This is a genomic window from Streptomyces sp. NPDC104381 (genome assembly GCF_055583745.1).
The window spans coordinates 329882-553309 of sequence record NZ_JBVJNK010000001.1 but is presented as its reverse complement, the minus strand read 5'-3'; the positions used below and the strand labels follow the sequence as shown (position 1 = coordinate 553309).

The 223428-nt window shown below is 72.0% G+C and carries 213 protein-coding genes, 4 tRNA genes and 3 pseudogenes (2 of these 220 only partly in view); 122 read left to right on the top strand and 98 right to left on the bottom strand.

Annotated features, from left to right (window positions below; translation table 11 throughout):
* The 5 genes from ACZ607_RS02445 to ACZ607_RS02425 form a co-directional block, all read left to right on the top strand.
* A protein-coding gene (locus ACZ607_RS02445; RefSeq protein ID WP_469730916.1) for a hypothetical protein crosses the window boundary here: on the top strand, positions 1 to 242 show its 3' portion. Its footprint begins 1249 nt before the window's first position; the window shows 242 of its 1491 coding nt (coding positions 1250–1491); the start codon falls outside the window, past its left edge; the stop codon is at positions 240 to 242.
* A 460-nt stretch (positions 243 to 702) separates the two neighbouring features.
* Positions 703 to 1665 carry an ABC transporter ATP-binding protein gene (locus ACZ607_RS02440; protein WP_469730914.1) on the top strand — a complete coding sequence of 321 codons (963 nt, stop codon included), beginning with the start codon at positions 703 to 705 and terminating at the stop codon, positions 1663 to 1665.
* Complete coding sequence (locus ACZ607_RS02435; RefSeq protein WP_469731834.1) at positions 1665 to 2387, top strand: ABC transporter permease; 723 nt, start codon at positions 1665 to 1667, stop codon at positions 2385 to 2387. Before ACZ607_RS02440 ends, ACZ607_RS02435 begins: the two co-directional genes overlap by 1 nt.
* Positions 2388 to 2398: 11 nt before the next feature.
* A complete protein-coding gene (locus ACZ607_RS02430; protein WP_469730912.1) occupies positions 2399 to 3556 on the top strand; it encodes a sensor histidine kinase in 1158 nt (385 codons plus the stop codon).
* 135 nt (positions 3557 to 3691) lie between these two features.
* Complete coding sequence (locus tag ACZ607_RS02425; protein ID WP_469731832.1) at positions 3692 to 4324, top strand: response regulator; 633 nt, start codon at positions 3692 to 3694, stop codon at positions 4322 to 4324.
* A gap of 63 nt (positions 4325 to 4387) precedes the next feature.
* Here the strand turns inward: ACZ607_RS02425 and ACZ607_RS02420 are convergent, their stop codons facing one another.
* Entirely contained in the window at positions 4388 to 5881 is a 1494-nt protein-coding gene (locus ACZ607_RS02420; protein WP_469730911.1) for an MFS transporter, read from the bottom strand.
* Between the two features lie 264 nt (positions 5882 to 6145).
* On the opposite strand from ACZ607_RS02420, the gene ACZ607_RS02415 reads away from it, so the two are divergent.
* Positions 6146 to 7699: an MFS transporter gene (locus ACZ607_RS02415; protein ID WP_469730909.1), complete on the top strand. Its 1554-nt coding sequence runs from the start codon at positions 6146 to 6148 to the stop codon at positions 7697 to 7699.
* Here ACZ607_RS02415 and pepE read toward each other — a convergent pair.
* Positions 7665 to 8393, bottom strand: a complete 729-nt coding sequence (gene pepE, locus ACZ607_RS02410) for a dipeptidase PepE (protein ID WP_469730907.1) — start codon at positions 8391 to 8393, stop codon at positions 7665 to 7667. The two genes, ACZ607_RS02415 and pepE, sit on opposite strands and share 35 nt — an antisense overlap.
* Before the next feature lie 55 nt (positions 8394 to 8448).
* Positions 8449 to 9276, bottom strand: coding sequence for an IclR family transcriptional regulator (locus ACZ607_RS02405; RefSeq protein WP_469730904.1), 828 nt, complete (start codon positions 9274 to 9276; stop codon positions 8449 to 8451).
* Positions 9277 to 9439: 163 nt separating this feature from the next.
* Here ACZ607_RS02405 and ACZ607_RS02400 point away from each other — a divergent pair, with 163 nt between their 5' ends.
* From ACZ607_RS02400 to ACZ607_RS02375, 6 genes are all read left to right on the top strand, one after another.
* The gene (locus ACZ607_RS02400; protein ID WP_469730903.1) at positions 9440 to 10393 is read left to right on the top strand and encodes a DUF1177 domain-containing protein; all 954 of its coding nucleotides are present in this window, start codon (positions 9440 to 9442) and stop codon (positions 10391 to 10393) included.
* Entirely contained in the window at positions 10393 to 11784 is a 1392-nt protein-coding gene (locus ACZ607_RS02395) for a cytosine permease (protein WP_469730901.1), read from the top strand. The genes ACZ607_RS02400 and ACZ607_RS02395 overlap by 1 nt, the downstream gene beginning before the upstream one ends.
* On the top strand, positions 11781 to 13088 hold the full coding sequence (locus tag ACZ607_RS02390) for a M20/M25/M40 family metallo-hydrolase (protein WP_469730900.1): 1308 nt from the start codon (positions 11781 to 11783) through the stop codon (positions 13086 to 13088). Before ACZ607_RS02395 ends, ACZ607_RS02390 begins: the two co-directional genes overlap by 4 nt.
* 136 nt (positions 13089 to 13224) lie before the next feature.
* Complete coding sequence (locus tag ACZ607_RS02385) at positions 13225 to 13881, top strand: class I SAM-dependent methyltransferase (protein WP_469730898.1); 657 nt, start codon at positions 13225 to 13227, stop codon at positions 13879 to 13881.
* Positions 13882 to 13912: 31 nt separating this feature from the next.
* On the top strand, positions 13913 to 14845 hold the full coding sequence (locus ACZ607_RS02380) for an N-acetylmuramoyl-L-alanine amidase (protein WP_469730896.1): 933 nt from the start codon (positions 13913 to 13915) through the stop codon (positions 14843 to 14845).
* Between the two features lie 186 nt (positions 14846 to 15031).
* Complete coding sequence (locus tag ACZ607_RS02375) at positions 15032 to 15856, top strand: hypothetical protein (protein WP_469730894.1); 825 nt, start codon at positions 15032 to 15034, stop codon at positions 15854 to 15856.
* Positions 15857 to 15937: 81 nt separating this feature from the next.
* Here ACZ607_RS02375 and ACZ607_RS02370 read toward each other — a convergent pair whose 3' ends face one another.
* Positions 15938 to 16492 carry a hypothetical protein gene (locus tag ACZ607_RS02370; RefSeq protein WP_469730892.1) on the bottom strand — a complete coding sequence of 185 codons (555 nt, stop codon included), beginning with the start codon at positions 16490 to 16492 and terminating at the stop codon, positions 15938 to 15940.
* 139 nt (positions 16493 to 16631) lie between these two features.
* On the opposite strand from ACZ607_RS02370, the gene ACZ607_RS02365 reads away from it, so the two are divergent.
* A complete protein-coding gene (locus tag ACZ607_RS02365) occupies positions 16632 to 16925 on the top strand; it encodes a hypothetical protein (protein WP_099172340.1) in 294 nt (97 codons plus the stop codon).
* Here ACZ607_RS02365 and ACZ607_RS02360 read toward each other — a convergent pair.
* Genes ACZ607_RS02360 through ACZ607_RS02350 form a run of 3 tightly spaced genes read right to left on the bottom strand, consistent with a single transcriptional unit; the run spans position 16922 to position 20095 of the window.
* On the bottom strand, positions 16922 to 18001 hold the full coding sequence (locus ACZ607_RS02360; RefSeq protein ID WP_469730890.1) for a prenyltransferase: 1080 nt from the start codon (positions 17999 to 18001) through the stop codon (positions 16922 to 16924). The two genes, ACZ607_RS02365 and ACZ607_RS02360, sit on opposite strands and share 4 nt — an antisense overlap.
* Positions 17998 to 18729 (bottom strand): class I SAM-dependent methyltransferase, encoded by a 732-nt coding sequence (locus ACZ607_RS02355; protein ID WP_469730888.1) that lies wholly within the window; start codon positions 18727 to 18729, stop codon positions 17998 to 18000. Before ACZ607_RS02355 ends, ACZ607_RS02360 begins: the two co-directional genes overlap by 4 nt.
* A 52-nt stretch (positions 18730 to 18781) precedes the next feature.
* Positions 18782 to 20095, bottom strand: a complete 1314-nt coding sequence (locus tag ACZ607_RS02350; RefSeq protein WP_469730886.1) for a glycosyltransferase family 4 protein — start codon at positions 20093 to 20095, stop codon at positions 18782 to 18784.
* A gap of 232 nt (positions 20096 to 20327) precedes the next feature.
* Here ACZ607_RS02350 and ACZ607_RS02345 point away from each other — a divergent pair, with 232 nt between their 5' ends.
* The 7 genes from ACZ607_RS02345 (at position 20328) to ACZ607_RS02315 (ending at position 26773) form a co-directional block, all read left to right on the top strand.
* Positions 20328 to 20936, top strand: a complete 609-nt coding sequence (locus tag ACZ607_RS02345) for a TetR family transcriptional regulator (protein ID WP_469730884.1) — start codon at positions 20328 to 20330, stop codon at positions 20934 to 20936.
* 195 nt (positions 20937 to 21131) lie between these two features.
* Positions 21132 to 22367, top strand: a complete 1236-nt coding sequence (locus tag ACZ607_RS02340) for a substrate-binding domain-containing protein (protein WP_469730883.1) — start codon at positions 21132 to 21134, stop codon at positions 22365 to 22367.
* Between the two features lie 3 nt (positions 22368 to 22370).
* Positions 22371 to 23165, top strand: a complete 795-nt coding sequence (locus tag ACZ607_RS02335; RefSeq protein ID WP_469730882.1) for an ABC transporter ATP-binding protein — start codon at positions 22371 to 22373, stop codon at positions 23163 to 23165.
* Entirely contained in the window at positions 23162 to 23914 is a 753-nt protein-coding gene (locus tag ACZ607_RS02330; protein ID WP_469730881.1) for an ABC transporter ATP-binding protein, read from the top strand. Before ACZ607_RS02335 ends, ACZ607_RS02330 begins: the two co-directional genes overlap by 4 nt.
* Positions 23914 to 24801: a branched-chain amino acid ABC transporter permease gene (locus tag ACZ607_RS02325; RefSeq protein WP_469730879.1), complete on the top strand. Its 888-nt coding sequence runs from the start codon at positions 23914 to 23916 to the stop codon at positions 24799 to 24801. The genes ACZ607_RS02330 and ACZ607_RS02325 overlap by 1 nt, the downstream gene beginning before the upstream one ends.
* Positions 24798 to 25886 (top strand): branched-chain amino acid ABC transporter permease, encoded by a 1089-nt coding sequence (locus ACZ607_RS02320; RefSeq protein ID WP_469730877.1) that lies wholly within the window; start codon positions 24798 to 24800, stop codon positions 25884 to 25886. Before ACZ607_RS02325 ends, ACZ607_RS02320 begins: the two co-directional genes overlap by 4 nt.
* A complete protein-coding gene (locus ACZ607_RS02315) occupies positions 25883 to 26773 on the top strand; it encodes an alpha/beta fold hydrolase (protein ID WP_469730876.1) in 891 nt (296 codons plus the stop codon). Before ACZ607_RS02320 ends, ACZ607_RS02315 begins: the two co-directional genes overlap by 4 nt.
* A 23-nt stretch (positions 26774 to 26796) precedes the next feature.
* Here the strand turns inward: ACZ607_RS02315 and ACZ607_RS02310 are convergent, their stop codons facing one another.
* Together ACZ607_RS02310 and ACZ607_RS02305 are read right to left on the bottom strand one after the other, a co-directional pair.
* Complete coding sequence (locus ACZ607_RS02310; protein ID WP_469730874.1) at positions 26797 to 28773, bottom strand: helix-turn-helix domain-containing protein; 1977 nt, start codon at positions 28771 to 28773, stop codon at positions 26797 to 26799.
* A 39-nt stretch (positions 28774 to 28812) separates the two neighbouring features.
* Positions 28813 to 29598, bottom strand: coding sequence for a 3-hydroxybutyrate dehydrogenase (locus tag ACZ607_RS02305; protein WP_469730873.1), 786 nt, complete (start codon positions 29596 to 29598; stop codon positions 28813 to 28815).
* 306 nt (positions 29599 to 29904) lie between these two features.
* On the opposite strand from ACZ607_RS02305, the gene ACZ607_RS02300 reads away from it, so the two are divergent.
* Positions 29905 to 31386, top strand: a complete 1482-nt coding sequence (locus ACZ607_RS02300) for an extracellular catalytic domain type 1 short-chain-length polyhydroxyalkanoate depolymerase (RefSeq protein ID WP_469730872.1) — start codon at positions 29905 to 29907, stop codon at positions 31384 to 31386.
* On the opposite strand, the gene ACZ607_RS02295 is transcribed toward ACZ607_RS02300, so the two are convergent.
* Positions 31368 to 31826, bottom strand: coding sequence for a hypothetical protein (locus tag ACZ607_RS02295; protein WP_469730870.1), 459 nt, complete (start codon positions 31824 to 31826; stop codon positions 31368 to 31370). The two genes, ACZ607_RS02300 and ACZ607_RS02295, sit on opposite strands and share 19 nt — an antisense overlap.
* A 324-nt stretch (positions 31827 to 32150) precedes the next feature.
* On the opposite strand from ACZ607_RS02295, the gene ACZ607_RS02290 reads away from it, so the two are divergent.
* Genes ACZ607_RS02290 through ACZ607_RS02270 form a run of 5 tightly spaced genes read left to right on the top strand, consistent with a single transcriptional unit; the run spans position 32151 to position 37813 of the window.
* A complete protein-coding gene (locus ACZ607_RS02290; RefSeq protein ID WP_469730868.1) occupies positions 32151 to 33410 on the top strand; it encodes a prenyltransferase/squalene oxidase repeat-containing protein in 1260 nt (419 codons plus the stop codon).
* On the top strand, positions 33407 to 34090 hold the full coding sequence (locus ACZ607_RS02285; protein ID WP_469730865.1) for an SCO2322 family protein: 684 nt from the start codon (positions 33407 to 33409) through the stop codon (positions 34088 to 34090). Before ACZ607_RS02290 ends, ACZ607_RS02285 begins: the two co-directional genes overlap by 4 nt.
* Positions 34087 to 35286: an energy-coupling factor transporter transmembrane protein EcfT gene (locus ACZ607_RS02280; RefSeq protein WP_469730863.1), complete on the top strand. Its 1200-nt coding sequence runs from the start codon at positions 34087 to 34089 to the stop codon at positions 35284 to 35286. The genes ACZ607_RS02285 and ACZ607_RS02280 overlap by 4 nt, the downstream gene beginning before the upstream one ends.
* A complete protein-coding gene (locus ACZ607_RS02275; RefSeq protein ID WP_469730861.1) occupies positions 35283 to 36998 on the top strand; it encodes an ABC transporter ATP-binding protein in 1716 nt (571 codons plus the stop codon). The genes ACZ607_RS02280 and ACZ607_RS02275 overlap by 4 nt, the downstream gene beginning before the upstream one ends.
* Positions 36995 to 37813 carry an ECF transporter S component gene (locus ACZ607_RS02270; RefSeq protein WP_469730860.1) on the top strand — a complete coding sequence of 273 codons (819 nt, stop codon included), beginning with the start codon at positions 36995 to 36997 and terminating at the stop codon, positions 37811 to 37813. The genes ACZ607_RS02275 and ACZ607_RS02270 overlap by 4 nt, the downstream gene beginning before the upstream one ends.
* Here ACZ607_RS02270 and ACZ607_RS02265 read toward each other — a convergent pair whose 3' ends face one another.
* Genes ACZ607_RS02265 through aroQ form a run of 3 tightly spaced genes read right to left on the bottom strand, consistent with a single transcriptional unit; the run spans position 37814 to position 40997 of the window.
* The gene (locus ACZ607_RS02265; RefSeq protein ID WP_469730858.1) at positions 37814 to 39628 is read right to left on the bottom strand and encodes a bifunctional sugar phosphate isomerase/epimerase/4-hydroxyphenylpyruvate dioxygenase family protein; all 1815 of its coding nucleotides are present in this window, start codon (positions 39626 to 39628) and stop codon (positions 37814 to 37816) included.
* A gap of 38 nt (positions 39629 to 39666) precedes the next feature.
* A complete protein-coding gene (locus tag ACZ607_RS02260; protein WP_469730856.1) occupies positions 39667 to 40530 on the bottom strand; it encodes a shikimate dehydrogenase in 864 nt (287 codons plus the stop codon).
* Positions 40527 to 40997 (bottom strand): type II 3-dehydroquinate dehydratase, encoded by a 471-nt coding sequence (gene aroQ, locus ACZ607_RS02255; RefSeq protein WP_469730854.1) that lies wholly within the window; start codon positions 40995 to 40997, stop codon positions 40527 to 40529. Before aroQ ends, ACZ607_RS02260 begins: the two co-directional genes overlap by 4 nt.
* A gap of 155 nt (positions 40998 to 41152) precedes the next feature.
* Here aroQ and ACZ607_RS02250 point away from each other — a divergent pair, with 155 nt between their 5' ends.
* Positions 41153 to 41815, top strand: coding sequence for a TetR/AcrR family transcriptional regulator (locus tag ACZ607_RS02250; RefSeq protein ID WP_469730852.1), 663 nt, complete (start codon positions 41153 to 41155; stop codon positions 41813 to 41815).
* A 183-nt stretch (positions 41816 to 41998) separates the two neighbouring features.
* Positions 41999 to 43357, top strand: coding sequence for an MFS transporter (locus tag ACZ607_RS02245; RefSeq protein ID WP_469730850.1), 1359 nt, complete (start codon positions 41999 to 42001; stop codon positions 43355 to 43357).
* Positions 43358 to 43364: 7 nt separating this feature from the next.
* Here ACZ607_RS02245 and ACZ607_RS02240 read toward each other — a convergent pair whose 3' ends face one another.
* Entirely contained in the window at positions 43365 to 45425 is a 2061-nt protein-coding gene (locus ACZ607_RS02240; RefSeq protein WP_469730848.1) for a bifunctional glycosyltransferase 87/phosphatase PAP2 family protein, read from the bottom strand.
* Between the two features lie 198 nt (positions 45426 to 45623).
* Between ACZ607_RS02240 and ACZ607_RS02235 the strand changes: the two genes are divergently transcribed.
* Positions 45624 to 46100, top strand: a complete 477-nt coding sequence (locus tag ACZ607_RS02235; protein ID WP_469730846.1) for a GNAT family N-acetyltransferase — start codon at positions 45624 to 45626, stop codon at positions 46098 to 46100.
* Positions 46101 to 46196: 96 nt separating this feature from the next.
* On the opposite strand, the gene ACZ607_RS02230 is transcribed toward ACZ607_RS02235, so the two are convergent.
* Complete coding sequence (locus ACZ607_RS02230; protein WP_469730844.1) at positions 46197 to 48242, bottom strand: MDR family MFS transporter; 2046 nt, start codon at positions 48240 to 48242, stop codon at positions 46197 to 46199.
* Positions 48243 to 48380: 138 nt separating this feature from the next.
* On the opposite strand from ACZ607_RS02230, the gene ACZ607_RS02225 reads away from it, so the two are divergent.
* Both ACZ607_RS02225 and ACZ607_RS02220 read left to right on the top strand, forming a co-directional pair.
* Entirely contained in the window at positions 48381 to 49430 is a 1050-nt protein-coding gene (locus ACZ607_RS02225) for a peptidoglycan-binding protein (RefSeq protein WP_469730842.1), read from the top strand.
* A 242-nt stretch (positions 49431 to 49672) separates the two neighbouring features.
* A complete protein-coding gene (locus ACZ607_RS02220) occupies positions 49673 to 50335 on the top strand; it encodes an HAD-IA family hydrolase (protein ID WP_469730840.1) in 663 nt (220 codons plus the stop codon).
* A gap of 153 nt (positions 50336 to 50488) precedes the next feature.
* Here ACZ607_RS02220 and ACZ607_RS02215 read toward each other — a convergent pair whose 3' ends face one another.
* The gene (locus tag ACZ607_RS02215) at positions 50489 to 51223 is read right to left on the bottom strand and encodes an ABC transporter permease (protein ID WP_469730838.1); all 735 of its coding nucleotides are present in this window, start codon (positions 51221 to 51223) and stop codon (positions 50489 to 50491) included.
* A gap of 228 nt (positions 51224 to 51451) precedes the next feature.
* Between ACZ607_RS02215 and ACZ607_RS02210 the strand changes: the two genes are divergently transcribed.
* The 4 genes from ACZ607_RS02210 (at position 51452) to ACZ607_RS02195 (ending at position 55425) form a co-directional block, all read left to right on the top strand.
* The gene (locus tag ACZ607_RS02210; RefSeq protein WP_469730836.1) at positions 51452 to 52096 is read left to right on the top strand and encodes an HNH endonuclease family protein; all 645 of its coding nucleotides are present in this window, start codon (positions 51452 to 51454) and stop codon (positions 52094 to 52096) included.
* 89 nt (positions 52097 to 52185) lie between these two features.
* Positions 52186 to 53976 (top strand): alkaline phosphatase D family protein, encoded by a 1791-nt coding sequence (locus ACZ607_RS02205; protein ID WP_469730833.1) that lies wholly within the window; start codon positions 52186 to 52188, stop codon positions 53974 to 53976.
* Between the two features lie 116 nt (positions 53977 to 54092).
* A complete protein-coding gene (locus ACZ607_RS02200) occupies positions 54093 to 54551 on the top strand; it encodes a DoxX family protein (protein ID WP_469730831.1) in 459 nt (152 codons plus the stop codon).
* A gap of 214 nt (positions 54552 to 54765) precedes the next feature.
* Positions 54766 to 55425 carry a DedA family protein gene (locus ACZ607_RS02195; RefSeq protein WP_469730829.1) on the top strand — a complete coding sequence of 220 codons (660 nt, stop codon included), beginning with the start codon at positions 54766 to 54768 and terminating at the stop codon, positions 55423 to 55425.
* Between the two features lie 52 nt (positions 55426 to 55477).
* Here ACZ607_RS02195 and ACZ607_RS02190 read toward each other — a convergent pair whose 3' ends face one another.
* From ACZ607_RS02190 to ACZ607_RS02170, 5 genes are all read right to left on the bottom strand, one after another.
* Positions 55478 to 55699 (bottom strand): DUF2277 domain-containing protein, encoded by a 222-nt coding sequence (locus tag ACZ607_RS02190; protein ID WP_403984814.1) that lies wholly within the window; start codon positions 55697 to 55699, stop codon positions 55478 to 55480.
* Between the two features lie 42 nt (positions 55700 to 55741).
* The gene (locus ACZ607_RS02185) at positions 55742 to 57106 is read right to left on the bottom strand and encodes a DUF1254 domain-containing protein (RefSeq protein ID WP_469730826.1); all 1365 of its coding nucleotides are present in this window, start codon (positions 57104 to 57106) and stop codon (positions 55742 to 55744) included.
* A gap of 22 nt (positions 57107 to 57128) precedes the next feature.
* A complete protein-coding gene (locus tag ACZ607_RS02180) occupies positions 57129 to 57563 on the bottom strand; it encodes a DUF7144 family membrane protein (protein WP_469730824.1) in 435 nt (144 codons plus the stop codon).
* A 117-nt stretch (positions 57564 to 57680) separates the two neighbouring features.
* Positions 57681 to 58040: a DUF8108 domain-containing protein gene (locus tag ACZ607_RS02175; protein ID WP_469730822.1), complete on the bottom strand. Its 360-nt coding sequence runs from the start codon at positions 58038 to 58040 to the stop codon at positions 57681 to 57683.
* Between the two features lie 4 nt (positions 58041 to 58044).
* Positions 58045 to 58260 carry a hypothetical protein gene (locus tag ACZ607_RS02170; RefSeq protein WP_469730820.1) on the bottom strand — a complete coding sequence of 72 codons (216 nt, stop codon included), beginning with the start codon at positions 58258 to 58260 and terminating at the stop codon, positions 58045 to 58047.
* Positions 58261 to 58402: 142 nt separating this feature from the next.
* Between ACZ607_RS02170 and ACZ607_RS02165 the strand changes: the two genes are divergently transcribed.
* Positions 58403 to 58966, top strand: coding sequence for a flavoprotein (locus tag ACZ607_RS02165; RefSeq protein WP_469730818.1), 564 nt, complete (start codon positions 58403 to 58405; stop codon positions 58964 to 58966).
* Positions 58967 to 58994: 28 nt separating this feature from the next.
* On the opposite strand, the gene ACZ607_RS02160 is transcribed toward ACZ607_RS02165, so the two are convergent.
* The gene (locus ACZ607_RS02160) at positions 58995 to 59492 is read right to left on the bottom strand and encodes a DUF6194 family protein (RefSeq protein ID WP_469730816.1); all 498 of its coding nucleotides are present in this window, start codon (positions 59490 to 59492) and stop codon (positions 58995 to 58997) included.
* 84 nt (positions 59493 to 59576) lie between these two features.
* Between ACZ607_RS02160 and ACZ607_RS02155 the strand changes: the two genes are divergently transcribed.
* Together ACZ607_RS02155 and ACZ607_RS02150 are read left to right on the top strand one after the other, a co-directional pair.
* Complete coding sequence (locus tag ACZ607_RS02155) at positions 59577 to 60302, top strand: MerR family transcriptional regulator (protein WP_469730814.1); 726 nt, start codon at positions 59577 to 59579, stop codon at positions 60300 to 60302.
* Positions 60303 to 60349: 47 nt separating this feature from the next.
* Positions 60350 to 60931, top strand: a complete 582-nt coding sequence (locus ACZ607_RS02150) for a hypothetical protein (RefSeq protein ID WP_469730812.1) — start codon at positions 60350 to 60352, stop codon at positions 60929 to 60931.
* A 22-nt stretch (positions 60932 to 60953) separates the two neighbouring features.
* Here the strand turns inward: ACZ607_RS02150 and ACZ607_RS02145 are convergent, their stop codons facing one another.
* On the bottom strand, positions 60954 to 61538 hold the full coding sequence (locus tag ACZ607_RS02145) for a dihydrofolate reductase family protein (RefSeq protein WP_469731830.1): 585 nt from the start codon (positions 61536 to 61538) through the stop codon (positions 60954 to 60956).
* 289 nt (positions 61539 to 61827) lie between these two features.
* Between ACZ607_RS02145 and ACZ607_RS02140 the strand changes: the two genes are divergently transcribed.
* Complete coding sequence (locus tag ACZ607_RS02140) at positions 61828 to 62148, top strand: hypothetical protein (RefSeq protein ID WP_469730810.1); 321 nt, start codon at positions 61828 to 61830, stop codon at positions 62146 to 62148.
* A 56-nt stretch (positions 62149 to 62204) separates the two neighbouring features.
* Here the strand turns inward: ACZ607_RS02140 and ACZ607_RS02135 are convergent, their stop codons facing one another.
* Positions 62205 to 62768 (bottom strand): dihydrofolate reductase family protein, encoded by a 564-nt coding sequence (locus tag ACZ607_RS02135; protein WP_469730808.1) that lies wholly within the window; start codon positions 62766 to 62768, stop codon positions 62205 to 62207.
* A gap of 1060 nt (positions 62769 to 63828) precedes the next feature.
* Here ACZ607_RS02135 and ACZ607_RS02130 point away from each other — a divergent pair.
* The 7 genes and pseudogenes from ACZ607_RS02130 (at position 63829) to ACZ607_RS02100 (ending at position 69344) form a co-directional block, all read left to right on the top strand.
* Complete coding sequence (locus ACZ607_RS02130) at positions 63829 to 64569, top strand: DUF6879 family protein (RefSeq protein ID WP_469730806.1); 741 nt, start codon at positions 63829 to 63831, stop codon at positions 64567 to 64569.
* Positions 64566 to 65408 (top strand): annotated as a pseudogene (locus ACZ607_RS02125) (helix-turn-helix domain-containing protein). The gene ACZ607_RS02130 and the pseudogene ACZ607_RS02125 overlap by 4 nt, the downstream one beginning before the upstream one ends.
* Positions 65409 to 65495: 87 nt before the next feature.
* Positions 65496 to 65948, top strand: coding sequence for a hypothetical protein (locus ACZ607_RS02120; RefSeq protein ID WP_469730804.1), 453 nt, complete (start codon positions 65496 to 65498; stop codon positions 65946 to 65948).
* 205 nt (positions 65949 to 66153) lie between these two features.
* Complete coding sequence (locus ACZ607_RS02115; protein WP_469730802.1) at positions 66154 to 66297, top strand: hypothetical protein; 144 nt, start codon at positions 66154 to 66156, stop codon at positions 66295 to 66297.
* 147 nt (positions 66298 to 66444) lie between these two features.
* Complete coding sequence (locus ACZ607_RS02110) at positions 66445 to 66735, top strand: hypothetical protein (protein WP_469730800.1); 291 nt, start codon at positions 66445 to 66447, stop codon at positions 66733 to 66735.
* Positions 66736 to 66830: 95 nt separating this feature from the next.
* Positions 66831 to 67444: pseudogene (locus ACZ607_RS02105) on the top strand (site-specific integrase); the annotation flags it as partial.
* 124 nt (positions 67445 to 67568) lie between these two features.
* Positions 67569 to 69344 (top strand): DUF4209 domain-containing protein, encoded by a 1776-nt coding sequence (locus ACZ607_RS02100; protein ID WP_469730798.1) that lies wholly within the window; start codon positions 67569 to 67571, stop codon positions 69342 to 69344.
* A gap of 59 nt (positions 69345 to 69403) precedes the next feature.
* On the opposite strand, the gene ACZ607_RS02095 is transcribed toward ACZ607_RS02100, so the two are convergent.
* Positions 69404 to 69478 (bottom strand) — tRNA-Val (locus tag ACZ607_RS02095).
* Positions 69479 to 69694: 216 nt separating this feature from the next.
* Between ACZ607_RS02095 and ACZ607_RS02090 the strand changes: the two genes are divergently transcribed.
* From ACZ607_RS02090 to ACZ607_RS02075, 4 genes are all read left to right on the top strand, one after another.
* Positions 69695 to 70468, top strand: a complete 774-nt coding sequence (locus tag ACZ607_RS02090; RefSeq protein WP_469730796.1) for a DUF4097 family beta strand repeat-containing protein — start codon at positions 69695 to 69697, stop codon at positions 70466 to 70468.
* Between the two features lie 70 nt (positions 70469 to 70538).
* Positions 70539 to 71906, top strand: coding sequence for a hypothetical protein (locus ACZ607_RS02085; RefSeq protein WP_469730794.1), 1368 nt, complete (start codon positions 70539 to 70541; stop codon positions 71904 to 71906).
* Positions 71907 to 72060: 154 nt separating this feature from the next.
* Positions 72061 to 72645, top strand: a complete 585-nt coding sequence (locus ACZ607_RS02080; protein WP_469730792.1) for a DUF4383 domain-containing protein — start codon at positions 72061 to 72063, stop codon at positions 72643 to 72645.
* Between the two features lie 9 nt (positions 72646 to 72654).
* Positions 72655 to 72873 carry an FmdB family zinc ribbon protein gene (locus ACZ607_RS02075; RefSeq protein WP_469730790.1) on the top strand — a complete coding sequence of 73 codons (219 nt, stop codon included), beginning with the start codon at positions 72655 to 72657 and terminating at the stop codon, positions 72871 to 72873.
* Positions 72874 to 72877: 4 nt separating this feature from the next.
* On the opposite strand, the gene ACZ607_RS02070 is transcribed toward ACZ607_RS02075, so the two are convergent.
* From ACZ607_RS02070 to ACZ607_RS02055, 4 genes are all read right to left on the bottom strand, one after another.
* Complete coding sequence (locus ACZ607_RS02070; protein WP_469730788.1) at positions 72878 to 73537, bottom strand: O-methyltransferase; 660 nt, start codon at positions 73535 to 73537, stop codon at positions 72878 to 72880.
* Between the two features lie 64 nt (positions 73538 to 73601).
* Positions 73602 to 74411: an HAD family hydrolase gene (locus ACZ607_RS02065; RefSeq protein WP_469730786.1), complete on the bottom strand. Its 810-nt coding sequence runs from the start codon at positions 74409 to 74411 to the stop codon at positions 73602 to 73604.
* A gap of 170 nt (positions 74412 to 74581) precedes the next feature.
* Positions 74582 to 77077 (bottom strand): phosphoribosyltransferase, encoded by a 2496-nt coding sequence (locus ACZ607_RS02060; protein WP_469730784.1) that lies wholly within the window; start codon positions 77075 to 77077, stop codon positions 74582 to 74584.
* Positions 77078 to 77085: 8 nt separating this feature from the next.
* Positions 77086 to 78246 (bottom strand): HpcH/HpaI aldolase/citrate lyase family protein, encoded by a 1161-nt coding sequence (locus ACZ607_RS02055; protein ID WP_469730782.1) that lies wholly within the window; start codon positions 78244 to 78246, stop codon positions 77086 to 77088.
* Between the two features lie 212 nt (positions 78247 to 78458).
* On the opposite strand from ACZ607_RS02055, the gene ACZ607_RS02050 reads away from it, so the two are divergent.
* Positions 78459 to 79367 (top strand): TerD family protein, encoded by a 909-nt coding sequence (locus ACZ607_RS02050; RefSeq protein WP_469730780.1) that lies wholly within the window; start codon positions 78459 to 78461, stop codon positions 79365 to 79367.
* A gap of 36 nt (positions 79368 to 79403) precedes the next feature.
* Here ACZ607_RS02050 and ACZ607_RS02045 read toward each other — a convergent pair whose 3' ends face one another.
* The 6 genes from ACZ607_RS02045 to ACZ607_RS02020 all read right to left on the bottom strand — a co-directional run bounded on the left by ACZ607_RS02045 (position 79404) and on the right by ACZ607_RS02020 (position 84109).
* A complete protein-coding gene (locus tag ACZ607_RS02045) occupies positions 79404 to 80138 on the bottom strand; it encodes a TerD family protein (protein ID WP_387396067.1) in 735 nt (244 codons plus the stop codon).
* A 163-nt stretch (positions 80139 to 80301) separates the two neighbouring features.
* A complete protein-coding gene (locus tag ACZ607_RS02040; RefSeq protein ID WP_469730778.1) occupies positions 80302 to 81453 on the bottom strand; it encodes a DUF475 domain-containing protein in 1152 nt (383 codons plus the stop codon).
* Between the two features lie 71 nt (positions 81454 to 81524).
* Complete coding sequence (locus tag ACZ607_RS02035) at positions 81525 to 82100, bottom strand: TerD family protein (RefSeq protein WP_124276685.1); 576 nt, start codon at positions 82098 to 82100, stop codon at positions 81525 to 81527.
* Positions 82101 to 82253: 153 nt separating this feature from the next.
* Positions 82254 to 82829, bottom strand: coding sequence for a TerD family protein (locus ACZ607_RS02030; RefSeq protein WP_099172391.1), 576 nt, complete (start codon positions 82827 to 82829; stop codon positions 82254 to 82256).
* Between the two features lie 209 nt (positions 82830 to 83038).
* Positions 83039 to 83506 carry a peroxiredoxin gene (locus tag ACZ607_RS02025; protein WP_469730775.1) on the bottom strand — a complete coding sequence of 156 codons (468 nt, stop codon included), beginning with the start codon at positions 83504 to 83506 and terminating at the stop codon, positions 83039 to 83041.
* Positions 83507 to 83671: 165 nt separating this feature from the next.
* Positions 83672 to 84109 (bottom strand): DUF3052 domain-containing protein, encoded by a 438-nt coding sequence (locus tag ACZ607_RS02020; protein WP_124276683.1) that lies wholly within the window; start codon positions 84107 to 84109, stop codon positions 83672 to 83674.
* A 501-nt stretch (positions 84110 to 84610) separates the two neighbouring features.
* On the opposite strand from ACZ607_RS02020, the gene aceE reads away from it, so the two are divergent.
* On the top strand, positions 84611 to 87352 hold the full coding sequence (gene aceE / locus ACZ607_RS02015) for a pyruvate dehydrogenase (acetyl-transferring), homodimeric type (RefSeq protein ID WP_469730773.1): 2742 nt from the start codon (positions 84611 to 84613) through the stop codon (positions 87350 to 87352).
* A 120-nt stretch (positions 87353 to 87472) separates the two neighbouring features.
* Here aceE and ACZ607_RS02010 read toward each other — a convergent pair whose 3' ends face one another.
* Both ACZ607_RS02010 and ACZ607_RS02005 read right to left on the bottom strand, forming a co-directional pair.
* On the bottom strand, positions 87473 to 87907 hold the full coding sequence (locus tag ACZ607_RS02010; RefSeq protein ID WP_469730771.1) for a peptidase inhibitor family I36 protein: 435 nt from the start codon (positions 87905 to 87907) through the stop codon (positions 87473 to 87475).
* 218 nt (positions 87908 to 88125) lie between these two features.
* Complete coding sequence (locus ACZ607_RS02005) at positions 88126 to 89736, bottom strand: MFS transporter (RefSeq protein WP_469730769.1); 1611 nt, start codon at positions 89734 to 89736, stop codon at positions 88126 to 88128.
* Positions 89737 to 89851: 115 nt separating this feature from the next.
* Here ACZ607_RS02005 and ACZ607_RS02000 point away from each other — a divergent pair, with 115 nt between their 5' ends.
* From ACZ607_RS02000 to ACZ607_RS01970, 7 genes are all read left to right on the top strand, one after another.
* Positions 89852 to 90520 carry a TetR family transcriptional regulator gene (locus ACZ607_RS02000; protein ID WP_469730767.1) on the top strand — a complete coding sequence of 223 codons (669 nt, stop codon included), beginning with the start codon at positions 89852 to 89854 and terminating at the stop codon, positions 90518 to 90520.
* A gap of 237 nt (positions 90521 to 90757) precedes the next feature.
* The gene (locus ACZ607_RS01995) at positions 90758 to 91969 is read left to right on the top strand and encodes an alpha/beta hydrolase (RefSeq protein WP_469730765.1); all 1212 of its coding nucleotides are present in this window, start codon (positions 90758 to 90760) and stop codon (positions 91967 to 91969) included.
* A gap of 118 nt (positions 91970 to 92087) precedes the next feature.
* Positions 92088 to 93002: a DUF4429 domain-containing protein gene (locus ACZ607_RS01990; RefSeq protein WP_469730763.1), complete on the top strand. Its 915-nt coding sequence runs from the start codon at positions 92088 to 92090 to the stop codon at positions 93000 to 93002.
* 197 nt (positions 93003 to 93199) lie between these two features.
* Positions 93200 to 94558 (top strand): sensor histidine kinase, encoded by a 1359-nt coding sequence (locus ACZ607_RS01985; protein ID WP_469730761.1) that lies wholly within the window; start codon positions 93200 to 93202, stop codon positions 94556 to 94558.
* Positions 94555 to 95235 carry a response regulator gene (locus tag ACZ607_RS01980; protein ID WP_124276675.1) on the top strand — a complete coding sequence of 227 codons (681 nt, stop codon included), beginning with the start codon at positions 94555 to 94557 and terminating at the stop codon, positions 95233 to 95235. Before ACZ607_RS01985 ends, ACZ607_RS01980 begins: the two co-directional genes overlap by 4 nt.
* A gap of 176 nt (positions 95236 to 95411) precedes the next feature.
* Positions 95412 to 96455, top strand: coding sequence for an alpha/beta hydrolase (locus tag ACZ607_RS01975; protein ID WP_469730759.1), 1044 nt, complete (start codon positions 95412 to 95414; stop codon positions 96453 to 96455).
* Positions 96452 to 97657, top strand: a complete 1206-nt coding sequence (locus tag ACZ607_RS01970; RefSeq protein ID WP_469730757.1) for an acyltransferase family protein — start codon at positions 96452 to 96454, stop codon at positions 97655 to 97657. Before ACZ607_RS01975 ends, ACZ607_RS01970 begins: the two co-directional genes overlap by 4 nt.
* A gap of 38 nt (positions 97658 to 97695) precedes the next feature.
* Here the strand turns inward: ACZ607_RS01970 and ACZ607_RS01965 are convergent, their stop codons facing one another.
* Positions 97696 to 98892 (bottom strand): sensor histidine kinase, encoded by a 1197-nt coding sequence (locus ACZ607_RS01965; RefSeq protein WP_469730755.1) that lies wholly within the window; start codon positions 98890 to 98892, stop codon positions 97696 to 97698.
* 299 nt (positions 98893 to 99191) lie between these two features.
* On the opposite strand from ACZ607_RS01965, the gene ACZ607_RS01960 reads away from it, so the two are divergent.
* On the top strand, positions 99192 to 100172 hold the full coding sequence (locus ACZ607_RS01960; RefSeq protein ID WP_469730753.1) for an ABC transporter ATP-binding protein: 981 nt from the start codon (positions 99192 to 99194) through the stop codon (positions 100170 to 100172).
* Positions 100169 to 101191, top strand: a complete 1023-nt coding sequence (locus ACZ607_RS01955) for an ABC-2 transporter permease (protein WP_469730751.1) — start codon at positions 100169 to 100171, stop codon at positions 101189 to 101191. Before ACZ607_RS01960 ends, ACZ607_RS01955 begins: the two co-directional genes overlap by 4 nt.
* 39 nt (positions 101192 to 101230) lie before the next feature.
* Here the strand turns inward: ACZ607_RS01955 and ACZ607_RS01950 are convergent, their stop codons facing one another.
* Together ACZ607_RS01950 and ACZ607_RS01945 are read right to left on the bottom strand one after the other, a co-directional pair.
* Positions 101231 to 102250 (bottom strand): aldo/keto reductase, encoded by a 1020-nt coding sequence (locus tag ACZ607_RS01950; protein WP_469730749.1) that lies wholly within the window; start codon positions 102248 to 102250, stop codon positions 101231 to 101233.
* Positions 102251 to 102254: 4 nt separating this feature from the next.
* Positions 102255 to 102719, bottom strand: a complete 465-nt coding sequence (locus ACZ607_RS01945; RefSeq protein WP_469730747.1) for a MerR family transcriptional regulator — start codon at positions 102717 to 102719, stop codon at positions 102255 to 102257.
* An 87-nt stretch (positions 102720 to 102806) separates the two neighbouring features.
* Between ACZ607_RS01945 and ACZ607_RS01940 the strand changes: the two genes are divergently transcribed.
* Positions 102807 to 103628: a serine hydrolase domain-containing protein gene (locus ACZ607_RS01940; protein ID WP_469730745.1), complete on the top strand. Its 822-nt coding sequence runs from the start codon at positions 102807 to 102809 to the stop codon at positions 103626 to 103628.
* Here the strand turns inward: ACZ607_RS01940 and ACZ607_RS01935 are convergent.
* Positions 103625 to 104044 (bottom strand): annotated as a pseudogene (locus tag ACZ607_RS01935) (ATP-binding protein); the annotation flags it as partial. The gene ACZ607_RS01940 and the pseudogene ACZ607_RS01935 overlap by 4 nt on opposite strands.
* 85 nt (positions 104045 to 104129) lie before the next feature.
* Here ACZ607_RS01935 and ACZ607_RS01930 point away from each other — a divergent pair.
* From ACZ607_RS01930 to ACZ607_RS01910, 5 genes are all read left to right on the top strand, one after another.
* Positions 104130 to 104978, top strand: a complete 849-nt coding sequence (locus ACZ607_RS01930) for a helix-turn-helix domain-containing protein (RefSeq protein WP_469730743.1) — start codon at positions 104130 to 104132, stop codon at positions 104976 to 104978.
* Positions 104938 to 105204: a DUF397 domain-containing protein gene (locus tag ACZ607_RS01925; RefSeq protein WP_469730741.1), complete on the top strand. Its 267-nt coding sequence runs from the start codon at positions 104938 to 104940 to the stop codon at positions 105202 to 105204. Before ACZ607_RS01930 ends, ACZ607_RS01925 begins: the two co-directional genes overlap by 41 nt.
* 3 nt (positions 105205 to 105207) lie before the next feature.
* Positions 105208 to 105702 carry an HAD domain-containing protein gene (locus ACZ607_RS01920; RefSeq protein WP_469730739.1) on the top strand — a complete coding sequence of 165 codons (495 nt, stop codon included), beginning with the start codon at positions 105208 to 105210 and terminating at the stop codon, positions 105700 to 105702.
* A gap of 31 nt (positions 105703 to 105733) precedes the next feature.
* Positions 105734 to 106132 carry a hypothetical protein gene (locus ACZ607_RS01915; protein WP_469730737.1) on the top strand — a complete coding sequence of 133 codons (399 nt, stop codon included), beginning with the start codon at positions 105734 to 105736 and terminating at the stop codon, positions 106130 to 106132.
* A gap of 300 nt (positions 106133 to 106432) precedes the next feature.
* Entirely contained in the window at positions 106433 to 107074 is a 642-nt protein-coding gene (locus tag ACZ607_RS01910; RefSeq protein WP_469730735.1) for a DUF4232 domain-containing protein, read from the top strand.
* Positions 107075 to 107090: 16 nt separating this feature from the next.
* Here ACZ607_RS01910 and ACZ607_RS01905 read toward each other — a convergent pair whose 3' ends face one another.
* Complete coding sequence (locus ACZ607_RS01905) at positions 107091 to 107759, bottom strand: pirin family protein (RefSeq protein WP_469731828.1); 669 nt, start codon at positions 107757 to 107759, stop codon at positions 107091 to 107093.
* An 81-nt stretch (positions 107760 to 107840) separates the two neighbouring features.
* Here ACZ607_RS01905 and ACZ607_RS01900 point away from each other — a divergent pair, with 81 nt between their 5' ends.
* The 5 genes from ACZ607_RS01900 (at position 107841) to fabF (ending at position 112743) form a co-directional block, all read left to right on the top strand.
* Positions 107841 to 109040 (top strand): PucR family transcriptional regulator, encoded by a 1200-nt coding sequence (locus tag ACZ607_RS01900; protein WP_469730733.1) that lies wholly within the window; start codon positions 107841 to 107843, stop codon positions 109038 to 109040.
* An 89-nt stretch (positions 109041 to 109129) separates the two neighbouring features.
* Entirely contained in the window at positions 109130 to 110044 is a 915-nt protein-coding gene (locus ACZ607_RS01895; RefSeq protein ID WP_469730731.1) for an ACP S-malonyltransferase, read from the top strand.
* 13 nt (positions 110045 to 110057) lie between these two features.
* Positions 110058 to 111089, top strand: coding sequence for a beta-ketoacyl-ACP synthase 3 (locus ACZ607_RS01890; protein ID WP_469730729.1), 1032 nt, complete (start codon positions 110058 to 110060; stop codon positions 111087 to 111089).
* A gap of 63 nt (positions 111090 to 111152) precedes the next feature.
* Positions 111153 to 111401 carry an acyl carrier protein gene (locus tag ACZ607_RS01885; protein ID WP_003969376.1) on the top strand — a complete coding sequence of 83 codons (249 nt, stop codon included), beginning with the start codon at positions 111153 to 111155 and terminating at the stop codon, positions 111399 to 111401.
* 79 nt (positions 111402 to 111480) lie between these two features.
* Positions 111481 to 112743: a beta-ketoacyl-ACP synthase II gene (gene fabF / locus ACZ607_RS01880; protein ID WP_469730728.1), complete on the top strand. Its 1263-nt coding sequence runs from the start codon at positions 111481 to 111483 to the stop codon at positions 112741 to 112743.
* Positions 112744 to 112894: 151 nt separating this feature from the next.
* Here the strand turns inward: fabF and ACZ607_RS01875 are convergent, their stop codons facing one another.
* Positions 112895 to 113389, bottom strand: coding sequence for a DUF3145 domain-containing protein (locus ACZ607_RS01875; protein WP_469730726.1), 495 nt, complete (start codon positions 113387 to 113389; stop codon positions 112895 to 112897).
* 372 nt (positions 113390 to 113761) lie between these two features.
* On the opposite strand from ACZ607_RS01875, the gene ACZ607_RS01870 reads away from it, so the two are divergent.
* Both ACZ607_RS01870 and ACZ607_RS01865 read left to right on the top strand, forming a co-directional pair.
* A complete protein-coding gene (locus ACZ607_RS01870; protein ID WP_469730725.1) occupies positions 113762 to 114676 on the top strand; it encodes an SGNH/GDSL hydrolase family protein in 915 nt (304 codons plus the stop codon).
* Positions 114677 to 114702: 26 nt separating this feature from the next.
* Entirely contained in the window at positions 114703 to 115695 is a 993-nt protein-coding gene (locus ACZ607_RS01865) for an aldose epimerase family protein (RefSeq protein WP_469730723.1), read from the top strand.
* Positions 115696 to 115707: 12 nt separating this feature from the next.
* Here ACZ607_RS01865 and ACZ607_RS01860 read toward each other — a convergent pair whose 3' ends face one another.
* Positions 115708 to 116502, bottom strand: coding sequence for an EI24 domain-containing protein (locus tag ACZ607_RS01860; RefSeq protein ID WP_469730721.1), 795 nt, complete (start codon positions 116500 to 116502; stop codon positions 115708 to 115710).
* Positions 116503 to 116613: 111 nt separating this feature from the next.
* Here ACZ607_RS01860 and ACZ607_RS01855 point away from each other — a divergent pair, with 111 nt between their 5' ends.
* From ACZ607_RS01855 to mmsB, 6 genes are all read left to right on the top strand, one after another.
* Positions 116614 to 117768, top strand: a complete 1155-nt coding sequence (locus ACZ607_RS01855) for a mandelate racemase/muconate lactonizing enzyme family protein (protein WP_469730719.1) — start codon at positions 116614 to 116616, stop codon at positions 117766 to 117768.
* The gene (locus tag ACZ607_RS01850; RefSeq protein WP_469730718.1) at positions 117765 to 118784 is read left to right on the top strand and encodes a zinc-dependent alcohol dehydrogenase; all 1020 of its coding nucleotides are present in this window, start codon (positions 117765 to 117767) and stop codon (positions 118782 to 118784) included. Before ACZ607_RS01855 ends, ACZ607_RS01850 begins: the two co-directional genes overlap by 4 nt.
* 126 nt (positions 118785 to 118910) lie before the next feature.
* Positions 118911 to 119894: a hypothetical protein gene (locus ACZ607_RS01845; protein ID WP_469730716.1), complete on the top strand. Its 984-nt coding sequence runs from the start codon at positions 118911 to 118913 to the stop codon at positions 119892 to 119894.
* A 119-nt stretch (positions 119895 to 120013) separates the two neighbouring features.
* Entirely contained in the window at positions 120014 to 121123 is a 1110-nt protein-coding gene (gene chvE / locus ACZ607_RS01840) for a multiple monosaccharide ABC transporter substrate-binding protein (protein WP_469730714.1), read from the top strand.
* 32 nt (positions 121124 to 121155) lie between these two features.
* Positions 121156 to 122706 (top strand): multiple monosaccharide ABC transporter ATP-binding protein, encoded by a 1551-nt coding sequence (mmsA, locus tag ACZ607_RS01835; RefSeq protein WP_469730712.1) that lies wholly within the window; start codon positions 121156 to 121158, stop codon positions 122704 to 122706.
* Entirely contained in the window at positions 122703 to 123947 is a 1245-nt protein-coding gene (gene mmsB, locus ACZ607_RS01830) for a multiple monosaccharide ABC transporter permease (RefSeq protein WP_469730711.1), read from the top strand. The genes mmsA and mmsB overlap by 4 nt, the downstream gene beginning before the upstream one ends.
* Before the next feature lie 62 nt (positions 123948 to 124009).
* On the opposite strand, the gene arfA is transcribed toward mmsB, so the two are convergent.
* Positions 124010 to 125527, bottom strand: a complete 1518-nt coding sequence (gene arfA / locus ACZ607_RS01825; protein WP_469730710.1) for an arabinosylfuranosidase ArfA — start codon at positions 125525 to 125527, stop codon at positions 124010 to 124012.
* 175 nt (positions 125528 to 125702) lie between these two features.
* Complete coding sequence (locus ACZ607_RS01820) at positions 125703 to 126131, bottom strand: organic hydroperoxide resistance protein (RefSeq protein ID WP_469730709.1); 429 nt, start codon at positions 126129 to 126131, stop codon at positions 125703 to 125705.
* Positions 126132 to 126247: 116 nt separating this feature from the next.
* Here ACZ607_RS01820 and ACZ607_RS01815 point away from each other — a divergent pair, with 116 nt between their 5' ends.
* A complete protein-coding gene (locus ACZ607_RS01815; protein WP_469730708.1) occupies positions 126248 to 126718 on the top strand; it encodes an MSMEG_6728 family protein in 471 nt (156 codons plus the stop codon).
* Between the two features lie 74 nt (positions 126719 to 126792).
* On the opposite strand, the gene ACZ607_RS01810 is transcribed toward ACZ607_RS01815, so the two are convergent.
* Positions 126793 to 127812: an NADP-dependent oxidoreductase gene (locus ACZ607_RS01810; RefSeq protein WP_469730707.1), complete on the bottom strand. Its 1020-nt coding sequence runs from the start codon at positions 127810 to 127812 to the stop codon at positions 126793 to 126795.
* 113 nt (positions 127813 to 127925) lie between these two features.
* On the opposite strand from ACZ607_RS01810, the gene ACZ607_RS01805 reads away from it, so the two are divergent.
* Positions 127926 to 128360, top strand: a complete 435-nt coding sequence (locus ACZ607_RS01805; RefSeq protein WP_147985186.1) for a MarR family winged helix-turn-helix transcriptional regulator — start codon at positions 127926 to 127928, stop codon at positions 128358 to 128360.
* A gap of 28 nt (positions 128361 to 128388) precedes the next feature.
* On the opposite strand, the gene ACZ607_RS01800 is transcribed toward ACZ607_RS01805, so the two are convergent.
* The gene (locus ACZ607_RS01800; RefSeq protein WP_469730706.1) at positions 128389 to 129093 is read right to left on the bottom strand and encodes an SCO2400 family protein; all 705 of its coding nucleotides are present in this window, start codon (positions 129091 to 129093) and stop codon (positions 128389 to 128391) included.
* Between the two features lie 123 nt (positions 129094 to 129216).
* On the opposite strand from ACZ607_RS01800, the gene ACZ607_RS01795 reads away from it, so the two are divergent.
* The 3 genes from ACZ607_RS01795 (at position 129217) to ACZ607_RS01785 (ending at position 132483) form a co-directional block, all read left to right on the top strand.
* Complete coding sequence (locus tag ACZ607_RS01795) at positions 129217 to 129789, top strand: hypothetical protein (protein ID WP_469730705.1); 573 nt, start codon at positions 129217 to 129219, stop codon at positions 129787 to 129789.
* A gap of 132 nt (positions 129790 to 129921) precedes the next feature.
* Positions 129922 to 130959 (top strand): rod shape-determining protein, encoded by a 1038-nt coding sequence (locus ACZ607_RS01790; protein WP_469730704.1) that lies wholly within the window; start codon positions 129922 to 129924, stop codon positions 130957 to 130959.
* 18 nt (positions 130960 to 130977) lie between these two features.
* Complete coding sequence (locus ACZ607_RS01785; protein ID WP_469730702.1) at positions 130978 to 132483, top strand: sensor histidine kinase; 1506 nt, start codon at positions 130978 to 130980, stop codon at positions 132481 to 132483.
* On the opposite strand, the gene ACZ607_RS01780 is transcribed toward ACZ607_RS01785, so the two are convergent.
* Complete coding sequence (locus tag ACZ607_RS01780; RefSeq protein WP_014156425.1) at positions 132461 to 132892, bottom strand: Lrp/AsnC family transcriptional regulator; 432 nt, start codon at positions 132890 to 132892, stop codon at positions 132461 to 132463. The two genes, ACZ607_RS01785 and ACZ607_RS01780, sit on opposite strands and share 23 nt — an antisense overlap.
* 233 nt (positions 132893 to 133125) lie before the next feature.
* On the opposite strand from ACZ607_RS01780, the gene ACZ607_RS01775 reads away from it, so the two are divergent.
* The 4 genes from ACZ607_RS01775 to ACZ607_RS01760 all read left to right on the top strand — a co-directional run bounded on the left by ACZ607_RS01775 (position 133126) and on the right by ACZ607_RS01760 (position 138007).
* Complete coding sequence (locus tag ACZ607_RS01775) at positions 133126 to 134265, top strand: nitrate/nitrite transporter (protein WP_469731826.1); 1140 nt, start codon at positions 133126 to 133128, stop codon at positions 134263 to 134265.
* Positions 134266 to 134311: 46 nt separating this feature from the next.
* Positions 134312 to 135775, top strand: a complete 1464-nt coding sequence (locus ACZ607_RS01770) for an acyl-CoA synthetase (protein WP_469730700.1) — start codon at positions 134312 to 134314, stop codon at positions 135773 to 135775.
* Entirely contained in the window at positions 135768 to 137126 is a 1359-nt protein-coding gene (locus ACZ607_RS01765; protein WP_469730698.1) for a carboxyl transferase domain-containing protein, read from the top strand. Before ACZ607_RS01770 ends, ACZ607_RS01765 begins: the two co-directional genes overlap by 8 nt.
* Before the next feature lie 83 nt (positions 137127 to 137209).
* Positions 137210 to 138007 (top strand): VOC family protein, encoded by a 798-nt coding sequence (locus tag ACZ607_RS01760; RefSeq protein WP_469730697.1) that lies wholly within the window; start codon positions 137210 to 137212, stop codon positions 138005 to 138007.
* A 95-nt stretch (positions 138008 to 138102) separates the two neighbouring features.
* On the opposite strand, the gene ACZ607_RS01755 is transcribed toward ACZ607_RS01760, so the two are convergent.
* The 6 genes from ACZ607_RS01755 to ACZ607_RS01730 all read right to left on the bottom strand — a co-directional run bounded on the left by ACZ607_RS01755 (position 138103) and on the right by ACZ607_RS01730 (position 142640).
* The gene (locus tag ACZ607_RS01755; RefSeq protein WP_469730695.1) at positions 138103 to 139197 is read right to left on the bottom strand and encodes an LLM class flavin-dependent oxidoreductase; all 1095 of its coding nucleotides are present in this window, start codon (positions 139195 to 139197) and stop codon (positions 138103 to 138105) included.
* A 321-nt stretch (positions 139198 to 139518) separates the two neighbouring features.
* A complete protein-coding gene (locus tag ACZ607_RS01750) occupies positions 139519 to 140787 on the bottom strand; it encodes an MFS transporter (RefSeq protein WP_469730693.1) in 1269 nt (422 codons plus the stop codon).
* Positions 140784 to 141077, bottom strand: coding sequence for a DUF3817 domain-containing protein (locus ACZ607_RS01745; RefSeq protein WP_469730691.1), 294 nt, complete (start codon positions 141075 to 141077; stop codon positions 140784 to 140786). Before ACZ607_RS01745 ends, ACZ607_RS01750 begins: the two co-directional genes overlap by 4 nt.
* A gap of 2 nt (positions 141078 to 141079) precedes the next feature.
* Entirely contained in the window at positions 141080 to 141547 is a 468-nt protein-coding gene (locus ACZ607_RS01740) for a hypothetical protein (RefSeq protein ID WP_469730690.1), read from the bottom strand.
* A gap of 2 nt (positions 141548 to 141549) precedes the next feature.
* On the bottom strand, positions 141550 to 141873 hold the full coding sequence (locus tag ACZ607_RS01735) for a hypothetical protein (RefSeq protein WP_469730688.1): 324 nt from the start codon (positions 141871 to 141873) through the stop codon (positions 141550 to 141552).
* Positions 141874 to 141950: 77 nt separating this feature from the next.
* On the bottom strand, positions 141951 to 142640 hold the full coding sequence (locus ACZ607_RS01730) for a DJ-1/PfpI family protein (protein ID WP_469730686.1): 690 nt from the start codon (positions 142638 to 142640) through the stop codon (positions 141951 to 141953).
* 207 nt (positions 142641 to 142847) lie between these two features.
* Between ACZ607_RS01730 and ACZ607_RS01725 the strand changes: the two genes are divergently transcribed.
* Positions 142848 to 143786, top strand: coding sequence for a GlxA family transcriptional regulator (locus ACZ607_RS01725; protein WP_469730684.1), 939 nt, complete (start codon positions 142848 to 142850; stop codon positions 143784 to 143786).
* A 235-nt stretch (positions 143787 to 144021) separates the two neighbouring features.
* Entirely contained in the window at positions 144022 to 145554 is a 1533-nt protein-coding gene (locus ACZ607_RS01720; RefSeq protein WP_469730682.1) for a PQQ-dependent sugar dehydrogenase, read from the top strand.
* Between the two features lie 51 nt (positions 145555 to 145605).
* Here the strand turns inward: ACZ607_RS01720 and ACZ607_RS01715 are convergent, their stop codons facing one another.
* Positions 145606 to 146382, bottom strand: coding sequence for an IclR family transcriptional regulator (locus ACZ607_RS01715; RefSeq protein WP_469730680.1), 777 nt, complete (start codon positions 146380 to 146382; stop codon positions 145606 to 145608).
* A 76-nt stretch (positions 146383 to 146458) separates the two neighbouring features.
* Between ACZ607_RS01715 and ACZ607_RS01710 the strand changes: the two genes are divergently transcribed.
* From ACZ607_RS01710 to ACZ607_RS01695, 4 genes are read left to right on the top strand one after another with little or no spacing between them, the layout of a single operon-like run.
* Positions 146459 to 147619 (top strand): cupin domain-containing protein, encoded by a 1161-nt coding sequence (locus ACZ607_RS01710; protein WP_469730678.1) that lies wholly within the window; start codon positions 146459 to 146461, stop codon positions 147617 to 147619.
* 1 nt (position 147620) lies between these two features.
* A complete protein-coding gene (locus tag ACZ607_RS01705) occupies positions 147621 to 148448 on the top strand; it encodes a fumarylacetoacetate hydrolase family protein (protein WP_469730676.1) in 828 nt (275 codons plus the stop codon).
* On the top strand, positions 148445 to 149080 hold the full coding sequence (locus ACZ607_RS01700; RefSeq protein ID WP_469730674.1) for a maleylpyruvate isomerase family mycothiol-dependent enzyme: 636 nt from the start codon (positions 148445 to 148447) through the stop codon (positions 149078 to 149080). Before ACZ607_RS01705 ends, ACZ607_RS01700 begins: the two co-directional genes overlap by 4 nt.
* 27 nt (positions 149081 to 149107) lie before the next feature.
* Positions 149108 to 150376 (top strand): FAD-dependent oxidoreductase, encoded by a 1269-nt coding sequence (locus ACZ607_RS01695; RefSeq protein ID WP_469731825.1) that lies wholly within the window; start codon positions 149108 to 149110, stop codon positions 150374 to 150376.
* 227 nt (positions 150377 to 150603) lie between these two features.
* Here the strand turns inward: ACZ607_RS01695 and ACZ607_RS01690 are convergent.
* The 3 genes from ACZ607_RS01690 to ACZ607_RS01680 all read right to left on the bottom strand — a co-directional run bounded on the left by ACZ607_RS01690 (position 150604) and on the right by ACZ607_RS01680 (position 151039).
* Positions 150604 to 150677 (bottom strand) — tRNA-Ile (locus tag ACZ607_RS01690).
* Between the two features lie 211 nt (positions 150678 to 150888).
* Positions 150889 to 150961: transfer RNA gene (locus tag ACZ607_RS01685), tRNA-Asn, on the bottom strand.
* 5 nt (positions 150962 to 150966) lie between these two features.
* A tRNA-Asn gene (locus ACZ607_RS01680) sits at positions 150967 to 151039 on the bottom strand.
* A gap of 171 nt (positions 151040 to 151210) precedes the next feature.
* Here ACZ607_RS01680 and ACZ607_RS01675 point away from each other — a divergent pair.
* The 5 genes from ACZ607_RS01675 (at position 151211) to ACZ607_RS01655 (ending at position 157125) form a co-directional block, all read left to right on the top strand.
* The gene (locus ACZ607_RS01675; protein WP_469730672.1) at positions 151211 to 151522 is read left to right on the top strand and encodes a YtxH domain-containing protein; all 312 of its coding nucleotides are present in this window, start codon (positions 151211 to 151213) and stop codon (positions 151520 to 151522) included.
* A 139-nt stretch (positions 151523 to 151661) separates the two neighbouring features.
* Complete coding sequence (locus ACZ607_RS01670; protein ID WP_469730670.1) at positions 151662 to 153107, top strand: FGGY family carbohydrate kinase; 1446 nt, start codon at positions 151662 to 151664, stop codon at positions 153105 to 153107.
* 111 nt (positions 153108 to 153218) lie between these two features.
* Positions 153219 to 154952 carry an ABC transporter ATP-binding protein gene (locus tag ACZ607_RS01665; RefSeq protein ID WP_469730668.1) on the top strand — a complete coding sequence of 578 codons (1734 nt, stop codon included), beginning with the start codon at positions 153219 to 153221 and terminating at the stop codon, positions 154950 to 154952.
* Entirely contained in the window at positions 154952 to 156874 is a 1923-nt protein-coding gene (locus tag ACZ607_RS01660; protein WP_469730666.1) for an ABC transporter ATP-binding protein, read from the top strand. The genes ACZ607_RS01665 and ACZ607_RS01660 overlap by 1 nt, the downstream gene beginning before the upstream one ends.
* A 41-nt stretch (positions 156875 to 156915) precedes the next feature.
* Positions 156916 to 157125, top strand: a complete 210-nt coding sequence (locus tag ACZ607_RS01655; RefSeq protein WP_469730664.1) for a hypothetical protein — start codon at positions 156916 to 156918, stop codon at positions 157123 to 157125.
* Positions 157126 to 157150: 25 nt separating this feature from the next.
* Here the strand turns inward: ACZ607_RS01655 and ACZ607_RS01650 are convergent, their stop codons facing one another.
* The 5 genes from ACZ607_RS01650 to ACZ607_RS01630 all read right to left on the bottom strand — a co-directional run bounded on the left by ACZ607_RS01650 (position 157151) and on the right by ACZ607_RS01630 (position 164086).
* The gene (locus ACZ607_RS01650; protein WP_469730662.1) at positions 157151 to 158227 is read right to left on the bottom strand and encodes an RNA polymerase sigma factor; all 1077 of its coding nucleotides are present in this window, start codon (positions 158225 to 158227) and stop codon (positions 157151 to 157153) included.
* 211 nt (positions 158228 to 158438) lie between these two features.
* Positions 158439 to 160346, bottom strand: a complete 1908-nt coding sequence (gene dnaG / locus ACZ607_RS01645) for a DNA primase (RefSeq protein ID WP_469730660.1) — start codon at positions 160344 to 160346, stop codon at positions 158439 to 158441.
* A gap of 109 nt (positions 160347 to 160455) precedes the next feature.
* Positions 160456 to 161715 carry an NAD(P)/FAD-dependent oxidoreductase gene (locus ACZ607_RS01640; RefSeq protein WP_469730658.1) on the bottom strand — a complete coding sequence of 420 codons (1260 nt, stop codon included), beginning with the start codon at positions 161713 to 161715 and terminating at the stop codon, positions 160456 to 160458.
* A 118-nt stretch (positions 161716 to 161833) separates the two neighbouring features.
* Positions 161834 to 163144 (bottom strand): deoxyguanosinetriphosphate triphosphohydrolase, encoded by a 1311-nt coding sequence (locus ACZ607_RS01635; protein WP_469730656.1) that lies wholly within the window; start codon positions 163142 to 163144, stop codon positions 161834 to 161836.
* Positions 163145 to 163180: 36 nt separating this feature from the next.
* Entirely contained in the window at positions 163181 to 164086 is a 906-nt protein-coding gene (locus tag ACZ607_RS01630) for a sirohydrochlorin chelatase (RefSeq protein ID WP_469730654.1), read from the bottom strand.
* A gap of 205 nt (positions 164087 to 164291) precedes the next feature.
* Here ACZ607_RS01630 and ACZ607_RS01625 point away from each other — a divergent pair, with 205 nt between their 5' ends.
* Both ACZ607_RS01625 and ACZ607_RS01620 read left to right on the top strand, forming a co-directional pair.
* A complete protein-coding gene (locus tag ACZ607_RS01625; RefSeq protein WP_469730652.1) occupies positions 164292 to 165059 on the top strand; it encodes a SanA/YdcF family protein in 768 nt (255 codons plus the stop codon).
* A gap of 67 nt (positions 165060 to 165126) precedes the next feature.
* Positions 165127 to 167202: a molybdopterin oxidoreductase family protein gene (locus ACZ607_RS01620; RefSeq protein WP_469730650.1), complete on the top strand. Its 2076-nt coding sequence runs from the start codon at positions 165127 to 165129 to the stop codon at positions 167200 to 167202.
* On the opposite strand, the gene ACZ607_RS01615 is transcribed toward ACZ607_RS01620, so the two are convergent.
* From ACZ607_RS01615 to ACZ607_RS01605, 3 genes are read right to left on the bottom strand one after another with little or no spacing between them, the layout of a single operon-like run.
* Positions 167165 to 167638: a gamma-glutamylcyclotransferase family protein gene (locus ACZ607_RS01615; protein WP_469730648.1), complete on the bottom strand. Its 474-nt coding sequence runs from the start codon at positions 167636 to 167638 to the stop codon at positions 167165 to 167167. The genes ACZ607_RS01620 and ACZ607_RS01615 overlap by 38 nt on opposite strands.
* On the bottom strand, positions 167635 to 167973 hold the full coding sequence (cutA, locus tag ACZ607_RS01610) for a divalent-cation tolerance protein CutA (RefSeq protein ID WP_469730646.1): 339 nt from the start codon (positions 167971 to 167973) through the stop codon (positions 167635 to 167637). Before cutA ends, ACZ607_RS01615 begins: the two co-directional genes overlap by 4 nt.
* Positions 167974 to 168030: 57 nt before the next feature.
* Positions 168031 to 168633 (bottom strand): NADPH-dependent FMN reductase, encoded by a 603-nt coding sequence (locus ACZ607_RS01605; protein WP_469730644.1) that lies wholly within the window; start codon positions 168631 to 168633, stop codon positions 168031 to 168033.
* 69 nt (positions 168634 to 168702) lie between these two features.
* Between ACZ607_RS01605 and ACZ607_RS01600 the strand changes: the two genes are divergently transcribed.
* From ACZ607_RS01600 to ACZ607_RS01585, 4 genes are all read left to right on the top strand, one after another.
* Positions 168703 to 169503 (top strand): aminotransferase class IV, encoded by an 801-nt coding sequence (locus ACZ607_RS01600; RefSeq protein WP_469730642.1) that lies wholly within the window; start codon positions 168703 to 168705, stop codon positions 169501 to 169503.
* An 89-nt stretch (positions 169504 to 169592) separates the two neighbouring features.
* Positions 169593 to 170066, top strand: coding sequence for a DUF5990 family protein (locus tag ACZ607_RS01595; protein ID WP_469730640.1), 474 nt, complete (start codon positions 169593 to 169595; stop codon positions 170064 to 170066).
* A 375-nt stretch (positions 170067 to 170441) separates the two neighbouring features.
* Positions 170442 to 171158, top strand: a complete 717-nt coding sequence (locus ACZ607_RS01590; RefSeq protein WP_469730638.1) for a hypothetical protein — start codon at positions 170442 to 170444, stop codon at positions 171156 to 171158.
* Positions 171159 to 171208: 50 nt separating this feature from the next.
* Positions 171209 to 171871 carry a class F sortase gene (locus ACZ607_RS01585; protein WP_469730636.1) on the top strand — a complete coding sequence of 221 codons (663 nt, stop codon included), beginning with the start codon at positions 171209 to 171211 and terminating at the stop codon, positions 171869 to 171871.
* Between the two features lie 16 nt (positions 171872 to 171887).
* On the opposite strand, the gene ACZ607_RS01580 is transcribed toward ACZ607_RS01585, so the two are convergent.
* Positions 171888 to 172679: a sulfite exporter TauE/SafE family protein gene (locus tag ACZ607_RS01580; protein ID WP_469730634.1), complete on the bottom strand. Its 792-nt coding sequence runs from the start codon at positions 172677 to 172679 to the stop codon at positions 171888 to 171890.
* 148 nt (positions 172680 to 172827) lie between these two features.
* Between ACZ607_RS01580 and ACZ607_RS01575 the strand changes: the two genes are divergently transcribed.
* The 4 genes from ACZ607_RS01575 to ACZ607_RS01560 all read left to right on the top strand — a co-directional run bounded on the left by ACZ607_RS01575 (position 172828) and on the right by ACZ607_RS01560 (position 178307).
* Positions 172828 to 174057 (top strand): NAD(P)/FAD-dependent oxidoreductase, encoded by a 1230-nt coding sequence (locus tag ACZ607_RS01575; protein WP_469730632.1) that lies wholly within the window; start codon positions 172828 to 172830, stop codon positions 174055 to 174057.
* The gene (gene nirB / locus ACZ607_RS01570; protein ID WP_469730630.1) at positions 174057 to 176645 is read left to right on the top strand and encodes a nitrite reductase large subunit NirB; all 2589 of its coding nucleotides are present in this window, start codon (positions 174057 to 174059) and stop codon (positions 176643 to 176645) included. Before ACZ607_RS01575 ends, nirB begins: the two co-directional genes overlap by 1 nt.
* The gene (nirD, locus tag ACZ607_RS01565; protein WP_469730628.1) at positions 176642 to 177001 is read left to right on the top strand and encodes a nitrite reductase small subunit NirD; all 360 of its coding nucleotides are present in this window, start codon (positions 176642 to 176644) and stop codon (positions 176999 to 177001) included. Before nirB ends, nirD begins: the two co-directional genes overlap by 4 nt.
* A 139-nt stretch (positions 177002 to 177140) precedes the next feature.
* Positions 177141 to 178307: an alkaline phosphatase PhoX gene (locus ACZ607_RS01560; RefSeq protein WP_469730626.1), complete on the top strand. Its 1167-nt coding sequence runs from the start codon at positions 177141 to 177143 to the stop codon at positions 178305 to 178307.
* A 96-nt stretch (positions 178308 to 178403) separates the two neighbouring features.
* On the opposite strand, the gene ACZ607_RS01555 is transcribed toward ACZ607_RS01560, so the two are convergent.
* The 5 genes from ACZ607_RS01555 to ACZ607_RS01535 form a co-directional block, all read right to left on the bottom strand.
* Positions 178404 to 178820, bottom strand: a complete 417-nt coding sequence (locus tag ACZ607_RS01555) for a VOC family protein (RefSeq protein ID WP_469730624.1) — start codon at positions 178818 to 178820, stop codon at positions 178404 to 178406.
* A 117-nt stretch (positions 178821 to 178937) separates the two neighbouring features.
* The gene (locus ACZ607_RS01550) at positions 178938 to 179939 is read right to left on the bottom strand and encodes an ArsR/SmtB family transcription factor (protein WP_469731823.1); all 1002 of its coding nucleotides are present in this window, start codon (positions 179937 to 179939) and stop codon (positions 178938 to 178940) included.
* Positions 179940 to 180482: 543 nt separating this feature from the next.
* Positions 180483 to 183194: a pyruvate, phosphate dikinase gene (gene ppdK, locus ACZ607_RS01545; RefSeq protein WP_469730623.1), complete on the bottom strand. Its 2712-nt coding sequence runs from the start codon at positions 183192 to 183194 to the stop codon at positions 180483 to 180485.
* Between the two features lie 574 nt (positions 183195 to 183768).
* On the bottom strand, positions 183769 to 184917 hold the full coding sequence (gene dusB / locus ACZ607_RS01540; protein WP_469730622.1) for a tRNA dihydrouridine synthase DusB: 1149 nt from the start codon (positions 184915 to 184917) through the stop codon (positions 183769 to 183771).
* Between the two features lie 45 nt (positions 184918 to 184962).
* Positions 184963 to 185889 (bottom strand): helix-turn-helix transcriptional regulator, encoded by a 927-nt coding sequence (locus tag ACZ607_RS01535; protein ID WP_469730620.1) that lies wholly within the window; start codon positions 185887 to 185889, stop codon positions 184963 to 184965.
* Positions 185890 to 186038: 149 nt separating this feature from the next.
* Between ACZ607_RS01535 and ACZ607_RS01530 the strand changes: the two genes are divergently transcribed.
* Entirely contained in the window at positions 186039 to 187460 is a 1422-nt protein-coding gene (locus ACZ607_RS01530) for an MFS transporter (RefSeq protein WP_469730619.1), read from the top strand.
* A 90-nt stretch (positions 187461 to 187550) separates the two neighbouring features.
* On the opposite strand, the gene ACZ607_RS01525 is transcribed toward ACZ607_RS01530, so the two are convergent.
* From ACZ607_RS01525 to ACZ607_RS01515, 3 genes are all read right to left on the bottom strand, one after another.
* Positions 187551 to 187754: a DUF6243 family protein gene (locus ACZ607_RS01525; RefSeq protein WP_469730618.1), complete on the bottom strand. Its 204-nt coding sequence runs from the start codon at positions 187752 to 187754 to the stop codon at positions 187551 to 187553.
* A 185-nt stretch (positions 187755 to 187939) separates the two neighbouring features.
* The gene (locus ACZ607_RS01520; RefSeq protein ID WP_124276565.1) at positions 187940 to 188143 is read right to left on the bottom strand and encodes a hypothetical protein; all 204 of its coding nucleotides are present in this window, start codon (positions 188141 to 188143) and stop codon (positions 187940 to 187942) included.
* A gap of 93 nt (positions 188144 to 188236) precedes the next feature.
* Positions 188237 to 189619 carry a glycine--tRNA ligase gene (locus tag ACZ607_RS01515; RefSeq protein WP_469730617.1) on the bottom strand — a complete coding sequence of 461 codons (1383 nt, stop codon included), beginning with the start codon at positions 189617 to 189619 and terminating at the stop codon, positions 188237 to 188239.
* A 207-nt stretch (positions 189620 to 189826) separates the two neighbouring features.
* Between ACZ607_RS01515 and ACZ607_RS01510 the strand changes: the two genes are divergently transcribed.
* The 4 genes from ACZ607_RS01510 to ACZ607_RS01495 all read left to right on the top strand — a co-directional run bounded on the left by ACZ607_RS01510 (position 189827) and on the right by ACZ607_RS01495 (position 193075).
* The gene (locus ACZ607_RS01510) at positions 189827 to 190822 is read left to right on the top strand and encodes a metal ABC transporter substrate-binding protein (RefSeq protein ID WP_469730616.1); all 996 of its coding nucleotides are present in this window, start codon (positions 189827 to 189829) and stop codon (positions 190820 to 190822) included.
* 41 nt (positions 190823 to 190863) lie between these two features.
* Positions 190864 to 191640 (top strand): metal ABC transporter ATP-binding protein, encoded by a 777-nt coding sequence (locus tag ACZ607_RS01505; RefSeq protein ID WP_099172487.1) that lies wholly within the window; start codon positions 190864 to 190866, stop codon positions 191638 to 191640.
* Entirely contained in the window at positions 191640 to 192539 is a 900-nt protein-coding gene (locus ACZ607_RS01500; protein ID WP_469731822.1) for a metal ABC transporter permease, read from the top strand. The genes ACZ607_RS01505 and ACZ607_RS01500 overlap by 1 nt, the downstream gene beginning before the upstream one ends.
* 65 nt (positions 192540 to 192604) lie before the next feature.
* Entirely contained in the window at positions 192605 to 193075 is a 471-nt protein-coding gene (locus ACZ607_RS01495; protein WP_469730615.1) for a Fur family transcriptional regulator, read from the top strand.
* A gap of 64 nt (positions 193076 to 193139) precedes the next feature.
* Here the strand turns inward: ACZ607_RS01495 and ACZ607_RS01490 are convergent, their stop codons facing one another.
* From ACZ607_RS01490 to leuA, 7 genes are all read right to left on the bottom strand, one after another.
* Positions 193140 to 193952: an isoprenyl transferase gene (locus ACZ607_RS01490; RefSeq protein WP_469730614.1), complete on the bottom strand. Its 813-nt coding sequence runs from the start codon at positions 193950 to 193952 to the stop codon at positions 193140 to 193142.
* Between the two features lie 22 nt (positions 193953 to 193974).
* The gene (gene recO / locus ACZ607_RS01485) at positions 193975 to 194721 is read right to left on the bottom strand and encodes a DNA repair protein RecO (RefSeq protein WP_469730612.1); all 747 of its coding nucleotides are present in this window, start codon (positions 194719 to 194721) and stop codon (positions 193975 to 193977) included.
* Between the two features lie 43 nt (positions 194722 to 194764).
* Entirely contained in the window at positions 194765 to 195436 is a 672-nt protein-coding gene (locus ACZ607_RS01480) for a response regulator (protein ID WP_469730610.1), read from the bottom strand.
* Positions 195433 to 196653: a sensor histidine kinase gene (locus tag ACZ607_RS01475; RefSeq protein ID WP_469731820.1), complete on the bottom strand. Its 1221-nt coding sequence runs from the start codon at positions 196651 to 196653 to the stop codon at positions 195433 to 195435. Before ACZ607_RS01475 ends, ACZ607_RS01480 begins: the two co-directional genes overlap by 4 nt.
* 95 nt (positions 196654 to 196748) lie before the next feature.
* Positions 196749 to 198857, bottom strand: coding sequence for an MMPL family transporter (locus tag ACZ607_RS01470; protein ID WP_469730608.1), 2109 nt, complete (start codon positions 198855 to 198857; stop codon positions 196749 to 196751).
* A gap of 144 nt (positions 198858 to 199001) precedes the next feature.
* The gene (locus tag ACZ607_RS01465; RefSeq protein ID WP_469730601.1) at positions 199002 to 199703 is read right to left on the bottom strand and encodes a TerB family tellurite resistance protein; all 702 of its coding nucleotides are present in this window, start codon (positions 199701 to 199703) and stop codon (positions 199002 to 199004) included.
* Between the two features lie 202 nt (positions 199704 to 199905).
* Positions 199906 to 201699, bottom strand: coding sequence for a 2-isopropylmalate synthase (leuA, locus tag ACZ607_RS01460; protein WP_469730599.1), 1794 nt, complete (start codon positions 201697 to 201699; stop codon positions 199906 to 199908).
* Between the two features lie 292 nt (positions 201700 to 201991).
* On the opposite strand from leuA, the gene ACZ607_RS01455 reads away from it, so the two are divergent.
* Both ACZ607_RS01455 and ACZ607_RS01450 read left to right on the top strand, forming a co-directional pair.
* The gene (locus ACZ607_RS01455) at positions 201992 to 203068 is read left to right on the top strand and encodes a M4 family metallopeptidase (protein WP_469730597.1); all 1077 of its coding nucleotides are present in this window, start codon (positions 201992 to 201994) and stop codon (positions 203066 to 203068) included.
* 52 nt (positions 203069 to 203120) lie between these two features.
* Entirely contained in the window at positions 203121 to 203393 is a 273-nt protein-coding gene (locus tag ACZ607_RS01450; protein WP_469730595.1) for a protealysin inhibitor emfourin, read from the top strand.
* Between the two features lie 8 nt (positions 203394 to 203401).
* On the opposite strand, the gene era is transcribed toward ACZ607_RS01450, so the two are convergent.
* Genes era through ACZ607_RS01435 form a run of 3 tightly spaced genes read right to left on the bottom strand, consistent with a single transcriptional unit; the run spans position 203402 to position 205755 of the window.
* Complete coding sequence (gene era, locus ACZ607_RS01445; RefSeq protein ID WP_187355732.1) at positions 203402 to 204376, bottom strand: GTPase Era; 975 nt, start codon at positions 204374 to 204376, stop codon at positions 203402 to 203404.
* Positions 204377 to 204428: 52 nt separating this feature from the next.
* Positions 204429 to 204782 carry a cytidine deaminase gene (locus ACZ607_RS01440; protein ID WP_469730593.1) on the bottom strand — a complete coding sequence of 118 codons (354 nt, stop codon included), beginning with the start codon at positions 204780 to 204782 and terminating at the stop codon, positions 204429 to 204431.
* A 49-nt stretch (positions 204783 to 204831) separates the two neighbouring features.
* The gene (locus ACZ607_RS01435) at positions 204832 to 205755 is read right to left on the bottom strand and encodes a helix-turn-helix transcriptional regulator (protein ID WP_469730591.1); all 924 of its coding nucleotides are present in this window, start codon (positions 205753 to 205755) and stop codon (positions 204832 to 204834) included.
* Between the two features lie 100 nt (positions 205756 to 205855).
* On the opposite strand from ACZ607_RS01435, the gene ACZ607_RS01430 reads away from it, so the two are divergent.
* The gene (locus ACZ607_RS01430; RefSeq protein WP_469730589.1) at positions 205856 to 207274 is read left to right on the top strand and encodes an MFS transporter; all 1419 of its coding nucleotides are present in this window, start codon (positions 205856 to 205858) and stop codon (positions 207272 to 207274) included.
* Positions 207275 to 207290: 16 nt separating this feature from the next.
* Here ACZ607_RS01430 and ACZ607_RS01425 read toward each other — a convergent pair whose 3' ends face one another.
* The 5 genes from ACZ607_RS01425 to ACZ607_RS01405 form a co-directional block, all read right to left on the bottom strand.
* Positions 207291 to 207644: an MmcQ/YjbR family DNA-binding protein gene (locus tag ACZ607_RS01425; RefSeq protein WP_469730586.1), complete on the bottom strand. Its 354-nt coding sequence runs from the start codon at positions 207642 to 207644 to the stop codon at positions 207291 to 207293.
* Positions 207641 to 208924, bottom strand: a complete 1284-nt coding sequence (locus ACZ607_RS01420; RefSeq protein ID WP_469730584.1) for a hemolysin family protein — start codon at positions 208922 to 208924, stop codon at positions 207641 to 207643. The genes ACZ607_RS01425 and ACZ607_RS01420 overlap by 4 nt, the downstream gene beginning before the upstream one ends.
* Positions 208921 to 209418 carry an rRNA maturation RNase YbeY gene (ybeY, locus tag ACZ607_RS01415; RefSeq protein WP_099172499.1) on the bottom strand — a complete coding sequence of 166 codons (498 nt, stop codon included), beginning with the start codon at positions 209416 to 209418 and terminating at the stop codon, positions 208921 to 208923. Before ybeY ends, ACZ607_RS01420 begins: the two co-directional genes overlap by 4 nt.
* A 12-nt stretch (positions 209419 to 209430) precedes the next feature.
* Positions 209431 to 210453, bottom strand: a complete 1023-nt coding sequence (locus tag ACZ607_RS01410) for a PhoH family protein (protein WP_469730582.1) — start codon at positions 210451 to 210453, stop codon at positions 209431 to 209433.
* A gap of 160 nt (positions 210454 to 210613) precedes the next feature.
* The gene (locus ACZ607_RS01405) at positions 210614 to 211711 is read right to left on the bottom strand and encodes a carbohydrate kinase family protein (protein WP_469730580.1); all 1098 of its coding nucleotides are present in this window, start codon (positions 211709 to 211711) and stop codon (positions 210614 to 210616) included.
* Between the two features lie 404 nt (positions 211712 to 212115).
* Between ACZ607_RS01405 and ACZ607_RS01400 the strand changes: the two genes are divergently transcribed.
* On the top strand, positions 212116 to 213474 hold the full coding sequence (locus ACZ607_RS01400; protein WP_469730578.1) for an MFS transporter: 1359 nt from the start codon (positions 212116 to 212118) through the stop codon (positions 213472 to 213474).
* On the opposite strand, the gene ACZ607_RS01395 is transcribed toward ACZ607_RS01400, so the two are convergent.
* The 7 genes from ACZ607_RS01395 to hrcA all read right to left on the bottom strand — a co-directional run bounded on the left by ACZ607_RS01395 (position 213438) and on the right by hrcA (position 219918).
* On the bottom strand, positions 213438 to 214430 hold the full coding sequence (locus ACZ607_RS01395) for an adenosine deaminase (protein ID WP_469730576.1): 993 nt from the start codon (positions 214428 to 214430) through the stop codon (positions 213438 to 213440). The genes ACZ607_RS01400 and ACZ607_RS01395 overlap by 37 nt on opposite strands.
* Positions 214431 to 214440: 10 nt before the next feature.
* A complete protein-coding gene (locus ACZ607_RS01390; protein WP_469730574.1) occupies positions 214441 to 215349 on the bottom strand; it encodes a ribonuclease Z in 909 nt (302 codons plus the stop codon).
* A gap of 15 nt (positions 215350 to 215364) precedes the next feature.
* Positions 215365 to 215724 carry a histidine triad nucleotide-binding protein gene (locus ACZ607_RS01385; protein WP_469730573.1) on the bottom strand — a complete coding sequence of 120 codons (360 nt, stop codon included), beginning with the start codon at positions 215722 to 215724 and terminating at the stop codon, positions 215365 to 215367.
* 84 nt (positions 215725 to 215808) lie between these two features.
* The gene (locus ACZ607_RS01380; protein ID WP_469730571.1) at positions 215809 to 216555 is read right to left on the bottom strand and encodes a 16S rRNA (uracil(1498)-N(3))-methyltransferase; all 747 of its coding nucleotides are present in this window, start codon (positions 216553 to 216555) and stop codon (positions 215809 to 215811) included.
* Complete coding sequence (locus tag ACZ607_RS01375; protein WP_469730569.1) at positions 216552 to 217625, bottom strand: nitronate monooxygenase; 1074 nt, start codon at positions 217623 to 217625, stop codon at positions 216552 to 216554. The genes ACZ607_RS01380 and ACZ607_RS01375 overlap by 4 nt, the downstream gene beginning before the upstream one ends.
* 136 nt (positions 217626 to 217761) lie before the next feature.
* Positions 217762 to 218901, bottom strand: coding sequence for a molecular chaperone DnaJ (gene dnaJ, locus ACZ607_RS01370; RefSeq protein WP_469730567.1), 1140 nt, complete (start codon positions 218899 to 218901; stop codon positions 217762 to 217764).
* Positions 218902 to 219918: a heat-inducible transcriptional repressor HrcA gene (gene hrcA, locus ACZ607_RS01365; RefSeq protein ID WP_362549380.1), complete on the bottom strand. Its 1017-nt coding sequence runs from the start codon at positions 219916 to 219918 to the stop codon at positions 218902 to 218904. It lies immediately after the preceding gene.
* Positions 219919 to 220083: 165 nt separating this feature from the next.
* On the opposite strand from hrcA, the gene ACZ607_RS01360 reads away from it, so the two are divergent.
* From ACZ607_RS01360 to ACZ607_RS01350, 3 genes are all read left to right on the top strand, one after another.
* Positions 220084 to 220806 carry an MBL fold metallo-hydrolase gene (locus tag ACZ607_RS01360; RefSeq protein WP_469730564.1) on the top strand — a complete coding sequence of 241 codons (723 nt, stop codon included), beginning with the start codon at positions 220084 to 220086 and terminating at the stop codon, positions 220804 to 220806.
* Positions 220807 to 220848: 42 nt separating this feature from the next.
* The gene (locus ACZ607_RS01355; RefSeq protein ID WP_099172511.1) at positions 220849 to 221667 is read left to right on the top strand and encodes a DUF3097 domain-containing protein; all 819 of its coding nucleotides are present in this window, start codon (positions 220849 to 220851) and stop codon (positions 221665 to 221667) included.
* A 120-nt stretch (positions 221668 to 221787) separates the two neighbouring features.
* Positions 221788 to 223428, top strand: partial view of an ABC transporter substrate-binding protein gene (locus tag ACZ607_RS01350; protein ID WP_469730562.1) — the 5' portion only. The gene runs 1245 nt beyond the window's last position; only the first 1641 of its 2886 coding nucleotides appear in the window; it begins with the start codon at positions 221788 to 221790; its stop codon lies beyond the right edge, outside the window.

Here is a 223428-nt window from a genome sequence, read left to right as displayed (position 1 = left end):
TCGCGGCGCCCGGCGGATGGCTCGCCGGGTCCGGCTTCTGGACCCGGGAGGGGGTGCTCCATCTGCCGTACGCGCAGGAGGACGCGCCCTGCGCCGTGGCGTTGATGGAGGCTCCGGCGGACGACCCCCACCCGGCGGTCACGACCGGAACGAACGCGTCCGGGGCGACGCCCCCGCGCGGGATCTGTACGCCCGTGCCCCTGGGGCAGGCGCCTCTCACCGGGCGCACCGCACCTGGATAAACTCGGCCCGGGGGGCTACGCAGCCGTTCCGCGCGGACGCCTACGGTGACCGTGCCGGGGGGCGGCGGGGCCGCGACACACACGTAAGCGATTTGCGACGGGGAGACTTCCCACATGTCTGAAGCCCGAACCGACACGACCCAGACGCGTCCGCCGGAGGCGGACGCGGAACGGGCCGAAGCCGGCGGCTACGGAAAGCACCGAGGAGGCGCATCCGCGGAGAGCGTGACCGCGCAGCCGCACGGCCGTCACCGGCGTCCCTCCGAAGGGGGTGGCAGCGCGGCGGCCTGAGCCGCTCCGTACGACACGAGGGTCGTCGCAGCCGTCCGGCAGCGGCGGCCCTCGGCCGTGCGGCGGCCGCGTCCGCTCCCGACGGCGCGCGCACCCGGGACATTTGTCATCGCGGAGTCCGTACGCACGCCCCTGCCGTGGGATCCGCCCGGTCCGTAGCGTCATCGGCATGACACGGACGACGGGGATCAAGGGGAACGGACCGGCGGTGGAGTTCACCGCGGCGGTCAAGACGTTCGGCCGGGCGGGGAGCACCGTCCGCGCGGTCGACGGGATGGATCTCACGGTCGGGCGGGGCGAGACCGTGGCGCTGCTGGGCCGCAACGGCGCGGGGAAGTCCACGGCCATCAGCCTGCTGCTGGGCCTGAACGACCCCGACTCGGGCACGGTGCGCCTCCTCGGCCGCGCCCCCGACCGGGCGGTCCGCGCCGGGCTGGCCGGGGCGATGCTCCAGGACGGGCGTCCGATCCCCCGGGTGACGGTGGGTGAGCTGGTCCGCTTCGTCGCGGCCCTCTACCCGCGCCCGCTGCCCGTGGCCGAGGCGCTCGCCCTCGCGGGGGTGGCGGAGTACGCGGACCGGCGCGTCGACAAGCTGTCCGGCGGCCAGGTCCAGCGCGTCCGGTTCGCCGTCGCGCTGGCGGGCGATCCCGAACTGGTCGTGCTGGACGAGCCGACGGCCGCTCTGGACGTGGAGGCGAGGCGCGCGTTCTGGGCATCGATCCGGTCCTTCGCCGAGCGCGGCAGGACCGTCCTGTTCTCCACGCACCATCTGGAGGAGGCCGACGGGAACGCCGACCGGATCGTCGTCCTGCACCGGGGCCGGGTCGTCGCGGACGGCAGCGGCGAGGCGATCAAGCGCTCGGCGGGCGGCGGGCTGGTCTCGTTCGACCTGGCGGGCCGTTCCACCGCCGGACTGGAGTCGCTCCCCGGTGTCGTGGGCGTCGAGGTGCGCGGGGGCCGGGCCCTGCTGCGTACGGACGACTCGGACGCGACCGTCGTCGAGCTGGCACGGATCGGGGCGGTACGCGGGCTCCAGGTCGGCAGGGCCACCCTGGAGGACGCGTTCCTCTCGCTCACCGAACCCACCACAGACGCAGCAGCGACCGCCGACCAGGTGAAGGAGGTCGCGTGATGTTCCCGTACATCGCACTGGAGATCCGGCGGACCCTGCGTGACCCGGCGTTCCTCGTCTTCGGGACGGGCATGCCGCTGATGATGTACCTGCTCTTCACCAATGTCGGCGGGAGCGGTTCCTACGACGAGTGGAAGGCCGTGTCGATGGTCGGCATGGCGGCGTACGGGGCGCTCGGCTCCGCCATGGCGATCGGGACGGGCATCGCGTCGGACAAGTCCCTGGGCTGGCTCCAGCAGTTGAGGATCACACCGCTGGACCCGTGGCGGGCGGTGACCGGCCGCGCGATCAGCAGTTCGGTGACGGTCCTGCCGACCGTCCTGGCCATCCTGCTGGCCGGGGGGCTCGTCAACGGCGTACGGCTGGCGGCCTGGCAGTGGGGAGCGCTGGTGCTGCTGCTGTGGGCCGGCGCGCTGCCGTTCACCCTGCTCGGCATCGGCAACGGGTACCGGCTCACCCCGCAGGGCACCGGTGTGGTCAACGTGGCCTGTCTGATGGGCTTCGCGCTCGTCGGCGGGCTGTGGTTCCCGCTGGACGTCTTCCCCGGGTGGCTGCGCGGCATCGGCGGGTACACCCCGGCCCACGGGTTCGCCGACCTGGGCTGGTCGACGATCGCCGGGCACGCCCCGGGGGCCGGGTCCGTGGCCGTACTGGGCGGGTGGCTGCTGCTGTTCGGCGGCTACGCCGTGATGTCCTACCGTCGGTCGGCGAGGACCGTGTGAGCGGAGTGAGCGTGTCCAGGAAGACGAAGAAGAGGAACAGGCGGCCCGGCCCGCCCGGCCCGTACGCGCTGCTGCCCGTGCTGCTGATGGGGCTCGGCGCGTTCTCCAACCTCCTCCAGGGCGAGACGTCGAACCCGTGGGTCGGCGGTCTCGGGCTGCTGGCCTTCAACTCCCTCTACGTCTCGGTGGTGTTCCGGGGCTTCGACCGGAGGAAGCGGGAGAGCGTCACGTCGTACGTGCTGCTGGCCGCGATGGGCGCCCTCACCTTCGGTCTCGCGATGGGGTACGGCGGCAACTGGCTGCTGTTCTTCCCGTTGTTCTCGCTGGCCTGCGGGACGATCCTGCGCGGCCGGCGGCTGGGGGCCGGCCTGATCGTCCTGGCCGGGTGCGCGTGCGCGGTGGCCGTGTGGCGCGGCGACCACGTCTCGGAGCCGTGGACCATCGGCTACGGCACCTTCATCTCCGGGGGTGTGACCGCCGCGATCCTCACCCTGTCCGAGACGGTGATGGAGCTGCGCGCGACCCGGGAGGAGCTGGCCCGCAGCGCCGTCGAGCAGGAGCGGCTGCGCTTCTCGCGCGACCTGCACGATCTGCTCGGCCACACCCTGTCGGTCGTCGTGGTGAAGTCGGAGGCGGCACGCAGGCTCGCTCCGCTCGACATCGACGCGGCGCTCGGCCAGGTCTCCGACATCGAGTCCGTGGGCCGCCAGGCGCTGACCGAGATCCGTGAGGCGGTGACGGGCTACCGCGAGGGGAGCCTGGCCACCGAGCTGGACCGGGCCGGGCCGGTGCTGAGCGCGGCCGGGATCGAGGCGGTCGTCCACCGCTCGGGGCCGCCGCCGGCCCCGGAGACCGACGCGCTGCTGGGCTGGGTCGCCCGGGAGGCCGTCACCAACGCCGTACGCCACAGTGGCGCGACCCGCTGTGTCTTCGTGCTCGGCTCCACACCCGAACGGGTCAGGCTGACGGTGACGGACGACGGCAGCGGGCCCGGCCCGGAGCAGCCTGCGGGCACGGTCGGCGGTACGGGGCTGAAGGGGCTGTCCGAGCGGCTGGCCGCCGCGGGCGGCTCCCTGGAGTCGGGCCCCGGCCCGGACGGCGGCTTCGTCGTGACCGCGGAACTGCCGGCCTGGCCGGGGGACGGCGCGCGCGGGCGGGCCTGCGGCTGAGGGGCGGCCCACCGGGCGGGTGGCGCCGCCGGGCCTCCGTGAGAGTCCTCCGCGAGGGCCGTGCACGGCCTAAGGGCTGTCCCGTATGCCCTCCGGGGATGACGGGACAGCCCTTAATCTGAGCCCGTGAACGAGATGCCGCAGGACCGCCGGCCCACGGGTCCGGTACGCATCCTGCTCGCTGAGGACCAGGGAATGATGCGCAGCGCCCTCGCCCTGCTGCTGGGGATGGAGCCGGACTTCGAGGTGGTCGCCCAGGTGGCCGCCGGGGACCGGATCGTGGACGAGGCGGTCGCCTCCCGCCCGGACGTGGCGCTGCTGGACATCGAGCTCCCGGGCCGCAGCGGCCTGGACGCGGCCGCCGACCTGCGCACGGAGGTGCCGGACTGCCGGGTGCTGATCCTGACGACGTTCGGCAGGCCGGGCTATCTGCGGCGCGCCATGGAGGCCGGTGCGTCCGGTTTCCTGGTGAAGGACGGGCCGGTCGGTGACCTGGCGAAGGCGATCCGGCAGGTGCTGGGCGGCGAGACCGTGATCGATCCGGCGCTGGCCGCCGCCGCGCTGGGCGCGGGCCCGAGCCCGCTGACCCCACGGGAGCGGGACGCGCTCAACGCGTCCGTGGACGGGGCGACGGTCGCCGACATCGCCACCAAGCTGAGCCTGTCGGAGTCGACGGTCCGGAACTACCTCTCCTCGGCGATCGGCAAGACCGGCACCCGTAACCGCATGGAGGCGATGCGCGCGGCACGCCGGCAGGGCTGGCTCTGACGCCGGGGGGCGGTCCGCGCGTGCGTGCCAGGCGTCGCCGGGCGGGACTTCCCGAACAGGTCCTCAGGCCTCCGGGGAGTGCAGTGCGGGCGCCGTCTCCTTCCCCGCCCTTCCCGGCCGGCCGCCGGCCCGGGTGCTCGTGGGCCTCTCCCCGCGTCCGGGCAGCCAGACCAGCATCATCAGCGCCCCGGCCGCCAGGACCACGGCGGACGTGCGGAAGGCCAGGGCGTACCCGGCGGTGATCTCCGCGGGGCTCCCGGAGCCTGCCGTGCGGGCCGCGGCGACGGTGGAGAGCACCGCGAGGCCCAGCGCTCCGCCCATCGTGCGGGAGGTGTTGACCAGCCCGGAGACGAGTCCGGCGTCGCCGGGTGCCGCGCCGGAGGTGGCGAGCGTGGCCAGCGGGGTGGAGGCCAGCCCGGCCCCGGCCATCATCAGGACGCCGGGGAGGCAGACCGAGGTGAGGTAGGAGCCGTGCACGCCCATGGTGGACTGCCAGCCGAAGCCGGCGGCGGCGACGAGGGCGCCGGCCACGGCCAGGGTCTTGGCGCCCGTCCGCGCCATGAGCGCGGGCGCGGCCTTGGCGCCGATGAAGACGGCGGCGGAGCTCGGTACGAGCGCGAAACCGGCCTCCAGCGGCGTGTAGCCCAGCACGTTCTGGGCGTAGACGGTCATGAAGTACCACATGCCGAAGGTCGCCGAGCCCAGCAGCAGCATCGACACGTTCGCCGCGGAGACGGCCCGCACCCCGAGCACCCGCAGCGGCATCAGCGGTGCGGCCGTCCTCCACTCCACCAGGACGAACACGCCCAGCAGCGCCGATCCGCCCAGGAGCGGCACCAGGGTGGCGGCGGCGGCCCAGCCGGCGGCCTCGGTCTGCACGATGCCGTACGCCGTGGTCGCCAGGCCCGCCGTGACGAGCACCGCGCCCAGCAGGTCGACGCGGCGCCGGTCGCCCGCCCGGCCCTCGGCCAGCCACACCGCCGCACCGGCGATGACGAGGACGCCGACCGGCACGTTGATGAGCAGGACCCACCGCCAGGACAGGACGTCGGTGAGCACTCCGCCGATCAGCCCGCCGGCCGCACCGCCGCCCGCGCCGACCGCCATCCAGGTGCCGATCGCCCGGCTCCGCGCGGGGCCCTCGGGGACGGCGGCGGTGAGGATCGTGAGGGTGGCCGGGGAGAGCACGGCGGCGCCGAGCCCCTGCCCGGCCCGCGCGGCGAGGAGCTGCCAGCCCTCCTGCGCGAGGCCGCCGGCCAGGGAGGCCGCGGTGAAGAGGGCGAGTCCGGTCAGGAACGTCCTCTTGCGGCCGTAGATGTCCGCGGCCCGCCCGCCGAGCAGCATGAAGCCGGCGAAGGCGATCGAGTAGGCGTTGACGACCCACTGCAGTCCGGGTGCGCTCAGCCCCAGGTCGGTGCGCATGGACGGCAGCGCCACGTTGACGACGGACACGTCGAGGACGACGAGGAACTGGCCGGTGCAGGCGGCCGCGACCACGGCCCAGGTACGGGTTCTCGATCGGGCGGGAGGCCGCGGGGGCGGGGTGGCGTCAACCATGGATGTCATACTCGCAGGCCACTCGTGCCCCGTACATCCGTTTCCGCTCCCCCTTCGGTCCCATCGGTCCTCAGCCCCTCGGCGTAGGACCTTCGCCGACTTCCCTGTTTTTACGCCGCGTTCACCGGAATATCGCGGACGTACGGAAGCGTTCAACATGCACACACTTGGCGGTCGGCGCTGCCCGTCGGCGCGCCGCCGCATGCTCCACCCGCTCCGCCCCGCTCGACTGCCGCTCCTTTTCCCTGCCCGGAGGCCTCACGTATGCAACGGACGACGAACGAACCGCAGACGGGGGAGCTCCCCGACCCGGGCCTGGGCAAGGGCGCGGGCAGGGGCGGGAGCAAGGGCGGCGTCGTCCCCGTGCTCGCGTTCGCCGGGATCACCGTCGCGGTGATGCAGACCCTGCTCGTCCCCGTCATCAAGGACCTGCCGTCCCTGCTCGGCACCGACCCGGCGAACGCCACCTGGGTCATGACCGCCACCCTGCTCGCCGGGGCGGTCGCCACTCCCATCATGGGGCGGCTCGGCGATCTGAACGGCAAGCGGCGGATGCTGCTGGCCAGCCTCGCCGTGATGGTGGTCGGCTCGCTGATCTGCGCGTCCACCGACAGCCTGGTGATCATGATCGTCGGCCGGGCGCTCCAGGGCTTCGCCATGGGTGCCATCCCGCTGGGCATCGGCATCATGCGTGACGTGCTGCCGCGCGAGAGGCTCGGCTCGGCGATGGCCCTGATGAGCTCCTCCATAGGCGTGGGCGGCGGACTCGCGCTGCCCGCGGCCGCGCTCGTCGCCCAGCACGCCGACTGGCACGCGCTCTTCCTCGCCTCGGCGGCGCTCGGGGTGCTGGCCATGACGCTGACCGTCCTCGTCGTACCGGAGCCGCCGCTGCGCGCGCCGGGGCGCTTCGACCTCGCGGGGGCGCTGGGGCTCTCCCTCGGCCTGGTCTGCCTGCTGCTGCCCGTGACCAAGGGCGGCGACTGGGGCTGGACCGCTCCCCTGACCCTCGGTCTGATCGCCGCGTCCCTGGTGATCCTGGTGCTGTGGGGCCTGTTCGAGCTGCGCTCGCCGGCCCCGCTGGTCGATCTGCGGACCAGCGCCCGCCGGGAGGTGCTCCTCACCAACCTCGTCTCGATCATGGTCGGGGTCGCCTTCTACGCCGTCTCCCTGGTCCTGCCGCAGCTGCTCCAGCTGCCCGTGGCGACGGGGTACGGCCTGGGGCGGTCCATGGTGGTGGCCGGGCTCTGCGTGGCGCCCCTGGGCCTGACCATGATGTTCGTGGCCCCGCTGTACGCCCGTCTTTCCGCCCGCCGCGGCCCCAAGACCACCCTGATCCTGGGCATGCTGGTCATCGCCGTCGGTTACGGGGCGGGGCTCGGCCTGATGAGCGCCGCCTGGCAGACCGTGGTCATCGCGGTGGTGCTCGGCGCGGGCATCGGGCTGGCGTACTCCTCGCTGCCCGCCCTGATCATCGGCGCGGTCGACGCGTCGGAGACGGGCGCGGCCAACGGTCTGAACACGCTGATGCGGTCGATCGGCACCTCGCTGTCGAGCGCGGTGATCGGCATGGTGCTGGCGAACACCTCGGTGCGGATGGGCGCGGTCGACGTACCCAGCATGGAGGGCTTCCGGACCTCGTTCATGATCGCCACGGGGGCGGTGCTGATCGGCCTGGTGCTGGCCGCGTTCCTGCCGGCGCAGCGGCCGGCGCGCCCGGTGCTGCTGGCCAGCAGCGAGGGCGACGCGCGCGCCGCGGCGGAGGCCGCCCCCGTGGCGGTGCCGGTCAGCGCGCCGGAGCGTCGAACCTCGGCTCCGTAGCCAGCAGCCACGACACGTCGGTCCCGGCCGCGAGCTCCTGCGGCCGGTCCCCTCGGGTGAACAGCCGGGCGGGACGGGCTCCCCGGACCGTCGCGGTGCCCTCCTGGACCCGGAGCCAGGAGCCCTCGCGCAGCCCGAGCACGGGGACGTCGTTCTCCTCCAGGAATTCGGTGAGCCGCTCCTCGCGGGTCTCCCCCTTGTGGGTGCTGGCCGGGTCCGGGTCCAGATAGTGCGGGTTGATCTGGAACGGGACCAGGCCCAGCGCGTCGAAGGACGGCGGCTGCACGATGGGCATGTCGTTGGAGGTGCGGAGGGTCGGCGCGGCCATGTTGGTGCCCGCGCTGGCCCCCATGTACGGCAGTCCGTGGTGCGCGGCGTCCCGCACCGCCTCGCGCAGGCCGGTGCGGTAAAGCGCGTCGAGCAGCCGGAAGGAGTTGCCTCCGCCGATGAACACGGCGTCCGAGGCGGCGAGTTCGGCCACCGGGTCGCTGTTCTCGTGGACGCCGCGCACACGGATCCCGGACGGTTCGAGAGCGGCGCGGACACGTGCGGTGTACGTGTCGTGGTCGGCCAGCGCGTACGGCACGAAGGCGAGCCGCGCCTCCTTCGGGAGGAACGCGGTGACGGTGTCCAGAGCGTGCTCCAGATAACCGCGGCCGTACTGGGTGGAGTTGGAGAGCAGCAGCAGATTCACAGAGGGTCCTCGTGCGGTGGGGCGGAGAGCCGGCCGGGCGGCTCGCGGGCTGGGGTCAGGCCGTACGGGGGCGGCCCGCCCGGGACTTGGGGCGCTGGGGCGGGTGGGTGAGCCGCTGCTCCAGCAGGTGGGCGGCGTGGCGCAGCGCGTCGAGCCGGTCCTCGGGCGCTCCGCCGAACCGGTCCTCGCTCCCGCCGAGGCTGAGGCTCCCGTAGGGCTCGCGCCCCAGGAACACCGGTACGGCGACGGTCGCGATCCCGGTGTCGTACTCGCCGACGGTCCACGCGTAGCCCTGGGCGCGGACCTTCAGGAACTCCTGTTCCAGCAGGTCCGGGTCGGTGACGGTGCGGTCGGTGAACCGTGCCATGGGGCGGCCCCGGAAGAGCCGGTGGCGCTGGTCGTCGGGCAGATGGGCGTAGAACGACTTGCTGGTGGCTCCGGCGTGCGCCGGGTAGAGCTCGCCGACCAGCGGGTAGTAGCGCAGCGGCCCGGTCTCGCCCTCCTCGGCGGCCACGCACCGCATGTGGAAGTTGTCCGGCAGGCAGAACAGGACGGTGTCGCCGGTGGTCCGGCGCAGTTCCTCCAGCACCGGGCCGGCCAGCAGCTCCAGTGATCCGGAGCGCTCCCAGAGGCGGCCGAGCCGCAGCACGGCGGGGCCGATGCGGTAGCGGCGGGTGACCGGGTCGGAGACCAGGAAACCGCGGCCCGCGAGGGTGGCCAGCAGGCGCTGGGCGACCGAGGTGTCCCAGCCGAACTCCTCGGCGACCTCGGTGACGCCCCAGTCGGGCCGGGTGCGCTCGAAGGCGAGCAGCACCAGGAGCGCCCGGTCGACGGTCTGCAGGGCACCGGTGGGTGTGCGGCGGTCCAGAGCGAAGTCGGTCATCAGCAGCATCTCACCATTCAGACCTGAATTGCAGATAACGGGAAAGCATTGCGTTCCACGGTAGCGGATCCCGAATGTTGCTCCAGCACCCCGCCCCGCGCTTCCCCGGGCTCTCCCGGCCAAGAGCGCCGGGCGGGTGTCCCGCTCCGGAGAAAGGCCCCCCATGCTCAAGTACGTACTGGACATCGTCGAGCTGCTGGACGACCCGCAGGTCAGCGGCAAGTCGGTCGCCGCCTACCTGGACTCCGTCGCCGGGGCCGCGGGTTCGGCGGCCGAGGTCACGACGGTCACCGGCGAGCGGGGGTCGACGGACTTCGTGCTCGTCCGCATCCCGGGCTCCCGGGGGCGCGCCTCGGGCGGCGGCGCCCGGACCCTCGGTGTGGTCGGCCGGCTCGGCGGGGTGGGCGCCCGGCCCGAGGTGACCGGACTCGTGTCCGACGCCGACGGCGCCGCCTCGGCCCTCGCGACCGCCGCCAAGCTGCTGGACATGCGCCGCCGGGGCGACGCGCTGCCCGGCGATGTGATCGTCGCCACGCACGTCTGCCCCAGCGCCCCGACCGAGCCGCACGATCCGGTCCCGTTCATGGGGTCCCCGGTGGACATCGCCACGATGAACCGGCACGAGGTCACCGGCGAGATGGAGGCCGTGCTCTCCATCGACACCACCAAGGGCAACCGCATCATCAACCACAAGGGCCTGGCCCTCTCGCCCACCGTCAAGGAGGGCTGGGTGCTCCGGGTGTCCGAGCAGCTCGGCGAGCTGCTCGCCGTGGTGACCGGTGAGCCGTTGGTCACGTACCCGGTGACCACCCAGGACATCACCCCGTACGGTAATGGTGCACACCACATCAATTCGATCCTTCAGCCCTCCACCGCGACCGCCGCTCCGGTCGTCGGTCTGGCGGTCACCTCGGCCGCCGCGGTGCCGGGCTGCCAGACGGGCGCGAGTCACGAGACGGACATCGCCTCCGCCGCCCGGTACGCCGTCGAGGTCGCCAAGGCCTTCGGCGCCGGAACCCTGGAATTCCACGACGCGGTGGAGTTCGACAGCCTCGTCCACCGCTACGGGTCGCTGGCTCACCTGCAGACCTTCGGCCGCACCACCCAGGAGTCCTGATGGCATCCGACAGCCGGTCCGCCGCCGCGGCCCCCGAGGCCAGAAGCATCGGCAGCGACGACTACTCGCTCTCCCGGGTGCCGCGCGACAAGCGCTTCGGCTTCTGGTCGATGCTGCTCCAGTGGCTGGCCCAGTCCGGGTCGATCTCCCAGTTCACCCTCGGCGCCACCATCGGCGTGGGGATGACCTTCGGGGACGCCTTCCTCGCGTTCACGCTCGGCGCGGTGATCCTGGAGATCGTGATCTTCGCGATCGGCCTGGCCGGGATGCGCGAGGGCCTGGCGACCCCGATGCTGACCCGCTGGGTGGGCTTCGGCCGCAACGGTTCGGCTCTGGTGAGCTTCGTCATCGCGGTCAGCCTGGTCGGCTGGTTCGGCGTCCAGAACACGATCTTCGGCGACAGCGTCTCGGCGCTCGTCGGCGGCCCGTCCTGGATGTGGTGCGTCGTCGCGGGCATCGCCATCACCGCCCTGGTGATCTTCGGCTTCCGCTACATGGCGCTGTTCGCGAAGATCGTCACCCCGCTCTTCTTCGGCATGGTCGCCTGGTCGGTGATCACCACGCTGAACGACCACTCGCTCGGCGACCTGATCAGCTCGCCGCCGCCCGGTGAGACGATCCCGCTGGCGGTGGCCGCCACCGCGATCGCCGGCGGCTACATGACGGGCGCCATCGTCTCCCCGGAGATGACCCGCTACAACAGGAAGGGCACGCACGTCTTCGTGCAGAGCGCCTCCTCGATGATCCTCTCCGAGTACATCGTCGGCATGGTCGGCGTGCTCCTCGGCCACCTCGTGAAGTCCAGCGAGGTCTCGCACATCGTGCTCTCCACCTCGGGCGCGTTCGGCGTGATCGTGGTCCTGATGTCCACCGCCAAGATCAACGACTGGAATCTGTACGGTTCCTCGCTCGGCGTCGTCAACTTCTTCCAGGTCGTCTTCGGCAAGCGGCTGCACCGCGGGGTGGTCACCGTCGCCCTCGGCGCCGCCGGCACGCTCCTCTCCGCGGTCGGCATCATGACCCACTTCACGGAGTTCCTCTCCCTGCTCGGCGTGATGATCCCGCCGATCGGCGGCATCATCGTCGCGGAGTACTGGGTCGTGAAGCGGATGCGACGGCCGCTGGACGAGACCCGGGAGGCGGAGACGCTCCCGCGCACCTCGCCCACCTGGGTGCCGATGTCGCTGGCCATCTGGCTCGTCGCGTTCTGCGTCGGCAAGTTCTACGACGGCGGCATCCCCGCCCTCAACTCCCTCGCCACCGCCTTCCTCCTGTACTGCGTGCTCGGCCTGCTGGGCTGGGTCAGGCCGTACGGCACCTCCGCCCTGGACGACGACGCGCACACCCCCGCACCCGCCGCCCACGTCACCACCCCGACAGGAGCAGCATGAGCATCGTCCCCGCGTCCGAGCAGGCCCAGGAGGAGGTCGTCGGGCTCTGCGCCGAGCTGATCCGCTTCGACACCTCCAACCCCACCAGCGACGAACGCGCCGCGGCGGACTGGGTGGTGGCGCGCCTCGCGGAGGCCGGCATCGACTCCGTGCTGGTCGAGTCGGCCCCCGGCCGGGCCAACGTCGTCGCGCGCCTCGCGGGCGCCGACCCGTCCCGGGGCGCCCTGCTGGTCCACGGCCACCTCGACGTCGTACCCGCGGACGCCTCCGAGTGGCAGGTGCCGCCGTTCTCCGGTGAGATCCGCGACGGCTACCTCTGGGGACGCGGCGCGATCGACATGAAGGACACGGTCGCGGTCATGCTGGCCACCGCCCGGCACTTCGCCCGGACCGGTACGCGACCGGCCCGCGATCTGATCCTCGCCTTCCTCGCCGACGAGGAGGCGGGCGGGAAGTTCGGCGCCCACTGGCTGGTCGAGCACCGCCCCGAACTCTTCTCCGGGGCCACCGAGGCGATCGGCGAGGGCGGCGGGTTCTCCTTCGCCATCGACGACACCCGCCGGCTCTACCCGATCGAGAACGCCCAGCGCGGCATGGCCTGGATGGAGCTCACCGCCACCGGCCGCGCCGGCCACGGCTCGTCCCCCAACGACGAGAACGCGGTCACCGACCTCGCCGAGTCGCTCACCCGCATCGGCCGCGCGACCTTCCCGGTCCGGCTGATCGAACCGGTCCGCGCCCTGCTGGCGGAGGCCGCCCGGCTGTACGGCGTCGAGTTCGACGAGGACGACATCGAGGGGACCCTCGCCCGGCTGGGCCCGGTCGCCGACTTCATGCAGGTGGTGCTGCGCAACTCCGCCAACCCCACCATGTTCGACGCGGGTTACCAGACCAACGTGATCCCCGGGAAGGCGACCGCCCGCGTCGACGGCCGTTTCCTGCCGGGCCACGAGCAGGAGCTGATCGACACGATCGACACGCTTCTGCTGCCCTCGGTCAGCCGGGAGTGGGTCAACCACGACATCGCCCTGGAGACGACGTTCGACGGGCCGCTGGTCGACGCGATGTGCGACGCGGTCCGCGCGGAGGACCCGGACGGCCACCCCGTGCCGTACTGCAACCCGGGCGGCACCGACGCCAAGGCGTTCACCCACCTGGGCATCCGCTGCTTCGGCTTCAAGGGGCTGAAGCTCCCGCACGACCTGGACTACGGCCGGCTCTTCCACGGCGTGGACGAGCGCGTCCCGCTGGAGGGCCTGCGCTTCGGCGTCCGGGTCATGACCCGACTCTGGCAGAGCTGCTGACCTGACCCGGCAGCCCTGCCAGGGGCCCCGCCCCGACCCGGGCCCACCCCTGCGTACGCCCCCGCCGCTCCCCGCGCCGGGGGCGTACGGCACGATGGGACGCCGTCCGAACCACCGTCCCACCAGGAGGAACCCCGTGGCCGCCGAGTCGCACGCCCGTCCCGACCCGGAGGTTCTCGACGCCTTCGAGGCCGCCAAGGGCTTCATGCCGGTCCACGAGGGTCTCGCCCTGTACGCGGCCGCCGTCGAGGCCGCCGCGCTCGGTCTCCCGCTCCTGGAGGTCGGCACCTACTGCGGGCGGTCCACGATCCTGCTGGCCGCCGCCGCCCGCGCGGCCGGCCTCAGCGCCCTGACCGTCGACCACCACCGGGGCAGCGAGGAGCAGCAGCCCGGGTGGGAGTACCACGACCCGTCGGTGGTGGACCCGGAGACCGGTCTGATGGACACGCTGCCCACCTTCCGGCGCACCCTGCACCGGGCCGGTCTGGAGGAGCACGTGGTGGCGCTCGTCGGGCGGTCCCCGCAGGTCGCGGCCGTCTGGGGCGGGGAGCTCGGCCTGGTCTTCATCGACGGCGGGCACACCGACGAGCACGCGAACGGCGACTACGAGGGCTGGGCCCCGAAGGTCGCCGACGGCGGTCTGCTGGTCATCCACGACGTGTTCCCGGACCCGGCCGACGGCGGACAGGCCCCGTACCGCGTCCACCGGCGCGCGCTGGCCTCGGGGGCGTTCACCGAGACCTCGGTGACGGACTCGCTGCGCGTCCTGCGGCGTACGGGGACGGGGATCTGACCGGTCCGCAGGGCACGGATAGCATCGCGGCGTGCGCCACGAAGACTTGACTCCCCCCACATCGCGTCCGGGTCCGCGCCGTAGGCCCGTGTTCGCCGCAGCCGCGCTCGCCGGCGTCTGTCTGACCGCCGCCGGGTGCGCGGGTGACGGCGGGCAGAGTCCCGGGGCCGGTCCGGGGTCCGCGTCCCGGTCCGCACCGGCCGCCTCCTCCACCTCGTCCGCGCGGTCGTCGGCCCCGGCACCCACCGGCTCCCCCTCCGCGTCCGGCTCCGCGAAGCCGCTGCCCCGGGGGCCGCTCACGGGCCGCACCGTGGTGATCGACCCCGGGCACAATCCGGGCAACGCCGCCCACACCCGGGAGATCAACGAGCAGGTCGAGATGGGCAACGGGCGCAAGGAGTGCGACACCACGGGCACGTCCACCAACTCCGGTTACGCCGAGGCCCGGTTCACCCTGGACGTCTCCCGCCGGCTGCGCACCCTGCTGGAGGAGCAGGGCGCGAAGGTCCTCCTCACCCAGGACGGCGACCGCCCCTTCGGCCCGTGCGTCGACGAGCGGGCGCGCATCGGCAACACGGCACAGGCCGACGCGGTCGTCTCGGTCCACGCGGACGGATCCGCAACCGGGAACCGTGGATTTCACGTCATCCTCCCCGCGGCGGTGAACGGCGACGGCGCGGACACCACGAAGATCGTTACTCCTTCGCGTGAACTCGGAGTACGGATTGCGGGGAATTTCGTACGCGTTACCGGAAGCGCCCCCTCCAATTACATCGGGGACGACACGGGGCTGGACACCCGTGACGATCTCGGCGGACTGAATCTGTCGACCGTGCCCAAAGTGTTCATCGAATGCGGCAATATGCGTGATCCGAAGGACGCCGCCCTGCTCACCAGCGCGGGTTGGCGCCAGAAAGCCGCTCTCGGCATCGCCGAGGGCATCGGCAGCTATCTGAAGAGGTAGTTCTGCGGTGATAGTGGCGACATTGGGGGGATAGCCGGTCCGAGGTCCGGGCAGCATCACAACCCGCCCGGGCAGACGATAGATTCATCCGTACGATGGGGAGCCGCCCCCGAGCTTCGCGCCGTAACCGCCGTTCGGGCGGCATCGACGACCGCCCCGACGAGACGACCGACTAAGGACCTTCACGTGAATATCCGCTCCCTCACTCGAGGCGACGGCGTGGTGATCGGAGCAGCGGTCGTGCTGTTCATCGCCTCTTTCCTCGACCTCTCCGGCTACGACTGCCCCTCGGGCGTGGACTGCTCGGGCTACAGCGCGAACGCCTGGGACTCGCTGTCCATCCTGATGAGCATCTATCTGGCGGGCATCATCGGCGCCGCGCTGCTGATCGTCAGCCGCGCGATGCCGGGCCGCAAGGTGGTCGGCTTCGAACTCGGCCAGTTCGGCGCCGCGTTCACCGTGTTCTCGCTGTGGACCATGTTCTGGACGATCATCGACGCCGGTGACGCGGGCGCGGGCCTGATCCTCGGTCTGCTGGCGGCCATCGTGCTGGCCGGTGCCGCCGTGGCCGCTCCGCTGGTCCCCGCGCTCAAGGCCCCGCTCCTGGGCGCGCCGCGTCCGGCGCAGGGTGTGCAGGCGGCGTACGGCCAGCAGCCCGGCCAGGGTTACGGCTACCCCGGTGGCCAGCAGTCCTTCGGTGGCCAGCCGGGCCAGCCCCAGCCGTACGGTGCCCAGCCGGGTCAGCCCGGTCAGCCGGAGCACCAGCAGCAGGCCGCGCAGCAGGCTCCGCAGGGTGGTGGGGCGCCGGCCGGTGACTTCACCCCCTTCTGGTTCGCGGTTCCGGTGGCCCGTCCGCTGTACGGCGAGGACGGCGCCCCCAACCCGATCGCCGAGCTCGCGCCCGGCACGTGGTACCTCGCGGTCGAGCAGCGTGGTCCCGGGCTCATCGCCCAGACGCAGGACGGCCGTCGTGGCGTCCTCCAGGACACCACGGGCATCCAGCGCGGCTGAGCCCTCACCGCACGGCAGCGGCCCCCGCCCTTCCCGGGCGGGGGCCGCTGGCGTTGCCGCCCGTGAAAGTTCCTCGGCCGGTCAACCGCTCAGCTGGGAGGTGGACGGGACCTTGTTCTTCACCTCGGCGCCGGCGCTCTTCCCGGCGTCCTTGATGCTGTTGATGACGCCCTCGAAGGCGCCCACGTCCCCCGCGCCCGCCTCGCCCTTGCCCATTCTGGTGGCCACGTCCTTGAGCGAGGCGATCCCGGCGGTCAGCGGGGCGACGGCCTTCGACAGGAGCGGGTCGCCCTTGGCGTTGTCCGCGGCGGCCTTGAGCCGGTTGTACGCGAAGGTGCCCGCGAGCCCCGCCTTGACCATGGCGAAGGTCCGCCCGTCCGCGCCCTTCTTGAACTTGCCGGCCCTGTAGGGCTTCACGATCCACTGGTACGTCGCGCCCGCCGCGAGGCCCGCGTTGGCCACGAAGCGCGCCTTGGCGTACTTCTGCTTCTGCGCCGACGTCGTGGGGCTCGGGCTCCCGGAGCCGCTGGCGGTCGTGGTGCCGTCGTCGTCGCCGCAGGCGGTGGTCCCCACCAGGACGGTGAGGGACAGCAGCAGTGCCACGACGAGCCGGCGGAGCGGTACGGAACGCGGCACGACGGGCCTCCCTGACCGGGTCATCACACCGAGTGACGTGAGTCGGCACTCGCCGCCAGGCTCACCCGTGCGGGAGCGGGCCGCCACCCGGCGGGCGCCGTACGGGTTTCACCCTCGGCTAAGCGGCAATCCGGAGAGCATGTCTCCCAGAACAGGCACAGGAAGCAGTACCGCCGCACGTGTCATAGCCGTCGTCGCGGACATCATGGCGTTCATCATCATTCTGTGGATCCTGATGTACCTGCTCGACGCCAACCGGGGCAACGACCTGGTCCAGTGGGTCCAGGACTCCGCCCGCTGGCTGGCCGGCTGGTCGTACGACCTGTTCACCTTCGACGAAGCGTGGGCACGGGTCGTCACCGGCTACGGGCTGGCCGCCGTCGTCTATCTGTTCATCGGCCACGCCGTGGCCGGCCGGGTCCGCCGCTTCTAGCCGGCCCGGCAGCAGTCCGGCTCCAGCCCGGCCGGCAGCCGTTCACCGCTGAAGACCGCGGTGGTCGCCTCGTCCCCCCCGAGCGCGGCCACCGCGAGCAGCAGCGATCCGGCGGTCCAGGTGGTGAGTTCCTCCGGCCATATGGCCCGCTCGCCCTCGAAGACGTAACCGGTCCAGTAGAGACCGCCCTCGGCGCGCAGGTGCTGGACGGACTGGAGGATCTCCAGGGCGCGGTCCGACTCCCCCGTCACCCAGAGCGCCAGGGCGAGTTCGCAGCTCTCGCCGCCCGTCACCCACGGGTTGGGGAGCACGCAGCGCACGCCGAGTCCCGGGACCACGAAGTCGTCCCAGCCCTCCTCGATCCGCCGGGTCGCCTCGGCGCCGGTGACCGCGCCGCCGAGGACCGGGTAGTACCAGTCCATCGAGTAGCGGCTCTTGTCGAGGAAGCGCTCGGGGTGGCTGCGGATCGCGTGGCCGAGCGCCCCGGCCGCCAGCTCCCAGTCCGGCTGGGCCTCCTCGCGCTGTTCGGCGAGGGCCAGGGCGCAGCGCAGCGCCTGGTGGATCGAGGAGGAGCCGGTCAGCAGGGCGTCGTTGACGGGGGTGCCGTCGGGTTCCCGCTTCCAGCCGATCTCGCCGCCGGGCTGCTGGAGCCGCAGCACGAACTCGACCGCGGCGAAGACCGTCGGCCACATCCGGTCGACGAACGCGTCGTCACCGGTGGCGAGGTAGTGGTGCCAGACGCCGACCGCCACATAGGCGCAGAAGTTGGTCTCGCGCCCCAGGTCGGTCGGCTGCCCGGGATCGCCGTCGTGGTACGCGGCGTACCAGGAGCCGTCCTCGTTCTGATGGCGGGCCAGCCAGGCGTACGCGCGTGCGGCGGCCTCGTGCTCACCGGCGGCGTCCAGCGCCATCGCCGCCTCGGTGTGGTCCCACGGGTCGAGGTGGTGGCCGCGGAACCAGGGCAGCGCCCCGTCCGCGCGCTGCACGGCGAGCAGGGCGGCCACCGTCTCGGCGGCCTGATCGGCCGTCAGGACGCCGGGCAGGACGAGGTGTTCGGTCTGCTCCGGCGTGCTCACGCCTCGGCCTCGGGCAGGTGCGGCTTGGTCGCGTACGCCACGAAGCTCTTGCCGACGACCGGGTTGAGCAGCTGCTCGGCGACCCGGGTGGCCAGGGGCTTCTTCATGATGTCCCAGACCAGCAGCTTGTGGTACGCGCGCACCGGCAGCGCCTTCTCGTTGTCCACCCCGAAGGCGCACTTCAGCCACCAGTAGGGGCTGTGCAGGGCGTGGGCGTGGTGGGTGCCGTAGGGCTTGAGGCCCGCTTCCCGGATCTTGCCGAGGAGTTCGTCGGCCTTGTAGATGCGGATGTGGCCGCCCTCGACCTCGTGGTACGCGTCGGAGAGCGTCCAGCAGACCTTCTCGGGGCCGTAGCGGGGCACGGTGATCGCGATGCGGCCGCCGGGCTTCAGCACACGGACCATCTCGGCGAGCACGCCCTTGTCGTCGGGGATGTGCTCCATCACCTCGGAGATGATGACGACGTCGAACGACGCGTCGGGGAACGGCAGGTTGAGCGCGTCGCCCTCCATCGCGGTGGCGGTCGCGCCCGCGGGCGCCTCACCGGCCTCCTTCATCGCGGCGAACCACTTGGCGACCTCGCGGATCTCCTCGGCGTTCTGGTCGAGGGCCACCACCTGGGCGCCGCGCCGGTAGCACTCGAAGGCGTGCCGGCCGGCGCCGCAGCCCAGATCGAGCACCCGGTCGCCGGCGGCGAGCGGGAAGCGGGTGAAGTCGACGGTCAGCACGGGGGCCTGCCTTCGAGGTCGGAGGTACGGGTTCCGGGAGCCGTGGGGGCGCTCACCTGCGGGCCCCCCGGGCGGCGATCGACTGACGGTACAGCTCGGCGGTACCGGCCGCGGCCCTGGCCCAGGTGAAGTTGGCCAGGACCCGTGCCCGGCCGGCCGCGCCGAGGCGGGCCCGCAGCTCGGCGTCTCCCAGCAGCCGGCCGAGGGCCGCCGCGAGGGCGTCCGCGTCGCCGGGCGGCACGGCCAGGCACGCCTCGCCGTCCGGGCCCGTGACCTCGGGGATCGCGCCGCCGGTGGTGGCCACCAGCGGGGTCCCGGTGGCCATGGCCTCGGCGGCGGGCAGCGAGAATCCCTCGTACAGGGAGGGGACGCAGGAGATCTGGGCGCCGCGGACCAGGTCGACGAGTTCGGCGTCGCTGATGCCCTTGACGAACTCGACGGCGTCCTGGAGTCCGTGGCGCTCGATGGCCCGGGCGACGGGTCCGCGCTCGGCCCGCTTGCCGACGACCACGAGGTGCGCCGCCGGGTTCTCGGTGCGGAGCTTGGCGAGGGCCTCCACGAGGTGGACGAGGCCCTTGAGCGGGACGTCGGCGCTGGAGGTGGTGACGATCCGGCCGGGGACCTCGGCGACCGAGGGGTCGGGCGACCAGAGGTCGGTGTCGGCCCCGATGTGCACGACCTGGATACGGTCCCGGCGCACCCCGAGGTGCTCGACGATCTCCTGCTGCGACGAGCCGGAGACGGTGAGGACGGACGGCAGCCGGCGGGCGACGCGCTTCTGCATGCGGGTGAAGCCGTACCAGCGGCGGACGGCGAGCCGGCGGCGCATCGATCCCGCGGCGTCCAGGTCCAGCCTGCGGTCGACCGTGATCGGGTGGTGGATCGTGGTGACGAGAGGTGCGCCGAGGTCGCCGAGCAGGCCGTAGCCGAGCGTCTGGTTGTCGTGCACGACGTCGAAGTCCCCGCGCCTGGCGAGGAGGTGACGGCGTGCCCGAAGGCTGAAGGTGAGGGGCTCGGGGAAGCCGCCGGTCCACATGGTGGCGACCTCGGCGACGTCGATCCAGTCGCGGTACTCGCCGCGCCCCGGGGTGCGGAACGGGTCGGGCTGACGGTAGAGGTCGAGGCTCGGGAGCTCGGTGAGCGGAACGCCCTCGTCGAGCACCGGGTAGGGCTGGGCGCCGATCACCTCGACGCTGTGGCCGAGCCGGGCCAGCTCACGGCCGAGGTGGCGTACGTAGACGCCCTGGCCGCCGCAGAACGGGTTGCCCTTGTAGGTCAGGAGCGCGATGCGCAACGGCCGGTCACCGTCGGTGCCCGATGCGGCGCCGCCCGCGAAGGGGCCTGTCTCTATGGCCTCAGCGGTCACACTCGGCCCCCTTCTCACTGCGTGTTCGCCGGAGCGTAACCGGTCGCGCTAATCTAGAACAAGTTTCAGACTCGTTGGTTCAACCCGCACCGAATCTACCGGCAGGTAGCGTCGGTGTGACGGCCGGATCAGGTGATTCGCGCCACGGCAGACACCCTGGCATGCTGTGCGCGCCCGGAAACAGGCGCCCGGCCGGGCAGGGAACCGGTTCTCCCTTTTTGGATGGGGACAGATGACAGCGGAAGCCAGGCCTGCGGCACCTCCCCTGACGGAACGCCAGGAGGCCCGCCGCCGGAGCATTCTGCAGGCCGGAGCCCAGCTCGCGGGGCGGGGCGGCTTCGAAGCCGTGCAGATGCGTGAGGTCGCGGACGCCGCCGGTGTCGCCCTGGGCACGCTCTACCGGTACTTCCCCTCCAAGGTCCATCTCCTGGTCGCCCTCATGCAGGACCAGCTCCAGCATCTGCACGCCTCGCTCCGCAGGAGGCCGACCGCCGGGGACGACGCCGCCGAGCGCGTCGCGGCGACCCTGATGCTGGCCTTCCGCGCACTCCAGCGCGAACCCCATCTGGCGGACGCCATGGTGCGGGCGCTGACCTTCGCCGACCGGGGGGTGAGCCCCGAGGTGGACGCGGTGTCCCGGCTGACGACGGCGATCGTCCTGGACGCGATGGGGGTCGAGGACCCCACCCAGGAGCAGCTGTCGGTGGTCCGCGTCATCGCGCACACCTGGCACTCCGCGCTGATCACCTGGCTGTCGGGGCGGGAGTCGATCGCGCAGGTGAAGGGCGACATCGAGACGGTGTGCGGGCTGATCGACCTTCCGGCGGACACCGGCCGGTAGGGCCTTTCGTCCGGATCATGCCGGGCTCGCGGGGTCCGGGATCCAGCCTGATCCGGACGAAAGGCCCTGGGTGCCCATGTGCGGCGCCCACACCGGCGCCCGCCCAGGTGGGGTTCCCTGCACCATGTCGACGGCGCCACGGTGTTCGTACGGTTCGGCCGACATCACCCGAACCCTGCCGAGGAGCCGGTCACCATGCGTCGCAGAGCCGCCCGCACCGTCCAGAGAAGAACCCTGACCGCGACCGCGCTCGGCGCCGCCGGACTGCTCCTGGTGGGATGCACCGCCGCCGGGCAGGCGGGCAGCGGCTCCGACGCCGGATCGGGCGAGGACCAGGCGGTGAAGGTGGGCCTCGTCTACTCGCGTACGGGACTGCTCGCCGCGTACGGGAAGCAGTACCGCGACGGGTTCATGGCGGGCCTCGACTACGCGACGAAGGGCACCGGCAAGGCGGGCGGCCATCCGGTCGAGGTCACCGAGCAGGACGACGCGGGCGACCCCGGCAAGGCGGTCTCCGCGGCGAAGAACCTGATCGGCAAGGGCTACAAGGTGCTGGCCGGGACCACCGACTCCGGGGTCGCGCTCCAGATGGCCCCGCTGGCCGCCCAGAACAAGGTGCTGTACGTCAACGGGCCGGCCGCCACGGACGCGGTGACCGGGATCAACACCTACACCTTCCGGTCGGGCCGGCAGTCCTACCAGGACATCCTCACCGCGGGCGCCATGCTCGGGGACCCGAAGGGCAAGAAGGTCACCGTCCTCGCGCAGGACTCCACCTTCGGCCAGGCCAACGTCGCCGCCGTCAAGGCGGTCCTGGGCGCCGAGGGGGCGAAGGTGGGCTCCGTCCTCGCCCCGCCCAGCGCCACGGACCTGACGCCGTTCGCCCGGCAGGTCAAGGCGGGCGGCCCCGATCTGGTCTTCGTCGCCTGGGCCGGCGCGACCGCGCCCGCCCTGTGGACGGCGCTGGACCAGCAGGGGGTGCTGAGCGCGGGCAAGGTCGTCACCGGACTGGCCGGGACCGCCTCGTACCCGGTCTTCGGGGCGGCCGGCGCGAAGGTCTCCTTCCTCGCGCACTACTTCCCCGGCGCGGGCGGCGGCAACGCCGTGGAGAAGGCCATGATCGAGGGCGTCGGGAAGGCGGGCGGCACCCCCGACCTGTTCAGCACCGACGGGTTCACCGCGGCGCAGATGATCGTGCGGGCCGTCGAGGAGGGCAGCGCCACCGACACCGCCGCCATGGTGAAGGCCCTGGAGGGCTGGAGCTTCGACGGGGTGAAGGGGAAGCAGCAGATCCGCGCCGAGGACCACGCGCTGGTGCAGCCGATGTTCGTGGCCAGGCTCGTCGGGGCGGGAGCCGCCGCGAAGCCCGAGCTGGTGAGCACGCAGCCGATGGACGCCGTGGCCCCGCCCGCGAAGCCCTCGGCGGGCTGACCCGTGACCGCATCATCCGGCACCGCCGCCGCGCGGGACGAGGGGGCGCGCACGGGCGCCCCGGTGCTCCGGCTGGACGGCCTGGGGTGGCGCGTCGGCGGGGCGGCCATCGTCGAGGACGTCACGCTCGACGTCCGGGAGGGCGAGTTCCTCGCCTTCATCGGGCCCAACGGGGCGGGAAAGACCTCCCTGTTCAACCTGATCAGCGGGATCGTCCCGCCCACCGCGGGCAGCCTCGCGCTGGACGGCTCGGACCTGACCGGTCTGCCCGTACACACCCGTGCGCGGCGCGGGATCGGGCGGACGTTCCAGACGTCCAGCCTCTGGCCCGGGATGACCGTGGCCGAGCACGTCCGGCTGGCCGCGCAGGCCAGGAAGGGCGGTTCGCACCGGCTCTGGCGGCGTGCCTCCCCGTACACCGCCGAGGTGAGCGGCGTGCTGGAGCGCACCGGTCTCGGGCACCGCGCCGGGGCCACGGCGGCCGAGCTCTCGCACGGCGAGAAGCGCAAGCTGGAGCTCGCGGTGCTGCTGGTGGGCGAGCCCAGGCTCATGCTGCTCGACGAGCCGATGGCCGGGGTGAGCGCCGAGGAGGTCCCGGCCCTCACCGAGCTGATCCGGACGCTGCACCGCGACGAGGGCCGCACCGTGCTCATGGTCGAGCACCACATGGACGTCCTGCTGGGGCTCGCGGACCGGCTGGCCGTGATGCACCACGGCCGGCTCCTCGCCCTGGACACCCCGGGCGCGGTGACCGCCGACCCGGTCGTCCAGCAGGCCTACCTCGGGGAGGGCCTGTGACCGCGCCCGCACTGCTCGTCGTACGGGACCTGCGCGTCCTGATCGGCGGCCGGCACATCCTGCACGGCGTGGACCTGGACGTCGCGCCGCAGGGCGTGACGGCGCTGCTCGGCCGCAACGGCGCGGGCAAGACCACGACCGTACGCGGCGTCCTGGGGCTCGTCCCGCGTACGGGCAGCGTGCTCCTGGACGGCGGGGAGACCGTGGGCCTGCCCACCCACACCCTGGTCCGCCGGGGCATCGGCTACGCCCCCGAGGACCGGGGGATCTTCGCCGGCCTCACCGTGGCCGAGAATCTGCGGCTGGCGGAGCGCCGGGGCGCGGACGGGCCCGCGTACGGCCTGGTCCACGAGCTCTTCCCCGAACTGAAGCGCAGGGCCAAGCAGTTGGCGGGGACGCTCTCCGGCGGCCAGCAGCAGATGGTGGCCATCGGCCGCACCCTGCTCAACGGGAACCGGCTGATCATCGCCGACGAGCCCACCAAGGGCCTGGCCCCCAAGGTCGTCACCGAGGTCACCCAGGTGCTGGAGCGGGCCGCCGAGGCGGTGCCCGTGCTCCTGGTCGAGCAGAACCTCGCCGTGGTCCGCAGGCTCGCCGCGCACTGCGCGGTGCTCGCCGACGGCCGGACGGCCCATCAGGGCGAGGCGGCCGCGCTGCTGGGCGACGAGGAGGCCACCCGGCGGCTGCTCGGCGTGGGCCGGGCCCCGCTCACCTCCCGACCGGACCTGACCGTGGAGGCGGATTCCTGATGTCCACCCTCGTGCTGCTCACCATGACCGGACTCGGTCTGGGAGCGCTCTACTTCCTCATCGCCTCGGGCCTCTCGCTGATCTTCGGCCTGATGGACGTGCTCAACTTCGCCCACGGGGCGCTGCTCTCCATCGGCGCGTACGGCACCTGGTGGGCGGCGTCCGGGAATCTGCCCGGCGCCGGTCCCGGCGGCTGGGGCTTCGCCCTGGCGGTCCTGTTCGGCACGGCGGTGGGCACGCTGGCCGCCGTCGTGCTGGAACTGGTCGTCGTACGGCCCCTGTACACCCGGCCCCGGGAGCAGGTGCTCGCCACGGTCGGGGTGGGGCTGGCCGTGCCCGCGCTGCTGTCCGGCGTCTGGGGCTCCGACGCCCGGACGTTCCCCGGGCCCGAGGCCCTGTCCGGCACCTTCGGGCTGCTGGGCGCGGACGTGCCCGTCAACCGGCTCGTCCTGATCGCCGCCGCGCTCGTCGTCCTCGTCGCCCTGCGCCTGTTCCTCGGCCGGACCCGGCACGGGCTCGTCGTACGGGCCGGGGTCGAGGACCGGGCGATGGTCACGGCGCTCGGCATCGACGTCCGCAAGGCGTTCACCCTGGTCTTCGCGATCGGGGGCTGCGCCGCCGCGCTGGGCGGGGCGCTCGGCGGGCTGTACTTCGGCTCGGTCGATCCCCGGCAGGGCACCTCGCTGCTGATCTTCGCGTTCGTCGTCGTGGTCACGGGCGGCATGGGCTCGGTGACCGGCGCCGCCGTCGCGGCCGTCGTCATCGGCCTGGTCCAGCAGTTCGCCAACTACTACACCGCAGCGGGCCTCGGCGACCTGGCCGTCGTCGTGCTGCTCGCCGCGCTGCTGCTCGTCCGGCCGCGCGGACTGACCGGGAGGCTCGCGTGAGCACCGCCACCACACCCGCACCGCCCGCCGTCGCCGCGGCGCCCGTACGGAACGGGCCCCGGCTGCTGCGCTGGTGGCCGGCCGCCGTCCTGCTCCTGCTGGCCGTCGCGCCGTACAGCGCGCTGCCCGTCCCCGGGCTGCTGGACGGCCCGGTCGGCAGCCCCGGGAGCCTGCAACTCCTGGCGACCTGCCTGCTGTTCGGCGCGCTCGCCACCGGCTACGACCTGCTGCTGGGCCGCACGGGGCTGCTCTCCTTCGGGCACGCCCTGTACTTCGCGGCGGGCAGCTACGCCACGAACATGTTCCTGCTGGAGGCCGGCCTGCCGTTCGCCGTGGCCGCGGTCCTCGGCCTGTGCTCCGGCACCCTGCTCGCCCTGGTGCTGGGGTCGGTGAGCCTGCGGGTCTCGGGCATCGGCTTCTCCATGGTGACGCTCGCCTTCGCGCAGGCCGGCTCGATCCTGGTCTCCCGCAACCCGGGCGGCCTCACCGGCGGCGAGGAGGGCCGGGCGGCGCCGGCGGAGCTGCTGCCCTCCTGGCTGGTGGGCATCGACCACACCGCGAACCTGTACTGGATCGCGCTCGCCTACCTCGTCCTCACCCTCGCCGTCGTCCACCGGGCCGTCCGCTCCCCCACCGGCCGGGTCTGGGAGGGCATCAAGGAGAACGAGCGCCGGGTGGAGGTGCTGGGCCTGAAGCCGTACGGATTCAAGCTCACGGCGTTCGTCCTGGCGGGGGCGCTGGCCGCGGTCGGCGGGCTCGTCCACCTGCTGCTGACCGGCGGTTCCACACCGCAGACGACCACCTCGGACTTCACCCTGTCGCTGCTGGTCATGGTGGTGCTGGGCGGCTCGGGCACCCGCTGGGGCCCGATGGTCGGCGGCATCCTCTACACCTGGGCCGACCACCGGCTCGGCGACCTCGCCGGATCGGGCGCGGTCGCCGATCTGCCGGCGGTCCTGCGCGTGCCGCTCTCCCAGCCGCTGTTCCTGCTCGGGGTGCTGTTCGTGGCCGTGGTACACCTGCTGCCCGGCGGTCTGGCCCGCCTCCCGTCCCGACTGCGCAGGAACCGTGAGGAGCACCGATGATCCCGTACGAGGAACTACGCGTCCCCGTCACCGGCGGCGAACTGGCCGCGCTGCGCTGGCCCGCGTCCGCCCCGGACGCGCCGGTGGTCATGGCCCTGCACGGCATCACCGCCAACGCGCTGTCCTGGGCGGCGGTGGCCCGCCTGCTCGCCGGCCGGGTCACGCTGGTCGCCCCCGACCTGCGCGGCCGGGCCGGCAGCGCGGGGCTGCCCGGCCCGTACGGGATCGCCGCCCACGCGGACGACGCCGCGGCCCTGGCGGACGCGCTCGGCGGGGGCCGGGCGGTGCTGGCCGGCCACTCGATGGGCGCCTTCGTCGCGGCGCTGGCGGCCGTACGCCATCCGAAGCACTTCGGCGAACTGGTCCTGGTGGACGGCGGGTTCGGGTTCCCCGCGCCCACGCACCTGTCGGCGGACGAGCTGATGACGGCCGTGATCGGGCCCGCCATGGACCGGCTCTCGATGACCTTCCCCGACCGGGACGCCTACCGCTCGTTCTGGCGGGCCCACCCCGCGTTCGGCGGTGACGCCTGGACGCCGGAGGTGGACGCCTACATCCAGCGGGACCTGACCGGCGAGGAGCCCGCGCTGCGCTCCGGCTGCCGGCTGGAGGCGGTCCGCACCGACGGGGTGGGCCTGTTCCAGGACGAGGTGCTCGCGGCCGTACGCGAACTCCCGCAGCCGGCAACCCTGTTGTGGGCGCAGCGGGGACTGATGAACGAGGAGCAGGGGCTGTACGACGAGTCCCGGCTGGCGGCGGCCGGCCAGCCGGGCACGAACGTCGGGGCGGTGCGCGTCGAGGGCGTCAACCACTACACGGTGCTGACGGGTGAGAAGGGGGCCGGTGAGGTCGCCGGCGCCCTGCTGCGGGCGGCGCTGCCGGGCTGAAGTGAGGCGGGCGGCCGGGGTGCTCAGGAATCCCGGCCGCCCGACAGCAGGTGCAGCCGCAGGGCCAGTTGCAGCTCCAGCGCACGGTCGGGCTCGTTCCAGTCGCGGCCCAGCAGCACCTGGATCCGGTCGAGGCGCTGCACCACCGTGTTCACATGGACGTGCAGCTCGTCCTTGGCCCGGATCAGGCTGCCGCCCGCGCCGAAGTACGCCCGGAGCGTCCGTACGAGATGGGTGCCGCGCCGCTCGTCGTAGCGCAGCAGCGGGCCCAGTACGGCGGTCACGAAGCCGTCCACGTCCTTCGCGTCGCCCAGGACGACGCCCAGGAAGCCGAGTTCGCCGACGTCGGCCCCTTCGCCCGTACGGCCCAGCACCCGCATGGCGCGCAGACAGCGGACGGCTTCCGCGTGGGCGGCGGCCAGTTCACGGGCTCCGGACGCCGGGCCCGTACCGGCGACGGTGACGGGTGCCTGGACGAGGTGGCCGAGCTGCGCGGCCGCCGCGCGGGCGGCGGCGCCCGCCGGTGTGCCCTCGTCGTCGCAGTCGATCAGCAGCACGACGGTGCCCGCGTGTTCGGCGCTCACCCCGTGGATCTCGCCGCCGAACAGATAGCGCATCGCCGCGCCGCCGAGTCTCTCCCGGGCCGCCGCCTCGGCGACCAGCACCAGGTGCGGCCGGTCCAGGTCGATGCCGAGCCGCCGGCCCCGCTCGGCGAGGCCGGCGGGATCACGCTCCGGGTCGGCGAGCAGATCGCTGATCAGCTCGCCGCGTATCCGGTTCTCGGTCTCGGCGACCGTGCGGCGCAGCAGCAGGAGCAGTCCGGTGACGACGGCGGCGCGTTCGAAGAGCCGCCGGTCGGAGTCGTCGAGCCGGTCGGGCCGGTGCAGCACCAGGCTGGCCAGCAGCTCCTGGCCGGCGAGCACGGCACAGATCCACCGGCCGTCGCGGTGCACGGCGCGCGCGCCGTGACGGGACTCCTCGGCGGTCCCCGCGAGCCAGCCCGCGTCCATGCTGTCGGCGGCGAACCCGGTGCCGTCGGGCCGTACGGCGGCGAGCGGGCGTCCGCCCGGGTCGTGGATGGTGAGGGGGCTGTCGAGGAGTCCGGCGACGGACACGGCGACGTCCTTCACGTCACCGCCGCGCAGCACCAGGTCGGTCAGCCGGTCGTGGGCCTCCTCGGCGCGCTGCATGGCGGCCGAGTGCGCGCGTACGGCGGCGTTGGCCCCGGCGAGCTCCTCGTTCGCCCCGGCGAGCTCCGCCAGGGCGGTCCGGGTGTCGTCCAGGGCGCGGGCGGTGTCGATGGCGATCGCGGCGTGCGCGGCGAGCGAGCAGAGCAGGGCCACCTCGTCGGGGCTGAAGACGCGGGCGGAGCGGTCGGCGGCGAAGAGCACCCCGATGACCTTTCCCGTGCCGCCCCGGCTGGAGCCGAGCAGCAGGGGGACGCCGAGGATGGCGACGAGGCCCTCGTCCAGCACACCGGCGTTGATGTTGCGGGTGTGGCGGAAGCGGTCGTCGGTGCGGTAGTCGGGCGTCGCGTACGGGCTGGCGGTCTGGGCCACGAGGCCGCCGAGCCCCTCGCCCAGTTCGAGCCGCAGCCGCTGGAACAGTACGGACACCGATCCGTCGGTCACCCGCATGTAGGTGTCCCCGGCCTCCTCGTCGGGGAGCGTGAGATAGGCGGTGTCGGTGCCGAGCAGCATCCTGGCCCGCCGCACGATCGCCTTCAGCACGTCGTCCAGGTCCCGGGAGGCCGCAAGGTCGCCCGCCGTGTCGAAGAGGGCGGTGAGCTGGAGTTCCCTGCGCCGGTGCTGGCGCAGGGCGCCCCTGATCCGCAGGGCGGTGGCGGCCGCCCGCTCCACCTCGGCCAGGTCGGCGGCGGGCACACCGGCGGCCCTCGCCTCCGAGGTGACGGCGCCCAGCTCCTCGGCGGGGGCGTCGTCGGCCAGCAGGTCGAGGAGGCGTCCCAGGAGGGGCGCGGCGGAGGGGGGCGGTTCAGACATGGGCGGTCATCGTTCTTCCGGCTTCGGGGCGGTCGGGCGTCAGTTGGCGGTCCAGCCGCCGTCCATCGTGAGGGAGCTGCCGGTGATGTGGGAGGTGCCCGGCCCGCACAGCCACAGGACGGCCCCGGCGACGTCGGCGGGCTCGATCAGCGACTTGAGGGCGCTGCGTTCCAGCAGCACCCGGCCCACGACCTCCTGCTCGGAGATGCCGTGGCTGCGGGCCTGGTCCGCGATCTGGTCCTCGACCAGGGGCGTGCGGACGTAGCCGGGGCTGACGCAGTTGCTCGTCACGCCGTGCGGCGCCGCTTCGATCGCGACCACTTTGCTGAGCCCCTCCAGTGCGTGCTTGGCCGAGACGTAGGCCGACTTGTAAGGGCTGGCGCGCAGCCCGTGCACGGACGAGATGTTGACCACGCGGCCCCAGCCGCGTTCGTACATGCCGGGGAGCGTGCGGCGCAAGATGCGGAACGGTGCTTCCACCATGACGCGGTGGATCAGCGTGAAGCGGTCCGGCGGGAACTCGTGCACGGGCGCCACGTGCTGGAGCCCCGCGTTGTTGACCACGATGTCCACATCGGCGGGCAGCCCGTCCACCGCCTCGGCGAGGGAGAGGTCGGCCACCCAGGCCGTTCCGCCGATGCGTGCCGCCAGGCTCTCGGCGGCGTCGCCCTTCTTGTCCACCACGTGCACATGGGCCCCGGCGGCGGCGAGCGCCTCGGCGCAGGCCAGTCCGATGCCGCCGGCGGCCCCGGTGACCAGGGCGGTGCGTCCCGCGAGGGCAGAGGGCGCGAGGGGGTCCTGCTGGGGGGTCAGGGAAGTCTCCATGGGCGTCACCGTATGGACGTCGCCGCCCGCGTCACACGGGGCCGGTGCACACACCCCCGTACGTCCGCATGGTGCCGGCGTACATGGTGCGGGGCGGCGGGCACGGCGCGGACGGGCGGGCCGGGGCGCGGGCGCAAGAGGAGGGCGGCACACACCGGTGCGCGGCCGGTGTCCGCCTGCCACATGGGCGGCCCCGGCCCCGGCTCATAGGTTCCGGCAGCACATCCCCACGCACGTCCGCACCACCGCGCGACCGCCACGCGAACCCCGTACGTCCGCCCGCACGTCCGACGAGGAGGCCCCACCGTGCGCCCACCGATCCTGCGACGCCTGCTCCGCCGCGTCGCCTCCGTCGCCGTACTGACCCTGCTCGCCGCGCAGCCGGTCTCCGCGACCGCCGCGCCGGCGGCCCCGGCGGCCGCCGGTCTCCAGCAGGTCACCGGCTTCGGCTCGAACCCCGGCAACCTCCAGATGTTCGCCTACACCCCCGACGGCGTCGCGGCCGGAGCGCCCCTGGTGGTCGCGCTGCACGGCTGCACCCAGTCGGCGAACGCGTACTACACCAACTCGGGCTGGACCAAGTACGCCGACCTCTGGGGCTTCGACGTCGTCTTCCCGCAGACCACCTCGGCGAACAACGCGCTGTCCTGCTTCGGCTGGTTCGACCAGGCCGAGAGCACGCGGGGCCGGGGCGAGGCCGCGTCCATCGTGCAGATGGTCGAGTACGCGAAGCAGACGTACGGCTCCGACGGGCGCCGGGTCTACGTCACCGGGCTGTCGGCGGGCGGCGGGATGACCGCCGATCTGCTGGCCGCCTACCCGGACGTCTTCGCGGGCGGGTCCGTGGCCTCCGGGCTGCCCGCGCAGTGCGCCACCAGCCAGGCCGGTGCCTCGGCCTGCCAGACGGGCCCGCAGAAGCTGTCGCCCGCCCAGTGGGGCGACAAGGTCCGCGCCTCCCACCCGGGCTGGACCGGCCCGTGGCCCCGGGTCGCGATCTGGCAGGGCACCTCCGACTACACGGTCTACCCGGCCAACGCGACGGCGCTGCGCGACCAGTGGACCGACGTCTGGGGCATCGGCCAGACCCCGTCCAGGACCGAGAGCCTGCCCGGCAGCACCACCCGGAGCGTCTACGACGACGCGTCCGGGCAGCCCGCGGTGGAGACCTTCTCGGTGTCCGGCATGGGGCACGGCCTGCCGGTGAGCCCGGGGTCCGGCGCCGAGCAGTGCGGGTCGACGGCCGCGTACTTCCTGAACACCATCTGCTCGGCGTACCACACGGGCGTGTTCTGGGGGCTGGACAAGGAGACGCCCGGGGGTGGGGGCGGGCTGCCCGCCCCGGCCGGCCTGAAGGTCACCGGGGTCACGGACAGCAGCGCCTCACTGGCCTGGAACGCGGTGTCGGGCGCCGCGTCCTACACCGTGTACCGCGACGGCGCGAAGGTCACCACGACCGCCTCGACGTCCTTCACGGACACCGGGCTGGCCTCCGGCACCTCCTACCGCTACACCGTGACCGCGGCCGACCCCTCGGGGACCGCCGGGGCGGGCTCCCCGGCCGTCACCGCGACGACCTCGGGCGGTGCGGCCCCGGCCCGGTGCTTCACCGCGACGAACTATGCGCATGTGGCGGCCGGCCGGGCGCACGCCTCGGGCGGCCACGCCTACGCGAACGGTTCGGAGCAGGACATGGGGCTGTGCAACGTGTTCGTCACCCACACGCTCCGGGAGTCACCGGCGGGCCACTTCGTGATCGCCGACTCGGGCTGTCAGGCCGGGTCCGCGTAGCCCGCCCTGACCTTCCCCGGCAGCCGGCAGCCGTCCTCGACCGCGGTGAGGGAGACGGTCCGGGCGGTGTCGGCGCCGGCGCGGTACCGGGCGTACAGCTTCCAGCCCCGCTTGGCGAGGGTGCGGTAGGTGACGTCGCGTTCGGCATGGCTGGAGATGATCTCCCAGTCGTGCTGCCGCAACCGCATCACCGTCGCCTCGAACGCGTCGGCGGCATCGGCCGCCGGCGCGTAGCCCGTCCACGGGGCGACGCACGCCTGCCAGTCGCCCTTCGGCAGCGCGGCGGTGGAGGTGTCGCCCGGCGGGAGGCCCCCGGCCCGGGCGAAGCCGGCTATCTCGTCGGCGACCGTGGCCGTGGTGAACGGCGGGACGACCTCCCGGGAGGGGGCCGGGGCGCTCCCGCTGTCGCCGACGAGGCCGCAGCCCGTCGTCACCGTCATGAATCCGGCCGCCACGGCGGCGGCCGCCGTGCCTCTTCCCGTTCCGCGCACTGAATGCTTCCCACCCGGTCGTCGCACCCGCACGGGCCCGCGCCCGTGTGACCCCCGCCGGAGTTTCGCACGGGCTCTGACCTGCTGGGAAGGCCCCTCGTCGAGGGGGTGCGGCTGTCCGCCCGGAGGGGGCCGGGAGCGCCCCGGTAGAGTGAACGGGTCGTCATCATGCCCGTACAGGGGGAAGCCGGTACGAATCCGGCGCCGACCCGACCCCTACGCGCTCGGCTCCGCTCGAGCAGGGGAAACCCCATTCGAGAGGCCCAGCCCGCCATGTCCGTACGCCGCCGCGCGGCAGCGCTCGCGATCACCGCCGTGCTCTGTGGAACGGCCGCCCCGGTGGCGGTCGCCGCGCCGAGTCCGACCCCGTCCCCCTCCACACCGGATCTTCCGGCGGGGCTGTACGGCACCAAGGACCCGACGTACGACGGGGTGTGGCGCCAGTCGCTGGCCTTCCTCGCCCAGAAGATCGAGCTGGTCACGCCCGCCACGAAGTCGGTGGACTGGCTCGTCGGCCAGCAGTGCGACAGCGGGGCCTTCGCCTCCTACCGCGACGCCTCCAAGCCCTGCGACGACAAGACGGTCGCGGACACCAACGCCACGGCGGCGGCGGTCCAGGCCATGGTCGAGCTGGCCGTGCACCGTGAGGTCGTGGACAACGGGGTCACCTGGCTGAAGTCCGTCCAGAACGAGGACGGCGGCTGGGGCTACAACGCGGGCAGCCCGAGCGACGCCAACTCCACCGCGGTCGTGACCGGGGCGCTGGCACGGGCGGGTGTGCCGCTCGCCGACGTCACCACGGCGGACGGGAAGACGCCGTACACGGCTCTCCAGACGTTCGCGCTGCCGTGCGGCGGCGAGGGCGGCGGGGCGTTCGCGTACCAGCCGGACAAGGACGGGAAGCTCACCGCCAACGCGGACGCCACGGCGGCCGCCGTCATCGGCGCGATGGGCAAGGGCATGGCCGCGGGCAACTCCAACGCGGTGAAGGCCCCCGTCTGCACCAAGGGCACCGGCCTCACCGCCGAGCAGTCCGCGCAGAACGGCGCGTCCTACCTGGCGAAGGCGCTCGCCGGGTCGGGGCACCTGGATCTGCCGCCGATGCCGGGCGCCGAGGAGTCGGAGCCGCAGCCGGACTTCGGGAACACGGCGGACGCGGTCGTGGCGCTCGCGGCCTCCGGCCACAAGGACAAGGCGGCCAAGGCCGTCACCTATCTGGAGAAGCACGCCCAGGGCTGGGCGAAGGACGGCGGCCCCGCCGCCACCGCCCAGCTGGTCCTCGCCGTCCACGCGACCGGCGGCAACGCCCGTGACTTCGGCGGCGTGGACCTCGTCCGGCAGCTCAACGCGACGGGCCCGGCGCCCGCCGCCACCGCCGTGCCCTCGCCGACCGCGACGACACCGTCGAAGCCCGCGGACACGAGCAGCGACGACGAGGGGCTCGGCCTCTGGTGGATCATCGGCATCGGACTCGCCTTCGGCGCGGGCATCGGCTTCCTGCTGAGCGGACGCCGGAAGAACCAGCAGCTGTGAGCCGCCCGCTGCGGACCGCGGCGGTGCTCCTCCTGGTCGGTGCCGTCCTGGCCGTGCTGGGCGCGGGGAGCGCGCAGGCGGCCGGTTACCGCTACTGGTCGTTCTGGGAGGGCGACGGCGGGAAGAACTGGACGTACGCCACCCAGGGGCCCTCCCTGGTCCGGCCCGACGACGGCGCGGTGCAGGGGTTCCGCTTCTCGGTGAGCGCCGACTCCCAGGACTCGGCGCGGCCGCGCCGCGCCCCCGGCTTCGGGGCCGTCTGCGCGGGCACGCCCGCCAAGGACGGCCTGAAGCGGGTCGCGCTGGTCATCGACCCGGGCACGGCCGAGGACGCCCCGGACGGCGAGAAGCCGCCCGCGCCGCGCACCGCCTGCGCGCAGGTGGCCCCGGACGCGAGCACGGCGGAGGCCCTGGCCGCGGTGGCGAAGCCGCTGCGCTACGACAGCTCCGCGATGCTCTGCGCCATATCCGGCTATCCCCGGTCGGGATGCGGTGAGCAGGTCGACGGCGGGTCCGGTGCGACGGACCCCGGCGACACGGCAACGGCGTCCGCCACCGGCGACGACGCGGCCTCCGCCGGCTCCGACGGCGGCGGCCCCTCGGTGGGGGTGCTCACCGGTGTCGGAGCGGTGCTCGTCCTGGGCGCGGGCGCCGTGGTGCGGGCTCGCCGCCGCCGATGACCCGCTCCACCGGCACGGCCCGGCTCCACCCTGCCCTGCGCGCCCCCGATGCCACCCGCGCCAACGCCCTGCCGGCCGGAGCCTGGTGGCTGTGGGCCCTCGGGCTCGCGACCGCCGCGTCCCGTACGACCAACCCGCTGCTGCTGGGGCTGCTGGTGGGCGTCGCCGGATACGTGGTGGCCGCGCGCCGCACGGACGCGCCGTGGGCCCGTTCGTACGGGGCGTTCATCAAGCTCGGGCTGTTCGTCGTCGCCGTACGGCTGGTGTTCTCCGTCCTCCTCGGCTCCCCGGTCCCCGGTACGCACGCCCTGTTCACGCTGCCCGAGGTGCCGATGCCCGACTGGGCGCAGGGCGTCAGGATCGGCGGCCGGGTCACGGGGGAACAGCTGGTCTTCGCCCTGTACGACGGCGCGAAGCTGGCCACCCTGCTGATCTGCGTGGGCGCCGCGAACTCGCTGGCCAACCCGGCCCGGCTGCTGAAGTCTCTGCCGGGCGCCCTGTACGAGGTGGGGGTGGCCGTCGTCGTCGCCATGACCTTCGCGCCGAACATGGTCGCGGACGTGGCGCGGCTGCGCACCGCCCGCCGGCTGCGCGGCCGCCCGACCGGCGGCATCGGCGCGGTGCTCCAGATCGGGCTGCCGGTCCTGGAGGGCGCGCTGGAACGGTCGGTGGCCGTCGCGGCGTCGATGGACGCGCGGGGGTACGGGCGCACCGCCCAGGTCCCGCCCGCCGTCCGCCGCACCACTCATGTGCTGACGCTCGGCGGGCTGCTGGGGGTGTGCGCGGGGACGTACGGGCTGCTGGCCGCGCAGGGTGCGGTGCACGGGCTGCCGCTGCTGCTGGCCGGGCTGCTCGCCGCACTGGCGGGGCTCAGGCTCGGCGGCCGCCGCTCGGTGCGCACCCGCTACCGGCCGGACCGCTGGGGCGTGCGCGCCTGGCTCGTCGCGGGCTCGGGCGCGGCCGTCGCTGCGGCGATGATCTGGGCGGGGGCCGCCGCCCCTGAGGCCCTGCGCCCGGGTGTCGTCCCGCTCGTCGCCCCCGTACTCCCGCTGTGGCCCGCCGCCGCCGTGCTGGTCGGCCTGCTGCCCGCCGTGGTGGCGCCCCTCCCCGCCGGCGTGACACCGCCCGCCGTGGCGGCACCCCCCGCCTCGGCGGCATCCCCCGTCTCCCCCTCGGACTCCAAGGAGCACTCATGATCCGGTTCGAGAACGTCTCGGTGCGGTACGAGGGCGCGGAACGCCCCACCCTGGCCGGGGTCGACCTCACGGTCCCCGAGGGCGAACTGGTCCTGGTCGTCGGCCCGTCCGGTGTCGGCAAGTCGACACTGCTGGGTGCCGTGTCCGGTCTCGTACCGCACTTCACCGGCGGGACGCTGACCGGCCGGGTCACCGTCGGGGGCCGCGACACCCGCACCCACAAGCCGCGCGAACTCGCCGACCTGGTCGGCACCGTCGGCCAGGACCCGCTCGCCCACTTCGTGACGGACACCGTCGAGGACGAGCTGGCGTACGGCATGGAGTCGCTCGGCCTCGCCCCGGACGTGATGCGGCGCCGCGTCGAGGAGACGCTGGACCTGCTGGGACTGGCGGAGCTGCGCGACCGGCCGATCGCCACGCTCTCCGGGGGCCAGCGGCAGCGGGTCGCGATCGGCTCGGTCCTCACCCCGCACCCCAGGGTCCTGGTCCTCGACGAGCCGACGTCCGCCCTGGACCCGGCCGCCGCCGAGGACGTCCTCGCGGTCCTCCAGCGGCTGGTGCACGACCTGGGCACCACGGTGCTGATGGCCGAACACCGCCTGGAGCGCGTCGTGCAGTACGCCGACCAGGTCCTCCTGCTGCCGGAGCCCGGTGCCGCCCCGGTGATGGGCGCACCCGCCGACATCATGGCCCTCTCCCCCGTACGGCCGCCCGTGGTCGCCCTGGGCCGGCTCGTGGGCTGGGATCCGCTGCCGCTGTCCGTGCGTGACGCCCGGCGCCGTGCGGTGGACCTGCGCGAGCGGCTGGCCGACGTCGAGCCTCCGGCGCGCGAGGCCCCGGCCGATGCCGTGGTGGCCCCGCTGCCCGCTCCGGCCGGCGCCCGCCCGGGCCGGCTGGCCCGGCTGTTCGGCCGCCGCCCCGGCCCCGGCCCCGTGCGGCCCCCGGCCCAGGGGCCCGTCGTCCGCGTCGAGGGGCTCGGGGTGCGGCACGGGCGGGTCCAGGCGCTGCGCGGGGTGACGCTGTCCGTCGCACCGGGCGAGACCGTGGCCCTGATGGGCCGTAACGGCGCGGGGAAGTCGACCCTGCTGACCACCCTCGTCGGGATGACCGAGCCGGCCACCGGGTCCGTCCTCGTCGACGGCCGGGAGCCGTCCCGTACACCGCCGCGCGACATGGTGCGCCGGGTCGGGCTCGTCCCCCAGGAACCGCGCGACCTGCTGTACGCGGACACGGTCGCCGCCGAGTGCGCGGCAGCCGACTCCGACGCGGGCGCACCCGCCGGCAGCTGCCGGGCGCTGGTCTCCGAACTGCTGCCCGGGGTGGCGGACGACATCCACCCCCGTGACCTCTCCGAGGGGCAGCGGCTGGCGCTGGCCCTCGCCCTGGTCCTCACCGCCCGGCCCCCGCTGCTCCTCCTGGACGAGCCGACGCGCGGCCTGGACTACGCGGCGAAGGCGCGGCTCGTCGGCGTGCTGCGCCGGCTGGCCGCCCGGGGCCACGCCATCATCCTGGCCACGCACGACGTGGAGCTGGCGGCCGAGCTGGCGCACCGGGTGGTGATCCTCGCCGACGGTGAGGCCGTCGCCGACGGACCGACCCGCCAGGTCGTGGTCTCCTCCCCCGCCTTCGCCCCGCAGACCGCGAAGATCCTGGCACCCCGGGAGTGGCTGACGGTCTCGCAGGTACGCACGGCGCTGGAGGGCCCGGCATGACGGCCCGGTCCGCCCGCCCGGTCCGGCTCGGCCCGCACGCCGTCGCCGCGCTCGTCCTGATCAGCGCGGTCGGACTGGTCGCCTTCGGCTGGCCCCTGCTGGCGGGCGCGGACTCCGGTCTCGCCCACGCGCAGGACGCCCCCTGGCTCTTCGCCGTCCTGCTGGTGCTGCTGGTCGGGGTGGTCCTCGCGACGATCGCCGACTCCGGCCTGGACGCGAAGGCCGTCGCGATGCTGGGCGTCCTCGCCGCGGTCGGTGCGGCGCTGCGCCCGCTGGGCGCGGGGACGGCCGGCCTGGAGCCGATGTTCTTCCTGATGGTGCTGAGCGGCCGGGTGCTGGGGCCCGGCTTCGGATTCGTCCTCGGCTCGGTCACCATGTTCGCTTCGGCGCTGCTCACGGGCGGGGTCGGTCCGTGGATGCCGTTCCAGATGCTGTCGATGGGCTGGTTCACCATGGGCGCCGGCCTGCTGCCGGGACCCGACCGGCTGCGCGGCCGGGGCGAGCTGCTGATGCTGGCGGCGTACGGCTTCGTGGCGGCGTTCGCGTACGGCACGGTGATGAATCTGTACGGCTGGACGATCGTGCCGGGCCTCGGCACGGGCATCTCCTTCGTCGCCGGCGACCCGCTCCACGAGAACCTGGTCCGCTTCCTCGCCTACTGCGCCGCCACCTCGCTGGGCTGGGACCTGGGCCGCGCCGTCCTCACCGTGGCCCTCACCGTCACGATCGGCCCGACCCTGCTGAGGGCCCTGCGCCGGGCCACCCGCCGCGCCGCGTTCGACGCGCGGCCCGGCTTCGACACGCTCCCGGACTGATCAGTCGGCCCATGCGTGCTGCGCGGCGAGCCTGACGGGGGCGTTCCTGGCGCCGTACCCGTCGTATCCGCCGTCGCGCTCCACGAGCTCGAAGAAGACGCGGCCGGTCGTCACGGTGTAGCAGTGCCGGAACTCCCCCTTCTCGTCCCGGTCGTAGAGGATGCCCAGTTCGCGGTAGGTCTCCAGCTCGCCCGGGGCGAACTCGTAGCGCGCGAGCAGGTCGTCGTAGTAGTTGGCGGGCACGGGCAGCATCCGGGCGCCCGCCCCGAGGGCGCGGCGGACGGTGGAGACGAGGTCGTCGGTGGCCAGGGCCACGTGCTGGGGGCGTCCTCCACGGGCCGGGTCCTGGGCGGGGGACGCCCCCACGCCCAGGGCGATGCGCACCGTGCCGTCCTCGTTGCTGACGGCGCGGCTGCGGAGCAGGCCGTACGGGTCGGCGAGGTCGACACTCGCGTGCGGCTGGAGACCGAGCACGCCGCGGTGGTAGAGCGTCGCCTCGTCGAAGTGGTGCCAGGGCTGGGTCAGCGCGACATGGTCGACGCGGGTGATCCCGACGGGGGCGGGGGTGTGCGGGGCCGGCGCGAAGTCACCGGTCCAGCCGGTGCGCGCGGGGCCCTCCTCCGTGTCCCCGGGGCGATCGGTGACGCAGAAGAAGAACTCGGTGCCGTCGGGTGCGGCCACCGCGTCCAGGGAGGCGTCACCGGGGGCGCGGCGCCGGGGCAGGACGGGGGCGAGCAGTGACTCGGCCCGCGCGGAGGCTCCCGCCGGGTCGGGGCTCTCCAGGCCCACCGCGGTGAGGGAGGGCTCCGGACGGTGGCTGCCGGTGCCGGTGTTGAGCAGGATGCGCGCCTCGCCCTGTTCCCAGAGGTCCACCGGCTTCCCGGAGTGCCTGGCCGTACGGGAGAAGCCCAGCGCGGTCAGCAGCGGCGCGATCCTGGCGGTGTCGGCCGTGGCGATCTCGACGAAGGCGAACCCGGTGGGGACGACCGGCACCGGAGGCGCGGTCAGCCCCGCCGACTCCTGGAGCAGCGTCAGCGAACGGAGGGCGTCCACCGCGGTACGGCCCGCGTCCGCCTGGCGGAAGACGTCGTTGAACACCTCCAGGGAGAGGGGCCCGTCGTACCCGGCGCGGACGGCGGCCCGCACGAGGCCGGTGACGTCGAGATCGCCCTGGCCCGGGAAGCAGCGGTGGTGGCGGCTCCACTGCAGCACGTCGAGGGACATCTGCGGAGCGTCGGCGAGCTGCAGGAAGAAGATCTTGTCGCCGGGGACGGCCTCGATCCCCGCGACGTCGGAGCCCCGGGCCAGGATGTGGAAGCTGTCCAGGCAGACCCCGAGGGCCGGGTGGTCCGCGGCCTCGACGATGCGCCAGGCGTGCTCGTAGGTACTGACATGACGACCCCACGCCAGCGCCTCGTACGCGACGCGGATACCGGACTCCTGCGCGACGTCGGCCAGCCGGCGCAGCTGTTCGGCGGCGAGTGCGTCGTCGTCGACGGCGTACGGCGACACGCTGGAGCAGACCAGGACGGTGTCGGCGCCCAGCCGCCGCATCAGGCGGAACTTGTGCTCGGCGCGCCGCAGGTTGCGGACGAACTCGTCGGCGGGGACGGCCTCGATGTCGCGCATCGGCTGGAAGAGGTCGATCGTCAGACCGAGGTCGGCCACCCGTTCCCTGATCTCCTCGGGGCTCAGTGGGCTCCCGATCAGGTCGTTCTCGAAGATCTCGACACCGTCGAAGCCGGCGCGCGCCGCCGCGGTGAGCTTCTCGGTGAGCGTGCCGCTGAGCGAGACGGTGGCGATGGACGTACGCATGGCGGTCCTCCTGCGGGCTTCGGTGCTTCCGTGCGGTGTCAGTGCGTGGACGTGAGGTCCGCGATGTCCGCGAGCATGCGGGCGGTGTCGGGTTCGCGGCCGGTGAAGAGCCGGAAGGCGTCGGCGGCCTGGTAGACGGCCATGCCCCCGCCGTCGAGGGTGGGGCAGCCGAGGTCCCGGGCGGTGCGGACGAGCGTGGTCTCCAGCGGCCGGTAGACCACCTCGGCGACCCACAGGCCGGGGTGCAGCAGCTCCGCGGGGAGCGGGAGTCCGGGGTGGGCGGCCATCCCGATGGGTGTGGCGTTGACCAGGCCGTCGGCTCCGGCCGTCCGTGCCGCGACGTCCAGGAGGTCGGCCGCCGCCGCCCGGCCGGGGCCGAAGTGGTGGTTCAGGGAGGCCGCGAGCGCCGCGGCACGGTCGGGCACGGCGTCCAGCACGGTGAGCCGGCCGGCGCCGAGGGCGAGCAGGGCGTGGGCGACGGCGGCTCCGGCCCCGCCCGCTCCGAGCTGCACGACCTGCTCCAGCGGTGCGTCGGGCAGACCGCGTGCGAAGGAGGCGGCGAAGCCGGTCGCGTCGGTGTTGTGGCCGATCGCGAGCTGACCGTCGAAGACCACGGTGTTGACCGCGCCGAGCGCCTCGGCCTGCGGCGAGAGCGCGTCGAGGTGGGCGAGCACCTGCTGCTTGCAGGGATGGGTGACGTTGAGGCCGTCGTAGCCCATGTCGCGTGCGCGGCGGACGAGTTCACCGGTCCTCTCCGGCGGTACGCCGAGCGTGCCGATGTCGATCAGGCGGTAGAGGTAGCGCAGGCCCTGCCGGTCCGCCTCGCGTTCGTGGAGCGCGGGGCTGAGCGAGGGGCCGATACCGGAGCCGATGAGGCCGACGAGGTACGACTCCGGGCTCACCGGTCGTCCTCCAGGAGCCGGGCGAGGTGGGTGAGCGCCAGGGCGTATCCGTGGGCGCCCGCCCCGCAGATGATGGTGTCGGCGACGGCCGAGACGTAGCTGTGGTGGCGGAAGGCCTCCCGCCGGTGGATGTTCGAGAGGTGGACCTCCACGACGGGCAGCTCCACGGCGGCGAGCGCGTCCCGCACGGCGACCGAGGTGTGGCTGTACCCGGCGGGGTTGATCACGATCCCCCGGTGCGCGGTGCGGGCTTCATGGACGGCGTCGATGAGCACGCCCTCGTGGTTGCTCTGCCGGCAGTCGGCGCGCAGCCCGAGGGCCGCCGCCGTGGTCCGGCACAGCTCGTCGATCCCGGCCAGGGTGTCCTTCCCGTACACCTCCGGTTCGCGGAGGCCGAGCAGGTCGAGATTGGGACCGTTCAGCACGAGGACCGGGATGTCGGGGGGCGGGGCCGGGGCGTTGGGCATCGTTCACTTCCCGTGGGCACATCGACTTAATGTACGGACTGGTTAGTTAGTCATATCGGAAGAAGGCCGCCCGGGGAAGCCCCCGGGCCGCATCGGCCGCCCCGTACGCCCGCTCTAGAATCGCGAGCACGCACCGCCTGCCGCGAAGGATCCGGATGACAAGCACCGAAGGACCCGCCCAGCCCGCAGCGCGGACCCGTGACGCGGCGCGCACCAAGGACGAGATCCTCACCGTGGCGACGCGGGAGTTCGCCCGCATCGGTTACGCGGGTGCCCGGGTCGACGAGATCGCCGCCCGCACCCGCACCACGAAGCGGATGATCTACTACTACTTCGGCGGCAAGGAGCAGTTGTTCACCGCGGTCCTGGAGCGGGCGTACACCAGGATCCGGGAGGCGGAACAGCTGCTGGACGTCGAGCACCTCGACCCCGTGGCAGCGGTGCGACGGCTGGCCGAGGTGACGTTCGACCACCACGAGGACCACCCGGACTTCATCCGCCTGGTCAGCATCGAGAACATCCACGAGGCCGAACACATCGCGGCCTCCGCCGAGTTGAGCCGTATCGGCTCCCCGGCGATCGAGGTCCTGCGGCGCATCCTCGACACGGGACGCGCGTCGGGGCTGTTCACCGCGGACGTGGACGCCGTGGATCTGCACGCGATGATCAGCTCGTTCTGCTTCTTCCGCATCGCGAACAGGCACACCTTCGGCGCGCTCTTCGGCCGCGACCTGGTGGACAGCGGGCGGCGCGAGCACTACCGGACCATGCTGGGCGACATGATCATCGCGTATCTCACGGCCGACCGGGCGGAGTAGGGCCGCCGCCGGCCCTCGGCGGTCGGGGCCGGATCCTGCGCGAACCCTTGACAGGGGCGTCAACTGCTCGCAGCATCCCTAGCCATCCGCAACTAACTACCTAGTGCGTTAATTAGCCGGGGCCCGCTCGTTCCTCCCCGATGGAACCTCCCCGCACGGAACCTCCCCCCGAAGGAGCCCGACGTGACCGCTCACGCCCCTGCCCCCGCTCCCCCACCCCAGGCCCAGCCCCGTAAGGCGGCGCTCGCCGCATGGATCGGCAGCGCGCTGGAGTACTACGACTTCTTCATCTACGGGAGCGCGGCGGCGCTGATCTTCCCCGAGGTCTTCTTCGACGAGTCGGATCCGGCGAACGCCACCTTGCTGTCCCTGGCCACCTTCGGTGTCGCGTACGCCGCCCGTCCGGTCGGCGCGCTCTTCCTCGGTCACGTCGGGGACCGGCTCGGCCGCAAGAAGATCATGGTCTTCACCCTGGTGCTGATGGGGCTCTCGACGTTCCTCATCGGCTGTCTGCCCACCCGGGAGCAGATCGGCGGGGCGGCACCCGTCCTGCTCGTCCTCCTGCGGATCCTCCAGGGCATCTCCGCGGCGGGCGAGCAGGCCAGCGCCAACTCGATGAGCCTGGAACACGCGCCCCGGCACCGACGCGGCTACTTCACCAGCTTCACCATCAACGGGACGCAGGCCGGCCAGCTGATCGCGACCCTGGCGTTCATCCCGGTCGCCGCCCTGCCCGAGGAGCAGCTCCTCTCCTGGGGCTGGCGCATCCCGTTCTGGCTGAGCGTCGCCGTCGCGATCACCGGTTACGTCATCCGCCGCACCCTGGACGAGACCCCTGTCTTCACCAAGCAGGCGGCGACCGAGGGGGTGCCGAAGATGCCGCTGACCGTGCTGCTGCGCGACCACTGGGCCGACGTGCTGCGGGTCGTCGCGGCCTCCGTGATCGCCACGGTCAGCACGATCTTCACCGTCTGGGCGCTGTCGTACGCCACGAGCGACGCCGTCGGCCTGAGCCGTACCGGCATGCTGTGGGTGGGCGCGCTGGCCAATGTGGTCGCCCTCTTCACCATCCCGCTCTGGGCACGGCTCTCGGACCGCGTCGGCCGCCGGCCCGTCTTCCTCGTCGGCGCCGTGGGCAGCGCGGTGGTGATGCCCCTGTACCTCTGGGCGATCTCCACGGGCGGCTATCCGCTGGTGCTGATCCTGGGCGTGCTCGTCTTCGGCGTCGTCTACAGCGCGGCCAACGGCATCTGGCCCGCCTTCTACGCCGAGATGTTCCCCACCCGGGTCAGGCTCTCGGGCATGGCGATCGGCACCCAGACGGGGTTCGCCATCGCCGGCTTCGCCGTGGCCTTCGCCTCGCAGATCGCCGGGCCGGGCGGCGACAACTGGGCCGGGGTCGCCGTCTTCGCCGCCGCGCTCTGTCTGCCACCGGTCGTCGCGGCGCTCTCCGCCCGCGAGACCGCGCATGTGGAGACGGAACAGCTCGGGGAGCGGCGCCCCGGGGTGGCCGCGGAGGCCGAGGTGCCGGTCGAGGCCTGAGGGCGGCCTACGCCTTGCCCGCCGGCTCGGGCACGGGCCCCCCGGCGGGCACCTCTTCCCCGGTCTCCGGCCGGCCGGCCGGGCCCGTGACGCCCTCGGCCCCTTCACCGGCGGCCCGGAGCCTGCGCGGCCCGGCGAGGACGTACGTCAGCCCGAAGCCCGCGCCCACCACCGCCGCACCGCCGACCGCGTCCAGCACCCAGTGGTTGCCGGTGGCGACGATGGCGGACACCGTGAACAGCGGGTGCAGCAGGCCCAGCACCTTCATCCACGCCTTCGGCGCGAGCAGCAGGATCACCACACCGCACCACAGCGACCAGCCGAAGTGCAGCGACGGCATCGCCGCGTACTGGTTGGTCACCGCCGTCAGCGCCCCGAAGTCGGGGCTGTCCAGGTCCTGCACCCCGTGCACGGTGTCGATGAAGCCGAGCCCCGGCATCAGACGCGGCGGCGCCAGCGGGTAGAGCCAGAAGCCGAGCAGCGCGAGGACCGTGGCGAAGCCGATGGTGGAGCGGGCCCAGCGGTAGTCGGAGGGCCTGCGCACGTACAGCACGGCGAGGATCGCGAGCGGCACGATGAAGTGGAACGTCGAGTAGTAGTAGTCGAAGAAGTCGCGCAGCCAGGGGATGGCGACCACCGTGTGGTTCGCCCAGTGCTCGATGTCGATGTGCAGCCACTGCTCGGCGGCATGGATCTGCCCGCCGTGCTCCTCGGCGGTGGAGCGCCCGGCGGTCGCCGCCAGGCGGACCTTCGCGTACGCGGAGTAGACGACCCGGATGAGCAGGAGTTCCAGCAGGAGGTTGGGGCGGCTGAGGACCCGGCGCCAGACCGGCAGCAGCGGCACCCAGGCGAACCGCGCCGGGACCGGCTTCGCGTAGTCCGTGGGCACCGGCCGCTGCCAGTGGGGCGAGGTGCGGGACAGGAACGGCACGGCGCAGGCGGCGCCGAGCGCGGCGATCAGCAGCACGTTGTCGCGTACGGGGAGGACCACCCCGACGTTCGGCAGCAGCATCTTCCCCGGCAGGGTGAGGACGAGCACCACGACCGCGGGCCAGACCAGCCGGTCCGAGGCCCGGGTGCCGGCCCGGCCGACGACGGCGAGCAGCACCCAGAGCAGCTGGTGCTGCCAGGCGGTGGGCGACACGGCGACGGCGACACAGCCCGTGACGGCGACGGCCAGGAGGAGCTGTCCGTCCCGCGCGTAACGGGCCGCACGGCGCAGACCGAGGACGGCCACGACGGCGGCCAGCACCAGGAACAGGGCGATCTCCACCGGCCCCTGGAGCCCGAACCGCAGCAGCGCGCCGTGCAGCGACTGGTTGGCCAGGCTGTCCGGCCGCGCGCCGAGCCCGGCGCCCGCGAGGTGGTGCACCCAGTACGCCCAGGAGTCACGCGGCATCACCACCCAGGCCAGCGCGGTGCAGACGGCGAAGGCGGCGCCACCGCTCACGGCGGCCCGGCGTCTGCCGGTCAGCCAGAACAGGACCGCGAAGAGCAGGACGGCGGGCTGGAGGGCCGCCGCGACACCGGTCAGCACTCCGGGAAGGCGCTCACCGCGCACGGCGAAGCAGGCGAGGAGCACCAGCAGGACCGGCAGGATGCTGGTCTGGCCCAGGTGCAGGGTGGTGCGGACGGGCAGCGACACCATCAGCAGGGTGACCGCGACGGGCGCCGCCAGGAACGCCGTGCGCCGGCTCACCGGCGCGGGCAGGGCACGGACGACGACGAAGCCGAGCAGCACGACGAGCAGCAGCGAACCGAACGTCCAGACGACGCCGAGGGCCTGCTGCGCCGAGATGGTCAGCGGCCTGAGCACCAGCCCGGCGAACGGCGTCCCGGTGAACCGCCCCGGCTCGTACAGGGAGCCCGCGATGTGCAGGACCCCGGTCGCCCCGGTCCAGGTCTCCAGATCGGTGAGGCGTTCACCGGGCGGCCGGCGCAGCACCACCGCCACCTGCCGTACCGCCAGGACCCCGACGACCATCCAGAGGACGGCTCTGACCACCGCGGCCCTCGCCCCCGGATCCGCCGCCGCGTCCCCCCGCACACTGCGCTCCACATCCGCCACGCCGCGCCGCCCCTCCCGTTTCCACGCACTGTCCCCTCGATCCGGGTATGTGCGGATGAAGCCTCGCATTGCCCCGTGCGATAGACCCAATCAACCCCCACTTAGCCTGACTGTCACCACCGATTTGCCGAAAGAATGCCCGGATACCCGCCGGGCTCATCGTTGGCCACGCCTTCACGCGACGGACGGAATGACGCCATGACCTGGACCGTGACCCCCGAACACGTCGGCAGCCCCGACGCGGCCCTGCTGCGGAGGGACTACTACGACGAGGTGGCGAGCCGTTACTGGGGCCGCCCGGCGACCACCGCGGAGATCGACGACGGGCTCAGGGACGACGGCGCCGGCCTGCTCGCCCCGCCCACCGGGGAGTTCCTGGTGGGGCGGTACGACGGCAAGCCGGCGAGCTGCGCGGGCCTGCGGCTGGTCGACGCGGGGACGGCGGAGCTGACCCGGGTGTTCGTACGGCCCGCCTTCCGCGCGACGGGCGGTGGCGGCCTGCTGCTCGCGGGCATCGAGAGCGCGGCGCGGGCGTACGGGGTGCGGCGGATCCGGCTGGACACCCGCAACGACCTGGTGGAGGCGCGCGGGCTGTACGCGAAGCACGGGTACGCGGAGATCCCGGCGTTCAACCAGGGCCCTTACGCGGAGCACTGGTTCGCCAAGGAGCTCTGAGCCCGGGGCGGCGCGCCGACGCATCCGTCCTCGTCGCCCCGCCCCGTCGCCCCGCCCCGTCGGCCCGTCGCCCCGTCGCTCCATCACCCCGTGCCGTCAGCCCACGGAGTGGTCGCGGCGCGGTTCCGGCATGTGCGGCCGCTCCCTGCTCGACCCGCTCACCTCGGCCGACAGCTCCGTGACCAGGCGGATCAGGTCGGTGGGCCGGTCCGGCCCCCACCAGTCGCCGAGCAGCTCGGCCAGGGATTCCTCGCGGGCCCGGGAGAGCCGGACCACGGCCTCCGCGCCCTTCTCGGTGAGTACCAGCTGCATGCCCTCGCGGCGGGCGAAGCCGTACCCCTCCACCTGGCGGGCGGCCGAGGTGATCACCCGCAGCGGCACGGGGGCGACCTCGGCCAGCCGGCCGGGTTCGACGGTGCCGTGCCGTTTGATGCGCAGCAGGAGCCAGCTGGCGGCGGGCTGCAGGTCGTAGCCGGCCTTCTCGGTGATCTTCTCGTAGATCTCCCGGCGCCCCTCCCGGGTGGCGAGCACGGACAGGGCGCGGGCGCATTCGTCGTACGAGGAGCGGTGGACGGGGTTCGACGCCAGGGTCTCGGTGGTGTCGGGTGCGGTCACCGAGCCGCGCAGGGGCTCCTCCCTGAGGAACCAGGCGAAGACGAAGGCGACGAGGACGACGGGTGCGGCGTAGAGGAAGACGTCGGTGATCGAGGTGGAGTAGGCGGTGAGCACGGAGGGGCGCAGGTCGGCGGGGAGGCGGCCGATGGCCCGGGGGTCGGCGGCCAGTGCGCCGGCGTCGACGCCGGGCGGCAGGGAACGGCCGCTGAGCGCGTCCTCCAGTTTGCCGGTCAGCCGGTTGGTGAAGATGGTGCCGAACACGGCCACGCCGAAGGACGCGCCGATGGAGCGGAAGAAGGTGGCTCCGGAGGTGGCGACGCCGAGGTCCTCGTAGCCGACGGAGTTCTGCACGATCAGCACGAGCACCTGCATCACCAGGCCGAGTCCGGCTCCGAAGACGAAGAAGCAGAGGCTCATCGTCCAGGTGGAGCTGGTCTCGGAGAGCGTGTGGAGCAGCAGCAGGCCGACGACGGTGAGGGCGGTGCCGGCGATCGGGAAGATCTTCCAGCGGCCCGTACGGCTGACGATCTGGCCGGAGCCGGTGGAGGTGAGCAGCAGGCCGAGGACCATGGGCAGCATGTGCACACCGGACAGGGTCGGGGTGATGCCGTGCACGACCTGGAGGAAGGTCGGCAGGTAGGTCATCGCGCCGAACATCGCGAAGCCGATGACGAAGCTGATGACGGCGACGAGGCTGAAGGTCCGCTGCCTGAACAGCTTCAGCGGCAGCACCGGCTCGGCCGCGCGGCGCTCGGCCGCGACGAAGGCGACGAGCAGCACCACGGCGAGGACGGCGAGGACGATGATCTGTGCCGAGCCCCAGGCCCAGGTGGTCCCGCCGAGCGAGGCGACGAGGATCAGGCAGGTCGCGACGGAGGCGATCAGGAAGGTGCCGAGGTAGTCGATGGTGTGCTTGGTGCGGCGGACCGGGATGTGCAGGGCCGTGGCGATGACGAGCAGCGCGACGATGCCGACGGGCAGGTTGATGTAGAAGACCCAGCGCCAGCTGAGGTGCTCGGTGAAGAAGCCGCCGAGGAGCGGTCCGAGCACGCTGGTCACTCCGAACACCGCGCCGAACAGGCCCTGGTACTTGCCTCGTTCGCGTGGGGTGACGATGTCGCCGACGATCGCCATCGACAGCACCATCAGTCCGCCGCCGCCGAGGCCCTGGAGGGCGCGGAAGCCGATCAGCTGCGGCATGTTCTGGGCCATGCCGCAGAGCGCGGAGCCGATGAGGAAGATGACGATGGCCGTCTGGAAGAGCCGCTTGCGTCCGTACTGGTCGCCGAGCTTGCCCCAGAGAGGGGTGGCAGCGGTGGCCGCCAGCAGGTAGGCGGTCACCACCCATGACAGGTGGTCCAGGCCGCCCAGTTCGCTGACGATCGTGGGCAGGGCGGTGGACACGATGGTCTGATCGAGTGCGGCGAGGAGCATGCCGAGGAGCAACGCGCCGATGGACACGAGGACATTCCGCCGGGACCGCCCCTCACCTGCTGCAAGGGGTGGCGGGCTCAACTGCTGGGCCATGAGCATCTCCTCGGGTCCGCTTCACCCCTATCCTGGCCGCTGTGTGCCGTTATGGCCTGCCGAGCAGTGGTACGGGCGTTGGGCTCGTCCGAGGCGGCCTGCATAATCGCAGGCAGTTCAATGGGGAGGGGACCCACGATGACCGGACCTGTGTGCCCGGAGTGCGGCGGCGAGCAGGGTGCGAGACCCGGGGCGGGGTGCGCCTGCGGAGCCCGTACGGCCGACCGGGACGCCCGGTCGGCGGAGATCGCGGCGGCGGAGGACTTCGACCCGCTGCGGATCCGCCCGTACGTGACGCTGAGCAGCGACGACGACGTCTCGGACCCGTACGTGGCGCCGGGGGGCGGCCACGGCACCGGGGGGTCGTACGCGGCGCCGGGCGGCGCCGCCGGGGAGCGTGACGCGCCGGGTCCGGGGGAGGCGGCGACGACGATGCCGCTGTTCCTGGACGGGGTGCGCGGCGGGGCGGCCGGGGCCGGGCGGGGGTCCGGGCCGGGTGCGCCGCCCGAGGGTGTCGCGGCCGACGGGGCCCGTCGGCGTACCGCGGCGGCCTACGCGGGCGGTGGCCCCGATCCCGTGCAGCCACGCCGCCGACGGCCTTTCGCGGTCGTCGCCGTGGGGGCGGCGGTGGCCGCGGTGGTGGGCACGGCCGCGTTCGCGAGCGGACTGTTCGACGACGAGGACCGCCGGGAGACGGCGCTGCCCGAGGTGACGTCGAGCGTGCCGGACGGGGGCGGCGAGCCGGCGGCGTCCGTGTCGGAGTCCCCGTCCGCGTCACCCTCGGCCACGCCGTCCCGGTCGGCGTCGGCTTCGCCCTCGGCGTCCCCTTCCCCCTCGAAGAGCCCTTCGGCGTCGCGTCCGGCGACCGTTTCGGCGTCGCCGTCGCCTTCGGCGTCCGTGACGAGGGCCCCTGCCACGACCGTGGCGGCTCCGCCGGCCGAGGAGGTGTCCGGGACCACGCTGCGGCGCGGGGACCGGGGCGCGGAGGTCTCCGAGCTCCAGCGGCGGCTCCAGGAGATCTGGGTCTACCGGGGGCCGGACGACGGCGACTACTCGGAGCGGGTGGAGCAGGCGGTCGCGGAGTACCAGAGGTGGGTCTCGGTCCAGGGTGATCCGCCGGGCGTCTACGGGCCGGAGACGCGGCGCGCCCTGGAGGCGCAGACGAGCGGCCGGGGGCGCCGGTCCTGAGCGGCGGAGGTCTGTGCGGGGGCCGGTTCCGTTCGGGGGCCGGGTTCCGCGCGGGTCCGGGGTCACGGTGCGCGGGTCCGAGGTCACGGTGCGCCGGGTCCGGGGGATTGGCGTTTCGGCGGCGGTTTTTGTATCGTGATGGAACAAAGTAGCCTCCGCCCGTTCTCCCTGACCGGCGGGCGGGGCTGCTTGTTTCTTCACCCACAGCTACGAGCTGTTCCCCCGCGCTCTGGAGCATGCCGATGTCGGCCACCGTCCTCGAAGCCCGCGCCCTCCTGCTGGACATGGACGGCACCCTCGTGAATTCCGACGCGGTGGTGGAGCGCTGCTGGCGCCGCTGGGCGGTCGCCCAGGGGCTCGACCCCGAGGCGACCCTCAAGGTCGTGCACGGACGTCAGGGTTACGCGACGATGGCCGCCCTGCTCCCGGACCGCCCCATGGAGCAGAACTACGCGGAGAACCGGATCATGCTCGCCGAGGAGACCGCCGACACGGACGGCGTGGTGCCCATCGGCGGCGCCACCGCCTTCATGGCGTCGATCGCCGGCCTCCCCCACGCGCTCGTGACCTCGGCCGACGAGGCGCTCGCGCAGGCCAGGATGACGGCGGCGGCCCTGCCGGTGCCGGAGACCCGTGTCACCGCCGAGATGGTCGGCGCGAGCAAGCCGGACCCCGAGGGCTTCCTCAAGGGCGCGGCCGAGCTGGGCTTCGACCCGGCGGACTGCGTCGTGTTCGAGGACTCCGAGGCGGGCATCACGGCGGGCCGCGCGGCCGGGATGCGCGTGGTGGGCGTCGGCCCGCGCGCGGCGGCGCTCTCCCCGGACGCCCATGTCGAGGACCTGACGCAGCTCCGGGTGGAGGCGGTCGCGGACGGTTCGATCCGTCTGCACATCGACGCCAGGTAGGAGGCGCACCCCCGGGGGCCGTCCCCGACGTACCGAACGGCGCCCGGGCCTTGACCGGGCGCGCACCGCCGTCCCGGCCTTCACCACGCACGCACCGCCACCCCGGCCTTGACCGCGCACGCGCCGGCGCCCGGGCCCCGGGAGCGTTCCGCCTCACTCGCGGTGCAGCACACCCCGCGCGACCAGTTCCAGCACCAGCGCGACGGCGACCGCCTGCACCGCCATCAGGGCCACCAGGACGAACAGTTGCACGGCGCCCGCCTCCACCGGTGAGGCGCCGCCCAGCAGCATGCCCACGAAGGCCCCGGGCAGGGTGACCAGCCCCACGGTCCGGGTCTGGTCGAGGCCCGGCAGCAGCGCGTCCGACGCCGCGGGGCGGGCGATCTCCAGCCGGGCGTCCCGGTCCGGCAGGCCCAGCGCCATCCCGGCCTCCACCTCCCCCCGCCGCGCCCCGAGTTCGTCCAGCGCGCGCCGCCCGCCGAGCACGGTCGCGGTGAGCGCGCCCCCGATGAGGATGCCCGTGACCGGGATCAGCGCGATGCCGCGCAACGGCAGGAGCCCGGTGAGCAGGAGCGCCGCCACCACCGGTACGACGCCCGCCGCGATCGGCGGAGCGGCCCACCACCAGGTGCCGTTGGGGGTGATCCGCCGGCCCGCGGTGCGCACGGCGACCGCGAACATCAGCAGCAGGAAGCCGAGCAGGGGCCACGGCGAGCGCACCACCCAGCCGATGAGCAGGGAGACGACGGCCAGTTGGGCCGCGGCCCGCACCCCGGCGACGGCGATCTCGCGGGACCGGCCCAGTGACGCCCAGGCCGCGACGGCCACGGCGGCCACCAGGAGCACGGCGAGCACGGCCCCGAGCGCGGGATTGACCGGAAGCAGCACCTGGTCACCCTAAAGGGGGACACCCGCCCCTGGAACTGCGGGTCCGTCACCCCTCCACGTCGAACACCCTTCGGACGGGACGTCAGACCGACCGTCCTACCTCTTGATGTGACGTGCGCATGTCGTCACTCTGTTACCTGACGACCACCCCACCGAAACCCGGTGCCGCCACGATGGCCGGGCTCGCAGGTCGCCCGCTCAACAGCCCCCCACATCAAGGGAGTTCGAATGTCCGGTATCTACGCGCGTCGCATAGCCGTCCTCGCCGCCTCTGCGGCGCTCGCCGCGACGACGGGGCTTCTCACCGCCCCGACCGCCCAGGCCGCGATGCCCACCCCGGTCGCCGCCTCGACCGCCCGTACGTATCTGAGCCAGCTCACCGTGTCCGCCGAGGGCTCCTCGTCCGGCTACAGCCGCGACAAGTTCCCGCACTGGATCACGCAGTCGGGCGCCTGCAACACCCGCGAGGTGGTGCTGAAGCGTGACGGCACGGGTGTCGTCCAGGACTCCTCCTGCGCCGCGACCAGCGGCAGTTGGTACTCGGAGTACGACGGCGCCACCTGGACCGCCGCCGCCGATCTGGACATCGACCACATGGTGCCCCTCGCCGAGGCCTGGCGCTCGGGGGCCAGCGGCTGGACCACCGCCCAGCGCCAGTCCTTCGCCAACGACCTGACCCGCCCGCAGCTGATCGCGGTCACCGACAACGTCAACCAGTCCAAGAGCGACCAGGACCCCGGCGAGTGGCTCCCCTCGCGCGCCGCCTACCGCTGCACCTACGCCCGCGCCTGGGTGCACGTGAAGCACTACTACGACCTCACCGTCGACTCCACCGAGAAGAGCGCCCTGCAGTCCGTCCTCAACGGCTGCTGACCCTCCCGCCCCGGCGGAACCATCCCGCCCTCCTCCGTCGTTCCGTACCCTACGGAGCCATCGGTGACGGCGACGCGAGGAGGGCACACATGGCCGGGCTACGCCTGGGACCACTGCTGAGGTACGTCGACTGGGAGTCCGGCTCCCGGGCGACGGTCTGGGTGGAGGCGACCAGGCCCTGCACGGCGGAGGTCCGCTGCGCGGACGGGGCGTCGGGGACCTCCCCCACGTTCGCCGTCCAGGGCCACCACTACGCCCTGGTGGTGGTGACGGGCCTGACACCCGGCTCGTCCACGCCGTACGAGGTGCTGCTCGACGGCCGCCGCGTATGGCCGCCGGAGGACTCCCGCTTCCCGCCGAGCACCATCAGCACGCCCGCGGTGCCACAGCCGGAGGAGGCGGGTCCGGTCCGGGTCGCGTTCGGCTCCTGCCGCTGGGCGGCTCCACCGGCCCACGGCCACCGGCACGGGTACGACTCCAGCTCACACCCCAGCACGGGAGACCCTTCCCCAAGCTCTCGACTCCGCTCGAGCAGGGGAGACCCTTCCCCAAGCTCTCGGCTGCGCTCGAGCAGGGGAGACCCCATTGGCCCCGACGCGCTCGATGCGTTGGCGTCGCGGCTGGCCTCCGATCCCTCGGCCGTACGTCCGGACGTCCTCCTGCTCCTCGGCGACCAGGTGTACGCGGACGAGACGTCGCCGGCCACCCGCCGACGGCTCGCCGCCCGCCGCGACCTGGACGAGGCGCCCGGCGCGGAGGTCGCGGACTACGAGGAGTACACCCACCTCTACGACGAGTCCTGGCAGGACCCCGAGGTGCGCTGGCTGCTCTCCACCGTGCCCAGCTGCATGATCTTCGACGACCACGACGTCGTGGACGACTGGAACACCAGCGCCGCCTGGGTCCAGGACATGCGCCGCACCCCGTGGTGGCACGAGCGGATCGTCAGCGGACTCATGACGTACTGGGTCTACCAGCACCTCGGCAACCTCTCCCCCGAGGCCCTGGAGGCCGACCCGGTCTACGCCGCCGTACGCGCCGCACCCGACGGCACCGAGACCCTGCGCGCCCACGCGGCGGCCGCGGACGCCGACCCCACACGGGTCCGGTGGAGCTACCGGCGTGTTTTCGGCCGAGTACGGCTGCTGATGGTCGACACCCGGGCGGCCCGCTCGCTGGAGGAGCAGCAGCGGTCGATGCTGCGGGCCGAGGAGGAGCGGTGGCTGCGCGACGAGATGCTCACGGACCGCGGCGCGTACGACCATCTGCTGATCGGCACCTCGCTGCCGTGGCTGCTGCCGCCGCTCATACACGACGCGGAGACCTGGAACGCCGCGCTGTGCCGCGGGGACCGTGGCGAGCGCTGGGCGCGGATCGGGGAGAAGGTGCGCCGGGCCGGTGACCTGGAGCATTGGGCCGCGTTCCCGGAGTCGTTCCGCCGCCTGTCGGAGCTGCTGAGGGAGGCGGGGCAGGGTTCCGACGCGCCCGCGACGGTTTGTGTGCTCTCGGGCGATGTGCACCATGCGTACGTCACGGAGCCCCAGTGGTCCGATTCCGACCCGGAGGACACGGCTGCCGCACGCGTCCTGCAACTGACCTGCTCTCCCGTCCACAACTCCATCCCCGCGTACGTACGCGCCGGATTCCGCTTCGGCTGGAGCGGGGCGGGCCGGTGGCTCGGGCGCGCGCTGAGGTTCCACGGACGGACCGGGCGCCCTCCGATGCGCTGGCGCAAGACGGGCGGACCATGGTTCGGCAATCAGCTGATGACGCTCACCCTGCATGGCCGGAAAGCTGCGCTGACATTGGTTCAGGCCAGGGCCAGGCCCGCAGGAGCACAGCTCGAGACCGTTCTGGAGCGCACGCTGACCTCGAACTGATCACCAATTTTCAGCCAGTCGACAGAATGTTGAACTTGCAAGCACAAGTGAGGCCACCCTAACCTGATGGGCCCCGCTCGGTTTCACGTCCCCAGACCGAAGGAGCCCCACCTCCCATGTCCATACGCCTGAACCGGGCCCAGCCCTACGCGCTGGGTCTCTTCCGCATCGTCATCGGCTTTCTCTTCGCCTGCCACGGCGCCGCCTCGCTCTTCGGTGTCCTCGGCGGCTCCATGGGCGGTGGCTCCATCCCCGCCGGCACCTGGCCCGGCTGGTACGCGGCGGTGATCCAGTTCGTCGGCGGCATCCTGGTCGCGCTCGGCCTCGGCACCCGTGTCGCCGCGCTCGTCTCCTCCGGCTCCATGGCCTACGCGTACTTCAAGGTGCACCAGCCCGAGTCGCTGTTCCCCCTGCAGAACGGCGGCGAGGCCTCGGCGGTCTTCTGCTGGACCTTCCTCCTGCTGGTCTTCACGGGCCCCGGCGCCGTGGCCCTGGACCGGCTGTTCTCCTCGCGCGGCGACTCCGCCCGGGAGAACGCCCCCGCTCCCGAGGAGGCCCGGGCCGTCTCGGTCTGAACCCCCGCTCCCCCGCACCCCGGCCCCCCTCCTCCCGAGGGGGGCCGGGGTCGTCACGTGACCTGCACGACATCGGCCGCCCGCCCGGTGAATACCAGGTGAACCGGGTGAACGGCAGGCGTACGCTGTACAGCTGGCCCTGCCGCTCCTGCCGCTCCCCTGCGACGTCGCGGCGTTGACGCGGAACACGGGAACCGGGAACGGGGAGTAGAAAGTGCTCGAGAGTGTGGGTGCGCTGACCGGCAGCCCATGGATCTACGCGGTGGTCGCCCTCTCGGTGCTCCTGGACGTCTTCCTGCCCGTCCTGCCCAGCGGCGTGCTGGTGATCACCGCGGCCACGGCGGCCGCCGCGAGCACGACCACGGTGACCGCTGCGGCGGGTGAGGCCACCCGGCACGTGCCCTCGCTCCTGGTGCTGACCCTGTGCGCGGCCACCGCCTCGGTGCTCGGCGACCTCGTGGCGTACCGCCTGGCCTGGCGCGGCGGCGAGCGTCTGGACCGGGCCATCGCCAGGTCCCGCCGCCTCACCTCCGCACAGGAGCGCCTCGGCGCCGCGCTGAGCCGTGGCGGTGGCGCGCTGGTCGTCGTCGCCCGCTTCGCCCCGGCCGGCCGCTCCGTCGTCTCCCTGGGCGCGGGCGCGGCTCACCGCAAGGTGAAGGAGTTCCTGCCCTGGTCGGCGTTGGCCGGAGTGGCCTGGGCGGTCTACAGCGTGGGCCTCGGCTACTTCGGCGGCCAGTGGCTGGGCGCGGGATGGCTGGGCACGGCCGTCTCGGTCCTCGCCCTGTTCCTCGCCGGCGCCCTCGCGGCCGTCGTCGTACGCCGCCCCGCCCACGCCTCGGCGGCCCCGGCAGCGGGAGCCCCGGCCGGGACCTGACGGGCCCGGCACGGGCGGCCCGCACCGGCCGGGACCTGCGCCCGCGTCCCGCTCAGACCCGGGCGGCGCCCCGTATCTCCAGGCCGTCCAGCAGCCGCTGGGTGGCCTCGGTGATCTCGGCGACGGCCCGGTCGAAGACCTCCTGGTTGTGCGCGGCGGGCGCACGGAAGCCGGACACCTTGCGTACGTACTGCAGGGCGGCGGCCCGCATCTCCTCCTCGGTGGCTTCCTCGGGGATGGACGGCGGACGAAGCGTCTTGATGGAACGGCACATGTCTCCAGTGTGCGACGCACCACTGACAACGCGCCCCGGGAACTACACGCCCGGTGGGTCCCCGAGCCGATCGAGCGCCGGGACGACGTAGCTCCCGTCGAGAACCTCCTGGTCGGGAAGGTGGAGCCGCAGCACCGGCCGGAAGGCGCCCGGCGGCAGCGGCAGCCAGTTAGCCGCGCCCTCGCCGTCCGCCGGCCGCTCCGCGGACAGGTGCAGCGTCAGCGACCCGTCGTCGCCGTGGACGAGCCCGGGCGTACGGCTCCCGATCGCGTACCGGTCCGCGCCGTTCGGAACCAGGTGGCCGCCGGGGCTGTCGTACACGGTCAGCGACCAGAAGGCCCGGACCGGCGGCGGCTGCGCGAAGCGCAGCGCATAGCGGTGGGCCCCGTCGAGCGTGCGGCCCCGGGAGTCGCGCGAGGTGTGCGCGACCACCGCCTCGTAGCCGTGCGGAAGCCGGTACCCCCGCCGCGCCGCGACCGCCCTGACCAGGTACGACGCCTCCCGGTCCGGGAGCGTCCACTCCGGCGTGCCGAGCGTGCCGACCCCGAAGTGGTCCAGGTTGTGGTCGCGCAGATGGGGAGTGGCCTGCCAGGCGCCCGGCGGGCCCTCGGCCAGCACCTGGGGCAGACGGGCCGCCTCCTCCACCCGCAGCCGGCCCAGCGCGAGTCCCCGCCCCAGTGCCCGTACGAGACGGGGCGAGGCGGACACGTACGGCGAGAGCCCCTCCTCCAGGATCCCCAGGGGCTGGAAGCGGTCCTGGTACGCGCGGTCGGCGGCGGCGGGCGGGAAGTCGGCCATCCACACCCGGAGCTCCTCGAAGAACCGCAGCTCCCCCGGCACCCCGGGCTCGGTTGCCGGGAGTCCGGTGCGGTGGGCGCGGTCGCCCAGGTGCGTGAGCGTCAGCTCCTGCTGGAGCGTTCTGACCCGGGGCATGTCGTCGGGCCCGTCGCAGACGAGACGGCCGAGGACGGAGACGACGGAGGTGGGTGCGTCGATGACCCCGGACACCACGTCGGGGACGGTGCCGGACCAGCCGGGCGGCACGACCAGCCAGTCGCCCTCGCCCGTACCGGTGGCCCGGGTGCCGAGGTAGGCGAAGGCATTGCCCCAGGTGTCGACGAACTGGAGGACGTAGTACGCCCCGCCGGTGTCCGGGACGTGCAGCCTGACGGGCCCTCCGGAGAGGTCGAGCTGCGCGAGCGCGTCGACGAGGTCGGCCGGGGCGTACGGGGTGTACGTGGCGGGTGTGGCCGGCCCGTCCGCGTGGGCGAAGGCGTTGAACGGGGTGGCGGGTGTCGCCTCGCAGCCCTCCCGCAGGCAGGCCTGGACGCCCGACAGCCGGCGGACGAGCGGGGACCCGTAGACGTACGCGTCGGCGGCCAGCGCCGTGATCGCGTCCGGCTCCATGCCGCCTCGCCCGGGGGCCACGTCAGATGACCGGCTTCGCCCGGTGGGCGCACAGGGCCCAGATGACGAAGGTGTCGAGCGCGATGGAGATGACCGCCCACACCGGCTGGTACGGCAGCCACATGAAGTTGGCGACGAGGTTCAGCGCCGCGAGCACGATGCCCACCCCCCAGGCCCACGCGGAGCCCTTGAGGATGCCCCAGCCGACGACCACCAGGATCACCCCGAGGACCAGGTGGATCCAGCCCCAGGCGGTGATGTCGAACTTGAACGTGTAGTTGCTGATGCGGGTGTACACGTCGTCGGACGCGATGCCCGCGATCCCCTTGACGATGGAGAGGATGCCGTCGACGAGGAGCACGACCCCCGCGAACATCGCCCCGGCGGCTCCCCAGGGGCTGGGCTCGGAGGCCGAGGGCCGGGAGGAGCCGGGCACGGACGATGCTGACTGGGTCATGGGATTCCCTCCGCTCGACGGGCCACCCGCACTGCTGGGGGGCAGCTCCGACCCTGTGGGACGACCTGACCGGCCACGACCCGGACGCCCCCGTTCGGGTGACGGCCCCGGCCGTGTTCAGGGCGCCCCCACGGTCACGACCTGCCCCTGTGCGTCGACGGTGAGCACGATCCGTTCGACATCGTTGGTCAGCGCCAGGACCGCCCACACACCGCCCCAGACGAAGCACGTGAAGACGGTCAGAAAGGCGTGCAGCACATGGTTGACCGGCTCCCCGCGCACCATCACGGCCTGGCTCCCGGACCGGGACTCCACCCGCCACCCGGCGGCGACCCGCCGGCTCACCACCCAGTCCAGGATCAGCCCCCGCTGCGTGGCGTCGGGGGTCCCCGTGCTCGCCCCGTAGTAGCCGGGGGGAGGTTCGAGTGACGCCTCCTGCCGGTGTCCGCGTCCGTGTCCTCCACGACGACGCTTCACGGGCTCACCTCCAGGTGTCGAGGTCTCCGCCCCGCCACTCGATCAACTCCGGCTGGTCCAGATCGATCTCCTCCGCCCCCTCGGCGAGCCCGGCCCGCCGCAGGAACGAGGCGACCTCCCCGCGCCCGTGCGCCAGCCCGACGATCTGCCCACGCACGGTCACCCGCCGCGCCCCGGTCGGCGAGGGCGGATACACGATCACAGGCGGATGTCCGGACATGCCTCCACGGTCCCCCGCCCCCCGCCCCCTCGCATCCCGGGGCCCGCGGGGCGGCGTGCATGCTGGACCTTCAGCCGCGCTCCTCGTACCGCTGATCAAAGGGCGGGGCGTGGGCGGACCGGCCACGGTGGAGGATCGGACAGTGAGCACAGGCAGTCGCGGGGTACTGGGGGTCGTGGGTACGGCGACCGACGGGGTCGAGACGCTGCGTACCGGCCTGGTCGAGCCGGCCGTCGCGCTGGGCTGGCAGGTCGCCGTGACGCTCACGCCGAACGCCGGCCGCTGGCTGAGGGCCTGTGGCGAGTGGGACCGGCTCGAGTCCTCGACCGGCCTCCCGGTACGCGACACCCCGCGCCTGCCCGCCGAGCCCCGCCCCCATCCCGTCGCCGACTGCTACGTCGTCGCACCGGCGAGCGCGAACTTCGTCGCCAAGCTCGCCACGGGCATCGCCGACAACCAGGCCCTGACGCAGGTCGGCGAAGCCCTCGGCACGGCCGGCGTCCCGGTCGTGGTGTTCCCCCGGATCAACGCGGCCCACGCACGGCATCCGGCGTGGGACGGCCACATCGAGGCGCTGCGCCGGGCAGGCGTGGAACTCGTGTACGGAGCGGACGTCTGGCCCCTGTACGAGCCACGGGAGGGCCCCGCGGTCCGGGAGCTGCCGTGGGCGCAGATCCTGGCCCGCCCGGCGGTGGGACCGCGCTGAGGCGGCACCGTCCTCACCGCGCGGGTGCTTACCGTGCCCGGCGCCGCCGCTCGTACCGCGCACGCGCGAGGTCACAGGCGTGGCGGAGCAGCTGTCGCACCGCCGCGTCGGTCCGCGGGCCCGGATTCACGACCGCGAGCCAGGCGGCGGAGCCGTAGACGGGGTGAGCGATCACGACGTCGGTGACGCCGGGGTCGACATGGGTGACGTCGGTGACGCCGGGGCCGACGTCGCCGGCGGGTTCGCCCGGTGCGTGTCCGGTCCGTTCGCCGAACGTCTCCTTCCCCACGGCTACGTTGACGCGGAAGGCGCCCGGCCGGTCCAGTCGCGACGTCTCGTCGCCCGGGTAGTTCTTCGTCACGATCGTCGCGAAGGGCTGGATCATCTGCGGCACGACGCCGTCGGGAGCGTAGTAGAAGAACGTGTCCCCCCAGCTGATCTCCGGTGAGCCGTCCCCGGCCTCCGGCCTGACGGCCAGGGATCCGTCGAGGCCTGCCACGAAGTCGATGATCTCGTCGATGGTCATGAGATCGAGCGTTTCATTAAGGTGCTTGTGGAGACTTCGAGCCGCCTCGATCCGCCTTCGAGCCGACTTCCTGAGGAGTGACGGGTGCCAACCCTCAACTCGCCCGTCCTGCGCACGGCCGATGTGGCGCGCCGTGCCGGGTACTCGGTCCAGCAGATCCGCAACCTCGAACGGGACGGCGTCCTGCCCCCGGCGGCGCGTACGGCCGCGGGCTACCGGGTCTACGGCGAGGCCCATCTGCGGTCCGCGCTGGCCTACCGGGCCCTCGCGGCCGGCACGGGCCCGGTCGAGGCCAAGCGGATCATGCGGTCCGCGCACGGACACCCGGTCGCGGAGGTCCTCGCCCTGCTCGACGCGGCACACGCCCGCCTCGACCGGGAGCGTACGGAGCTGGGCCTCGCCAGGGAGGCCGCCGCGTCGATCGCCGCGGAACCGGTCGACGACGTACGCCCCTCGGACGCGATGACCGTCTCCGAACTCGCCGCCGCGCTCGGAGTGCGCCCGTCGACGCTGCGGCACTGGGACGCCGAGGGCCTCGCGGTTCCGGACCGGCTCCCTCCGCGAGGAACGCGGCGGTACTCACCGGCCCAGGCGCGGGACGCCCGGATCGTGCACCAACTACGCCGCGCCGGCTACCGGATCGCACCGCTCCGGGCCTTGATGCCGAGCCTGCGACGCGGGCACGGACGGGAGGAGACGGAAGCGGCACTGGCCGCCCGGGACGCGGACATCACGGCACGCTCCCGGGCCCTGCTCGAAGCCGCGGCCCCACTCGGCGCGGCCCTGACCGCGGGTGGATCACTGGCGTAGGCTCCGGCTGTTCGCATGCGGGGGCATGCATGGCCGAGGGGGCGTACATGAGTGATTCCTGGAGAGACGACGCACCGGACAGCGGTGTCCCGGACGACGGGGTCCCGGACGACGGGCCAGGTCCGCGTCCCCGGCGCCGGCTCCGGCGCCTGGCGATCACCGTCCTCGTCCTGGCGGTTCCGGTGGGAGGGCTGGTCTGGCTGTTCCAGGACGACCTGTTCCACCCGTTCGGCGACCCACGGGCCTGCGAGGGCAGCGACGCGCCGCTGTCAGGTCAGTTCGGCGCAGGGGGCGCACCGCTCCCCGGGGACGCGTCCGACGTCCACTACTACACGCGGGAGGGCCACACCGAACTCTCCTTCGTGAGCAGCCGGGTACCCGACTTCCTCCACACGGCGGGCTTCCTCCCGGCGGAGGCATCCCCGTTCGAGGAGCAGTACGTCGACGACAAGTACGCGCTCGGCGAGGGCGAGACCGAACTCCCGAGGGGCCTGTGCGGCACCGGCATCCGGGGCCCCGTCCTGACCTACGGCAGCACGGCCGCCACCATCATGATCGAACGCTCCCCCTTCACCACGGACCGCTTCCGGGCCCCGGCGCGCGCCATCATCACGTACAACAACCCCTGACACGGGGGCGGTACGGGTGGCTTCAGGCGTGCGGGGTGGGCCGGTAGACGAGTTCCTGGATGTTGCCGTCGAGCGTCCGGCTGTCGAGCAGTTCGAGGTCGAAGTCGGCCGCGCCCTCGAAGACCGGATGGTCACCGGTCCTGCCCGTGATCACGGGGAAGAGCGTCACCTGGACGTGGTCGACCAGGCCGGCGGCCATCAGAGTCCGGTTCAGCGCCATGCTGCCGTGCGAGCGCAACGGCACGTCGGACTCCTCCTTGAGCCGGGAGACCACATCAACGGCGTCACCGCTCACGACGGTCGCGTCCGGCCACCGGAGAGGCCCCTCCAGAGTGCTCGACACCACCGTCGCGGGCAGGTTCCTCATCCGGGTGACCCACGGATCCGGGTCCCGCCCCGCCCCCTCGAAGGCCGGGGTCAGTACCTGCGCGAACATCCGAAAGGTCGTGCCCCCGAAGACCATCCGCTGCTCGGCCCCGTACAGGGAGAGGCGGTGGTCGAGCAGTTCCGGGCCTTGCTTGCCCCAGTAGCCACCCCAGTCGGGAGTGCTGGGACGGCCGTAGCCGTCGAGGGTGGAGAAGACGTCGAAGGTGTAGGTGGCGGCCATGGTGCCCTCCTCGGGTGCGGTCACTCGGGTGCATGGTTCTGGACCGGCCGTCACGGCAGAACTCATCGCTGCTCGACGGAAACAGATGGGTGAGCGCGGACGGCGCGGACGCCAGGACCCGCGCGGGGCCGTCTCCGGGAGGAGCGGGCATTCACGGCAGGGAAGACACGCGGAAAACTGCCCGGTACCGGCATGGTGAGGCCCCACCCGGCCGGTGGAGCATGTGGACATCTTCGAACCGGGCGTAGCACTCGTCCCGGACCTCACCTGATCGCAGCGGAGCAGCTCCATGACATGGGTAGTGGGAACAGGCATGCTCATCGGCCTGCTGGCCGTCGCCTGGGGAATCGTCACGCTTCGGACGGGCTGGCTCCCGCCCACGGCGCGCCGCCACGTCACGAGGCCCCGGTTCCACGGCCTCGGCGCCCTGCTCACGGGCATGTCCCTCCTTCTGCACGGCCTCTTCCACTTCGGGACCGCGCCGGGCGCCTTCTGGGAGGTCCGCTTCTTCGGCGGAAACGCCCTCCTGCTGTCCGGTCTCCTCCTCATCGCCCTCAGCCAGCTCCCGCTCCGGCGTCGTCCTCACCACGCCGATCCGTCGGAATCCTGAAAAGGAAGAGAGATCGGCAGATCGCGACCGGGGAGCCACGGGACGGTACACCGCGGCTAACGCGCCACCCGGTAGCGCAGGTGGACGACTTGTGAGCTGAAGGTACGCGTCTCGACGAGTTCGAGATCGACCCTGCGCTCGCGCCGGGGAAAGAACGGGATGCCGCCGCCCACCAGAACCGGGTGGACCCTGGCCCGGTACTCGTCGATCAGACCGGACGCACCCACCTCGGCGGCGAGAGTCGCGCCGCCGATCGCGATGACGCCCTCCCCCGGCTCGGCCCGCCACCGCTCGACCTCCTCCGCCGGGGTGCCGGTAGCCAGCCGGGCGTTGCCCTGCACGGCCGACAGCGTGCTGGAGAACACCACTTTGGGAATCGCCTTCCAGAGCGCGGCCCACTCCAGCATCGAATCGTCGAGCGAGGGGTCCTGGTCGGCGGTCTCCCAGTACAGCATCGTCTCGTACAGCCGTCGCCCCATGAAGTGGACGCCGACCTCCCGGATCTCATCGGTGACGAAACGGAAGACCTCCTCGTCGGGCGCCGACCAGTTGAAGTCCCCGTCCGGCCCGACGATGTAGCCGTCGAGTGAGACCCCCATCGAATATGTCACGCTGCGCATCGGACACGTCCTCCTCGGTAACGGGACTCGACAGTACGACCGCGCGCCACCGGTGACTCAGCACGGCTCGCGGGACACCGAAGCCAGGACACCCCACAATCGCTGACGGCAGATCTCCAGCAGCTGACCCGCCGCGTCCGATCGAGTCGCCCGCCCAGCAGGCCCACACGCTGCCGACGGTGCCCCTCGGTGCTGCGTCGAGGCGGTTCGTACAGGTGGCCCCATGACTGACGGGGAACGCGAGGTGGTCGGCCACCTCTGCGAGCACTGCGCGAACGCGACGGCACCGTGTGACAGGTCGAGGGCGATCGCGTCCAGGTACGCGGTACAGGCGGCCGGTGGCTGCACCGGGTCGAGCGCCGGCAGGTCATCCTCTACTGAGCAGCAGCCCGAGAGGTCGCAAGCCTCGTGCCGGGCCTGGTGAACGGGGAGCGTGCTACGCCCTCGAGACACCAGCTCGGCAGCCCAGGGACGCTTCGGAGCGCCGACTGCCTCGCATGTTCAGCCAAGGGGCCACGGCGCTCACCTACGCGTGTTCCATGCCGTTGTCAGTGCCGACCTCTAGGGTCTCAAGCGCGCGGTCGGCTTCCGGGGGCTCCAGCTCTGAAAAGAATGGTTGCATCCCCGACCTGTCCGGGGGCGGCCGGGAAAGTTCCGGACCTAACCGACGGTCGGGCTTCGTCGATGGCCAGCAAACGACCTGCCAGAGCCGGCCGCGCACCTGGCCCCCAACTGAAAGACGAACAAGGCCCCGGTTCCCGGCTCTTACCGGTGACCTGGACCTTCGTCGTGTTTCCTACCGGTGGGCGCGGACGGTTGTAAGCCCGGTGCCGATCACAAGACGCTCGTAGCAGGTCAACAGCCTTGCCACGCAGTAACACACGCCACGGCAACGCCGTCGAACTCGCCTGGTGGTACGCGTGCAGGCAGATCTTGCGCTCCTGGATTGCGAGCAACCCACCAGTTCCGGCCGCATCCAGCAATCCGCAGCAATCCCTGAGCAGCGTTCCGCTGTCCGACGCATCCTGGTCACCCGACCAGCAGCGACGGAGGGGGCACCATGGGGCTCAGGTTCATCGGCACGACCAGTGACAGCGGCGACTGCCCGACCCTGTACGAGATCGACGGCACCACCGACATCCTCGTCCAGGGCGACCGCGTCACCGACCCCGAGCACCTCACCCAACTGCGGGACGTCAAGCCGGAAGAGGCGTTCGTCCGTGTACCGCGCGACCTCCTCATCCGCTTCGCACCGCGCACCGAAGCGAGGGACATGGTCCCCTTCTCCACCATCACTCACCTCTTCGAGGACTTCTGGCACACCGCGTTCCGGCTGGAGACCCGCTGCGGATACGCCACCGACCGGCGCAGTGAGAAGTGGCGGCGTTGGCAGGGTGGTGCGGACATCGCTGCGGAGCCGGACGACGCGTGGCGGGAGAACGTCCGCCGGCAGGTCGGGCAGGGAAAGCGGTTCGAGCGGGTGCGCCTGGTCGACTCGCCGCTCACCGACGGCCAACGGTTCCTTCTGGCCAGCGGGCCCAGCAACGTGGCCGCCGGCGAGGACATCCGCAACCTGCCCCGGGCGCAGGCCGTACAGCTGGGTCTCCCGGACTACGACTTCTGGCTGTTCGACTCCCGACTCGTCGCGCGCTTCGTCTTCGACGAGGAGGACGCCACCCTCGGGGTCATCCTGAGCGAGGACCCCGCCGATGTCGGTGCTGCCTGCCAGGCCCGGGACGCTGCCTGGCACCACGCGATCCGCACCGCCGAGTTCGCCAGGACGGTAACTTCGACTGTGTGAGCACAGACTTCCAGTCCGCCCGAGTCGCCCTCGGCGCCCGGCTCCGTGAGCTGCGCACCGAGGCCGGCCTCGACGGGAAGGGCGTGGCTGCCGCGCTCGGCTGGCAGCGGTCGAAGGTCTCGCGGCTGGAGACCGGAAAGCAGACCCCGTCGGCCCATGACCTCACTGCGTGGGCCTAGGCGGTCGGCCGAGCGGACCTGACCGGGGAGCTGAAGGGCAGGCTCGTCGGCCTGGAGACGCAGTACCGGTCGTGGCGCCGTCAGCTGGCAGGCGGGCACCGGGCCCGCCAAGAGCTCGCCATCGCGGAGACCTCGACGACGCAGACGATTCGCGGCGTCGAGGTCTCCCGCATTCCGGGACTGTTCCAGACTGCGGACTACGCGCGGCACGCCTTCGAAGCGAACGCCGAATTCCGGCAGGTGCCTCGGGATATCGAGGACGCGGTCCGTACGCGGATCCGCCGGCAGGAGTCCCTGTACGAACCCGGGAAGAAGTTCAGGTTCCTTGTGTGGGAGGCAGCTCTCCACATGCTGACCTGCCCGCGCGAGGTCATGGCCGCGCAACTCGACCGCCTCGCCGGGCTCATCGGCTTGGACACCATCGAGCTCGGCATCATCCCTTTCGGGGCTCAGCTGCGGCGCGCACCGGGGCACGGGTTCTGGATCTACGACCGGCGCCTCGTGATCGTCGAGACGATCAACGCGGAGATGTGGCTCGACGACGAGGAGAACATCGCCCTGTACGAGAGGGCGTGGGACTGGATGGCGGAAGCCTCCGTCCATGGACCGCAGGCACGCCGTCTGATCGGCCGCGCGCGGGCGTCTCTGGACCTCTCGTAAGCAACCGCGACCAACCCGGCGGGCCCCGTTCGCAATCCGCCGCAATCGACGCGCACCACTGCGCCCCGCTTCCTTAACGTGCTGGTCATGGCCACACGGACACGCAGTCCGGGCGCGGACTGGCTGGCATCCTGCGCCCCGGACCCTGTACAGGTGCACCGCGCGTGGGATCACGACGAACTCGCGCTCGTCCCCACCGGCCGGTGCTGGCTGGCCGTCGAGGCCGCCCTCATGCCGAGCGTGACCGCCATGCAACGCGTCGGCCCCGCCCGGCTCGGCCCCGTCCTCGTCCACCCGGGAGCCGACCGCGCATGGTGGCTGATTCCGACCGGCGTAGGGCAGCTCCTGGACGACCTGCCGCAGCTGACCGTGCACCCGGCCGGGTGGGCTCTTCTCTGCCCGCCGGCCGACCGGTACCACGACGGCCTCGGATGGCTGGAGAAGCCGGATGGGTCCGGACGCCTCACCGAACCAACCGCGCTTCGTGCCGCGTTCGGCCCTGGCGGAAATCTCCGCCTCTCTGCCGGGGCGTTCTGTTGACGGCCGTGGAGGCAGGCCGAGCACTGCCCGCCCCGGAGTCGCTGACCTCCCAGCAGCAGCGCGGCGTCGACTGCGTGTGGTGCGGGAGGCCGCTGCGCAACGGACACGCCGTCGACCTCGGAACGCAGAAGCTCGACCTCGGCGGCTGCGTCGTCCGCTGGTTCCCCCGCTCTTGTCCCACCTCATGCCCGAAGGGATAACAACCGTGACCACACCTCAGCAGCCCGCACCCACCCCGGAACGCAAGCCACAGCTCCGGCACCGAACCGCGCAGGACGCCGAGCTGGACAACCTCATCTGGCTACAGAAAACCCGGTCCAGCCGCCTCGGCCTCGACCAGAAGCGCTGAGACTCCCGCCCCGACCGCGCGCTCCTTGGCAGGACTGCGGTCGGAGCGGACTACCACCCGCTCAACGAGACGGAGGCTCAACATGCGTACCACCAACGTGACGAACTCGGCCTCGGCAGAAGGCAGGGGTGTGTGATGGTCAGCATCTTGAGGGCACCCACCGCCAGCCTCACCGCCGTCCGCATCTGCGAGGCGTGCTGGACTGCCCCGGCCGAGGGCACCCGCGTCACGGCCGACGGCACCGACCGGGTGTGCAGGGCCTGCGCGATCGGCCAGTACCCGCGCCGCGTCGACCTGTTCCCGCCGCTCGGCATCTTCGGGCTGACGGCGGAGAAGAAGAAGCGGCCGAGCAAGCCACCGCAGATGCCGCGGGATCCGGGCCCTGCGCCGCCTCCGGGCCGGACGGTGCAGCCGCCGCCGGGTACCTCGCCGGTCTAATCCGTTGACCTCCCCGCCCGTGGCCATCGCCGACCCCTTGGCTGCGGGCCGATGGCCCGGCGGCGGGTGAGCACACAGGCGGGGACGGGGCGTGGCGCCCGTCCACGCTCACCGCTCCGACGACCTTACTGGAGGCTGCGAGAAAAGATCCCTTTACGCAGTGTTCGTGCTCGCCGTGGCTTTGGGGCTGCGGCGAGGAGAGGTTCTCGGACTCCGCTGGTCAGACATCGATCTGGAGCGCCGCACGCTCACCGTGCGGAACCAGATCCAGCGGGTGCAGAAGGAGTTGTACGCGGACTCCACGAAGAACCGCCGCACGCGCGCCATTCCCGTACCGCTCATGTGCGTGGCGCCCCTTCGCTGGCAGCGTCTCCGCCAAGCCAAGCAGCGCCACGACGCCGGGCAAGCCTGGCATGACAGCGACTACGTGTTCACGACCAGGACCGGACGAACGATCGAGCCGAGGAACCTCAGCCGGTCGTTCGAGCGCATCACGGAGGGCGCGGGACTGCGTCGCATTCGTCTGCACGACGCTCGGTACGGATGCGCCACGCTCCTGTTCGCCGCCGGTGTGCCGGCGCGCGTCGTGATGGAGATCCTGGGTCACTCGCAGATCGCCGTCACGATGAACATCTACACCCACGTTTCTGACGACAAACGACGGGAGGCCATGGGACACATGGACCGCCTCCTTCGACGCCGCCGCTGACGTCCAGGCTTGCCTCCCGTAGTCCCGCTGCGGGAGGCAAGCCTGAGTCCACGAGGCATTCAGGTAGAACTGGGGTCTTCGGAAACTGGTAGATATCTCCCAACACCCCCTGCACACTGTGCACATGCCGAGTACCGACGCACAGTTGTCAACCATCGCCGATTGGATCGACAGCGCAGCGCTGGCCGAGACATCCCTTCAGGCTCACAGGAGATTTAACGAAAAGATCCCTATCAGCGAGCACGAAGGCCCAGTGGAACCCATTGGCGGCATTTCTGCAATCAGGCGGGCAGCCGCATGGGCCTTCGCGTACCATGTTCAAGTTGTTGAGAATGACAGCAAATGGCGAGTGCAGATCGTTCCCTACTTCCAAGGGCCAGACAGTCACTCCATTCCACCCCAGGTCTCCGACGTTTCCGATTTCGGCGCAGAAATCTGGACGGCACTTTGCGCGAAAACTTCCTCCCATTTCGGCAAGGCTCGTTTGCACCACCTGTTGTTCGACAGAAAAGTTGGACGAGTACGCGATCATGCCATTCTCGCCGCACAGTCCTATCTGAAGTTGGCGGGAACCTGGGAGAAGGAACTAGACAAAGGAGAATGCCTCAACATAGCGCTTCGCCTTGCGCGCGCGGTAGGAAAGCATGACCTTGCCGAAAACGCAATAGCCGAGATGCTGACTCTCGCCACCAATGCGATCGCAGGCGATGCAGATATGCCCGGCGCGGCGACTCATGTACTCGGCCCGCTGATCGGCGAGCGAGTTCCGCCAAAGGCGTTGCATGGCCTACTAGACGATGCCATCGCCAGATACAGCTCCCCGTTCATTAAAGCTCAATTCTTCAGCCTCAAGCTGCGCCTTCACAAAGGGGAGGCGGAACGCAGCGCCATCTACTCTGACCTCGTTCAGATGTGGCTGGACGCAGCAGCAACGGCAACCGGGCTCGTCCGAGCCGGACACCTCAAGACGGCCCTGCAGCACGCCCAAACATCTGCGGTACCTCATCTCATTGACCGGGCAGCGAGCTCTCTGCAAGCACTACGAAATGAGGATCTGGGACTTAAATCATTCATCGCCTCCAGCGCCGTAAGTCGGGAGGAGTTTGAGTCCTATCCAAAACCAGTAGTAGATTGCCCCGACTGGCAGCACGCTTTGCTCCACTTCGTATATTCCTACGGCCCAGCAACTGGATCCGTTGAGAACACTAGAAGAAGCGCCGCAGAGTACGCGAAACACTCTGTCATCGCAGACCTAGCCACAATGGAACTAATTGGATCCGACGGACTTCCTAGATTTTCACCTCAAAGCGACGCCGAGATCGAGGAAGTGCGCCTGACGCGCCAGGAAAGCTTCACCCTGCAACACATGGCCCCCCTACTGGCCATCGCACTTCATAGAATCGCAGAGACACACGGCGTGCCGACAGAGGAAGACCTAACGAGCTTTTTCGCTCAAGGGGAACTAACAGATGCCGAGCTCGCCTCATCCATTGCACGATGTTTCATTCGCTACTGGTCCGGAGACGTCGAAGGGGCGACCTTCACCATCGCGCCAAAAGTTGAGACACTAGCCCGGAATCTGGTGCTAGCGCTTGACGCGGGAGTATACAAACTACAGCGAAACGAAAAGCCAGGGCAGTACCCCGGCCTGGGGTACTTGCTAGGGGTTCTGCGCACAAAAGACATGGATGAATCGTGGTACCGCAGTATCCTCACTATTTGCGGAAACCCAGCGGGCGGCTGGAACCTGCGCAACGAGATCGCTCACGGATTCATACCCGCTGCTGGGTCACCTGCGGCAGCCCTGCTGTTCCAGTGTGTGATCTACCTCTGGAGCCTCGGCGCGAAGCCACAGAACGTTGACGCCGGGGTGGAGGAGGCAGAAGAAGGGCAAGCCTGACTGCCGTCACCTACTACCGTCAACGCCCCCGCAGCGGCTCGCTGCGGGGGCGTTCTGGCTGGTGGGCGCGGACGGTTTCGAACCGCCGACATCTGCTTTGTAAGAGCAGCGCTCTACCCCTGAGCTACGCACCCGTGGATGAGGCAACAGGTTACATGGCCCAGGGCCCCCGGCCGCAATCCGGTTCCGTCGGCCCGGGGAGCCGCGAGGGAGCAGCCGGGGAGCAGTCGGTGCGGCGCGGTACGGGGGTTACCCCCACCCCGAGACGGTAGCCGTCCGGATCGTCCGCGGGGTGGGGGCGTACATACGGTGGTGGCACTTCGGCAGCGCTCTCAGGGGGATCCGACATCATGACCATCCGTACGCGACGCACCGACGCACTCGTGGCCGCCGCCGGGACCGTGCTCCTCGTGGCCGCGCTCAGTGGCTGCGGCAGTACGGATGCCGAGGACGCCGCCGCCGAGCACAAGTCGTTCGCCTTCGAGGGGAAGGCGCTGACCATCGACGCCGAGAACTCGACCCTGGAGCTCGTGCCCGCCGATGTGGATCAGATCGAGGTCACCCGGCGGGTCGACGGGTGGGTCGTGCTGGGCAGTGGGCCCGATCCCGTGTGGAAGCTCGACGGGGACGAGCTGCGGCTCGAGGTCAAGTGCCACGCGGTGATCAGCAACTGTGAGGCCCACCATGAGGTGAAGGTCCCGCGCGGGCTGGCCCTGACCGTGCAGGGGGACAACGGGAAGGTCACCGCCACCGGCTTCAGTGCTCCGCTCAAGATCTCCGCCGACAACGGCGGGGTCAGGGTGCGTGACGTCTCCGGGCCGCTCGACGTGACCTCCGACAACGGTTCGATCGACGCGGAGCGGATCTCGGGGGCCTCCGTGATCGCCCGTGCGGACAACGGGGCGGTCAGGATCGGGTTCAGCCGCGTCCCTGATCTGGTGGACACGGTCAGTGACAACGGGAGCATCGCCATCGATCTGCCGGCCGGGAAGAGTACGTACGCGGTCTCCGCCCACGCCGACAACGGCCATGTCTCCGTCAAGGTGCCCCGCAGCGACAGCAGCAAGCACGTGGTGAAGGCGCGCAGCGACAACGGTGAAGTCACCGTCCGAAGTGCGAACTAACCGGCCCGTGCGTTCGTCCTAACTGGTGCGAGAATGAACCGGGCAGGGTGGATCGGCACGGGAGAGGGATGTGACGGCGACACACACGCGGCCGCAGGCGAAAGCGGGTGTTGGTTCCGCCGTCAAGGACGTCCTGGTGCTGATGCTGCTGCCGGTTCCCCTGGTCGCCGCCGCGCTGCCGGGTGCCTTCGCGGGCGGTGGTACGCGCCGGTGGTTCGGGGGGCGCGGGGAGAATCAGCGCGCGGACGCGCAGGCGGCGAAGGACGCCGCGGCCGAGGCGTTCTACGAGCTGGACACCGCTCAGCGCGATCTGCGGATCTCGATCGAGACGATCACCGCCGTGGACAGCTCGCCCCGTGGCCGTAAGGCCGTGGAGGACTTCGCGGCGCTGGGCCGGCGGATCGACGAGGTCAGCCACGCGTACATCACCGCGGTCGACGCCCATGACCTCGACCGGGACGATCTGGAGCCCTCGGCCGCGGCCGGTGCGCGGACCCAGCTGACCCGGGCCAAGGACGATCTGGTGCGGGTGAAGGGGGAGCTCGACCGGTTCGCCCAGGGGCTCGGGACGCTGCTCAGCAGCGCGGAGACCCAGCTCGCGCGGCTCGCTCCGGCGGTGGAGCGGGCACGTCAGGCGTTGCTCGCCGCGAGCAACGCCCTGGATTCCGTACGCGCCTCCGGGCTGCGGGCCGACGATCTCGCGTCCCGGCTCGCCGCTCTCGCCCCCGAGCTGACCAAGCTCAACCAGGGCGCCGGGCAGCACGGCGTCGCCGAGACGCTGCAGCGGGCCGATCAGGTGCTGCGGGAAGCCGAAGCGCTCCGTGCGGAGGCGGACCAGCTGCCCGAGCGGGCCGCCGAGATCGACCGCAGGCTGGTGTCGCTGCGCACCCGCGCCCAGGCCCTCACGACGCGCGCCGGGCAGGTCGAGCCGGTGCTCAGCGAGCTGCGGCGGCGCTTCTCGGCCGCCTGCTGGCAGGACCTCCAGCCGGTTCCCGAGCAGGCGGCGGTCAATGTCCGGCAGGCCGAGGCGAAGCTCTCGGAGGCCGCCGAGGCGCGGTCCGAGCAGCGCTGGGCCGACGCCACATCCCGGCTGAGCACGGTCCGGGCGCTGCTCAACGCGACCGACGAGGCGGTGTCGGCGGCCGGGGACCGGCTGCGGCAGCTCGACGCGGTGGCCAAGAATCCGCAGGCCGAGACCGACCGCACCCGGTTCGCGCTCCGGGACGCCCAGCGCCTCGCCATGGCCGGGCGCCACACACCCGACCCGCGCCATGCCCGCCCGCTGGACGACGCCGTGGCGCGGCTGGAGCGGGCGATCGAGGGGCTCGAGGGACGCCACCCCGACTACTGGCACTTCCTCACCGAGACGGAGGCCGTGCGGCAGACGGCGAACCGGGTGGTCTCGGCCATCCGCGAGGAGCTGGGAGGCGGCGCCTGAGCGCGCCACGGTGACGCGGGCGGGGGCGAAGACGGAGGCGGGGACGGGGCGAGGGGTGACCGATTTGTCCCCGGCAGCCGGTGGGCCGATCCTGGAGGTACGCAGCGGCTTCCGCTGACGCGTCCCTGGCCGTACACGGCCGAAGGAGGCCGTCATGGCCACTCATGTCCTGCATCCCCCGCGCCGGCGCGGGAAGCCGGCCCGGCGTAAGGGTTTCCTCGACGAGCAACTGCCCGTCGACCACCGCCTGAGCCAGGTCTACCGGGTCGGGGCCGGCCTGATGGGCCTGCTGCTCGTGGTCTTCGGCATCCTGGGGCTCATCGACCGTATCGGCTTCTTCGACACCGGCGGCGACACGGTCGCGGGCCTCAACACCAACGGCGCGCTGAGCATCCTGTCGATCTGCGTCGGGCTGCTGCTCTTCGTGGGCATGGTCATCGGCGGGAACTTCGCCTCGACGCTGAACATGGTCCTGGGCATCGCCTTCATCCTCAGCGGGTTCGTGAATCTGGCCCTGCTGGACAGCAGCATGAACTTCCTGGCGTTCCAGATGCAGAACGTGCTGTTCAGCTTCGTGGTCGGGCTGTTGCTGATGATGTTCGGGATGTACGGAAGGGTCAGCGGCGGCCTGCCCCACGACAATCCGTACTGGCGTGCCCGTCACCCCGAGCAGGTCGAGAAGGAGCAGCGCCGCGCACGGCCGCCGATGCCCGAGGCCGTGGAGCGGAAGAGGCTCTAATCTGGGGCCATGCCTCGTTACGAGTACCGCTGCCGCCCCTGCGGCGAGACGTTCGAACTCAGCCGTCCGATGGCCGAGTCGTCCGATCCCGCCTCCTGCCCCGCCGGGCACGAGGACACCGTGAAGCTGCTCTCCACCGTGGCGGTGGGCGGGTCGGGCGCCTCCGCCCCGGCAGCCGCCCCCGCAGGCGGTGGCGGCGGGTGCTGCGGCGGAGGCTGCTGCGGCTGACCCGCTACCTCTTGCGGGAGAGCGTCAGCCCGTCCGCCACGGTCAGCAGCACGCTCTCCATCCGGGCGTCGGCCGCCACATGGTCGTTGAAGCCCCGGATGGCGGCCGCGCCACCGGTGGCCAGCGGGTCGGTGACGCCCCCGTGGAAGAGCACGTTGTCGGTGACGACGAGCCCGCCGGGGTTCATGCGCGGGACGAGTTCCTCCCAGTACGCGATGTAGTTGTCCTTGTCCGCGTCCAGGTAGGCCATGTCGATGTGCGGCTCCGCCGGCATCGCGCGCAGCGTGTCCAGGGCGGGCGCGATCCGCAGGTCGACGCGGTCGGCGACGCCCGCCTTCTCCCAGGCGTCCTGGCCGTACGCCGTCCACTCCTCGGAGATGTCGCAGGCGATCAGCACCCCGTCCGGAGGCAGCGCCTGCGCCATCGACAGCGCCGAGAAACCGGTGAAGGTGCCGACCTCCACGATGTGCCGGGCCCCCGTCAGCCGGACCAGGAAGGCCAGCAGCGGACCCTGCTCCTGGGCGGACTGCATGCCCGCCTGGCCGGGCAGCTCGGCGTAGGTGATCCTGACCAGCTCGCGCTGGACGGTGTCCAGCGGCGGGTTGTGCGCCAGCGCGTACGCGTACAGCTCGTCGGTGATCTTGGTTTCGTTGCCCTTGGTCATGTGCGTCTCCTCCGGTCGGCCGCCCGCCCAGCTTGCCGAAGATCGCTCGGGCGTGCTCAGCGATTCACCCGCAGGGGTCGGATGCCCGCACGAAACGGCGCAGGATCTCCTCGCCCGCGGCTCCGCCCCGCTCGCGGAGTACCTCGGTGTTGGGGGCGCCCCAGCCGCAGTCGGCGAGCTCGCCGTGGCCCGGGCGCCAGGCCCGGTCGGCGGCGAGCAGCAGGTCGGCGTCCAGCAGCGAGTCACCGGCGGCGAGCGTCAGGGTGGCACCGCAGCGCCGGGCCACCTCCCGCATCGCGGCGCTCTTGGTGAGCGGCTTGGGTACGGCGTAGATCTTCCGGCCCTGGAGCGAGACGGTCCACCCCTTGAGGTCCGCCCAGTCCGACAGCTCCTTGACCCAGCCCTCGGGGAGGGCGGCGCGGTCGACGACGAGGTAGGCGAAGAGGTCTTCGGCGACGCGTTCCTTGAGCATCCAGGAGGGGTGGCCGGCCGCCTGGATGTGGGCGCGGACCTCCCCGAGGGACGCGCACTCGCCGGCGATCCGGCGGACCACGTGGTCCTGCCAGTCCCGGTCGGAGACGCCGTCGACCAGGATGTGCCCGCCGTTGGCGCAGATGGCGTACCGGGGGGCGGGCCCGGGCAGGTGGATGCGGCCGTACTGCTCCCGGGTCCGGGTGGTGGTCGGGACGAACACCGTGGTGCGGGCCAGGCCGTCGAGGAGTGCGGCGGCCGTCTCCGTCATGTAGCAGAGGGGTGCCCCGCCGTACACCTCCACGCAGAGCAGGCGCGGGGCCTGCGCGTCCGGCATGGTCAGCTGGAGGGAGGCCGCCGAGTAGATGAGGGTGCGATCGAGGTCGCTGGCTACCAGCGTCACGGGGGCGCCGGCGGATCCAGCCGCATCCACGGATCGCAGCGCCTCGGCCGACCCTGATCCATCCACGGATCGCGGTGCCTCCGCCGACCCTGATCCATCCACGGATCGCGGTGCCTCAGCGGCCCCTGTTCCCTCCGCCGACGCGCTCTCCGGTGTGTTCACGCGCTCGCTCACTTCGCCGTCACCGCCGTGCCGTCCGCGCCGGTGGCGCCCCGGGTGTACTTGGGGTGGATCAACCCGACACAGGTGTACGGGAGTTCCTCGACCTCCTCGACCGGGACCCCGCGCTGCTCGGCGAGCAGTCGTACGTGGTCGAGGTCGGCGCCGGCGCCCCGCTTGGCCAGGATCTTCCACGGGACGCGGCGCAGCAGCACCCGGGTCGTCTCGCCGACGCCGGGCTTGACCAGGTTCACGTCGTGGATGCCGTACTCCTCGCTGATGCGCTCGACGGCGGCCCAGCCCTCCCAGGTGGGGGCGCGGTCCGCGGCGAGCAGTTCCTTCGCCTCGGCGTCCACGGCGTCGGCGACCTCGTCGAAGCGGGCGGCGACCGTGTCGAGGAACAGGCCCGAGACGTCGGTGTCGGCGAGTTCGCGGTAGAACTTCGCGCCGTGGAAGTCGTGCGGGCCGACCAGGTCGGAGCGCAGCACCGTACGCGAGATCAGCCCGGACACCGTGGAGTTGAGGCAGGCGGACGGGATCAGGAAGTCCTCGCGCGTCCCGTACGTCCGTACGCAGCCACCCGGGTCGGCCAGGACCGCGATCTCCGGGTCGAAGCCCTCGAACTCCTCCAGCGCCGCCGCGAGTTCGCGGGTGATGGCGCCCTTCCCCGTCCAGCCGTCGACGAACACGACGTCGGCCGGGTCGTGGTGGGCGGCCAGCCAGCGCAGGGCGTTGGCGTCGATGCCGCGCCCCCGGACGATGGAGACGGCGTAGTGCGGCAGGTCGAGGCCGTGGCGGTGCTGGGCCCAGCGGCGCATCAGGACGCCGACGGGGGTGCCGGCCCGGGCCAGCGAGACCAGGACGGGCCGGGGTCCCCTCTCCGCGAGGACGGTCTCGGTGACGGTGCCGACGGCCCGGGCGATACGGGCGGCCGAGGTGTCCAGGGCCGCCTTGAACAGCTCCTGGTACTGCGGGCTGGGCTGGTATTCGACGGGCAGTGATTCGGCGTAGTGCGCGCCGCCGCTCTGGATGGCCTCCTCGCGCTCCTCCGTGGGGGCCTCCAGGACGGTGTCCGAGAGGTCCTGGAGCAGCCAGCCGACGTCCTCCGCCGCGTAGGAGGAGAAGGCGGGTCCCCGGAGGGGTTCGGGCAGCATGGCGGCTTCCTGCCTGTGGGGGGCCGGCGAGGGGACGTACGAGGGGACGACCGCGAGCACGACCCGGTCGGTGTGGCCGGCGAGCCGGGCCAGCAGTCCGTCGGGGGCGTGCAGGGCGGGGGTGTCGGCGGTGGAGTCGACCACGGCGACGACGGCGTCGAATCCCGCGCCCGCGACGTTGTAGGCGTACCGGTCGCCCGGCCCGTCGGCGGGGTCGTCGTGGGCGGGGAAGACGAGGCGGCTGCGTATCGCGTAGCCGGGGTCGTCGACGGCGAGGACCGGCGAGCGGGTGGTCGTGGAGTAGCGCACCTCGGCCGTGGTGGCGTCCTCCAGCGCGGTGGCGAGCCGCAGCGGCGCGTACATCAGCTCCTCGAAGCCGAGGACGAGCACCCGGCGGGCGTCGCCCAGGGCGTCGGCGATACGGGCGCCCATGGCGGGCAGCGCGGCTTCCAGGGCCGCGCGGTGGACGGGGGTGAAGCCGTGCCGCCCGCCGTCGGGGACACCGGCCGGCCAGTCCAGGGCGACGCGTACGGGGGCGGGGGCGGGCCGGGACGCGGAGGCCCCGCTCGCGACGGGCCCGGTGTCCTGCGCGTCGTACTCGGCCACCAGGCTCCGGCCCTTCTCCAGGACCCCCTCGGGCAGGCGCACGGTGCCCCGGGCGCGGGCCACCAGGTCGACGCGGGCGCCGATCTCCTCGGCGAACTCGGCGAGCCGTCCCCGGTCCGCCTCGGAGCGCATGTCCACGAGGGCGACGATGACGTACCGGTCCCGGGGGTAGCGCGCGTGCAGGGCCCGGATGGTGTTGAGCACGGTGTTGCCGGTGGAGAACTCGTCGTCGACCAGGACCAGCGGCGAGCCGTCCGCCGTGGCGTTCAGCAGGTCCGGGTCCTCGGGCAGCAGCAGATGGGAGGTGGCGTGCGAGTGCGCCTCCTCGAAGCCGCCCGCCTGGGCGACTCCGGCGACGGGGCGGCGGGTCGAGTGGAGGTACGGGGCGACACCGAGCCCGTCCGCGACGGCGTGGCCGAGGCCCGTCGCCGTCTCCGCGTAGCCGAGGACGACCGCGCGGCGCGCCTCCGCCTCACCCAGCAGGTTCCGTACCCGTTCGCCGAGCTCGAAGCCCACGCCGTGGACGACGGACGGCCGCTGCGGCACGTGCTTGCCCAGGACGTTCGAGACGAGCAGATGCGCCCGCTTCGGGTTGCGGCGCAGGGCGAGGCCCAGCAGTTCCCTGAGCTCGCCGTCGCCGACGAGCTCGACCCCGAGCCGCCCTGCGACCCAGTTACCCGACCACTCCACGTCCACTGCCTCTTCTTCCCGTATGTGCTCGTCCGCTGCCGGCCCGTGCTCGCCCATGCCCGCGCTCAGGCCGTCACACCGGCGGCCAGGAGCTCCACGAAGCCGACGTCCTCGCGGGCCACGCCGAAGACCTCGGCGCGCTGGAGGGTCCGCTCGGCCCAGGCGCGGTGGGGCTTCACTTCGTTCATCTTGTTCGTGTACGCGGAGCGCAGCACCCCGCCGCCGCCCCGCTCCGGCCGCAGTATGTCCTGTGCGTCGCTGTACTCCTCGTGGCTGACGACCGAGAGCGCGTGCACGGGCAGGACGTGGGACGGATGGATGCAGGTCTTGCCGAGCAGCCCGTTGGCCCGGTCCAGCTCGATCTCGCGCAGCAGCCCGTCGAGGTCGTGCTCGATGAGGGTGGTGCGCAGTTCCTCGGCCTGCCCCACGAAGGGGCTGCGGCGCAGCTGGGGCTTGAACATCCGCTCCTGGAGCCGGAAGTACTCCCACACGGGGCCGGTGATGGTGAAGCCGGTGCCGTCCGAGCGGCCCAGCACGTTGACGACGTCACCGATGACCGCGCCGACGATCTGGACGTCGTACGCCGTCATGTCGGGCGCCCGGCGCAGACCGTAGGCCGAGCAGAAGTCGGTGACGCCCAGCCGCAGCGCGAGGATCCGCTCGCGGTACTTGTCGACGGTGCGGGCGATTCCCTGGAGGGTCGCGCCTCTCGTCTCCAGGTGCAGCAGCTCGGGCGATTCGAGGACGGGCATCGCGAACAGCCGGTGTCCGCTCTCCGCTTCGGCCGCGGTGAGGGCCTCCAGGAAGAGCTCGCCCCGCTCCTCCGTGAATTTCGGAAGTACGAAACCGGACAACCTTCGGACGGAGCTTCCCAGCCGCCGTACGAGGTCGGAGATCTGCTCGGGTTCGCGGACCCTGATGAAGAGCAGCGGCACATCGGCGTCCCGCGCCTCGATCTCGGCGAACTGCCGGACCAGGTTGGCCTCGGCGCCGGTCACCTCGGCGTCGTCGATGGAATCCTCCAGGCAGAGCACCATGGAGACGACTCCCTGGCCGCCCTGCTTGATCACGTCGTCGGCCAGCCTGGGGCGGGTCGCGGGGCTGTAGAGCGTGGCGCCGAGGGCCGCCGCGAGCATCGGGGAAGGGGAACCCGCGTCGAATTCGCACGGCTCCCTGAAGAACAGAGCTTCCCGGACAGCGGGCGAGATGTGCCCGAAATGACGCATGTGATTCCCCCGTACTGCCTGATGGACCGGACAAACATGTGGCCGGTAATAGTACGTTCGGAGAGGTGTCGCCGGTTCCCCGTCCCTGTGAACTTCGGGTGTCCCCGGCGTATCTCACTCCCCGCGCGGCGCGCCTGCGTGCCCCCCGGGAACCGTGCCTGGCCTACTGGTTCGTACCCCCGCGTTGTCCGGACGCCCCCCCAGCAGGCAGGATGACCGCCATGACGCACGCGATGCTGAAGGGCTCGAACGTCCCACTCGATGCCATGGCCGTACGGGCCGTGCTGCGCTGGACCCCGGGCACCGGGGTCCCCGATGTGGACGCCTCCGCCCTGCTGATCGGGCCCGACGGCCGGGTGCGTTCCGACGAGGACTTCGTCTTCTACAACCAGCCGCGGCACCCCTCGGGCCTCGTGCGGCGCCTGCCCAAGCGCAGTTCGCCCGAAGGGCTCACCGACACGATCGAGGCGGACCTCTCCTCGCTCGACCCCTCCGTGGAGCAGGTGGTCATCGCCGCGTCCTGCGACGAGGAGGCGTTCCAGCAGGTGACGGACCTGCGGATATCGCTGTACGACGCGGCGTCCGCCGACGGTGAGCCGCTCGCGGTCTTCGATGTGCGGGCCGAGACGGGCGAGGAGACGGCCGTCATCTGCGGCGAGCTGTACCGGCGGGGCGACGGCTGGAAGTTCCGGGCGGTGGGCCAGGGGTACCCGACGGGCCTCGTCGGACTGGCCACCGCCTTCGGGATCTCGGTGGACGAGGCCGAGGCGGCCTCCGAGCCCGGCCCCGCGGCCGTGCCGAGCGCTCCCGACCAGCAGGCGTCCTTCCCGCCCGCCCCCGACTCCCAGGCCACGGTGCAGCACCAGCAGCCCGCACCCGACTCCCAGGCGACGGTCCAGCACCAGCAGCCCGCGTACGGCTACCCTCAGCCGGCCGCCGCGCCCCAGCCCGCCTACGGCTACCCGCAGCAGCCCGCGACGGCTCCCGCGCCCGCGTACGGCTATCCGCAGCCCGCCCCGGACCGGCCGGCGTACGGCTACCCGCAGCCGGCCGCGGCGGCCGCTCCCGCCGCCGACCCGAATTTCGTGCTGCCCCCGCAGGGCCCGCAGTTCCTCCGGTAGTGAACCGGGGGCGCCGGCGCCCTTCACGGCGCGCACTCAGGCCCGCGTCTTGTAGCCGCGTCCCCACTGCATGCCGAAGCCGTACATCCGGTCCAGCTCCGACTGGAAGCCGTACACGAACTTCACCTCACGGCGCACGATCAGCTCGCCCTTGACGTTCTCCACCGTGAACACCGCGCAGGAGCGGGCCTGCGGGGCCCGCTCGTCCAGCTCGATCTCGATGCGCGGGCCGTTGCCCGGATAGAGCGTCACCTTGGCGTGCGTACGGTCGAAGGCCGGGGTCTGGTCGTAGATGTACACGAAGAACAGCAGGCGCTTGATCTCGTCGCGCTTGTCGAGGTTCACATAGACGGTCTCGCCCGACGGCGCCCCGAAGCGGTCGTCCCCGCTGAGCCGGATGTACGGGGCCGCGTTCAGGTCGCCGATGAGGTTGCCCAGGGGCTGCACGACCCCCTTGGTCCCGTCGGCCAGTTCGTACATGCAGCCCAGGTCCAGGTCGACGTTGACCATGCCCTGGGTGTGCGCCTGGACCACGTCGGGCTGGAAGAGCTTCAGCGGACGCAGCAGCCGGCCGCTCTGCCGCGACCTCCCGCCGATGTCCGACGTGCGCATCCGCCACGACAGGTTGACGCGCAGGTTGCCCGACAGGGCGCCCTGCTTGTTCAGCGAGACCGTGGCATTGCGCTTGGAGAGCACGATCGAGTTCGTCGCGGAGTTACCCGACTCGAACTGCGCAGCCCGCCTCGGAAACAGGCCGTCCCAGAAGGCCATCCCAACCCCCACATGTATCGGTAGTACCGCTCGACCGCGCACCTGCGCCCCAGCGGCCCCGCACGCCACTGCGGGGCGGCCGCCGCGCCGGGTCCGGGTTGTTCCCGGAGAACCGCCGCCGTGGGCCGCCCCGCAGAGAGAGCGTTCCTCAATCCTTACCGGGTCACACCCCGGAGGACACTTCCGCCTTGGAATCGGAGCCGCCGCCGCCTTCGCCGCCGGCCGCCTCGATGGCCTTGTTGCGCCGGACCGAGGACCAGAAGGACCAGGCGATCAGGATGACCCCGACGGAACCGGTGATGAGCTCGTTGATCTCGTACTGGATGGTGACGAGCAGGATGACCGACAGGGCGCCGATCGCGTAGTGCGCGCCGTGCTCCAGGTAGACGTAGTCGTCGAGGGTGCCCTGGCGGACCAGGTACACGGTGAGCGAACGGACGTACATGGCGCCGATACCGAGGCCGAGCGCCATCAGGACGATCTCGTTGGTGATGGCGAAGGCGCCGATGACGCCGTCGAACGAGAACGAGGCGTCGAGCACTTCCAGGTAGAGGAACATGAAGAACGCGGCCTTGCCGGCCAGGAGCACCGCGGAGGCCGGCTTCCCGGCCTTCCTGGCCTCTTCCTCGGCCTCGTGCTCACGCTCCTCCTCCTCTTCGAGCTTGTCCTCGAAGAACCCGGAGAGACCGCCGACCACGAGGTAGGTGATCAGACCGGCGATACCGGAGAGCAGGACGGTCGACGCCTTGTCGACGTGTCCGCCGCCGTGCTGGTGGGCGTGGGTGGCGACCGTCATCGACGCGATGAGCAGAACGATGAGCGCGACGCAGACCGACAGCATGTCGACCTTGCCGAGCTTGGCGAGCGGACGCTCGATCCAGCGCAGCCACTGGATGTCACGGTCCTCGAAGATGAAGTCGAGGAAGATCATCAACAGGAACATGCCACCGAATGCGGCGATCGACGGATGGGCGTCCGTCACCAGTTCCTTGTACCTGTCAGGGTCGTTGAACGAGAGGTCGATGGCCTCGATCGGTCCCAGCTGAGCGCTGATGGCCACGATCACGACGGGGAAGACCAGCCGCATACCGAAGACCGCGATGAGGACACCGACGGTGAGGAAGATCTTCTGCCAGAAGGCATTCATCTTCTTCAGGATTCCGGCGTTGATCACCGCGTTGTCGAAGGACAGCGAGATCTCCAGGACCGACAGGATCGCGACGATGCCGAATGCCTGCCACCCCCCGTAGAACACCGCTGCGACCAGGCCGATCGCGGTAACCGCGAACGACCAGCCGAAGGTTTTCAGAAGCACTGGCTACCCCATCATGTATGTAACGGGTCTCCCCCGGTTGAGTACGGGGCTCCCCCGCGCCGTGCGCGGCTTTACGAAACGTTGACCCCGAAGTCTAGAGCGATGCCCCGGAGCCCTGACGCGTACCCCTGTCCGACTGCACGGAATTTCCACTCACCGCCATAGCGGTAGAGCTCACCGAAGATCATCGCCGTCTCCGTCGACGCGTCCTCACTGAGGTCGTAGCGCGCCAACTCCTGTCCGTCCGCCTGGTTCACCACGCGGATGAAGGCATTGGCCACCTGCCCGAAGGTCTGCCCACGATTGTCGGCTTCATGGATCGAGACCGGGAAAAGGATCTTGTCGCAGTGCGCCGGCACCTGTGCGAGGTTCACGATGACGGACTCGTCGTCGCCCTCGCCCTCCCCCGTGAGGTTGTCGCCGGTGTGCTCGACGGAGCCGTCGGGGCTGGTGAGGTTGTTGTAGAACACGAACCACTCGTCGCCGAGGACCCGGCCCGACTGGCACAGCAGTGCGCTGGCGTCGAGGTCGAAGTCGGCTCCCGTCGTGGATCGTGCGTCCCAGCCGAGCCCGACCAGCACCTGCGTGAGGTTGGGTGCGGCCTTGGAGAGGGAGACGTTGCCTCCCTTGGCGAGCGTGACGCCCATGGTGTGTCCTCCCCGAGTCGATGGACGGTCGTTCGGCCCGGCACGGGCGCCTGACGGACGCGGGGCGCTCTGCCGAGCGCGTCCGGCGCCGCACATCGTGCGGCGCCGGACGCGATGGAGCTGAAAGTGCCCGGAGATCTCCTCCGGACCGGCTCAGACGTTGACGCCGAAGTCCTGCGCGATGCCGCGCAGACCCGAGGCATACCCCTGGCCGATGGCACGGAACTTCCACTCCGCGCCGTTGCGGTAGAGCTCGCCGAAGACCATGGCGGTCTCCGTCGAGGCGTCCTCGCTCAGGTCGTAGCGGGCGAGCTCGCTGTTGTCCGCCTCGTTCACCACGCGGATGTACGCGTTGCGGACCTGGCCGAAGCTCTGCTGGCGGCTCTCGGCCTCGTAGATCGAGACCGGGAAGACGATCTTGTCGACGTCGGCCGGGACACCGGCCAGGTTGACCTTGATGACCTCGTCGTCGCCCTCGCCCTCACCGGTGAGGTTGTCACCGGTGTGCTCGACCGAGCCGTCGGGGCTCTTGAGGTTGTTGAAGAAGACGAAATTCCCGTCGCTCCCGACCTTGCCCTCGGCGTTCGTCAGCAGCGCGCTGGCGTCGAGGTCGAAGTCACCGCCGGTTGTCGTCCGGGCGTCCCAGCCCAGACCGACGATGACCGCCGTCAGGTTCGGCGCGGCCTTGGTCAGCGAGACGTTGCCGCCCTTGCTGAGGCTGACTCCCACGAGTCCTCCAAAAGTTTTGAGAGGGCCGGCAGACACCAGCGCCCCCGTCGTGCGTTGGCATCGGATCAACGATTGGATCCTAGTGACCGGTTCCCGGCCAAAACAGGCTTTTGGCCGGTCGCCGCCTGGAGATCCCCGGATCCGGCGGGCCGCAAACCCCGGAGCCGCACCTTGCGTCCCAGGAGCCCCGCCCGATCGGATCGGCCGGATCAGATCGAGTCGAGTGCCTTGATGTAGTCGTTCAGGTCACGCGCGTCCGGCAGGCCGTTGACGACGGTCCAGCGGACCACGCCCTCCTTGTCGATGATGAACGTGCCGCGCACCGCGCAGCCCTTGTCCTCGTCGAAGACGCCGTACGCCCGCGAGGTCTCCCCGTGCGGCCAGAAGTCCGAGAGCAGCGGGTACTCCAGGCCCTCCTGCTCGGCGAAGACGCGCAGGGTGTGGATCGAGTCGTTGGAGACGGCGAGCAGCTGGGTGTCGTCGTTCTCGAACTTCGGGAGCTCGTCGCGGAGCGCGCACAGCTCCCTCGTGCAGACACCGGTGAAGGCGAAGGGGTAGAAGAGCAGCACCACGTTCTTGGCGCCGTGGGCACCCCTGAAGTCGGACAGCTTCACGGTGCGTCCGTGGTTGTCCTTCAGCTCGAAATCCGGAGCCTTCGTGCCGACCTCGATCGCCATGTACACGTATCCCTTCACGAACGTCACACTTCCCCGGCCTGGGCCGTCCGGGTGACACCCACCCTACGCAGCGGCCCCGGCCGGGGCCGGGCAGGGACGCACCGGCGCGTACGAAGGCCCCCGGCGGCGTGGTGCCGTCGGGGGCCTCAGGTGTGTGCAGAGCTCTCAGCGCTTGGCTTTGGCCCCCTTGGGAGTGACCAGACGGCTGCCCGTCCAGTCCTTGCCCGCGTTGATGCTCTTGGTCTGGGCGAGACCAGCTGTCTGGGCAGCCTCGTTGATGTCGCTCGGCTCGACGTATCCGTCTCGGCCGGTCTTGGGCGTCAGCAGCCAGACCGCCCCACCGTCCTCGATCAGACCAATGGCATCCACCAGCGCGTCCGTAAGGTCGCCGTCCTCGTCGCGGAACCAGAGCAGGACGACGTCAGCGACGTCGTCGTAGTCCTCGTCGACGAGTTCCTGGCCGATTGTGGCCTCAATGCCCTCACGGAGCTCCTGCTCGACGTCGTCGTCGTAGCCGATCTCCTGGACCACCTGTCCGGGTTCGAACCCAAGCCTCGCGGCCGTGTTGGTCCGTTCCTCCGCGTGGTCCGCGGTCGCGCTCACGGGTTGCCTCCTGATCATGTTTCGGAAAATGCTTCAGCCACGCGCGTGCGCGGGGCATTGGCCGTAGTCCACACGGGCTCGGCGAATCGCGCAAGTACCCGGCGTCCGAGACCGCCTAAACGGTGACGTTCCCTGCCACGTCGCCGCAACCTCCGGCATGTCTCCTGCGGGGCCGGAATCGGTGTCCGGACCCTTTGGACCGACCGTGGTCGGTCTTACGTCCTTCCTTAGCTTATGCCGTTTCGCTCCGCCATTCGGATTCGAACGGGCTTTGGGAACGGTTGGCCGGGTTGGGCGTATGGTTGCGGTTTGGGCGGGACCGCCCTCGCGCTGCTGGTACTCGTGCCCGGACACGGCGTCCGGGAACCTTGCGTTACCCCACAGTAGAGATGACGTTTGGGGCCTCGCGGTACACGATGGAGGCGGCGTAAGCAGCCGCCCCGGGGGTACGTTCCCCGCAACCAGGCCCCGAAGAGCACCACCGAACAGCGAAGGAACAGCGTGGCTTCCGGATCCGATCGCAACCCGATCATCATTGGCGGCCTTCCGAGCCAGGTCCCGGACTTCGATCCTGAAGAGACCCAGGAATGGCTCGACTCCCTCGACGCCGCCGTCGACGAGCGCGGCCGTGAGCGGGCCCGCTATCTGATGCTCCGGCTCATCGAGCGCGCGCGCGAGAAGCGCGTGGCCGTGCCCGAGATGCGCAGCACCGACTACATCAACACGATCGCCACGAAGGACGAGCCGTTCTTCCCGGGCGACGAGGAGATCGAGCGCAAGGTCCTCAACGCGACCCGGTGGAACGCCGCGGTGATGGTCTCCCGCGCCCAGCGTCCCGGGATCGGCGTCGGCGGCCACATCGCCACCTTCGCCTCCTCCGCCTCCCTCTACGACGTGGGCTTCAACCACTTCTTCCGGGGCAAGGACGACGGCCTGGGCGGCGACCAGATCTTCTTCCAGGGACACGCGTCCCCGGGTATCTACGCCCGCGCCTTCCTGCTGGACCGGCTGAGCGAGGCGCAGCTGGACGGCTTCCGCCAGGAGAAGTCCAAGGCCGGTCACGCGCTGTCCAGCTACCCGCACCCGCGGTCGATGCCGGACTTCTGGGAGTTCCCGACCGTATCGATGGGCCTGGGCCCGCTCGGCGCGATCTACCAGGCGCGGATGAACCGCTACATGGAGGCGCGCGGCATCGCCGACACCTCCAAGTCGCACGTCTGGGCGTACCTCGGCGACGGCGAGATGGACGAGCCGGAGTCGCTCGGCCAGCTGTCCATCGCCGCCCGTGAGGGCCTGGACAACCTCACGTTCGTGGTCAACTGCAACCTGCAGCGCCTCGACGGCCCGGTGCGCGGCAACGGCAAGATCATCCAGGAGCTGGAGTCGCAGTTCCGCGGCGCCGGCTGGAACGTCATCAAGCTGGTCTGGGACCGCACCTGGGACCCGCTGCTCGCGCAGGACCGCACGGGCATCCTGGTGAACAAGCTGAACACCACCCCCGACGGCCAGTTCCAGACGTACGCGACCGAGACCGGCTCGTACATCCGTGAGCACTTCTTCGGTGACGACCCGCGGCTGCGGGACATGGTCAAGGACATGTCCGACGACCAGATCCTGCACCTGGGGCGCGGCGGTCACGACCACCGCAAGGTCTACGCGGCGTACGCGGCGGCCAAGGCCCACAAGGGCCAGCCGACGGTGATCCTGGCGCAGACGGTCAAGGGCTGGACGCTCGGGCCGAACTTCGAGGGCCGTAACGCGACCCACCAGATGAAGAAGCTCACGGCGGACGACCTCAAGCGCTTCCGTGACCGTCTGCACATCCCGATCGCGGACAAGGAGCTGGAGGACGGCAACCCGCCGTACTACCACCCGGGCCGCGACTCGGAGGAGATCCAGTACATGCACGACCGGCGCCAGGGTCTGGGCGGTTACGTCCCGACGCGTGTGGTGCGGGCGAAGCCGCTGCCCCTTCCCGACGAGAAGGCGTACGCGACCGCGAAGAAGGGTTCGGGTCAGCAGTCGATCGCCACGACCATGGCGTTCGTCCGCGTCCTGAAGGACCTCATGCGGGACAAGGAGATCGGCAAGCGCTTCGTGCTGATCGCGCCCGACGAGTACCGCACCTTCGGCATGGACGCCTTCTTCCCGAGCGCGAAGATCTACAACCCGCTGGGTCAGCAGTACGAGTCCGTGGACCGTGAGCTCCTCCTCGCGTACAAGGAGTCGCCGACCGGTCAGATGCTGCACGACGGCATCTCCGAGGCCGGCTGCACGGCCTCGCTGATCGCCGCAGGTTCGGCGTACGCCACGCACGGCGAGCCGCTGATCCCGGTGTACGTCTTCTACTCGATGTTCGGTTTCCAGCGCACCGGTGACCAGTTCTGGCAGATGGCCGACCAGCTCTCGCGCGGGTTCGTCCTGGGTGCGACCGCCGGCCGTACGACGCTGACCGGTGAGGGTCTCCAGCACGCGGACGGCCACTCGCAGCTGCTGGCGTCCACGAACCCGGCCTGCGTCTCCTACGACCCGGCGTTCGGGTACGAGATCGCGCACATCGTCAAGGACGGTCTGCGCAGGATGTACGGCGGGGCCCCCGACGAGAACGAGGACGTCTTCTACTACCTCACCGTCTACAACGAGCCGATCCAGCACCCGGCCGAGCCCGCCGACGTGGATGTCGAGGGCATCCTCAAGGGCGTGCACCGCTACCGCAGCGGCGAGAAGGGCCAGATCCCGGCCCAGATCCTGGCGTCCGGTGTGGCGGTCCCGTGGGCGGTCGAGGCCCAGCAGATCCTCGCCGACGAGTGGAACGTGAAGGCGGACGTCTGGTCGGCGACCTCCTGGAACGAGCTGCGCCGTGAGGCCGTGGAGGTGGAGCGCCACAACCTGCTCCACCCGGAGGAGGAGCAGCGCGTCCCGTACGTGACGGAGAAGCTCTCCGGCTCCGAGGGCCCGTTCGTGGCGGTCTCGGACTGGATGCGTTCCGTGCCCGACCAGATCGCGCGCTGGGTCCCCGGCACGTACCAGTCGCTGGGTGCGGACGGCTTCGGCTTCGCCGACACCCGGGGTGCGGCCCGCCGCTACTTCCACATCGACGCGCAGTCGATCGTGCTGGCGGTGCTGACCGAGCTGGCGAAGGAAGGCAAGATCGACCGTTCGGCGCTGAAGACGGCGCTGGACCGCTACGAGCTGCTGGACGTGGCCGCCGCGGGCCCCGGCCCGGCGGGCGGCGACGCGTAAAGAACACCGTTCCTCGAAGGGCGGCGGAGCTTCACGGCTCCGCCGCCCTTCGGCGTTACCGAGGCGCGGTCCACCGGGAGTGGCGGGCGCCGGCGCGGCCGGTGTCGTCCGGTGTGCTGCTCAGTTCTCCCAGATCTTGAAGGCGCGGACCGTGTACGGCGACCGGGGCGTCCAGGTGCCGCCGCCCGGGTACGTCTCGAACTCGCCGGTCTCCGCGCACTCGGCCGACTGGTAGGTGGTGACGGGCCGGCCGGTGCGGTTGGCGAGCGCCTGGGCCGAGCCGCCGGCCGGCAGCGGGACGCAGCTCTCGATGTCGACGGTGGACAGCTCGTGGACCTGCCTGGCCCCGGTGAAGTCGGGCTTCGCCCAGAGGCAGAGCTGCCCGGCCCCGCAGGGCGCGAGCCCCGCCGGTGCGGCGTGCGGGGCGCTGCGGGCGCGCTCCTGTCCGGTGGCCCCGTGGTGGCGGGCGGCCGGTGTGGCGCCCGAGGACAGGGCGGCCGTGGCAGGGACGAGTGCGGTGGCCGCCAGGGTGGCGGCGAGAACGGTCGTACGCATGGTGGATCAACCCCCGTGGTCGAGCGAGCCGGGCGGCTCGCATGTCGGCACTCTGACCTGCGGAGGCACGGGCCGGGAAGGGGCGGGGCGGCGGACCACCCTGATAGGCGACAGCCCCGCCGGAACCGTCCGGCGGGGCTGTCGGGTGCGCTGTGTTGACGCCCGTGGCCCGGGGCGGGCCTGGGCTCGGCGAGGGGCCGCGGACGGCCCTCGGCGGATCAGATGTGGCCTGCGCCCATCCCCGCCTCGGCGTTCACACCGCGCTTGGTGAGCGTGGCGACCAGGGCGGCGACCACCGCGACGATGCCCGCGACCATGAAGGCCGCGCTCATGCCCGACACGAACGTGTCATGGGCGACGCCCGTGATCTTCGCCGCGATCTCCGGCGGGGTGCCGGGTGCGACGGGCGGCATGCCGACCTTGATGGCCGCGGACGCCTGGTCCAGCTGGGCCGGCTGGACCGGCGGAAGGCCGGCCGCCTTCCAGTTGTCGCCGAGCTTCGCGTCGACCTGGGCGGCCATGACGGCACCGAGGACCGCCGTGCCGAGGCTTCCGCCGACCTGCATGGCGGCCTGCTGGAGACCGCCCGCGACACCGGAGAGCTCCATCGGGGCGTTGCCGACGATGACCTCGGTGGCGCCGACCATGACGGGGGCGAGGCCGAAGCCGAGCAGCGCGAACCAGAGCGACATGGTCAGCGTGCCGGTGCCGATGGCCAGCTGCGACATGCCGAACATGGCGACCGCGACGGACACCATGCCGCCGACCAGCGGGACACGCGGGCCGAACCGGGTGATCGCGGCGCCGGCGAGCGGCGAGCCGACGATCATCATCCCGGTCAGCGGCAGCAGGTGCAGACCGCTGTCGACCGGGCTCATGCCGTGCACGTTCTGCAGGTAGAAGGTGACGAAGAAGAGGCCGCCCATGAAGGCGAACGCCATCAGCACCATCAGGACCACACCGGCCGACAGGGGCACGGAGCGGAACATGGCCAGCGGGATCAGCGGCTCCCTGACCTTCGTCTGGGTGAACGCGAACGCGGCGAACAGGACGACGGCGCCGACGAGGAAGCCGAGCGTCATCATGTCGCCCCAGCCCCACTCGGCCCCCTTGATCAGGGCCCAGATCAGGCAGAACATCGCCGACGACAGCAGCACGATGCCGCCGATGTCGAAGGACCTGGGCGCGTTCTCGGCGCGGTGGTCCTTGAGGATCACCAGGCCGAAGACGAGCGCGAGCACGCCGACCGGCACATTGATGAAGAAGACGGACTGCCAGTTGACGTGCTCCACGAGCACACCGCCGAGGATGGGCCCGCCGGCCGTCGATGCGCCGATCACCATGCCCCAGATGCCGATCGCCATGTTCAGCTTCTCGGCCGGGAAGGTGGCGCGCAGCAGGCCGAGCGCCGCCGGCATCAGCAGGGCGCCGAAGAGCCCCTGGAGCACCCGGAAGACGATCACCAGGGCCACGCCCTGGGAGAGGCCGATCGCGGCAGACGCGGCGGCGAAGCCGGCGATGCCTATCAGGAAGGTCTGGCGGTGGCCGAAGCGGTCACCGAGCTTGCCCGCGGTGATCAGGGAGACCGCGAGGGCGAGCATGTAGCCATTGGTGATCCACTGGACGTCGGCGAGCGAGGCGCCGAGGTCCTGCTGGATGGCGGGGTTGGCGATCGCGACGATCGTGCCGTCGAGCGCCACCATCATCACGCCGATGGCGACGGAGAAGAGCGTCAGCCACGGATGGCCGCGCAGCCCTTTCACCGGTGCGGGAACAAAGGTGTCTTCAGGCTCCCGCGGTGCCTTCTCGACAGTGGTCCGACTAGTCATGCGCAGGACGTTATGTCAGCCTCTGACAGTTGACAAACCAATTCACAGGACAGTAACTGTCGCGTAGCTCACAGGTAGGCTGAACAGGTAAAAGCAGGGAAAAGAGGTCCGGTACGTGACAGGCAGGCAGACATCCGGGGTTCCCGTGCCGGGGGCTCCGACCGGACTGCGTGAACGCAAGAAGCGGCGCACCCGTGAAGCCCTGCTGCACACGGCCCTGAGACTCTTCACCGCGCAGGGGTACGACCGGACGACGGTGGACGAGATCGTCGACGCCGTCGACGTCTCCCAGCGCACCTTCTTCCGCTACTTCGCCAACAAGGAGGCCGTGGCCTTCGCCGTCCAGGAGGAGGTGGACGCGCGCTTCCTCACGGAGCTGCGTCAACGCCCCGCCACGGAGGCCCCTTTCGAGGCAATGCGCCGGGCCGCCCTGAAGGCGTGGAGCACCCTCTCCGAGGCCGAGGACGACGACATCACGGCCGAACTCCAGATGCGCGCCTACCGGATGATCGAATCGACGCCCGCGCTGCACGCCGCCCATATGCGGCGCCACATCGGCCTGGAGCAGCAGACCGCCCGGCTGATCGCGGAGCGTGAGGGGCTGGACGTGGAGGCCGACCCCCGCCCCCGGGTGGCCGTCGCCGCGTTCTCCGGGGTGATGCGGATGACCGGACAGCTCTGGGGCCGCCGGAAGGACCCGGGGCTGGACGCGCTCCGGGAGCTGACCGAACTCCACCTGGACCAGCTCGGACCTGCGCTCTCCGGGAGCTGGCGCACCGCGTAGGCACCTTCCTTACGCGACCCGCACAGATGTGCCGCACCCCTCATCTCCGCCGCATGGCCGAACTCACAATGCCCCTGCCGCCCGGGCCGATTCGCGTCCCGAACGGCTCTTCGCCGCGCCGGACCGTAAATCCGGCGCACACGGAGCGTAAGAGACGGAGGGTCAATTCCCTGCGGTCGAGTGATCCGTGTCACCCCTGCGACGACGTCGCGCACCCGTCTCCTAGGGTGGGGCGCAGTGACTTCCTTCGACTCATCCCCCACCCTCACCGCGTGGCGAGCGCTGCTCGCCATCGCGGTGGTGTTCGTGATGCTGGCGACGTCCGGATGGACCGCCGTGCGTCAACAGCACTCGGCCTCGCCGCGCGAGACCGCGCTCGCCTCCTGGGCGAAGGACCGCATAGCCGGTCATTCCCTCCCGGACGTGAGCGCTCCGGCCTACCGGCTGGCCCACTTCTTCGCGACGCTCACGGCGGGCCAGCGGGTCGCCCTGGCCGACAAGTACCCGCTGGTGGTGGGGAATCTGAACGGCGCGCCGGTCACCCTGCGCTACCGGGCCAACCGGCACGCCCTGACACAGGCGGAGTCGGCCGAGGAGCAGCGGACGCAGGACGTGCGGCTCTCCCCGGACGGGCGTCATCAGGCCGCGCTCCGGCTGGCGCGCTTCCGGTCCATGCTCGCCGGTGACCGGCAGTTCCTCGCCTTCGACCCGTCGGGGCGCGGCCGGGCCGCCGAGGTCATCGGTGACCTCGACCGGGCCGAGCGGGTCTCGGTGGTCGTGCCCGGGGTGGACACGAACCTCCTGACGCTGGAGCGCACCGGCGTCAAGAAGAACGCGGCGCCCGTCGGCATGGCGCAGTCGCTGTACGCCGCCGAGCGCTCGGCGCGCCCCGGTTCGCGTACGGCGGTCATCGCGTGGGCCGACTACACGGCGCCCGTGGGGATCGGCATGGACGCCGTGCTGGGCGGGCTGGCGACGGAGGGGGCGGGGCGGCTGAACGATCTCCTGGACGCGCTGCCCGGCACCTCGGACGTCTCGCTGTTCTGCCACAGCTACGGCTCCGTGCTGTGCGGCGTGGCCGCGCAGGGGCTGCCGTCCAGGGTGTCCGACATCGCGGTCGCGGGCAGTCCCGGGATGCGTGCGGACAACGCCCGTGCCCTGCACACCAGGGCCACGGTGTGGGCGATGCGGGACGGGGACGACTGGATCGCGGACGTGCCGAACATGGCGGTCGGCGGGCTCGGCCACGGCGCCGACCCGGTCGATCCGGCCTTCGGCGCGCGGATCGTGTCGGCCAACGGCGCGATCGGGCACAGCGGCTATTTCGAGCCGGGCACGGAGAGTCTCAGCAACTTCGCCGCGATCGGCGTGGGCGCCTACAACGCGGTCACCTGTGCGGGTACCGAGGGTGCGTGCCATCGGGAGATTTCCGGCGAGACAGAGGCCTGACGCGCGTAGAAAGTCGTTCGACGCGCGTGGAGAGCGGCGAACGGCCCGGAAACCCGGGTCGCTTTTCCGCCTGTACTGAAGGGGGACGTGCGGGCCTGTGCCACATACGATGAGGCACATGGGTGATGTGCTGGCCGGAATTCATGCCACCTGGGAGTTCGACACCGACTCCGTGCTCATCCGCTTCGAACGGGGAATCCGCACGCCGAGGCTCTTCCAGAGCCTGCGTGAACGCCGCATTCCGTACGCGGCGTTGTCTTCGGTGACGCTGACCCCGGGCAAGCGGGGCACGGTGGTCCTTCGGGCGGTGCCGAGACCAGGTGCCGATCCACTGCTGGAGGCCGCGGCCGGGCAGCTCAAGGAGAGCAACGACCCCTACCGTCTGGTGCTGCCCGCCGATCGCGAGACGCTCGCCGAGTACTACGCCGACGAGCTGCGCGCCCTGCTGGTCCCGGAGGCGTCCCTGCCCGCCGAACGCTTCCTGGTGACGGCCCCCGAGGCGCCGATGCACTTCAAGGCGTACGACGGCCGGGCCGGCTTCGACGGGACGCTGGTCTCCTTCCGCTGGTTCTGGACGGGTGCGTCGAGCGCCAAGTGGAAGGCGGGCGACCAGTCGTTCCCCGTGGCGGAGCTGGGCGGGGTCGAGTGGCGTTCGCCCGAGGCGCTGGAGGGGTATCTGCGGCTGCTCCCACGCGCCGCGGCGGCGGACCCCGACCCGGGCGGCCCCGTCCCCGGCCAGGCGCCCGGCGTCACCGAGCGCGCCCAGCCGGACCAGGACCCCGCGTCCGTCGTGTTCGGCCTGGGCTACGGGCCGGTGCACGAGTCGCTGCCGTTCGCCGCGGCGGTGCTGGAGTCCGTCCGCCGCACCCAGTCGGTGCCCGTGGCGACCGCCGCCGTCCCGGTGGGCGGCGCGCGGCGCGATCCGGCGGACATCGCGGAGCGGATACGCCACCTCGGCGATCTGCACCAGGCGGGTCTGGTGACGGACGCCGAGTACAGCGCGAAGAAGGCGGAGCTGCTCGCCGAGCTCTGAGCCCTGCCCGGGCCGGTGGCGGCCGTGGGCGGAGCGGGCCCGAAGCCATGCCCTGCCCGGGCCGTGGCGGTCGCGGGCGGAGCGGGCACGAGGCGGTCGCCGGTCCCGGCCCCTACCCGGGTACGGGGCCGGGGCCCCGCGGTCCATCCCCCGGTATGACGCCTCCGGGCGCGTCCCGCGCCTACGCTGACCCGACCATGCCCCCTTCTCCTGCCGGGCCCCCGCCCGCCGACGGTCTGCTGAGCGCCGCCCGCCGCAATCTGCGCGAGCTCGCCCAGGGGCTGTCCCACGCGTCCCATCCGCCGACCCCGCTCTTCGCCGACTCCCCCAGGCGCTGGCTGCGGCTGCTGCCGTACGTGCTCGTACTCGCCCTGACCGCCGTCTTCGTCCCCGTCACGATCGAGGTGCTGACCGGCGACTACGGGGTGCCGGGCGGGCTCGCCGGGGCGCTGGCCGTCGGGCAGGCCGCGCCCCTGCTGATGCTGGCGCACCGGCCGCTCCAGGCCTGGTGGATCGTCTTCACCGCCGATGTCGTGGGCGCGGTGGTGCTGCTCGGGCAGGGGCTGCGCCCCGACGAGCTCTGGCCGTGGACCCCGCCGGGCCTCGTCGGCTATCTCTTCGTGCTGCTGGCCCTCGGGCTGCGGGAGAGCCGGCGGACCGTGATCGGCGTCTGGCTGGCGACGGGCGCGGCCTGCCTGCTGCTGTTCCTGGTCAGGCCCTCGCACGGCAACAGCAGCGCGCTCCTGCTGTTCGTCCTCGGCGGGGTGGTGCTGGTGATCGGGGCGGCGGTACGGGAGCGGAGCGACGCCCAGCGCCGGCTCGTCGAGCAGGAGACGATCAGCGAGGCCGAGCGGGCACAGCGCACGCTGCTGGAGGAGCGCACCCGGATCGCCCGGGAGCTGCACGACGTGGTCGCGCACCACATGTCGGTGATCACCGTGCAGGCCGACTCGGCGCCGTACCGGGTCCAGGGGCTCTCCGAGGAGGCGCGGGCGGAGTTCGCGTCGATCGCGGCCGGGGCCAGGGAGTCGCTGGCCGAGATGCGCCGGCTGCTGTCGGTGCTGCGCAGTGACGGCAGCCCGGGCGAGCTGGCCCCGCAGCCCGGCCTCGACCGGGTCCAGCAGCTGGTCGAGGCGACGGTACGGGCGGGGCTCCCGGCCGAGCTGTCGCTGGCCTCGGAGGTCCGGGAGGCGCTGGAGCGGGGCCGCGTGCCGCAGGCGGTGGACCTGTCGGCGTACCGCATCGTGCAGGAGGCGCTGGCCAATGTGGTGCGGCACGCTCCGGGGGCACGGACCCGGGTGTCGGTCACGGCACGCGACGGCCATCTGACGGTGCTGGTCGTCAACGGGCGGCCCCAGGAGACCGGTTCGCCGTTGAGGAAGCTGGAGACCTCGGGCACGGGACACGGGCTGGTCGGCATGCGCGAACGCGTACGGTTGACCGGCGGCACACTCGACACCGGCCCGCTGCCGGACGGGGGCTTCCGGGTGGCCGCGCGGCTCCCGCTGCCCCCGCCCCTGCCGCCCTCGGCATCCGCGACCCCGGAGGAACCGTGACCATCCGCGTGATCATCGTCGACGACCAGGCCATGGTGCGGGCCGGGTTCGCCGCGCTGCTGGCGGCCCAGAGCGACATCGACGTGGTGGGCGAGGCCCCGGACGGGCGCAAGGGCGTCGAGGTCAGCAGGTCCGTGCACCCGGATGTCGTCCTGATGGACGTGCGGATGCCGGAGATGGACGGACTGGCCGCCGCCCGCGAGCTGTTGAGCCCGCCGGCCGGGGTGGTGCACCGGCCGAAGGTCCTGATGCTCACCACGTTCGACGTGGACGACTACGTGTACGAGGCGCTGCGCGCCGGGGCGTCCGGGTTCCTCCTCAAGGACGCCCCGCCCGCCGATCTGATCTCCGCGGTGCGGGTCGTGGCGGCCGGGGACGCGCTGCTCGCCCCGTCCGTGACACGGCGGCTCATCGCGGACTTCGCGCGGCAGCGGCCGGCGCCGCCGTCCGGCGGGCCCGCGCTCCGGCTGAACGGCCTGACGCCGCGTGAGACGGAGGTCCTGGAGCTGATCGCCCGTGGCCTGTCGAACCAGGAGATCGCGGCGCGGCTGGTGGTGGCCGAGCAGACCGTGAAGACGCACATCGGCAAGGTGCTGGCCAAGCTGGGGCTCCGGGACCGGGCACAGGCCGTGATCTTCGCGTACGAGTCGGGGCTGGTGGCTCCGGGCGACGCATAGCCGCGCCCACGCCCCTGCCTGCCCCCGGGCCGCCGTAGGGCTGTCCCCCCGTACGCCCCCTACCCGGGTATCACCGGAGAGTTGGCTCCCCGGGGTGACGCCCCGTGACCCACCGCGTTCCTACCTTCCTCTCCGGCACACCGAGCGGTGCGCCGGATCCGTAAGGGGAGGGCACGATGCGCCGATTCGCGAGGACGCTGGCCGCGGTGGCACTGGCGACCACCGTGGTGGCCGGGACGGCCGGCTGGGCGTCCGGGAACACCCAGCGGGCGGTCACGGGGCCACCGCCCGGCAGCGTCTCATGGCGCAGCGACGGGGTGCTGGGACGGGAGCTGCCCGATCCGGGCCGGGCGACGCCCCGTCACGTGCGGGACTTCTTCCGGGGGTTGAGCGCGGCCGAGCAGCAGGTGCTGGTGGAGCGGCATCCGTCGGTGGTCGGCAATCTGGACGGGGCGCCGCTGGAGCTCCGGTACCGCGCCAACGCCCGTGCGCTGCGGGCCTCCCAGGACCCCCGGTACACCCGGCTCGCCGCGCCCGGCCGGCAGATCCTCGCGTTCGACCCACGGGGCCGGGGCCAGGTGGCCGAGGTGTTCGGGGACCTGCGCACCGCGCGTCATGTGTCCGTCGTGGTGCCCGGATCGGACATCGACGCCGGGACCTTCGACCGGAGCGGCGATGTGTACGGCACCCCGGCGGGCATGGCGAAGTCGCTGTACGCCGGAACCGGTTCGGGCAGTGCGGTGATCGCCTGGGCCGGCTACACCACCCCGGTCGGCCTCGGCCTGGACGCGGCGACGGGCACGCTGGCCGAGGCGGGGGCGGTGCGGCTGACCCGGTTCACGGCGGGGCTGGCGGCCGACGGGCTGCCCGCGCCGGTGGTGTTCTGCCACAGCTACGGCTCGGTGGTCTGCGGGCTGGCGGCCTCCGGTCTCGGCGCCACGGACCTGGTGGTGCTCGGCTCCCCCGGGATGCGCGCCGACGACGTGGCCGGTCTGCACACCCGGGCGCGCGTCTGGGCGGCCAAGGACGACACCGACTGGATCGACGACGTCCCGCACGTCCGGGTGGCGGGTCTCGGGCACGGCGCGGACCCGGCCGACGAGGAGTTCGGGGCTCGCCGGGTGCCCGCCGAGGACGCCGAGGGGCACACCGGGTACTTCGCCCCCGGCACGGACTCGCTCGCCGCGTTCACCGCCATCGCGCGGGGGGTGGCCCGATGAGCGTGCGGCAACTGGTCTCCCGTATCGACGCGAGCACTCCCGCCCACCGCGACCGCGCGGTCGACGGACTGCGCGCCCTCGCCCTGCTGGCGGTGCCCGCGGGCCACTGGCTGCTCGGCGGGTTCGAGCGGGACGGCGAGGGCCTGCACAACGCCAGCCCGCTCTCCACGTTCCCCGTGTTCTCCCCGGTGAGCTGGGTGCTCCAGATGCTGGGGGTCTTCTTCCTGGTCGGCGGCTACGCCTCCGTCCTGTCCTATCGCCGCCGGCCGTCGACCACCGGCGCCTGGCTGCGCGCCCGTATGGTCCGGCTGGGCAGGCCGGTGCTCGGTGTGACCGCCGTGTGGGCGCTGATGATCCCGGTGTTGTACGCCGCCGGGGTGCCCGAGGACACCTTGCGTACGGGCGCGAAGCTGGTGATCCAGCCGCTCTGGTTCGTCGGGGTGTACGCCGTGGTCACGGCCCTGACGCCGTACTGCGTGCGGCTGGCCCGGCGGCTCGGCGGCTGGGCGGCGGCCCCGCTGATCGGCTCGGTCGCCGCGGTCGACCTCCTGCGCTACGGGCCGTACGCGGACGCCGTGCCGTCCTGGCTGAGCCTGCTGAACATCCTGCCCGGCTGGCTCTTCGCCTATCAGCTCGGCGTCAGCTGGGGCGAGGGGCGCCTCTCGCGGCGCGGCGCCCGGCTCCTGCTCGTCGGCGGCACCGCCCTGTTCGCCGTGCTGCTGCTCGTCTTCCACTACCCGGCGTCGATGGTCGGCGTACCGGGAGAGGCGCGGACCAACTCGCATCCGCCGTCGCTGCTGGTCCTCGCGCTGGCCTCGGCGCAGAGCGGTGCGGCGGTCCTGCTGCACGGCCGGATCGGCCGGGCGCTGCGCCGCCCCTCGCTGTGGGCCCCCGTGGTGGTGATCAACCTGTCGGCGATGACGATCCTGTGCTGGCACCAGACGGCCATGCTGGCCGCCGCCGTACCGGCCTCACTCGCCGGGGTGGTGCCGGGGCTGACGACGGCCCCGGACTCGGTCGGCTGGATCGTGGCCAGGCTGGCCTGGATGCCCCTGTTCGCCGCCCTGCTCGTGCTGATCTCCCGCTACGCCCGCCGGTTCGAGGCGCCCTGGGAGACGGAGAGCCGGGCCGGGAGGGCCCGCAGGGCTGCGGCGGGCCTACTCGCGGCGGGCTTCGCGGTCTTCGCGCTCCGGCTGGCCTGAGCGGCGGGTTTCGCGCTCCGGCCCGGCCTGACGGGCCGTCAGGACGCTGCCACGCCCGCCGGGGTCGCGGGGAGCGTCGCCTCGACGCCCCAGCCGCCGGCGGTCACCGGGCCGGCCTGGACGCTTCCGCCGATCAGGCCCACCCGCTCGTCCAGCCCCTTCAGCCCGAAGCCGCCCCGGGAGACCTGGCGCGGCCGCCCGTCGTCACTGACCCGTACGAGGACCCGGTCCCCCGAGCGCTCCACACGGACCCGCACCTCGGTACAACCATGGGCGTGCTTGCGTACGTTGGTGAGGGCCTCCATCACCACCCGGTGCGCCGTGGTGGTCACCTCCACCGGCAGATCGTCGAAGGCACCCGTCAGGTCGAGCTCGGCCCTGGCGCCGCCGACGGCCGAGAACTCCTCGACGAGCGACCGCACTTCACCGATGCCCGCCAGCGGGGTCAGCGTCACTTCGCCGTCGGTGTCACGCAGCATCCCCACCATGTGCCGCATGGAGGTCAGCGCCTCCGAGCCCGCCTGCTCGATCCGCTGGAGCGCGGGCGGCACCAGCTCGGGCCGCCGGCCGGCGATCGCGTGAGCTCCCTGGGCCTGGACGACGATGCCGGTCACATGATGGGCGACGAAGTCGTGCAGGTCCCGGGCGAACTCCGTGCGCTGCTCCAGCCTGAGCGCCGCGGCCTGCCGCCGCCGGTCCGCCAGCAGCAGCCGCATCCCGAGCCCGATGCCCAGCGCCATGAGCGCCACCAGGGCGTAGATCAACGCGAAGATGGTCGTGGACTGCTTGAACTGGACCGACACCGGTCGCAGCACGATCGCCAGGTAGAGCAGCGGCACGGCCACCGCCGCCCACGACGGCTTCCCCTTCCGGGCGACCACCAGGAGGAGCCAGGCCAGCGCCGCCGGTTCGGCGAATCCCAGCGCCTGCGCGCCGACCGTCATCTCCAGGTGCAGGGCCACCGAGAGACACAGCGACACGACCGCCAGCGTGCCGGCGGCCACCGGCAGCGCCCGGCCGCCGAGCCGGAACGAGGCGACGACGAGAGCGACGGCCAGCAGGGCGCCGACCAGCTTGGCGGGGCCCAGGACGGGGTCGGCGGGGTCGCCGATCCGGTAGAAGTCGCCGCCCGCCCAGTCCATCACGACGAGGCCGAGGAGACCCCCGGCCAGCAGCAGTCGCAACGTGGCGGGCAGGAGCCCCGGTCGGTCCTTCAGCAGTGTCACCGTCGTCACGGCCGGCCTCTTCGGCATCTGTCCCACTGCCCCTCCCTTCGACCGGCCGAAAGTCGGAGCCGGCCGCAGATGATCTGTCTTTCGCCCGATCCGCCGCCGGGCGCGACAGAGAAGAGTGGTTCTCACCGGGCGGCGTTCGCCGTTCATCACACAAGGAGGGTGTCACGACCGCGACCCGTCTCGCCTCGAAGCGGAACACGCACGGGCGAGCGCACGACACAGCGGTCGGCGACGCTCACACCCGGGCCCACTCCCCCCACGTACAGGGCCCGCCCTCACCCCACGCACAGGAGCCACGGATGGATCACGCACAGTCGCCCTACGGAAGCGGAACGGAGTTCGTGCCGCCGCCCGTCGGTGCGGCGGCGATCGAGGCCCATGGAGTCGGGAAGGAGTACCGGCGCGGCTGGGCGCTGCGGGACGTCTCCTTCCGGCTGCCGGCCGGGCGGGTGTGCGGCCTCGTCGGCCCCAACGGCGCCGGGAAGAGCACCCTGATGGGCCTGGCCACGAACATGATCCGGCCGACGGCCGGCGCCCTGCGGGTCTTCGGCGCGGAGCCGGGATCGACCGAGGCCGTCCTGCGGACCGCGTTCCTGACCCAGGAGAAGCCGCTGTTCCGGCGCTTCACCGTCGCGGAGACCCTCCGGCTGGGCCGCGAGTTCAACCCGCACTGGGACCAGGAGGTCGCCGAGGGCATCGTCCACGCGGGCCAGGTGCCGCTGAAGGCCAAGATCGGCACGCTGTCCGGCGGGCAGCGCACCCGCGTCGCCTTCGCCCTGGCCTTCGGGAAGCGCCCCGACCTGCTGATCCTGGACGAGCCGATGGCCGACCTGGACCCGCTGGTCCGCCGCGAGCTGATGACCACGCTGACGGCGGAGGCCGCCGAGCACGGCACCACGGTGCTGGTGTCCTCGCACATGCTCGCCGAGCTGGAGCACATCTGCGACTACCTGGTCGTCATCGCGAACGGCGGGCTGCGCCTCGCGGGCGAGGTGAACGAACTGCGCGCCGCGCACGCCCTGCTCGACGCCCCGGGCGGCGTCTCCTCCCCCGCACTCGCGCCGCACCGGGTCATCGAGGCCCACAACGAGGGCCGCCCGGGGGTCCTGGTGCGCCTCGGCGGACCGGTCCAGTACGCCGCCGAGCCCCCCACCCTGGAGGAGCTCCTGCTCGCCTACCTGCGGTCTCCCGACGCTCCCGCGCTGATCACCCCCAGCGCCCGGGTCGGCGACATCCACGACATCATCACCCGCGACCGGACGAAGGCTGTGACCGCATGACCACGCTCACCCACGACCCGGCCCGTACCGCGCCCGCCGGCCCCGCACGGCGCAGCCGGGGCCCCCGCCTCGGCGGTCCCGTCTGGCTCGTCCGGCGCCAGCACCGCGCCGCGCTCTGGACGCTCGTCGCCGCCATGGTCCTCGGCGGGCTGGTCATGGTCTACCTGCGCGGGCAGGCGATGGACTTCCTGGCCGCCCAGGAGCCGACCGCGCGGAAGTCGGGCGGCCTTCCGCCCGAGTTCGAGACCCACGTCGACCGGCTGTACGACATGGGGACCTACCTCAGCTACATCCCCGTCCTGGCCGGTGTCCTGCTCGGGGCTCCGCTCATCGCGGGCGACCTGGAGACCGGCACCGCCAAGCTGGTGACCTCCCAGTCCGTCAGCCGACTGCGCTGGCTCATCACGAAGCTCGCCGTTCCCGCCGTGATGCTGACTCTGTCGACGGGCGTGCTCTCCGCCCTGCTCACCTGGTGGTGGAACCCGCTCAAGGGGCTCTCCTCCGGCCTCATCTGGACCTCGTTCTTCAGCGTCACCGGGGTCGTACCGGTGGCCCACGCGCTCCTTACGTTCACCGTGGGCGTGGCGGTCGGCCTGCTCCTGCGCCGCACACTGGTGTCGATGGTGGTCACGCTCGGCATCGTCGTGGCGATCGGGTTCGTCTGGAGCGAGCTCTGGCGGAGCCTCGGGAACGTCATGACGATCAGCACCGACAAGGGCGTCGGCCCCGGAGCCGTCCAGCCGGAGCTGCCCGACCAGGCGGAGCAACTGGGGCAGGGCACCTACTTCCTCACCAGCTCCGGGGACCGCCTCGACTGGACGACCTGTCTCGATCAGATGGACAACGACAAGGCGCACACCGCCTGCCTGGAGTCGAAGCACGTCATCGGCTGGTCGCTCGACTATCTCGACCTCGCCCAGATGCAGACGATGCAGTGGCTCGGCGCCGGCATCATGCTCGCCGTCACCGCCGCCGTCGCCGCCTTCGTCATCGTCTGGGGACGCAAGCGCCTCCTGTGACCCACCGGCGGGGGCCCGGGGCCCCCGCCGGGTTCCGGCCTACTCCCGCGCGGCGGCCGTGCTGCTCATGTCCGGGTAGCGGTCGCCCGCCACCTGGCTCGCGATGGGCTCCAGCAGCTCCAGCTCCTGGTCGCTCAGCGTGAGCCGGGTCGCCGCCACGTTCTCCATCAGGCGCTTGCGCTTACGCGTCCCCGGGATCGGCACCACGGTCAGGCCGTGCACCTGCGCCCGCTGCTGCACCCAGGCCAGGGCGACCTGCGCGGCGGTCACCCCGTGCGCCGCCGCGATCTTGTGCACCGGTTCCAGCAGGGCGGCGTTGGTCTTCGCGTTCTCCCCGGTGAAGCGCGGCTGGTGCTGACGGAAGTCGCCCTCCCCCAGGTCCTTGGCCGCGTCCGCGAACGCGCCGGTCAGGAACCCGCGGCCGAGCGGCGAGTACGGCACGAGCGTCACTCCGAGCTCGGCGGCGGCGGGCACGGCACTGCGCTCCACGTCCCGGCTGAAGAGCGACCACTCGGACTGCAGGGCCGCGATCGGGTGCACCGCGTGCGCGGCACGGAGCTCGTCCCCGGTCACCTCGCTCAGCCCGAGCTGCTTGACCTTGCCCTGCCGCACCAGCTCGGCCATGGCGCCCACGGACTCCTCGAACGGGACGAGCGGGTCACGGCGGTGCATGTAGTAGAGGTCGATGACGTCCGTGCCGAGCCGGCGCAGACTGGCCTCGACGGCCTGCCGGATGTACGCGGGGTCGTTGCGCACGCCCCGGTAGTACGGGTCGTCCTCCTTCCGCTCGACGGCGAACTTCGTCGCGAGCGTGATCTCGTCACGGTGCGACCCGACGAACGGCGCCAGGAACGTCTCGTTGGCGCCGCTCCCGTAGATGTCGGCGGTGTCGAACAGGGTGACGCCGACCTCCAGTGCCGCCTCCAGCGTGTCCCGGGCGGAGGGCTCGTCGGTGTCCCCGTAGAACTCGCTGATCCCCATGCAGCCGAGCCCCTGCACGCCGACCTGCGGGCCGTCGGCGCCGAGCTGCACGGTCGCGATCTTTCCGTAGTCGCTCATCTGCTCAGACCCTTTCCGTGTCCGACGTCGCCGCGCGGGCGCCGCCGTAAAAATCGATCTTGAAGTCGAGGACGGCGAGGGTCCCCTGGAGCTCCGCGATCCGCGTCCTCACGTCCCGCCGGGTCGCCTCCAGCAGCTCCTGCCGCTCGGCGAAGGTGTGGTCGCCCTCCCGGAGCAGTTCGGCGTACCTGACCATGTCGGCGACCGGCATCCCGGTCAGCCGCAGCTTGCCCACGAAGGCCAGCCAGTCCAGGTCGCGGTTCCGGAAGCGCCGCTGCCCCGTGTGGGAGCGGTCGACGTGCGGCATCAGCCCGATCCGCTCGTACCAGCGCAGCGTGTGGGCGGTGAGCCCGGTGAAGGCGACGACCTCGCTGATGGTGTAGTGGTCCTGGCCCTCGGGGCGTGGATGCGCCTCCGGGGCGGAAGCGCAGGTGTCCGTGCGTGCGGAAATGCTCTCCATCACCGTCATGACCTCCACGCTAGAACCTTGGAGTGCACTCCAAGCAAGCGTATTCGGGTGGCGACCTCGGTTTCGGCGCCCGTTAGGCTCGTACGCATGCAGAGCCTGGCGCTGATCGAGAACTGGCCCGTCCCCACCGCGGCAGCCGCCGTCGTCACCTCGGACGGCGCGCTCCTGGGTACCCATGGTCCCACCGCGCACCGTTTCCCGCTGGCTTCGGTCACCAAGCCGCTCGCGGCCTACGCGGCACTGGTGGCCTACGAGGAGGGCGCCGTCGAGCTGGACGAACCGGCCGGCCCCGAGGGCTCGACCGTCCGCCACCTCCTCGCCCACACCAGCGGACTCGCCTTCGACGAGCACCGGGTCACGGCGCCTCCCGGCACCCGCAGGCTGTACTCCAACGCGGGCTTCGAGGTGCTCGGCGACCACATCGCGAAGGCCACCGAGATCCCGTTCCCCGAGTACGTGCGCCAGGCGGTCCTGGAGCCCCTGGGCATGACGTCGACGACGCTGGAGGGCTCCCCGGCCAAGGACGGCGTCTCGACCGTGGACGACCTCGTGCGGTTCGCCGCGGAGGTGCAGGCTCCGCGCCTCCTCGACCCGCGCACGGTCCTGGAGGCGCAGAGCGTGGTGCACCCCGGCCTCAAGGGCGTACTCCCCGGCTACGGCCACCAGAGCCCCAACGACTGGGGGCTCGGCTTCGAGATCCGCGACTCCAAGTCCCCGCACTGGACCGGGCTTTCGTCCTCCCCCGCCACCTTCGGCCACTTCGGCCAGTCCGGTACGTTCCTGTGGATCGACCCGGCGGCGGGCGCGGCCTGCGTCGCGCTCACGGACCGGGCCTTCGGGCCGTGGGCGACCGAGGCCTGGACGCCGTTCACCGACGCGGTGCTGGCGGAGCTCGCCTCCTCGCGCTGAGCGCCGCACTCGAACCACACCGTCTTCCCCCGGCCGTCGGGGCGCACCACCACGCCCCAGCCGTCGGTGACGGCGTCCACCAGCAGCAGCCCCCGCCCGCCCTCGTCGAGCACGTCCCCGGCGAGGGCGCGGGGCAGCCGGGGGCAGGCGTCCGCGACCTCGACCCGTACGCCCCCGTCGGGGAGCAGGTAGATCAGGGTCTGGCAGCGGCGCCCCGGGACGTGCCGTACGACGTTGGCGATCAGCTCGGTGAGCGCCAGTTCCGCCGCGTCCGCCACATCGAGCAGACGCCAGCGGACGAGATACAGCCGCAGGATGCGGCGCAGATGCCGGGCGGAGTGCTCGCCCATGGCGAAGTCGGCACGGTAGACCGCGTCCTCCGCGTCACCGGTCCGGGTATCGGATACGTGATTCATGTCACCAGCGTGCAGTGCACTGGTTACTCTCGGCTACGACCTGAAACGAACGCCACCAGGCGTTGTACGCGAGAGGCACCCCGCCGTGGCCAACGTGCAGACGCTCGACCCCAGCGCCTCCCCTCTGGACTACTACGGCTGGGAGCTGCGCCGCCAGCGCGAGGCCCACGGCCTGCGGCAGGGCCAGCTCGGCGAGATCATCTTCTGTACGGGCTCACTGATCGGCCAGATCGAGACGACGAAGAAGGTGCCGACCCGCGACTTCTCGGAGCGCCTGGACGCGGCACTGGGCACGGACGGGGTGTTCTCGCGGCTGGTCGGCCTGGTTCTGCGGAGCCAACTGCCGACCTGGTTCCAGCCGTACGCGGAGATGGAGGCGCGGGCGACGTACATCTCCACGTACCAGGCGCAGTTGGTGTACGGGCTGCTCCAGACGGAGGAGTACGCGCGGGCGGTGCTGGCCACCGGTATGCCCGACGACCTGGAAGGCCTGGTGGCGGCCCGGGTGGAACGCCAGCGCATCCTGGAGCGGGAGCAACCGCCGCTGGCCTGGGCGATCCTGGACGAGGCGGTGCTGCACCGCCCGATCGGGGGACGCGAGGTCATGCGGATGCAACTGGGCCGCTTGTTGGACTTCACCCGGCACCGGTGGATGCGGATCCAGGTGCTGCCGTTCAGGGCCGGTGAACACTCAAGCCTGGCCGGTTCGTTCAACCTCCTACGCTTCGACGAGGACCCGGACCTGATCTATACGGAGGACCTCATCTCCGGCCATATGACGGCCAGCCCCGAGACCATCAGGGAGGCGATGCGCCGCTACGCTCACTTGCAGGCCGCAGCCCTCTCCATCGAGGATTCCGCGGCACTGATCACCCGTGTGTTGGAGGAGCGTTATGGCAATCGGCCCGGACCTGAGAAGCGCGCCGTGGCGTAAGTCCAGCTACAGCGGCAGCACCGGCGGTGACTGCGTCGAGTGCACCGTCACCGGCGGCGCGACTTGGCGGAAGTCCTCGTACAGCGGAAACACCGGCGGTGATTGTGTCGAGGTCGCCGACGGCTGCCCCGCCTCCGTGCCCGTGCGGGACAGCAAGAACCCGGCCGGCCCGGTCCTGATCGTGGGCACCGCCGCCTGGCAGGCCTTCGTGGACGGGCTGCGCTGACGCGTGACCGCGCTCCTCTTCCTGGACGTCGACGGCCCGCTCCTCCCGTTCGGTGCGTCCCCTCAGCAACTCCCCGAGGGGTACCCGGACTTCGGCCACACCGGTCCGAATCCGCTGATGGCCAGGGTCGACCCGGGCCTCGGTGCCCGGCTGAAGTCGCTGTCGTGCGAGCTGGTGTGGGCCACGACGTGGATGTCCGACGCGAACGAGTACATCGCGCCGTGGCTCGGGCTTCCCCAACTGCCCGTGGTGGACTGGCCGGACCCGCCCGTCGAAGCGGGGACGCGCGGGCTCCACTGGAAGACGCCGGGGCTCGTCGGGTGGGCCGCCGGACGGCCGTTCGCGTGGGTCGACGACGAGATCACCGACATCGACCGGTCCTGGGTGGCGGCACACCACCCGGCACCGGCCCTCCTGCACCACGTCGAGGCCTGGCGGGGGCTCACGGATCAGGACTTCGCCGCCCTGGACGCATGGCTGCGGGACAACCGGGCGTGAACGCGATCGTGCTCCGATAGGTTCGGCGGCTATGCGATCACGAGAGTTCGACCTCGACTTCCGTCTCCGGGCCGACCGGACCCGTTCCTGGGGCATCGCCCTGCTGGCCGTGGCCGCCCTCCTGTGGCTGTGGGGCGCCTCGCTGCTCGTACTGCCGTACGAGGCCACCAGCGGGCCCGACGACGACTACCCCTCGGACTGCGAGTCGCGTCTGTTCACGGACGCCGGTACGGCCAACACAGGAGACTCCGGGGACTGCACGGAGGAACGCGACTGGCCCGAAGTCCTCGCCGTACTGGGGCTGTCCATACCGTTCTCGGTGGCCGGCGGTTCGCTCTTCACCATCGGTACCGTCTCGCGCCGGATGAGCGCCCACGGGCAGGCGATGCGCGAGCTGGACAAGCTGGCGGCGAAGACCGAGGAGGGGTAGCGGGAACGGGTGGGTGGAAGAGATGCCGCAGCGGTGAAGAGGTTGTGCCGCGGATGATGTTCAAGGGGTCGCAGGTCACGGGTCTGTCCCAGGCGTCGACGCCTGCGGAACGGGCGCGGGAACCGGCCCTCGGGCGGCGTACGCACGGCGGGGGCGCCCCTGGACCCCGCAATCGCATGTAACAGGCATGTATAAGCGGGCGGGCCGGCGGAACGTCCCGGGGGCCGGGGCGGGTCTTGTTGATCAGCAAGGCTCGCTCGTACCGGGCGAGCGCACCGAACCGACCGCAAGGAAGAAACGATGCGCACCAAGACGCTCACCCTCGCCGCCCTGACCCTCGCCGCCGGCCTCTCGCTCACCGCCTGCCAGGGTGGCGAGGACTCCGCCGCGGGCACCACCGGCTCCGGGTCGTCCTCGTCCTCCGCCGGGGCTCCGGCCGGCAGCGGCGGGTCCGACGACAGCGGCGCGTCCGACGGGAAGTCCTCGGCCGGCGACGACTCGACCACCGCGCAGTCCGCCGAGGGCAGCGGCAACGGGCAGATCACCACCGGCACGTGCAAGACGGAGAACCTCGACTTCAGCACCACGAACGGCATGGGCGAGGGCATGCTCACCGTCAGGCTCAAGAACACCGGCGGCGACGCCTGCACCCTCAAGGGCTTTCCCGGCGTCGACCTCAAGTCCCAGGACGCCTCCGGGCCCCTCAGCGCCAAGCGCAGCGACCTCGACGCCCCGGTCGTCAACCTCGCCGACGGCGAGACGACCCGCTTCACGCTGCACTACCCGGCGGCCGAGGGTACGGGTGCGCACGTCAGCGCCATCGAGGTCACCCCGCCCAACGAGACCCGGTCCAAGGCCCTGTCGGTCTCCCTCAGGCTCCAGATCGCCGACGGCGCCGACCAGAAGGTCGTCGTGGACCCGGTCGGCACCGGCAAGCAGTGACCACGCGCGGCGGCGCTCACACCTCGGCGAGCTCCCAGAGCAGCGCCTCGGCCGGCTCCAGCGCCTCCAGCTCCAGCCCCCGGGACTCCGTCACACGGGCGGAGTCCCCCGGGCCCAGCTCCTCGCCCGCCAGGAGGACACGGCCCCGTACGACGTGGACGTAGACGCCCGCGGCGTCCGGCACGGCGGTCCGCTCGCCCTCGGACTGCCGGCGCACATGGAGCATCGCGCCCGCCTCGGGGAGGGCGTACGGAGTGGAGTCGGCGATCCCGGTGACCTGCGTGTAGGAGGGCTCCCCGCCCGGCCGCAGAGGGGCCAGCCACATCTGGACGAACGTCAGCGGGCCTTCCCCGTCGTTGCGTTCGACGTGCCGCACCCCGGCGGCCGAGCTGAGGTGCTGGACGTCCCCGGCCCGTACGACGGTGGCGTGGCCGGCCGAGTCGCGGTGGGTGAGCTCGCCCTCCACCACCCAGGTGACGATCTCGGTGTGGCTGTGCGGATGCTCGTCGAAGCCGGCGCCCGGGGCGAGACGCTCCTCGTTGCAGGCCAGGATCGGCCCGAAGCGCAGATTGTCCGGATCGTAGAACCGCCCGAAGGAGAACGCGTGCAGCGTCTCGATGCCCGCGGAGTCACCCGTGGCCGGGTCCCCACCGCGGAAGCGGTCCCCGGAGCGGCGTACGTCCATCACGCCACCACGGTATCCCCGTCGGCCGGTCTTCGGCCCCGGCCCTCCGGGCACCTGTCCCGATAAGGCAGTCTTGTGTGCGTGCCCCGACCCGATCCTGAGCAGCCCGCCTCTCACGACCCCCATCTCCACGCCGCGACCCTGAAACGCCTGGAGCAGTCCTCCGGCCGGCTCGCCGCGAACGCCATCGCCCGCATGGACGAGACGCTGCCGTGGTACCGGGCGATGCCACCGGAGAACCGGTCCTGGATCGGTCTGGTCGCCCAGGCCGGCATCGCCGCGTTCACGGAGTGGTTCCGGCACCCGGAGACCCCGCAGGCGATCTCCACCGACGTGTTCGGCACGGCTCCGCGCGAGCTGACGCGGGCGATCACGCTGCGGCAGACCGTCGAGATGGTGCGGACGACGATCGAGGTCATGGAAGCGGCGATCGAGGAGGTCGCGGCGCCGGGCGACGAGTCGGTGCTGCGCGAGGCACTCCTCGTCTACGCGCGCGAGATCGCCTTCGCGACCGCTCAGGTGTACGCGCAGGCCGCCGAGGCGCGTGGCGCGTGGGACGCCCGGCTGGAGTCGCTCGTGGTGAACGCGGTGCTCTCCGGCGAGGCGGACGAGGGCGCCGTGTCGCGGGCCGCCGCCCTCGGCTGGAACTCCCCCGAGCATGTGTGTGTCGTCCTCGGCACCGCCCCCGAGGGCGACAGCGAGCTCACGGTCGAGGCGATCCGGCGGGCGGCACGGCACGCGAAGCTCCAGGTCCTGACCGGGGTGCTCGGACACCGGCTGGTCGTCATCGCGGGCGGCAGCGACAACCCGCTGAACGTCGCGAAGTCGCTGATCGGGCCCTATGCGGCCGGCCCCGTCGTCGCCGGGCCCGTGGTGCCGGACCTGCTCGCCGCCACCCGGTCCGCGCAGGCCGCGGCGGCAGGTCTCAAGGCATGTTCGGCGTGGCAGGACGCTCCGAGGCCCGTCCTGTCGGACGATCTCCTTCCTGAGCGTGCGATGGCGGGAGACCCTGCCGCGCGCGATCAGCTGGTGGAGGAGATCTACAGACCGCTGGAAGAAGCGGGTTCGGCACTTCTGGAGACGCTGAGTGTCTATCTGGAGCAGGCGAGCAGTCTTGAGGGCGCGGCACGGATGCTGTTCGTGCACCCCAATACCGTGCGCTACCGGCTGCGACGTGTGACCGACGTCACCGGCTGGTCACCCTCCGACGTCCGTTCCGCGTTCACGCTGCGGATCGCCCTCATCCTGGGGCGCTTGGCCGCCGGGGACACCCAGTCCTAGACTTTTGTCGAACTTCAACAATTCCCCTGACGGTTCTTCGTCCCTGTCCCCACGGGCCTCCGGGGCCGTCCACAAGAGAGAGTGTGAGGGTGCTCGTACTCGTCGCTCCCGGCCAAGGCGCTCAGACGCCCGGCTTCCTGACTCCCTGGCTCGAACTCCCCGGTGCCGCCGACCGCATCGCGGGATGGTCCGACGCCATCGGGCTCGACCTTGCCCACTACGGCACGAAGGCCGACGCGGACGAGATCCGCGACACGGCGGTGGCCCAGCCGCTGCTGGTCGCCTCCGGTCTCCTCTCCGCCGCGGCCCTGGACGCCTCGCCCGGCGTCGTCGCCGGTCACAGCGTCGGTGAGATCACCGCCGCGGCGCTCGCCGGTGTCATCGACGACGAGTCCGCGCTCCGTCTCGTACGCACCCGGGGTCTCGGCATGGCCGAGGCCGCCGCGGTCACCGAGACCGGCATGGCCGCGCTCCTGGGCGGTGACCCCGAGGTCACGGTCCCGCACCTGGAGAAGCTGGGGCTCACCCCGGCCAACGTCAACGGCGGCGGGCAGATCGTCGCCGCCGGCACCGCGGCCCAGATCACCGCGCTGACCGAGGACAAGCCCGAAGGCGTACGCCGCGTGGTGCCGCTCAAGGTCGCCGGTGCGTTCCACACGCACCACATGGCTCCGGCCGTGGAGAAGCTGCGTGCCGCCGCCACCGCCCTGACGGTCACCGACCCGAAGGTGACGTACGTGTCGAACGCCGACGGGAAGACGGTCGCCACCGGCGACGAGGTCATCTCGCGGCTCGTCGGCCAGGTCGCCAACCCGGTCCGCTGGGACCTGTGCATGGAGACCTTCGCCGCGCTCGGAGTCACCGCCCTCATCGAGGCGGCGCCCGGCGGGACCCTGACGGGACTCGCCAAGCGCGCGCTGCCCGGGGTGCAGACCCTCGCGCTCAAGACCCCCGACGACCTCGACGCGGCCCGCGCGCTCATCTCCGAGCACGCGGGCGCCTAAGGAGCCCGAGAGCATGTCGAAGATCAAGCCCAGCAAGGGCGCCCCGTACGCACGGATCATGGGTGTGGGCGGCTACCGCCCGACCCGTGTCGTGCCCAACGAGGTGATCCTCGAGACGATCGACTCGTCCGACGAGTGGATCCGCTCCCGCTCCGGTATCGCCACCCGCCACTGGGCCTCCGACGAGGAGACCGTGTCGATGATGTCGGTGGAGGCCGCCGGCAAGGCGATCGCCGACGCCGGGATCGCTCCCGAGCAGATCGGCGGAGTCATCGTCTCCACCGTCTCGCACTTCAAGCAGACCCCCGCCGTCGCGACCGACATCGCGCACCGGGTCGGCGCCGGCAAGCCCGCCGCCTTCGACATCTCGGCCGGCTGCGCGGGCTTCGGCTACGGCCTCACGCTCGCCAAGGGCATGATCGTCGAGGGCTCGGCAGAGTACGTACTTGTCATCGGCGTCGAGCGGCTCAGCGACCTCACCGACCTGGAGGACCGCGCGACGGCCTTCCTGTTCGGCGACGGCGCGGGCGCGGTCGTGGTCGGCCCGTCGCAGGAGCCGGCCATCGGCCCCACGGTCTGGGGCTCCGAGGGCGACAAGTCCGAGACGATCAAGCAGACCGTCGCGTGGAACGACTTCCGCATCGGCGATGTCTCGAACCTTCCGCTCAACGAGCGGGGCGAGGTCAAGTTCCCGGCCATCACGCAGGAGGGCCAGGCGGTCTTCCGCTGGGCCGTCTTCGAGATGGCGAAGGTCGCCCAGCAGGCGCTGGAGGCGGCCGGGATCTCCCCGGAAGACCTGGACGTCTTCATTCCGCACCAGGCCAACATGCGGATCATCGACTCGATGGTGAAGACCCTCAAGCTGCCGGAGCACGTCACGGTCGCGCGTGACGTGGAAACCACCGGCAACACGTCGGCCGCCTCGATTCCGCTCGCGATGGAGCGGCTTCTGGCGACCGGTCAGGCCAAGAGCGGCGACACGGCGCTCATCATCGGCTTCGGGGCGGGTCTCGTCTACGCCGCGACGGTCGTTACCCTCCCCTAGGCACACCGGACCTTTTGGGTCCGTACGCACGAACACAGAAGAAACCACCGAAGGAGCGCCAAGATGGCCGCCACGCAGGAAGAGATCGTCAAGGGTCTCGCCGAGATCGTCAACGAGATCGCCGGTATCCCGGAGGAGGACGTCCAGCTGGACAAGTCCTTCACCGACGACCTGGACGTCGACTCGCTGTCCATGGTCGAGGTCGTCGTCGCCGCCGAGGAGCGCTTCGACGTCAAGATCCCCGACGAGGACGTCAAGAACCTCAAGACGGTCGGCGACGCCGCCGACTACATCCTGAAGCACCAGGGCTGATCCCAGCCCGTCCCGTGTGTCGCCACCCGGCGGTGGCGCCGCTGATTCACGACCCTCTACACGTGGAGAAGATTTTCCAGTGAGCCCGACCAATCGCACCGTGGTCGTCACCGGTATCGGCGCAACCACTCCGCTGGGTGGCGACTCCGCATCGACCTGGGAAGGTCTGATGGCCGGCCGTTCCGGCGTCAAGCCTCTCGAGGGCGAACGTTTCGCCGAACTGCCCGTCCGGATCGCGGCCCTCGCGGCCGTCGATCCCGGCGAGGTACTGCCCCGACCGCTCGCCCGCAAGCTGGACCGTTCGGCGCAGTTCGCGCTGATCGCCGCCCGCGAGGCGTGGGCCGACGCCGGCTTCACCGGCAAGGCCGGCGAGGACGAGAAGATCCAGCCCGAGCGTCTGGGCTCGGTCATCGCCTCCGGCATCGGCGGCGTGATCACCCTGCTCGACCAGTACGACGTGCTGAAGGAGAAGGGCGTACGCCGCGTCTCCCCGCACACCGTCCCCATGCTCATGCCCAACGGCCCGGCGGCCAACGTCGGCCTCGAGGTCAACGCCCAGGCCGGTGTCCACACTCCGGTCTCCGCCTGTGCGTCGGGCGCCGAGGCCATCGGGTACGCCGTCGAGATGATCCGCACCGGCCGTGCCGATGTGGTCGTCGCCGGTGGCACCGAGGCGGCCATCCACCCGCTGCCGATCGCGGCGTTCGCCAACATGATGGCGATGTCCAAGAGCAACGACGAGCCCGAGAAGGCCTCGCGTCCGTACGACACGGCCCGTGACGGCTTCGTCCTCGGCGAGGGCGCCGGCGTCGTGATCCTGGAGTCCGCGGAGCACGCCGCCGCGCGTGGCGCCAAGGTCTACTGCGAGGTGCTGGGCCAGGGCCTGTCCGCCGACGCCCACCACATCGCGCAGCCCGAGCCCACCGGGCGCGGGATCGCCGCCGCGATGCAGAACCTGCTGGACTCCACGGACCTGAAGCCGTCCGAGGTCGTCCACCTCAACGCGCACGCCACGTCCACGCCGCAGGGTGACGTCGCGGAGATCAAGGCGCTGCGCGCGGTGCTCGGCGACGACCTGGACCATGTCGCGATCTCCGCCACGAAGTCCATGACGGGTCACCTGCTGGGTGGCGCGGGCGGCATCGAGACCGTGGCGACGGTGCTGGCGCTGCACCACCGGACGGCTCCGCCAACCATCAACGTGGACGACCTCGACGAGTCGGTCGAGGCGGACATCGTGCGCGGTGAGCCGCGTGCGCTGCCGGAGGGGTCGATCGCCGCGATCAACAACTCGTTCGGCTTCGGTGGCCACAACGTGGTGCTGGCGTTCCGCTCGGTCTGACCCGCGCCCGGCTGTCGTGAGGCCCGCTTCCGCCCCTGCCGGGGCGGGGGCGGGCTTTCGCATGCCGCGGGCCGTTCCCGGGGGCTCCGCCCCTTGAGGCAAAACGTTTCCGCACAGGCTGGGGCATGCGGCCGGGCAGGGGCCGGGCCCGTCAGACCACCTGGTGGAGCCAGCGGACCGGGGCGCCCTCTCCGGCGTGGCGGAAGGACTCCAGCTCGTCGTCCCACGGCTTGCCGAGGAGTTTGGCCACCTCGGCCTCCAGGTCGCTCTCGCCGCTCAGGGAGCGTGCGAGCGCCGCCCGCAGCCGGTCCTCGGGGACCAGGATGTCGCCGTGCATGCCGGTGACGGCGTGGAAGATGCCGAGGCCCGGCGTGGAGCTGTAGCGCTCGCCCTCCGCCGTGGGGCACGGTTCCGCCGTCACCTCGAAGCGGAGCAGGTCCCAGCCCCGGAGGGACGAGGCCAGCTCCGAGGCCGTGCCGGCGCGGCCCTTCCAGGAGAATTCGGACCGCCAGGTGCCGGGCGCGGCCGGCTGTCTGATCCAGTCCAGCTGGACCCGCACACCGAGCACACCCGCCACCGCCCATTCGACATGCGGGCACAGCGCGCGCGGTGCGGAGTGAACGTACAGGACTCCACGTGTCGTCACCGGGACCTCCAGTGTGGGACGAGGTTCGCCTTCCCCAGCGGCCTCGCGCCCGTACGGTCTCTTCCCGGCCGGCTCCCGAGGTTGTCTTCAGTAAACAGCATCGGGAGTTAATCTCCAGAAAAGGGACAGTATGTGACGTGAGGTAACTTACCCGACCCGCTGATACCCGCCGATTCCTCCGCGGGCCGGTCGGGCGCCACTGGTTCGACGGGGAAAAGCTACCGTGCGCCGGGGCCGGGTGTGTGACGTACCGTCGGTCCCGGGCCCATGATTCGCTCAGCATTCACCCGCGAGGGCGTGGGGGCCCGCCACCTGGGGCTGTCCGGGTGTGCCGGAGGCACAATCACCCGTGTGACCGGAGGGGATGCAGGGATGTCCGAGCGTTCGCCACGCCGCCGCGCCCGGGGCGCGGCGGTCACTCTGACGGCGGTCGCGCTCGCCGGTGCCGCCGTGCTCACGGGCTGCACCTCCGACGGGGGCACGACGGCGCGGAGCACCGCGGGCGCCGGGAGCCCCTCCCCCTCGCCGACGCCGGCGTGGGACGTGAGCCCCGGCTCGATCGCGGCGGTCGGGGACTCCATCACCCGGGGTTTCGACGCCTGCTCGGTGCTGGCCGACTGCCCGGAGGTCTCCTGGGCCACCGGGACCGACGGCGGGGTGCGCAGCCTCGCCGTACGTCTCCTGGGCGCGTCGAAGGCGGCCTCGCACAGCTGGAACCATGCCGTGTCGGGCGCGAGGATCGCGCAGCTGCCGGAGCAGATGGCGCTGGCCGCGAAGGACCGGCCGGAGCTGGTCACGGTGATGATCGGCGCGAACGACGCCTGCCGGGACTCGGTGCGGCTCATGACCCCGGTGGCCGACTTCCGGTCCTCCTTCGAGGCGTCGATGCGGCAGTTGCGCGCCTCGGCCCCGAAGACGCAGGTGTACGTGTCGAGCGTGCCGGACCTCAAGCGGCTCTGGTCGACCGGGCGTGAGAACCCGCTGGGCAAGCAGATCTGGAAGCTGGGGATCTGCCAGTCGATGCTGGGCGACGCCGACGACATGGGCAGCGCGGCCGTCGCCCGGCGTGACGCGGTGCTGGAGCGGGTCGTGGCGTACAACGGGGTGCTGCGGGACGTCTGCGCGCGGGACGAGCGCTGCCGTTACGACGGCGGGGCGGTGTTCGACTACCGGTTCACCGGTGCGCAGCTCAGCGAGTGGGACTGGTTCCACCCTGGCCGCAACGGCCAGGCCAGGCTGGCGGAGATCGCGTACCGCGCGGTGACGGCGGCCGGGCCCCCGGCGTAGACCGGACGGCCGTACAGTTCTTGATCATGACGACGGGTGCAGCAGTACAGAGCGAAGACTTCTCGGTCCTCACGGACGGTACGCCGGTGCGGCGCTGGACCCTGGAGCGCGGGGACACACGGGTGCGGGTGCTGACGTACGGCGCGGTGGTGCAGTCCGTGGTGGTGCCCGGGCGGGACGGCGCGCGGGCCGAGGTGGCCCTGGGGCTGCCGGACGTAGCGGCGTACGAGACGTACACGGGGCCCTATTTCGGCGCGGTCGTCGGGCGGTACGCGAACCGGATCGGGGGCGCGTCCTTCGTGCTCGACGGCCGGACGCACCGGGTGACGGCGAACGAGGGGCGCAACACCCTGCACGGCGGTGGGCGCGGCTTCGACAAGCGCGTGTGGGACGCGCAGGAGGTGCCGGAGGGCGTGCGGCTCTCCCTGGTCGCCGAGGACGGCGAGGAGGGCTTCCCGGGGCGGCTGGAGGTCTCGGTGACGTACACCCTGGACGAGGACGGCGCGCTGCGGATCGCCTACCGGGCGACGACGGACGCGCCGACCGTGGTGAACCTGACGAACCACACGTACTGGAACCTGGCCGGTGCGGACAGCGGGAGCGCGCTCGGGCACGAACTGCGGCTCGCGGCCGGGCGGATCACCCCGGTGGACGGGGAGTCGATCCCGACGGGCGAGCTCCTGCCGGTGGAAGGGACCCGTTTCGACTTCCGGGAGCCGAAGCCGGTGGGACCGGGCTACGACGTCAACTACGTGCTGGAGGGGACCGGCGGGGAGCCGGCCGCCGAGCTGTACGACCGCGGGTCGGGCCGGCTGATGACGGTGCGGACGACGGAGCCGGGGATCCAGCTGTACACCGCGGACCACCTCGGCGACGGTCCGTTCGTGCCGTGCGCGGGGATCGCGCTGGAGACGCAGCACTTCCCGGACGCGCCGAACCGCCCGGAGTTCCCCGGCACGGTGCTGCGGCCGGGCGAGGAGTTCGCCTCCACGACGGTGTACGGCTTCTCGGTGCGCTGAGCGCGTACGCCCTCAGTCCTGGTCCTTGTACAGGGTGTACGGCGACGAGGGGGCCGGCTCCGGGGCCTGCGGCGTCCGGGTGAGTTCGCGGGCCAGCAGCGTGGCCCCCGCGACGGCGCCCGGCATCAGGAGCACGGCGACGAAGGGGACGACGAAGGCGACCGCGAGCGGGACCCCGAAGCCCAGGACCATCAGCCGGCGGCCGCGCAGCAGCGTGAGCCGGTCCTTCAGGACCAGGCCGCGGCGCTGGAGGGCGACCCCGGTGAGCTCCTCGGACAGGAAGTAGCCGGAGACGCAGAAGCCGAGGACGGGGACCACGGTCTGCCCGACGACGGGGATGAACCCGAGGGCGAAGAGCAGCACGCCGTAGAGCGCGACGCGCAGCAGGATGCGCACGGAGTCGCGGGCGGAGATCCACAGCTCGCGCCAGAGCGGCAGCCCCGACTCGGGCACCTCGCCGCCCTCGCTGCGGTCGACCTCCTCGGAGAGCGACTCGTAGAACGGCTGGCCGACCAGCAGGGTCACCGCGGTGAACGTGATGACCGCGAGGAATATCCCGAGCACGAAGACCAGGACGACCAGGGTGTTGCGCAGGAGACCCAGCCACGGGGAGGACCAGTCGTCGGCGAACGGGGTGGCCCAGGCGACGAAGTCGTCGGCGCCGTACCCCAGTCCGACCAGCGCGCCCGCGTAGACGATGAGGGTGACCAGCGCGGGCAGCAGGCCGAAGCCGAACCACCTGGCGTGGCCGAGGACCCAGCGCTGCCCCTTGACCAAGTAACCGAAACCCGCGCCGAGATCACTCATGGCGTCAGCGTACTTGTGCGAACCATTGACACGTCCCCTGGCCCGTCATTACCGTCACGCCAGCATTTCGAACGAGTGACGAAATACCGAACACGTGGAGAGGCAACACCCGTGCGCATCACCGGAATCAGCACGCATGTCGTCGGCACGCCGTGGCGCAACCTCACCTATGTCCAGGTCCACACGGACGAGGGCCTCACCGGGGTCGGCGAGACCCGCATGCTGGGCCGGACGGACGCGCTGCTCGGCTATCTGCGCGAGGCGTCGGTCAACCACATCACCGGGTCCGACCCGTTCGCGGTCGAGGACCTCGTCAAGCGGATGAAGTACGGCGACTACGGGCGCGCCGGGGAGATCGTGATGTCCGGCATCGCGGTCATCGAGATGGCCTGCTGGGACATCAAGGGCAAGGCGCTCGGCGTCCCCGTCTGGCAGCTGCTGGGCGGGAAGGTCACCGACCGGGTCAAGGCGTACGCCAACGGCTGGTACACCACCGAGCGCACCCCGGAGGCGTACCACAAGGCGGCCCAGGGAGTCGTCGGGCGCGGCTACCGGGCCCTGAAGATCGACCCCTTCGGCACGGGCCACTTCGAGCTCGGCCACGAGGAGACCCGTTACGCCGTCTCCCTCATCGAGGCCGTGCGGGACGCCATCGGGCCCGACACCGAGCTGATGCTGGAGATGCACGGGCGGTTCAGCCCGTCCACGGCGGTGCGGATCGCCCGCGAGATGGCGCCGTTCAAGCCGGCCTGGCTGGAGGAGCCGGTGCCGCCGGAGAACCTCAAGGCGCTGTCGAAGGTCGCGGAGAAGGTCGACCTGCCGATCGCGACCGGTGAACGCATCCACGACCGCATCGAGTTCCGTGAGCTCTTCGAGTCGCAGGCCGTCGACATCATCCAGCCCGACGTCGGCCACATCGGCGGCATCCTGGAGACCCGCAAGCTCGCGGCGACCGCCGAGACCCACTACACCCTGATCGCCCCGCACAACGTGGGCGGTTCGGTGCTGACGGCGGCCAGCCTCCAGGTCGCCGGCTGCACCCCCAACTTCAAGATCCTGGAGCACTTCAACGACTTCGCGGACGCGGACATCAAGAAGGTCGTCAAGGGTGCACCGGCGGTCGACCCGGCCACCGGCTGCTTCGAGCTCTCCGACGCGCCCGGGCTCGGCGTGGAGCTGGACGTGGACGCGGCGGCCGAATTCCCGCAGCAGCAGGCGCGCTTCGACCTGTGGGCGGACGGCTGGGAGAAGAGGCAGCCCAAGTGACGGCGCTCTCGCGCTCGTTGACCGTCGAGCGGCCAGGCAGCCACACGCTGGCCGAGGGGCCGCTCCCGGAGCCGGGCCCCGGCGAGGTCCGGGTGCGGGTCGCCGCCGCCGGGATCTGCATGAGCGACCGCGAGGTGTACGACGGCCACCGGGACCCGGCCTATGTGCGCTACCCCGTGGTGCCGGGACACGAGTGGTCCGGGACCGTCGACGCGGTCGGCGCGGGCGTCGACCCGGCGCTGACCGGACGGCGTACGGTCGCCGAGGGCTTCCGGGCGTGCGGGCGGTGCGAGCGGTGCCGCTGCGGGGAGACCTCCCTGTGCACGGCGGGGTACGACGAGACGGGGTTCACCCGGCCCGGCGCGTTCGCCGACCATGTGGTGGTCCCGGCGCGGCTGCTGCACCCGCTGGCCGACGACGCCGACCTGCGTGCCGCCGCCCTGCTGGAGCCGGCCGCGGTCGTCGCGGCGGCGGTACGGGCCGGGGCGCCCGAGCCGGGTGAGCGGATCGCCGTCCTGGGGGCGGGCACGCTCGGCCTGCTGGCGGTCCAGCTGCTGGCGGCGGTGTCGCCCGCGGAGCTCACCGTGATCGACCCGAGGGAGCAACGGGCCGCCCAGGCCCTGGACTTCGGGGCGAGCGAGGCCAGGGTGCCCAAGGAGGCCGAGGAGGTGCGGGGCCGCTACGACCTGGTCGTGGAGACCGCCGGAGCGCCGTCCACCGCGGCCGACGCGTGCCTGCTGGCGCGCCGGGGCGGGCGGGTGGTGCTCACCGGGATGTTCACCCCCGGCGCGGTGGGCATCGACCCGGTGCACCTGTCGCTGAGCCAGCTCACCGTGCGCAGCGTCTTCGGGGCGTCCTCGGCGGCCTGGTCGTACGCGGTGCGGGCGTTCACGGCCGGGCTGCTCGACCCGGCGCCGCTGATCACCCACGAGTTCCCGCTGGAGCGGTTCGCCGACGCGGTGGCGCTGGTGGGCTCCGGGGACCCGGGGACCGGGAAGGTGCTGCTGCGGCCGTGACGGGCCCGCCCTGATCCGTACGCCGGCACGCGGCGCCCTGACCGCCTCCGCGCCGGCGTACTCCCGGAGATCCGCGCTCCGCAAGAACCGAACTTCGTCCGAAATACCGAACGTGAAGGACCAGTCGTGACCGACGCCCCTGCCTCTTCCCCCGGTACCGCCGGTGCCCGCCGTCCCGGTGACGCCGCGCTCACCGCGCTCGGCCTCGGCCCGGCACCCCTTTCCCCGGCCGACGCCTCCCCGCACGCCTTCCCCGACGGCGGGAGCTGGCGCACCGAGGTGCCGTCCGTGGAGGGCCCGGAGGCCCTCGGTGTCGTCCTGGAGGAGTCCGCCAGGCTCGACGTGCCGGTCCACCGCATCAGCCAGGGCAGCGGCATCTGGATGCTGACCGACGCGGAGATCACCGAGATGGTGGACGGCTGCGCCGAACGGGGCGTCGAGCTCTGCCTGTTCACGGGCCCGCGCGGCACCTGGGACACCGGTGCGTCCGTCCGTACGGACTCCGGCGGTGCCGGGCTGCGCTCCCGTGGCCACGACGCGCTGGCCGGCTGCGTGGAGGACGCCCTGCGCGCCACGGGACTGGGCGTGAAGTGCCTGCTCGTGGCCGACGAGGGCGTGCTGTGGACCCTGCACCGGCTGCGTGAGCAGGGGGCGCTGCCCGCCGACACCACCTTCAAGGTGTCGGCGCTCATCGGGCCCGTGAACCCGGCCTCGTACGCCGTGTTCGAGCAGTTGGGCGCCGACTCGATCAACGTCCCGTCCGACCTGACGCTTGCTCAGTTCACCGAGATCCGCCGGGTCTCGCGGGCCCCGATGGACCTCTACATCGAGGCGCCGGACGACCTGGGCGGCTATGTGCGGATGTACGAGGTCGCCGAACTGATCCGCCGGGGGGCGCCGCTGTACCTGAAGTTCGGCCTCTCCAAGGCACCCGGCATCTATCCGTACGGCCGGCACCTGCGGGAGCTGGCGCTGGCCACCGCCAAGGAGCGGGTGCGGCGCGGCCGGCTCGCCCTGGACCTGCTCGCACGGCACGGGGCGGAGGGCGGCATGGCCGCCCTCGGCAGCCGACTGCCGGGCCCGCTCAACCGCTTCGGAATCTCGTCATAACGTTCCGGAAACATTTCCCACAAAAGAAGACACAGCCGCGCACAATCCCACACACCTGATCTGCTTCCGCGTTCCGGCCCCACCGGACCGAGCCATGACACACATCAAGGATGATGACCATGCGCAACCGCAGAGCCGCACTTGCCGCCGTAGCCTCCGCCGCTTCCCTCGCCCTCGCCCTGACCGCCTGCGGCCAGAACAGCGAAGGCGGCAGCGAGGAGAAGAAGGGTGGCTCCGAAGGCGCCACCATCGGCGTCGCCATGCCGACCAAGTCCTCCGAGCGCTGGATCGCCGACGGCGCCAACGTCGTCAAGGAGCTCAAGGCCAAGGGCTACAAGACGAAGCTGGTCTACGGCGAGGACGACCCGGACCAGCAGGTCTCGCAGATCGAGAACATGATCACCCAGGGCGTGGACGCCCTGATCGTCGCAGCGATCGACAACAAGTCCCTCAACAACGTGCTCCAGCAGGCCAAGGACGCCGACATCCCGGTGATCTCCTACGACCGGCTGATCCTCGGCACGGAGAACGTCGACTACTACGCCTCGTTCGACAACGAGAAGGTCGGCGAGCTCCAGGGCTCGTACATCGTGGACAAGCTCGGGCTGGAGGACGGCAAGAAGGGCCCCTTCAACATCGAGCTGTTCGCCGGCTCCAACGACGACAACAACACCAAGTACTTCTTCCAGGGCGCGATGAACGCCCTCAAGCCGTACGTGGACAAGGGCCAGCTGGTCGTCAGGTCCAAGCAGACCGCCCTCAACCAGGTCACCACCCTGCGCTGGGACGGCGGCACCGCGCAGAAGCGCATGGACGACCTGCTGACGTCCAGCTACCGCAGCGCCCGGGTCGACGCCGTGCTCTCGCCGTACGACGGCATCTCCATCGGCATCCTCTCCGCCCTGAAGTCGGACGGCTACGGCACCAAGGCCAAGCCGATGCCGGTCGTCACGGGCCAGGACGCCGAGCTCGCGTCCGTGAAGTCGATCATCGCGGGCGAGCAGACCCAGACCGTCTACAAGGACCTGCGCAAGCTGGCCAAGGTCGCCTCGAACATGGTCGACGCCTCCCTGAACGACAAGAAGCCCGAGGTCAACGACTCCAAGACCTACGACAACGGCGCCAAGGTCGTCCCCGCCTACCTGCTCCAGCCGGTCAGCGTCGACAAGACCAACTACAAGAAGGCGCTCGTGGACGACGGCTACTACACCGAGAACGACCTCAAGTAACCGGGCCCCCTCAAGGATTGGAAGGCAAGACCATGGCGGGACCCGTCCTGGAAATGCGCTCGATCGTCAAGACCTTTCCCGGTGTCAAAGCGCTCTCGGACGTCACACTGACGGTCCGGCAGGGCGAGGTCCACGCCATCTGCGGTGAGAACGGCGCCGGCAAGTCGACCCTGATGAAGGTGCTCTCCGGCGTCCATCCGCACGGCACCTACGAAGGGGACGTCCTCTTCGAAGGCGAGACCTGCCGGTTCAAGGACATCCGGGCGAGCGAACAGCACGGCATCGTGATCATCCACCAGGAGCTGGCGCTGGTGCCGTACCTCTCCATCGCGGAGAACATCTTCCTCGGCAACGAGCACGCCAAGCGCGGAATGATCAACTGGAACGACACCCTCAGGCACGCCGGTGAACTGCTGCGCCGCGTCGGGCTCGACGAGCATCCGGAGACCCGCGTCGCCGACATCGGCGTGGGCAAGCAGCAGCTGGTGGAGATCGCCAAGGCGCTGTCGAAGAAGGTGAAGCTGCTCATCCTCGACGAGCCGACGGCGGCGCTCAACGACGAGGACAGCGGCAAGCTCCTCGACCTGATCCTCTCGCTGAAGGAACAGGGCATCACCTCGATCATCATCTCGCACAAGCTCAACGAGATCCGCCGGGTCGCCGACTCGGTCACGATCATCCGCGACGGGCACTCCATCGAGACGCTCGACGTGAAGGCTGCGGAGACGACCGAGGACCGGATCATCAGCGGAATGGTCGGCCGCGACCTGGAGAACCGCTTCCCGGAGCGGACCCCGCACCACCCGGAGGAGGGCACCGCGCCCGCCCTGGAGATCCGCAACTGGACGGTGCACCACCCCATCGACCAGCAGCGCAAGGTCGTCGACGACGTCTCGATCGAGGTGCGGCGCGGCGAGATCGTCGGGATCGCCGGGCTGATGGGCGCCGGCCGCACCGAGCTGGCGATGAGCGTCTTCGGCCGGTCCTACGGCCGCCACGCGGGCGGCACCGTCCTCAGGGACGGCACCGAGATCCGTACGAAGACCGTCCCCGAGGCGGTCGCGCACGGCATCGCGTACGCCACCGAGGACCGCAAGCACTACGGCCTCAACCTCATCGACACCATCAACCGGAACATCTCGCTGACCGCGCTGGGCAAGGTCGCCAAGCGGGGCGTGGTCGACGAGCACGGGGAGCGGCAGGTCGCCGAGGGCTTCCGGAAGTCCATGAACATCAAGGCGCCGACCGTCTTCGAGCCGGTGGGCAAGCTGTCCGGCGGCAACCAGCAGAAGGTCGTCCTCAGCAAGTGGATCTTCGCGGGTCCCGAGGTGCTGATCCTGGACGAGCCCACGCGCGGGATCGACGTGGGCGCCAAGTACGAGATCTACACGGTCATCGACCAGCTGGCCGCCCAGGGCAAGGCGGTCGTCTTCATTTCCTCCGAACTGCCGGAGCTGCTCGGCATGTGCGACCGCATCTACACGATGGCGGCGGGACGGCTGACGGGTGAGTTCTCGCGGGACGAGGCCACGCAGGAAGCGCTGATGCGTCAGATGACGAAGGACAAAGAGGTAACCCGATGAGCACGGACGTGACCGCGAAGACCCCGGCCCCCGCGCCGTCCGGCGGGGGTGGATCCGCCTCCGGCGAGGGCCTGTTGCAGCTGATGCTCGGCGGCATGCGCCGCAACATGCGCCAGTACGGCATGCTGATGGCGCTCGGCCTGATCGTGGTGCTGTTCGCGGTGTGGTCGGGCGGCGACCTGCTGCTGCCGCGCAACGTCTCCAACCTGGTGCTGCAGAACAGCTACATCCTGATCCTGGCGATCGGCATGATGCTCGTCATCATCGCGGGCCACATCGACCTCTCGGTCGGCTCGCTGACCGCGTTCATCGGCGCGATGTCCGCCGTGCTGATGGTCGAGCACGACATGGCGTGGCCGCTCGCGGTGGTGCTCTGCCTGGCCATCGGCGCCGTGGCCGGCTCGGTGCAGGGCTTCTTCATCGCCTACCTCGGCATCCCGTCGTTCATCGTGACCCTCGCGGGCATGCTGCTCTTCCGCGGTCTGACGGAGATCTTCCTGAAGGGGCAGACCCTCGGCCCCTTCCCGAAGGACCTGCAGAAGATAGCCAACGGCTTCCTGCCCGAGGTCGGCCCGAACACCAACTACCACAACCTGACCCTGCTGCTGGGCTTCGCGCTGATCGCCTTCGTGGTGTTCCAGGAGGTCCGTGACCGCAAGCGGCAGCAGGAGTTCGCGCTCGACGTGCCGCCGGTCAAGCTCTTCCTGCTGAAGCTGGTCGCCCTGGTCGCCGCCGTCCTCACCGTCACGCTGCTGCTCGCCAGCTACAAGGGCGCCCCGGTCGTGCTGCTCATCCTCGGTGTGCTGGTCGTCGGGTTCGGCTACCTGATGCGCAACGCGATCATCGGCCGCCACATCTACGCGATCGGCGGCAACCTGCCCGCGGCGAAGCTGTCGGGCGTGAAGGACAAGAAGGTCACCTTCCTGGTCTTCCTCAACATGGGCATGCTCGCCGCCCTGGCCGGTCTGGTCTTCGCCGCCCGCTTCAACGCGGCCTCGCCCAAGGCCGGTCTCAACTTCGAACTGGAGGCCATCGCGGCCTCGTTCATCGGCGGCGCGTCGATGAGCGGCGGCGTCGGCACGGTCCTCGGCGCGATCATCGGTGGTCTGGTCCTCGGCGTGCTGAACAACGGCATGAACCTCGTCGGAATCGGCACCGACTGGCAGCAGGTCATCAAGGGCGCGGTGCTGCTGGCCGCGGTCGGCTTCGACGTCTGGAACAAGCGCAAGGTCGGTTCGTAACAGCTCACCGGAACGGAACGGACGGCGCCCTCCCCGGCCGGGGAGGGCGCCGTCCGCCGTTCTCACACCAGCCGGATCATGTTCCAGGACAGCGGCTCCAGGACGGCCTTCAGCGTGCCGGCCGCCAGCTCGGTGCCCTCGGCGGCGTGCGGGAGGACCCGCTCGGGCTCGTCGAGGGTGTTACGGGCCTCCGGGTCGGCGTCCGCGACGACCTGGTGCTCGGCGACCCGCGCCAGGTCCAGTCCCGCCAGGGCGACTTCGAGCGGCAGCGCGGTGTCCTGGCTGCGGTTGACGGCGAACACGGTCACGGCGCCCGTCTCCGGGTCCCGTACGGCGGTGGCGTGCAGCAGGTCCGCCTCGCCATACTTCGCCGTCCCGTACGTCGGCGAGTCCACCCGTACGTCCAGGACCTGGCCCCGCCCGTACCGCGCGGCCTGGGCGAAGGGGAAGAAGGTGGTCTGCCGCCAGGCCGGCCCGCCGGGCTCGGTCATGATCGGCGCGATCACGTTGACCAGCTGGGCGAGGCAGGCGACGGTGACCCGGTCCGCGTGCCGCAGCAGCGCGATGAGCAGGCTGCCGAAGACGACGGCGTCGGTGACGCTGTAATTGTCCTCCAGGAGCCTCGGCGCCTCGGGCCAGTCGAGGGGGTTCTCCTCGGACTCCTGCTGGAAGCGCCGCTGGTACCAGACGTTCCACTCGTCGAAGGAGAGGTTGATCCTCTTCGTGGACTTCAGGCGTGCCCCCACGTGGTCGCAGGTCGCGACGACGCTCTCGATGAAGGACTCCATGTCCACGGCGGAGGCGAGGAAGGAGTCGCGGTCGCCGTCGGTCTCCTCGTAGTAGGCGTGCAGCGAGACGTGGTCGACGAGGTCGTAGGTCTCGGCGAGGACCGTCGCCTCCCACGCCGCGAAGGTGGGCATGGCGCGGCTTGAGGACCCGCAGGCGACGAGCTGGACCCCGGGGTCGATCTGGCGCATCGCACGCGCCGTCTCGGCCGCGAGCCTTCCGTACTCCTCGGCGGTCTTGTGTCCGGTCTGCCAGGGGCCGTCCATCTCGTTGCCCAGGCACCACAGCCGGATGCCGAAGGGGTCCTTGTCGCCGTGCGCGGCGCGCAGGTCGGAGAGTTCGGTGCCGGACGGGTGGTTGGCGTACTCCTGGAGCTGGATGGCCTCCTGGACGCCACGCGTGCCGAGGTTGACCGCGAGCATCGGTTCGGCCTGCGGGCCGATCTTCCTGAGGAAGCCGATGTACTCGGAGAGGCCGAAACGATTCGTCTCGGTGGAGCGCCAGGCGAGGTCGAGCCGGCGCGGCCGCTCGTCGACGGGGCCGACGCTGTCCTCCCAGCGGTAGCCGGAGACGAAGTTGCCGCCGGGGTAGCGGATGACGGTGACACCGAGTTCGCGGACGAGGTCCAGGACGTCGGTACGCAGTCCGGCCTCGTCCGCGGAGGGGTGGCCCGGCTCGAATATGCCGTCGTAGACACAGCGGCCGAGGTGCTCGACGAAGGAGCCGTAGAGCCGGGGATCCACATCGCCGACGGTGAAGGCCGGGTCGAGGGTGAAGCGCGCGGTTCGGGTCATGACTTCCTTACTCGTTCGATATTTCGAATGCTGCTCGTAACCTCGAACGGGACCGTAGAGTTCCACCTCCGTGGCCGTCAATGCCCCTGCGCGCTTTTACGGGGACGGGCGGTGACACACGACCGAGGGCCGCACCCCGGTGACGGGATGCGGCCCTCGGACGTACGCGATCAGGTCAGTTGGCGGACAGCTCGACCTTGATGTTGCCCCGGGTGGCGTTCGAGTACGGGCACACCTGGTGCGCCTTCTCGATGAGCGCCTGCGCGGTGGCCGTGTCGACGTTCGGGATGGAGGCGCTGATCGCGACCTCCAGGCCGAAGCCGCCCGCCTCGGTCTTGCCGATGGAGACGGAGGCGGTCACCGTCGAACCGGAGATGTCGGCCTTCTCCTGACGGGCGACCACGCCGAGCGCGCCCTGGAAGCACGCGCTGTAGCCGGCGGCGAAGAGCTGCTCGGGGTTGGTGCCCGCGCCGCTTCCGCCCATCTCCTTCGGCGGGTTGACGACGACGTCGAGCTTGCCGTCGTCGGTGGAGACGCGGCCGTCCCGGCCGTTCTCGGCGGTGGCGACGGCGGTGTAGGCGACGTCGATGCTCTGGATGGTCATACGGGTGATCCTCCTGCTGGTGCGCCGCGACTCGCGCCCACGACCGCGACGGCCTGCGCCGAGCCTAGCGGGTGACGGCCGGGGGCACGGAGGCACGGGCGCGGTAGGCATGGTTCATGCAGACTTTCCTGCCGTACGCCGATTTCTCCCGGAGTGCCCTCACCCTGGACCCCCGACGGCTGGGCAAACAGCGGGTCGAGACGATCCAGGTGCTGCGCGGGCTCACCGTCCCCGGCTACGGCTGGCGGCACCACCCGGCCGTCCGCATGTGGGCGGGGTACGAGGAGGCGCTCGTGCGCTACGGCCTGGACGTGTGCGCCGCGTGGACCGCCGAGGGCAGGTCCGACACCTGTGCCGCGACCCTGCGCGAGGATCTCGCCGCCTCGCTCCGGCGCACCACCGTCCGCTCGTCCGCGGAGCTGGCGGCGGCATCCGAACTGCCCCCGTGGCTGGGCGACGAGGCGTTCCACGTGAGCCATCGCTCGGCGCTCGTACGCAAGGATCCGGCGTACTACGGACCGCTGTTCCCCGGCGTGCCGGCGGACCTCCCGTACGTGTGGCCCTCCTCGGACCGCGCAGGGCGGTGACGGGGAGCGCGGGGCGGCGGGCCCGTGATCACGGGCCCGCCGCCGATCCGCCGATCCGTCGGACCTGGACCGCCTCAGGCGTCGAGCGAGACGATCATCTTGCCGGTGTTCTCGCCGCGCAGGAGGCCGACGAAGGCGTCGTAGCCGTTCTCGATGCCCTCGACCTTGGTCTCGCGGTACTTGAGCTCACCGGAGGCCAGCCAGCCGGCCACGTCCTGGACGAACTGCGGCTGGAGCGCGGAGTGGTCGCCGACCAGCATGCCCTGGAGGCGCAGCCGCTTGCCGATGACGAGCGCCAGGTTGCGCGGGCCCGGGGTGGGCTCCGTGGCGTTGTACTGGGCGATCATCCCGCAGATGGTGGCGCGGCCGTGGACGTTGAACGAGGAGATCGCGGCCTCCAGGTGCTCACCGCCGACGTTGTCGAAGTAGACGTCGATCCCGTCGGGGGCGGCCTCGGCGAGCTGGTCGCGGACGGGGCCGTTCTTGTAGTTGAAGGCGGCGTCGAAGCCGTACTCCTCGGTGAGGAGCTTGACCTTCTCGTCGGAGCCGGCCGAGCCGATGACGCGGGAGGCACCCTTGATCTTCGCCATCTGGCCGACCTGGCTGCCGACCGCACCGGCCGCGCCGGAGACGAAGACGGCGTCACCCTCCTTGAAGGAGGCGACGTCGAACAGGCCGGCGTAGGCGGTGAGCCCGGGCATGCCGAGCACACCGAGATAGGCGGAGAGCGGAGCGATGGAGCCGTCGACCTTCACCGCGTGCTTGGCGGGGACGTCGGCGTACTCGCGCCAGCCGAGGCCGTGCAGGACGTGGTCACCGACGGCGAAGCCCTCGGCGTTCGACGCGACGACCTCGCCGACCGCGCCGCCGTCCATGGGGTGGTCGAGCTTGAAGGGCGGGGTGTACGACTTCACGTCGTTCATCCGGCCGCGCATGTACGGGTCGACGGAGAAGTGCAGGTTGCGGACGAGGACGCGGCCCTCACCGGGCGCGGTCACCGGCGCCTCGCGCAGCGCGAAATCCGAGGCCTCGGGCCAGCCGTGGGGGCGGGCGACGAGGTGCCATTCGCGGCTGGACGTGGGAAGTGCGGACATGGCTCGGGTTCTCCTCGGAGTCGTGCGGGCGGGAAGCCGGAAAGCTTCAGTACATGAAACAACCATGCGGCCAGATATTTCACCTTGTCAAGTAATTCGCTACCCTGGGTGTCATGGCCACCTCGCGCACCGATCCGCTCACCCTCGACGTCATCCAGCTCATCGGCGGCGTCGTGGCGCGCTACCACGAGGAGTACGACCGCGCCGCGGCCACGCACGCGCTGACCGGCGCCCAGGCCAGGGTGCTCGGGCTGCTCTCCCTGGAGCCGATGCCCATGCGCAAGGTCGCCCGGAAACTGAAGTGCGAACCGTCCAACATCACCGGAATAGTCGACCGGCTGGAGCTCCGCGGCCTGGTGGAACGCCGCCCGGACCCGGCCGACCGGCGCGTGAAGCTCGCCGCCCCGACGGAGGAGGGCCTCCGCACGGCCCGGCAGCTCCGGGACGCCCTGGACTTCGCCCGGGAGCCCCTCGCCGAGCTGTCGGAGGCGGAGCGGACGGTGCTGCGCGATCTGCTGCGGCGCATGCTCGGCGAGGACGACGCCTAGAACCTCTGCGACCAGGACCTCTGCGACGTCAGAAGCAGAAGATGATCCAGTGGCACGTCTCGGTCGGCGACGGGCTGGGGGTGGGCTCCTCGGAGGGCTCCGGGGAGCCCGGGTCCTCGGTCGGCTCCCCGGAGCCCGTGGGCTCGGCCGGATCGTCGGTGCCGTCCGGGTCCGCGGGCGCGGACGAGGACGCCGACGCGGACGGCTCGGCGTCCGCCGGGCCGGAGGGCGACGGGAGGGCCCCCGGCGCCGTGGCGCCGGCGGGGCCGTCCGTCGCGGTCGCGGAGTGGGAGTCGGTGACCGGTACGACGGTGGGCTCCTCCACCGGGCCGGGGCCGTCGTCCTCCGTACGCGACGACGCGGACGGCAGGGGCTCGGTGGCGGAGGACGTGGCCTCGCTCACGTACTCCGCGGCCCCGCTGTCGCCGCCCGGCTCCATGGCCAGCTCGGCCAGGCTGAGCGCCCCCAGCGCCAGCACCACGCCCGCCGCCGTCAGCAGCAGCGCGCGGCCACGCCTGCGGTGCGTGCGGCGGCCCCGCCTGCGGGCGTCGCCCCGGCCTCGGCGGCGGTGTCCGGACGACCCGGATGCCTCCAGGGTCTCGGCGGCGGGCTCCGCCGTACGGCCGGAGGCGCCCGTGACGGCATAGGGGACCAGCGCGTCGGCGGGGGTCCCGCAACCGGCGCACGCCAGCGCCCCGTTGAGGTGCCGTTGGCACGGGTGGCAATAATCCATGGCGCCCGCAGACTAGACGTGCACGGAACAACACAGGAAGCCGCACAGGTGAGGATCCTGTGTGGAATCGAGAACTCCGGGGTACGCCGCCCGATACGTGCGGTACGCGACAGGATGGGCTCCATGACCGCTCCCGCCCCGTTCGGGCCCCTCCAGTTCCAGCTCGTCCTGCTGCGCCGGATGGCCGACCACCAGCCGGACCTCGTCGAGGACGCCCGTCATGAACTGAGCGCCTCCCTCGCCGACATGCGGGAGGCGAACCGCCGCTGGCAGGCGATGCTGCGCGCCCCGCGCGGCCGGGGCGCGCTGCGCCGCTACCGCTCGGTGCTGGGCGAACCCGAGTCGTCCGTACGCCGCACGGTCGGCGACCTGGAGTGCGACGCGCTGCTGTGGCCGCTGCCGCTCTGGCCGGACCTGCGGTTCGAGGTGATGGCGGGGCCCGGCGGGGCCGTGTGGAACGAATGGCTGGTCCGGGCCCCGGGCGCGGCGGGCCCCGAGCTCCGTACGGCCGCCGACCTGCGCCCGTGGTCCTGCACCGTCGACGAGGTGGCCAGGGCCTTCGCCCCGGCGCGCCCCATGGAGGGCAGCGCGCCGACCCGCTGGGCCCTGGCCTTCACCGACCCCGCGGGCAACCGGCCCCGCGTCGCCGAGTTCACCTGGGGGCTGTTCCAGCGGCTGCTGCCCGGCGGCGCCTGAGATCTGTCGCGCCGTCAGCTCGGTTCCCCCCTACGGCTCACCCAGCGCGCGCCGCCCCCGCCACGGCGTGACGATGCCAGGAGAGCCGGCTGCCGCCGGTGCCCCCCGCCAGCGCTCCCGGGAGAACCTGCCGTGACCGTCAGTCTCGAACAGTTGCGCCGTTGCCATGTCGCCGTCGATCTCGGGGCCGCGAGGACCCGTGTGTACATCAAGGGAGTGGGACTCGTCGTCGACGAGCCCAGTGTCGCCGCCGTGAACACGCGCACCGGCTCGCTCATCGCCGTCGGCGCGCTCGCCGAGCAGATGACGGGCCGTACGCCCGCGTACATCCGGGTGGCCCGCCCGGTCTCCGGCGGGACCGTCGTCGACATCGACATGGCCCAGCGCATGCTGCGCCATCTGCTCGGCGAGAAGCTCCGCCGCCAGCTGCGCCGCAAGCCGCGGCTGCGGGCCGCCGCCTGCACCCCGCACGAGGCCGATCCGCTGGCCCAGCGGGCGACCGTCGAGACCCTCGTGGGGCTCGGCGCGCGCCGGGTGGAGCTGGTCGACACCCTGGTCGCCGCCGCCATCGGCTGCGGGCTGCCGGTCGAGCAGCCGACCGCCACCATGATCATGGTCTGCGGGGCGGCCACCACCCAGATCGCCGTGCTCTCGCTCGGCTCGATCGTGACGGCCGTACGCATCCCGATCGGCGGCGAGGCCATCGACCACGCGGTCATCCAGCACCTGCGCCAGCACCACCAGCTGATGCTGCCCAGCCAGTCGGTCCGCCCCCTGCAACTGGCGCTCCGGGGCAACGGTCTGACGCTCAACGGGCCGGCGGTGACGGAGATCCACGGCCGTGACGTGGCCACCGGCCTGGCCCGTTCCGTGCAGGTCGACACCGCCGCCGTACGCCAGGCGATCCACACCCCGCTGACCGCCGTGCTCGACGGACTGGGCAAGGTGCTGCGCGACTGCCCGCCCGACCTGGTGGCCGACATCGCGGAGTCCGGGATCATGATGGTCGGCGGCAGCGCGCTGCTGCCGGGGCTCGACCAGATGCTGCGCGACGCCACGGGCGTACCGGTGAACATCGCGGAGCGGCCCGACGTCTGCTCCGTGCTGGGGCTCGGCGCGATGCTGGACGGCACCGTCCAGCCGCTGGTCCTCGCCCCGCTCGCCGGCTGAGAGCCGGCGGGACCACCGGTGTCGGGGACGGATCTCGACCTGCGGACCACCCTCCAGCACATCGTGGACACCGCGACGGCGCTGGCCGGGGCGCGCTACGGCGCCCTGGCCCTCCTGCACGGGGAGGACCGCCGTGTCACCGATCTGTTCACCACCGGGATGTCCGACGAGGAACGCGGTGCCGCGAGCCCGCTCCTCGACGGCCGCACGGGAGTCCTCGGGACCCTGGTGGACGACGCGCAGTCCGTGCGCACCGACGATCTGACCGCGGGCCCGCACCCCCGCGCCCTGCCGGCTCCGCTCCTCCCGATGCGCTCCTTCCTCGGCGTGCCCGTCCGGGTGCACACCGAGGTGCTCGGCAGCCTCTGCCTCACCGCCGGGGAGCCGGGGCGCTTCACGGACACCGAGTCGGCGCTGCTGCGGCTGCTCGCCTCCCAGGCCGCCGCGGCGATCAGCGGCGCCCATCTGTACGACGCGGCGCGGCAGCGGGAGCACTGGATCGAGGGGGCGGCGGCCGTCACCCGGGCGCTGCTGACCGGGGCGGGCACGACGGACGCCCTGATGACCGTCGCCGAGCGGGCCAGGGTGCTGGCCGGTGCGGCGGCCGGGGTGATCCTCCAGCCGACCCCGGACGGCGGGATGGAGATCGTCGCCGCCTCCACCCTGGACGATCCGGCCGGCCTCGTCGGTACGGCCATCGCCCCGGGCTCCCCCGTCCTCGTCCAGCTGCTGGGAGGCGAGGAGGTCTTCATCGACGACTCGGCCACGGACGACCGGATGACGACCCCCGTACGCTCCCGGTTCGGCCCCAGCATGATGCTTCCGTTGCAGAGCGGCGGGCGGCTCATCGGCACGCTCGCCCTTCCCCGCAGACGCGGCGAGGCCCCGTACACGGCGACGGACCGGCGGCTCGCCTCGCAGTTCGCCTCCCAGGCGGCGCTGGCCCTCGTGATGGCCGACGCGCAGCACTACCGGGAGCAGCTGGCCGTCTACGAGGACCGTGACCGCATCGCCCGCGACCTGCACGACCTCGTCGTACAGCGGCTGTTCGCGACCGAGATGATGCTGGAGTCGACGCGCCGCAAGGATCTGGCGGGCGACACCACCACCGCCGAGTTGCTCGCGCAGGCGGTCGACGAGCTGGATTCCACCATCCAGGAGGTCAGGACCGCGATCTTCGCGCTCCAGCAGCCGCCCGCCGAGGCCCCCACGACCTTCCGCGGCCGGGTCCTGCGCGAGACGGGCGGCGCGGCGGCGGTGCTCGGTTTCCAGCCGTCGGTGCAGTTCACCGGTGCGGTGGACGCCCTGGTCGGGGAGCCGGTGGACGGGGAGCTGCTCGACGTGCTGCGCGGCGCGCTGGCCGCGACGCACCGGCGGGCGGGTGTGTCGGCCGTCGAGGTGGAGGTGGACGCGACGGCGCGGCTGCCGGACGGGCGTCCTGCGGTGCGGCTGGCGGTCGCGGACGACGGGCACACCGAGGACGGCGGCCGGTCGCCGACGGTCATCTGGCAGGCGCCGCTCTGAGGGCGATCCGGGTGTTGGAGTGGGCCACGCCGGCGTCCTTCTTCAGCCGCCGCAGCAGGGTGTCCAGGGAGCCGGGGTCGGCCGCCGTGGCGCGTACGAGGTAGTCGTGGCCGCCCGTCACGTGCACCACCTCGGTGATGCCGGGCAGGGTCAGCACGGAGCGTTCGAACTCCTCGTTCGTCGTGTCGAGGCGCAGCGACACATCGATGAAGACGACGAGGCCCGAGCGGGTGTCGGCGGCCGGGTCCACGATGACCGTGAAGCCCCGGATCACCCCGTCACGGCGCATGCGGCGCACCCGGTCGCCCGCCGCGTTGGCGCTGAGTCCCACGCGTACACCCAGATCGCGGTACGAGATCCGGGCGTCCTCCTGGAGGATTCCGAGGATCTCTCTGTCCAGCCTGTCCATACGGGCGATTGTCGCAGTCATGGGCCGGAAACGGCGGCCGGGAGACCCAGCTCGGGGCCCCGGAAGGGCCCTGTGCCCATGGGGCGTCTGCCGGGAACCGGCCCGCCCCGGATGGCCCAGTCCGCCGTGCCACGCCCTCCCTCCGCCCCTTGACTTGCGGTGTGGACACAACCGCCCAGCAGGCCCCCGCCCCGGTCCGGAGACCATCCGCCGCCGCCTACCGGAACCTGATCATGGCGACGATCGGCTTCACCCTCACCTTCTGGGCGTGGAACCTGATCTCCCCGCTGTCCGGCGACTTCAAGGAGCGGCTCGGGCTGAGTTCCTTCCAGCAGTCGCTGCTGGTCGCGGTGCCCGTGCTCGTCGGCTCGCTCGGCCGGATCGCGGCGGGCGCGCTGACCGACAAGTTCGGCGCCAGGCTGATGTTCCCGGCCGTCTCGGCCCTGACGATCGTCCCGGTGCTGCTGCTCATCCCGGCGAAGGACTCCTACGGGGCGATGCTGGCGGTCGGCTTCCTGCTCGGGCTGGGCGGCACGACGTTCGCGATCGGCATCCCGCTGGTCAACTCCTGGTTCCCGCCCGACAAACGGGGCCTGGCGCTCGGTGTGTTCGGGATGGGCATGGGCGGCGTCGCGCTGTCCGGCTACTTCACGCCGAGGATCGCCGAGCACGACGTGAACCTGCCGTTCTGGATCGTCGCCGGCGCCCTCCTGGTCTACTCGCTGCTCGCCGCGGTCCTCATCACCGACCACCCGGACCGGAAGGTGCCGACCGACTCCCTGGCCCACCGGCTGGGCGAGGCGGGCCGGCTGCGGGTGACCTGGGAGCTGTCCGCGCTGTACGCGATCGGCTTCGGCGGCATCGTCGCGTTCGGGGTGTACCTGCCGACGTACCTGAAGACCTGGTACGAGATGTCACCGACCGAGGCGGGCACCAAGGCGGCCGGGTTCGCGCTGGTCACGGTCGTCTTCCGGCCGATCGGCGGCTGGCTGTCGGACCGGGTCCACCCCGCCCTGGTCACGGCCGGGGCGCTGCTGCTGGCGGCGCTGATGGCCATCGTCCAGGCCTTCGACCCGCCGCTGGACCCGCTCGGCACGATCGCGCTGCTCTGCATGGCGGCCGGGCTCGGCACCGCGAGCGGAAGCGTCTTCGCCCTGGTCTCCCAGGTGACCCCGCAGGCCAAGGTGGGCAGCGTGACCGGCATCGTCGGCGCGATGGGCGGGCTCGGCGGATTCGTGCCGCCGCTGGTCATGGGCGCGATCTACAGCGCGAAGGACTCGTACTCGATCGGCTTCATGCTGCTCTCCGACCTGGCGCTGGCGGGCGCGGTGTACGCCTACGGCCGGATGCGGACCATCCGGCGTGAGAGCTGACGGGCGGTCCTGACGGGCCCGGGGGGCAGCCCTTAGGGTCGGTGCGGTGACCTCTCTTCTGCCCGCGTTGCGCGGAGCGTCCGGCCGGACGGACTCCCCCGAGGCCGTCCGGTTCGGCGAACACGTCCTGACCTACGACCGGTTGGCCGATGCCTCCGCCTCCCTCGCCGTCCGGATCGCGGGAGCGGGGCGGGTCGCCGTCTGGGCCACGTCCACCCCGGAGACGGTCGTCGCCGTGGTCGCGGCACTGCGGGCGGGGGTGCCCGCCGTGCCCCTCAACCCGAGGACCGGTGAGCGGGAACTCGCGCACATCGTCGCCGACAGCGCGCCCTCGGTGGTGCTGGCCGGGGCGGACGACGTACTGCCGTCGGCGCTGGGCGGCCTGGAACGGCTCGACGTGGAGACGGCCGCGCCCGCCCCTTCGCCCGAGGCGGCCCTGCCGGAGCCCCCCGACGACTCCCCCGCGCTGGTCGTCTACACCTCCGGCACGACGGGTCCGCCCAAGGGCGCCGTGCTGCCCCGCCGGGCCGTCGCCGCGACGCTGGACGCGCTGGAGGACGCGTGGGGCTGGACCGGACAGGACGTCCTGGTCCACGCCCTGCCGCTGTTCCATGTGCACGGGCTGGTCCTGGGCGTCCTCGGCCCGCTGCGCCGGGGCGGCTCCCTGCGTCACCTGGGCCGGTTCTCGGTGGAGGGTGTGGCCCGGGAGCTGCTCTCCGGGGGGACGATGCTGTTCGGCGTGCCCACGATGTACCACCGGCTGGCCGGCGCGCTGGACCGCCCGGCGGACGCCGGGAGCCTCACGAAGGCCCTGGCGGGCGCCCGGCTGCTGGTCTCCGGCTCGGCGGCGCTGCCGGTCCACGACCACGAGCGGATCACGGCGGCGACCGGGCGCGGGGTCATCGAGCGGTACGGGATGACGGAGACCCTGATGAACACGGGCGTACGGGCCGACGGCGCACCCCGCGCCGGGACGGTCGGGCCGCCGCTGCCGGGCGTGGAGCTCAGGCTCGTCGAGGAGGACGGCACCGTGCTCCAGGACACCGCGTCCATCGGCGAGATCCAGGTGCGCGGCCCGAACCTCTTCACCAGCTATCTGAACCGGCCGGACGCCACGGCCGCCGCCTTCACCGAGGACGGCTTCTTCCGTACGGGCGACATGGCCACGGTCGACCCCGACGGCTACGTACGGATCGTCGGGCGCAAGGCCACCGACCTCATCAAGAGCGGCGGCTACAAGATCGGTGCGGGCGAGATCGAGAACGCCCTGCTCGACCACCCCGGCGTACGCGAGGCGGCCGTCACCGGTGAGCCGGACGCGGACCTCGGCGAGCGGATCGTCGCCTGGGTGGTGCCGGAGGACCCCGCCTCACCCCCCGGTGAGCGGGAGCTGGCGGACCATGTGGCGGGCCAGCTGGCCCCGCACAAGCGCCCCCGCGTCGTCCGCTATCTCGACGAGCTGCCCCGCAACGAACTGGGCAAGATCATGAAGAGGTCGCTCGGTGTCTGAGGCCGGATGTGCCCGCCTGTCCGCGCGGGAGGCGGTCGCCGCCGTCACCGGGAGCTTCACGGAGCACCGGCCGCCCGAGCGCCCCGTACCCCCGGACGGCCCGCTCGGCTGGAGCGGCTACGCGGACTCCCGGGCGCGTGCGGCGGAGCGGACCGGCGAGGAGGAGTCCGTCCTGTACGGGACCGGCGTCGTCGGGGGCCGCGAGTGCGTCCTGGTCGCCTTCGAGTTCGGCTTCCTGGGCGGCTCGCTGGGCAGCCGAACCGGGGACCGGCTGGAGGCCGCGTACGCGCTGGCGGGTGAGCGGCGGCTGCCGCTGGTCTCGCTGGTCGCCACCGGGGGCAGCCGGATGCAGGAGGGCATGATCGCGCTGATACAGCTCCAGCGGGTGGCCCGCGCCTCCACCCGGCTGAGGGCCCAGGGGCTGGCGCAGATCGCCGTACTGCGGGATCCGACGACCGGGGGCGGCTGGGCCACCGTCGGGGCCGGCTCCGACGTGGTGCTGGCGCTGCCCGGGGCGCAGATCGGGTTCGCCGGTTCCCGTGTGCGGCCCGCCGGCGCGGATCCGTACGCGTACACCGCCGAGGGCCAGCTGGCGGCGGGGCACATCGACGCGGTCGTCACCCCGGAGGAGCTGCCCGGGACGCTGGGCCGCTGGCTGGCCGCGCTGGCGGTCACGGGCCCGGCCGAGGCCGCCCCGGTGCCGGAGGCGCTGTCGCGGACGGGGCTGCCGGAGACCGGCTGGGACGCGGTGGAGCAGGCCCGGGCGGCGGGGCGGCCACGGGCCGAGGCCTATCTGGACGCCTACTTCGAGGACCGGCTGCCGCTGAGCGGCGACCGGTGCGGCGGCCGGGATCCGGGGCTGCTCTGCGGGGTGGGTCTGCACGCCGGGCGGCCCGTGGCGTACGCCGCGCAGTGCGGCACGGCGACCCGTCCGGCGGGCTACCGCACGGCCGCCCGGGTGATCCGGCTCGCGGACCGGCTCGGCCTCCCCGTACTGACGCTGATCGACACCCCGGGCGCGGCCAACGACGCGGAGGCGGAGCGGGCCGGTGCGGGCGCCGCGATCGCCGAGGTCTTCGCGGCGGTCGCCGGAGCCCGGGTCCCGGTCACGACGCTGGTGATCGGCGAGGGCGGCTCGGGCGGCGCTCTGGCCCTGGCGGCGCCGGACAACACCCATGTCACCACGGACAGTTACTTCTCGGTGATCGCACCGGAGCTGGCGGCGGCCATCCTGAAACGCGGCCCCGAGGAGGTACGGTCCACCGCCGGCCACCTCCGGCTGCGCCCCCAGGACCTGGTGGAGCTGGGCATCGCCCGCTCGGTCGTCGGGCCCGCCGCGCCGGAGCGCTGAGAGGCGCTCGGCGCGCCGGTCGGGCCGGGTTTGGCTAGCGTGGCGAGCGGGACCGTCCGCCGAGCGAGAGAAGGGTCCGAGTCATGGCCGCAGAAACCGAGGGCACCCCGTGCTGGGCCGACGGGACGTTCGGCGACCTGGAGGGGGCGAAGCGCTTCTACGGTGAGCTCCTGGGCTGGACGTACGGCGCGTCGATGCCGGAGTACGGCAACTACACCCAGGCGTACGTGGACGGCAAGGCGGTCGCCGCGCTGTCCCCGCCCATGCCCGGCCAGGAGGCGCCGTCCGCCTGGTGTCTCTACCTGGCCTCGCCGGACGCCGCCGCCACCGCCGGGAAGGTCCGGGAGCACGGGGGCCACGTACTGGTGGAGCCGATGCAGGTCGGCGACTTCGGGACGATGGTGATCGCCGCCGACCCCGGCGGTGCGCCGTTCGGGGTGTGGCAGGCGGCCGGCCACAAGGGGTTCGAGGCGCAGGCGGTGCCCGGGGCCTTCACCTGGGCCGAGGTCTTCACCCGGGACCCGGAGAAGGCGGACGCCTTTTTCCGGGCCGTCTTCGGGTACGGGGTGAAGCACCTGGACGACGACGCGATGGACTTCTCGCTCTACGACCTGGGCGCGGACCCGGTGCTCGGCCGGATGAAGATGGGCAGCGAGTTCCCGGCCGGGGTGCCCGCCCATCTGAACGTGTACTTCACCGTCGCGGACTGCGACGCCGCGGTGGAGAAGGCCACGTCGCTCGGGGCTCAGCTGCGGTTCGGTCCGATGACCATCCCGTTCGGCAGGTTCGCCGCCCTGACGGATCCGCAGGGCGCGGTGTTCTCGGTGATCGACCCGACGACGACCGGCGGCGAGATGCCGGGCGTCACGGAAGTCGCCTGACCCGACGCCCGGACGTCCGGTTCCCCTTCCGCCCGCGCCCCGGATGCGCGGGCAGCCGGGGGTTCAGGCCGCGTCGAGCGCGCGGAGCCGGGGGTTCAGGCCTCGTCGAGCGCGCGGAGCCGGGGGGCGACCTCCTCGCCCACCCGGAAGGCCTCCTCCAGGTGCGGATAGCCGGAGAGGATGAACTCGCCGATGCCCAGGCGCCGGTACTCGTGCAGCCGCCGGGCCACCTCGTCGTGCGAGCCGACCAGCGCCGTGCCGGCCCCTTCCCGTACGAGCCCGATACCCGCCCAGAGGTTCGGGGCGACCTCCAGCTTCGCGGCGCCCGCGGAGCCGCCGTGCAGCGCGGCCATCCGGGCCTGCCCGGTGGAGTCCATGCGGGCGAACCGTTCCTGGCTGGCCCGGACGGCCTCCGGGTCGATGCCCGCGAGGATGCGGTCGGCCTCGGCCCACGCCTCGGCGGCGGTGTCCCGGCTGATGATGTGCAGCCGCAGCCCGTAGCGCAGTTCCGGGGCGACGGCGCGGAGCCTGCCGATGCGCTGCGCGAGGGCCGCGGGCGGCTCACCCCAGAGCAGCTGTACGTCGGCCCGGCGCGCGGCGACGGCCTCGGCGGCCGGGGAGGCGCCGCCGAAGTAGAGGGGGACGGGGTGCTCGACGGCCGGCTCGTGGAGCTGGGCGCCCTCGATCGTCAGGTGCTCACCGGTGTGGTCGACGCGCTTGCCGTCGAGGAGGTCGCGCAGGACGGCCATCACCTCGTCGGTCCGCGCGTAGCGCTGGTCGTGGGCCAACCGGTCGCCGTACGCCCGCTGTTCGGCGGGGTCGCCGCCGGTGACGACGTTGAGCCGAAGCCGCCCTCCGGCGAACCGCCGGAAGGCGTCGGCCTGTTGGGCCAGCAGGGTGGGGCTGGCGAAACCGGCGCGGAAGGCGACCAGGAAGCCGATCCGGTCGGTGTGCTGGGTGAGGGCCGCCGTGAGGATCCACGGATCGACGCAGCCGAGCCCCACCGGAGTCAGCAGCGAGTGGAATCCGGCCTGTTCCGCGGCGCGGGCCACCTGGGCGAGATAGCCGATGTCGGCGGGACGGCGGGTGGCCGAGCCGGTCCTCCCCTGCACGGCGGTGACCCCGCCGGGGTCGCGGCCGTCGCCTCCGGTGGGCAGGAACCAGTGGAGCAGGAGCGGGCTGTCGGGCATGCGGGATCCTCGTGGGACGGCGGCGGGGGACGCACCACGGGCGTACGGGTGCGGTGAGGCACCGGCAGGCCTGGAGTGTCCGGGGAGACCGGGAAGGCGAAGGGGCCCGTCGGCCGACGTCGGGGCCGGCGGGGTGTCACGTCAGCTGGAGGACGGACAGCGGAGGCCGGCCCGACAGAGCATGGTCGAGACACGCAGGAGGTCCACGTGGCGGCGCGACACAAGAGCTGGGGCCATGCGGGCATCCTGACCGCGCCGTGCGCGCGGCGACAAGCGCCGCCCGCATCCCGGACAACGGCGTATCACGGGGTGGACCCGCTGTTACGGCTGCGGGTCCCGGGCGTCGTACCGGGCGAAGCCGCGCCAGCGCAGTCCGAGCAGACACACCACCAGCACACAGGCGAGGCCGCCGCCGGTCACCGCCACGGTCGGTGAGGTCAGGTCGGCCACGGAGCCGGCCACGAGGTCGCCGAGCCGGGGGCCGCCGGCCACGACGACGATGAACACGCCCTGGAGCCGGCCGCGCATGTCGTCCGGGACCGCCGCCTGGAGCATGGTGTTGCGGAAGACCATCGATATGGAGTCGGCGCACCCGGCGAGCGCGAGCAGGACCAGTCCCGGCCACAGCTGCCGGGTCAGCCCGAACACGGCGATGGCACCGCCCCAGCAGGCGACGGCGATCAGCACCGCCAGCCCGTGCCGGCGGACGCGGCCCAGCCAGCCGGAGAACACGCTGCCGAGCAGCGCGCCCAGCGCCGGGGCGGCGACCAGGAGCCCGGTGGTCTTCGCGTCGCCCCCGAACCAGACCACGGCCACCACGGGGAAGAGGGCGCGCGGGTGGGCGAGCACCATGGCGCTCAGGTCGCTGAAGAAGGTCATCCGCAGATTGGGCCTGGTGCCGAGGAAGCGCAGACCGTCCAGGACGGAGGCCCTCTTGGCGGCCTTCTCCCCCTCGCCCCGGTCGGGCAGCATCGACGGCAGCCGCCACATCGCGTACAGCGAGGCGGTGAAGGTGACGGCGTCGACGGTGTACGCCGCCCGGTAGCCCCACCAGCCGACGATGAGGCCACCGAGCATCGGTCCGGCCAGGCCGCCGGTGGTGGACGTCATGGCGCTGAGCGCGTTGGCGGCGGGCAGCTGCTCGGCCGGGAGGAGCCGGGCGATCATCGAGCTGCGGGCCGGGGAGTTGAGCGCGAAGCAGACGGCCTGGAGGGCGACGACCGTGTAGAGCAGCCCGAGGTTTTCGACGCCGGCGAAGGTGACCACGGCCAGCACGAGGGAGAGCAGGAACGATCCGGTCGCGCTGAAGAGCCCGAGCTTGCGACGGTCGACGGTGTCGGCGACCGCCCCGCTGTACAGGCCGAGGAGCACCAGCGGAACGAGCGAGCAGAGACCGATCAGCCCGACGGAGAACGCGGACCCGGTGATGTCGTAGACCTGGAGGGAGACGGCCAGTGCCGTCATGCCCTGCCCGATCCAGGACACGGTGTTCCCGAACCAGAGCCGCCGGTAGTCCGGGGAGGAGCGCAGCGGCGTCAGGTCGGCGAGTATGCGGGTGCGGGATACACCTTGTTCGGCTGTTTCGGTCACAGGGGATGGTAACGGCCCGCTGAGGGAGCAGGTCCGGCGGCCGTCTCGGGGTCGAGCCTGCGGAGGGCGAGGAGCCCGCCGACGCCGGGGACCACCGCGAGGACCTTGGCGGCCGGAGTGGCCCGCCCGTGACGCCAGGTCGCGACGAGGACGACGAGGTAGGCGCAGCCGTGGGTGGGGCCCATCAGGGAGGAGACGGGTCCGAGGTGGACGGTGGCCAGGTTGGCCAGCATGACGACGAGGGAGACGAGTTCGGCGTGGGCCGCGATACGCAGGGGGCGCGGGGACACGGTCACGCTCCCGTGGTGGAGCCGGGGCGGACGATCATCAGGACGGTGACCGTGGCCCAGAGCAGGTTGAACACACCGGTGGCCATGGCGAGACGGGCCGGGGTGCGCGCTTCGGCGCCGGGGCCGGGTGCCTGTACGGCGGCGAGGGCGGCGCCCTGCGCGGGAAGGATCCGCAGGACCAGCAGACCGGCGGCCGCTGCGGTCAGGAGCATCGAGGTGATCAGCCAGGGGCTGCCGAGGAGACCGAGACTGCTCGCCGTGGCGAGCCCGAACAGGGGTACGGCGATGCCGATGACCCCGTACACCCGGCAGATGCGGTGCAGCATCCTCAGCGTCGTCAGCGTCTCGCCGTCGCCGGGACCGCCGTGGGCGGTGCGCAGCGTCCGGGGGAACATGCTCGCGGCGACGGTGACCGGGCCGATCGCCAGGACCACGGCCAGGACGTGCAGGGAGAGGAAGAGCTTCGTCATGGTCAGTGCTCCGTGGCCGCCGGGGCGGCGGTGCGGCGCAGGCCGGTGACCTTGGACGCGGGCAGGCGCCCGGCCCTGGAGGTGCCGGCCAGGGTGTCGCCCGCGACCGTCACGTCGAAGGCCAGGTTCAGACGCATGGGCCGGGTGACGGCCTGCTTCCAGGTGAGGCGGTCGCCGTCGAGGAGGACCTCGCGGAGCGGGACCTCCTCCCCCGCGCCGTGGGCGGCCCCGGTGAGAAGGCCGTCCTTCCTGCGGAGTTCGACGACGGCCTTGATCGTGCCGATCGGGGTGGAGACGGACAGGTCCCAGATGCCTTCGACGGGCATGTGCACTCTTCCTCAGGTCTTGGGTGGTGTGGATCGGGGGTGTGGATCGGTGGCGGGAGAACGGGCACGGGTGCCCGTCAGAAGGCGGCGGCAACCGGTCCCTGATCACGCCAGACGATGCCGCGCCGCTCATGGGCGAACATCTCCTCGACCGCGTGGGCGATCCGGGGCCCCACCTCGCGCTCCAGGAGGTGGAGGGCCAGGTCGAGTCCGGAGGTGACCCCGGCGCCGGTGACGACGTCGCCGTCGTCGACGACGCGCGCCCGCACCGCGTGGACCCCGGTGGCGTCGAGCATGTCGAGGCCCATGTGATGGGTGGTGGCGTGCCGGCCCTCCAGCAGTCCGGCCATGGCGAGGACGAGCGAACCGCCGCACACCGCGCAGACGGTGACCTCGGGGTTCTCCATCGCCGCCGCCAGCAGCGCGGGCAGCTCGGTGGTCAGCGTGCGGCCCAGCAGCACCGGGATGGGATCGTCCCGCTGCGGCTGCCCGGCACCGAAGTCATGGCCGGGCACCTCGTCCGGCTCGCCGACCCGGCCGGAGGCCCCGGGTACGAGGACCAGGCCGGGACGTGCGGGGTCGAGAGCCGCGGCGGCCCGCAGCGTCAGGGACCCGGTGCCGCCGGCCACCTCGCGCGGCCCTTCGGCGGACACGAGCTCCACGCTCACCAGGCCCCCGGAGGCCGTGCCGCCGGCGTGGAGCACTTCGTACGGCGCGATGACGTCGAGGGGGTCGAATCCGTCGAACAGGACGATCTGGGCATGCATGGGGAGGGCCTCGGTTCCGGTGGGTGCCCGGCCGGCGCCGGGTTCACCCCGACGCTAACCGGCTCGCGCATCGCGTCCCATAGGCGTGAGTGCCAGGTACCCACGGAAAAGTGCCAGACCGAGAATCACGCCTTTGAACTGGGCAGATGATGAATCCGTCCCCTTCAGGACCATGACGGTTCTCCGGTGGAGGGGTACGTTTACGCCATGCATACCGTCGCCGTCCTCGCCCTGGACCAGGTGATCCCGTTCGACCTGTCCACCCCGATCGAGGTCTTCACCCGCACCCGCCTCCCGGACGGCCGCCCCGGGTACCAGGTCCGGGTCTGCGCCGAACGGCAGGAGACCGACGCGGGTTCGTTCAGCCTGCGCGCGCCCTGGGGGCTGGACGGGCTGAAGGGTGCGGACACGGTCATCGTGCCCGGTACCGCGAACCCCCTCGCCCCGCTCTCCCCGGCCGTCCGTGACGCGCTGCGGGCCACCGCCGAGGACGGCACGCGCATCGCCTCGATCTGCTCGGGCACGTTCCCGCTGGCGGCCACGGGGCTCCTGGACGGGCTGCGGGCCACCACGCACTGGATCGCGGCGGACCTCCTGGCCGCCACCCACCCGGACGTCGAGGTCGACCCCGCCGTCCTGTACGTCGACAACGGCCAGATCCTCACCTCGGCCGGAGCGGCCGCCGGCATGGACCTCTGCCTCCACATGATCCGTAAGGACTACGGGTCCGCCGTCGCCGCCGACGCGGCCCGGCTGTCCGTAATGCCGCTGGAACGGGAGGGCGGGCAGGCGCAGTTCATCGTCCACGACCATGTGCCCACCCCGCAGGGCAGCACCCTGGAGCCCCTCCTCGGCTGGCTCCAGGACAACCTCGCCGACGACCTCACCCTCGCCGACATCGCGGCTCACGCCGGGATCAGCACCCGGACGCTGATCCGCCGCTTCCGTGAGCAGACCGGCACGACCCCCCTCCAGTGGCTCCACCGTGCCCGCATCCGCCAGGCCCAGCACCTCCTGGAGTCCACCCGCCACACGGTCGAACGCATCGGTGCCCAGGTCGGGTTCGGCTCACCGACCGCCTTCCGCGACCGGTTCAGGAAGACGACCGGCGTGAGCCCCCACAGCTACCGCCGCTCGTTCAGCTGAGGGGACGCCGGCGCGGGCACCGCTCGATCCGTCCGGTCACCGCCACGTTTGCGCCACACGGCGTGAACGTGGCGCAAACACGCGTTGCCGCACCGCGCCGTGACGAGCAGCCTTGGGCGGCGGGAGCGCTCCCACGTTGCTGACCACCGCAGCGCGGTCCCGCTCCTTCTCCATGGAACCCCCCACCGCGTACAGGCACCACCGCCGTGCAAGCGTCCTCTTTCCTGGAGCCGACATGTCCTTACGCCGCTGGACCGGGCCTCTCCTCCTGGCCCTCCTGCTGACCGCCCCCGCCGCGTTCCCCGCGACCGCGGCGGACGCCGCGCCACCCCGTACGGAAGCGGCGGCGGGCGCCGCGCCCGTGCCCCTGACGTCGCTCAGCGCGTCCACCACCCAGGTCGCCTCCGGGCTGAAACGGCCCACCGCGATCGTCGCCCCCGACGACGGCACGGACCGGCTGCTCATCACCGAGAAGTCCGGAACCGTCCGCGCCTACCACCCGGACACCGGCCTGGCGGCGGACCCGGTCGTCGACATCAAGGCGGCCGTGGACGAGTCGGGCAACGAGCGCGGTCTGCTCGGGATCGCCGTCCCGCCCGACTTCGCCGACAGCCAGGACCTCTACCTCGCGTACACGGCGCTGCCCGACGGAGCGGTCACCCTCGCCCGCTACCGGCTCGACGAGTCCCGCCTGGAGGTCCTGCTCTCGCAGGAGCACGCCGAGAACAGCAACCACAACGGCGGCCAGCTCGCGTTCGGCCCGGACGGCGATCTGTACTGGAGCATCGGCGACGGCGGCGGCTCCGCCGACCCGCTCCGCTCCGCGCAGCGGCTGGACACCCTGCTGGGCAAGGTCATGCGCATCGACGTGAGCCGGAGCTGCGGCGAACTCGCCTACTGCGTACCCGCCGACAACCCCTTCGTGGGCACCCCGGGCGCCCGCGAGGAGATCTGGCTGTACGGCCTGCGCAACCCCTGGCGTTTCTCCTTCGACCGCGCGGACGGCTCGATGTGGATCGGCGACGTGGGCCAGGGCCGGTGGGAGGAGATCGACCATCTCGCCCCGGGCCGGGGAGGGCTGAACCTCGGCTGGTCCTGCTACGAGGGCCTGGAGAAGTTCGAGGGCGGCGACTGCAAGGCGGGTGAGACGTACACCGAGCCCGTCTTCACGTACTCGCCGTACACGGGCGGCTGTTCGGTGATCGGCGGCCAGGTCTACCGGGGCGCGGAGTACGCGGACCTGGCCGGCGGCACGTACATCGCGACCGACTACTGCTCGTCCACGGTCTGGGCGCTGCGCCCGGACGGCCGGGGCGGCTACGAGCAGGCGGAGATCGGGGAGATGCCCACCCAGGTGACGTCGATCGGGGCGACCGTGGACGGGGAGCTCTACGTGGTCAACGATCTGCCCGGCGGCCTGCACCGGGTGTCGTTCGCACAGGAGGAACCGACCTGCCGGGTGGACCGCACCGTCACGGCCTGGGGTACGGGCGCGACGGTCGACCTCACGGTCACCAACACGGGCAGCGTCCCCGTGAACGGCTGGACGCTCGAATTCCCGCTGGCTCTCGGGCAGACCGTCGTCTCCGACTGGAACACGGACCTGACCCAGGGAGGCAACATGGTCGAGGCGTCCGACGCCGGGCACAACGCCACGATCGCTCCCGGCGCGAGCGTCACCCTCGGCTATCTCGCCGACCACACCGGCGACCCGTCCTCACCGCCGCGCTTCCTGCTCAACGGGGACGCCTGCGCGATCGGCGACTGAACCGGCCGGGTCACGGCGGTGCGGGCTTCCAGGAGCCCGTACCGCCGGGCGTCACCCCTGCTCGGCCAGGTCCTTCTCCAGCGCGTGGGCGGCGGCGTCCAGGGTGGCGACCAGCGGCTGGAGGCGGTGCGGGTCGTAGCGCATGGCGGGCATGGACACCGAGAGACCGGCCACCGCCGTGCCGTCCCGGTCGCGCACCGGCACCCCGACGGCGACCAGCCCGCGCTCGGACCGCCCCTGGTTGACGGCGAACCCGTTACGGCGCAGACGCCTCAGCTCCGTCCGCAGCCGGGCGAGATCGGGAAGCTCCCCGGGGCGGTCCCGGTAGCGCTCGGGTGCGTAGAGCCCGTCCAGTTCGCCGTCGGGGAGATCGGCGAGCAGCAGCAGTCCCGCCGTGGTCCGCGCGGCGGGGAAGACCATGCCCTCCCGCGATCCGACGCGCAGCGTCTGCCGGCACTCGACACTGGCGATGAACCGGGCCGTGTCCCCGGTGCGCACGATCAGGTTCGTGGTCTCGTCCAGCAGGCCGACGACCCGGTGCAGATGGGGCATGGCCACCGCGCGCAGGCGTGACACCAGGGACCGGGAGTGCGCGGCGAGCTCCAGCACCGGCCCCGCGCGGTAGGCGCGGCTCTCGTCCTGCACGGCGAAGTCCCGGTAGACGAGCATCGCCAGGATCCGGTGCGCGGTCGACCGGGCGACGCCCAGCCGCTCGGCGATCCCGGCGACCGTCGCACCCCCCTCCATCTGCAGGATGGCCGCCGCCCGCAGGGCGTGGTCCACGCTGGCGATGGGGTAGGGCGGCGGAGTCTTGAGCTCTTTGTCCATGGCGCCCGTCCTCAACTGAATTCTGCTCTCCAGAATCCACATGTTCTCATAGGTGGACCGGTGCACGCTGAGCGACGTGACTACCTCACCCGTCTCCCAGAACTCCGCCACGGAATCCCCGGTCCGGCTCCGGGCCGTCTCCGGCGGGGGGCAGCCCGAAGTCACCCCGGCGCTCGAAGAGCTGTACAGGGGCTTCGAACAGGAGCTGCTCGTCCCGCTGTGGACGGAGATCGGCGACCTGATGCCGGCCCACCCGCGCTCCCGCGCCGTACCGCACGTGTGGCGCTGGGAGCGGCTGCGGGAGCTGGCCGCCCGGGCCGGCGACCTGGTCCCGGTCGGCCGGGGCGGCGAACGCCGCGCCATCGCCCTGGCCAACCCCTCCCTCGGCGGGCGGCCGTTCGCCACGCCCACCCTGTGGGCGGCCATCCAGTACCTCATGCCCGGCGAGGACGCCCCCGAGCACCGGCACACCCAGCACGCCTTCCGCTTCGTCGTCGAGGGCTCGGGCGTGTGGACGGTCGTCGGTGGCGACCCCGTACCGATGAACCGCGGCGACTTCCTCCCGCAGGCCGGCTGGAACTGGCACGCCCACCACAACGCGACCTCCGATCCGATGGCCTGGATCGACGGCCTGGACATCCCCTTCCAGTACGTCACCGAGGCGCAGTTCTTCGAGTTCGGCCGCGACACCATCACCGACGCGGAGCGCACCACGCCGGAGCGTTCCCGCTCCGAGCGCCTGTGGGCCCATCCAGGTCTGCGCCCGCTGTCGGCCGCCCCGGTGACCCCGGGCAGCCCGCTGCTCTCCTACAAGTGGGAGTACACCGACGCCGCCCTGTCCGACCAGCTCCTGCTGGAGAAGGAGGGCTTCGGCGGGACCGTCGGGCCCGGCCACGCGGCGGTGCGCTACTCCAACCCGCACGACGGCTCCGACGTACTGCCCACCATCCGGGCCGAGTTCCACCGCGTCGTCCGTGGCGCCGAGACCGCGCCGGTGCGTGAGACCGGTTCGTCGGTCTACCAGGTCTTCGACGGCTCCGGGGTGGTGACCGTCGGCGACCGGTCCTGGACGGTCGCCCGCGGCGACCTGTTCACCGTCCCGTCCTGGGAGCCGTTCTCCGCCAGGTCCGAGGCCGGCACGACCGACTCCGACGGCGGCGCCCTCGACCTCTTCCGCTTCTCCGACGCGCCCGTCTTCGAGGCGCTCAAGCTCGACCGCACCCAGAAGGACGTCTGACATGAAGCTCGCCACCATCCGCACCGCCGACGGGACCCGCGCCGTCCGCCTCGACGGCGAGGTCCACGTCGACCTCGGTCACGCCGACCTGGGTGCGCTGTTCGCCGAGGCCGACTGGCGGGACAGGGCCGCCACCGCCTCCGGCACCACCTACCCGGCCGGGGGCGCGGACTTCGCGCCGGTCGTCCCCCGCCCGTCCAAGGTCATCTGCGTCGGCCACAACTACACGAACCACATCAAGGAGATGGGCCGGGACCTGCCGAACCACCCCACTCTCTTCCCGAAGTTCGCCGAGACACTGCTGGGCGCCGGCGACGACATCGTCAAGCCGCCCGAGACCGAGGCGCTCGACTGGGAGGTCGAACTGGCCGTCGTGATCGGCGACAGGGTGCGCCGCGCCGACGAGCGGCAGGCCGCCGACGCCATCGCCGGCTTCACCGTGATGAACGACATCTCGGTGCGCGACTGGCAGTTCCGCACCATCGAGTGGACCCAGGGCAAGATCTGGGAGGCCACCACCCCGGTCGGTCCGTACGTCGTCACCCCCGACGAGGTCGGCGGCGTGCGTCCCGCGCTCCAGGTCCGGACGGTCGTCGACGGCCAGGTCATGCAGCAGGACGACACCGGCACGCTGCTGTTCGACCCGGTCTTCCTGGTGCGGTACATCTCCACCGTCATCACCCTGAACCCCGGCGACATCATCGCCACCGGCACCCCCGCCGGTGTGGGCAACGCCCGCGACCCCAAGGTCTTCCTCCTCCCCGGCCAGAGCGTGACCACCGAGATCACCGGTCTCGGCGCCTGCACCAACAAGGTGGTCGGGGCATGAAGGACGGCACCACGAGGACACTCGCCGAGGCACGCGCGTGGGCGCGCACGGGCACCCGGCTGGTGCTGGACGCCGTGGCGGACCTGGACGAGGCCGCGTTCTCGGCCGGCAGCCTGCTACCGGGGTGGACCCGTAAGCATCTCGCCGCCCATGTCGCCGCCAACGCCGACGCGCTGTGCAACCTGGTGCACTGGGCGGCCACCGGCGAGGAGACACCGATGTACGCCTCCGCCGACGAGCGCGCCGCCGGCATCGCCAAGGGCCCGGACCTCACCGCGGACGAGCTCAGGTCCTGGCTGGACGGCTCGGCCCGGAAACTCGCCGAGGGCCTGGACGAGCTCACCGACGGCCAGTGGGAGAGGGAGGTCGTCACCGCGCAGGGCCGGACCGTCCCCGCCACCGAGCTGCCCTGGATGCGGTCCCGCGAGGCCTGCGTCCACGCGGTCGACCTCGGCACCGGCGTCTCCTTCGCCGATCTCCCCGAGGGCTTCCTGACCGCCCTGGCCGACGAGATCAGCACCGGGCGCGGGCTGACCGAGCTGCCCGACGGCCCCCTCCCCGAGGTCACCGCCTGGCTGGCCGGCCGGCCCCACACCCTTGCCGACGCCCCCGAGCTCGGCCCGTGGCTCTGAGGAGTGGAAGTCATGTCCAACCCTGATGTGATCGTCGTCGGCGGCGGCATCGGTGGCCTCGGCGCGGCGTTCTCGCTGACCCGCCAGGGCCTGAGCGTCCGGCTGCTGGAGAGCGCCCCCGCCTTCGGCGAGGTCGGCGCCGGCATCCAGCTCGCCCCCAACTGCACCCGCATCCTCGACGACTACGGCCTGCTCGACGAGGCCAAGAGCCTCGGCGTCGTACCGGACGCGATGGTGATGCGCGACGCGGTCGACGGCGACGAGCTGACCCGGCTCGACCTGCGCGACCTGGAGAAGCGCTACGGCTACCCCTACATGGTCATCCACCGCAGCGACCTGCACGGGCTGCTGCTGCGCGCCTGCGAGCGCGCGGGCGTCGAGCTGATCAACGACGCGCGGGTGGTGTCGTACGAGAACACCGGACGCGGCGCCGCCGCGACCCTCGCCTCCGGTGAGGTCCACGAGGCCGCCCTGGTCCTCGCGGCCGACGGCCTGCACTCGGCCGCGCGCAAGCTGCTCGTCGACGACGAGCCCGTCTCCTCCGCGTACGTCGCCTACCGCGGCACCGTGCCCGCCGAACAGCCGCGGGTCCGGGGCCTCGACCTCAGCGAGGTCGTGGTGCACGTCGGCCCGCGGTGCCACTTCGTCCACTACGGCCTGCGCGGCGGCGAACTCCTCAACCAGGTCGCCGTCTTCGAGTCCCCCAAGGCCGTCGCCGGCGAGGAGGACTGGGGCACCCCGGACGAACTCGACCACGCCTTCGCCGCGACCTGCGACTTCGTCCAGGAGGGCCTGCCCTTCATGTGGCGGGAGAAGTGGTGGCGAATGTTCGACCGCGACCCGATCATGAACTGGGTCCACGGCCGGATCGCGCTCCTCGGCGACTCGGCCCACCCCCCGCTCCAGTACATCGCGCAGGGCGCGATCATGGCGATCGAGGACGGCTGGGTGCTCGGCGAACACGTCGCCCGCCACCGCGCCGCCGACGGCTCCGTCGACTGGGACGCGGCCCTCTTCGCCTACGAGTCGGTCCGCCCCGAACACTGCCGCCGGGTGCTCACCACGTCCCGCGCGTGGGGCGAGCTGTGGCACCTCGACGGCCTCGCCCGCGACCAGCGCAACGCCCTGCTGCGCGCCCGCGACCCGTACGACTACGCGTTCGTGGACTGGCTGTACGGCCCGACCGCCCTGACCGTGGACGAGGAGCCCCCGATGTTCACCCCGGTCCCGCTGTCCTCGGGGGCCGCCGGAGCCACGGACACCACCCCGGCGACGGCGGCCGCCGACACGGCGTAACCCCGCCCGCCGCTCCGCCGGGAGCCGGACGGATACATGCCCCCCGGGGCCGCCACGCGCGGCCCCGGGGGGCATTCGAGCGATGCCGGCTGCGGGCTTGTCGGCGTCACGAGCGCGGAGCCCGGGAGCTGGGCTCCGGGGCCGGTCCAGGCAGCGAATACTGCGCGCAAAAGCCCCAGAAAAGGACGTTTCCCCAGGTCAGAACGATTCTGCCTGGGGAAGCTGGGTGGGGCGGGTGGGACTCGAACCCACGGCCGACGGATTATGAGTCCGCTGCTCTAACCGGCTGAGCTACCGCCCCGTCTCGGCGTGGCGCGTACAAGTGTGCGCGCCGTCTGCCGCAGCATAGCCGGTCATACGATCTCCTGCTGGCGATGGTCGGCTTCGCGTGACCATGAAGACAGTGCTGCGTGCTGCCCGGTTCCCGGCGGTACGGAATCGCCCCGAAAGAGTCACCGGTCCCTCTCCCCGGGCACGCGAAAAAGGGCCCCGCAGGGCCCTCTTCCGTTCTGCTCCCCCGACTGGACTCGAACCAGTAACCCTCCGGTTAACAGCCGAATGCTCTGCCAATTGAGCTACAGGGGATCGCGCTCCCCCGACTGGACTCGAACCAGTAACCTGCCGGTTAACAGCCGGCTGCTCTGCCAATTGAGCTACAGGGGATTGCTGCGTTGCCTCGAATCGTACCTGCCTGGCGGCTGCCGAGCGGCGCGCGTTCGCTGCGACACATACATTAGCGCAAGCAGGGGGGTGCTCCGCCAATCGGTATCCCCCGGGGTGATCTCGGTGTGTGCGGGTAGGCGGGCAGCACACGTCGCACGGAGCGAAGGAAGGGTGGCAGCCATGCGGTACCGGCTCACGTTCATCGCCGGAGTGGCCCTGGGTTACGTGCTCGGCACGCGAGCCGGGCGCGAGCGTTACGAGCAGCTGAAGAAGGCCGCGCAGCAGCTGGCCGAGAACCCGGCGGTGCGGAACGCGGCGGAGTCCGCCGCGCACGGCGGCCGGGACTTCGCCGGCAAGGCGTACCACTCGGTGAGCGAGAGGGTCGGGGACAAGGTCCCGGCCTCGGTCTCCGACCGGGTGCGCTCGCTGCGGGAGCGCAACGGCCACAGCGGCAGCGACGACTGGGGTACGACGAACACCTGAGGCCCGTTCCGTACGGGGCGCCCGCCCGGTACGGAACGGGCCGCTCACCTTCTCCGGACGGGTGCGCGGGGTCTCCCCGGGAGGCCCCGCGCACCCGTCCGCGTACGGAACGGCCGGCGGGTGCGGCAGAATCGTGTCCATGGGCATAGTGGCCGGCTTGGACAGTTCATCCGCCTTCACACACATCGTCGTCTGCGACACGGACACCGGTGAGGTGCTGCGGCAGGGGTACGCCGCGCATCCCATCGAGGCCAAGGCCTCCGAGGTGGATCCGCAGGCGTGGCTGCTCTCACTCGGTGAGGCGGCCTCCGGAGGGCTGCTCGAAGGCGTGCAGGCCATCGGTGTGTCCGCGCAGCAGCACGGGCTGGTGCCGCTGGACCACCAGGGGAACCTCGTACGGCCGGCCCTGCTCGGCAACGACCGGCGCGCGCAGGCCGCGGCGGCGGACCTGGTCGACGGGCTCGGCGGGCGGCAGCCCTGGGCCGAGGCCGTGGGGGCCGTGCCGCAGGCCGCGCAGCCCGTGGCGAAGCTGCGCTGGCTGGTGCGGTCCGAGCCGGAGAACGCGCAGCGGGTCGCCGCCGTGCTGCAGCCGCACGACTGGCTGGTGTGGCAGCTCCTCGGCCGGCCCGCCCGCAGGACGACCGACCGCGGGGCCGCGTCCGGCACCGGTTACTGGTCGGCGGGGACCGGGTCCTACCGGCCCGATCTGGTGGAACTCGCGCTCGGCCATCAGGCCGCGCTGCCCGAGGTCCTCGGCCCGGCCGACTCCGCGGGGACGACGCCGGAGGGGCTGCTGATCTCGGCGGGCACCGGCGAGACGATGGCCGCGGCCTTCGGGCTCGGCGTCGCGGTCGGGGACGCCGTGGTCTCGCTGGGGGCCTCCGGTTCGGTGATGGCCGTGCACCACGAGGCGCTGTCCGACCCCACGGGGATGATCACCTCCTTCGCCGACGCGACCGGGATGCATCTGCCGGTGGTCCACACGTCGAACGCGGTGCGCGCGCTGCGCGGTACGGCCGAGATGCTGGACGTGGAGGGCCTGGACGAACTCTCCGCGCTGGCGCTCAAGTCGACTCCGGGCGCCTCGGGGCTCGTCCTGCTCCCCTATCTGGAGGGTGAGCGCACCCCGCATCTGCCGCACACCGCGGGCACGCTGAGCGGGCTGCGGCGCGAGTCGATGAAGCCCGAGCACCTGGCCCGGGCCGCCTTCGAGGGGATGCTGTGCTCGCTGGCCGACGCTCTGGACGTGCTGCGGGACCGGGGTGTGGAGGTGCGGCGGGTGTTCCTGCTCGGCGCCGCCGCCGAACTGCCCGCCGTGCAGGCGCTGGCGCCCGCGGTGTTCGGCACCCAGGTCGTCGTGCCGCAGCCCGCCGAGTACGCGGCTCTGGGCGCCGCCCGGCAGGCGGCGTGGGCCCTCGGGGTCTCGCAGGGGACGCTCGACCCGCGTACGCCCCCGGCCTGGCAGGGCGCCTCGGCGCAGGTGCTGGAGCCGGGTGAGGAGCTCGCCGTGGGCAGCGCGGTGCGCCAGCAGTACGGGGCGACCCGGGACCAGATCCACCCCGGGGCGTTCGGCGGAACCGCCTGAGGGACGCGGCCCGGAATTTGACCGGGACTTGGATAAAAGCGTTGGCAGTCGGGGACGGCGGTGCCGGAGTATGGACCGGCCTCTGCCCTACGCCGACTCCGAGAGACACGCGTGCTCATAAAACTCCTGCGGACCTGTCTGGGTCCGTACAGACGTCCCATCATGCTGCTGGTGCTGCTCCAGCTCCTGCAGACGTGCGCCAGCCTCTATCTGCCCAGCCTCAACGCGGACATCATCGACAACGGTGTCGTGAAGGGTGACACGGGTTACATCCTGGAATTCGGCGGCGCGATGATCGCCGTCAGCATCGTCCAGATCGTCTGCAACGTCGGGGCGGTCTACTACGGCGCCAGGACGGCCTCCGCCCTGGGGCGCGACGTACGGGCACTGATATTCGACCGGGTGCAGTCGTTCTCCGCCCGCGAGGTGGGGCGGTTCGGGGCACCCTCGCTGATCACCCGTACGACCAATGACGTGCAGCAGGTCCAGATGCTCGTCCTGATGGCGTTCACCTTGATGGTCTCGGCGCCCATCATGTGTGTCGGCGGCGTCATCATGGCGCTCGGCCAGGACGTCCCGCTGTCGGCGGTGCTGCTGGCGGTGCTGCCCGTCCTCGGCACCGCGGTGGCCCTCATCGTGAGGCGGATGCGGCCGCTGTTCCGCACGATGCAGGTGCGGCTGGACACGGTGAACCGCGTGCTGCGGGAGCAGATCACCGGCAACCGTGTCATCCGGGCGTTCATCCGCGACGGCTACGAGGAGGAACGCTTCCGCGGGGCCAACACGGAGCTGACGGACGTCGCGGTGTCGACGGGCCGGCTGATGGCGCTCATGTTCCCGACGGTGATGACGGTCGTGAACCTGTCGTCAATCGCGGTGGTCTGGTTCGGGGCGCACCGCATCGACAGCGGCGGGATGCAGATAGGCGCGCTGACGGCGTTCCTCGCGTATCTGATGCAGATCGTCATGTCGGTGATGATGGCCACCTTCATGTTCATCATGGTGCCGCGCGCGGAGGTCTGCGCCGAGCGCATCCAGGAGGTCCTGGAGACCGATTCGAGCGTGGTGCCGCCCACCGCCCCGGTCACCGAGCTGCTCACCCACGGCCATCTGGAGATACGGGGCGCGGAGTTCCGTTTCCCGGGCGCCGAGGAGCCGGTGCTCCGCTCGGTCGATCTGGTGGCGCGTCCCGGGGAGACCACGGCCATCATCGGGTCGACGGGCAGCGGCAAGTCGACGCTGCTCGGCCTCGTACCGCGGCTGTTCGACGCGACGGACGGCGATGTGCTCGTCGACGGTACGGACGTGCGGACGCTGGATCCGGTCCTGCTGGCGAAGACCGTGAGCCTGGTCCCGCAGAAGCCGTACCTCTTCTCGGGGACGGTGGCGACGAATCTGCGCTACGGCAATCCCGACGCGACCGACGAGGAGCTGTGGCACGCGCTGGAGGTGGCGCAGGCGAAGGACTTCGTGGAGCGGCTGGAGCACGGCCTGGACGCGCCGATCGCGCAGGGCGGCACCAATGTCTCCGGCGGCCAGCGGCAGCGGCTCGCGATCGCGCGGACGCTGGTGCAGCGGCCGGAGATCTATCTCTTCGACGACTCGTTCTCCGCCCTGGACTACGCGACGGACGCCGCGCTGCGCGGCGCGCTGTCCCGCGAGACGTCGGGGGCGACCGTGGTGATCGTGGCGCAGCGGGTGTCCACGATCCGTGACGCCGACCGGATCCTGGTGCTGGACGAGGGCCGGGTCGTCGGGTCGGGCAGCCATCACGAGCTGATGGACGGCAACGAAACCTACCGGGAGATCGTGCTCTCCCAGCTGACGGAAGCGGAGGCCGCCTGATGGCCGGACCGGGCGGACGGATGATGGCGGGGCCCACCGAGCGGTCCATGGACTTCAAGGGGTCGGGGAAACGGCTCCTGCGGAGGTTCAGCAAGGAGAAGTCCTCGCTGTACCTGATGCTGGGCGCGGGAACGCTGAGCGTGGCGCTCTCCGTGGTGGGTCCCAAGATCCTCGGCGGGGCCACGGACCTGATCTTCGCGGGTGTCGTCGGACGGCAGATGCCGGACGGCACGACGAAGGAGCAGGCCATCGACGGCCTGCGCGCGCGGGGCGACGGCGGGCTCGCGGACATGCTGGGCGGGGTGGACTTCACTCCGGGTGAGGGCATCGACTTCGGTGCGGTGGGCCAGGTCCTGCTGGCGGCACTGGTGGTGTACGTCGGCGCCGGGCTGCTGATGCTGGTGTCGACCCGGCTGTCGATCCGGGTGATCAACCGGGTCGTCTTCCGGCTGCGCGAGGACCTCCAGACCAAGCTGGCGCGGCTCCCGCTCTCCTATTTCGACCGGCAGCAGCGCGGTGAGGTGCTGAGCCGGGCGACGAACGACATCGACAACATCTCGCAGACGATGCAGCAGACGATGGGCCAGCTCATCAACTCCCTGCTGACCATCGTCGGCGTACTGATCATGATGTTCTGGATCTCCCCGCTGCTCGCCCTGGTGGCGCTGGTGACGATCCCGCTGTCCGTGTTCGTCGCGACGCGGGTCGGCAAGCGGTCGCAGCCGCACTTCGTGGCGCAGTGGAAGGTGACGGGCAAGCTCAACGCCCACATCGAGGAGATGTACACCGGCCACAGCCTGGTGAAGGTCTTCGGGCGGCAGGAGGAGTCCGCGAGGGACTTCGCCGAGCAGAACGAGGCGCTGTACGAGGCGGGCTTCAGGGCCCAGTTCAACAGCGGGATCATGCAGCCGCTGATGATGTTCGTGTCGAACCTGAACTATGTGCTGGTCGCGGTCGTCGGCGGGCTGCGGGTGGCGTCGGGCGCCCTGTCGATCGGTGATGTGCAGGCGTTCATCCAGTACTCGCGGCAGTTCTCGATGCCGCTGACGCAGGTCGCCTCGATGGCGAACCTGGTGCAGTCGGGCATCGCGTCCGCGGAGCGGGTCTTCGGTCTGCTGGACGCGGAGGAGCAGGCGCCCGACCCGGATCCGGCGGAGCGGCCGAAGGAGCTGCGCGGCAGCGTCGCGCTGGAGAACGTCTCCTTCCGGTACGACCCGGAGAAGCCGCTCATCGAGGATCTCTCGCTGAGTGTGGAGCCCGGGCACACGGTCGCGATCGTGGGACCGACCGGCGCCGGCAAGACGACGCTGGTCAATCTGCTGATGCGGTTCTACGAGGTGACGGGCGGCCGGATCACTCTCGACGGGGTCGACGCGGCGAAGATGTCGCGTGACGAACTCCGTTCGGGCATAGGCATGGTGCTCCAGGACACCTGGCTGTTCGGCGGCACGATCGCGGAGAACATCGCCTACGGCGCCTCGCGCGAGGTCACCCGGGAGGAGATCGAGGAGGCGGCACGCGCCGCCCACGCCGACCGGTTCGTCCGTACGCTGCCCGAGGGCTACGACACGGTGATCGACGACGAGGGCGCCGGGGTCAGCGCGGGCGAGAAGCAGCTGATCACCATCGCGCGGGCGTTCCTGTCCGACCCGGTGATCCTGGTGCTCGACGAGGCCACCAGCTCGGTGGACACCCGGACCGAGGTGCTGATCCAGAAGGCGATGGCGCGGCTGGCCCACGGGCGTACGAGCTTCGTGATCGCGCACCGGCTCTCCACCATCCGGGACGCCGATGTCATCCTGGTGATGGAGAACGGCTCGATCGTCGAACAGGGCACGCACGACGAACTGCTGGCCGCCGAGGGGGCGTACGCCCGGCTGTACGCGGCGCAGTTCGCGGAGGCGCTGGCCGAGGTCGACTGACGGCGCCGTCCGGCAGGGGTACGAGTGGAAACGGGGCGGGGATGGCGGAGCACGACGAGGGACGGGGAACCGGCGCCGGTCGCGGGACAGGCGTCGCGCTCGGCGTCTGCGTGGGTGCGGGTCTCGGGGCGGCGTTCGGTGCGCTGACCGGTGATCTGGCGCTGGGCGTCGGCGTCGGGATGGCCCTGGGCGTATCGGCCGGCGCGCTGCTGGGCGCGGCGGCGGAGAAGCGTAAGGGCGGCGGCTCGTAGGGAGTGGGCGGGCCGCCACGCCCGCTCAGTCGAGGTAGCCGCGGAGCTGGTCGGCGAAGGCGTGGTCCCGCAGCTTGTCGAGCGTCTTGGACTCGATCTGGCGGATGCGTTCGCGTGTCACGCCGAAGATCCTTCCGATCTCCTCGAGCGTGCGGGGCCGCCCGTCGTCCAGCCCGTAGCGCAGCTGGACGACCTTCCGCTCCCGCTCCCCGAGGGTGGAGAGCACCGCCTCCAGGTGTTCGCGCAGCAGGAGGAAGGACGCCGACTCCACGGGTGAGGCGGCGTCGCCGTCCTCGATGAGGTCACCGAAGGCGACGTCGTCCTCCTCGCCGACGGGGGCGTGCAGGGAGACGGGTTCCTGGGCGAGGCGCAGGACCTCCCCGACGCGTTCGGGGGTCAGGTCGAGCTGGGCCGCGACCTCGTCGGGGGTGGGCTCGTAGCCGCGTTCCTGGAGCATGCGGCGCTGGACGCGGACGACGCGGTTGATCAGCTCGACGACGTGCACCGGGACCCTTATGGTCCTGGCCTGGTCGGCCAGGGCGCGGGACATCGCCTGGCGGATCCACCAGGTCGCGTACGTCGAGAACTTGTAGCCCCGTGCGTAGTCGAACTTCTCGACCGCCCTGATCAGTCCGAGGTTCCCCTCCTGGACCAGGTCGAGCATGGTCAGCCCCCGGCCCACGTAGCGCTTGGCCACGGAGACCACGAGGCGGAGGTTGGCCTCGATGAGCCGGCGCTTCGCCATCCGCCCCATGACGACCAGCCGGTCCAGGTCGAAGGCGAGCCGGGAGTCGGGGTCGGGGGTGGAGGCGAGCCGTTCCTCGGCGAAGAGCCCCGCCTCGACGCGGCGGGCGAGGTCCACCTCCTCGGCGGCGCTGAGCAGCGGTATCCGCCCTATCTCCCGTAAGTACTGGCGGAAGAGGTCGGAGGTCGGGCCGCCCGTCTCGGGCCGGCCGCGCGGCTCGGCGGGCTCGGGAGGCTCCACCGGTTCCTCCAGCACCGGGTCGGGCGTGCCCGCCGTCTCCGGGTGACGTGTGACCCGGTTCTGCGCGGGAATCGCCGGGACATGCTCGGTCGTGGTCGGCACGGTCCGGGTCTGCACGGGGGCGACCTCCAGGTGATCGCTGCCGGATCGCGGGGATGGGGGTCCGCCCTGGACGGACCGGCCGCGCTCCGATGACTCAGGCACCGCCCCCCAGTGTGGGGTACGACACATCGCCGCCACGAGGGGCGTGCGGTGACTTTTTGCGTCCGGAGCGTGACCGCGTGCTGATAGGACCCTCAGGCGGGGCTTTCAGAACACGCGCTGAGGGTCAGAGGGCGTCGGCGCCGTGGCTGCGCAGCGACTGGGCGTACTGCTGGAGGACCCAGACCTCGTTCTGCGCGGCGGCCAGATGGTCAGGGGCGACGTTGCTGCCGAGGCGGGCGAGGCTGCTCTGGACGTCGTCGATCCTGCGGTCGACGGCGCGGAGGCGGACCTTGACCAGGTGCTGGCCCGCGTAGGACTCGTCGATGGACTTGCCGTGGAAGACCTCGACGGCGAGCTCGGTGACGAGCTTGCGCACCGTGTCGTCGGGGGTCGCGTCGAGGACCTGGACCAGGTATTCACGGGTCTCGGCCACGCCCAGCTCCGCACCGCCCGCGTCCGCGATGCACTGCCGTACGGCGGCGTACGGCGGGGCGGTGAACTCGTCGACCCCGTAGGCGTCGAAGGCCGGGGAGACCAGGGCGGGCTTCTGCAGGGCGAGCTTGAGCAGCTCCCGCTCCGTGCGGTGGGCGGGGCTGCGGAGGTTGAGCGCGGGGCCCGGCGGGGCGGCGGGGGCCTGGACCTGCTGGTGCTGTGCGCCGGGGCGGGCAGGGGCCGGCGCGGGTCCCCGCTTGTCCCCCCGTCCGCGGGCCCACTGGGCGAGCTGGTTGACCCGGTGGACGACGAACTCCTGGTCGAGGATGCCCACGAAGCCGGCCAGCTGGACGGCCACCTCCCGCTGCACGCTGCTCGTCTTGATCTTGGCGACGACGGGGGCGGCCTCGTCCAGCGCGGCGGCGCGGCCCGCGGGGGTCTCCAGGTCGTACCGGCCGACGATCTGGCGGAGCGCGAACTCGAAGAGGGGGGTGCGGGGCTCGACCAGGTCGCGCACGGCGTCGTCGCCCTTGACGAGCCGCAGGTCGCACGGGTCCATGTTGTCCGGGGCGATGGCGATGTACGTCTCGGCGGCGAACTTCTGGTCGTCCTCGAAGGCCCGCAGGGCTGCCTTCTGGCCCGCGGCGTCACCGTCGAAGGTGAAGATGACCCGGGCGCTGCCGTTGTCCATCAGGAGGCGTCGGAGGATCTTGATGTGGTCGTTGCCGAACGAGGTTCCGCAGGTCGCGATGGCGGTGGTGACCCCGGCGAGGTGGCAGGCCATGACGTCGGTGTAGCCCTCGACGACGACGGCCCGGCTCGACTTGGCGATGTCCTTCTTGGCCAGGTCGATGCCGTAGAGCACCTGGGACTTCTTGTAGATCGCGGTCTCGGGGGTGTTGAGGTACTTCGGGCCGTTGTCGTCGTCGCGGAGCTTGCGGGCGCCGAAGCCGACGATCTCGCCCGAGGTGTCGCTGATCGGCCACATGAGCCGGCCCCGGAAGCGGTCGATGGGGCCGCGGCGGCCGTCCTGGGAGAGACCGGAGCCGATGAGCTCCTTGTCGCTGAAGCCCTTGCCGCGCAGGAAGCGGGTGAGGTGGTCCCAGCCCGCGGGGCTGTAGCCGACGCCGAAGTGGGCCGCCGCCTCCTGGTCGAAGCCGCGTGCGGCGAGGAACGCCCGGCCGATCTCCGCTTCCGGCCCGTTCAGCTGCTCGCGGTAGAAATCGGCGGCGATCTTGTGTGCCTCGACGAGGCGGATGCGCTCGCCGCGCTGGTGGGAGGGGTTGTAGCCGCCCTCCTCGTACCGCAGGGTGATGCCCGCCTTGGCGGCGAGGCGCTCGACCGTCTCGGAGAAGGTGAGGTGATCGATCTTCATCACGAAGGCGATCGTGTCGCCGCCCTCCTGGCAGCCGAAGCAGTGGAACAGGCCCTTGCCTGGGCTCACCTGGAAGGAGGGGGACTTCTCGTCGTGGAAGGGGCAGAGTCCCTTGAGGTTTCCGCCGCCCGCGTTGCGCAGCTGAAGGTACTCGGACACGACGGCGTCGATCGGGACCGCGTCCCGGACCGCCTTCACGTCGTCGTCATTGATCCTGCCTGCCACGCGTGAAGTCTACGGGCCTTTCGTCCGGACCAGACCGGACGTCCGGGACCGGCCGGTGGCGGAGGGCGCGCCCCGGTCGCCGGCCGGTCCCGGACGTCGCGGCCACCGCTCAGAGCAGGGAGTCCAGGGGCACCGAGGGGTCGCCCAGGGTGTCCGGGTCGACGGGCCGGGCGGCCCTGATCAGCTTCTGGATGCTCTCGGTGACGTCCCACACATTGACGTTCATCCCGGCGAGGACCCGGCGGTCCTTCAGCCAGAAGGCGATGAACTCGCGCTTGCCGGCGTCACCCCGGATGACGACCTGGTCGTACGAACCGGGCGGGGCCCAGCCGGAGTACTCCAGGCCCAGGTCGTACTGGTCGGAGAAGAAGTACGGCACGCGGTCGTACGTCACGTCCTGGCCGAGCATGGCCTTCGCGGCGGCCGGGCCGCTGTTCAGGGCGTTCGCCCAGTGCTCCACGCGCAGCCGGCCGCCGAAGAGCGGGTGGTCCACGGACGCGATGTCCCCGGCGGCGTAGATGTGCGGGTCGGAGGTGCGCAGGGAGGCGTCGACGAGGACACCGCCGCCCTCGGCACGGCCGGCCATGTCGAGTCCGGCGGCCTCGGCGAGCGAGGTGCGCGGCGCCGCGCCGATGGCGGCGAGCACGTCGTGGGCGGGGTGCTCCTCGCCGTCGTCGGTACGGGCGGCGAGGACCAGGCCGTCCTGTCCGGTGATCTCGGTGAGGCGGGCGCCGAAGTGGAAACGGACGCCGTGCTCGGCGTGCAGGTCGGTGAAGATCTGACCGACCTCGGGGCCGACGACGTGGTGCAGCGGGGTCGCCGAGGGGGCGACGACGGTGACCTCGGCGCCGTACCCGCGGGCGGCCGCGGCGATCTCCAGGCCGATCCAGCCGGCTCCGGCGATCACGAGGTGGCCGTTGTCGCGGCCGAGCGCGGTGAGGACGCCCCGCAGGCGGTCGGAGTGGGCGAGGCGGCGCAGATGGTGGACGCCGACCAGGTCGGTGCCGGGGATGTCGAGACGGCGGGGTTCGGCGCCGGTGGCGAGCAGCAGCTTGTCGTAGTGGACGACCGTGTTGTCGCCGAGCTGCACGGACCGGCCGTCCCGGTCGATGGAGGTGACCACCTGGCCGAGGTGGAGCTCGATGTCGGCGCCCGCGTACCAGGCCGTCCTGTGGACGAAGACGGAGTCCTTCTCCTCCTTGCCCAGCAGGTATCCCTTGGACAGCGGCGGCCGTTCGTACGGATGGTCGCGCTCGTCGCCGATGAGGATCACCCGGCCGCTGAAGCCCTCCGCCCGGAGTGTCTCGGCCGCCTTCGCTCCGGCGAGCCCTCCGCCGATGATGACGAACGTCCGATGTGCGTCGACCACTTGATGCCTCCTCGGTACTGTGCTGCGCGGCGCCGCCACCTGCGAGCGTCCCGCACGCAGCGTGATGGCGAAAGAGGGTGTGCCCCGATCAGGTCACCGCCACTGGCATGTGGCCCGGTCATGCTCCAGTCTGCCGGGCGGCGGTGAGACTTCCGTGAAGGGACCGCGCGGAGGCGTCCGTCAGTGCGGCGATCTGGTCGACGAGGACCCTCTTACGGGCCCGGTCGTCGGGGGCCGCCGTGTACAGGGCGCGGAACTGCGGCTCCAGTCCCTCGGGCGCGCGGGCCGTGAGTGCGGCGGCCAGCTCGGCGATGACGATCCGCTGGTCGGCGCGGAGTGCCTCCTGCTCGGCGCGCTGCATCACGTAACGGTCGGCGACCGCCTTGAGCACCGCGCACTCGTTGCGCACCTCGCGCGGGACGATCAGCTCGGCCCCGTACCTCCCGAGCCGGCCGGGTCCGTACGCGGCGTGGGTCGCGGCCTCGGCGGCGAGACAGAACCGGCCGATGAGCTGGCTGGTGGCGTCCTTCAGCCGGGCCTGGGCGACCGCCGTGCCGTCGTAGCCGTGCGGCCACCACTCCTCGGCGGTGAGGCGGTCCAGGGCGTCGGCGAGCTCCTGGGGGTCGGTGTCCGCCGGGACGTACCGTCCGATGGCGACGCCCCAGATCTCCGCGCGCTCCTGCTCGGAGAAGAGGCAGCCGGGGTCGATGTGTCCGGCGTGCAGTCCGTCCTCGAAGTCGTGCACCGAGTAGGCGACGTCGTCGGACCAGTCCATCACCTGGGCCTCGAAGCACTTGCGGTCCTGCGGCGCGCCCTTGCGGACCCACTCGAAGACCGGGAGGTCGTCCTCGTACACCCCGAACTTCGGCGATCCGGGGTCGGTGGGGTGCGCGCCCCGGGCCCAGGGGTATTTGGTGGCGGCGTCCAGGGCGGCCCGGGTCAGGTTGAGCCCGACGCTGACGAGCTCACCGCTGCGGGGGTCGCGGACGAAGCGCTTGGGTTCGAGGCGGGTGAGCAGGCGCAGCGACTGGGCGTTGCCCTCGAAGCCGCCGCAGTCCGACGCGAAGTCGTTGAGCGCCTGTTCGCCGTTGTGCCCGAAGGGCGGGTGGCCCATGTCGTGGGAGAGGCAGGCCGCTTCGACGAGGTCCGGGTCGCAGCCGAGGGCGGCGCCGAGCTCCCGGCCGACCTGCGCGCACTCCAGGGAGTGGGTGAGCCGGGTGCGGGGGCTGGCGTCCCAGGCCCGGCTGCGGGTGCCGGGGGTGACGACCTGGGTCTTGCCGGCGAGCCTGCGCAGGGCGGCGGAGTGCAGCACCCGGGCGCGGTCGCGCTGGAACGCGGTGCGGCCGGGCCGTTTGTCGGGCTCGGTGTCCCAGCGCTCGGTGTCGGCGGCGCCGTAGGGCGTGTCCCGGGGGTCGTGCGTACCGTCCATGCCTCCGACAGTAGACCGGCGGGCTGACAGGCGGGGTCAGGCGGTGGCCAGGAGGTGCGGGTGCGTCAGGGGGCCCTGGGCGGGCGCGGTGGTGGTCAGGGCCTGGTCGTAGCGGTGCAGCAGGAGACGTGCCATCGCCGGGTGCGCGCCGAGCGGGGCGGCGGCGATGCCCGGGGCGGCGGCGGCCGAGGCGGTGGCGAACCGGCCGGGGGCGGTGAAGTACGAGGCGAGGGCGACGCGGTGGCGGCCCCGGGCGGCGAGTGCGCGCAGGGCGGCCGGCACGTCGGGGGTGGCCGCCGAGGCGTACGCGGGGACGACGGGCACTCCGCCGAGGCGGTCGCGGAGCAGGGCGGCGGTGCGGCGCGCGTCGGCGTCGGAGCGGGGGTCGCGTGAGCCGGCGGCCGCGAGCACGACGGCGGCGTTGCGGTCCGTGCCGTCCTCGTCCCGCCAGCCGGCCTCCAGGAGGCGCTCGTACAGGGCCTCGACGAGCAGCGGGTGCGGGCCGAGCGGGGCGGCGACCCTGGTCCGGAGGTGGGTCGCGGCCGCCGCGGCCAGGGGCAGGTCGTGCCGGACGTGGTGGCCCCGGCCGAGGAGCAGCGGTACGAGGACGGCGTCGCCCTGCGCCACGGCGTCCAGGGTGTCCGGCAGCAGGGGCTGGTTCAGCTCGATGTGGCCGAGCCGGACGTCGAGGGCGGGCCGCAGCTCCCGTACCCGGTCCAGGAGCTCCAGGACGGTGTGCAGGGCCCGCGGGTCCCTGCTGCCGTGGGCGACGGCGACCAGGGTGGGGGCGGATCTCCGGGTGCGGTGCATGGGCCTGCGGGTTCCGTTCAGGGAGACGAGGCTGAGCTGGTTTCCGAGCTGGGAGGTGATGCGGGTCAGGAGTTGCGCCGTGCTGTCGAGGGGCAGGGGCTCACGGGGGTGTTCCGGTGCCGTCTCCGTCATGGACCGATCGTGCCGGGCGGACGTTGCCGGGCCGTTTCGCACCGGTCACGGGTGTTTGCCTCCGCCTCACAGGGTGCGGGGCCCGGGTGTCAGCGCGTGTTCACACCGGAGGGTGAATTCACCTCGCCGGCGAACCTTTCGCTTCCGCCGTTCGTCCCTTCCATGAGGGATCAGGGGGATCCGTCACGAGCGCGGGGGGCGCCGGATGCGGCTGAAGTCATGGAAGGGGCTCCGTCCCGCGGGGCCCCGTGCCGTGGGAGGGGTCCTGGGGCGGCTCGCGGCCGTGCGGCCCCGGTTGCCGCGCACCCGGCGGGGACAGCGGCGGCTGGTGCAGGCGCTGATGGTCGTCTGCGCGGTGGCGCTGGCGCCCGCGGCCTGGCTGCACACCACGGCCGACGCCCGGGTGCGGACGACGGCCGACGCCCCGGCGCGGGAGGTCGCCGTGGTCTTCGGGGCGGGGCTGTGGGACGGCCGCCCTTCGCCGTACCTCGCGCACCGGCTGGACACCGCCGCCGAGCTCTACCGGACCGGCAAGGTCCGGGTCGTGCTGGTCACCGGGGACAACAGCCGCGTGGAGTACGACGAGCCGGACGCCATGCGCACGTATCTCACGGAGCGGGGGGTGCCGGACGGGCGGATCGTCAGCGACTACGCGGGTTTCGACACCTGGGACTCCTGTGTCCGGGCGAAGAGGATATTCGGGGTCGACCGGGCGGTCCTGGTGAGCCAGGGCTTCCACATACGCCGGGCCATCGCCCTGTGCCGCTCCGCCGGGATCGACGCGTACGGGGTGGGGGCCGACGACGTACACGATGTGACCTGGTACTACGGCGGCACACGGGAGGTGTTCGCAGCGGGCAAGGCGCTCCTGGACGCCGTCCTCGAACCTGACCCGCACTTCCTGGGGCCACGGGAGCCGGGGGTGGCGGAGGCGCTCGCGGATGACCTCACGGCGGCCGGCGGGACGGGCTGAGGCGCGCGTACCGGGGGCGTAACCGGACGCACCGGCACCCGTAATACCGGCCTCGCACGCTGGGCGCATGGCCCGTACCGAGACGTCCACCCACTGCCCGTACTGCGCGCTCCAGTGCGGGATGAAGCTGCGCCCCGGCACCGACGGCGGGGTGGCCGAGGTCGTGGAGCGTCCGGAGTTCCCCGTCAACCGGGGAGCCCTGTGCGGCAAGGGGCGCACGGCCCCCGCCGTGCTCGCCGAGGGGGTGCGGCTGACGGAACCCCTCGTGCGCGGGGCGGGCGGCGCGCTCGCTCCGGCGAGCTGGGACGAGGCGCTGGAGCGGATCGCGGACGGGCTGCGCGGGACGCGGGCGGAGCACGGCGCGGACGCGGTGGGTGTGTTCGGCGGGGGCGGGCTCACCAACGAGAAGGCGTACGCCCTCGGGAAGTTCGCCCGGGTGGTGCTCGGCACCTCGCAGATCGACTACAACGGCCGCTTCTGCATGTCGTCGGCGGCCGCCGCGCACCAGCGGGCCTTCGGTCTGGACCGGGGGCTGCCGTTCCCGCTGGAGGACATCCCCCGGACCGGGTGCGTGATCCTGGTCGGTTCGAACCTCGCCGAGACGATGCCGCCCGCGCTGCGCTATCTGACCGAACTGCGGGAGAACGGCGGCCGGCTGGTCGTCGTCGATCCGCGCCGGACCAGGACGGCCGAGCAGGCGGATCTCCATCTGGCGCCCCGGCCGGGCACCGATCTGGCCCTGGCGCTGGGCATGTTGCACCTGATCGTGGCGGACGGCCGGGTGGACGAGGAGTTCGTCCGTACCCGTACGAGCGGCTGGGAGGAGGCCAGGGCGGGAGCGATGGCGCACTGGCCGGAGCTGGTGGAGCGGCTCACCGGGGTGCCCGTGCCGCAACTGCGCGAGGCCGTGGAGATGTTCTGCGGGGCGGAGAGCGGGATGGTGCTCACCGCGCGAGGGCCCGAGCAGCAGGCCAAGGGCACGGACACGGTGGGGGCGTGGATCAACCTCTGCCTGGCCACCGGGCGGGCGGGCCGTCCGCTGTCCGGCTACGGCTGTCTGACCGGGCAGGGCAACGGCCAGGGCGGGCGGGAGCACGGCCAGAAGGCCGACCAGCTGCCCGGGTACCGCAAGCTCACGGACCCGGCCGCGCGCCGCCATGTGGCCGGGGTCTGGGGCGTCGACCCGGAGTCGCTGCCGGGACCGGGGCGCAGTGCGTACGAACTGCTGGACGCCCTGGGGCGGGACGTGCGGTCGCTGCTGGTCATGGGGTCGAACCCGGTGGTCTCGGCACCGCGCGCGGGGCACGTCGAGGAGCGGTTGAGGTCGCTGGACTTCCTGGCCGTCGCGGACGTGGTGCTGTCGGAGACGGCGGCGCTGGCCGATGTGGTGCTGCCGGTGGCGCAGTGGGCCGAGGAGAGCGGCACGACGACCAGCCTGGAGGGCCGGGTGCTGCTGCGGCGGCGTGCGGTCGCACCGCCGGAGGGGGTGCGCAGCGACCTGGAGGTGCTGCACGCGCTGGCCGGACTCCTGGGGCACGGGAAGGGGTTCCCCACCGATCCGGAGGAGGTCTTCGGCGAGCTGCGGCGGGCCTCGGCGGGCGGGCCGGCCGACTACGCGGGCATCACGTACGCCCGGATCGCGGCGGAGGACGGGGTGTTCTGGCCCTGTCCCGACGAGGATCACGCCGGGACACCGAGGCTGTTCCTGGAACGGTTCGCGACGGACGACGGGCGGGCCGGGTTCGTCCCCGTCGTCCACCGGGCCGCGGCGGAGGAGACGGACGCGGAGTACCCGGTGGTGCTGACCACCGGGCGGGTCGTGTCCCAGTACCAGTCGGGGGCGCAGACCCGGCGGGTCGCCGAGCTGAACGCCGCCGCGCCCGGCCCGTTCGTGGAGCTGCACCCCCGGCTCGCCGAGCGGATCGGGGTGGCCGAGGGCGAGCGCGTCGCGGTGACCTCGCGGCGCGGGCGGGCGGTGGCACCGGCGCGGATCACCGTGGGCATCCGTCAGGACACCGTGTTCATGCCGTTCCACTGGCCGGGCGAGGGCCGGGCCAACTCCCTGACGAACCCGGCGCTGGACCCGGTCTCCCGGATGCCGGAGTTCAAGGTGTGCGCCGTGCGGGTGGAGGCCGCCGGCTGAGCCAGTCGCCGCCCGGCACGGGGGTGCCGCCGGTGCGCAGGGAGCGGGCGACGGCGGTGGCGGCGAGGTAGACCCAGGCGCGGACGGGCTCGGGCTCCCCCGCGCCGGGCCCGGGACGGGCGCCCGGCGCGGGCACGGCCGGCCGGGCCACCCGTTCGTACAGGTTGCGGGGGTGGCCCGGCCCCAGGAACTCCTCCAGGTCGTCCAGGAGCCCCAGCAGTTCGGCGTACGCCCCGGGTGCGGCGGTGACCAGGGCGCCGTGGACGGTGCCGTGGCCCTCGACCGCGTACGGGTAGCCCGGGCCCTCGTAGAGGAGGGCGCCCGGCAGCACGGCCGGACGTTCCTCACGCGTGCGGCCCCGGAGGAACCGGTCGTGGTTGGGCTCGCCGGGGAGCAGCGTCCCGTACACGAAGAAGGGCAGTCCGGGGTCGGTCACAGGGCCTCGGTGGGCGCGGTCTCCGCGGACACCCAGGCGAGGTAGCGGTCGCTGCCGCGCACGACGGGCGTCGCGATGATCTCGGGCGTGCCGTAGTCGTGCGCGGCGAGGAGGTGGGCCTCCAGCTCGTCGTACCGGCCGGCCGCCGTCTTGAACAGCACCTGCCACTCCTCACCGGTCTCGACGTCCCCCTGCCACCGGTAGACGGAGGTGACGGGCGCCGAGATCTGGGCACAGGCGGCGAGCCGCGCCTCCACCGCGCCCCGGGCGAGGGCGTGGGCCTTCTCCTCGCTGTCCGTCGTGGTCAGGACGGTCAGCCATGCGGGCTCGGTCATCCCGGGGTCTCCTCGTTCTCGGCGTCCGTGGCCCCTCGATTGTCGGGCCTCGCGGTGTCAGCCGCCGTACGGGTGCCGGGTCCTGGCCTCGCGCAGGGCGCGGCCCCACCAGACCAGCTGGTCGAGCATCTTCTTGGCCGCCCCGTCGACCTGGGCCGGGTCCTTGGGCACGCCCAGGTCGTCGAAGAGCGCACCGGCGTTGTGGAAGGAGACGGTGTCGCGGATCGAGACGGCGTGCAGTTCGGCGAAGACCTGGCGCAGGTGCTCGACGGCCCGCAGACCGCCGGAGATCCCGCCGTACGACACGAACGCGACGGGTTTGGCCTGCCATTCGGCGAAGTGCCGGTCGATCAGGTTCTTCAGCGGGGCCGGGTAGGAGTGGTTGTACTCGGGGGTCAGGACGACGAAGGCGTCGGCACGGGCCAGCCGGGGGGCCACGAGCGCGGCGCCGGTGGCGGGCGGCTCCGTCTCGGCCACATCGATCAGCTCGGTCTCGACGTCCGGGTGGCCGGCCGCCCGCCCGAGGAACCATGAGGCGACGACGGGACCGAAGCGGCCCTCGCGGTTGCTGCCGAGGATGACGGCCACCTTCAGCGGAGCACCCGAGGAGGCGTCGGAAGGGGCTTCGGACTGGGGAAGAACAGCGGTGTTGAGGTCCATGCACCGCAGCCTCACACCTCAACCATGATTGAGGTCAAGCGCCGCCTCGCCGCATCTACGCTGGAGGCCATGACTTCCTCCGTACCGGACCTCCACGTCGAGTTCGACGGCCGCCCCGCCACCGCCGGGGATCTGCGGATCCCGGCCTTCGCCGGCTACGGCCACTTCACCGCTATGCAGGTCAGGGACCGCACGGTGCGCGGCCTCGACCTGCATCTGGAGCGGCTGGACTCCGCGAACAGGGAACTGTTCGGGCTTCCCCTGGCCGGAGACCGTGTGCGCGAGCTGATCGGTCACGCGCTCGACGGCGCCGGGGCGTGGAGCCGGGACGCGTCGGTCCGGGTGCACGGCTATCTGCCGCAGGACAGCGCGGAGACCGTGGTGGCGGTGACGGTGCGGGAGCCGGTCGAGCCGGACGGTGCGCCCCGGAGCCTGATGTCGGTCCCGTTCGCGCGGGCGGTGGCGCACATCAAGCGCCCCGGCGAGTTCGGCCAGATCTACTACGGGCAGCAGGCACGGCGGGCGGGCTTCGACGAGGCGCTGCTGACGTCGCCCGGCGGCATGGTGACCGAGGGCGCGATCACCAACGTCGGTTTCTGGGACGGCGCTTCGGTCGTCTGGCCGGACGCCCCCGCGCTGACCGGCATCACCATGGCGCTGCTGGAGAGCGGTCTCGCGAGGGCGGGCCGCCCCTCGGTGCGGAGCGGGGTGACGCTGGACGGGCTGGGCGCGTACCGGGCGGCGTTCGTCAGCAACTCGCAGGGCATCGCGCCGGTCCACCGGATCGACGACACGGTCTTCGCCGTCGACCAGGACCTGATGACGCTGCTCACCCGGGCGTACGAGGACGCCCCGCGCGGCACCGTCTGAACCACGCGGTACCGTCTGAACCGCGCGGCACCGTCCGATCCACGCGGCACCGGCCGCCCCGGCTCCCCGGGGTGCGGGACCATGGGGCCATGCAGATCCACATCGAAGCATCGGAACTCCCGGGCCGCGCCTGCGGTCCCGACACCGACTTCGCCGGTTTCGACAACATCCACGTCGGCGTGCAGCGCAAGGACCGGCCCGGCGAACTGCTCGGCCTGCACCCCGGCGACGCGGCGCACGCCTCCTGGACCCTGGACTGCACCGCCGCCCCCACCCCGGAGGGCGTCGAGGTGTCGGGACCGTACGTCCAGAACCGGCTCGGCGGGCGCTTCGTCTATCTGTCCTGGGGCACCGTGGACGGCTCCGGGGCCTTCACGATGTTCCGCCGGGCCAAGCTGATGATGAGCGACATCGACCCGGAGGTCCTGGAGACCGCCTCCCGGACGGGGCACCTCACCGCGCGACTGCGGCTGACGGACGACAAGGGACAGCCGCGATGCGCCCGCGTACGCCCTCCGGACATCACCTGGTCCGCGACGGAGACCGGACCCCGGCACACCTGAGGCGCCCGGAGGCGCGAGGAAAGCGGGGATACGACACCGCCCCCACCGGTCCCTGGGGGGGGATGGGCCGGTGAGGGCGGTTGCCGGGGGGCCGGCGGGGGGCTGCCGTCCCGTGGGGGGGTAGAGACCGTGTGCCCGCCCGATGCCGACACATTCGTGTGACCTGCGTCACACGAGACCGGGTGTCGGGCTCACCCGATCGGCACCGGAGGGGGCGACCGGCTCCCGTCACCGCCGCGACCTGCACCGGGCCGTGCGTACGGGCCCGCTCCCCAGGTCCGTACGGGTGAAAGCTGACCCTGCGTCAGCATGCGGCCACGGGACAGGGCCCCTTACCTCGGAGGCAGGACACATCCGTCTGCCCGGAGGACTCCCATGCTCAGCCCCGCCCGCCTCGTGACCGGTACCGCTACCGCGGCCCTCACCGCCGCCGCGCTCGGCCTCGCCCTCCCGTCCGCGCACGCGGACAGCCTCGGCAGACCTGAGCTCACCGCCACGGCGGAGTGCGGGGCCGACGGCACGGCGGGCGGTGACACGGCGGCCCTCTGCGACAGCGCCGGGGCGGCGGCCGGCGCACCGGGCACGGCCGGCGCGCCGGAGACCGGTGATCCGGGGCCGGCCGACGGCACGGAGTCACTCGCGGGCCTGGACCCGGCCGAGGACCCGGCAGCGGTGACGGGGCCTTCCTGGCCGGACACGGAGGTGCCTGACACGGAGATGTCGGACGCAGAGGCGTCGGACACGGAGGCTCCGGAGGAGGCGCCCGAGGAGGCCGGGGCCGGGGCCGGCGACGAGGCCGGAACGCTCCGGCAGCCGGGCACCGGTACGGACCCCGGGTTCCGCCCCGAGCCCCCGGGCGGTACCGCCCCCGGCACGGACCCCGGATCCGCGAAGCCGCCCGTGCCCCCGGGGCACAGGCCCACGGCCTCCCCCAGCCCCAGCCGGCCCTCCGGGCACGTCGGCACGGGGGTGGGCGGCAGCGCCGCCCCCGACACCGCCCAGCTCGCCGCCGGCGCCGGTCTCGTCGCGGCGGCGGCCGTCTGCGGCGCCCTGCTCCTGCGCCGGCGCCGCGCCGACGGCCCGCGTCACTGAGGACGGCCGGCGGAGGACGGGAACCGGGGAAGGCCGGCGGAGGACGGGACGTGGACAGGACGGCACTGAGGGCCAGGGTCTGGCTGGCGGGCATCGCCGCCCTGTGCGGCGTGTGGCTGGTCCACAACGGCGCGGCCCCCCGGACCGTCGCCCCCCAGCCGTCCACCGCCGAGGCCTTCGCGGCGGGCTCCGAGCCCCGTCCGGGAACCCGGGTCGCCGAACCCCTGCGCCCCTCAGCGCCCGTCAGGATCCGCATCCCGGGCATCGGCGTCGACGCTCCCATGACGGGGCTCGGGCTCGGCGCGGACGGCAGCCTCGACGCACCGCCCGAGGGGAACCGCAACCTCGCCGGCTGGTACGAGGACGGCACACCGCCGGGCACCAAGGGCACCGCGATAGTGGCGGGCCACGTCGACAACGCGGAGGGCCCGGCCGTCTTCTACGCCCTCGGCTCCCTGAAGAAGGGGGCGAAGGTCGAGATCGACCGGGGGGACCGCACGACCGCCGTCTTCTCGGTCGACGCGGTCGAGGTGTACGAGAACGACGACTTCCCGGACAAGCGGGTCTACGGCGCCACCGCCCACGCCTCGCTGCGGCTGATCACCTGCGGGGGCGGGTTCACCCGCGAGACGGGCTACCAGGGCAACGTGGTGGCGTACGCCCACCTCACCGAGGTGCGCCGACCCGGCGGGAGCCGCCCGCCCGGCGCGTAGGAGCGAGCCGCTCCGCTCAGGCCGTCCACTGGTCGAAGCCGAGCTTGGCGACCAGCGAGAACACCACGACCAGCAGGACCCCGCGGACGAAGTCGCTGCCCTTCCTGAGGGCCATCCGCGCCCCCATCATCCCGCCCGCCAGATTGAATACGGCCATCAGCGCGGCCAGCTGCCACAGGACGGTGCCCTGGTAGGCGAACATCGCCAGCGCCCCGGCGTTGGTGCAGACGTTCACGATCTTGGCGGTGGCGGAGGCGGTGACCAGGTCGAGGTGGAGCACGGCGGTCAGCGCCAGCACCAGGAAGGTGCCGGTGCCGGGCCCGAACAGCCCGTCGTAGAAGCCGATACCGCCGCCGACCAGCACGATCGCGGTGACCGTACGGGCCCGGGTGACCTTCCGGTCCGTGCCGTCCCCGGCCGCCGCCGTCCCGAAGGAGGGGCGCAGCATCACGAACGCGGCGACGGCCAGCAGCACCACCATGATCACCGGACGCAGGACGTCGCTGCTGATGCCCGCGGCGAAGAAGGCCCCGGTCATCGATCCCGCGAGTGCCATGAGCCCGATCCGCACGGCGGTGCCCACCTGGACCGGCGCCTTGCGCACATAGGTGACGGCGGCGCCCGAGGTGCCGACGATGGCGACGGCCTTGTTGGTCCCGAGGACGTGCGCGGCCGGGACGTGCGGGAGACCGAGCAGCAGGGCGGGCAGGAGCAGCAGTCCGCCGCCGCCCACCACGGCGTCGATCCAGCCGGCCGCGGCGGCGGCCAGGCAGAGCAGGACGAGGGTGGTCAGCGTGATCTCGGGCATGTCCGTGACCTTAGGCAAGCGATAGGTGCCCAGTCCAACCAGTTGCCCGTGCCCTCACAGAGCGCCTCCGCGCGTGCTGAGCGCAAGGTTCCTCCCGGGAAACAGGAGGGATGCGGTCGGGTAACACCCGCCGCGCACGCTCTGGGGCATGAGGACACGGACGGAGAACGCGGCACGGGTGGTGGTGATCGGCGCCGGGATGGCGGGCGCGCGGCTCGCCGCCCGGGTCCCCGGCGTCACCGTCATCGGTGAGGAGGCGCACGCCCCGTACAACAGGGTGCTGCTGGCCGAGGTGCTCGCCGGACGGTACGCGCCGGACGTGATCGCACTGCCGCCCGCCGAGGTGCGGCGCGGCGTGCGTGCCGTGCGGATCGACCGGGCCGAGCGGCAGGTGCTCTGCGACGACGGCCGTGTCGTCGGGTACGAACACCTGGTGCTGGCCACCGGCTCCAACCCGGTGCTGCCCCCGCTGCGGGGTCTCGGCCGCACACTGCCGGACGGGGTGCACCCCTTCCGCACCCTCGACGACTGTCTGGCCCTGCGCGCCGCCGTACGCCCCGGTGTGCGCGCCGTCGTCATCGGCGGCGGGCTCCTCGGGGTGTCCGCCGCACGCGCCCTGGCCGAGTGCGGCGCCCAGGTGGTGCTGGCCCAGCAGGGCGAGCACCTCATGGAGCGGCAGCTGGACGCCGAGGCGTCCGGGATGCTGCGCCGTCACCTGGAGTCCCTGGGTGTCGAGGTGCACACCGAGTGCCGGGTGCGCGGGCTGCGCCGCACCGACGGCGACACCCCGGCGGTACGGGCCGTGGAACTGGCCGACGGTTTCGAGCTGGAGGCCGAGATCACCGTGCTGGCCTGCGGCGTCCGGCCCAGGACGGGTCTGGCGCGGGCGGCCGGCCTGGAGGTCCGCAAGGGCGTCGTCGTGGACGACGAGCTGCGCACCTCCGACCCGTACGTCCACGCCGTCGGCGACTGCGCCGAGCACGCCGGGAGGGTGTACGGACTGGCGGGCGCCGCGCTCGAACAGGCCGACGTACTGGCCGAGGCGCTCGCCGGGCGCCCCGCCCGTTACCGGGGCACCCGGGCACTGACCAGGCTGACCCTGCGCTCCCCCGGCGGCCCCGCCGCTCCCGCCGCCGGGCTCGACCTGGCCGCTTTCGGTGACTCCCGCCCGATGCCCGGCGACGACGTGGTCCGGCTGGCCGACGCCACCCGGAACGCGTACCGCACGGTCGTCGTCCGGGGCGACCGGCTGGCGGGCGGGGTGCTGTTCGGCGATCTCGCGGCGGTCGGCACCCTCGCCCGGACCTGGCAGGACGACGACGCCCTCCCCGCCGGCATGTCCCTGCTCCACCTGCTCACCAACGACGGAGGCTTCTGATGCCGGTGTCCACTCCCCCGACCGCCCCCACCGCAGGCGTGCCGACGATCGTGGTCGTCGGGCACGGCATGGTCGGACAGCGTTTCCTGGAAGCGCTCGCCGACCGCGGGCTGACCGCCGCCGCGGGCACCGCCAGGGTCGTCGTGCTCTGCGAGGAGCCCCGCCCCGCGTACGACCGGGTGCAGCTGACCTCGTACTTCTCCGGGAAGACACCCGAGGACCTCTCGCTCGTCGAGGCCGGCTTCATGGAGCGCCACGGCATCGAACTGCGCGTCGGCGACCCGGCGGAGAGCGTCGACCGTGAGGCGCGCACCGTCACCGCGCGCTCCGGGGAGACGTTCCCGTACGACACGCTGGTGCTGGCCACCGGCTCGTACCCCTTCGTGCCGCCGGTCCCCGGCAAGGACGCCGAGGGCTGCTTCGTCTACCGCACCATCGAGGACCTCCTCGCGATCGAGGAGTACGCGAGGACCGCGAGGACCGGTGCGGTCGTGGGTGGCGGGCTCCTCGGCCTGGAGGCGGCGGGAGCACTCAAGGGGCTCGGACTCGACACGCACGTCGTGGAGTTCGCGCCCCGGCTGATGCCGGTACAGGTCGACGACGGCGGTGGCGCGGCACTGCTGCGCACCATCGAGAACATGGGCCTGACCGTCCACACGGGCGTCGGCACCCAGGAGGTCACGGCGGGCGAGGACGGCCGGGTCAACGGCATGTCCCTGTCGGACGGTTCCTCGCTGGAGACCGATCTCGTGGTCTTCTCCGCCGGCGTACGCCCCCGGGACCAGCTGGCCCGTGACTGCGGTCTGGCGGTCGGCCCGCGCGGCGGCATCGTCGTCGACGAGGAGTGCCGCACCTCCGACAGCGCCGTCTTCGCGATCGGCGAGTGCGCGCTGGCCTCGGACGGCCGGGTCTACGGGCTGGTGGCGCCGGGTTACGAGATGGCGCTGGCGGCCGCCGAGGTCATCGCGGGCAACGCGGCCTCCTTCACCGGTGCCGACCTCTCGACGAAGCTGAAGCTGCTCGGGGTGGACGTCGCCTCCTTCGGCGACGCGCACGGCGCGGCCGAGGGCTGCCTCGACGTCGTGTACGCGGACTCCCGCTCGGGTGTCTACAAGAAGCTGGTGATCGGCCGGGACGGCACCCTGCTCGGCGGGGTCCTGGTGGGTGACGCCGAGCAGTACGGCACGCTGCGGCCGATGACCGGCACGGTGCTGCCCGTCGCCCCGGAGCAGCTGGTGCTGCCGGCCGGCGCGGGCGGGCCGGTCACCCTCGGCCCCTCCTCGCTGCCCGACGAGGCCGTGATCTGCTCCTGCCACAACGTCACCAAGGGCGCGATCTGCGAGCACACCACGCTCCCCGAGGTGAAGAAGTGCACCAAGGCCGGTACGGGCTGCGGGAGTTGCGTCAAGGTCATCGGCCAGCTGCTGCCGCAGCCCGAGGACCAGGGGCTGTGCGGCTGCTTCGCCTACACCCGCAGCGAGCTGTACGAGATCGTCCGCACCCTCGGCGTCACGTCGTACGCCGATCTGCTGGACTCGCACGGTCGCCCGGAGGCACGGGGCGGCGACGGCTGCGAGGTCTGCAAGCCCACGGTCGGCTCGGTCATCGCCTCGCTGGCCCCGACGGTGGGCGCGAGCGGCTACGTCCTGGACGGCGAGCAGGCCGCCCTCCAGGACACCAACGACCACTTCCTGGCCAACCTCCAGCGCAACGGCTCGTACTCGATCGTGCCGCGCATCCCCGGCGGTGAGATCACCCCGGAGAAACTGATCGTGATCGGGGAGGTGGCCCGGGACTTCGGGCTCTACACGAAGATCACCGGCGGCCAGCGCATCGACCTCTTCGGTGCCCGGGTCGACCAGCTGCCGCTGATCTGGACCCGCCTGGTGGACGCGGGATTCGAGTCCGGGCACGCGTACGGGAAGTCGCTGCGGACGGTCAAGTCCTGTGTGGGGCAGACCTGGTGCCGCTACGGGGTGCAGGACTCGGTGAAGATGGCGATCGACCTGGAGCTGCGCTACCGGGGCCTGCGCTCCCCGCACAAGCTGAAGTCGGCGGTCTCGGGCTGCGCCCGGGAGTGCGCGGAGGCCCGCGGCAAGGACTTCGGGATCATCGCCACGGCGCAGGGCTGGAACCTCTACGTCGGCGGCAACGGCGGCGCCACCCCGCGCCACGCGGACCTGCTCGCCCAGGACCTCTCGGACGCCGAACTGGTGCGTCTCATCGACCGGTTCCTGATGTTCTACATCCGCACGGCCGACCGCCTGGAGCGCACCTCGACCTGGCTGGACCGGATCGAGGGCGGCCTGGACCACGTGCGCGACGTGGTCGTCCACGACTCGCTGGGCCTCTGCGACGAGCTGGAGCGGCTGATGGCCGACCATGTCGCCGGCTACCGCGACGAGTGGGCCGAGACCATCAACGACCCGGAGCGGCTGAGGCGCTTCGTGACCTTCGTCAACGCCCCCGACGCACCCGACCCGTCGGTCAGGTTCGTCCCCGAGCGCGATCAGGTCAAGCCCGACCTGGACATCCTCGCGGGCCCGGTGCTCGCCATCCGTACTCTCGAAGGGACCTCTTCCCGATGACGACCCAGATCGTGGAAACGGCGCAGGACACCCGGACGATCCAGCTCGCGGACGGGGACGGCTGGCTCACCGTCTGCGACCGCGCGCTGCTGACCCCCGGGCGCGGTGTGGCGGCGCTCCTGCCGGACGGCCGGCAGGTGGCCCTGTTCGTGGACCGGGCGGGGCGGGCGTACGCGATCGACAACCGGGACCCGTTCACGGGGGCGTACGTCCTCTCCCGGGGCCTGGTCGGCTCCGCCGGCGGGCGGCCGTTCGTCGCGTCGCCGCTGCTGAAGCAGCGCTTCGACCTGGAGACGGGAGCCTGCCTGGACGACGACGACGTCACCGTGCCGGTCTTCCCGGTCCGCGGGGCCTGACTCCGGGTGGCGGGGCGGGCTGACTCCGGTTCGTTCACCGGGTGTTGCCGCCCCGTCAACCCCTCGCCTCTACTGTCCTGACGTTCGACCCGCCGGGCCGACCGGACCGGCGGGCCCTCACGTCACCCGTGGAGTGATCGTGGAACGTCGGACCTTCTTGCGCACAGCGGTGATCGGCAGCTCGGCGGCGGCCTTCGGCGGCACCCTGTGGCGGGGCGCCGCCCTCGCGGACCCGGCCCAGCCGGCCGCCGGCCCGTACGGTGCGCTGCAGGCGGCGAACAGCAACGGCATCCTGCTGCCGAGCGGCTTCACCAGCAGGATCATCGCCCGCTCCGGGCAGACCGTCCCGGGCACCTCGTACACCTGGCACAGCGCCCCGGACGGCGGCGCCACCTTCACCGACGGCGGCGGCTGGATCTACGTCTCCAACGCGGAGGTGTCCGCGAGCAGCGGCGGCGGGGCGAGCGCGGTGCGCTTCGACTCCTCGGGGACCGTCACCTCGGCGTACCGGATCCTGTCCGGCACGAACACCAATTGCGCGGGCGGCCGGACCCCGTGGAACACCTGGCTGTCCTGCGAGGAGGTCACCCGCGGCTTCGTGTACGAGACCGATCCGTGGGGAGTGAACGCCGCCGTGCAGCGCCCCGCGATGGGCCGGTTCAAGCACGAGGCGGCGGCAGCGGATCCCGACCACGGTTACGTCTACCTGACCGAGGACGAGACGGACGGCCGCTTCTACCGCTTCCGCCCCACCACCTGGGGCACCCTGTCGTCCGGCACGCTCCAGGTGCTGGTGGCGGGCACCGGCACCTCGGGCCCGGTGACCTGGACGACCGTCCCCGACCCGGACGGATCACCCACCCAGACCCGCTACCAGGTCTCCGGCGCCAAGATGTTCAACGGCGGCGAGGGCTGCTTCTACGCGGCGGGCACCTGCTGGTTCACCACCAAGGGCGACAACCGGGTCTGGGCGTACGACGCGAACGCCTCGTCCCTCTCGCTCGTCTACGACGACTCGCTCGTCACGGGCGGCGCCGCCCCGCTGACCGGCGTCGACAACGTCACGCGGGCCGTCTCCGGTGACCTGTACGTCGCGGAGGACGGCGGGAACATGGAGATCTGCCTGATCACCCCGGACGACACCGTCGCCCCGTTCCTGCGGATCAGCGGCCAGTCCGGCTCGGAGATCACCGGTCCGGCCTTCTCGCCCGACGGCAGGCGGCTCTACTTCTCCTCGCAGCGCGGGACGAGCGGCAGCTCGTCCGGCGGCATCACCTACGAGGTCACGGGGCCGTTCCGCTCCTGACCCGCCCCGCACGACAGCGGTCGCGGGGCCGTCCCGCTCCTGGACCCGCACGGCAGCGGTCGCGGCGCCGGCTCCGCGACCGCTGCCCGCCGGATGTCAGGCCTGGCCCTCGACGGCGGCCGGGTCCATCCAGACGACCTCCCAGATGTGGCCGTCCGGGTCCTGGAACGAGCGGCCGTACATGAAGCCCTCGTCCATGGGGTCGTTGGCGGGCGACCCGCCGTTGGCGAGCGCGGCGTCGGCCATCTCGTCGACCTTCTCGCGGCTCTCCGCGCTCAGGGCGACGAGGACCTCGGTCGTTCTGGAGGCGTCGGCGATCTCCTTCTTGGTGAAGTCCTTGAAGCGCGGCTCGCTGATCAGCATGGCGAAGATCGTGTCGCTGATGACCAGACAGGCCGTCGAGTCGTCGCTGAACTGCGGGTTGAAGCCGAAGCCGAGCTTCGCGAAGAAGTTCTTCGTCGTGCCGAGGTCCTTGACCGGCAGGTTCACGAAGATCATCTGGGGCTGCGTCATGATGGTTCCCACTCTTCCGTCCGGCACTCTGTGGTGCTCCCGCGCGCTCCGTACGAGCGCTACAAGGGGTAGACCAGGGCGGCGCGCAGAACTCATCGCTCCGGCGGGAGCGGTTTCTCACGGCACGGCGAGCGGGGCTCCGCCCCTGAGCAGCGCGGCGCCCAGCGGGGTCAGGGTGTGCAGGACCGAGCTGCCGTGGCGCAGGGTGCGGACCAGGCCGGCCTCGCGCAGCACACAGGCGTGCTGGCTCGCCGAGGCCAGCGAGACCCCGGTCCTGCGGGCCAGTTCACTGGTCGTGCAGCCGTTGTCTATGGACCGCAGAACGGCCGAGCGGGTGTGGCCCACGAGCCGGCCGAGCCAGGGGCCGGGCTCGGCGGAGGCCGGGGCGCCGGGGTGGGTGACCGGGTAGACCAGGACCGGCGGCAGGCCGGGGTCGCGGTAGACGACGGGGGTGCCCCGGCAGAAGAACGACGGCTGGAGCAGCAGCCCCCGCCCGTCGAGGCGCAGCTCCCGGTCGACGGGGTAGTCCGCCTCCAGGACGGGGGCCCGCCAGCGGATCATCGGCGGCAGCGTCGCGAGCAGCTCGTCCGCGCCGCCGTCCAGCAGGGCGCGGCCCCGGAGGGCCCGGTCGGCCTCGACGCTCGCCCGGATGTGCGGCCAGTACGGCTCGACCGCGGCGCGGTGGTAGGCCCGCAGGGTGGAGATGAGGCGGCCCAACGGCTCCGTACGCCCCTCGGCCAGCGCCTCCGGCAGGGAGGCCGGTGTGTGCCGCCGCCCGGCGGTGCCGTGCCGCGTCAGCAGCGCGAGCTCACCCCGGATGCGGTCCGTGGGGGTGTCGCGCAGCACCTCGATCCCGGCAGCGAGCCCGAGCGGCTCGGCGCCTTCCCCGGCGGGCGTCAGGAAGTCGGGGAAATAGCCGCGGGTCGGAACGACCGCGGACAGCAGGCGCGCCTCACCATTCAACCGGGTGCGGGATTCCTTCCGCCATTTCCCGAACACCGTGGAACCACGCCGGTCTCTCAACCGGTGGAAACTGAGCATGGTCTCCCACATCGCGTCCGGCCTCGTGGCCATCCGCACGCGCGAAAGGTCCACCCCGGACACATGGATACGCAGCACTTCCGAAACCCCCACCTGTTGCACCCGCAATTCCCCCCGCCGAAGCGTATGCACAGCGTCACAGGAGGTCACCACGGAGTTTCGGCCACAGTTGAAATGTCTCGCCCGAATCGCCGCCGACCGAAAGGCTGTACGACGTCGGGTACGCATCCGGCGTCACCGAAAGAGCGGGTGGGGGCCGTGGGGGGCTTCGCCTGTTCGGCGGCGGTGAACGACGGTGCGGCTCCGTACCCGGCAGGGGTAAGCGGGTGCGGTCCGGGGGTGGGGATCCCCGGACCGCACCCGGTCCGTACGTCCTCGATTTGCGCACCGAACGGTGAAAAGCGAACCACTTCGCCGACTGCGCGAGGCCCGTTTACCGCCCTGCCCGCCGGAACCGAAGCAGGACCGCTTTCAACGGTTCGCTTTTCAAATGGACGAAGCGGCGGCACCCCCGCACAGGGTGCCGCCGCTTCCGGGTAATCCGGCCCGCCGGCGGACCGATGAGGGTCTCTGTCGTCCGCCGGCGGTATCCGGAGTCGTATCAGGCGCTTCCGCCGGGGGTCAGCGGCTGTCGCTGCCCCGTGATCCGGCGGCGGCGCGGCCCGCTTCCAGCCGGGCGACCGGGATGCGGAACGGGGAGCAGGAGACGTAGTCCAGGCCCACCTCGTGGAAGAAGTGCACCGACTCCGGGTCCCCGCCGTGCTCACCGCAGATGCCGAGCTTGAGGTCGGGCCGGGTGGCCCGGCCGGCCTCCACGGCGCTGCGTACGAGGGCGCCGACGCCGTCCTTGTCGATCGTCTCGAACGGCGACACCCCGAAGATGCCCTTCTCCAGGTACGCGGTGAAGAACGAGGCCTCCACGTCGTCGCGGGAGAAGCCCCACACCGTCTGGGTGAGGTCGTTCGTGCCGAAGGAGAAGAACTGCGCGGCCTCGGCGATCTGACCGGCGGTCAGCGCGGCGCGGGGCAGCTCGATCATCGTGCCGATGCTCAGCTTCAGCTGCGTACCGGTGGCCGCCTCGACCTCCGCGATGACGCCGTCGGCCTCCTCGCGGACGATCTCCAGCTCCTGGACCGTGCCGACGAGCGGGATCATGATCTCGGCGCGCGGGTCGCCCTTGGCGTTCTTGCGCTCCGCCGCCGCCTCCGCGATCGCCCGGACCTGCATCGCGAACAGGCCGGGGATGACCAGGCCGAGGCGCACCCCGCGCAGGCCGAGCATCGGGTTCTGCTCGTGCAGCTTGTGCACGGCCTGCAGGAGGCGCAAGTCGTTCTCGTTGGCGTCCTTGCGGGACTCGGCGAGCGCGACCCGGACGGAGAGCTCCGTGATGTCGGGCAGGAACTCGTGCAGCGGCGGGTCGAGCAGGCGCACGGTGACGGGCAGCCCGTCCATCGACTCGAACAGCTCGATGAAGTCGGCCTTCTGGAGCGGCAGGAGGGCCGCCAGCGCGGCCTCGCGCTCGTCGTCGGTGTCCGCGAGGATCAGCTTCTCGACCATCTCGCGGCGCTCACCGAGGAACATGTGCTCGGTGCGGCACAGGCCGATGCCCTGGGCGCCGAAGCGGCGGGCCCGCGAGGCGTCCTCGGCGTTGTCCGCGTTCGCCCGGACGCGCAGCCGGCGCACCCGGTCGGCGTACGCCATGATCCGGTGCACGGCGGCGACGAGCTCGTCGGCGTCGTCGGCGCCGGCGTGCATGCGGCCCTCGAAGTACTCGACGACCGGGGACGGTACGACGGGTACCTCGCCGAGGTACACCTTGCCGGTGGAGCCGTCGACGGAGACGAGGTCGCCCTCCTCCACCACGGTCTCCCCGACGGTGAGCCGGCGGCGCTTGGTGTCGACCTCGATCTCCTCGGCGCCGCAGACACAGGTCTTGCCCATGCCGCGGGCGACGACGGCGGCGTGCGAGGTCTTGCCGCCGCGCGAGGTCAGGATGCCCTCGGCCGCGATCATGCCGTCGAGGTCGTCGGGGTTGGTCTCCCGGCGGATCAGGATGACCTTCTCGCCGGACCGCGACCACTTGACGGCGGTGTACGAGTCGAAGACGGCCTTGCCGACGGCCGCGCCCGGCGACGCGGCGATCCCGCGCCCCAGCAGGACGGTGCTGGCCGCGTCGTCGAAGCGCGGGAACATCAGCTGGGCGAGCTGGCCGCCGTTGACCCGCTGGAGCGCCTCGGCCTCGTCGATGAGGCCCTGGTCGACGAGCTGGGTGGCGATGCGGAAGGCGGCACCGGCGGTGCGCTTGCCGACCCGCGTCTGGAGCATCCAGAGCTGGCCGCGCTCGATGGTGAACTCGATGTCGCAGAGATCCTTGTAGTGGGTCTCCAGCGTCTCCATGATCTTCATCAGCTGGTCGTACGACGTCTTGTCGATCGACTCCAGCTCGGCGAGCGCCACGGTGTTGCGGATGCCCGCGACGACGTCCTCGCCCTGCGCGTTCTGGAGGTAGTCGCCGTAGACGCCCTGATGGCCGCTGGCCGGGTCACGGGTGAAGGCGACGCCCGTACCCGAGTCGGGGCCGAGGTTGCCGAAGACCATCGAACAGATGTTGACGGCCGTGCCGAGGTCGCCGGGGATGCGCTCCTGGCGGCGGTAGAGCTTGGCCCGGTCGGTGTTCCACGAGTCGAAGACCGCCTTTATGGCCAGGTCCATCTGCTCACGCGGATCCTGCGGGAAGTCACGGCCCGCGTCCCGGGTGACGATCTTCTTGAACTGCTTGACCAGCTTCTTCAGGTCGGCCGCGTCGAGGTCCACGTCGACGGTGACGCCCTTGGCCTCCTTCGCGGCCTCCAGCGCCTCCTCGAAGAGGTCGCCGTCGACGCCGAGCACGGTCTTGCCGAACATCTGGATGAGGCGGCGGTACGAGTCCCAGGCGAAGCGCTCGTCGCCGGCCTGGGCGGCGAGGCCCACGACCGAGGCGTCGGAGAGGCCGATGTTGAGGACCGTGTCCATCATGCCGGGCATCGAGAACTTCGCGCCGGAGCGGACGGAGACCAGCAGCGGGTCGTCGGCCTGGCCGAGGTTCTTGCCCATCCGCTGTTCGAGCGCCGCGAGGTGCGCGCCGACCTCGTCGCGCAGCTCGGCCGGCTCGTCACCGCTGTCGAGGTAGACCTTGCAGGCCTCGGTGGTGATGGTGAAGCCCGGAGGGACGGGCAGCCCGAGGTTGGTCATCTCGGCGAGGTTGGCGCCCTTGCCGCCCAGCAGATCTTTCAGATCCTTGTTGCCCTCGGTGAAGTCGTAGACGAACTTCTGGGGATCTTTGTGTTCCGACACGGGTCTCGACTCCTCGAGGACGCGGTGGCTGCCCTGACGGCGAGGAACATACCCAGATCGAAGGTGTCTGGGTACGGCCACTTGCGCGTCATGAGGGCTCAACCACCCGTCCGCCAGCAGATCGAAAGTAACGCGGCGGCACACCACACGGAGCTGAAGCATTCAACCCTTGAACGCATCATGACGGAACGTCTGTGTGTTTCCCTGATCCGGTGACACGGAGTGCGGGATGGTTTGATCGATCAAAGTAAACCCGCCTGGCACCCAGTGCCGCCATTTGAGAAGTACAGCATCCAAAAGAGCGCTCATCTGAGCCAAGCGCCCCTCAAGGGTGGCGAGAATCACGCCCCCACTCGCGCTCAGATGTCATCATCCGGACGCCCGTGCGTCAACGAGTGGCCACCGCAGAGCCACCGCCTGACAACCGAGCGTGATGGCGCGCGCGGGGAAAGGAGAGCGGCCCCACACATCTCCCGGGAAAGCGCGGTGGAGCGTGCCGCATCCAACAGAAAAGCCCGCTCATCTGAGCGGGCTCTTTCCGGGGGCACTCGGTGCCCTGGCGTGGGGGTGTCCGTCAGCCGCCCGATGTGTCCAGCTCCGCCTCGGCACCCACGCCCGCGCAGTCGTACGGGTCCTTGAGCCAGCCGTCCGGCAGCGCCACCCGGTTGTTGCCGGAGGTGCGCCCACGCGGGCCGTCGGCGCCGTCGGGCCAGGGCTGGTCCAGGTCGAGCTCCTGGAGCTGGCCGCCCAGCTCCTCCAGGGACGAGGTGACCGCGAGACTGCGGCGCATGTCCGAGCCGACGGCGAAGCCCTTGAGGTACCAGGCCACGTGCTTACGGAAGTCGATCACCCCGCGGCTCTCGTCGCCGATCCACTCCCCCAGCAGCGTCGCGTGGCGCAGCATGACGTCCGCGACCTGGCGCAGGGCGGGCGCCTGCCTCGCCTCCGTGCCCTCGAAGGCGCTGACGAGATCACCGAAGAGCCAGGGGCGGCCCAGGCAGCCGCGGCCCACGACGACGCCGTCGCACCCCGTCTCGCGCATCATCCGCAGCGCGTCGTCGGCGCTCCAGATGTCGCCGTTGCCGAGGACGGGGATCTCGGGGACGTGCTCCTTGAGGCGCGCGATGGCGTCCCAGTCGGCCGTGCCGCCGTAGTGCTGTGCGGTGGTCCTGCCGTGCAGGGCGACGGCCGTGATGCCCTCCTCGACGGCGATGCGGCCCGCGTCGAGGTAGGTCATGTGGTCGTCGTCGATGCCCTTGCGCATCTTGATGGTGACCGGGAGGTCGCCCGCCTCCGCCACGGCCTCGCGGAGGATCGCGCGGAGGAGCGGCCGCTTGTACGGGAGCGCGGAGCCGCCGCCCTTGCGGGTGACCTTGGGGACGGGGCAGCCGAAGTTCAGGTCGATGTGGTCGGCGAGGTCCTCGTCGACGATCATGCGGACCGCCTTGCCGACGGTGACCGGGTCCACCCCGTACAGCTGGATCGAGCGCGGGGTCTCGCTCGCGTCGAAGTGGATGAGCTGCATGGTCTTCTCGTTGCGCTCGACCAGCGCCCGCGTGGTGATCATCTCGCTGACGAACAGTCCCTTGCCGCCCGAGAACTCACGGCACAGGGTGCGGAAGGGCGCGTTGGTGATGCCGGCCATGGGGGCGAGCACGACCGGCGGCTGCACGGTGTGCGGGCCGATCCGGAGCAGCGGGAGGGAAGGGGCGAGCGTGGTCATGGCCCCATTGTCCCGTACGCGGGCGGTGGTCCGGATGCCGCCCGCTCAGACCTCGGCGAGCGACCCCGCGCGGGGCTCTGCGAGGGACTCCTCGGGGGCCGCCCGCGGGGACTCCGCCAGGACCGACTCCATCAGCCGCTCGAGGCCCAGCCGGGACCGCTCGTCCGAGGGGACGTACGTCACCATGCGCGGGCCCGCCGACGGCCCCAGCCACAGATCGGTGTGGTCGAGCCTGAGCATCCCCACCCGGGAGTTGCGGAAGACCTTGGTGCGGTTCGAGGGGCCGACGACCTCGTGCCGGGCCCAGATCTCGCCGAACTCGGGCGAGGCCGCCTCCAGCCGCCCCAGCAGCGCCTTCCAGGCGGGCTCGGACAGGTGCTCCGCCATCGCGGCACGGAACTTCGCGGCCATCACCCGCTTCAGCTCGGGCAGATCGACCACGGACTCGCGCCACTCCTCGTTGTTGTAGGCGAGCAGCATGCAGTTGCGGTCCTCGGGGGCGACGGCGTCCAGGTCGCACAGCAGCCTGCCGTAGGTGCGGTTGTGGGCGAGGATGTCGTACCGGCTGTTCTGGATGCAGGCCGGGAACGGCTCCAGCCGGGTGAGCATCTCGCGGAAGGCCGGGGTGACGCCGGTGCAGTCCGAGCCCGGCGCGGGGTCGACGGCTCCGGCGAGGGCGAAGAGATGGGTGCGCTCGCTGCGGTCGAGCAGCAGGGCGCGGGCCAGGGAGTCCAGGACCTGCGGGGAGACCTGGATGTCGCGCGCCTGCTCCAGCCACGTGTACCAGGTGACGCCGACGGCCGAGAGCTGGGCGACCTCCTCGCGGCGCAGTCCCGGGGTCCGCCTGCGGCGGCCGCGGGGCAGCCCCACCTGCTCGGGGGTGATCCGCTCACGACGGCTGCGGAGGAAACCGGCGAGCTCGTGCCGCCGGATGTCGGTCTCGGGTGCCTGGGTCGCCGCGGTCGTCGTCATATTCCCAGCGTGCCGAATGTCCGGGCGTATTGCCAGGTGCTCCCGGTACCAGGATAAGGAGACTCTGGTACCAGGCTGAGTACGGGTCCATCGTCGGTGTCGTGAGTGAATCCTCCGTACTGACGAACCCATCCGCCACCCGCCCCCGCGTGACACGGTACGACCACCCGGCGCCGGTCCTCGGTGGGCTCGGGCTGTTCACCGTGCTGCTCGGCGCGGCACTCCCCCTCATCGACTTCTTCATCGTCAACGTCGCCCTGCCCACCATCGACCACGACCTGGCCGCGGGCCCCGCCCTGCTGGAACTGGTCGTCGCGGGGTACGGGCTCTCCTACGCCGTGCTGCTGGTCCTCGGCGGGCGCCTCGGGGACATGGCCGGACGGCGCAGGCTCTTCCTCATCGGGATGGCCGCCTTCGGCCTCACCTCGCTCGCCTGCGGCCTGGCCCCGGACGCCTGGACCCTCGTGGGGGCGCGTGTGGCGCAGGGCGCCGCCGCGGCCCTGATGCTGCCGCAGGTGCTCGCCACCATCCAGTCCGCCACCGCCGGACACCGCAGGGCACGGGCCATGAGCCTGTACGGGGCGACCGCGGGCCTGTCCATGGTCGCCGGCCAGATCCTCGGCGGCGTCCTGGTCTCCGCCGCCCCGCTGTCCTCGGTGTTCGGGGAGAGCGCGGGCTGGCGGTCGGTGTTCCTGGTCAACGTCCCGGTGGTCCTGGTGGGGCTGGTCCTGGCCGTCCGCTCGGTGCCGGAGAGCCGTTCGGACCGGCCGGCCCCCGTCGACGTACCGGGCACGCTGCTGCTGGCGGTCGCCCTGGTGACGCTCCTGGCTCCGCTGACCGAGGGCCGGGCGGCGGGCTGGCCGCTGTGGACCTGGGTCTCCCTGGCCCTGTTCCCGTTCGCCGCGGTGGCCTTCCACCGGGTGGAGCGCAGGGCCGACGCCCGGGGCAGGACCCCGCTCGTGCCGCCGAGCCTGCTGCGGCTGGTCTCGCTGCGGCGCGGCCTGACGCTGGTGGTGCCGTTCTCGATCGGCTTCGGCGGCTTCATGTTCGTGATCGCGGTGGCCCTCCAGCAGGGCCTGGAGATGGGCCCCGCCGCGGCGGGCCTGTCCCTGGCGCCGATGGCCGCCGCCTTCTTCCTGGCCTCGCTGGCCGGCCCCCGGCTGGTACGGCGCTTCGGCAGCCGCGTCGTGACGGCCGGCGGCCTGATCCAGGCCGTGGGCGTCACCGTGCTGGCGCTGACCGTGTGGCGCGGCTGGCCGGACCTGGGACTGCCGGGGCTGCTGCCGGGCGTCGCGATCGCGGGCCTGGGGCAGGGGCTCCAACTGCCCGTGCTGTTCCGGATCGTCCTGTCCGACGTACCGGCCGAGCGGGCCGGGGTCGGCGGCGGGGTGATGACGACGACCCAGCAGGCCGCCCTGGCGCTCGGGGTCGCCACGCTCGGGACGCTGTTCCTCGCGCTGGTGCCGGGGCAGGGGATGCGGGACGCGCTGGTCGTGACGCTGCTGGTGCAGCTGGCGGCCGTCGTCCTGACGACCCTGCTGAGCCTGCGGCTGCCCCGCACGGTGCGGTGAGCGACGGAGACGGGCCCGGATCACCGAAGTGATCCGGGCCCGCGGTCGTACGCCGTACCGGAGGTGCGCCGCACGGGAGTTGGGAGGAGGTCAGCTCTCGGGCCGCGCGTCCTCGGCCGGTGCGGCCTCGGCGGCGGCGGCGCGCTCACGCATCTTGCGCACCAGCTCCTGCTTCTTGTCCTCGGCGGCCTTGCGGTCGTCGGTGCGCGCGGGGCCCGCGCCCTGCTGTTCGGCGCGGGACAGCTTCTTGCGCTGTCCGCCGACGCCGAGGAGGTTGTTGCGGCTCTTGGCCACGGGGTTCTCCCGTTCGTGGTGAGGAGGTGAGGATGACGTGTCGTGATCGATCCGATGGGCGACGGGCCGGTCGGGCCCGTCGCGCGCTCACTCGTAGATCTGGAAGAACGAGAACATGACGAAGAAGGTACCCCGGCTGGCGGGGCACCTCATCCGGTTTTTTCCCGCCGGGCCCTCGGTGCGGCTCAGGCGGTCGGGTCGACCGTGGCCTGATGGGCCTCGGTCAGGTGCTCCTCGGCCTTGAGCCAGGGCAGGAACTGCGCCCCCTTGCGCCAGCCGCAGGTCTCGCACGTCAGCTGCCGCTGCATCCCCGACTTCCGTACGTGGACGACGTGTTCACGGCCGTGCTGGTCCCATCTGGTGACCTTGCTCGTGGTCATGGACGGCATGCCGGGCCTCCCTGTGGACGAGTGCGCCCAGTGTGCCCGAAGCCCCCGGTCCCGTACGCCGGAACCGGGGGCTTCGTCATGAGGCCGGGTGCGTCAGCAGCCCAGGAGGCGGGAGCCGAGGTAGCTCTGGATCTGGTCCAGGGAGACGCGCTCCTGCTTCATGGTGTCGCGCTCGCGCACGGTCACCGCGTTGTCGTCGAGGGTGTCGAAGTCGACGGTGACGCAGAACGGCGTGCCGATCTCGTCCTGGCGGCGGTAGCGGCGGCCGATGGCGCCCGCGTCGTCGAACTCGATGTTCCAGTTCTGCCGCAGGTCGGTGGCGAGGCCCTTGGCCTTCGGCGACAGCTGCGGGTTGCGGGACAGCGGCAGGACGGCGACCTTGACCGGCGCGAGGCGCGGGTCGAGGCGCATCACGGCGCGCTTCTCCATGACGCCCTTGGCGTTGGGGGCCTCGTCCTCGCTGTACGCGTCGAGGAGGAAGGCCAGCATCGCGCGGCCGACACCGGCCGCCGGCTCGATGACGTACGGCGTGTAGCGCTCGCTCTTCTCCTGGTCGAAGTAGGAGAGGTCCGTGCCGGACGCCTTGGAGTGCGCGGTGAGGTCGTAGTCGGTGCGGTTGGCCACGCCCTCCAGCTCGCCCCACTCGCTGCCGCCGAAGCGGAAGCGGTACTCGATGTCGGCGGTGCGCTTGGAGTAGTGGGAGAGCTTCTCCTGCGGGTGCTCGAACCAGCGCATGTTCTCCTCTCGCATGCCGAGGCCCGTGTACCAGTTCCAGCGCTGCTGCATCCAGTACTCCTGCCACTCCTCGTCCTCACCCGGCTTGACGAAGAACTCCATCTCCATCTGCTCGAACTCACGGGTGCGGAAGATGAAGTTGCCCGGAGTGATCTCGTTCCGGAAGGACTTGCCCATCTGCGCGATGCCGAACGGCGGCTTCTTGCGCGAGGTCTGCTGCACCTGGCCGAAGTTGGTGAAGATGCCCTGGGCGGTCTCGGGGCGCAGGTAGGCGACCGAGCCGGAGTCCTGGGTCGGGCCGAGGTGCGTGGAGAGCAGGCCGGAGAACTGCTTGGGCTCGGTGAAGGTGCCCTTGTTACCGCAGTTGGGGCAGTTGAGGTCGGCGAGGCCGTTGACCGGGGGCTTGCCGTGCTTCTCCTCGTACGCCTCCTCCAGGTGGTCGGCGCGGTAGCGCTTGTGACAGGAGGTGCACTCGGTGAGCGGGTCGGAGAACGTGGCGACGTGGCCGGACGCGACCCAGACCTCGGGGGCCAGGATGACCGACGAGTCGAGACCGACCACGTCCTCGCGCGAGGTGACCATGTAGCGCCACCACTGGCGCTTGAGGTTCTCCTTCAGCTCGACGCCCAGGGGCCCGTAGTCCCAGGCGGCCTTCTGGCCACCGTAGATCTCACTGCAGGGGTAGACGAAGCCACGGCGCTTGCTCAGGCTGACGATGGTGTCGATCTTGTCGGCGGCCACGGTGCTCTCTTCATTACGACGGCGGAACTGGACAGGTGGGCGGCGCGAACGCCTCGGTGAGGGGACGTGCGGGCGAATACCCCAGATTACCGGCGGGCGCACCCCCCATATCAAATCGGTGGGGCGCATCGCGGTCACCGGGTCCGGATCCGGGCATCTCATCAGCCTTGTTGACAATCGTTTCCACTTTTGTTGAAAATGACTGTCATGAACGTACGTCGCCTCATACCCACAGCCGCCGTCGCCGGAGCAGTCGCCCTCGGCCTCACCGCGCTCTCCGCCTGCTCCTCCTCCGACGCGGCCGAGGGCGGGAGCGACGGCAAGCTGGACGTGGTGGCGTCCTTCTACCCGATGCAGTTCCTGGCCGAGGAGATCGGCGGGTCCCACGTCTCGGTCACCACCCTCACCAAGCCGGGCACCGAGCCGCACGACCTGGAGCTCTCCCCCCGGCAGATCGGCGGCCTCGGTGACGCCGACTACATCCTCTTCCTCAAGGGCGTCCAGCCCGCCGTGGACGACGCCGTCGCCCAGGCCGGGGTGAAGAACACCGTGGACGCGGCGAAGCTCACCACGCTGGAGAACCACGGCTCCGAGGTCCACGGCCACGACCACGCCGAGGGCGAGGAGCACGGGGACGAGGAGCACGCCGACGAGGAGCACGGGCACGAAGGCGAGGAGGCCGGCCTCGACCCGCACATCTGGCTGGACCCGGTGAAGTACGCCGAGGTCGCCGAGGGCGTGGGCAAGTCCCTGGAGAAGGCCGACCCCGACCACGCGGCCGACTACCGCAAGAACACCGAGACCCTGGTCGCCGAGCTGAACACGCTCGACAAGGCCTACGAGACCGGGCTGAAGAACACCGCGACGAAGACCTTCATCACCACGCACTCCGCCTTCGGATACCTCGCCGAGCGCTACGGCCTCACCCAGGAGGGCATCGCCGGCATCGACCCCGAGGCCGAGCCCAGCCCGGCCCGGATCGACGAGATCCACTCCGTCGCCGAGAAGAACGGGGCGACCACCGTATTCTTCGAGACGCTCGCCAGCGACAAGACCGCGAAGACGCTCGCGAAGGACCTCGGCCTGAAGACCGGCGTCCTGGACCCGCTGGAGGGAATCACGGACAAGTCCGCGGGCGCTGACTACATCGAGGTCATGCAGTCCAACCTCACCTCGCTCCAGAAGGCTCTCGGCGCGAAGTGACCCCCGCAGCACCCGAACCCGCAGCAGCACCGGAGGCGATCATGCCCGAGCCCAGTACGCCAGAACCCGTGATCAGCATGCGCGGAGCCACGGCGACGCTCGGCGCGCGCCCGGTGCTGCGCGGTGTCGACCTCACCGTCCACCGCGGCGAGGTCGTGGCCCTGCTCGGCGCCAACGGATCCGGCAAGTCCACCGCCGTACGCTCCGTCATCGGCCAGGTGCCGCTCACCGGCGGGACCGTCGAGCTGTTCGGCACCCCGCTGCGCCGCTTCCGCCACTGGGCCCGCGTCGGCTACGTACCGCAGCGCACGACGGCGGCGGGCGGCGTCCCCGCCACGATCCGCGAGGTCGTCGCCTCCGGGCGGCTGTCCCGTACGAAGCTCAGGCTGCCGGGGCGGGCGGACCGGGCGGCGGTGGACCGGGCCATCGAGCTCGTCGGCCTCTCCGACCGCGCCAAGGACTCCGTGAACGCCCTCTCCGGCGGCCAGCACCAGCGGGTGCTGATCGCCCGGGCGCTCGCCGCCGAGCCCGAGGTGCTGATCATGGACGAGCCGATGGCCGGCGTCGACCTGGCCAGCCAGGAGATCCTCGCCTCGACGCTGCGCGAGCAGGTCGCCGGCGGGGCGACGGTGCTGCTCGTCCTGCACGAGCTGGGCGCCCTGGAACCGCTGATCGACCGGGCGATCGTCCTGCGCGACGGCTGCGTCATGCACGACGGGCCGCCCCCCGAGGCCGTCGGCCAGCACGCGCTGCCCGGCCACGACCACGTACACCCCCACGCGGCCTCCGAGCCCGTCCGGACGGGACTGCTGACCTGATCATGCTGGAATTCCTGAACCCTCCCTTCATGCAGCGGGCCCTGCTCGCGGCCGTCCTGGTCGGCATCACCGCGCCCGCCATCGGCATCTACCTGGTCCAGCGCCGCCAGGCCCTCATGGGCGACGGCATCGGGCACGTCGCGATGACCGGTGTCGGCCTCGGCTTCCTGCTCTCCACCAACCCGGTCTGGATGGCGACGCTCGTCGCCGTGGCCGGCTCGGTCGTGATGGAGCTGATCCGCTGGTACGGACGCACCCGCGGCGACATCGCCCTGGCCATGCTGTTCTACGGCGGTATGGCGGGCGGGGTGATGCTGATCAACCTCTCGGACACCGGCTCCAACGCCAACCTGACGTCGTTCCTCTTCGGCTCCCTGTCCACGGTCTCCGAGGAGGACGTCACCGCGATCGTCGTGCTGGCCGCCTTCGTGGTGCTGGTCACCGTGGGGCTGCGGCGGCAGCTGTTCGCGGTCAGCCAGGACGAGGAGTTCGCGCGGGTCACGGGCCTGCCGGTGCGCGCGCTCAACCTGCTGGTCGCCGTGACGGCCGCGGTCACCGTCACCGTGGCGATGCGGGTCGTCGGCCTGCTGCTCGTCAGCGCGCTGATGGTGGTGCCGGTCGCCGCCGCGCAGCAGATCTCGAAGTCCTTCAAGGTGACGTTCGTCCTGTCCGTCGTCATCGGCACGGCGGTCACCCTGGCCGGCACCGTGACCTCGTACTACCAGGACGTGCCGCCCGGCGCGACGATCGTGCTGCTGGCCATCGCGGCGTTCATCGTGCTCACGGCGCTCGCCACGCCGCTGGCCCGCAGGCGGGCCCGGGACGGCGGGAGCGAGGCGGACCGGTGCACCCTGGAGGTACCGGCGTCCCGCCCGGCCCCGGACGACGTCTCGGTGTGACCGTGCCGACGGGCCGGGCTGGCACAATGGCCCGACATACGTACGGGCGACACGAGGAGGCAGCTGTGGCGACGGCGCCGATCAGTGGCACGAACGCGGCTCCGGTACGCGGCCGGTCCACCCGGCAGCGGGCGGCGGTCGCGGCGGCGCTCGACGAGGTCGACGAGTTCCGCAGTGCCCAGGACCTGCACGACGTGCTCAAGCACCGGGGCGACTCGGTGGGGCTGACCACGGTCTACCGCACGCTCCAGTCCCTCGCCGACGCGGGCGAGGTGGACGTGCTGCGCACCACGGACGGCGAGGCCGTCTACCGGCGCTGCTCGACCGGTGACCACCATCACCACCTGGTCTGCCGCGTCTGCGGCAAGGCAGTCGAGGTGGAGGGGCCCGCCGTCGAGCAGTGGGCGGAGACCATCGCCTCGCAGCACGGCTATGTGAACGTGGCCCACACGGTGGAGATCTTCGGGACCTGCTCGGACTGCGCGGGCGCCAAGGACCGGGCGGGCACCGAGGACCGCGCGGCCTCCGGGGACTGAGCCCCGGGCGAAGGACGACCGCCTCGGAGGGGGCCCCGGTGACCGGGGCCCCCTCCGCGCGGTGTCAGGCCTTGGTGATCTCCTCGGCACCGCCGAAGCGCCGGTCGCGCCGGGCGAACTCCAGGCAGGCGTTCCACAGGTCGCGGCGGTCGAAGTCCGGCCACAGGACGTCCTGGAAGACCATCTCGGCGTACGCGCTCTGCCAGATCAGGTAGTTGGACGTGCGCTGCTCGCCGCTGGGGCGCACGAAGAGGTCCACGTCCGGCATGTCCGGGTAGTAGATGTACTTCGCGAACGTCTTCTCGTTGACCTTCGAGGGGTCGAGCTTCCCCTCGGCGACGTCCTGCGCGATGCGCTGCGCGGCGTCGGCGATCTCGGCCCGGCCACCGTAGTTGACGCAGAAGTACAGCGTCATCTTGTCGTTGTCCTTGGTCTGCTCCTGGGCGACCTGGAGCTCCTGGACGACGGACTTCCACAGCTTGGGCATGCGGCCGACCCAGCGGATACGGATGCCGAGCTCGTCCATCTCGTCACGGCGGCGGCGGATGACGTCCCGGTTGAAGTTCATGAGGAACTTCACCTCCTCCGGGGAGCGCTTCCAGTTCTCCGTGGAGAACGCGTACAGCGAGAGGTTCTTGACGCCCATCTCGATGCAGCCCTTGAGGACGTCCATGACGACGCCCTCACCGACCTTGTGGCCCTCGGTGCGCGGCAGCCCCCGCTCCTTGGCCCAGCGGCCGTTCCCGTCCATCACGATGGCGACGTGCTTGGGCACGAGCTCGCCGGGGATCTTCGGCGGGGTGGCGCCGGAGGGGTGCGGCTCGGGGTTCTTGTACTCACGCCGGTTACGGCCGCCGAGCATCCCGCGTACTGCCATGGGCTTCTCTCGTCTCCCTGTGTCACTTTTCCACGTACCGCATGGAGCGCAGACCGCGCTCCAGGTGCCAGTGCAGATAGGCGGACACGAGCCCGCTCCCCTCCCTGACATGACGCGCCTCGGACGCGTCCGCCGTCTCCCAGTCACCGGTGAGCAGTGCGCTCAGCAGTTCGACGGCCTCCGCCGAGGGTACGACGCTGCCGGGCACCCGGCAGTCGCCGCATATGACGCCGCCCGCCGCCACGGAGAAGAACCGGTTCGGACCGGGCATTCCGCACTTGGCGCAGTCGACGAAGCTGGGGGCGTAGCCGTTGACGGCCAGGGAGCGCAGCAGGAACGCGTCCAGGATGAGGTTCGGCGCGTGTTCGGCGCGTGCGAGGGTGCGCAGTCCGCCGACGAGCAGCAGGTACTGCTGGACCGCGGGCTCGCCCTCGTGGTCGGTGAACCGCTCGGCGGTCTCCAGCATCGCGGTGCCGGCGGTGTAGCGGGCGTAGTCGGAGACGATGCCGCCGCCGTACGGAGCGATCGTCTCGCTCTGCGTGCACAGCGGGAGGCCCCGGCCGACCAGCTCGCTGCCCCGCGCGAAGAACTGCACGTCCACATGGGAGAAGGGTTCGAGCCGCGCCCCGAACTTCGACTTGGTGCGGCGCACCCCGCGCGCGACGGCGCGCACCCGCCCGTGGCCGCGGGTCAGGATCGTGATGATCCGGTCGGCCTCGCCCAGCTTCTGCGTGCGCAGCACGACGCCGTCGTCCCGGAACAAGCTCATGCGCCCATTGTCGCGCACCGGGACGCGCGTCGGCCGACGGTCCTCATTCCCGGTGTGCGGCGGGCACGACCAGTCCGGACTCGTACGCGATGATCACCAGCTGCGCGCGGTCCCGGGCGGCCAGTTTGCCCATGATCCGGCTCACATGGGTCTTCGCGGTGAGCGGGCTGAGGCGCAGTGTTCCGGCGATCTCCGTGTTGTTCAGGCCGCGTGCGACGAGGGTGAGCACCTGCCGCTCGCGGTCCGAGAGGATCTCCGGGCCGTCCTCGCCGACGACGGGCGCACGGGGGCCGCTGAGGACCCGGGCGATGAGCCGGGCGGTCGGGCCGGGCGAGAGCAGCGACTCGCCGGCGGCCACCGTCCTGATGGCGGCGAGGAGTTCGGCGGGCCGGGTGTCCTTGACCAGGAAGCCGGAGGCGCCCGCGCGCAGCGCTTCGACGACATGCTCGTCGGTGTCGTACGTCGTCAGCACGAGCACCTTCACTCCGGCGAGGTCCTCGTCGGCGGCGATGCGGCGGGTCGCCTCGATGCCGTCGAGCTCGGGCATCCGGATGTCCATGACGACGAGGTCGGCGCGTGCCGAGCGGGCCGCCCCGACCGCCTCCAGTCCGGTGGCGGCCTGGCCGACGACGGTCATGTCGGGGGCGGACTCCACGAGCATCGCGAAGGCCGCCCTGACCAGCGTCTGGTCGTCGGCGAGGAGGACCCGGATCACCGGAGGGCCTCCTTCGGTCCTGCCGCCGGGGCCGGGACGGCGGCTCCGGCGGGCGACGCGGGCAGCGGCAGCACGGCGGCGACCCGGAAGCCCCCGCCGGCCAGCGGCCCCGCGTCCAGGGTGCCGCCCGAGCTGCGCGCCCGTTCCCGCATGCCCACGAGGCCGAATCCGGACCCCGGCCCCGCCTCGCGGACGCCGTGCGGCGCGGCGGGGGCGCCGTCGTCCACCACGGTGACCCGCAGCGCGGGGTGGCCCGGGTCGGATTCCACCCGCACCGCGATCCGTACGCCGGGCCCGGCGTGCCGCACGGCGTTCGTCAGCGCCTCCTGCACGATCCTGTACGCCGCGGCGTCGGTCGCCGGCGCGATCCGGCCCTCCGGGGCCCGTACGGACAGGTCCACCGTCGCTCCGGCCGTCTCGGCGGCCCGGACGAGGCCCGGGAGCGCGGCGAGGCCGGGGAGCGGCCCGTCACCGCCGGCGGAGCCGTCCCGCAGGACCTGCAGGGTGGTGCGCAGTTCGGCACGTGCCTCCCGGCAGGTCCCGGCGATGTCGTCGAGCGCCCGCGCCACGGCCTCGCGGTCCAGGCGGTCCGGGTCGACGGTCAGGATGTGCGAGGCCACCGAGGTCTGCACCCCGATGACGGTGATGCTGTGGGCCAGCAGGTCGTGCAGGTCGCGGGCGATCCGCAGCCGCTCCTCGGCCACCCTGCGCCGGGCCTCCTCCTCCCGGGTGTGCTCGGCCCGTTCCGCGCGCTCCCTCATGGAGGCGACGTACTGCCGGTAGATCCGCACGTCCACGCCGCAGAACAGCACCGCGACGATCCAGCCGGAGATCCGTAGCAGTTCGAGGCCGTGGTGCGTGTCGATGACCCCGACCACGGACACCATGACGGCGATCACGAGGCAGCCGGTGAGCAGGGTGCGCAGCGGGCGGCCGGTCACCGCCACGGTGTAGAGCACGACGAAGGTCTGCGGCATGGGTGCCGAGTGGGCGTTGTCCAGGAGGTGGTAGGACATGAGGACCGGGATCATGGCGAGCAGCACCGCCACGGGGTTCCTGCGCCGCCACACCAGCGGCAGGGCGCTCGCCAGCAGCAGGGCCCAGCCGGTCGCGTCGGGGAACCGCCCGTCGTCGGTGACGAGGGCCAGGACGGCCGACAGCGCGCCGGCGCCCGTGGCGACGAGGGCGTCGGTGCGCAGCTGGTGCGGCGCGTCCATGGGGTCGCGGTTGACGATCGCCAGGACGCGCTCGCCAGGGCGCGTGGTTCGGGGAGCGGACACGCTGCCATCCTCGGTCAGTGGGTCGGCCGCCGTCAGCGGCTTGCGGCGAATTCCGGTCGGCCGGGGAGCTTCCCGGCCGGGGCGCGGCCGAGCGGACCCGGCCACCACACCCGGCGTCCCAGGGCGACGCTCGCCGCGGTGACGAGGTAGGTGCGGACCAGGAAGGTGTCCAGCAGCACCCCGACGGCGATGACGAACCCCATCTCGACCAGCGCCGTCATCGGCATGCTCGTGAGGACGGCGAAGGTGGCCGCGAGGACGAGTCCGGCCGAGGCGATGACGCCTCCCGTGGTCCGCAGCGCGGTGAGCGCGGCGTCCGTCGGCCCGGCCCCCGCCAGGGACTCCTCCCGCATCCGGTGCATCAGGAAGATGCCGTAGTCGACGCCGAGCGCCACCAGGAAGACGAAGGACAGCAGGGGCAGCCCCGGGTCGGTGCCCTCCAGGCCGAGGAGCGGTTCGAGGACGAGGCCGGCGATCCCGAGGGAGGCGCCCCAGACGGCGACGACGGCGGCCACCAGCAGCAGCGGGGCGACGAGGCTGCGCAGCAGGGCCACGAGGATCAGCAGGACGGAGAGCACGACCAGCGGGACGACGATCCTCAGATCGCGGGCGTTGGTCTTCTCCAGGTCCGCCTGCTGGGCGCTGAGCCCTCCGACATGGCTGCCGTCGAGCCCGCCGCGCAGGGCTTCGATGGTGGCCCGCTCCCCCGGTGACTCCGGCGGTGCCTGGGCGGCGACCGTGAGCTCGGTCCAGCCGCCGCCGCTCCGGCCCCGCGCGGCGTCGGCGACGCCTTCGGTCGCACGGACCTTCGCCAGCGTCCCGTCGGCCCGGTCCGTGGGGGTCATCACGGTGATCGGCTGGGTGGAGCGCTCGGGGAAGGCGGCGGCGAGCGTCCGCATCGCCGTGATCGACTCCGGCCTGTCGGTGAAGGAGTCCTCCTGCTTGAGGTCGCCGGGCAGGCTGAACACGCCGAGCGCCAGCGCCCCGAGCAGCAGACCTCCCGAGACGAGCACGGCCACGGGGCGGCGTCCGGCGGAGCTGCCCATGGTGGCGAAGACCGAGCGGCGCTGCCGGGGCGTCCTGCCGTACGCGGGCACCAGCGGCCAGAAGACGCGCCGTCCCATGAGCACGAGGAGGGCGGGGAGCAGGGTGGTCATGGCGAGGAGCGCGCAGAGCACGCCCACCGCGGCGATGGGGCCCATGCCCCGGCTGCTGTTGAGGTCGGCGGCGAGGAGGCACAGCATGCCGACGGCGACCGTGCCGGAGGAGGCCAGGACCGCGGGTCCGCAGCCGCGCAGGGCGGCGGCCATGGCGTCGGCGGGCCGTGCCCGGCGTCCCAGTTCCTCACGGTAGCGGGCCACCAGCAGCAGGGCGTAGTCCGTGCCGGCGCCGAACACCAGGATGGTCATCACGGCGGAGCTCTGGCCGCTGACGGTGGTGCCGAAGCCCTGGTTCAGTCCGTACGCCACCGCCATCGCCAGCAGGTCGGCGAGCCCGGCGACGACCAGGGGGACCAGCCAGAGGAACGGGCTCCGGTAGATCAGGATCAGCAGGAGCGCCACCACCCCCACCGTGGTGTAGAGCAGCGGGCCGTCGAGTGCCGTGTAGACCTCCTGGGCGTCCGAGTTGAGTGCCCCGGGCCCGCCGACCTCGACGCTCAGTCCGCCGCTCCCCTCGGCGCGCTCCCGTACCTCGGTGACGAACACGGTCCTGGCTTCCTGGTCCTGGCCCGGGGCGGTCGAGGAGACCGGGAACATCAGGGTCGTACCGTCCTCGGAGCCGATGCCCTCGGGCACCGGGGGGAGGCTGTGCTCCCGCGTGATGCCGGCGACCTGTTCGCCCGCCGTGCTCCGGTCGGCCTCGGTCAGGCCGCCGTCCCGGTGGTAGACGAGGACGAGATCGGTCGACTCGCCCCCGGGCAGGGCCTCCTGGATCTTCGCGACCTGGGTGGAGTCCGCTCCGGCCGGCAGGTAGTCGACGGCCCGGTCCTGCTGGACGTCCCCGAGCTTGCCCGCGAAGGGCATCGCGACGGCGATCAGGACGACCCAGAACGCCACCGCCAGCCACGGCAGCGCCCTCCTCGGCCCTGTCCCGCGCTCCTGCCGCGGTCGCGCACCACTCACTTCCGTTTCGGCCCGCATGACGGGGCCCTCCCCTCCTGGACGGTTCGGTCCTGTCCAGACTTCCGTCCGGGACGGGCCGGTTCGTCGCGCGGGCGAAGGACTTGACCGCTACTGCCGGGGGTGACGGGCGGGGGCGGTTACTCCCGGGGGAGTACCCGGGGACTACGAAGGCGTACGCGCCGCCTCCAGCAGCTTCGCCGTGTCCGTGGGGCAGAGCTGGAGCGCGCTGCCCACCGTGGTCAGCACCTCGCGCTCCGCCTGGCTGTACGGGCCGTCGGCGAGCGCGATCCGGGCGCCCCGCAGCAGGACCGCCTCGCGGCCGGGCACGGCCAGGTGCGGGGCGAGCGGCTTCAGGACCTCGTGGAGCTCGATGGCGAGGGCGGCGCCGCAGGCCTCGGCCGCCGGGTCGGTGCCGTCGCCGGCCCCGGTGTCGGCGGCGAGCACCTCGACGATGGTGAAGAGCTGCTCCTGGGAGCAGTCGTCGAGCCCCGCGTCGCGGACCGTGGCCGCGGCGGTCTCCAGGACCGTACGGGAGGTGGTGCCGCCCGCGGCGAGGACGGCGAGCGTGACGGTGTGCACGGCTTCCCGCAGCATCGCCGAGAAGCGGGTGGTGGTGGGGTGGTCGAGGGCGTCCGGCGCGCAGTGCGTCCCGCAGGCGGCGCACTCGACGACGGGACCGGCGCTGCCCCGGTTCAGCAGCGGCAGCCCGAGGACGGTGAGGCGGTGACGCCCGGTGAGGCGCCGGTAGTTGCGGTCGCCTCCGCAGCAGGGGCAGAAGAACTCGCCGTCGCCGACGGTTTCCCAGACGGTGCGGATGCCGTAGATGCGCAGTTTTACGGCGCGTTGTCCTTTGGCTGTCCGCACGTCGCACACCTCCGTTACTCCACGGCAACATTGCCGTGTTGGACGTGATGTTAGCCACATGCGTGATGTGGCGTCAGTATCCCGGAGGTCAAAACCCCGGGATATGGCCGAACCCCGCCCACCCTTGGCGGGTGGACGGGGCTCTCGGACCGGGCGGTTCAGCGGCGTATCGGACGGATGTCCGTAATGCCGCGTGGGGAGGTCAGCGGGTCGCGCGGTTGACCGCGGAGACGACCGCCTTGAGCGAGGCGCGCGTGGTGTTGGCGTCGATACCGATGCCCCACAGCACCTTGCCGTCGATCGCGCACTCGATGTAGGAGGCGGCCTGCGCGCTCGCGCCCTCGCTCATCGTGTGCTCGGTGTAGTCCAGCAGACGGGCGTCGATGCCGATGGCCTGCAGCGCCTCGAAGAACGCGGAGATCGGGCCGTTGCCCGTGCCGGTCAGCACCGTGTCCGCGCCGTCGACGGTGGCCTCGACGGTGATCGTGTCCTGGCCGTCGGAACCGGTGGTGGTCTGGCCGGAACGGATCTGTACGCGCCCCCAGGCGTTCTCCGGGCTCGGCAGGTACTCGTCCCGGAAGGTCGACCAGATCTGCGTGGGCGTGACCTCGCCGCCCTCGGCGTCGGTCTTGGCCTGAATGATCCGGGAGAACTCGATCTGCATCCGGCGCGGCAGGTCCAGCTTGTGGTCGTTCTTCAGGACGTACGCGATTCCGCCCTTGCCGGACTGCGAGTTGACCCGGATGACCGCCTCGTAGGAGCGGCCGACGTCCTTCGGGTCGATGGGCAGGTACGGCACCGCCCACTCGATGTCGTCGACGGTCTTCCCCTGGGAGGCCGCGTCGGCCTCCATGGCGTCGAAGCCCTTCTTGATGGCGTCCTGGTGGGAGCCGGAGAAGGCGGTGTAGACCAGGTCGCCCGCGTAGGGGTGGCGCGGGTGGACCTCCATCTGGTTGCAGTACTCGCTGGTGCGGCGGATCTCGTCGATCTGCGAGAAGTCGATCTGCGGGTCGACGCCCTGCGAGAAGAGGTTCATGCCCAGGGTGACCAGGTCGACGTTGCCGGTGCGCTCGCCCTGGCCGAACAGGCAGCCCTCGATGCGGTCGGCGCCGGCCATGATGGCCAGTTCGGCGGCGGCGACGGCGGTGCCCCGGTCGTTGTGCGGGTGGACCGACAGGCAGACGTACTCGCGACGGCTCAGGTTGCGGGACATCCACTCGAAGCGGTCCGCGTGGGTGGAGGGCGTCGAACGTTCCACGGTGGCGGGCAGGTTGAGGATGATCTCGCGGCCCTCCTCCGGCTGCCAGACGTCGCAGACGGCCTCGCAGACCTCCAGGGCGAAGTCCAGCTCGGTGTCGGTGAAGATCTCCGGGCTGTACTGGTAGCCGAAGATCGTCTCGTCGCCCAGGATCTTGTCCGCGTACTCCATGACCAGGCGGGTGCCGTCCACGGCGATCTGCTTGACCTCCTCCTTCGAGCCGCGGAAGACCACGCGGCGGAAGGTGGGGGCGGTGGCGTTGTACAGGTGGACGGTGGCGCGGCGCGCGCCGACCAGCGACTCGACGGTGCGCTCGATCAGTTCCTCGCGGGCCTGCGTCAGGACGGAGATCGTCACGTCCTCGGGGATCGCGCCCTCTTCGATGATGGAGCGGACGAAGTTGAAGTCGGTCTCGCCGGAGGACGGGAAACCGACCTCGATCTCCTTGTAGCCCATGCGTACGAGCAGGTCGAACATCTCGCGCTTGCGGGCCGGCGACATGGGGTCGATCAGGGCCTGGTTGCCGTCGCGCAGGTCGGTGGACAGCCAGCGGGGCGCCACGGTGATGCGGTTGCCCGGCCAGGTGCGGTCGGCGATGTCCACGGCCTCGTAGCCGCGGTACTTGTGGACCGGCATTCCGGAAGGCTTCTGCAGCTGCCGCGCGTTGGTCACCGGGGTGGGGCCACCGACGGGGGCGGGGACGGCATCGGTGTGCGCGGGGGGATTCACTGCGGTCATGGCGTACGGCTCCTCTGAGGTCCAGCAGGGGCGGCCGACTGTGTCGCTGCAACAGCGAACTCCGCGGGGAGGGAGCCGGCCTACGACTACAGGCCCTCGCCGCGGCAGCTAAGAAGGAGCAGCCCGAAACGCATGATGCGGCAACACTAACCGAGGGGCGCCTGGTGCGTCGGTCCGTATCAGTATGCGGGATCGGGCGCCCATGAGGACAGAACGGTGATACATCACTCTATTTCGTCAATCACGATCGCAACCAGTGACAGTTCGGTGACGGAGTGCCACAGTCATTTGCATGCAGCTTCGACAGAACCGCGAGTTCCAGCCCGTCTTCTGCACCATCGTGCCGCCCCATGTCCTCGACAAGCTCTCCCAGTCGGACGACCCGCAACTGGCCGATCCCGCCCGCCACACCCTGGAGGCTGACGGGGCCCGGCGCCATCACCGGAGGGTGACCGCGCTGGCCTGGACGCCCCAGGCCGCCCGCACCTCCGACCCGGTCCCCACCAAGCCGCACCGCACCCTGTACGACTGCCGGCACGGCACGGACCTGCCGGGCGTCAAGGTCCGTGACGAGGGCGAGGAAGCGACCCAGGACGCCAGCGTCAACCGCGCGTACGCGGGTCTGGGCGCCACCTTCGACCTGCTTCTCACGGAGTACGGCCGCAGTTCGATCGACGGCAAGGGGCTGCCGCTCATCGGCTCCGTGCACTACGACGAGAAGTACAACAACGCGTTCTTCGACGGCGAGCAGATGGTCTTCGGGGACGGCGACGGGGAGATCTTCCTCGACTTCACGGTCGCCATCGACGTGATCGCCCACGAGCTGGCGCACGGCCTCACCCAGTACACCGCCAACCTGGCCTACCAGGGCCAGTCGGGCGCGCTCAACGAGTCCGTGTCGGACGTCTTCGGATCCCTGGTCAAGCAGCACTCGCTGGGCCAGAGCGCGGACCAGGCCGACTGGCTGATCGGCGCCGGGCTGCTCGCCCCCCGGGTCAGTGGCGTCGCGCTGCGCTCGATGAAGGCTCCGGGCACGGCGTACGACGACGATGTGCTGGGCAAGGACCCGCAGCCGGCCTCGATGGACGACTACGTCGACACGGACGAGGACAACGGCGGGGTCCACATCAACTCGGGCATCCCCAACCGGGCCTTCTACCTGCTGGCCACGGCGCTCGGAGGCAACGCCTGGGAGCGGGCCGGCCGGATCTGGTTCGACGTGCTGACCGGCGGTGAGCTGGCCCAGGACGCGTCCTTCAAGGACTTCGCCAAGCTCACCGTGGCGGCGGCGCAGCACCGGTTCGGGGAGGGCGACGAGGCCGAGGCGGTGCTCAAGGCCTGGTCCGAGGTGGGCGTGCCGACCCGCTGACCGGGTAGGTACACGCACAGGCCGACGCAGGACCGGGCAGGAGCCAGTACGCATGCGCATTCAGGTGAGCCGGACCGGTGGATTCGCCGGTATCGCACGTCGCGGCGAGATCGACACCTCGGGTCGGCCCGACGCCGCCGACTGGGAGGCGCTGGCCGAGTCCGCGCTCGCCTCCGGCACTCCCCCGGGCGGTCCGCCCGCGGGGGTGCCGGACGGCTTCCACTACCGGATCACGGTGGGCGACCGCACGGTCGACTGCGCGGACCCCCGGCTGACCGAGGAGCAGCGGGCGCTGATCTCCCGGGTCCTCAAGGAAGGCGCGTAGCCCTCTGCTCAGAACCCGAGCTTGCGCAGCTGCTTCGGGTCGCGCTGCCAGTCCTTGGCGACCTTCACATGCAGGTCCAGGAAGACCGGGGTGCCCAGCAGCGCCTCGATGTGCTTCCGTGACTTGGTGCCGACGTCCTTGAGCCGCTTCCCCTTCGGGCCGATGATGATGCCCTTCTGGCTGGGCCGCTCGATGTAGACGTTGGCGTGGATGTCCAGCAGCGGCTTGTCGGCCGGCCGGTCCTCGCGGGGCAGCATCTCCTCGACGACGACGGCGATGGAGTGCGGCAGCTCGTCCCGCACGCCCTCCAGCGCGGCCTCACGGATGAGCTCCGCGACCATGACCATCTCGGGCTCGTCGGTGAGGTCGCCCTCCGGGTAGAGCGGCGGGCTCTCCGGCAGCAGCGGGGCGATCAGGTCGGCGAGCAGGTCGACCTGCTGGTCCTTGACCGCCGAGACCGGGATGATCTCGGCCCACTCGAAGCCGAGCTCGTCGGCCAGCGCGGAGACGGCGAGCAGCTGCTCGGCGAGCGCCTTGGACTCGACCAGGTCGGTCTTGGTGATGATCGCGATCTTCGGGGTCTTCTTGATCCCGGCGAGTTCCTTGACGATGAACTTGTCGCCGGGGCCGAGCTTCTGGTCGGCGGGCAGGCAGAAGCCGATGACGTCGACCTCGGCCCAGGTGGTCCGCACGACGTCGTTCAGCCGCTCCCCCAGCAGCGTGCGCGGCTTGTGGAGGCCGGGTGTGTCCACCAGGATCAGCTGGGCGTCGTCGCGGTGCACGATGCCCCGGACCGTGTGCCGGGTGGTCTGGGGGCGGTTGGAGGTGATCGCCACCTTCTGACCGACCAGAGCGTTCGTGAGGGTGGACTTGCCCGCGTTGGGGCGGCCCACGAAGCAGGCGAAGCCGGCCCGGTGGGGGGCGGTGTTCTCAGCCTGCTGCGCAGCAGCTTCTGTGTTCGGTCGAGCGCTCATGGCGCCCATTCTCCCCGATCCCGGCGGCGCCGTTGCACAGCAGGGCGGGCGGCGCCCCGAATCAGCCCGCGCTCACCGTGGACCGGAGCGTGCCGTCGGGCCCCGCGAGCAGCACGGGAGTGCCGGACCCGCCCAGGTCACGGACGGCGGCGAGGTCGGCGTCGGAGAGCGTGGCGGCCTCCGAGACGACGGCCGCGGCCTCCAGGGATGCCGCGCCACTGGCCACCGCCATCGCGACGGCGGTCTGCAGCGCGCTGAGCTTCAGCGACTCCAGGGCCACGGTGCCGGCGGCGTACGTACGTCCCGTCTCGTCCCGTACGGCGGCGCCCTCGGGCACTCCGTTACGGGCGCGGACGCTGCGGGCCAGGGTGACGATCTTGCGGTCCTCGGCGCCGAGGCCGGTGCTGTCGGTCATGTGCTGAGCATACGAAGAGTGCTCCCGGCCGCCCGACGACGGGGTCCGTTCACCCCGGTACCGGGTACATCGAGCCGCGCCGGCCCTCGGGCGAGTCCAGCCACTGGAGCTTGGCCTCCGTGCCCGTGTCCGGGAGCGGCGTGTGCAGCACGATCACCAGGTCGGGGCGGGCGGGCACCCGCAGCTGGGTGGACTCCACGTACAGCGTGCCGACGAGCGGGTGCTGGAGCTCCTTGCTGATCTGGCCGCCCGGGATGACGTCGCGGCGGTCCCAGAGGGCCGCGAACTCGGAGCTGAGCTCCCTCGCCTCGGCGACCACCGCCCGGAATCCCTCGTCGTCGGGGTTGTCGGAGCAGGCGGCGCGGTACTGGGCGACGACCTGGCCGGCGATGGTCTCCCAGTGCGTGGACCTGGCCCGGTACACCGGGTCGGTGAAGAAGGCGATCATGCAGTTCTGCACGATCCCGGGGCGCATCCCGAGCACCGCGGACGCCGCGTCGTTGTAGAGCACGGTGTTCCAGTAGCGGTCCATGATGTGGGCCGGGAAGGGCATCCAGGCGTCGATGAGCCTGTTGAGCCCCGCGCACATGTCACGGTGGGCCGGGTCGACCTCCAGGGCGGGCGGGTTGAGCCCGGCGAGGACGTAGAGATGGCGGCGCTCCGCGCTGCTGAGGCGCAGGACCCGGGCCACCGAGTCCAGGACCTGGGGCGACACGGTGATGTCGCGGCCCTGCTCCAGCCACTGGTACCAGGAGACGCCCACGCCCGCGAGGACGGCGACCTCCTCGCGGCGCAGTCCCGGCGTGCGCCGGCGCGCCCCGCCGTCCGGGAGGCCCGCGTCGGCCGGAGTGACCCGGGCCCGGCGGCTCATCAGGAACTCCCGCAGCTCCGCGAGGCGGTGCGACTTGTCGTCGGCGCCGGCCCGGGCCGTGGTGGTCCGGGCCGCGTCGGTGTTCTGGGCCGGTGAAGCCACGTACTCCCCCTGGTGTCCGTGTGCGTGCCTGCCTGGTGGTGCGGCCAACAGGATAAGTGCCCGCTCCCCAGGGTTATTCCGGCGCGTCCAGGCTGTGGACATGGCGATCGAAACCCCAACTCCCACTCCCGTGCCCGCCGGTGTACCCGGCCCCGCCCCGGCCGCGCCGCCCACGCTCTCCGGGCGGGCCCGGCTGGTGCTCTTCGTGCTGTGCGCCGCCCAGTTCATGGTGGCGCTCGACTTCTCCGTACTGAACGTGGCCCTTCCGGTCCTCGGTGAGGACCTGGGTCTGAGCCGGTCCGGACTCCAGTGGGCCGTCACCGCGTTCGCCCTGCCGTCCGGCGGCTTCCTGCTGCTCTTCGGCCGGATCGCCGATCTCTACGGCAGGCGCAGGCTGTTCCTCACCGGGCTCGTCGTCTTCGGGGCGTCCTCACTGCTGGCGACGCTGGCCTGGGACCCGGCGTCGTTCCTGGCCGGGCGGGCGCTCCAGGGGCTCGGGGCCGCGGTGATCGTGCCGACCGGGATGTCCCTGCTGACCACCACCTTCCCCGAGGGCCCGCTGCGGGACCGGGCGCTGGGCATCAGCGGGACGCTGCTCTCGCTGGGCTTCACCATCGGCATGGTGGCGGGCGGTGTCCTCACCGACACACTGGGCTGGCGCTCGACGATGGGGCTGCTGACCGCCGCCGCGGTGATCGTGTCGGTCCTGGCGCCGAAGCTGCTGGAGGAGTCGCGTACGCCGGAGCGGCCGAAGCTCGACGTGCCGGGCGCCGTCACCGTCACCGCGGGGCTGCTCGCGCTGATCTACTCGCTGTCGACCGCCGCCGAGCGTGGCTTCGGCGGAGCGGACGTGGTCGTCACCCTGGTGCTGGGAGTGGCCCTGCTGACCGCCTTCGTGGTCGTCGAGTCCCGCTCGGCCGCCCCGCTGGTCTCGCTGCCGATGCTGCGGCGCCGTACGGTCGCGTTCGGCAACCTGGGCGGACTGGCCACCTTCTCGATGATGAGCACCATCGTCTTCGTCATGACCCTCTACCTCCAGGACCTGCTGCACCTGTCCGCCCTGGGGACGGGGCTCGTCTTCGGGGTCCAGGGCCTGGTCTCGGTCGCCGCGGGGGTGTACGCCGCGAGGGTCGTCGGCCGGCTCGGTGCGCGCCGGACGCTGGTCCTGTCGCTGATCGGCCAGGGCGTGTTCATCGGTGCGCTGCTCGGCCTGGGCGAGGACTCGGGCGTCTGGCTGGCCACCGTCGCCGTGTCACTGGCGAGCGCCTGCCACCTGGGCGCCATCATCGCCTACGGGCTGACGGTGACCTCGGGCGTGCCGAACGAGGAACAGGGCCTGGCGACCGGCCTGGTCACCACCACCCAACAGGTCGGCCTCACCATCGGCATCCCGCTGCTGGGGGTGCTGTCCACCACGCAGGGCTCGCTGTACGACGGCGTACGTCTGGTGGTGGCGGCCGCCGCGGTGGTCCTGGTCGCGACGGGTCTCGTGGTGGCGGCCGGCCTGCGGCGGGCCTGACCCCTCGGCACAGGCCCTACGGACGGTCCAGGCGGAGGCGTTCCGCCTTGGGGAGTCCGGCCACCACCAGGTCGTAGCTGTCCTCCACGAGCTCCCGGACCATCCGGTCCGGGAGCTCGGAGACCGTCACGGTGTTCCAGTGCCGCTTGTTCAGGTGCCAGCCGGGGACGACGGCCGGATGCTCCTTCCGGAGCCGCAGGGCCTCGTCCGGATCGCACTTGAGGCTGACCTTCAGGGGCCGCCCGTCGAGCGCGCTGAGCGCGAACATCTTTCCCAGGACCTTGAAGACCGATGCGTCGGGCCCGAAGGGGAACTCCTCCGCGCTCGCGTTGAACTCCAGGCAGAACGCACGCAGTTCCTGGGGGGTCATGACGGCTCCGTTCCCTCCGGTTCCACCAGCACGGTGACGATCTTGTTCCTGCGGCCCGCCGGGGACTCCGCGGTGAGGCGGAGCTTGCGGCCGTCGGGGAGGTCGACGATCGAGGAGGCCCCGGAGATCGGGACCCGGCCGAGCGCCTTGGCCAGCAGACCGCCGACCGTCTCCACGTCCTCGTCGTCGTACGCGTCGAGGCCGAACAGCTCCCCGAGGTCGCCGATGTCGAGCCGGGCGGTCACCCGGAAGCAGCCGTTCTCCAGCTCCTGGACGGGCGGGAGTTCGCGGTCGTACTCGTCGGTGATCTCACCGACGATCTCCTCCAGGATGTCCTCGATGGTGACGATGCCGGCCGTGCCGCCGTACTCGTCGATGACGACGGCGACGTGGCTGCGGTCCTGCTGCATCTCGCGCAGCAGGTCACCGGCGTTCTTCGTGTCGGGGACGAACGCGGCGGGGCGCATCGCCGTGGAGACGAGGTCCGCCTCCGCGTCCCGGTTGATGTGCGTCTTGCGGACCAGGTCCTTGAGGTAGACGATCCCGACGATGTCGTCCTCGTTCTCCCCGGTGACCGGGATTCGCGAGAAGCCGGAGCGCAGCGCGAGGGTCAGCGCCTGACGGACCGTCTTGTAGCGCTCGATGCAGACCAGGTCGGTGCGGGGCACCATGACCTCGCGCACGAGGGTGTCGCCGAGCTCGAAGACGGAGTGCACCATGCGGCGCTCCTCGTCCTCGATCAGCGACTCCTGCTCGGCGAGGTCGACCATCGCGCGCAGCTCCGCCTCGCTGGCGAACGGGCCCTTGCGGAACCCCTTGCCGGGGGTCAGCGCGTTGCCGATGAGGATCAGCAGCTGCGGAATCGGGCCCATGATCCTGGCCAGCGGCAGCAGGACGTACGCCGCGGCCGTGGCCGTGTTCAGCGGGTGCTGGCGGCCGATGGTGCGCGGCGAGACGCCGATGGCGACATAGCTGACGAGGACCATGACGCCCATGGCGACGGCCAGCGCCTGCCAGGTCTCCGGGAACTCCTTGAGGCAGGCGTACGTGACGAGGACCCCGGCCGACATCTCGCAGGCGACCCGCACCAGGAGGGCCACGTTGAGATAGCGGGTGGGGTCGGCGGCGACCTGCTCCAGCTTGGCGCTGCCGCGCCGCCCCGCGCGGACGGCCTCCGCCGCCCGGAAGCTGGACGTGCGCGCGATGCCTGCCTCGGCGCAGGCGGCGAGCCAGCCGACGACGATCAGCAGGACGGCGCCGGAGATGAGGGGGACGCTCACGAGACGGTGGGGGCGGGGGACGGCCCGGTCAGGCCGCGCTCACCGCGCCAGCCGTCGACGATCGCCGCCTGGAGGCCGAACATCTCGGCCTTCTCGTCCGGCTCCTCGTGGTCGTACCCGAGGAGGTGCAGCACTCCGTGGACGGTGAGGAGCTGGAGCTCCTCGTCCATCGAGTGCTGCGTCTCGGCGTCCTCGCCCTGCTTCTTCGCGACTTCGGGGCAGAGCACGATGTCGCCGAGGAGCCCCTGCGGGGGCTCCTCCTCGTCCTTGGCCGGCGGACGGAGCTCGTCCATCGGGAAGGACATGACGTCCGTCGGGCCGGGGAGGTCCATCCACTGGATGTGGAGCTGCTCCATGGCGGCGGTGTCCACCACGATCACCGAGAGTTCGGACAGCGGGTGGATCCGCATCCGGGCGAGGGCGTAGCGGGCGATGTCGAGGATCGCCTGCTCGTCGACCTCGGTTCCGGACTCGTTGTTGACGTCGATCGACATGGTGCGCTGCGACTACTTCCCGTTGCGGCCGGTGCGGCCCTCTGCGTTGTCGTACTTCTCGTACGCGTCGACGATACGGCCGACGAGCTTGTGCCGGACGACATCCTGGGAGGTGAGCCGGGAGAAGTGCACGTCCGGGACGTCCTCCAGGATCTCCTGGACCTGGCGCAGACCGCTCTTGGTGCCGGTCGGCAGGTCCACCTGGGTGACGTCACCGGTGACGACGATCTTCGAGTCGAAGCCGAGACGGGTGAGGAACATCTTCATCTGCTCGGCGCTGGTGTTCTGCGCCTCGTCGAGGATGATGAACGCGTCGTTCAGGGTGCGTCCGCGCATGTACGCCAGCGGCGCGACCTCGATCGTGCCCGCGGCCATGAGCCGGGGGATCGAGTCGGGGTCGAGCATGTCGTGCAGCGCGTCGTAGAGCGGGCGCAGATACGGGTCGATCTTGTCGAAGAGCGTGCCGGGCAGGAAGCCCAGCCGCTCCCCCGCCTCGACGGCGGGCCTGGTGAGGATGATCCGGCTGACCTGCTTGGACTGCAGGGCCTGGACCGCCTTCGCCATGGCGAGGTAGGTCTTGCCCGTACCCGCGGGGCCGATTCCGAAGACGATCGTGTGCTTGTCGATCGCGTCGACGTACCGCTTCTGGTTCAGGGTCTTGGGGCGGATCGTGCGGCCGCGGCTGGAGAGGATGTTCTGGGTGAGCACCTCGGCAGGGGTCTCGGCGCCTTCACCGTCGCCGTTCCCGCTCGCCCTGAGCATGGCGATCGAGCGTTCCACAGCGTCCTCCGTCATCGGCAGTCCGGTGCGGAGCACCAGCACCATCTCGTCGAACAGGCGCTGGATCAGGGCGACGTCCGCCGCGCTGCCAGTCGCGCTTATCTCGTTGCCCCGGACATGGATGTCGACGGCCGGGAACGCCGTTTCGATCACGCGCAGCAGCGAATCGCCCGACCCCAGGACCATCACCATGGGATGTGCGGCCGGAATGCGGATCTGGGCACGCGCCTGCGGCTGTGTGGGTGACTGAGTCATGGGCCGGCCCTCGGGCCTGCGCATACCTCCCGTTGCAGGGCAGTCGCTGCTCGACCGCCTCTGGACTACCAGCGTACGACTCCCCACCGACAACACCGAGCGGTTTTACCCGGTGATCGTCCGCATCCTGGATCATCGGCACCCGGAGTTCATCGGCCCGTCACTGCCGGAAGCCGATGGTCGGTACGGCCCGGCGCAGCGGCCACGCCCTGCTCGTGGCCGGCAGCAGCTCCTCCAGGAAGGCGTAGCGCTCCAGTGCCGCCGGGTCCTGGCCGGCGGCGGTGCGTACCTGCTGCCACCAGCCGGCGATCTCCGCCCATCCCGGTGCGGACAGCGATCCGCCGAACTCCTGCACGGACAGGGCGGCCGTCAGGCCGGCGAAGGCGAGGCGGTCGGCGAGCGGCCAGCCGGCCAGGGTCCCGGTGACGAACCCGGCGACGAAGACGTCCCCGGCACCGGTGGGGTCCAGGGCCTCCACCGCGATGGCGGGCACCTCGGCGGCCGTCCCGGTCTCCCCGTCCACCGCGTACGCGCCCTCCGCCCCCAGGGTCACCACGGCGAGGGGCACCCGCTCGGCCAGGGCGTGGGCGGCGGCGCGCGGGCAGTCGGTACGGGTGTAGCGCATGGCCTCCTCGGCGTTGGGCAGGAAGGCCAGGCAGTGCCCGAGGTCGGGCAGGGCGTCCAGGTCCCAGCGGCCGGTCTCGTCCCAGCCGACGTCGGCGAAGACCATCGCGCCGTTACGGGCGGCCCCGGCCACCCAGGGCTCGCTGCGGCCCGGGGTCAGCGAGGCGACGGCGGCGCGGGCGCGCGGCGGGCAGTCCGGGAAGGCGCGGCCGGGGGGCACGGAGCCGTCGGGGGCGTCGTGGCCGTGCGAGACCATCGTGCGCTCGCCCTCGTACGCCATGGAGACGGTGACGGGTGAGTGCCAGCCGGGGACCGTGCGCGACATGGACAGGTCGATGCCCTCGCCCTGTTCGAGGGCGTCCCAGCAGTACTCGCCGTAGTGGTCGTCGCCGAACGCGGCGGCCAGCGAGGTGTGCAGGCCGAGCCGGGCGAGGGCGGTGGCCATGTTGGCGACGCCTCCGGGGCTGGAGCCCATCCCCCGGGCCCAGGACTCCGTCCCGCGCACCGGTGCGCTGTCCAGGCCGGTGAAGATGATGTCGAGGAAGACCGTGCCGGTCAGGAAGACGTCGCAGGCCGGGTCCTGCGGGGCACGCAGCCCGAGCAGCGGGTCGATGCCTGGATCAGCTGTACTCACCGTGCGCTCCCGGCCGTGGCAGATCTGAACAGTGCGGGTTGCGGCCAGTGTGCCGGATCCGGCGCCCCTTCCGGAGGGCCCGCGCCGCACCACGCGGATCCGCTCCCACCTGCATAAACATGCGCAGCTACCCGGCTCCACGATGCATAAACCTCAGTGTGACCCGGATCACATCGAGCCGACTTTCCGTCGGCTGGGCGCGCTTGATACAAATTGGCCCGCGAGCACCGATCCGGACGGTTGACGACGAGTGCCGCTTCTCCCGCGTTTCTCGCTCCACCCTCCGCTGCCTTGCCCCCGCTCCACCCTCCCCTGCCTTACCCCGCTCCACCCTCCCCGCGTCACCTCTGCCTCACCCTCCCCTGCCTTCTTCTGCCTCCTCTGGCATGTCTTCAGGAACGCCCATGTCCTCGCGCCCTCGCGCCGCGTGGCCCCTGGTCGCCGTGTTCACCGCCGGTTACCTCGCCGCCTATCTGCTCCCCACCATCGTCGGCCGCCTCAGCACCTATCTGGGCCTGACCTCCGCCCAGGCGGGCCTGGTCGGCAGTGCCCTGCTGGTCAGCTCGGCCTCGGCCGGCTTCGCGCTGGCAGGACGCGTCGAGAGACTCGGATCGCGGAGACCGGCGCGCGTGGGGCTGCTGCTCGCCGCCCTCGGCTACGGCTGCGCGGCGCTCACCACCTCGATGCCGCTGATCGTCGCCGGCGTCGTGGTCGGCGGCTTCGGCTCCGGCACGGCGACCGCCGTGGCGGCGTCCGGCATCGCCGCGCAGCGCGACCCGCACCGGACCTCGTCGCTCGGGCTGCTCAGCGTCTCGGCGACGGCGGGCGCCCTCTACCTGACCATCCCTCACCTGGGCGGCGGTCACCGGCTGCCGTTCGCCTCCATCGCGCTGGTCGCCCTGCTCGCCTGGCCCGCGACCGCCCGGCTGGGCGGCTCCGTGCCGGCCGGCGGGACGTCACCGGTGCAGGGCCGGCTGCCGCACCGGCGGTCGGGCCTGGTGCTGGCCGGCGGGATGCTCGTCTGGTCCATGGCACAGAACGCCCTGTGGGGGGTGAGCAGCCGCATCGGTGCCGAGCAGGTCGGCCTCTCCGAGGTGACCGTCGGCGCGGTGTTCGCCGCCGCGCTGGGAGCGGGACTGCTGGGCGTGATGGGCGCGGGCGTGCTGGGTGCCCGGCTCGGACGGGCGGCGCCGATCGGCCTCGGCACGATGATCATCGCGGGGAGCATCGTGCTGAGCTCCTCGGCCGACGACCTGGAGTCGTTCGCGACCGGTGAGATCGCCTGGAACACCTTCTACCCGGTGGTCCTGTCGTATCTGATCGGGCTCGCCGCCTCGCTGGACGTGCGCGGCCGCTGGGCGGTCCTCGCGGGCTCGGCGGCATCCGTCGGCACGGCCTGCGGCCCCCTCCTCGGCAGCGTGCTCTCCGAGCAGGCCGGCTACGCGGTGATGGGCCTGATCCTGGGGGCCGCCACGCTCCTGGTCGCGGCCCCCGTCACCGCGGTGGCCCTGCACACCGGCGGCCGGCCGCTGGTTCCCGGTTCCGTACGGCGCAGGGGTGGCGCGCCCGCCGCGCTGCTGGCCGCCACCACCAACAGCCTGTCCGGCGCGGTGCCCAAGCTGGGCGCGCCGGAGCAGGCGGTCGCGGAGATCAGCGTGCCCGCGCTCCGGCGCAGGCGCCTGGTGCGGAGCGCGTTCCGTATGGCGGGACCGGCCGACGGGTCCGGTCAGTCGAACGCGTACGCCTCGACCTCGGACAGATAGCGCGCCCTGCGCTCCTCGTCGTGGTCGAGGAAGGCCGCCTCGAAGGAGTTGCGGGCCAGGGTGCGCAGCTGCTCGCGGTCCAGGCCGAGCGCCTCGTGCACGGCGTGGAAGGTGTCTCCGACGTAACCGCCGAAGTAGGCGGGGTCGTCGGAGTTCACCGTGCAGAGCAGGCCCGCGTCCATCATGGCCCGCAGCGGGTGCTGCTCCAGTACGTCGATGGCGCGCAGCCGCACGTTGGAGAGCGGGCAGAGCGTCAGCGGGATCCGCTCGGAGACCAGCCGGCCCACCAGCTCCGCGTCCTCCATGCAGCGCAGCCCGTGATCGATGCGTTCGACGCCGAGGATGTCGAGGGCCTCCCGGATGTACTCGGGCGGGCCCTCCTCACCGGCGTGGGCGACCTTGCGCAGTCCGAGGGCGGTGGCGGCCGCGTACACCTCGCGGAACTTCGCGGGCGGGTGGCCGACCTCGGCCGAGTCGAGCCCGATGCCGCTGATGCGGCTGAGGTACGGCTTCGACGCCTCCAGGGTCTCCAGCGCCGACTCCGCGGACTTGTCGCGCAGGAAGCACATGATCAGCTGGGTGGAGATGCCGTGCGTCTCCTCGCTGCGGTCCAGCGCCCTGCCGAGCCCCTCGATGACGGTGCCGATCGGGACGCCGCGGTCGGTGTGCGCCTGCGGGTCGAAGAAGATCTCCGCGTGGCGGACGCCCTGGGCGGCGGCGCGGGCGAGGTAGGCGTCGGCCAGTTCGGCGAAGTCCTCCTCGGTGCGCAGGACCGCCATCAGGGCGTAGTAGAGGTCGAGGAAGCTCTGGAGGTCCTCGAAGAGGTACGCCTTGCGCAGCTCTTCGGTGTCCGCGTAGGGGAGGTCCACGCCGTTGCGTGCGGCGAGGGCGAAGGCCAGCTCGGGTTCGAGGGTCCCCTCGATGTGGAGGTGGAGTTCGGCTTTGGGGAGGTGCACGGGGTTCTCGTTACGTGTGGCGGGTGGGTACCGGGACCCTGATCAGGTCCTGGGCGATGGTCAGTTCACCTTCGTAGCCGGCTGCCCTGGCCTGGCGCTCGAAGGCGTCGGGGTCCGAGTAGCGCTGGGAGAAGTGCGTCAGCACGAGGTGCCGTACGCCCGACTCCTTCGCCACCCGGGCCGCCTGTCCCGCGGTGAGGTGACCGTGGTCGGCGGCGAGCCCTCCGTCCTCGTCGAGGAACGTCGACTCGATGACCAGCATGTCGCATCCCTCGGCGAGCGCGAACGCGCCGTCGCAGAGACGGGTGTCCATGACGAACGCGAAGCGCTGGCCGCGGCGGGTCTCGGAGACCTCTTCCAGCGGGACGCCGCGCAGGGCGCCCTCGCGCTGGATCCGTCCGACGTCGGGGCCGCCGATGCCGTGCTCGGCCAGCTTCGCGGGCAGCATGCGCAGCCGGTCGGGCTCGGTGAGGCGGTAGCCGTAGGACTCGACCGGGTGCGAGAGCCGGTGGCTGTCCAGGGTGTACGCGCCGGTGGTGGCCAGGACGCCGTCGGCGGCGACCGGGGCCTCGGTCAGCTCGACGGACTCGCGGTAGGCGGTCGCGTACCGGAGCCGGTCGAAGAAGCGCTGCCCGCTCGCCGGGTAGTGGACGGTCACGGGGTGCGGGACCTGGTCGAGGTTGATCCGCTGGATCACCCCGGCCAGACCGAGCGAGTGGTCGCCGTGGAAGTGCGTGACGCAGATCCGGTCGATGTCATGAGCGGCGACGCCCGCCCGCAGCATCTGACGCTGGGTCCCCTCGCCCGGGTCGAAGAGGATGCCCTCCCCGTCCCAGCGCAGCAGGTAGCCGTTGTGGTTGCGGTGACGGGTCGGCACCTGGCTGGCGGTGCCGAGGATCACGAGTTCGCGTACGGACACGGGTGACGGGCCTGCCTAGCCGGGGGGCCACTGCATGCCGCGTCCGCCCAGGACGTGGGCGTGCGCGTGGAAGACGGTCTGCCCGGCACCCGCACCGGTGTTGAGCACGATGCGGTAGCCGGTCTCCGTGAGCTTCTCGTCGGCGGCGACCAGGCCCGCCTCACGCAGCACGTCGGCCGCGGCCTGCGGGTCGCCCGCCGCGAGGGAGGCGGCGTCCGGGTAGTGCGCCTTGGGGATGACCAGGACGTGGGTGGGGGCCTGCGGGTTTATGTCGCGGAAGGCGACGGTCGTCGCGCTCTCGCGGACGATGGTCGCCGGGATGTCCCCGGTAACGATCTTGCAGAACAGGCAGTCGGTCTGCGGCTCTCCCGCCATGGCCCGGCCTCCTCGGTCGTTCGTGGTCCTCGTGATCAGTACACCGGCATGCTATCCGGCCGGGCCGGTGAGGACGGGCGGCTGTCAGCTCCAGCGCCCGGTGCGTCCCATCAGCAGGGCCGCCGCGGCCGTCCCCGCGGTCGAGGTGCGCAGCACACTGGGGCCGAGCCGGTACGGGGGCGCCCCCGCCTCGGCGAAGGCGGCCAGCTCCTGCGGCGAGACCCCGCCCTCCGGGCCCACGACCAGCACGATCGTGCCGTGCGTGGGGAGTTCGGCGGTGGCGAGCGGCTCGCCGGCGGTGTCCCGGTCCTCGTGCAGGACGCCAGCGAAGTCGGCCCCGGCCAGCAGGGCGGCGACCTGCTTGGTCGTCATGGCGTCGGCCACCTCGGGGAACCGCACCCGGCGCGACTGCTTCCCCGCCTCACGCGCGGTGCCGCGCCACTTGGCGAGGGACTTGAGGCCGCGCTCGCCCTTCCACTGGGTGATGCAGCGCGCGGCCTGCCAGGGCACGATCGCGTCGACGCCCGTCTCGGTCATCGTCTCCACGGCGAGCTCCCCGCGGTCGCCCTTGGGCAGCGCCTGGACGACGGTGATGTGCGGGGCGGGCGCGGGCTCCTCGCGCACCGGGTCCAGGCCGCCGACGACGAGCCGGTCCTTGCCCTCGGCGGCCCGTACGACGCCCTCCGCCCAGCGGCCGCGCCCGTCGGTCAGAACGACGTCCTCCCCCGGGTTCAGCCGCTTCACCGACACGGCGTGCCGCCCCTCGGGGCCGTCCAGGACGAACTCCGGGCCGCCGGGCAGCTGTTCGACGACGAAGACCGGTGCCGTCACTGGGCACTCCTCACACTCACGGCCGCACGCGCGGCCTCCATTTCGGCGGCGAGCAGGCCCACCAGCTCCCCGGCGGGCAGCTCGCGCGCCATCCGGTGTCCCTGACCCGCCCACAGGGCCATGCCCTGGGCGTCCCCGGCCTTGGCCGCGGCCCTGCGCAGCCCGCTGGTCAGCTGGTGCACCTGCGGGTAGGCGGCGGGGGCGTACGGGCCGTGCTCCCGTACGAAGCGGTTGACCAGGCCTCGCGCGGGGCGGCCGGAGAAGGCGCGGGTCAGGGCCGTGGTCACGAACAGCGGGTTGGTCAGGGCCTGTTTGTGCAGCGGGTGCGCCCCGGACTCCGGGCACGGCAGGAACGCCGTACCGAGCTGGGCGGCGTCGGCCCCGGCGGCCAGGACGGCGGTGATCTGGGAGCCGCGCATCAGCCCGCCGGCGGCGATGACCGGCAGCTGGACGGACTCGCGGACCTCGGTGATCAGCGGCAGCAGCCCGGTGGCGGCGAGGCCGCCCTGCGGGTCGTCGCGGTGCGTGGACTGGTGGCCGCCCGCCTCGGTGCCCTGGACGCAGAGCGCGTCGGCGCCCGCCCACCGGGCGTTCCGCGCCTCCTGGGGCGAGGTGACCGTGACGACGGTGGCGGTGCCGGCCGCGGCGAACGCGGCGAGCACCTCGCGGGTGGGGCAGCCGAAGGTGAAGGAGACCAGGGGGACCGGGTCCTCCAGCAGGATCGCGACCTTCGCCTCGTAGCCGTCGTCCCCGCTGGAGTCGGGGTCGCCGAGCGGGGTCTCGTACCAGGTGGCCTCACCGGCGAGCTGGTGGCGGTAGATCTCGACGGCGCCGGGGTCGGCGACCTGCGGCTGCGGCATGAAGAGGTTGACGCCGAAGGGGCCGCCGGTCAGCCTCCGCAGCTGCTCGATCTCGTTGTACATCCCGTCGGCCGTCTTGTAGCCGGCGGCGAGGAAGCCGAGCCCTCCGGCCTCCGTGACGGCGGCGGCCAGCTCCGGCCGGGAGGCACCGCCCGCCATCGGGGCCTGCACGATCGGGTAGCGGCAGAGACCGGTCAGCGCCAAGGACATGACCGCATCGTGCCACGTCCCGGGGATCGTGCCGAATCAGCCCTTTCGCACGGCGGACGGGCCCCCGCGCACACGGCACCGCCCGCCGGTACGGAACCGGCGGTCGGTGCGGTGACAGGGTGCGGCGGCCGGGGTTTCAGCGGCCGTTGAAGGCGTCCTTCAGACGGGAGAAGAGCCCCTGCTGTCCCGGCTGGAACTGCCCCGTGGGCCGCTCCTCGCCGCGCAGCTTGGACAGCTCCCGCAGGAGGCGCTCCTGCTCGGGGTCCAGCTTCGTCGGGGTGGTGACCTCGACGTGCACGATCAGGTCGCCGCGGCCGCCGCCGCGCAGGTGCGTGATGCCGCGCCCGTGCAGCGGGACCGACTGGCCCGACTGGGTGCCCGGCCTGATGTCGATCTCCTCCAGGCCGTCGAGCGTCTCCAGCGGCACCTGGGTGCCGAGCGCCGCGGCCGTCATCGGGATGGTGACCGTGCAGTGCAGATCGTCGCCGCGCCGCTGGAACACGGCGTGCGGGAGCTCGTGGATCTCGACGTACAGGTCTCCGGCGGGGCCGCCGCCGGGGCCGACCTCGCCCTCGCCCGCGAGCTGGATCCGGGTGCCGTTGTCGACACCGGCGGGGATCTTCACGGTGAGGGTGCGCCGCGAGCGGATGCGGCCGTCACCGGCGCACTCGGGGCACGGGGTCGGCACGACCGTACCGAAGCCCTGGCACTGCGGGCAGGGCCGCGAGGTCATGACCTGGCCGAGGAAGGACCGGGTGACCTGGGAGACCTCACCGCGGCCGCGGCACATGTCACAGGTCTGCGCGGAGGTGCCGGGTGCGGCGCCCTCGCCACTGCAGGTCGTGCAGACGACCGCCGTGTCGACCTGGATGTCCTTGGTCGTGCCGAAGGCCGCCTCGGCGAGGTCGATCTCCAGCCGGATCATCGCGTCCTGGCCGCGCCGGGTGCGCGATCGGGGTCCGCGCTGCGACGCCGTCCCGAAGAACGCGTCCATGATGTCGCTGAAGTTGCCGAAGCCGCCGGCTCCGAAGCCTCCCGCGCCACCGCCGCCGCCCGACTGGGACAGCGGGTCGCCGCCGAGGTCGTAGACCTGCTTCTTCTGCGGGTCCGACAACACCTCGTAGGCGGCGTTGATCTCCTTGAACCGCTCCTGGGTCTTCGGATCCGGGTTGACATCCGGGTGCAGCTCGCGGGCGAGCCGACGGAATGCCTTCTTGATCTCGTCCTGAGATGCGTCGCGGCGCACGCCGAGTACGGCGTAGTAGTCCGTGGCCACTTACGACTCCGCCAGGATCTGTCCGACGTAACGTGCCACTGCGCGTACCGCTCCCATCGTTCCGGGGTAGTCCATGCGGGTCGGTCCGACCACGCCGAGTTTGGCGACTGCCTCGTCGCCCGAACCGTAGCCGACCGCGACGACGGACGTGGAGTTGAGGCCCTCGTGGGCGTTCTCGTGCCCGATCCGTACGGTCATGCCTGAGTCCGTCGCCTCACCGAGCAGCTTCAGCAGCACGACCTGCTCCTCCAATGCCTCCAGCACCGGCCGGATCATCACAGGGAAGTCGTGCCCGAAGCGGGTGAGGTTGGAGGTGCCGCCGATGATCAGCCGCTCCTCCGTCTCTTCGACCAGAGTCTCCAGGAGGACGGAGAGGACCGTCGACACGGTTCCCCGGTCCTCGGTCTCGAAGGACTCCGGCAGGTCCTGCACCAGCCGCGGGACGTCCGCGAAGCGTCGTCCGACGACCCGGCTGTTGAGCCGGGCCCGGAGATCCGCGAGGGACGTGTCACCGAACGGTGCGGGACAGTCGATCATACGCTGCTCCACGCGGCCCGTGTCCGTGATCAGGACGAGCATCAGCCGGGCCGGAGCCAGCGACAGCAGCTCCACGTGCCGGACCGTCGATCGGGTCAGCGAGGGGTACTGCACGACGGCGACCTGCCTGGTCAGCTGCGCGAGCAGCCGGACCGTGCGGCCCACGACGTCGTCGAGGTCGACCGCGCCGTCGAGGAAATTCTGGATGGCCCGGCGCTCCGGCGACGACAGGGGCTTGACGCCCGCCAGCTTGTCGACGAAGAGACGGTAGCCCTTGTCCGTCGGAATGCGCCCCGCACTCGTGTGCGGCTGGGCGATGAAGCCCTCGTCCTCCAGCACCGCCATGTCGTTGCGCACGGTCGCCGGGGAGACCCCGAGGCTGTGCCGCTCCGTGAGCGCCTTGGAGCCGACGGGCTCCTCGGTGCCGACATAGTCCTGGACGATGGCGCGCAGCACTTCGAGTCTGCGTTCGCTGAGCACCGCGCACACCTCCAGCTGTGGTTCTTCGGCGTCTGCCTGGCACTCTGTGCGTTCGAGTGCCAGCAATCCCCCCGGTCAGTGTACGGGGGCGGGGTGGGCCCGGGGCAAGGGCGACCGGCCATGCCGTCGTGGGACCTCGCAGGTCGTTGCCGATAGCGTCGTCGTATGGACGCCTCTTGGGAAGAGTTCGGCTGGGAGCGGTTGGGCAACGGTACGGGGCGGCGACGCCTTCCCGTCTGGGACGCGACCGCCGCGCTGGTCGCCGGGACGGACGGTGTGCTCCTCTACGACACCGGTGCGACGCTGCGGGAGGGCGTCGAGCTGCGCACCCAGGCGGAGGCGCTGCTGGGCCGGAGGGTGACGCATATCGCACTGAGCCACCCGCACTTCGACCATGTGCTGGGCACCGCCGCCTTCTCCGGGGCGGAGGTCTACGGGGCGGTGGGCACGGCGGAGCTCCTGGGGCAGGGCGCCGCGGAGCTGCGCGCCGACGCGCTGCGGCACGGGATGAGCGAGGCGGACGCCACGGCCTCCACGGACGCCCTGGTGGCCCCGCGGCACCAGGTCAGCGGCGAGTGGACGCTCGATCTCGGCGGCGGCCTCCAGGTGCTGCTGGCCAACGTGGGGCCCGGCCACAGCGGCCACGACCTCGCGGTGCTGGTGCCGGGCTCCCCCGTCGTGGTGCTCTGCGGCGACCTCGTCGAGGAGTCCGGCGAACCGCAGGCGGGCCCGGACGCGGTCCCCTCGCACTGGCCTGCGGCGCTGGACCGGCTGCTGGAGCTCGGCGGCGAGGACGCGCTCTACGTGCCGGGGCACGGGGCGGTGGTGGACGCCGCCTTCGTACGGGCGCAGCGCGATCGGCTGGCCGCCCGGCACGGCGTGTCGTGAAGGGGGCGCCCCCGTGGCGGGGGCGCCGTTTATCGTCGTGCCATGCGCAGCTACCAGCCGGATCTGACCCCGCCGTGGAAGAAGTCCGCCCCCGCCCCCGAGGTGCCCGCCGAGCCCGATCTGGTCGTCGAGGAGGCCGTCACCGGTTTCTGCGGGGCGGTGATCCGGTGCGAGAAGACGGCCCAGGGGCCCACGGTCACGCTGGAGGACCGCTTCGGCAAGCACCGGGTGTTCCCGATGGAGCCGCGCGGCTTCCTGCTGGAGGGCAGGGTGGTCACGCTGGTGCGCCCGTCGGCCGGCGGCCCCGCCCGGCCCTCGCGCACGGCCTCCGGCTCGGTGGCGGTCCCCGGGGCGCGGGCCCGGGTCGCGCGGGCGGGGCGGATCTATGTGGAGGGCCGGCACGACGCCGAGCTCGTCGAGCGGGTCTGGGGCGACGACCTGCGCATCGAGGGCGTGGTGGTGGAGTACCTGGAGGGCGTCGACGACCTCCCGGCGATCGTGCGGGAGTTCGCGCCCGGCCCGGACGCCCGGCTCGGTGTCCTGGTCGACCACCTGGTGCCCGGTTCCAAGGAGTCCCGGATCGCCGCCCAGGTCACCGACGCGCACGTGCTGGTGGTGGGGCACCCGTACATCGACGTGTGGGAGGCCGTGAAGCCGTCCTCCGTAGGCATCCCGGGGTGGCCGGTGGTGCCGCGCGGCCAGGACTGGAAGACGGGGGTGTGCCGGGCGCTCGGCTGGCCGGAGAACACCGGCGCCGCCTGGCAGCACATCCTGTCCAAGGTCGGCTCGTACAAGGACCTGGAGCCGCAACTCCTGGGCCGGGTAGAGGAATTGATCGACTTCGTCACTCTTCCCGCCTGATGTCCCCCGGCGGTTGAGGAGGATCCGGTACCGATCCCCCTGAACGCCTGCGGCGCACCGGCACCATCCGTTATTGAGGGATGACGGCAGGGCCGGTCGCAGCGGAAGGCACGGGGGCGGATGACGCGCGAAGTATGGCGGGACAGTGCCAAGAACGAGGCGGCCTCCGCTGTCTTCCACCTCATGCAGGAGCTGATCGACCAGTACCGGGTCAACCGCCCGGTGATGCCCCTGGTGGTGGCGCAGGCGGAGGACGCCTCGGCGGGCCCGGAGATCGACGACCGGGTCGAGCAGATCGTCCACCAGGTCCACCGGGCGAACCGGCTGCGCCGGGTCCCGGTGAAGCTGCTCGACGGCGAGGGCGCCACCCCGTACGACGCGGCGCTCACCATGGTCCGCACCCTCACCGAGCGGCCCTGGGAGACCCGGGGCACCTCGCAGTACAAGCCCTTCACCTTCCCCCGCTCCCGGCTGCTCGCCGCCATCGAGCAGGCCACCGCGACGGTCGTCGCCCAGCCGGGCCGGAGCTCGGCCCGGGAGCGCGACGAGCGGATCCTGGAACAGCTGGGCAGCCTGCGCTGGCGCGCGAGCCGGTCGGGGCGCAACACCTGGTGGGACTCGCTGCGCGCCTCGGTCCGCCCGGAGACCTTCCTGGGTGCCGTGTTCATCGCGGTGCTCAGCGTGCTGCTGGGCGAGATCGGCTGGGTGGTGACCACGCTGGTCGCCACAGCGGCGCTGCTGGGGCTGGCCGTCGTACGGCTGATGACGCGGGCGGCGCCGCCGCTGCTGTGGCTGCGCCCGGCCAGCAGATGGCTCGCCACCACGTCCTCGCTGGCGGCGTCGAGCACCGCCTATCCGTCCGACGGCTGGTCGCGTTTCTCCCCGAGCGGTTCGTGGCGGGTGATCCGGGCGCGGGCCGCCGCCGTCGCGGAGCGGGTGGCGGACGCGGGGTCGGGCGACGAGCACGCGCGCCAGTTCCACCTGGAGCTGCGGGTCCAGGCGCTGCTGGAGGACCTGCTGGACAGCTACCGGGCGCACGCCCTGGACTGGCGGCGCGGCAAGCGCACCGTCCCGCCGGTGGTGTTCCTGCCCACGGCCACCCAGGACAACGGCGGCATCCTGCTGATCAACGCCATCAACAACGTGCGTTCGCGGCGCAGCGAGGTGGACCCGCTGCTGCTCCTGGCCTCGCTGCCGGCGGACCGGATCATGCGGCACACCCCGCCGCTGCCTCCGGAGCCGCCCGCGGACGGCGGCTCCGGCTCGGGAGCCCGCGCACGGTACGAGTCGTGGGTGGAGGCCCTGAGCGTCGGCCAGGCCCCGGCGGCGGCCGTGACCCTGGCGTGGGTGCTGAGGCTGCCGCTCCCCACCGAGCAGCTGACCCACGAGCACGCCCATGTCCAGCTCGTCACCCACCGGGTCCGCCGCACCTGGGTCCGGTGGGTGATGTCGGGGAGGACCGTCGCGCTCGTGCTGGTCGCCGCGCTGCTGGGGACCTTCCTGTGGAGCGAGCAGTGGAAGGAGACGTACTGCTACGGCCCGCTCGTGGGCCGCAGCACGGACGCGATCCTGCTGGACGGCCCCGGCGGGGCCGAGGAGTGCGTCGGGGTGGCGACCGCCTCCGAGGTGCGCTTCGCCGAGGGCAACAGCCTGCAGCTGAACGGGGCGGGCGAGGGCGTCACCTTCGAGCGGATCGAGCAGGCGGTGCGGGAGCAGAACGCCCGCATCAAGCCGGGCGAACCCCGGGTCACCGTCGTCTAC

Excerpts from the sequence above, each read along its gene's own strand:
- ACZ607_RS01735 (WP_469730688.1), bottom strand. The coding sequence starts at position 141,873 with ATGCCCGTCGAAGGCATCTGGGACCTGTCCGTCTCCACCCCGATCGGC.
- ACZ607_RS02070 (WP_469730788.1), bottom strand. The coding sequence starts at position 73,537 with ATGACCAAGGGCAACGAAACCAAGATCACCGACGAGCTGTACGCGTAC.
- ACZ607_RS01890 (WP_469730729.1), top strand. The coding sequence starts at position 110,058 with ATGTCGAAGATCAAGCCCAGCAAGGGCGCCCCGTACGCACGGATCATG.
- ACZ607_RS01400 (WP_469730578.1), top strand. The coding sequence starts at position 212,116 with ATGTCCTCGCGCCCTCGCGCCGCGTGGCCCCTGGTCGCCGTGTTCACC.
- ACZ607_RS02270 (WP_469730860.1), top strand. The coding sequence starts at position 36,995 with ATGACGGCCCGGTCCGCCCGCCCGGTCCGGCTCGGCCCGCACGCCGTC.
- ACZ607_RS01800 (WP_469730706.1), bottom strand. The coding sequence starts at position 129,093 with ATGGATTATTGCCACCCGTGCCAACGGCACCTCAACGGGGCGCTGGCG.
- ACZ607_RS01430 (WP_469730589.1), top strand. The coding sequence starts at position 205,856 with ATGGCGATCGAAACCCCAACTCCCACTCCCGTGCCCGCCGGTGTACCC.
- ACZ607_RS01725 (WP_469730684.1), top strand. The coding sequence starts at position 142,848 with ATGCATACCGTCGCCGTCCTCGCCCTGGACCAGGTGATCCCGTTCGAC.
- ACZ607_RS02120 (WP_469730804.1), top strand. The coding sequence starts at position 65,496 with ATGGCCACACGGACACGCAGTCCGGGCGCGGACTGGCTGGCATCCTGC.
- ACZ607_RS01760 (WP_469730697.1), top strand. The coding sequence starts at position 137,210 with ATGGCCGCAGAAACCGAGGGCACCCCGTGCTGGGCCGACGGGACGTTC.
- mmsA (WP_469730712.1), top strand. The coding sequence starts at position 121,156 with ATGGCGGGACCCGTCCTGGAAATGCGCTCGATCGTCAAGACCTTTCCC.
- ACZ607_RS01410 (WP_469730582.1), bottom strand. The coding sequence starts at position 210,453 with ATGACTCAGTCACCCACACAGCCGCAGGCGCGTGCCCAGATCCGCATT.
- nirB (WP_469730630.1), top strand. The coding sequence starts at position 174,057 with ATGCCGGTGTCCACTCCCCCGACCGCCCCCACCGCAGGCGTGCCGACG.
- ACZ607_RS02220 (WP_469730840.1), top strand. The coding sequence starts at position 49,673 with ATGTCGGCCACCGTCCTCGAAGCCCGCGCCCTCCTGCTGGACATGGAC.
- ACZ607_RS01780 (WP_014156425.1), bottom strand. The coding sequence starts at position 132,892 with ATGGACAGGCTGGACAGAGAGATCCTCGGAATCCTCCAGGAGGACGCC.
- aroQ (WP_469730854.1), bottom strand. The coding sequence starts at position 40,997 with ATGCCCAACGCCCCGGCCCCGCCCCCCGACATCCCGGTCCTCGTGCTG.
- ACZ607_RS02200 (WP_469730831.1), top strand. The coding sequence starts at position 54,093 with ATGTCCATACGCCTGAACCGGGCCCAGCCCTACGCGCTGGGTCTCTTC.
- ACZ607_RS01355 (WP_099172511.1), top strand. The coding sequence starts at position 220,849 with ATGCGCAGCTACCAGCCGGATCTGACCCCGCCGTGGAAGAAGTCCGCC.
- ACZ607_RS02130 (WP_469730806.1), top strand. The coding sequence starts at position 63,829 with ATGGGGCTCAGGTTCATCGGCACGACCAGTGACAGCGGCGACTGCCCG.
- chvE (WP_469730714.1), top strand. The coding sequence starts at position 120,014 with ATGCGCAACCGCAGAGCCGCACTTGCCGCCGTAGCCTCCGCCGCTTCC.
- ACZ607_RS01580 (WP_469730634.1), bottom strand. The coding sequence starts at position 172,679 with ATGCCCGAGATCACGCTGACCACCCTCGTCCTGCTCTGCCTGGCCGCC.
- ACZ607_RS01960 (WP_469730753.1), top strand. The coding sequence starts at position 99,192 with ATGGATCACGCACAGTCGCCCTACGGAAGCGGAACGGAGTTCGTGCCG.
- ACZ607_RS01885 (WP_003969376.1), top strand. The coding sequence starts at position 111,153 with ATGGCCGCCACGCAGGAAGAGATCGTCAAGGGTCTCGCCGAGATCGTC.
- ACZ607_RS02150 (WP_469730812.1), top strand. The coding sequence starts at position 60,350 with ATGAGTGATTCCTGGAGAGACGACGCACCGGACAGCGGTGTCCCGGAC.
- ACZ607_RS02390 (WP_469730900.1), top strand. The coding sequence starts at position 11,781 with ATGAGCATCGTCCCCGCGTCCGAGCAGGCCCAGGAGGAGGTCGTCGGG.
- ACZ607_RS02090 (WP_469730796.1), top strand. The coding sequence starts at position 69,695 with ATGACCATCCGTACGCGACGCACCGACGCACTCGTGGCCGCCGCCGGG.
- ybeY (WP_099172499.1), bottom strand. The coding sequence starts at position 209,418 with ATGTCGATCGACGTCAACAACGAGTCCGGAACCGAGGTCGACGAGCAG.
- ACZ607_RS01600 (WP_469730642.1), top strand. The coding sequence starts at position 168,703 with ATGACTTCCTCCGTACCGGACCTCCACGTCGAGTTCGACGGCCGCCCC.
- ACZ607_RS01905 (WP_469731828.1), bottom strand. The coding sequence starts at position 107,759 with ATGGACGTACGCCGCTCCGGGGACCGCTTCCGCGGTGGGGACCCGGCC.
- ACZ607_RS02080 (WP_469730792.1), top strand. The coding sequence starts at position 72,061 with ATGGCCACTCATGTCCTGCATCCCCCGCGCCGGCGCGGGAAGCCGGCC.
- ACZ607_RS01990 (WP_469730763.1), top strand. The coding sequence starts at position 92,088 with ATGGGTGATGTGCTGGCCGGAATTCATGCCACCTGGGAGTTCGACACC.
- ACZ607_RS01660 (WP_469730666.1), top strand. The coding sequence starts at position 154,952 with ATGGCCGGACCGGGCGGACGGATGATGGCGGGGCCCACCGAGCGGTCC.
- ACZ607_RS01670 (WP_469730670.1), top strand. The coding sequence starts at position 151,662 with ATGGGCATAGTGGCCGGCTTGGACAGTTCATCCGCCTTCACACACATC.
- ACZ607_RS01975 (WP_469730759.1), top strand. The coding sequence starts at position 95,412 with ATGCGCCGATTCGCGAGGACGCTGGCCGCGGTGGCACTGGCGACCACC.
- ACZ607_RS01940 (WP_469730745.1), top strand. The coding sequence starts at position 102,807 with ATGCAGAGCCTGGCGCTGATCGAGAACTGGCCCGTCCCCACCGCGGCA.
- ACZ607_RS02310 (WP_469730874.1), bottom strand. The coding sequence starts at position 28,773 with ATGTCTGAACCGCCCCCCTCCGCCGCGCCCCTCCTGGGACGCCTCCTC.
- ACZ607_RS02055 (WP_469730782.1), bottom strand. The coding sequence starts at position 78,246 with ATGCGTCATTTCGGGCACATCTCGCCCGCTGTCCGGGAAGCTCTGTTC.
- era (WP_187355732.1), bottom strand. The coding sequence starts at position 204,376 with ATGGGCGCCATGAGCGCTCGACCGAACACAGAAGCTGCTGCGCAGCAG.
- ACZ607_RS02145 (WP_469731830.1), bottom strand. The coding sequence starts at position 61,538 with ATGGCCGCCACCTACACCTTCGACGTCTTCTCCACCCTCGACGGCTAC.
- ACZ607_RS01985 (WP_469730761.1), top strand. The coding sequence starts at position 93,200 with ATGCCCCCTTCTCCTGCCGGGCCCCCGCCCGCCGACGGTCTGCTGAGC.
- ACZ607_RS01815 (WP_469730708.1), top strand. The coding sequence starts at position 126,248 with ATGCAGACTTTCCTGCCGTACGCCGATTTCTCCCGGAGTGCCCTCACC.
- ACZ607_RS01730 (WP_469730686.1), bottom strand. The coding sequence starts at position 142,640 with ATGCATGCCCAGATCGTCCTGTTCGACGGATTCGACCCCCTCGACGTC.
- ACZ607_RS02265 (WP_469730858.1), bottom strand. The coding sequence starts at position 39,628 with ATGCGTACGTCCATCGCCACCGTCTCGCTCAGCGGCACGCTCACCGAG.
- mmsB (WP_469730711.1), top strand. The coding sequence starts at position 122,703 with ATGAGCACGGACGTGACCGCGAAGACCCCGGCCCCCGCGCCGTCCGGC.
- ACZ607_RS01520 (WP_124276565.1), bottom strand. The coding sequence starts at position 188,143 with ATGCCGTCCATGACCACGAGCAAGGTCACCAGATGGGACCAGCACGGC.
- ACZ607_RS01635 (WP_469730656.1), bottom strand. The coding sequence starts at position 163,144 with ATGGACGGTACGCACGACCCCCGGGACACGCCCTACGGCGCCGCCGAC.
- ACZ607_RS02210 (WP_469730836.1), top strand. The coding sequence starts at position 51,452 with ATGTCCGGTATCTACGCGCGTCGCATAGCCGTCCTCGCCGCCTCTGCG.
- ACZ607_RS01860 (WP_469730721.1), bottom strand. The coding sequence starts at position 116,502 with ATGAGTGATCTCGGCGCGGGTTTCGGTTACTTGGTCAAGGGGCAGCGC.
- ACZ607_RS01955 (WP_469730751.1), top strand. The coding sequence starts at position 100,169 with ATGACCACGCTCACCCACGACCCGGCCCGTACCGCGCCCGCCGGCCCC.
- ACZ607_RS02170 (WP_469730820.1), bottom strand. The coding sequence starts at position 58,260 with ATGTCCGGACATCCGCCTGTGATCGTGTATCCGCCCTCGCCGACCGGG.
- ACZ607_RS01740 (WP_469730690.1), bottom strand. The coding sequence starts at position 141,547 with ATGACGAAGCTCTTCCTCTCCCTGCACGTCCTGGCCGTGGTCCTGGCG.
- ACZ607_RS01865 (WP_469730723.1), top strand. The coding sequence starts at position 114,703 with ATGACGACGGGTGCAGCAGTACAGAGCGAAGACTTCTCGGTCCTCACG.
- nirD (WP_469730628.1), top strand. The coding sequence starts at position 176,642 with ATGACGACCCAGATCGTGGAAACGGCGCAGGACACCCGGACGATCCAG.
- ACZ607_RS02420 (WP_469730911.1), bottom strand. The coding sequence starts at position 5,881 with ATGGTTGACGCCACCCCGCCCCCGCGGCCTCCCGCCCGATCGAGAACC.
- ACZ607_RS02395 (WP_469730901.1), top strand. The coding sequence starts at position 10,393 with ATGGCATCCGACAGCCGGTCCGCCGCCGCGGCCCCCGAGGCCAGAAGC.
- ACZ607_RS02190 (WP_403984814.1), bottom strand. The coding sequence starts at position 55,699 with ATGTGCCGTTCCATCAAGACGCTTCGTCCGCCGTCCATCCCCGAGGAA.
- ACZ607_RS02275 (WP_469730861.1), top strand. The coding sequence starts at position 35,283 with ATGATCCGGTTCGAGAACGTCTCGGTGCGGTACGAGGGCGCGGAACGC.
- ACZ607_RS01625 (WP_469730652.1), top strand. The coding sequence starts at position 164,292 with ATGCGGCTGAAGTCATGGAAGGGGCTCCGTCCCGCGGGGCCCCGTGCC.
- ACZ607_RS02235 (WP_469730846.1), top strand. The coding sequence starts at position 45,624 with ATGACCTGGACCGTGACCCCCGAACACGTCGGCAGCCCCGACGCGGCC.
- ACZ607_RS01505 (WP_099172487.1), top strand. The coding sequence starts at position 190,864 with ATGCCCGAGCCCAGTACGCCAGAACCCGTGATCAGCATGCGCGGAGCC.
- ACZ607_RS01535 (WP_469730620.1), bottom strand. The coding sequence starts at position 185,889 with ATGACGACGACCGCGGCGACCCAGGCACCCGAGACCGACATCCGGCGG.
- ACZ607_RS02315 (WP_469730876.1), top strand. The coding sequence starts at position 25,883 with ATGATCCCGTACGAGGAACTACGCGTCCCCGTCACCGGCGGCGAACTG.
- ACZ607_RS01925 (WP_469730741.1), top strand. The coding sequence starts at position 104,938 with ATGGCAATCGGCCCGGACCTGAGAAGCGCGCCGTGGCGTAAGTCCAGC.
- ACZ607_RS01945 (WP_469730747.1), bottom strand. The coding sequence starts at position 102,719 with ATGACGGTGATGGAGAGCATTTCCGCACGCACGGACACCTGCGCTTCC.
- recO (WP_469730612.1), bottom strand. The coding sequence starts at position 194,721 with ATGAGCTTGTTCCGGGACGACGGCGTCGTGCTGCGCACGCAGAAGCTG.
- arfA (WP_469730710.1), bottom strand. The coding sequence starts at position 125,527 with ATGACCCGAACCGCGCGCTTCACCCTCGACCCGGCCTTCACCGTCGGC.
- ACZ607_RS01605 (WP_469730644.1), bottom strand. The coding sequence starts at position 168,633 with ATGGACCTCAACACCGCTGTTCTTCCCCAGTCCGAAGCCCCTTCCGAC.
- ACZ607_RS01360 (WP_469730564.1), top strand. The coding sequence starts at position 220,084 with ATGGACGCCTCTTGGGAAGAGTTCGGCTGGGAGCGGTTGGGCAACGGT.
- ACZ607_RS02025 (WP_469730775.1), bottom strand. The coding sequence starts at position 83,506 with ATGGCGATCGAGGTCGGCACGAAGGCTCCGGATTTCGAGCTGAAGGAC.
- ACZ607_RS02050 (WP_469730780.1), top strand. The coding sequence starts at position 78,459 with ATGACCGCCATGACGCACGCGATGCTGAAGGGCTCGAACGTCCCACTC.
- ACZ607_RS01775 (WP_469731826.1), top strand. The coding sequence starts at position 133,126 with ATGGCGACGATCGGCTTCACCCTCACCTTCTGGGCGTGGAACCTGATC.
- ACZ607_RS01870 (WP_469730725.1), top strand. The coding sequence starts at position 113,762 with ATGTCCGAGCGTTCGCCACGCCGCCGCGCCCGGGGCGCGGCGGTCACT.
- ACZ607_RS01950 (WP_469730749.1), bottom strand. The coding sequence starts at position 102,250 with ATGAGCGACTACGGAAAGATCGCGACCGTGCAGCTCGGCGCCGACGGC.
- ACZ607_RS01805 (WP_147985186.1), top strand. The coding sequence starts at position 127,926 with ATGGCCACCTCGCGCACCGATCCGCTCACCCTCGACGTCATCCAGCTC.
- leuA (WP_469730599.1), bottom strand. The coding sequence starts at position 201,699 with ATGACCGCAGTGAATCCCCCCGCGCACACCGATGCCGTCCCCGCCCCC.
- ACZ607_RS02075 (WP_469730790.1), top strand. The coding sequence starts at position 72,655 with ATGCCTCGTTACGAGTACCGCTGCCGCCCCTGCGGCGAGACGTTCGAA.
- ACZ607_RS01440 (WP_469730593.1), bottom strand. The coding sequence starts at position 204,782 with ATGACCGACAGCACCGGCCTCGGCGCCGAGGACCGCAAGATCGTCACC.
- ACZ607_RS01715 (WP_469730680.1), bottom strand. The coding sequence starts at position 146,382 with ATGGACAAAGAGCTCAAGACTCCGCCGCCCTACCCCATCGCCAGCGTG.
- ACZ607_RS01590 (WP_469730638.1), top strand. The coding sequence starts at position 170,442 with ATGCTCAGCCCCGCCCGCCTCGTGACCGGTACCGCTACCGCGGCCCTC.
- ACZ607_RS01970 (WP_469730757.1), top strand. The coding sequence starts at position 96,452 with ATGAGCGTGCGGCAACTGGTCTCCCGTATCGACGCGAGCACTCCCGCC.
- ACZ607_RS02230 (WP_469730844.1), bottom strand. The coding sequence starts at position 48,242 with ATGGCCCAGCAGTTGAGCCCGCCACCCCTTGCAGCAGGTGAGGGGCGG.
- ACZ607_RS02060 (WP_469730784.1), bottom strand. The coding sequence starts at position 77,077 with ATGGGCGAGCACGGGCCGGCAGCGGACGAGCACATACGGGAAGAAGAG.
- ACZ607_RS02440 (WP_469730914.1), top strand. The coding sequence starts at position 703 with ATGACACGGACGACGGGGATCAAGGGGAACGGACCGGCGGTGGAGTTC.
- ACZ607_RS01705 (WP_469730676.1), top strand. The coding sequence starts at position 147,621 with ATGAAGCTCGCCACCATCCGCACCGCCGACGGGACCCGCGCCGTCCGC.
- ACZ607_RS02365 (WP_099172340.1), top strand. The coding sequence starts at position 16,632 with ATGTCTCCCAGAACAGGCACAGGAAGCAGTACCGCCGCACGTGTCATA.
- ACZ607_RS01385 (WP_469730573.1), bottom strand. The coding sequence starts at position 215,724 with ATGGCGGGAGAGCCGCAGACCGACTGCCTGTTCTGCAAGATCGTTACC.
- ACZ607_RS02405 (WP_469730904.1), bottom strand. The coding sequence starts at position 9,276 with ATGACCGACTTCGCTCTGGACCGCCGCACACCCACCGGTGCCCTGCAG.
- ACZ607_RS01810 (WP_469730707.1), bottom strand. The coding sequence starts at position 127,812 with ATGTCCGCACTTCCCACGTCCAGCCGCGAATGGCACCTCGTCGCCCGC.
- ACZ607_RS02250 (WP_469730852.1), top strand. The coding sequence starts at position 41,153 with ATGACAAGCACCGAAGGACCCGCCCAGCCCGCAGCGCGGACCCGTGAC.
- ACZ607_RS01375 (WP_469730569.1), bottom strand. The coding sequence starts at position 217,625 with ATGTCCTTGGCGCTGACCGGTCTCTGCCGCTACCCGATCGTGCAGGCC.
- ACZ607_RS01450 (WP_469730595.1), top strand. The coding sequence starts at position 203,121 with ATGCGCATTCAGGTGAGCCGGACCGGTGGATTCGCCGGTATCGCACGT.
- ACZ607_RS01655 (WP_469730664.1), top strand. The coding sequence starts at position 156,916 with ATGGCGGAGCACGACGAGGGACGGGGAACCGGCGCCGGTCGCGGGACA.
- ACZ607_RS01915 (WP_469730737.1), top strand. The coding sequence starts at position 105,734 with ATGCGATCACGAGAGTTCGACCTCGACTTCCGTCTCCGGGCCGACCGG.
- ACZ607_RS01795 (WP_469730705.1), top strand. The coding sequence starts at position 129,217 with ATGACCGCTCCCGCCCCGTTCGGGCCCCTCCAGTTCCAGCTCGTCCTG.
- ACZ607_RS02140 (WP_469730810.1), top strand. The coding sequence starts at position 61,828 with ATGACATGGGTAGTGGGAACAGGCATGCTCATCGGCCTGCTGGCCGTC.
- ACZ607_RS02295 (WP_469730870.1), bottom strand. The coding sequence starts at position 31,826 with ATGACGGTGACGACGGGCTGCGGCCTCGTCGGCGACAGCGGGAGCGCC.
- ACZ607_RS02010 (WP_469730771.1), bottom strand. The coding sequence starts at position 87,907 with ATGCGTACGACCGTTCTCGCCGCCACCCTGGCGGCCACCGCACTCGTC.
- dusB (WP_469730622.1), bottom strand. The coding sequence starts at position 184,917 with ATGACCACGCTCGCCCCTTCCCTCCCGCTGCTCCGGATCGGCCCGCAC.
- ACZ607_RS01475 (WP_469731820.1), bottom strand. The coding sequence starts at position 196,653 with ATGGACGCGCCGCACCAGCTGCGCACCGACGCCCTCGTCGCCACGGGC.
- ACZ607_RS01555 (WP_469730624.1), bottom strand. The coding sequence starts at position 178,820 with ATGACGCAGCCCCAGATGATCTTCGTGAACCTGCCGGTCAAGGACCTC.
- ACZ607_RS02160 (WP_469730816.1), bottom strand. The coding sequence starts at position 59,492 with ATGACCATCGACGAGATCATCGACTTCGTGGCAGGCCTCGACGGATCC.
- ACZ607_RS02205 (WP_469730833.1), top strand. The coding sequence starts at position 52,186 with ATGGCCGGGCTACGCCTGGGACCACTGCTGAGGTACGTCGACTGGGAG.
- ACZ607_RS02400 (WP_469730903.1), top strand. The coding sequence starts at position 9,440 with ATGCTCAAGTACGTACTGGACATCGTCGAGCTGCTGGACGACCCGCAG.
- ACZ607_RS01755 (WP_469730695.1), bottom strand. The coding sequence starts at position 139,197 with ATGCCCGACAGCCCGCTCCTGCTCCACTGGTTCCTGCCCACCGGAGGC.
- ACZ607_RS01820 (WP_469730709.1), bottom strand. The coding sequence starts at position 126,131 with ATGACCATCCAGAGCATCGACGTCGCCTACACCGCCGTCGCCACCGCC.
- ACZ607_RS01470 (WP_469730608.1), bottom strand. The coding sequence starts at position 198,857 with ATGCGGGCCGAAACGGAAGTGAGTGGTGCGCGACCGCGGCAGGAGCGC.
- ACZ607_RS01700 (WP_469730674.1), top strand. The coding sequence starts at position 148,445 with ATGAAGGACGGCACCACGAGGACACTCGCCGAGGCACGCGCGTGGGCG.
- ACZ607_RS01720 (WP_469730682.1), top strand. The coding sequence starts at position 144,022 with ATGTCCTTACGCCGCTGGACCGGGCCTCTCCTCCTGGCCCTCCTGCTG.
- ACZ607_RS02280 (WP_469730863.1), top strand. The coding sequence starts at position 34,087 with ATGACCCGCTCCACCGGCACGGCCCGGCTCCACCCTGCCCTGCGCGCC.
- ACZ607_RS02345 (WP_469730884.1), top strand. The coding sequence starts at position 20,328 with ATGACAGCGGAAGCCAGGCCTGCGGCACCTCCCCTGACGGAACGCCAG.
- ACZ607_RS02415 (WP_469730909.1), top strand. The coding sequence starts at position 6,146 with ATGCAACGGACGACGAACGAACCGCAGACGGGGGAGCTCCCCGACCCG.
- ACZ607_RS02325 (WP_469730879.1), top strand. The coding sequence starts at position 23,914 with ATGTCCACCCTCGTGCTGCTCACCATGACCGGACTCGGTCTGGGAGCG.
- ACZ607_RS02340 (WP_469730883.1), top strand. The coding sequence starts at position 21,132 with ATGCGTCGCAGAGCCGCCCGCACCGTCCAGAGAAGAACCCTGACCGCG.
- ACZ607_RS01425 (WP_469730586.1), bottom strand. The coding sequence starts at position 207,644 with ATGACCCCCCAGGAACTGCGTGCGTTCTGCCTGGAGTTCAACGCGAGC.
- ACZ607_RS02225 (WP_469730842.1), top strand. The coding sequence starts at position 48,381 with ATGACCGGACCTGTGTGCCCGGAGTGCGGCGGCGAGCAGGGTGCGAGA.
- cutA (WP_469730646.1), bottom strand. The coding sequence starts at position 167,973 with ATGACCGAGCCCGCATGGCTGACCGTCCTGACCACGACGGACAGCGAG.
- ACZ607_RS01455 (WP_469730597.1), top strand. The coding sequence starts at position 201,992 with ATGCAGCTTCGACAGAACCGCGAGTTCCAGCCCGTCTTCTGCACCATC.
- ACZ607_RS01510 (WP_469730616.1), top strand. The coding sequence starts at position 189,827 with ATGAACGTACGTCGCCTCATACCCACAGCCGCCGTCGCCGGAGCAGTC.
- ACZ607_RS01620 (WP_469730650.1), top strand. The coding sequence starts at position 165,127 with ATGGCCCGTACCGAGACGTCCACCCACTGCCCGTACTGCGCGCTCCAG.
- ACZ607_RS02435 (WP_469731834.1), top strand. The coding sequence starts at position 1,665 with ATGTTCCCGTACATCGCACTGGAGATCCGGCGGACCCTGCGTGACCCG.
- ACZ607_RS02185 (WP_469730826.1), bottom strand. The coding sequence starts at position 57,106 with ATGGAGCCGGACGCGATCACGGCGCTGGCCGCCGACGCGTACGTCTAC.
- ACZ607_RS02290 (WP_469730868.1), top strand. The coding sequence starts at position 32,151 with ATGTCCGTACGCCGCCGCGCGGCAGCGCTCGCGATCACCGCCGTGCTC.
- ACZ607_RS01595 (WP_469730640.1), top strand. The coding sequence starts at position 169,593 with ATGCAGATCCACATCGAAGCATCGGAACTCCCGGGCCGCGCCTGCGGT.
- ACZ607_RS01630 (WP_469730654.1), bottom strand. The coding sequence starts at position 164,086 with ATGACGGAGACGGCACCGGAACACCCCCGTGAGCCCCTGCCCCTCGAC.
- ACZ607_RS02425 (WP_469731832.1), top strand. The coding sequence starts at position 3,692 with ATGCCGCAGGACCGCCGGCCCACGGGTCCGGTACGCATCCTGCTCGCT.
- ACZ607_RS02005 (WP_469730769.1), bottom strand. The coding sequence starts at position 89,736 with ATGACTAGTCGGACCACTGTCGAGAAGGCACCGCGGGAGCCTGAAGAC.
- ACZ607_RS02180 (WP_469730824.1), bottom strand. The coding sequence starts at position 57,563 with ATGACCCAGTCAGCATCGTCCGTGCCCGGCTCCTCCCGGCCCTCGGCC.
- ACZ607_RS02035 (WP_124276685.1), bottom strand. The coding sequence starts at position 82,100 with ATGGGCGTCACGCTCGCCAAGGGAGGCAACGTCTCCCTCTCCAAGGCC.
- ACZ607_RS02135 (WP_469730808.1), bottom strand. The coding sequence starts at position 62,768 with ATGCGCAGCGTGACATATTCGATGGGGGTCTCACTCGACGGCTACATC.
- ACZ607_RS01575 (WP_469730632.1), top strand. The coding sequence starts at position 172,828 with ATGAGGACACGGACGGAGAACGCGGCACGGGTGGTGGTGATCGGCGCC.
- ACZ607_RS02100 (WP_469730798.1), top strand. The coding sequence starts at position 67,569 with ATGCCGAGTACCGACGCACAGTTGTCAACCATCGCCGATTGGATCGAC.
- ACZ607_RS01490 (WP_469730614.1), bottom strand. The coding sequence starts at position 193,952 with ATGGCAGTACGCGGGATGCTCGGCGGCCGTAACCGGCGTGAGTACAAG.
- ACZ607_RS02045 (WP_387396067.1), bottom strand. The coding sequence starts at position 80,138 with ATGGCCTTCTGGGACGGCCTGTTTCCGAGGCGGGCTGCGCAGTTCGAG.
- ACZ607_RS02305 (WP_469730873.1), bottom strand. The coding sequence starts at position 29,598 with ATGGAGACTTCCCTGACCCCCCAGCAGGACCCCCTCGCGCCCTCTGCC.
- ACZ607_RS01910 (WP_469730735.1), top strand. The coding sequence starts at position 106,433 with ATGCGCACCAAGACGCTCACCCTCGCCGCCCTGACCCTCGCCGCCGGC.